General features: G+C 45.7%; 188 protein-coding genes, 4 tRNA genes, 3 rRNA genes, 1 pseudogene and 1 other annotated feature (1 of these 197 cut by a window edge). Of the genes and pseudogenes, 85 read left to right on the forward strand and 111 right to left on the reverse strand.

From position 1 onward, the window contains the following. Positions 1 to 188 precede the first annotated feature (188 nt). From EPL05_RS12185 to EPL05_RS23980, 8 genes are all read right to left on the reverse strand, one after another. Positions 189 to 3,071: ribosomal RNA gene (locus tag EPL05_RS12185) — 23S ribosomal RNA — on the reverse strand. Between the two features lie 256 nt (positions 3,072 to 3,327). Further along, positions 3,328 to 3,401, reverse strand: a tRNA-Ala gene (locus EPL05_RS12190). 95 nt (positions 3,402 to 3,496) lie between these two features. Then, positions 3,497 to 3,571, reverse strand: a tRNA-Ile gene (locus EPL05_RS12195). A gap of 242 nt (positions 3,572 to 3,813) precedes the next feature. Then, positions 3,814 to 5,299, reverse strand: a sequence feature (most likely nonfunctional fraction of RNA operon). A 413-nt stretch (positions 5,300 to 5,712) separates the two neighbouring features. After that, positions 5,713 to 7,234 (reverse strand): 16S ribosomal RNA (locus EPL05_RS12200). A gap of 431 nt (positions 7,235 to 7,665) precedes the next feature. Next, a 16S ribosomal RNA gene (locus EPL05_RS12205) occupies positions 7,666 to 9,187 on the reverse strand. Between the two features lie 1,201 nt (positions 9,188 to 10,388). Further along, positions 10,389 to 10,550 (reverse strand): hypothetical protein, encoded by a 162-nt coding sequence (locus tag EPL05_RS23975; RefSeq protein WP_166727689.1) that lies wholly within the window; start codon positions 10,548 to 10,550, stop codon positions 10,389 to 10,391. Positions 10,551 to 10,567: 17 nt separating this feature from the next. Then, positions 10,568 to 11,326 carry a ThuA domain-containing protein gene (locus tag EPL05_RS12210; protein WP_128534253.1) on the reverse strand — a complete coding sequence of 253 codons (759 nt, stop codon included), beginning with the start codon at positions 11,324 to 11,326 and terminating at the stop codon, positions 10,568 to 10,570. Between the two features lie 18 nt (positions 11,327 to 11,344). Then, entirely contained in the window at positions 11,345 to 11,488 is a 144-nt protein-coding gene (locus EPL05_RS23980; protein ID WP_166727690.1) for a ThuA domain-containing protein, read from the reverse strand. Between the two features lie 185 nt (positions 11,489 to 11,673). Between EPL05_RS23980 and EPL05_RS12215 the strand changes: the two genes are divergently transcribed. Continuing rightward, on the forward strand, positions 11,674 to 11,892 hold the full coding sequence (locus tag EPL05_RS12215; RefSeq protein ID WP_128534254.1) for a hypothetical protein: 219 nt from the start codon (positions 11,674 to 11,676) through the stop codon (positions 11,890 to 11,892). 14 nt (positions 11,893 to 11,906) lie between these two features. After that, positions 11,907 to 12,152, forward strand: coding sequence for a hypothetical protein (locus tag EPL05_RS12220; protein ID WP_128534255.1), 246 nt, complete (start codon positions 11,907 to 11,909; stop codon positions 12,150 to 12,152). 45 nt (positions 12,153 to 12,197) lie between these two features. On the opposite strand, the gene EPL05_RS12225 is transcribed toward EPL05_RS12220, so the two are convergent. The 8 genes from EPL05_RS12225 to kduI all read right to left on the reverse strand — a co-directional run bounded on the left by EPL05_RS12225 (position 12,198) and on the right by kduI (position 25,664). Then, positions 12,198 to 13,382: a polysaccharide lyase 6 family protein gene (locus EPL05_RS12225; RefSeq protein WP_128534256.1), complete on the reverse strand. Its 1,185-nt coding sequence runs from the start codon at positions 13,380 to 13,382 to the stop codon at positions 12,198 to 12,200. Positions 13,383 to 13,479: 97 nt separating this feature from the next. Continuing rightward, positions 13,480 to 15,942 carry a glycoside hydrolase family 2 protein gene (locus tag EPL05_RS12230; RefSeq protein ID WP_128534257.1) on the reverse strand — a complete coding sequence of 821 codons (2,463 nt, stop codon included), beginning with the start codon at positions 15,940 to 15,942 and terminating at the stop codon, positions 13,480 to 13,482. A gap of 116 nt (positions 15,943 to 16,058) precedes the next feature. Next, entirely contained in the window at positions 16,059 to 17,930 is a 1,872-nt protein-coding gene (locus EPL05_RS12235; RefSeq protein WP_128534258.1) for a RagB/SusD family nutrient uptake outer membrane protein, read from the reverse strand. 18 nt (positions 17,931 to 17,948) lie between these two features. Beyond that, positions 17,949 to 21,185, reverse strand: a complete 3,237-nt coding sequence (locus EPL05_RS12240; RefSeq protein WP_243837284.1) for a SusC/RagA family TonB-linked outer membrane protein — start codon at positions 21,183 to 21,185, stop codon at positions 17,949 to 17,951. Between the two features lie 196 nt (positions 21,186 to 21,381). Continuing rightward, a complete protein-coding gene (locus EPL05_RS12245) occupies positions 21,382 to 22,164 on the reverse strand; it encodes a DUF4350 domain-containing protein (RefSeq protein WP_128534259.1) in 783 nt (260 codons plus the stop codon). Positions 22,165 to 22,389: 225 nt separating this feature from the next. Next, a complete protein-coding gene (locus tag EPL05_RS12250) occupies positions 22,390 to 23,421 on the reverse strand; it encodes a LacI family DNA-binding transcriptional regulator (protein WP_128534260.1) in 1,032 nt (343 codons plus the stop codon). 87 nt (positions 23,422 to 23,508) lie between these two features. Then, the gene (locus tag EPL05_RS12255) at positions 23,509 to 24,795 is read right to left on the reverse strand and encodes an MFS transporter (protein WP_128534261.1); all 1,287 of its coding nucleotides are present in this window, start codon (positions 24,793 to 24,795) and stop codon (positions 23,509 to 23,511) included. Positions 24,796 to 24,833: 38 nt separating this feature from the next. After that, complete coding sequence (gene kduI / locus EPL05_RS12260) at positions 24,834 to 25,664, reverse strand: 5-dehydro-4-deoxy-D-glucuronate isomerase (protein ID WP_128534262.1); 831 nt, start codon at positions 25,662 to 25,664, stop codon at positions 24,834 to 24,836. A 277-nt stretch (positions 25,665 to 25,941) separates the two neighbouring features. On the opposite strand from kduI, the gene EPL05_RS12265 reads away from it, so the two are divergent. From EPL05_RS12265 to EPL05_RS12285, 5 genes are all read left to right on the forward strand, one after another. Next, positions 25,942 to 26,565, forward strand: a complete 624-nt coding sequence (locus EPL05_RS12265) for a YhcH/YjgK/YiaL family protein (RefSeq protein ID WP_128534263.1) — start codon at positions 25,942 to 25,944, stop codon at positions 26,563 to 26,565. Positions 26,566 to 26,579: 14 nt separating this feature from the next. After that, the gene (locus EPL05_RS12270; protein WP_128534264.1) at positions 26,580 to 27,806 is read left to right on the forward strand and encodes a glycoside hydrolase family 88 protein; all 1,227 of its coding nucleotides are present in this window, start codon (positions 26,580 to 26,582) and stop codon (positions 27,804 to 27,806) included. A gap of 2 nt (positions 27,807 to 27,808) precedes the next feature. Then, positions 27,809 to 28,159: a cupin domain-containing protein gene (locus EPL05_RS12275; protein WP_208394737.1), complete on the forward strand. Its 351-nt coding sequence runs from the start codon at positions 27,809 to 27,811 to the stop codon at positions 28,157 to 28,159. A gap of 43 nt (positions 28,160 to 28,202) precedes the next feature. After that, positions 28,203 to 29,303 (forward strand): alginate lyase family protein, encoded by a 1,101-nt coding sequence (locus EPL05_RS12280; protein ID WP_128534266.1) that lies wholly within the window; start codon positions 28,203 to 28,205, stop codon positions 29,301 to 29,303. Positions 29,304 to 29,408: 105 nt separating this feature from the next. Further along, a tRNA-Ser gene (locus tag EPL05_RS12285) sits at positions 29,409 to 29,495 on the forward strand. A gap of 75 nt (positions 29,496 to 29,570) precedes the next feature. On the opposite strand, the gene EPL05_RS12290 is transcribed toward EPL05_RS12285, so the two are convergent. The 20 genes and pseudogenes from EPL05_RS12290 to EPL05_RS12385 all read right to left on the reverse strand — a co-directional run. Continuing rightward, complete coding sequence (locus EPL05_RS12290; RefSeq protein ID WP_128534267.1) at positions 29,571 to 30,416, reverse strand: phosphatidylinositol-specific phospholipase C/glycerophosphodiester phosphodiesterase family protein; 846 nt, start codon at positions 30,414 to 30,416, stop codon at positions 29,571 to 29,573. Between the two features lie 143 nt (positions 30,417 to 30,559). After that, entirely contained in the window at positions 30,560 to 31,576 is a 1,017-nt protein-coding gene (locus EPL05_RS12295) for a substrate-binding domain-containing protein (RefSeq protein WP_128534268.1), read from the reverse strand. Positions 31,577 to 31,705: 129 nt separating this feature from the next. Continuing rightward, positions 31,706 to 32,935 carry a sugar MFS transporter gene (locus EPL05_RS12300; RefSeq protein WP_128534269.1) on the reverse strand — a complete coding sequence of 410 codons (1,230 nt, stop codon included), beginning with the start codon at positions 32,933 to 32,935 and terminating at the stop codon, positions 31,706 to 31,708. Between the two features lie 110 nt (positions 32,936 to 33,045). Beyond that, positions 33,046 to 35,328, reverse strand: coding sequence for a GH92 family glycosyl hydrolase (locus EPL05_RS12305; RefSeq protein WP_128534270.1), 2,283 nt, complete (start codon positions 35,326 to 35,328; stop codon positions 33,046 to 33,048). 116 nt (positions 35,329 to 35,444) lie between these two features. Next, positions 35,445 to 36,107 carry an SGNH/GDSL hydrolase family protein gene (locus tag EPL05_RS12310; RefSeq protein ID WP_128534271.1) on the reverse strand — a complete coding sequence of 221 codons (663 nt, stop codon included), beginning with the start codon at positions 36,105 to 36,107 and terminating at the stop codon, positions 35,445 to 35,447. A gap of 485 nt (positions 36,108 to 36,592) precedes the next feature. After that, positions 36,593 to 37,768, reverse strand: a complete 1,176-nt coding sequence (locus EPL05_RS12315) for a DUF4185 domain-containing protein (protein ID WP_128534272.1) — start codon at positions 37,766 to 37,768, stop codon at positions 36,593 to 36,595. A gap of 28 nt (positions 37,769 to 37,796) precedes the next feature. Further along, entirely contained in the window at positions 37,797 to 38,963 is a 1,167-nt protein-coding gene (locus EPL05_RS12320; RefSeq protein ID WP_128534273.1) for a prolipoprotein diacylglyceryl transferase, read from the reverse strand. Between the two features lie 219 nt (positions 38,964 to 39,182). Beyond that, entirely contained in the window at positions 39,183 to 42,302 is a 3,120-nt protein-coding gene (locus EPL05_RS12325; RefSeq protein ID WP_128534274.1) for a SusC/RagA family TonB-linked outer membrane protein, read from the reverse strand. 39 nt (positions 42,303 to 42,341) lie between these two features. Next, complete coding sequence (locus EPL05_RS12330; protein ID WP_128534275.1) at positions 42,342 to 44,057, reverse strand: RagB/SusD family nutrient uptake outer membrane protein; 1,716 nt, start codon at positions 44,055 to 44,057, stop codon at positions 42,342 to 42,344. 27 nt (positions 44,058 to 44,084) lie between these two features. Next, positions 44,085 to 47,177 (reverse strand): SusC/RagA family TonB-linked outer membrane protein, encoded by a 3,093-nt coding sequence (locus EPL05_RS12335; RefSeq protein ID WP_128534276.1) that lies wholly within the window; start codon positions 47,175 to 47,177, stop codon positions 44,085 to 44,087. 97 nt (positions 47,178 to 47,274) lie between these two features. Further along, positions 47,275 to 48,273: a DUF4961 domain-containing protein gene (locus EPL05_RS12340; RefSeq protein WP_128534277.1), complete on the reverse strand. Its 999-nt coding sequence runs from the start codon at positions 48,271 to 48,273 to the stop codon at positions 47,275 to 47,277. 29 nt (positions 48,274 to 48,302) lie between these two features. After that, entirely contained in the window at positions 48,303 to 48,740 is a 438-nt protein-coding gene (locus EPL05_RS12345) for a DUF5004 domain-containing protein (RefSeq protein ID WP_128534278.1), read from the reverse strand. A 20-nt stretch (positions 48,741 to 48,760) separates the two neighbouring features. Continuing rightward, the gene (locus tag EPL05_RS12350) at positions 48,761 to 50,503 is read right to left on the reverse strand and encodes a RagB/SusD family nutrient uptake outer membrane protein (RefSeq protein WP_128534279.1); all 1,743 of its coding nucleotides are present in this window, start codon (positions 50,501 to 50,503) and stop codon (positions 48,761 to 48,763) included. Between the two features lie 300 nt (positions 50,504 to 50,803). After that, positions 50,804 to 51,631, reverse strand: coding sequence for an alpha/beta hydrolase (locus EPL05_RS12355; protein ID WP_128534280.1), 828 nt, complete (start codon positions 51,629 to 51,631; stop codon positions 50,804 to 50,806). Positions 51,632 to 51,645: 14 nt separating this feature from the next. Beyond that, entirely contained in the window at positions 51,646 to 53,031 is a 1,386-nt protein-coding gene (locus EPL05_RS12360) for an SGNH/GDSL hydrolase family protein (protein WP_128534281.1), read from the reverse strand. 6 nt (positions 53,032 to 53,037) lie between these two features. Beyond that, positions 53,038 to 55,362: a GH92 family glycosyl hydrolase gene (locus EPL05_RS12365; RefSeq protein ID WP_128534282.1), complete on the reverse strand. Its 2,325-nt coding sequence runs from the start codon at positions 55,360 to 55,362 to the stop codon at positions 53,038 to 53,040. Between the two features lie 357 nt (positions 55,363 to 55,719). After that, entirely contained in the window at positions 55,720 to 58,266 is a 2,547-nt protein-coding gene (locus EPL05_RS12370) for a glycoside hydrolase family 38 C-terminal domain-containing protein (protein ID WP_208394738.1), read from the reverse strand. 5 nt (positions 58,267 to 58,271) lie between these two features. Continuing rightward, on the reverse strand, positions 58,272 to 59,657 hold the full coding sequence (locus EPL05_RS12375) for an SGNH/GDSL hydrolase family protein (RefSeq protein WP_128534283.1): 1,386 nt from the start codon (positions 59,655 to 59,657) through the stop codon (positions 58,272 to 58,274). Positions 59,658 to 59,824: 167 nt separating this feature from the next. Further along, positions 59,825 to 60,691 (reverse strand): glycoside hydrolase family 25 protein, encoded by an 867-nt coding sequence (locus EPL05_RS12380; protein WP_128534284.1) that lies wholly within the window; start codon positions 60,689 to 60,691, stop codon positions 59,825 to 59,827. 116 nt (positions 60,692 to 60,807) lie between these two features. After that, a pseudogene (locus EPL05_RS12385) lies at positions 60,808 to 61,170 on the reverse strand (VOC family protein); the annotation flags it as partial. A gap of 280 nt (positions 61,171 to 61,450) precedes the next feature. Between EPL05_RS12385 and EPL05_RS12390 the strand changes: the two are divergent. The 3 genes from EPL05_RS12390 (at position 61,451) to EPL05_RS12400 (ending at position 65,375) form a co-directional block, all read left to right on the forward strand. Further along, a complete protein-coding gene (locus tag EPL05_RS12390; protein WP_128534286.1) occupies positions 61,451 to 61,771 on the forward strand; it encodes a hypothetical protein in 321 nt (106 codons plus the stop codon). 2 nt (positions 61,772 to 61,773) lie between these two features. Beyond that, a complete protein-coding gene (locus EPL05_RS12395; protein ID WP_128534287.1) occupies positions 61,774 to 62,820 on the forward strand; it encodes an Atu2307/SP_0267 family LLM class monooxygenase in 1,047 nt (348 codons plus the stop codon). 173 nt (positions 62,821 to 62,993) lie between these two features. Beyond that, on the forward strand, positions 62,994 to 65,375 hold the full coding sequence (locus tag EPL05_RS12400; protein WP_128534288.1) for an ABC transporter permease: 2,382 nt from the start codon (positions 62,994 to 62,996) through the stop codon (positions 65,373 to 65,375). A 146-nt stretch (positions 65,376 to 65,521) separates the two neighbouring features. Here the strand turns inward: EPL05_RS12400 and EPL05_RS12405 are convergent, their stop codons facing one another. After that, entirely contained in the window at positions 65,522 to 66,076 is a 555-nt protein-coding gene (locus EPL05_RS12405; RefSeq protein ID WP_128534289.1) for an acyl-CoA thioesterase, read from the reverse strand. A gap of 177 nt (positions 66,077 to 66,253) precedes the next feature. Here EPL05_RS12405 and EPL05_RS12410 point away from each other — a divergent pair, with 177 nt between their 5' ends. Then, on the forward strand, positions 66,254 to 68,752 hold the full coding sequence (locus EPL05_RS12410) for a glutaminase family protein (RefSeq protein ID WP_128534290.1): 2,499 nt from the start codon (positions 66,254 to 66,256) through the stop codon (positions 68,750 to 68,752). 77 nt (positions 68,753 to 68,829) lie between these two features. Here EPL05_RS12410 and EPL05_RS12415 read toward each other — a convergent pair whose 3' ends face one another. After that, positions 68,830 to 69,372 (reverse strand): RBBP9/YdeN family alpha/beta hydrolase, encoded by a 543-nt coding sequence (locus tag EPL05_RS12415; RefSeq protein WP_128534291.1) that lies wholly within the window; start codon positions 69,370 to 69,372, stop codon positions 68,830 to 68,832. Between the two features lie 566 nt (positions 69,373 to 69,938). Between EPL05_RS12415 and EPL05_RS12420 the strand changes: the two genes are divergently transcribed. From EPL05_RS12420 to EPL05_RS12440, 5 genes are all read left to right on the forward strand, one after another. Continuing rightward, positions 69,939 to 72,617, forward strand: coding sequence for a ThuA domain-containing protein (locus EPL05_RS12420; RefSeq protein ID WP_128534292.1), 2,679 nt, complete (start codon positions 69,939 to 69,941; stop codon positions 72,615 to 72,617). Between the two features lie 63 nt (positions 72,618 to 72,680). Next, complete coding sequence (locus EPL05_RS12425; RefSeq protein WP_128534293.1) at positions 72,681 to 75,032, forward strand: TonB-dependent receptor; 2,352 nt, start codon at positions 72,681 to 72,683, stop codon at positions 75,030 to 75,032. Positions 75,033 to 75,212: 180 nt separating this feature from the next. Next, a complete protein-coding gene (locus tag EPL05_RS12430) occupies positions 75,213 to 75,638 on the forward strand; it encodes a DUF417 family protein (RefSeq protein WP_128534294.1) in 426 nt (141 codons plus the stop codon). 59 nt (positions 75,639 to 75,697) lie between these two features. Further along, positions 75,698 to 75,991 carry a putative quinol monooxygenase gene (locus EPL05_RS12435; RefSeq protein WP_128534295.1) on the forward strand — a complete coding sequence of 98 codons (294 nt, stop codon included), beginning with the start codon at positions 75,698 to 75,700 and terminating at the stop codon, positions 75,989 to 75,991. Between the two features lie 195 nt (positions 75,992 to 76,186). Beyond that, complete coding sequence (locus tag EPL05_RS12440; RefSeq protein WP_128534296.1) at positions 76,187 to 76,975, forward strand: hypothetical protein; 789 nt, start codon at positions 76,187 to 76,189, stop codon at positions 76,973 to 76,975. A 114-nt stretch (positions 76,976 to 77,089) separates the two neighbouring features. Here the strand turns inward: EPL05_RS12440 and EPL05_RS12445 are convergent, their stop codons facing one another. The 4 genes from EPL05_RS12445 to EPL05_RS12460 form a co-directional block, all read right to left on the reverse strand. Continuing rightward, entirely contained in the window at positions 77,090 to 78,502 is a 1,413-nt protein-coding gene (locus EPL05_RS12445; RefSeq protein ID WP_128534297.1) for an efflux transporter outer membrane subunit, read from the reverse strand. Positions 78,503 to 78,636: 134 nt separating this feature from the next. Further along, positions 78,637 to 81,843 (reverse strand): efflux RND transporter permease subunit, encoded by a 3,207-nt coding sequence (locus EPL05_RS12450; protein WP_166727691.1) that lies wholly within the window; start codon positions 81,841 to 81,843, stop codon positions 78,637 to 78,639. A 118-nt stretch (positions 81,844 to 81,961) separates the two neighbouring features. After that, positions 81,962 to 83,095, reverse strand: coding sequence for an efflux RND transporter periplasmic adaptor subunit (locus EPL05_RS12455; RefSeq protein ID WP_128534298.1), 1,134 nt, complete (start codon positions 83,093 to 83,095; stop codon positions 81,962 to 81,964). A gap of 330 nt (positions 83,096 to 83,425) precedes the next feature. Then, entirely contained in the window at positions 83,426 to 84,028 is a 603-nt protein-coding gene (locus tag EPL05_RS12460; RefSeq protein ID WP_128534299.1) for a TetR/AcrR family transcriptional regulator, read from the reverse strand. Between the two features lie 359 nt (positions 84,029 to 84,387). Here EPL05_RS12460 and EPL05_RS12465 point away from each other — a divergent pair, with 359 nt between their 5' ends. The 3 genes from EPL05_RS12465 (at position 84,388) to EPL05_RS12475 (ending at position 86,475) form a co-directional block, all read left to right on the forward strand. Beyond that, positions 84,388 to 85,443 (forward strand): glycoside hydrolase family 130 protein, encoded by a 1,056-nt coding sequence (locus EPL05_RS12465; RefSeq protein ID WP_128534300.1) that lies wholly within the window; start codon positions 84,388 to 84,390, stop codon positions 85,441 to 85,443. A 273-nt stretch (positions 85,444 to 85,716) separates the two neighbouring features. Next, entirely contained in the window at positions 85,717 to 86,040 is a 324-nt protein-coding gene (locus EPL05_RS12470) for an ArsR/SmtB family transcription factor (RefSeq protein WP_128534301.1), read from the forward strand. Between the two features lie 3 nt (positions 86,041 to 86,043). After that, complete coding sequence (locus EPL05_RS12475; RefSeq protein WP_128534302.1) at positions 86,044 to 86,475, forward strand: SRPBCC family protein; 432 nt, start codon at positions 86,044 to 86,046, stop codon at positions 86,473 to 86,475. A 101-nt stretch (positions 86,476 to 86,576) separates the two neighbouring features. Here the strand turns inward: EPL05_RS12475 and EPL05_RS12480 are convergent, their stop codons facing one another. From EPL05_RS12480 to EPL05_RS12490, 3 genes are all read right to left on the reverse strand, one after another. Continuing rightward, complete coding sequence (locus tag EPL05_RS12480) at positions 86,577 to 88,994, reverse strand: ABC transporter permease (RefSeq protein ID WP_128534303.1); 2,418 nt, start codon at positions 88,992 to 88,994, stop codon at positions 86,577 to 86,579. Positions 88,995 to 89,156: 162 nt separating this feature from the next. Next, positions 89,157 to 91,550: a glycoside hydrolase family 31 protein gene (locus tag EPL05_RS12485; RefSeq protein WP_128534304.1), complete on the reverse strand. Its 2,394-nt coding sequence runs from the start codon at positions 91,548 to 91,550 to the stop codon at positions 89,157 to 89,159. A gap of 357 nt (positions 91,551 to 91,907) precedes the next feature. Continuing rightward, positions 91,908 to 92,852 carry a Smr/MutS family protein gene (locus EPL05_RS12490; RefSeq protein WP_128534305.1) on the reverse strand — a complete coding sequence of 315 codons (945 nt, stop codon included), beginning with the start codon at positions 92,850 to 92,852 and terminating at the stop codon, positions 91,908 to 91,910. 138 nt (positions 92,853 to 92,990) lie between these two features. On the opposite strand from EPL05_RS12490, the gene EPL05_RS12495 reads away from it, so the two are divergent. Further along, entirely contained in the window at positions 92,991 to 93,497 is a 507-nt protein-coding gene (locus EPL05_RS12495; protein ID WP_128534306.1) for a DUF892 family protein, read from the forward strand. A gap of 369 nt (positions 93,498 to 93,866) precedes the next feature. Beyond that, entirely contained in the window at positions 93,867 to 95,750 is a 1,884-nt protein-coding gene (locus EPL05_RS12500) for a M1 family metallopeptidase (protein WP_128534307.1), read from the forward strand. Between the two features lie 151 nt (positions 95,751 to 95,901). Here the strand turns inward: EPL05_RS12500 and EPL05_RS12505 are convergent, their stop codons facing one another. Next, complete coding sequence (locus tag EPL05_RS12505) at positions 95,902 to 96,288, reverse strand: YtxH domain-containing protein (protein ID WP_128534308.1); 387 nt, start codon at positions 96,286 to 96,288, stop codon at positions 95,902 to 95,904. A 225-nt stretch (positions 96,289 to 96,513) separates the two neighbouring features. Here EPL05_RS12505 and EPL05_RS12510 point away from each other — a divergent pair, with 225 nt between their 5' ends. Further along, entirely contained in the window at positions 96,514 to 96,741 is a 228-nt protein-coding gene (locus EPL05_RS12510; RefSeq protein WP_128534309.1) for a hypothetical protein, read from the forward strand. 175 nt (positions 96,742 to 96,916) lie between these two features. Here EPL05_RS12510 and EPL05_RS12515 read toward each other — a convergent pair whose 3' ends face one another. Continuing rightward, a complete protein-coding gene (locus EPL05_RS12515; RefSeq protein ID WP_128534310.1) occupies positions 96,917 to 98,056 on the reverse strand; it encodes a GAF domain-containing protein in 1,140 nt (379 codons plus the stop codon). Between the two features lie 381 nt (positions 98,057 to 98,437). Between EPL05_RS12515 and EPL05_RS12520 the strand changes: the two genes are divergently transcribed. Both EPL05_RS12520 and EPL05_RS12525 read left to right on the forward strand, forming a co-directional pair. Then, the gene (locus tag EPL05_RS12520; RefSeq protein ID WP_128534311.1) at positions 98,438 to 99,088 is read left to right on the forward strand and encodes an HAD family hydrolase; all 651 of its coding nucleotides are present in this window, start codon (positions 98,438 to 98,440) and stop codon (positions 99,086 to 99,088) included. Between the two features lie 23 nt (positions 99,089 to 99,111). Beyond that, complete coding sequence (locus EPL05_RS12525) at positions 99,112 to 99,915, forward strand: hypothetical protein (protein ID WP_128534312.1); 804 nt, start codon at positions 99,112 to 99,114, stop codon at positions 99,913 to 99,915. On the opposite strand, the gene lysA is transcribed toward EPL05_RS12525, so the two are convergent. Next, positions 99,912 to 101,123: a diaminopimelate decarboxylase gene (lysA, locus tag EPL05_RS12530; protein WP_128534313.1), complete on the reverse strand. Its 1,212-nt coding sequence runs from the start codon at positions 101,121 to 101,123 to the stop codon at positions 99,912 to 99,914. The two genes, EPL05_RS12525 and lysA, sit on opposite strands and share 4 nt — an antisense overlap. 141 nt (positions 101,124 to 101,264) lie before the next feature. Continuing rightward, on the reverse strand, positions 101,265 to 102,575 hold the full coding sequence (locus tag EPL05_RS12535) for an aspartate kinase (RefSeq protein ID WP_128534314.1): 1,311 nt from the start codon (positions 102,573 to 102,575) through the stop codon (positions 101,265 to 101,267). A 435-nt stretch (positions 102,576 to 103,010) separates the two neighbouring features. Here EPL05_RS12535 and EPL05_RS12540 point away from each other — a divergent pair, with 435 nt between their 5' ends. The 3 genes from EPL05_RS12540 to EPL05_RS12550 are packed head-to-tail and all read left to right on the forward strand — an operon-like array spanning position 103,011 to position 104,510. After that, the gene (locus EPL05_RS12540) at positions 103,011 to 103,550 is read left to right on the forward strand and encodes an RNA polymerase sigma factor (protein ID WP_128534315.1); all 540 of its coding nucleotides are present in this window, start codon (positions 103,011 to 103,013) and stop codon (positions 103,548 to 103,550) included. Then, positions 103,531 to 103,797 carry a hypothetical protein gene (locus EPL05_RS12545; RefSeq protein ID WP_128534316.1) on the forward strand — a complete coding sequence of 89 codons (267 nt, stop codon included), beginning with the start codon at positions 103,531 to 103,533 and terminating at the stop codon, positions 103,795 to 103,797. The genes EPL05_RS12540 and EPL05_RS12545 overlap by 20 nt, the downstream gene beginning before the upstream one ends. Before the next feature lie 17 nt (positions 103,798 to 103,814). Next, positions 103,815 to 104,510 (forward strand): ATP-dependent Clp protease proteolytic subunit, encoded by a 696-nt coding sequence (locus EPL05_RS12550; protein WP_128534317.1) that lies wholly within the window; start codon positions 103,815 to 103,817, stop codon positions 104,508 to 104,510. Positions 104,511 to 104,749: 239 nt separating this feature from the next. Here the strand turns inward: EPL05_RS12550 and EPL05_RS12555 are convergent, their stop codons facing one another. Continuing rightward, entirely contained in the window at positions 104,750 to 105,691 is a 942-nt protein-coding gene (locus tag EPL05_RS12555; protein WP_128534318.1) for a helix-turn-helix transcriptional regulator, read from the reverse strand. A gap of 53 nt (positions 105,692 to 105,744) precedes the next feature. Between EPL05_RS12555 and EPL05_RS12560 the strand changes: the two genes are divergently transcribed. The 5 genes from EPL05_RS12560 to EPL05_RS12580 all read left to right on the forward strand — a co-directional run bounded on the left by EPL05_RS12560 (position 105,745) and on the right by EPL05_RS12580 (position 109,833). Then, positions 105,745 to 105,987: a putative signal transducing protein gene (locus tag EPL05_RS12560; protein ID WP_128534319.1), complete on the forward strand. Its 243-nt coding sequence runs from the start codon at positions 105,745 to 105,747 to the stop codon at positions 105,985 to 105,987. 158 nt (positions 105,988 to 106,145) lie between these two features. Next, on the forward strand, positions 106,146 to 107,180 hold the full coding sequence (locus tag EPL05_RS12565; protein ID WP_128534320.1) for a N(4)-(beta-N-acetylglucosaminyl)-L-asparaginase: 1,035 nt from the start codon (positions 106,146 to 106,148) through the stop codon (positions 107,178 to 107,180). 148 nt (positions 107,181 to 107,328) lie between these two features. Next, on the forward strand, positions 107,329 to 108,072 hold the full coding sequence (locus EPL05_RS12570; protein WP_128534321.1) for a copper homeostasis protein CutC: 744 nt from the start codon (positions 107,329 to 107,331) through the stop codon (positions 108,070 to 108,072). A 10-nt stretch (positions 108,073 to 108,082) separates the two neighbouring features. Then, a complete protein-coding gene (locus tag EPL05_RS12575) occupies positions 108,083 to 108,559 on the forward strand; it encodes a hypothetical protein (protein WP_128534322.1) in 477 nt (158 codons plus the stop codon). Between the two features lie 74 nt (positions 108,560 to 108,633). Continuing rightward, positions 108,634 to 109,833, forward strand: a complete 1,200-nt coding sequence (locus EPL05_RS12580; protein WP_128534323.1) for a serine hydrolase domain-containing protein — start codon at positions 108,634 to 108,636, stop codon at positions 109,831 to 109,833. Between the two features lie 40 nt (positions 109,834 to 109,873). Here the strand turns inward: EPL05_RS12580 and EPL05_RS12585 are convergent, their stop codons facing one another. After that, entirely contained in the window at positions 109,874 to 112,699 is a 2,826-nt protein-coding gene (locus EPL05_RS12585; RefSeq protein ID WP_128534324.1) for a TolB family protein, read from the reverse strand. A 232-nt stretch (positions 112,700 to 112,931) separates the two neighbouring features. On the opposite strand from EPL05_RS12585, the gene hscA reads away from it, so the two are divergent. Beyond that, positions 112,932 to 114,788: a Fe-S protein assembly chaperone HscA gene (hscA, locus tag EPL05_RS12590; protein WP_128534325.1), complete on the forward strand. Its 1,857-nt coding sequence runs from the start codon at positions 112,932 to 112,934 to the stop codon at positions 114,786 to 114,788. A 239-nt stretch (positions 114,789 to 115,027) separates the two neighbouring features. Continuing rightward, complete coding sequence (locus tag EPL05_RS12595) at positions 115,028 to 116,002, forward strand: hypothetical protein (protein ID WP_243837286.1); 975 nt, start codon at positions 115,028 to 115,030, stop codon at positions 116,000 to 116,002. A gap of 127 nt (positions 116,003 to 116,129) precedes the next feature. Here EPL05_RS12595 and EPL05_RS12600 read toward each other — a convergent pair whose 3' ends face one another. Further along, the gene (locus EPL05_RS12600; protein WP_128534326.1) at positions 116,130 to 116,420 is read right to left on the reverse strand and encodes a hypothetical protein; all 291 of its coding nucleotides are present in this window, start codon (positions 116,418 to 116,420) and stop codon (positions 116,130 to 116,132) included. Between the two features lie 94 nt (positions 116,421 to 116,514). Between EPL05_RS12600 and EPL05_RS12605 the strand changes: the two genes are divergently transcribed. Then, on the forward strand, positions 116,515 to 117,651 hold the full coding sequence (locus EPL05_RS12605; RefSeq protein WP_128534327.1) for a tetratricopeptide repeat protein: 1,137 nt from the start codon (positions 116,515 to 116,517) through the stop codon (positions 117,649 to 117,651). Between the two features lie 77 nt (positions 117,652 to 117,728). Here the strand turns inward: EPL05_RS12605 and EPL05_RS12610 are convergent, their stop codons facing one another. Together EPL05_RS12610 and EPL05_RS12615 are read right to left on the reverse strand one after the other, a co-directional pair. Then, positions 117,729 to 118,313: a riboflavin synthase gene (locus tag EPL05_RS12610; RefSeq protein WP_128534328.1), complete on the reverse strand. Its 585-nt coding sequence runs from the start codon at positions 118,311 to 118,313 to the stop codon at positions 117,729 to 117,731. 115 nt (positions 118,314 to 118,428) lie between these two features. After that, complete coding sequence (locus EPL05_RS12615) at positions 118,429 to 118,926, reverse strand: SRPBCC family protein (protein WP_128534329.1); 498 nt, start codon at positions 118,924 to 118,926, stop codon at positions 118,429 to 118,431. Between the two features lie 75 nt (positions 118,927 to 119,001). Between EPL05_RS12615 and EPL05_RS12620 the strand changes: the two genes are divergently transcribed. From EPL05_RS12620 to EPL05_RS12635, 4 genes are all read left to right on the forward strand, one after another. Beyond that, positions 119,002 to 119,460 (forward strand): NUDIX domain-containing protein, encoded by a 459-nt coding sequence (locus EPL05_RS12620; RefSeq protein WP_128534330.1) that lies wholly within the window; start codon positions 119,002 to 119,004, stop codon positions 119,458 to 119,460. 166 nt (positions 119,461 to 119,626) lie between these two features. Further along, positions 119,627 to 120,469 carry an SDR family NAD(P)-dependent oxidoreductase gene (locus EPL05_RS12625; protein WP_128534331.1) on the forward strand — a complete coding sequence of 281 codons (843 nt, stop codon included), beginning with the start codon at positions 119,627 to 119,629 and terminating at the stop codon, positions 120,467 to 120,469. 120 nt (positions 120,470 to 120,589) lie between these two features. Beyond that, positions 120,590 to 121,102, forward strand: a complete 513-nt coding sequence (locus EPL05_RS12630) for a c-type cytochrome (protein ID WP_128534332.1) — start codon at positions 120,590 to 120,592, stop codon at positions 121,100 to 121,102. 122 nt (positions 121,103 to 121,224) lie between these two features. Next, the gene (locus EPL05_RS12635; protein ID WP_128534333.1) at positions 121,225 to 122,139 is read left to right on the forward strand and encodes a Nif3-like dinuclear metal center hexameric protein; all 915 of its coding nucleotides are present in this window, start codon (positions 121,225 to 121,227) and stop codon (positions 122,137 to 122,139) included. A 213-nt stretch (positions 122,140 to 122,352) separates the two neighbouring features. On the opposite strand, the gene EPL05_RS12640 is transcribed toward EPL05_RS12635, so the two are convergent. Beyond that, positions 122,353 to 123,567 (reverse strand): BaiN/RdsA family NAD(P)/FAD-dependent oxidoreductase, encoded by a 1,215-nt coding sequence (locus EPL05_RS12640; protein WP_128534334.1) that lies wholly within the window; start codon positions 123,565 to 123,567, stop codon positions 122,353 to 122,355. Here EPL05_RS12640 and EPL05_RS12645 point away from each other — a divergent pair. The 6 genes from EPL05_RS12645 (at position 123,566) to EPL05_RS12670 (ending at position 130,228) form a co-directional block, all read left to right on the forward strand. Further along, a complete protein-coding gene (locus tag EPL05_RS12645) occupies positions 123,566 to 124,168 on the forward strand; it encodes an NADH-quinone oxidoreductase subunit A (protein WP_128534335.1) in 603 nt (200 codons plus the stop codon). The two genes, EPL05_RS12640 and EPL05_RS12645, sit on opposite strands and share 2 nt — an antisense overlap. After that, on the forward strand, positions 124,158 to 124,637 hold the full coding sequence (locus EPL05_RS12650; protein WP_128534336.1) for an NADH-quinone oxidoreductase subunit B: 480 nt from the start codon (positions 124,158 to 124,160) through the stop codon (positions 124,635 to 124,637). The genes EPL05_RS12645 and EPL05_RS12650 overlap by 11 nt, the downstream gene beginning before the upstream one ends. A 672-nt stretch (positions 124,638 to 125,309) precedes the next feature. Continuing rightward, positions 125,310 to 126,785: an acetyl-CoA carboxylase biotin carboxylase subunit gene (accC, locus tag EPL05_RS12655; protein ID WP_128534337.1), complete on the forward strand. Its 1,476-nt coding sequence runs from the start codon at positions 125,310 to 125,312 to the stop codon at positions 126,783 to 126,785. Positions 126,786 to 127,190: 405 nt separating this feature from the next. After that, positions 127,191 to 127,547 (forward strand): BlaI/MecI/CopY family transcriptional regulator, encoded by a 357-nt coding sequence (locus EPL05_RS12660; protein ID WP_128534338.1) that lies wholly within the window; start codon positions 127,191 to 127,193, stop codon positions 127,545 to 127,547. 11 nt (positions 127,548 to 127,558) lie between these two features. After that, the gene (locus EPL05_RS12665) at positions 127,559 to 129,694 is read left to right on the forward strand and encodes a M56 family metallopeptidase (protein WP_128534339.1); all 2,136 of its coding nucleotides are present in this window, start codon (positions 127,559 to 127,561) and stop codon (positions 129,692 to 129,694) included. A gap of 195 nt (positions 129,695 to 129,889) precedes the next feature. Further along, positions 129,890 to 130,228 carry a hypothetical protein gene (locus EPL05_RS12670; RefSeq protein ID WP_128534340.1) on the forward strand — a complete coding sequence of 113 codons (339 nt, stop codon included), beginning with the start codon at positions 129,890 to 129,892 and terminating at the stop codon, positions 130,226 to 130,228. Between the two features lie 97 nt (positions 130,229 to 130,325). Here the strand turns inward: EPL05_RS12670 and EPL05_RS12675 are convergent, their stop codons facing one another. The 5 genes from EPL05_RS12675 to EPL05_RS12695 all read right to left on the reverse strand — a co-directional run bounded on the left by EPL05_RS12675 (position 130,326) and on the right by EPL05_RS12695 (position 136,159). Beyond that, positions 130,326 to 130,874, reverse strand: a complete 549-nt coding sequence (locus EPL05_RS12675) for a DUF4199 domain-containing protein (RefSeq protein ID WP_128534341.1) — start codon at positions 130,872 to 130,874, stop codon at positions 130,326 to 130,328. Positions 130,875 to 130,910: 36 nt separating this feature from the next. Further along, positions 130,911 to 131,579 carry a hypothetical protein gene (locus EPL05_RS12680; protein WP_128534342.1) on the reverse strand — a complete coding sequence of 223 codons (669 nt, stop codon included), beginning with the start codon at positions 131,577 to 131,579 and terminating at the stop codon, positions 130,911 to 130,913. 2 nt (positions 131,580 to 131,581) lie between these two features. Further along, entirely contained in the window at positions 131,582 to 132,841 is a 1,260-nt protein-coding gene (locus tag EPL05_RS12685; RefSeq protein ID WP_208394739.1) for a dihydroorotase, read from the reverse strand. A 28-nt stretch (positions 132,842 to 132,869) separates the two neighbouring features. Then, a complete protein-coding gene (locus EPL05_RS12690) occupies positions 132,870 to 134,918 on the reverse strand; it encodes a BatA domain-containing protein (protein ID WP_128534344.1) in 2,049 nt (682 codons plus the stop codon). A gap of 233 nt (positions 134,919 to 135,151) precedes the next feature. Continuing rightward, a complete protein-coding gene (locus tag EPL05_RS12695) occupies positions 135,152 to 136,159 on the reverse strand; it encodes an SDR family oxidoreductase (RefSeq protein WP_128534345.1) in 1,008 nt (335 codons plus the stop codon). Between the two features lie 18 nt (positions 136,160 to 136,177). Here EPL05_RS12695 and EPL05_RS24215 point away from each other — a divergent pair, with 18 nt between their 5' ends. Continuing rightward, on the forward strand, positions 136,178 to 136,423 hold the full coding sequence (locus EPL05_RS24215; RefSeq protein ID WP_208394740.1) for a hypothetical protein: 246 nt from the start codon (positions 136,178 to 136,180) through the stop codon (positions 136,421 to 136,423). 126 nt (positions 136,424 to 136,549) lie between these two features. Here EPL05_RS24215 and EPL05_RS12700 read toward each other — a convergent pair whose 3' ends face one another. The 3 genes from EPL05_RS12700 to EPL05_RS12710 form a co-directional block, all read right to left on the reverse strand. Further along, positions 136,550 to 137,305, reverse strand: a complete 756-nt coding sequence (locus EPL05_RS12700; protein ID WP_128534346.1) for a hypothetical protein — start codon at positions 137,303 to 137,305, stop codon at positions 136,550 to 136,552. A gap of 6 nt (positions 137,306 to 137,311) precedes the next feature. Further along, positions 137,312 to 139,627: a family 20 glycosylhydrolase gene (locus EPL05_RS12705; protein WP_128534347.1), complete on the reverse strand. Its 2,316-nt coding sequence runs from the start codon at positions 139,625 to 139,627 to the stop codon at positions 137,312 to 137,314. A 176-nt stretch (positions 139,628 to 139,803) separates the two neighbouring features. Beyond that, the gene (locus tag EPL05_RS12710; protein WP_128534348.1) at positions 139,804 to 140,367 is read right to left on the reverse strand and encodes a YqgE/AlgH family protein; all 564 of its coding nucleotides are present in this window, start codon (positions 140,365 to 140,367) and stop codon (positions 139,804 to 139,806) included. A 111-nt stretch (positions 140,368 to 140,478) separates the two neighbouring features. On the opposite strand from EPL05_RS12710, the gene pdxH reads away from it, so the two are divergent. The 4 genes from pdxH to EPL05_RS12730 all read left to right on the forward strand — a co-directional run bounded on the left by pdxH (position 140,479) and on the right by EPL05_RS12730 (position 143,282). Next, positions 140,479 to 141,126, forward strand: coding sequence for a pyridoxamine 5'-phosphate oxidase (gene pdxH / locus EPL05_RS12715; protein ID WP_128534349.1), 648 nt, complete (start codon positions 140,479 to 140,481; stop codon positions 141,124 to 141,126). Further along, on the forward strand, positions 141,123 to 141,620 hold the full coding sequence (locus tag EPL05_RS12720; protein WP_128534350.1) for an NADH-quinone oxidoreductase subunit C: 498 nt from the start codon (positions 141,123 to 141,125) through the stop codon (positions 141,618 to 141,620). The genes pdxH and EPL05_RS12720 overlap by 4 nt, the downstream gene beginning before the upstream one ends. Positions 141,621 to 141,692: 72 nt before the next feature. Next, on the forward strand, positions 141,693 to 142,052 hold the full coding sequence (locus EPL05_RS12725; protein WP_128534351.1) for a four helix bundle protein: 360 nt from the start codon (positions 141,693 to 141,695) through the stop codon (positions 142,050 to 142,052). A 102-nt stretch (positions 142,053 to 142,154) separates the two neighbouring features. Next, positions 142,155 to 143,282, forward strand: a complete 1,128-nt coding sequence (locus EPL05_RS12730) for an NADH-quinone oxidoreductase subunit D (RefSeq protein WP_243837296.1) — start codon at positions 142,155 to 142,157, stop codon at positions 143,280 to 143,282. A gap of 240 nt (positions 143,283 to 143,522) precedes the next feature. On the opposite strand, the gene EPL05_RS12735 is transcribed toward EPL05_RS12730, so the two are convergent. Together EPL05_RS12735 and EPL05_RS12740 are read right to left on the reverse strand one after the other, a co-directional pair. Then, positions 143,523 to 144,629, reverse strand: coding sequence for a S1C family serine protease (locus tag EPL05_RS12735; RefSeq protein ID WP_128534352.1), 1,107 nt, complete (start codon positions 144,627 to 144,629; stop codon positions 143,523 to 143,525). A 15-nt stretch (positions 144,630 to 144,644) separates the two neighbouring features. After that, on the reverse strand, positions 144,645 to 145,214 hold the full coding sequence (locus EPL05_RS12740; protein ID WP_128534353.1) for an RNA polymerase sigma factor: 570 nt from the start codon (positions 145,212 to 145,214) through the stop codon (positions 144,645 to 144,647). A gap of 221 nt (positions 145,215 to 145,435) precedes the next feature. Between EPL05_RS12740 and EPL05_RS12745 the strand changes: the two genes are divergently transcribed. The 6 genes from EPL05_RS12745 (at position 145,436) to EPL05_RS12770 (ending at position 147,529) form a co-directional block, all read left to right on the forward strand. Beyond that, positions 145,436 to 145,675 (forward strand): hypothetical protein, encoded by a 240-nt coding sequence (locus tag EPL05_RS12745; protein WP_128534354.1) that lies wholly within the window; start codon positions 145,436 to 145,438, stop codon positions 145,673 to 145,675. 143 nt (positions 145,676 to 145,818) lie between these two features. Beyond that, entirely contained in the window at positions 145,819 to 146,007 is a 189-nt protein-coding gene (locus EPL05_RS12750; protein WP_128534355.1) for a hypothetical protein, read from the forward strand. A gap of 130 nt (positions 146,008 to 146,137) precedes the next feature. Next, entirely contained in the window at positions 146,138 to 146,341 is a 204-nt protein-coding gene (locus EPL05_RS12755; RefSeq protein ID WP_128534356.1) for a hypothetical protein, read from the forward strand. 86 nt (positions 146,342 to 146,427) lie between these two features. Beyond that, complete coding sequence (locus EPL05_RS12760) at positions 146,428 to 146,628, forward strand: hypothetical protein (protein WP_128534357.1); 201 nt, start codon at positions 146,428 to 146,430, stop codon at positions 146,626 to 146,628. Positions 146,629 to 146,772: 144 nt separating this feature from the next. Next, positions 146,773 to 146,976, forward strand: coding sequence for a hypothetical protein (locus tag EPL05_RS12765; RefSeq protein WP_128534358.1), 204 nt, complete (start codon positions 146,773 to 146,775; stop codon positions 146,974 to 146,976). Positions 146,977 to 147,091: 115 nt separating this feature from the next. Beyond that, positions 147,092 to 147,529 (forward strand): hypothetical protein, encoded by a 438-nt coding sequence (locus EPL05_RS12770; protein WP_128534359.1) that lies wholly within the window; start codon positions 147,092 to 147,094, stop codon positions 147,527 to 147,529. A 51-nt stretch (positions 147,530 to 147,580) separates the two neighbouring features. On the opposite strand, the gene EPL05_RS12775 is transcribed toward EPL05_RS12770, so the two are convergent. Continuing rightward, positions 147,581 to 148,039, reverse strand: a complete 459-nt coding sequence (locus EPL05_RS12775) for a PA2169 family four-helix-bundle protein (protein ID WP_128534360.1) — start codon at positions 148,037 to 148,039, stop codon at positions 147,581 to 147,583. Between the two features lie 91 nt (positions 148,040 to 148,130). Continuing rightward, positions 148,131 to 148,298: a phosphatidate cytidylyltransferase gene (locus tag EPL05_RS12780; RefSeq protein ID WP_128534361.1), complete on the reverse strand. Its 168-nt coding sequence runs from the start codon at positions 148,296 to 148,298 to the stop codon at positions 148,131 to 148,133. Positions 148,299 to 148,760: 462 nt separating this feature from the next. On the opposite strand from EPL05_RS12780, the gene EPL05_RS12785 reads away from it, so the two are divergent. From EPL05_RS12785 to EPL05_RS12810, 6 genes are all read left to right on the forward strand, one after another. Further along, entirely contained in the window at positions 148,761 to 150,242 is a 1,482-nt protein-coding gene (locus EPL05_RS12785) for an ATP-binding cassette domain-containing protein (RefSeq protein ID WP_128534362.1), read from the forward strand. A 161-nt stretch (positions 150,243 to 150,403) separates the two neighbouring features. Next, entirely contained in the window at positions 150,404 to 151,528 is a 1,125-nt protein-coding gene (gene mqnC, locus EPL05_RS12790) for a cyclic dehypoxanthinyl futalosine synthase (protein WP_128534363.1), read from the forward strand. A gap of 308 nt (positions 151,529 to 151,836) precedes the next feature. Beyond that, complete coding sequence (locus EPL05_RS12795; protein ID WP_128534364.1) at positions 151,837 to 152,076, forward strand: hypothetical protein; 240 nt, start codon at positions 151,837 to 151,839, stop codon at positions 152,074 to 152,076. 64 nt (positions 152,077 to 152,140) lie between these two features. Next, entirely contained in the window at positions 152,141 to 152,701 is a 561-nt protein-coding gene (scpB, locus tag EPL05_RS12800) for an SMC-Scp complex subunit ScpB (protein ID WP_128534365.1), read from the forward strand. Between the two features lie 134 nt (positions 152,702 to 152,835). Beyond that, the gene (locus EPL05_RS12805) at positions 152,836 to 153,024 is read left to right on the forward strand and encodes a hypothetical protein (RefSeq protein ID WP_128534366.1); all 189 of its coding nucleotides are present in this window, start codon (positions 152,836 to 152,838) and stop codon (positions 153,022 to 153,024) included. An 80-nt stretch (positions 153,025 to 153,104) separates the two neighbouring features. Next, a complete protein-coding gene (locus EPL05_RS12810) occupies positions 153,105 to 154,235 on the forward strand; it encodes a GNAT family N-acetyltransferase (RefSeq protein WP_128534367.1) in 1,131 nt (376 codons plus the stop codon). An 18-nt stretch (positions 154,236 to 154,253) separates the two neighbouring features. Here the strand turns inward: EPL05_RS12810 and EPL05_RS12815 are convergent, their stop codons facing one another. Together EPL05_RS12815 and EPL05_RS12820 are read right to left on the reverse strand one after the other, a co-directional pair. Next, the gene (locus EPL05_RS12815; protein WP_128534368.1) at positions 154,254 to 154,595 is read right to left on the reverse strand and encodes a helix-turn-helix domain-containing protein; all 342 of its coding nucleotides are present in this window, start codon (positions 154,593 to 154,595) and stop codon (positions 154,254 to 154,256) included. Between the two features lie 366 nt (positions 154,596 to 154,961). Then, on the reverse strand, positions 154,962 to 155,816 hold the full coding sequence (locus tag EPL05_RS12820; RefSeq protein ID WP_128534369.1) for a universal stress protein: 855 nt from the start codon (positions 155,814 to 155,816) through the stop codon (positions 154,962 to 154,964). A 182-nt stretch (positions 155,817 to 155,998) separates the two neighbouring features. On the opposite strand from EPL05_RS12820, the gene EPL05_RS12825 reads away from it, so the two are divergent. Further along, positions 155,999 to 156,403 (forward strand): Rrf2 family transcriptional regulator, encoded by a 405-nt coding sequence (locus tag EPL05_RS12825; RefSeq protein ID WP_128534370.1) that lies wholly within the window; start codon positions 155,999 to 156,001, stop codon positions 156,401 to 156,403. A 52-nt stretch (positions 156,404 to 156,455) separates the two neighbouring features. Next, positions 156,456 to 157,094, forward strand: coding sequence for an NAD(P)-dependent oxidoreductase (locus EPL05_RS12830; protein ID WP_128534371.1), 639 nt, complete (start codon positions 156,456 to 156,458; stop codon positions 157,092 to 157,094). Here EPL05_RS12830 and EPL05_RS12835 read toward each other — a convergent pair. The 5 genes from EPL05_RS12835 to EPL05_RS12855 form a co-directional block, all read right to left on the reverse strand. After that, positions 157,078 to 157,428, reverse strand: coding sequence for a hypothetical protein (locus tag EPL05_RS12835; RefSeq protein ID WP_128534372.1), 351 nt, complete (start codon positions 157,426 to 157,428; stop codon positions 157,078 to 157,080). The genes EPL05_RS12830 and EPL05_RS12835 overlap by 17 nt on opposite strands. Then, positions 157,428 to 158,264, reverse strand: coding sequence for a 50S ribosomal protein L11 methyltransferase (gene prmA, locus EPL05_RS12840; protein WP_128534373.1), 837 nt, complete (start codon positions 158,262 to 158,264; stop codon positions 157,428 to 157,430). The genes EPL05_RS12835 and prmA overlap by 1 nt, the downstream gene beginning before the upstream one ends. Positions 158,265 to 158,352: 88 nt before the next feature. Continuing rightward, positions 158,353 to 159,117, reverse strand: a complete 765-nt coding sequence (tpiA, locus tag EPL05_RS12845; RefSeq protein WP_128534374.1) for a triose-phosphate isomerase — start codon at positions 159,115 to 159,117, stop codon at positions 158,353 to 158,355. A 104-nt stretch (positions 159,118 to 159,221) separates the two neighbouring features. After that, entirely contained in the window at positions 159,222 to 160,397 is a 1,176-nt protein-coding gene (locus EPL05_RS12850) for a putative sugar nucleotidyl transferase (protein ID WP_128534375.1), read from the reverse strand. A 66-nt stretch (positions 160,398 to 160,463) separates the two neighbouring features. Then, the gene (locus EPL05_RS12855; protein ID WP_128534376.1) at positions 160,464 to 160,712 is read right to left on the reverse strand and encodes a type B 50S ribosomal protein L31; all 249 of its coding nucleotides are present in this window, start codon (positions 160,710 to 160,712) and stop codon (positions 160,464 to 160,466) included. Positions 160,713 to 160,903: 191 nt separating this feature from the next. On the opposite strand from EPL05_RS12855, the gene EPL05_RS12860 reads away from it, so the two are divergent. Further along, positions 160,904 to 161,161 carry an immunity protein Imm33 domain-containing protein gene (locus EPL05_RS12860; protein WP_128534377.1) on the forward strand — a complete coding sequence of 86 codons (258 nt, stop codon included), beginning with the start codon at positions 160,904 to 160,906 and terminating at the stop codon, positions 161,159 to 161,161. A 170-nt stretch (positions 161,162 to 161,331) separates the two neighbouring features. Here EPL05_RS12860 and EPL05_RS12865 read toward each other — a convergent pair. Then, positions 161,332 to 161,405, reverse strand: a tRNA-Arg gene (locus EPL05_RS12865). Positions 161,406 to 161,551: 146 nt separating this feature from the next. On the opposite strand from EPL05_RS12865, the gene EPL05_RS12870 reads away from it, so the two are divergent. After that, entirely contained in the window at positions 161,552 to 161,785 is a 234-nt protein-coding gene (locus EPL05_RS12870; RefSeq protein ID WP_128534378.1) for a hypothetical protein, read from the forward strand. On the opposite strand, the gene EPL05_RS12875 is transcribed toward EPL05_RS12870, so the two are convergent. Beyond that, positions 161,786 to 162,514, reverse strand: coding sequence for a hypothetical protein (locus tag EPL05_RS12875; protein WP_128534379.1), 729 nt, complete (start codon positions 162,512 to 162,514; stop codon positions 161,786 to 161,788). It lies immediately after the preceding gene. A gap of 425 nt (positions 162,515 to 162,939) precedes the next feature. Here EPL05_RS12875 and EPL05_RS12880 point away from each other — a divergent pair, with 425 nt between their 5' ends. After that, positions 162,940 to 163,800: an N-acetylglucosamine kinase gene (locus tag EPL05_RS12880; protein ID WP_128534380.1), complete on the forward strand. Its 861-nt coding sequence runs from the start codon at positions 162,940 to 162,942 to the stop codon at positions 163,798 to 163,800. A gap of 341 nt (positions 163,801 to 164,141) precedes the next feature. On the opposite strand, the gene EPL05_RS12885 is transcribed toward EPL05_RS12880, so the two are convergent. Continuing rightward, positions 164,142 to 164,837, reverse strand: coding sequence for an NUDIX hydrolase (locus EPL05_RS12885; protein WP_128534381.1), 696 nt, complete (start codon positions 164,835 to 164,837; stop codon positions 164,142 to 164,144). Positions 164,838 to 164,963: 126 nt separating this feature from the next. On the opposite strand from EPL05_RS12885, the gene pfkA reads away from it, so the two are divergent. The 7 genes from pfkA to EPL05_RS12920 all read left to right on the forward strand — a co-directional run bounded on the left by pfkA (position 164,964) and on the right by EPL05_RS12920 (position 172,526). Continuing rightward, positions 164,964 to 165,950, forward strand: coding sequence for a 6-phosphofructokinase (pfkA, locus tag EPL05_RS12890; protein ID WP_128534382.1), 987 nt, complete (start codon positions 164,964 to 164,966; stop codon positions 165,948 to 165,950). Then, a complete protein-coding gene (locus EPL05_RS12895; protein WP_128534383.1) occupies positions 165,951 to 166,799 on the forward strand; it encodes a hypothetical protein in 849 nt (282 codons plus the stop codon). A gap of 7 nt (positions 166,800 to 166,806) precedes the next feature. Then, on the forward strand, positions 166,807 to 167,802 hold the full coding sequence (gene gap, locus EPL05_RS12900) for a type I glyceraldehyde-3-phosphate dehydrogenase (protein WP_128534384.1): 996 nt from the start codon (positions 166,807 to 166,809) through the stop codon (positions 167,800 to 167,802). A 196-nt stretch (positions 167,803 to 167,998) separates the two neighbouring features. Then, positions 167,999 to 168,445, forward strand: a complete 447-nt coding sequence (locus EPL05_RS12905; RefSeq protein WP_128534385.1) for a hypothetical protein — start codon at positions 167,999 to 168,001, stop codon at positions 168,443 to 168,445. A 42-nt stretch (positions 168,446 to 168,487) separates the two neighbouring features. Continuing rightward, a complete protein-coding gene (locus tag EPL05_RS12910; RefSeq protein ID WP_128534386.1) occupies positions 168,488 to 169,366 on the forward strand; it encodes a polyphosphate kinase 2 family protein in 879 nt (292 codons plus the stop codon). Between the two features lie 187 nt (positions 169,367 to 169,553). Beyond that, positions 169,554 to 170,510 carry a CvpA family protein gene (locus EPL05_RS12915; RefSeq protein WP_128534387.1) on the forward strand — a complete coding sequence of 319 codons (957 nt, stop codon included), beginning with the start codon at positions 169,554 to 169,556 and terminating at the stop codon, positions 170,508 to 170,510. 135 nt (positions 170,511 to 170,645) lie between these two features. After that, the gene (locus tag EPL05_RS12920; RefSeq protein ID WP_208394741.1) at positions 170,646 to 172,526 is read left to right on the forward strand and encodes a hypothetical protein; all 1,881 of its coding nucleotides are present in this window, start codon (positions 170,646 to 170,648) and stop codon (positions 172,524 to 172,526) included. Positions 172,527 to 172,623: 97 nt separating this feature from the next. On the opposite strand, the gene EPL05_RS12925 is transcribed toward EPL05_RS12920, so the two are convergent. From EPL05_RS12925 to EPL05_RS12960, 8 genes are all read right to left on the reverse strand, one after another. Next, positions 172,624 to 173,349, reverse strand: a complete 726-nt coding sequence (locus EPL05_RS12925; protein WP_128534388.1) for an SDR family oxidoreductase — start codon at positions 173,347 to 173,349, stop codon at positions 172,624 to 172,626. Positions 173,350 to 173,400: 51 nt separating this feature from the next. After that, complete coding sequence (locus EPL05_RS12930; protein WP_128534389.1) at positions 173,401 to 174,300, reverse strand: helix-turn-helix domain-containing protein; 900 nt, start codon at positions 174,298 to 174,300, stop codon at positions 173,401 to 173,403. A 99-nt stretch (positions 174,301 to 174,399) separates the two neighbouring features. Beyond that, positions 174,400 to 174,585 carry a hypothetical protein gene (locus EPL05_RS12935; RefSeq protein ID WP_128534390.1) on the reverse strand — a complete coding sequence of 62 codons (186 nt, stop codon included), beginning with the start codon at positions 174,583 to 174,585 and terminating at the stop codon, positions 174,400 to 174,402. Positions 174,586 to 174,594: 9 nt separating this feature from the next. Beyond that, positions 174,595 to 176,550 carry a 1,4-alpha-glucan branching protein GlgB gene (glgB, locus tag EPL05_RS12940; RefSeq protein WP_208394752.1) on the reverse strand — a complete coding sequence of 652 codons (1,956 nt, stop codon included), beginning with the start codon at positions 176,548 to 176,550 and terminating at the stop codon, positions 174,595 to 174,597. Between the two features lie 391 nt (positions 176,551 to 176,941). Continuing rightward, the gene (locus EPL05_RS12945; RefSeq protein WP_128534392.1) at positions 176,942 to 177,316 is read right to left on the reverse strand and encodes a hypothetical protein; all 375 of its coding nucleotides are present in this window, start codon (positions 177,314 to 177,316) and stop codon (positions 176,942 to 176,944) included. 92 nt (positions 177,317 to 177,408) lie between these two features. After that, positions 177,409 to 177,909, reverse strand: a complete 501-nt coding sequence (locus tag EPL05_RS12950; RefSeq protein ID WP_208394742.1) for a hypothetical protein — start codon at positions 177,907 to 177,909, stop codon at positions 177,409 to 177,411. A 10-nt stretch (positions 177,910 to 177,919) separates the two neighbouring features. Then, positions 177,920 to 178,339 (reverse strand): DUF4145 domain-containing protein, encoded by a 420-nt coding sequence (locus tag EPL05_RS12955; protein ID WP_166727692.1) that lies wholly within the window; start codon positions 178,337 to 178,339, stop codon positions 177,920 to 177,922. A 460-nt stretch (positions 178,340 to 178,799) separates the two neighbouring features. Then, positions 178,800 to 181,214, reverse strand: coding sequence for a glycoside hydrolase family 31 protein (locus tag EPL05_RS12960; RefSeq protein ID WP_128534685.1), 2,415 nt, complete (start codon positions 181,212 to 181,214; stop codon positions 178,800 to 178,802). Between the two features lie 262 nt (positions 181,215 to 181,476). On the opposite strand from EPL05_RS12960, the gene EPL05_RS12965 reads away from it, so the two are divergent. Beyond that, positions 181,477 to 182,196 (forward strand): TylF/MycF/NovP-related O-methyltransferase, encoded by a 720-nt coding sequence (locus tag EPL05_RS12965; protein ID WP_128534395.1) that lies wholly within the window; start codon positions 181,477 to 181,479, stop codon positions 182,194 to 182,196. On the opposite strand, the gene EPL05_RS12970 is transcribed toward EPL05_RS12965, so the two are convergent. Both EPL05_RS12970 and EPL05_RS12975 read right to left on the reverse strand, forming a co-directional pair. After that, on the reverse strand, positions 182,197 to 183,918 hold the full coding sequence (locus EPL05_RS12970; protein WP_128534396.1) for an alpha-amylase family glycosyl hydrolase: 1,722 nt from the start codon (positions 183,916 to 183,918) through the stop codon (positions 182,197 to 182,199). A 261-nt stretch (positions 183,919 to 184,179) separates the two neighbouring features. Beyond that, positions 184,180 to 186,489, reverse strand: coding sequence for a glycoside hydrolase family 65 protein (locus EPL05_RS12975; protein WP_128534397.1), 2,310 nt, complete (start codon positions 186,487 to 186,489; stop codon positions 184,180 to 184,182). 200 nt (positions 186,490 to 186,689) lie between these two features. Here EPL05_RS12975 and EPL05_RS12980 point away from each other — a divergent pair, with 200 nt between their 5' ends. Continuing rightward, positions 186,690 to 187,994 carry a flavin monoamine oxidase family protein gene (locus EPL05_RS12980; protein WP_128534398.1) on the forward strand — a complete coding sequence of 435 codons (1,305 nt, stop codon included), beginning with the start codon at positions 186,690 to 186,692 and terminating at the stop codon, positions 187,992 to 187,994. Positions 187,995 to 188,000: 6 nt separating this feature from the next. Continuing rightward, the gene (locus EPL05_RS12985) at positions 188,001 to 188,342 is read left to right on the forward strand and encodes a cupin domain-containing protein (RefSeq protein ID WP_128534399.1); all 342 of its coding nucleotides are present in this window, start codon (positions 188,001 to 188,003) and stop codon (positions 188,340 to 188,342) included. Positions 188,343 to 188,407: 65 nt separating this feature from the next. Here EPL05_RS12985 and EPL05_RS12990 read toward each other — a convergent pair whose 3' ends face one another. The 3 genes from EPL05_RS12990 to pyrR all read right to left on the reverse strand — a co-directional run bounded on the left by EPL05_RS12990 (position 188,408) and on the right by pyrR (position 191,150). Further along, positions 188,408 to 189,145 carry an endonuclease/exonuclease/phosphatase family protein gene (locus EPL05_RS12990; RefSeq protein ID WP_243837288.1) on the reverse strand — a complete coding sequence of 246 codons (738 nt, stop codon included), beginning with the start codon at positions 189,143 to 189,145 and terminating at the stop codon, positions 188,408 to 188,410. Positions 189,146 to 189,527: 382 nt separating this feature from the next. Beyond that, entirely contained in the window at positions 189,528 to 190,451 is a 924-nt protein-coding gene (locus EPL05_RS12995; RefSeq protein WP_128534401.1) for an aspartate carbamoyltransferase catalytic subunit, read from the reverse strand. A gap of 150 nt (positions 190,452 to 190,601) precedes the next feature. Further along, positions 190,602 to 191,150 (reverse strand): bifunctional pyr operon transcriptional regulator/uracil phosphoribosyltransferase PyrR, encoded by a 549-nt coding sequence (gene pyrR / locus EPL05_RS13000; RefSeq protein ID WP_128534402.1) that lies wholly within the window; start codon positions 191,148 to 191,150, stop codon positions 190,602 to 190,604. Positions 191,151 to 191,318: 168 nt separating this feature from the next. Here pyrR and EPL05_RS13005 point away from each other — a divergent pair, with 168 nt between their 5' ends. Both EPL05_RS13005 and EPL05_RS13010 read left to right on the forward strand, forming a co-directional pair. Next, positions 191,319 to 192,944 (forward strand): aminopeptidase P N-terminal domain-containing protein, encoded by a 1,626-nt coding sequence (locus EPL05_RS13005; protein ID WP_128534403.1) that lies wholly within the window; start codon positions 191,319 to 191,321, stop codon positions 192,942 to 192,944. Between the two features lie 269 nt (positions 192,945 to 193,213). Further along, a complete protein-coding gene (locus tag EPL05_RS13010; protein WP_128534404.1) occupies positions 193,214 to 195,970 on the forward strand; it encodes a hypothetical protein in 2,757 nt (918 codons plus the stop codon). Positions 195,971 to 195,978: 8 nt separating this feature from the next. Here EPL05_RS13010 and EPL05_RS13015 read toward each other — a convergent pair whose 3' ends face one another. The 3 genes from EPL05_RS13015 to EPL05_RS13025 form a co-directional block, all read right to left on the reverse strand. After that, positions 195,979 to 196,293 carry a hypothetical protein gene (locus tag EPL05_RS13015; RefSeq protein WP_128534405.1) on the reverse strand — a complete coding sequence of 105 codons (315 nt, stop codon included), beginning with the start codon at positions 196,291 to 196,293 and terminating at the stop codon, positions 195,979 to 195,981. A gap of 81 nt (positions 196,294 to 196,374) precedes the next feature. Continuing rightward, positions 196,375 to 198,384, reverse strand: a complete 2,010-nt coding sequence (gene rpsA / locus EPL05_RS13020) for a 30S ribosomal protein S1 (RefSeq protein WP_128534406.1) — start codon at positions 198,382 to 198,384, stop codon at positions 196,375 to 196,377. 360 nt (positions 198,385 to 198,744) lie between these two features. Further along, positions 198,745 to 199,413: a hypothetical protein gene (locus tag EPL05_RS13025; protein ID WP_128534407.1), complete on the reverse strand. Its 669-nt coding sequence runs from the start codon at positions 199,411 to 199,413 to the stop codon at positions 198,745 to 198,747. Between the two features lie 191 nt (positions 199,414 to 199,604). On the opposite strand from EPL05_RS13025, the gene tyrS reads away from it, so the two are divergent. Genes tyrS through EPL05_RS13040 form a run of 3 tightly spaced genes read left to right on the forward strand, consistent with a single transcriptional unit; the run spans position 199,605 to position 201,870 of the window. Beyond that, positions 199,605 to 200,888 (forward strand): tyrosine--tRNA ligase, encoded by a 1,284-nt coding sequence (gene tyrS / locus EPL05_RS13030; protein ID WP_128534408.1) that lies wholly within the window; start codon positions 199,605 to 199,607, stop codon positions 200,886 to 200,888. Between the two features lie 49 nt (positions 200,889 to 200,937). Then, positions 200,938 to 201,414, forward strand: a complete 477-nt coding sequence (gene parS / locus EPL05_RS13035; protein WP_128534409.1) for a type II RES/Xre toxin-antitoxin system antitoxin — start codon at positions 200,938 to 200,940, stop codon at positions 201,412 to 201,414. Continuing rightward, complete coding sequence (locus EPL05_RS13040) at positions 201,415 to 201,870, forward strand: RES family NAD+ phosphorylase (RefSeq protein ID WP_128534410.1); 456 nt, start codon at positions 201,415 to 201,417, stop codon at positions 201,868 to 201,870. It abuts the gene before it with no gap. A 35-nt stretch (positions 201,871 to 201,905) separates the two neighbouring features. Here the strand turns inward: EPL05_RS13040 and EPL05_RS13045 are convergent, their stop codons facing one another. From EPL05_RS13045 to EPL05_RS13055, 3 genes are all read right to left on the reverse strand, one after another. Continuing rightward, positions 201,906 to 202,589 carry a PH domain-containing protein gene (locus EPL05_RS13045; RefSeq protein ID WP_166727693.1) on the reverse strand — a complete coding sequence of 228 codons (684 nt, stop codon included), beginning with the start codon at positions 202,587 to 202,589 and terminating at the stop codon, positions 201,906 to 201,908. A 241-nt stretch (positions 202,590 to 202,830) separates the two neighbouring features. Continuing rightward, the gene (locus tag EPL05_RS13050) at positions 202,831 to 204,546 is read right to left on the reverse strand and encodes a gliding motility-associated C-terminal domain-containing protein (RefSeq protein WP_128534412.1); all 1,716 of its coding nucleotides are present in this window, start codon (positions 204,544 to 204,546) and stop codon (positions 202,831 to 202,833) included. Between the two features lie 190 nt (positions 204,547 to 204,736). Beyond that, complete coding sequence (locus EPL05_RS13055; protein WP_128534413.1) at positions 204,737 to 205,723, reverse strand: LuxE/PaaK family acyltransferase; 987 nt, start codon at positions 205,721 to 205,723, stop codon at positions 204,737 to 204,739. A 191-nt stretch (positions 205,724 to 205,914) separates the two neighbouring features. Here EPL05_RS13055 and EPL05_RS13060 point away from each other — a divergent pair, with 191 nt between their 5' ends. Beyond that, positions 205,915 to 206,589, forward strand: a complete 675-nt coding sequence (locus tag EPL05_RS13060; RefSeq protein ID WP_128534414.1) for a lipid-binding SYLF domain-containing protein — start codon at positions 205,915 to 205,917, stop codon at positions 206,587 to 206,589. 56 nt (positions 206,590 to 206,645) lie between these two features. Here the strand turns inward: EPL05_RS13060 and EPL05_RS13065 are convergent, their stop codons facing one another. The 7 genes from EPL05_RS13065 to EPL05_RS13095 form a co-directional block, all read right to left on the reverse strand. Next, complete coding sequence (locus EPL05_RS13065) at positions 206,646 to 207,317, reverse strand: hypothetical protein (protein ID WP_128534415.1); 672 nt, start codon at positions 207,315 to 207,317, stop codon at positions 206,646 to 206,648. A 1-nt stretch (position 207,318) separates the two neighbouring features. Further along, positions 207,319 to 207,822 carry an RNA polymerase sigma factor gene (locus EPL05_RS13070; RefSeq protein ID WP_128534416.1) on the reverse strand — a complete coding sequence of 168 codons (504 nt, stop codon included), beginning with the start codon at positions 207,820 to 207,822 and terminating at the stop codon, positions 207,319 to 207,321. A gap of 101 nt (positions 207,823 to 207,923) precedes the next feature. Next, positions 207,924 to 208,532 carry a hypothetical protein gene (locus EPL05_RS13075; protein ID WP_128534417.1) on the reverse strand — a complete coding sequence of 203 codons (609 nt, stop codon included), beginning with the start codon at positions 208,530 to 208,532 and terminating at the stop codon, positions 207,924 to 207,926. Continuing rightward, positions 208,533 to 208,877 carry a hypothetical protein gene (locus tag EPL05_RS13080; protein WP_128534418.1) on the reverse strand — a complete coding sequence of 115 codons (345 nt, stop codon included), beginning with the start codon at positions 208,875 to 208,877 and terminating at the stop codon, positions 208,533 to 208,535. Positions 208,878 to 208,880: 3 nt separating this feature from the next. After that, on the reverse strand, positions 208,881 to 211,307 hold the full coding sequence (locus EPL05_RS13085; protein WP_128534419.1) for a penicillin acylase family protein: 2,427 nt from the start codon (positions 211,305 to 211,307) through the stop codon (positions 208,881 to 208,883). A 254-nt stretch (positions 211,308 to 211,561) separates the two neighbouring features. Then, positions 211,562 to 212,158, reverse strand: coding sequence for a thermonuclease family protein (locus tag EPL05_RS13090; protein ID WP_128534420.1), 597 nt, complete (start codon positions 212,156 to 212,158; stop codon positions 211,562 to 211,564). Positions 212,159 to 212,482: 324 nt separating this feature from the next. Continuing rightward, positions 212,483 to 212,833: a VOC family protein gene (locus EPL05_RS13095; RefSeq protein WP_128534421.1), complete on the reverse strand. Its 351-nt coding sequence runs from the start codon at positions 212,831 to 212,833 to the stop codon at positions 212,483 to 212,485. 169 nt (positions 212,834 to 213,002) lie between these two features. Here EPL05_RS13095 and pgmB point away from each other — a divergent pair, with 169 nt between their 5' ends. Together pgmB and bla are read left to right on the forward strand one after the other, a co-directional pair. Then, a complete protein-coding gene (gene pgmB, locus EPL05_RS13100; protein ID WP_128534422.1) occupies positions 213,003 to 213,656 on the forward strand; it encodes a beta-phosphoglucomutase in 654 nt (217 codons plus the stop codon). Positions 213,657 to 213,674: 18 nt separating this feature from the next. Beyond that, on the forward strand, positions 213,675 to 214,400 hold the full coding sequence (gene bla / locus EPL05_RS13105; RefSeq protein WP_128534423.1) for a subclass B1 metallo-beta-lactamase: 726 nt from the start codon (positions 213,675 to 213,677) through the stop codon (positions 214,398 to 214,400). A 129-nt stretch (positions 214,401 to 214,529) separates the two neighbouring features. Here the strand turns inward: bla and EPL05_RS13110 are convergent, their stop codons facing one another. From EPL05_RS13110 to EPL05_RS13145, 8 genes are all read right to left on the reverse strand, one after another. Beyond that, positions 214,530 to 214,910 carry a hypothetical protein gene (locus EPL05_RS13110; protein WP_128534424.1) on the reverse strand — a complete coding sequence of 127 codons (381 nt, stop codon included), beginning with the start codon at positions 214,908 to 214,910 and terminating at the stop codon, positions 214,530 to 214,532. 129 nt (positions 214,911 to 215,039) lie between these two features. After that, the gene (locus tag EPL05_RS13115; protein ID WP_208394744.1) at positions 215,040 to 217,418 is read right to left on the reverse strand and encodes an ABC transporter permease; all 2,379 of its coding nucleotides are present in this window, start codon (positions 217,416 to 217,418) and stop codon (positions 215,040 to 215,042) included. 436 nt (positions 217,419 to 217,854) lie between these two features. Then, positions 217,855 to 220,644 carry a glycoside hydrolase family 2 protein gene (locus EPL05_RS13120; protein WP_128534426.1) on the reverse strand — a complete coding sequence of 930 codons (2,790 nt, stop codon included), beginning with the start codon at positions 220,642 to 220,644 and terminating at the stop codon, positions 217,855 to 217,857. 596 nt (positions 220,645 to 221,240) lie between these two features. After that, the gene (locus tag EPL05_RS13125) at positions 221,241 to 222,788 is read right to left on the reverse strand and encodes an FG-GAP repeat domain-containing protein (protein WP_128534427.1); all 1,548 of its coding nucleotides are present in this window, start codon (positions 222,786 to 222,788) and stop codon (positions 221,241 to 221,243) included. A gap of 35 nt (positions 222,789 to 222,823) precedes the next feature. Continuing rightward, positions 222,824 to 224,302, reverse strand: coding sequence for an FG-GAP repeat domain-containing protein (locus tag EPL05_RS13130; RefSeq protein WP_166727694.1), 1,479 nt, complete (start codon positions 224,300 to 224,302; stop codon positions 222,824 to 222,826). A gap of 96 nt (positions 224,303 to 224,398) precedes the next feature. Next, the gene (locus tag EPL05_RS13135; protein ID WP_128534429.1) at positions 224,399 to 225,718 is read right to left on the reverse strand and encodes a vanadium-dependent haloperoxidase; all 1,320 of its coding nucleotides are present in this window, start codon (positions 225,716 to 225,718) and stop codon (positions 224,399 to 224,401) included. A gap of 18 nt (positions 225,719 to 225,736) precedes the next feature. Then, the gene (locus tag EPL05_RS13140) at positions 225,737 to 229,309 is read right to left on the reverse strand and encodes a VCBS repeat-containing protein (RefSeq protein ID WP_128534430.1); all 3,573 of its coding nucleotides are present in this window, start codon (positions 229,307 to 229,309) and stop codon (positions 225,737 to 225,739) included. Positions 229,310 to 229,392: 83 nt separating this feature from the next. Continuing rightward, a protein-coding gene (locus EPL05_RS13145; protein ID WP_128534431.1) for a RagB/SusD family nutrient uptake outer membrane protein crosses the window boundary here: on the reverse strand, positions 229,393 to 230,686 show its 3' portion. Its footprint extends 524 nt past the window's final position; 1,294 of the gene's 1,818 nt are visible here — the last part of the coding sequence; its start codon lies beyond the right edge, outside the window; it ends in the stop codon at positions 229,393 to 229,395.

Here is a 230,686-nt window from a genome sequence, read left to right on the forward strand (position 1 = left end):
TACTAATGAACCAATGATACCTATGAACTAATGAACCATATAAACAATGACATATTATTGAAAGAAGTAAAAGTATCAGAGAAAACAACAGCTTTGTGTTGAGAGGCCATAGTCTTTGTTCCACTGTCCATGGTCATTGCTGACTATGGTCTATGGTCTATCAACTATGGACTCTTTAATTACCTGCTATGAGAAAGCTTCGGATTATTAGTATTACTCGGCTTTGATGTCACCACCTTTATACCTGTAACCTATCAACGTAGTAGTCTGCTACGATCCTCAATGGAAGTCTCATCTTGTGGCTAGTTTCGCACTTAGATGCTTTCAGCGCTTATCTATTCCCAACGTAGCTACTCTGCAGTACACCTGGCGGCATAACAGATTCACCAGAGGTTAGTCCAACCCGGTCCTCTCGTACTAAGGTCAGCCCCACTCAAACTTCCAACGCCCACAACAGATAGGGACCGAACTGTCTCGCGACGTTCTGAACCCAGCTCGCGTGCCACTTTAATGAGCGAACAGCTCAACCCTTGGGACCTTCTCCAGCCCCAGGATGTGACGAGCCGACATCGAGGTGCCAAACCTCCCCGTCGATATGAGCTCTTGGGGGAGATCAGCCTGTTATCCCCAGCGTACCTTTTATCCTTTGAGCGATGGCCCTTCCATGCAGAACCACCGGATCACTATATCCGTCTTTCGACCCTGCTCGGCTTGTCTGCCTCACAGTCAAGCAAGCTTATGCTATTGCACTCCGCGTACGGTTACCAAGCGTACTGAGCTTACCTTTGAAAGCCTCCGTTACCTTTTTGGAGGCGACCACCCCAGTCAAACTACCCGCCAAACAATGTTCTCCAGTTATAGAGTTAGACACCAAATACAGAAAGGGTGGTATTTCAACGTTGACTAACATACTCCTAGCGAAGCATGATCACAGTCTCCCACCTATCCTACACATCCTGTATCCGATATCAATGTTAAGTTGTAGTGAAGGTGCATGGGGTCTTTCCGTCCCGTTGCGGGTAACCGGCGTCTTCACCGATACCACAATTTCACCGAGCTCATGGCTGAGACAGCGCCCAGATCGTTACACCATTCGTGCAGGTCGGAACTTACCCGACAAGGAATTTCGCTACCTTAGGACCGTTATAGTTACGGCCGCCGTTTACCGGGGCTTCGATTCAATGCTTCGCCTTGCGACTAACATCCCCTCTTAACCTTCCGGCACCGGGCAGGTGTCAGGCCATATACGTCATCTTTCGATTTTGCATAGCCATGTGTTTTTGTTAAACAGTCGCCTGGGCCTTTTCACTGCGGCTGATATTGCTACCAGCGCCCCTTCTCCCGAAGTTACAGGGCCATTTTGCCGAGTTCCTTAGCCATGATTCACTCGAGCACCTTAGGATTCTCTCCTCGACTACCTGTGTCGGTTTACGGTACGGGTTTTTATAACCTGAAGCTTAGCGGGTTTTCTTGGAAGTCTGATTACCTGAACTATTACCTTACCCGAAGGCTCAGTATACTATCAGCTTTCAGCAAATCTGGCGTACTTAACTACCAAACCTATACCTACGGCCTTTAACGAACTATTCCGTCAGTTCGCGTCAGTGTCACTACTCCGTCACCGCATCGCAGTTATAAAAAGTACTGGAATATTAACCAGTTGTCCATCGGCTACGCCCTTCGGCTTCACCTTAGGCCCCGACTAACCCTGATCCGATTAGCGTTGATCAGGAAACCTTAGTCTTTCGGTGGGCGGGTTTCTCTCCCGCCTTATCGTTACTTATGCCTACATTTGCTTTTCTAATTCCTCCACAGTCAATTGTCTTTCCTGCTTCACCGGCAATTAGAATGCTCCCCTACCAGTAAATATTTTCATATCTAATCCATAGCTTCGGTATAACGCTTAATGCCCGTTTATTATCCATGCCCGATCGCTCGACTAGTGAGCTGTTACGCACTCTTTAAATGAATGGCTGCTTCCAAGCCAACATCCTAGCTGTCTGTGCAATCGGACCTCGTTAGTTCAACTTAGCGTTAATTTGGGGACCTTAGCTGATGGTCTGGGTTCTTTCCCTCTCGGCCATGGACCTTAGCACCCATAGCCTCACTGCAATGTATATTATATAGCATTCGGAGTTTATCTGGATTTGGTAGGATTTGACTCCCCCGCACCCAATTAGTAGCTCTACCTCTATATAACTTTACCATCACGCTGTTCCTAAAAACATTTCGGGGAGTACGAGCTATTTCCCAGTTTGATTAGCCTTTCACCCCTACCCACAGATCATCCGGAAACTTTTCAACGTTTATCGGTTCGGTCCTCCAGTACCTGTTACGGCACCTTCAACCTGTCCATGGGTAGATCACAAGGTTTCGCGTCTACCCCCTCTGACTATACGCCCTATTCAGACTCGCTTTCGCTTCGGATCCGTGTCTTAAACACTTAACCTTGCCAGAGAGGAGTAACTCGTAGGCTCATTATGCAAAAGGCACGCCGTCACCCAACTTGTGGGCTCCGACCGCTTGTAAGTACACGGTTTCAGGTTCTATTTCACTCCCCTGTTCGGGGTTCTTTTCACCTTTCCCTCACGGTACTGGTTCACTATCGGTCTCTCAGGAGTATTTAGCCTTACCGGATGGTGCCGGCAGATTCCCACAAGGCGTCTCCGACCTCGCGGTACTCAGGATACCACTATCCTATCATTCATTACCCGTACGCAGCTCTCATGCTCTATGGCGGGGTTTCCCACCCCCTTCCGGTTTTGTTTGATATTCATGTTGTGGTCCTACAACCCCTACTATGCCGTAACATAATAGGTTTGGGCTTCTTCCCTTTCGCTCGCCACTACTCAGGAAATCATTATTATTTTCTCTTCCTCTGCTTACTTAGATGTTTCAGTTCAGCAGGTTTGCGCATATATGCAACTATTCTTCAAATAGTTAGGTTTCCCCATTCGGAAATCCGCGGATCAATTCATATTTGCTGATCCCCGCGGCTTATCGCAGCTTATCACGTCCTTCATCGCCTCTGAGAGCCAAGGCATCCCCCGTGTACCCTTTCTTACTTTCTTCTATACTTGTACCGCTTTTGCTCGGTACTGTATGCTTTTTGATAACTGTTCGTTCATTGGTTCACTCGTTCATTAGTTCATTGGTATTGCTACCGTTGCACCTTTGATTTTGTAAACTTCTGAAGCCTAACAGTGTCTCTACTGTTGTTTTCTCTTCAATTTTACTTCTTCCAATATGTCAAAGAACTTGTCCCAATACCATATCACTATGATAACTTGCATAATATCCTATCCCTCTCGGGAAACGGTGGGCGTGTGGAGAATAACGGATTCGAACCGTTGACCCCCTGCGTGCAAGGCAGGTGCTCTAGCCAGCTGAGCTAATCCCCCTTTCAGATGCGCTTACAGTATCAAGTAGTTTGTATCAAGTAGCAAGATCTTTCGATCTTTTTACTTTTCACTTTTAACTTTCAACTTGCCTCTCGTAGTCCCGAGCAGATTTGAACTGCTGACCCCTACATTATCAGTGTAGTGCTCTAACCAAACTGAGCTACAGGACTGTTTTTTACGTACAATACTGCCACTACATGGCTGAACCACTGATGGCTTCATCTTCCGGGTTTTTTTTAATTAGATCTGAGTATTGAGATTTGAGTATCGAGATAAAACTTGCGTTCCGGTCTCATAACTCACATCTAATAGCTCATGTCTAATAAGATTAAGAAAATAATCATGCAGGTAACAGCGCAGGCTGTTATAATAAAAAAGAATGTTTGCTTAAGATTTCGGGATAATGCTCCAGAAAGGAGGTATTCCAGCCACACCTTCCGGTACGGCTACCTTGTTACGACTTAGCCCCAGTTACCGACTTTACCCTAGGACGCTCCTTACGGTTACGCACTTCAGGCACTTCCAGCTTCCATGGCTTGACGGGCGGTGTGTACAAGGCCCGGGAACGTATTCACCGCGTCATTGCTGATACGCGATTACTAGCGAATCCAACTTCACGGGGTCGAGTTGCAGACCCCGATCCGAACTGTGAATGGCTTTACGAGATTGGCATCCTGTTGCCAGGTAGCAGCCCGCTGTACCATCCATTGTAGCACGTGTGTAGCCCCGGACGTAAGGGCCATGATGACTTGACGTCGTCCCCTCCTTCCTCTCTATTTGCATAGGCAGTCTGTTTAGAGTCCCCACCTTAACGTGCTGGCAACTAAACATAGGGGTTGCGCTCGTTGCGGGACTTAACCCAACACCTCACGGCACGAGCTGACGACAGCCATGCAGCACCTAGTTTCGTGCTCCGAAGAGCTGATCCGTCTCTGGATCATTCACTAACTTTCAAGCCCGGGTAAGGTTCCTCGCGTATCATCGAATTAAACCACATGCTCCTCCGCTTGTGCGGGCCCCCGTCAATTCCTTTGAGTTTCACCCTTGCGGGCGTACTCCCCAGGTGGAATACTTAACGCTTTCGCTTAGACGCTGGCCGTATATCGCCAACATCGAGTATTCATCGTTTAGGGCGTGGACTACCAGGGTATCTAATCCTGTTTGATCCCCACGCTTTCGTGCCTCAGCGTCAATCATACTTTAGTAAGCTGCCTTCGCAATTGGTGTTCTGTGACATATCTATGCATTTCACCGCTACTTGTCACATTCCGCCTACCTCAAGTACATTCAANGCCAGAGAGGAGTAACTCGTAGGCTCATTATGCAAAAGGCACGCCGTCACCCAACTTGTGGGCTCCGACCGCTTGTAAGTACACGGTTTCAGGTTCTATTTCACTCCCCTGTTCGGGGTTCTTTTCACCTTTCCCTCACGGTACTGGTTCACTATCGGTCTCTCAGGAGTATTTAGCCTTACCGGATGGTGCCGGCAGATTCCCACAAGGCGTCTCCGACCTCGCGGTACTCAGGATACCACTATCCTATCATTCATTACCCGTACGCAGCTCTCATGCTCTATGGCGGGGTTTCCCACCCCCTTCCGGTTTTGTTTGATATTCATGTTGTGGTCCTACAACCCCTACTATGCCGTAACATAATAGGTTTGGGCTTCTTCCCTTTCGCTCGCCACTACTCAGGAAATCATTATTATTTTCTCTTCCTCTGCTTACTTAGATGTTTCAGTTCAGCAGGTTTGCGCATATATGCAACTATTCTTCAAATAGTTAGGTTTCCCCATTCGGAAATCCGCGGATCAATTCATATTTGCTGATCCCCGCGGCTTATCGCAGCTTATCACGTCCTTCATCGCCTCTGAGAGCCAAGGCATCCCCCGTGTACCCTTTCTTACTTTCTTCTATACTTGTACCGCTTTTGCTCGGTACTGTATGCTTTTTGATAACTGTTCGTTCATTGGTTCACTCGTTCATTAGTTCATTGGTATTGCTACCGTTGCACCTTTGATTTTGTAAACTTCTGAAGCCTAACAGTGTCTCTACTGTTGTTTTCTCTTCAATTTTACTTCTTCCAATATGTCAAAGAACTTGTCCCAATACCATATCACTATGATAACTTGCATAATATCCTATCCCTCTCGGGAAACGGTGGGCGTGTGGAGAATAACGGATTCGAACCGTTGATAAATTATCCGGCCCCTGTTTGGCCGAACTCCTATACTATAATATAGTATAAAAAATTTAAGAAATAATCATGTAGGTAACTTGTTATGATACATTGGTATCAGATAATGCTCCAGAAAGGAGGTATTCCAGCCACACCTTCCGGTACGGCTACCTTGTTACGACTTAGCCCCAGTTACCGACTTTACCCTAGGACGCTCCTTACGGTTACGCACTTCAGGCACTTCCAGCTTCCATGGCTTGACGGGCGGTGTGTACAAGGCCCGGGAACGTATTCACCGCGTCATTGCTGATACGCGATTACTAGCGAATCCAACTTCACGGGGTCGAGTTGCAGACCCCGATCCGAACTGTGAATGGCTTTACGAGATTGGCATCCTGTTGCCAGGTAGCAGCCCGCTGTACCATCCATTGTAGCACGTGTGTAGCCCCGGACGTAAGGGCCATGATGACTTGACGTCGTCCCCTCCTTCCTCTCTATTTGCATAGGCAGTCTGTTTAGAGTCCCCACCTTAACGTGCTGGCAACTAAACATAGGGGTTGCGCTCGTTGCGGGACTTAACCCAACACCTCACGGCACGAGCTGACGACAGCCATGCAGCACCTAGTTTCGTGCTCCGAAGAGCTGATCCGTCTCTGGATCATTCACTAACTTTCAAGCCCGGGTAAGGTTCCTCGCGTATCATCGAATTAAACCACATGCTCCTCCGCTTGTGCGGGCCCCCGTCAATTCCTTTGAGTTTCACCCTTGCGGGCGTACTCCCCAGGTGGAATACTTAACGCTTTCGCTTAGACGCTGGCCGTATATCGCCAACATCGAGTATTCATCGTTTAGGGCGTGGACTACCAGGGTATCTAATCCTGTTTGATCCCCACGCTTTCGTGCCTCAGCGTCAATCATACTTTAGTAAGCTGCCTTCGCAATTGGTGTTCTGTGACATATCTATGCATTTCACCGCTACTTGTCACATTCCGCCTACCTCAAGTACATTCAAGCCCATCAGTATCAAAGGCACTGCGATAGTTAAGCTACCGTCTTTCACCCCTGACTTAATAGGCCGCCTACGCACCCTTTAAACCCAATAAATCCGGATAACGCTCGGATCCTCCGTATTACCGCGGCTGCTGGCACGGAGTTAGCCGATCCTTATTCTTACCGTACATTCAACCTCCTACACGTAAAAGGGTTTATTCCGGTACAAAAGCAGTTTACAACCCATAGGGCCGTCTTCCTGCACGCGGCATGGCTGGTTCAGGCTTGCGCCCATTGACCAATATTCCTTACTGCTGCCTCCCGTAGGAGTCTGGTCCGTGTCTCAGTACCAGTGTGGGGGGCCATCCTCTCAGATCCCCTAAACATCGTAGCCTTGGTAAGCCATTACCTTACCAACTAGCTAATGTTCCGCATGCCCATCTTAATCCTATAAATATTTGATCACCAAAAAATGCTATCCGGTGATGTTATGCGGTGTTAATCTCTCTTTCGAGAGGCTATCCCCCAGATTAAGGTAGGTTACATACGTGTTACGCACCCGTGCGCCACTCTCATCAGAAGCAAGCTCCCAAATCCCGTCCGACTTGCATGTATTAGGCCTGCCGCTAGCGTTCATCCTGAGCCAGGATCAAACTCTCCATTGTATAATGTGTTGTTGTTGATCCAGACCCTATTAAACTCAATCAATAGAAATCTGTAAAAAAAAAATATTCTCTTACATTATCCCTGATCAATCTCAAGCTTCTTTTTTATTTAGTATAAAAACCTTTCGGTTGTTACACTGCATAATTTCATTTTCTATCTCTTTTAAGAACTTTTTCCCTTCGCTATCTCAGCTCCGGTATATGTCGTTACATCATTGCGATGCTAAACTTTCAATGTTTTATCCGCCTCGATTCGCTCTCGGCTCCCTCAACGTTTTTCCGCGTTTCCGCTCCCTCGTTTTGGGACTGCAAAGGTAAAAACCTTTTTGTTATTCGCAAACTTTATTTTCTAAATTTCTTAAGCTCGCTTTTTAACCTTTTTCCACAATCCTCGTTTCCGATTTGGCGGGCTGCAAANGATAATGCTCCAGAAAGGAGGTATTCCAGCCACACCTTCCGGTACGGCTACCTTGTTACGACTTAGCCCCAGTTACCGACTTTACCCTAGGACGCTCCTTACGGTTACGCACTTCAGGCACTTCCAGCTTCCATGGCTTGACGGGCGGTGTGTACAAGGCCCGGGAACGTATTCACCGCGTCATTGCTGATACGCGATTACTAGCGAATCCAACTTCACGGGGTCGAGTTGCAGACCCCGATCCGAACTGTGAATGGCTTTACGAGATTGGCATCCTGTTGCCAGGTAGCAGCCCGCTGTACCATCCATTGTAGCACGTGTGTAGCCCCGGACGTAAGGGCCATGATGACTTGACGTCGTCCCCTCCTTCCTCTCTATTTGCATAGGCAGTCTGTTTAGAGTCCCCACCTTAACGTGCTGGCAACTAAACATAGGGGTTGCGCTCGTTGCGGGACTTAACCCAACACCTCACGGCACGAGCTGACGACAGCCATGCAGCACCTAGTTTCGTGCTCCGAAGAGCTGATCCGTCTCTGGATCATTCACTAACTTTCAAGCCCGGGTAAGGTTCCTCGCGTATCATCGAATTAAACCACATGCTCCTCCGCTTGTGCGGGCCCCCGTCAATTCCTTTGAGTTTCACCCTTGCGGGCGTACTCCCCAGGTGGAATACTTAACGCTTTCGCTTAGACGCTGGCCGTATATCGCCAACATCGAGTATTCATCGTTTAGGGCGTGGACTACCAGGGTATCTAATCCTGTTTGATCCCCACGCTTTCGTGCCTCAGCGTCAATCATACTTTAGTAAGCTGCCTTCGCAATTGGTGTTCTGTGACATATCTATGCATTTCACCGCTACTTGTCACATTCCGCCTACCTCAAGTACATTCAAGCCCATCAGTATCAAAGGCACTGCGATAGTTAAGCTACCGTCTTTCACCCCTGACTTAATAGGCCGCCTACGCACCCTTTAAACCCAATAAATCCGGATAACGCTCGGATCCTCCGTATTACCGCGGCTGCTGGCACGGAGTTAGCCGATCCTTATTCTTACCGTACATTCAACCTCCTACACGTAAAAGGGTTTATTCCGGTACAAAAGCAGTTTACAACCCATAGGGCCGTCTTCCTGCACGCGGCATGGCTGGTTCAGGCTTGCGCCCATTGACCAATATTCCTTACTGCTGCCTCCCGTAGGAGTCTGGTCCGTGTCTCAGTACCAGTGTGGGGGGCCATCCTCTCAGATCCCCTAAACATCGTAGCCTTGGTAAGCCATTACCTTACCAACTAGCTAATGTTCCGCATGCCCATCTTAATCCTATAAATATTTGATCACCAAAAAATGCTATCCGGTGATGTTATGCGGTGTTAATCTCTCTTTCGAGAGGCTATCCCCCAGATTAAGGTAGGTTACATACGTGTTACGCACCCGTGCGCCACTCTCATCAGAAGCAAGCTCCCAAATCCCGTCCGACTTGCATGTATTAGGCCTGCCGCTAGCGTTCATCCTGAGCCAGGATCAAACTCTCCATTGTATAATGTGTTGTTGTTGATCCAGACCCTATTAAACTCAATCAATAGAAATCTGTAAAAAAAAAATATTCTCTTACATTATCCTACCAACATTTGTAATCATAACTACCTTTCGGTTGTTACTCTACATGATTTTCTATTTCTTAAAAGAACTTTTTGCTTCTCCGTCTCGGTTCTGCTATATGTTTTGAAGTTAGTACTTCTTAACTTTTGTATTAAACGTTTGAAGATCGCCTTCAAACATATCCCTTCTGTTTGGGAGTGCAAAGATAGACTTGTTTTTTATCATTGCAAATTAATTTTAACATTTTTTTAAGACACTCATTAATAAGCATATAAGTAATTAAAACCCATTTGTATGGCAATGCCCTTTTTAATAAATTCACACTCAAATCATTAAGGATAAACCACTTAATACAATTTCACATGCCTCAATATTCAGCGAAGCGATTAGTTGATTTATTAAATCTAACCAATAAAAAGCGGGGTTACTCCGGTCAATCCGGGTATCAGAATAGCAACAATCCGGAAAACGGGGCAATGAATAGAATCTACGCTTCTCCTACTTGGTGACCAATAAAAACCTATAACCTATCAGTAAACAATAAAGTCGCCCTACTTACATGAGGTAGCTTTTTTGTTTGAATCTTCACCAGACCTTTATACCGTTGTGTTTTTAAACTTAAGCGCGACACTGTTCACGCATTGCTTACCGATGATGACCAGGTATCTGAGGTGCCCACACGGGTCAGTACGCCTGTGTTGATGGCGATTAGCTCAGCCCTGTATTATTCGAGCCGGTACGGTTCTCCGTTACCGTAATTCAACTGTGGTTGAGTAAAATGCCAGCGCTCTAAACTTTGGCGGCTGAGCCGACGTATTTAAACCCGGGCTGGTTTGCTAGGACCTTTGCATTTTATCCAATGCCGCAACAAAACCTGTAAAAAGGCTATCATCCTCGGCCGACCATGGTTTGCCATTGCGGTAATCCAGCCAGCGGTATTCCAACTTTGAATACTCGTTGCTGATGCCTGGTTCAATGGGTTTTTCGTACAGGTTATCGGCTACAACGCGATAACCACTCTCAGTATTGCTAACGGGTATCTTGAAAATGCCAACGTCAGTTACCTGGTGGTGGTGCTTGTCAATAGCTGTTAAGCCGCTTTCGGGCGAGGCAAATTCAGATTTAAGCCATTTGGCGGCTTAGTTCAATACTTCGGCTTCGGTAGGTTTACCCGCAGTGGTGTAAGTAGAATCGTACATTATCTTCCCCTGTATCACGGGCAGCATTACTTTTGGCTCGCGCTTTTCCGCTATGGTTTCTAAAGGTAGCAGGAAGCAAATCAGAAATATTGTATTAAACATTGTGATAGGGTTTAGTATTAGTTTTTTTGAGCGGCCCAGAATATGGCATTGCTGAAAAGCCGTTTGTAATGATCATCGTCGAAAAGCACAGGCGAGTGGCCCATAAAAATGTAAACGTTGCGCGCTTTAACATTCGGGTTGGTCCATATTACCGGGTGGTCGCCCATTTTTACATTGCCGTTTGGTATGTAGCTGCTCTCTTCAACCGATGCCAACACATGCACATTTGGCCTCGGGCTTTGATCATAGGTATACCACTCCTCTTTTTGGATCCAGAATGAGGATGGGATGCCTTTCATTACCGGGTGGGCCTTATCCTCCACATTCACCTCCCCTTTTGCAAAGCCGGGTATATAGCTTTTAAACCTCACCTGCCCCATGAATTTATGGAACCATGGCCAAATCGGGAAGCCATCAAACTCGCCCAGCAACGTGGCGTGGTGAAAGCCTATCCAACCACCCCGGCCTTGGTTAATATACTGCTCAAAAGCCTTCACAGCCTTCTCTTTCCAAGAATAAGGAGGAAAATCTAGTTGGATAAACAGTTGGTATTTACTTAAAAAGGCACCGTCGATATTATCGGTAGTGGTTATATAATCCACGGTAAAGTTGCTGTCGGCGGAAAGTTTATCCAGCCATACTTTCGCTACTTTCGAGTACTCAATATGATTCCCGCCGTTCTCATAAATGGCTATTACTTTAAAACGTGGCGCTTTTTGCGCGTGGCATGCAAATGCAAAAACGCAGAGCAGGCTTATTAAAATTGATCTTTTCATATATAGATATCTGTAGGTTCATTTTGATGCAGCCCAATTAACGGCATCGGTTATTAGTGTAATATAATCTTTGTTGGTAAAATCGTCCGGCGAATGCCCTATGCCGATGTTGGTCATCCGGCGGTATTGTTCATTTGTCCAGATGATAAGATAATCGTTCATGGGTTAATTTTGTTTGAAGTACCGCTCTGTGGTAGCCAGCACTTTAGCTTTAGCAAAACTTTGTAAAGTATAAATTTTGCCATCAGTCCCCCTTAGTTTAAAATTTGTTGCCATAGCGCCGATTGCCAGCGTTGGGTGCACACTTTATGCAAAGATATATTCGTTCACCAGGAACAGAAGCGCAAATGAGATCAATATCAAAAACCGGTTCTTTTTCATTCGATAGTTTTTATGGTGTGGCTACGGCTAACAAATATCAGGCAGCGTGTGGCAGCCATTGCTCTGCCCTACGCCCGTCGGTATCTTTGCTTACCGCGGTAGTTGGCGGCCGGAACAAATATTTTTGTAAATATTATGACGGCGGTCATTTTTTATTAGCCATAGATATTTTAACTTTACCTTAGTAAATTCAACTACCATGAAAACCATACGATTTAACTTTAACCACCCGGTAAATGGCAATGCCATTTTTACACCGGTGAACTGTGTTGGGGGTGCTTGTTTTAGGATGAAGGTACAAAGTTCGAAAGGCGATCTGCTGGAGATACCGGTTACAGAATGTAATGCGGGCAAATGGAGACTGATCCTCGATTGGGAGTACGACGGCAGAATGTTTTCTCATCAGGAAGATTTTGAAGTTGCAGCAGGTAAAGCAATATCCTGATTTTGGCCGTACTGCACAATTACCATTTATTCTTGCCCTACCCCTTTAGGGAGCAGTTTCTTTAAGCACGGGCACCTTGGTGTTTTTGATGGCGTTGTTTTCTACCTCGTTGTTAAAAGGCGCTACATCTTGCATAGTGCGGGATGGATAACGCTTGGTATCGAACTTGCCCGTCCAGTCCGCGTTTTTACTGCCGCCTATTAAAATGCCGGTACCACATTGGTTTATCTTATTGTTTTTGATAACGCAATCACTTGCCGCAATATAGAATCCGGTATCTATCTTTCCTTTCGCCATGCCATACATCAGCCTGATAGCAATTGGCAAGCCTTTAAACTTGTTATTGGTGATGGTGTGCGTAGTGCCGTTAACCCGTACACCACCTGTACCGCCCGCAAATGTATTGCTATCAACCAGGCATTCATGCCCGCCTCGCATTACCAGTTCGCCGTGGCAATCTTCAAAATAATTATTGACGTATTTATTGCCCGATGATTTATTGCTGATCACTTCCGGTTCGCCGTTGCAGCGGATAAAGCGGTTATCCCGCACCGTGGCGTAGGAATAGCGATTGCCCAACATAATAGGGTCCTGCCCTATTTGTACGCACTCGCCGCCGTTATTCCCCTTCCAGGTAACGCTGTCCTTATCCATAAATGTGTTATGATCGATAAGGGTGTAGAGCGATACATCTTCTTTGCCAACCCGAACCTGCACTTCCTGGTTGTTAAAATTGGCACTGAAACTGCAATTATCTATACGGTTATGATCGCCGTTACCCGATACTACCACGATGGGCATAAAATCGGTATTCACGGTATCTTTGATGAACTTGCAATCGCTCAGTCTGCAATACCTGGCGGCATCCAGATGCACAAGCACCACATCCGAACCTTTACCCTTAAACAGTATACAGCCTTCAAAGCTCAGCCCTTTCACTTCGATGTAGCTACCGGATATTTTAAGTACCGCCCGGCGCACCTCGCCCTGAAAGATCACTTTACCCGTTTTTTCTGCACGGATGATAATTGGCTTGGCGGCAGTTCCGTTAGCGTTTAGTGTTAGGCTCCAGCCGTTGTAATTACCCTTGGCAATTACAATTTCATCGCCCGGCAAAACAACAGCCGCGGCTTTGCTAAACTCTTCTGGAGTTGCTACCTTATAAACTTTGCCAAAACTTAACTGAACAGCGCAAAAGCAGCATACTGTTAATACCCAATATTTTATCATAATATTTAATTTAACAATCAATGCCCACTTACGGGCCCGTTTATATTATTATTCCATTTCCTGCGCATCGCGATGGGCTTTGCCAGGATGCTATTGTTTACAACTTTAAAAAGCTAACCGGCAAACCCGGAGAAAACACTCCAATAACAGAATTGCCGCCATTTAGCCTTACGCTGATAACAGCCCTGCCATTATACGCCTGCAACTTACGCGAACCTTTTGAAGTACCCAGATCATCTATCAGCGTTCCGTTTCCGGAGAGCGAGAAATTTATCCAGTTGGCGGCATCCAGGCAAGGCACTCCGTTGGCGTCATACACCCTCGCTTCAACTGTTGCTACACCATCCTTATCACCTGTTTTAACAAGCAGCACTTTTACGGGCTTTGCCCATTTTTCGGTTTGATAGGATTGCGTAATGGTATCTGTAACAGTCAATTTTCCTTTATAAGCAACCACTTTGATACTATTTACCCCTTTGTTATAAACAACCATCCAGCGCAAGCCTGCCGCCGGGAAATTTTGCGGATCGCGGGTTTTAAAGCCCTGGCTTTTACCGTTCAAAAACAGCTCTGCTCTATCGGCATTGGAGTAAACTTTAACCATCTTTTCTTCGCCGGAGTTTCCCCATCTTTCTGGCCAGCTATGGCCATAAATATGTGCCATCAATTTATCCGACCAATAGGATTGCACTACGTAATAAGATTCCTTTTTTGTGAAGTCGCGCTCTACCACGCCTTTCTGGTTCACGTAAGGCACGGGGTTCTCTGGTCGAATCGGGGTCGAAAAATCTTTAAAGGTCCAAAACGCGGAGCCGGTTAACCAGGGCATTTGTTCCTGTTCTTTCAGGTGCCAGTCGAAAAGGTTGCAAATGTAGGTTTCGCTCCAGTCGCTGTTATCGGCAATGCGGGTAATACCGCTAAATAAAGTAGAATCCACCGGGCCGCTGATGCCTTTGCCGTTGATCACCTTGGCCAGCGCCTTATCCGGTTCTTCGGAGTGCCGGTTGGCATGGCTGTCCCCTCCCCATTCGGCGTGGATAAAATGCGGGACTTTCTTAAACTCTTCCTCTGTAAATTTTTTATAATCAGGATAAAAACCCTTGTACCAGCCGGCCCAAATGGTTGGAGAATATACATCGGGGATATCCCTGCAAAAATCGCAACGGCGGATAGTGGTTTTGCGGGATGGATCGAGCCGGTGAACCAGATCGTTTTGTTCGCTCATAAACGCGCGGATCTTTTGCTTATCAAACTCAGCAAAATCGCCCGGCCAGTCGTTCTCATTACCCAATCCCCATAATATGATAGACGGATGGTTATAATGTTGCCTGATCATGTTAGTGAGCATATTTTTTGCCTGCGCCTTATACGCATCGCCACCAAGGCCTCCGCGGCACCAGGGTTCCTCTTCCCAAACCAACAGGCCCAGGCTATCGCACAGGTTTAAAATAGTTTTGGATTGCTGGTAATGCCCCAATCGAATAAAGTTTGCACCCATCTCTTTTATCAGCAGCATTTCCTGCAACATGATGCTATCGGTTAATGCCGCGGCTACGCCCGCATGGTCTTCGTGCCTGTGTGTGCCTTTCAGCAATAAGCGTTTCCCATTTAAATTAAATGGCCCGTTATCTACAAACAAAAAATTACGGAAGCCAACCTTTTCGGTATGCTTAAACACGTCACCATCTGCGGTGCCTGTAATATCAATGGTATACAAATACGGATCTATTGTGGACCATAGATGCGGTTTGCCGATATTTAGCCTTGGTAGAGATATACCGGACCTTAAGGTATCGGTACTGAATTTTTCTTTAAGTATTATCTTGCCGTTGGCATCTTTCACAAGCAGTTCCCCGCTTACTTTTCTGGCCCCGGTTGGGTTGTAGAAATCAATTTTGGGGGTGATCCAGCCTTTTGACATGCCTTTATCAAGCTCAGCATTAGCGTACAATTTATCAATACTTACTTGTGGCAGGTAAATTAAATTTACATGCCGGTACAAGCCGCCATAAATATTAAAATCTGATAGTTGCGAGGGAATGCTTTCCAGGTCGCGGGTATTGTCGCAACGGATCTCTACCGGCACTTTGCCTTTATATTGCCTGGTAAATGCAGTTGTTTTTTTGAAATCGGCAATGGCATCTGTGATATCCACAGTCCATTCATCATATCCGCCATTGTGGGTACCCACCAGTTTATCATACAAGTACACTTTGGTTTTTTGCCCCGCGCCTTCAAAGTGTAAAATGGTACGCTCAGCGGCATAAGGGTTATTTATGTTTAGCTGTGTGCGGTACCAACCCGGCCCCTGGTAGTAATTCACATCGGGGTCCACCCCATCCCTATCGTTAAAACAATGAGGCAGGGTTACTTTACTCCAGGCAGGATACGCTTCCGGTTTGCCCGGCGATACCGGCCTTATGGCTTCCCACACGCCACCCAAATCCTGCTTTATAAACTCCCAATTATTTGTTAAGCGTTGCTTTTGCTGAGCGTATGCGTTGCTGCACCCCATCATCAACATAAAAAGAATAACAAATTGGCGGCCGCTATGCTTCATTAACATTATTTAAATATTAAAAACCAGGCCCTTAATCTTTCGGGCCTGGTTACTCAAATATAAACCAACTATACATTTACCCGCCCCGTTAAAAACGGGTAAAGCGTATTTTTAAACTACGGCACTATTTTATCTAAAGGCGGTATATTATTCTCTGACCCCGCATAGCCTTTGTTTTGATTAATATGCCCATTGATGTTAAGATCGATATCCGATTGTGGTATCGGCCATAGCACGTGATATGGGGAGATGGTATAATGATTACCCGAGTTGGTTACAACTGCTGGATTTTTGTAAAAATCATTTTTCTCCATTATCCTGTCGTAAAAGAAGTTATCGGTAGAAAAACTTGCCACGCTGTAAGTTTTACCATTGTATGCCGCTTTACCTGTTTGGGCAAAAATATAGGCTATACGTGTTAACTCGGATTTACGTGGCTCTTCCCAGTAAAGCTCCCTTTGGCGCTCATCCAATATAGTACCTATGTTTACTTTACTGTCGTCGGTTAACAATTCCGCTTTTGCGCGGGCTCTTACTTTGTTAATATCAGCCATGGCAAGCGCTGTTTGGCCTTTCCACCAGTAAGCTTCGGCACGCAACAGGTAGGTTTCTGCTAAGCGGAACACATACCAATCGGTATTGGTACCACGCGGCGGCGACCACCATTTATCAACGGCTGTTTTACCAGAACCGATGAACACCTTATAATGCGGCCAGCCAAACCATGCCCTGATGGTATCTTTTGCACCGTTCAAGAACCTTTTATTTACGTTTGCAGCAGTATACTGTTCCAGGTTTTTACCGTACCAGGCAGCATCGGTTGTTTTAAGCCCGGGTTGGTTGTAAACCAGGTCTGTCATATTCATCCACATACCTGGTGCATGGCGCAAGTCTGTATTGTCTGTCCAGATGTATTTGGTAGCATACGGCGTACCGCGCAAACGGCCAATACCACGGCCATACCAAAGCGTAATCGGGAACTCTTCCGTAATTTTGTCTGAAATACCCGGCTTTAATGCACCCGGGGTAAGTATGGTGCCATTGTGCCACATAGGTACGCAGTTACGCATCACTTGTGAGCCATTAACAGTAGCGCCATCCAGCGTTTCGCGGTCTATCACTATGTAAAGCGCTTCGGTGTTCGAGGCTATCGCTTTATTTTCCGGGCGGTGCAGGTCCCAAACCACGTTCTTCGACGCGTCGCTGGCAACAATACCAAAGCGATTGGTCATTAACGCGTATGGGCCGTTTATTGCAACGTTTGCCGCTGCTATAGCTTCGTCAAACAAGCCTAAGGCAAGGTCTATCTTAGCTAATAAATGTGCAGCAGCGCCTTTAGATGGCTCGCCCTTGTTGCCATTATCAACCAGTTTGGTGATGGCAAAGTCCAGGTCTGTTTTCATCTGTTTAAGTATTACCATGCGCTGGGTGGTGAGGTAGCCGGTATTCACAGCGCTTTCTTCCTTCAGTATCAATGGCACATCGCCAAACTCGTGCACCAGGCGATAATACCTGTATGCCCGGTGAAAATAAGCGCCAGCCAGCACTTTGTCACGTTCATCATCCGAAGGCCAGGTGATGCCGCCTGCCCTTGATATAATTACGTTTGCATCGTGCACGCCCTGCCACCATACCTGCCAGTAACGGCCTATCTTATTGTAATCGTCGTTGTTTAGGTTAGCAGTTGGTGTTATCCTCACGTTAAGGTCCTGCGCCGGGGTGGTTTTATCTGTTGTGCCTTCCACAGCCGCATCCGTAAATATCGACTCGGTGAGCATTGGCGCTGAGTCGCCAAAGTACTCGAACCGCACGCTTAAGTTAAGGTTAAGCAATGCTGCCCTAAAAGCTGCCGGCGAGTTAAGCGTGTTATCCGGTGTGAATTTTGAAGGCGCTTCCGGAACCAGTTCGTTCAGCTTTGTACACCCGCTGCCAATAAGTATGGCAGTTGCCATAAAACCGGCTATAATATTTTTATTTATCTTTTTCATATCTAATCACTTGATCCGTTAAAAAGTTACGTTAAAACCTGCAGCCAAATACCTTGGGGTTGGGCCGTTGTTCTGAGGGTCCCACAGTGGCCAGTCGGAAAATACTGCAGCGTTGGTAGCGTTAACAAACAGTTTGGCACTTGCCATACCCAGTTTTTTTATAAGCTGCGGACTAAAGTTGTAACCCAGCGATACCGTTTGCAACCTCACGAATGATGCCTTGCGCCAAACGTTAATGGTAGTGCCGGATGAGCCTGAGTTTAGGCGGGCGTAATCGTTTATGGGGTTATCGGTTGTCCAATACGGCAATGCATAAGAGTTGGTTCGGCCATACCCTACGCCACCCAAATTGTTGGTGGCCTGGTTATACTGCCTTAGCTGGCCCATGCTGGAAATGAGCATGAACGAAAAATCGAAATTGTGCAGGAAATTAAAATCGTTACGTAACGACCAGCTGAACTTAGGCGTAGTGGTACCCAAAAACACTTTATCATCGTTGGTAAACTTAAAATCGCCGTTCATGTCCTGCAGTTTAAAGTCGCCGGGTTTGGCGCCGTATTTTGCAGCTTCGGTGGCATCGGGGGTTTGCCATACGCCCAGTATTCGGTAATCCCAAACGGCAGCAATATCGTGCCCTATAAACCAGCCGTTACCTATGTCGTCATTCTCTTTTGTGATGGTATTACCGCTTGCATCGGTGGTTTGGTACTCGCCATACAAGTGAACTATTTTATTGCGGTTAAAGTAAAAGGTACCGGTAGCATTCCAGTTAAAGTTTTTACTCTGTATTATTTTACCTTCCAGCAATACTTCCATACCCTTATTGGTTACTTCGCCAATGTTGGTAAAGGGGTTAGAGTTAACCAAGCCTTCTACCAACGGGATAGAACGGCTTACAATGAGGTCGGTAGTTTTACGCTTATAAACATCTATTGAACCACTAAGGCGGTTATTCAGGATTGTAAAATCTAAACCAATGTTGGGGCCTGTGGTGCGCTCCCAGGTAAGGTCGCTGTTTTGCAGCGAGGTTACATAAATGCTGTTGTTGTTCACCACAACGCCGCCCGGTGTAACCGTGGCGTATTTTTGCGCCACAATGGTGGCCAGTGCAAGGCTTGGGTCGGCAGTGCCGCTCGGTAAACGGTTACCATTAGATCCGTACCCTACGCGAAGTTTACCAAAGTTGAGCCATTTAAAGAAATCGCCCTTAAAGAATTTTTCATCGCTAAAGGTCCAGGCCACGGCACCTGTAGCATAATTCTGCCGTGGTTTCTTTAAACCAAATGGCGAGAAACCATCGCGACGGGCGGTGAAAGTAAAATTGTACCTGCCCAGCAGTGTGTAGTTCAAACGGCCCATTAACGCATCGGCGTTATAAACACGGTCGTCGCTGCCTTCTATCGGCAGCGTACCCGCGCCTATGTTGTGGTACCCCAATACATCGCTTGGGCTAAACTGGGTGTTAGAAGCAGTGGTGTACCAGCTTTGATATTTTTCTTTATTGAGCAGAAACGTTACATCAAACGCGTGGATACCAAAGTTTTTATTCCAGTTAAGGATGTTATCGAGATTGTACCTGTACCTGTTCTCCATGGTGCGGATACCGCTACCACCCGAAAGCTCATTAGGATTGGCCACCGGACGGAAGAAGAAGTTGCGGTACGATTCTATCTGCGGAGAAAAGTTAAGGGTGTATTTAAACCCGAAAGGAAGATCTACACGCGCAAAAAGCACGCTGAATAACTCGTTTTGCACGTTAACGTTGGAGTTGTAGCGCTGGCCCAGAAAGGGGCTACGCTGGTTCAAACCGCTGTCGTCGGTATCTATCCTGCGCAGCGATCCGTCGGCATTGTAAACATCACCATAAGGCGATGAGTTAATGATCTGGGTCCAGTCGGACTCGGTGCGGTCTATCGACTGATTGGATAAAGAAGCGGCCGAAGCGCCTTCGTCTCTCACGGCAAACTGGGTGTTCATACCAAGGGTGAGGAACTTGGCGGCTTTACCTTCCAGGTTGGCGCGGAAGCGGATGTTATTGTACTGGCCACCATTGATGAGGTTCTGATTTTTTGTAAAGTTGCCCGAGAAGTAATAGCTCACATTATCGCCGCGGCCGGATAAACTTGCGGTATAATCCTGCCTTACGCCGTTCCTAAAAATCAGTTTACTCCAGTCGGTTACCTTACCGTTCTGGTAATTGGCTATCTCGTTGGGGAACAAGCCCAGGCGCTGCAGGTAAATGGTAACCGGATCGCCTGTCGCCCCGGCCAAAAACTGGGCGGTGGTTACACCATCGGGCAGGGCCCTTGGGTCGCTATAATAATAGTAGGGGTTTGATGAGTTGGCGCTTCGCTGCACGTCGGACCTCCAGTTCAGGAAGCCTTCGCCCTGGTAAAACTTTTGGTTTTGCAGCAGTTGGGCGATGCCTGTATTGGCGTTCAGCGTAATTACGGAGCCGCCCTTTTTACCTTTTTTGGTAGTGATTGCAACTACGCCACCGGCCGCCTGTGCGCCGTAAACGGCCAGCGCGCTTGGGTCGCGCTGTACATCTAAGCGGTCAATATCATTGGGGTTAATGTCGGCCAAGTCGCCAAAATAGATCACACCATCCAGCACGATCAATGGCCGCACGTTACCCGAAAGACTGGCCTGGCCGCGTATTTGCAAGTCGCCAACACTGCCGCCTTTAGGCGAAGTGCTTAACGATACTGAAATACCCGGTACCGCACCGCGCAAAACGTCGGTAACGCTGGCCGGGTTATCGTTTTCAAATTTATCTGCTTTTACGCTGGTGATAGCACCTGTTACGTCTTTTACCGCACGGGTACCATAACCAATAACTACAACCTCGTTAAGGTTGCGCGAATTTGGCAATATCTGCACATTGTATTCGGTAGCAGAGCCAACGGTTACCTCCTTTTGAGTATACCCAATAAACGAAAACACCAGTACCGCGCCTGCATCTGCATCAAGCGAATATTTACCGTTAGCATCTGTTGTGATACCTATGGTGGTGCCTTTTATTCTTACGCTTACGCCAGGCAAAGGCAGGTTTTTTTCATCGGTAACAACACCTGTTATTTTTGCCTGCGTAATTGCGGCAGTGTTATTTGGCAGGGTTTCGCCGGTTGGGGTTGCCCCGCCCGGATGCACTTTGCTGTTATGCGCGTTTGCACTTGCACCCATCGCGAAAAGCGAAATGGCGACCAAAGCGGCACATCTTTTTAACGTTTTTTGTAGAGGTCTATTCTTCATATTGATATGTTAAGAATTAAGGTTTAAAAAAAATGACAAAAGGATTCCCCGGCGGTTGTGCACCGCAATTTTTTTAACAAGAGAATCTGGATCTTAAATTTTGCCGGGTTGTGGCGTTAGCGGCCCGCTACGTTACTTTTTCGTTGGTTGTTTGTTTCATGGTTGCTGTTAGAGTTAGTTGATACTGGTATTTTGGTTATTGGTTGAGAGACAAAAGGTATTTAGCAAGATCGGTAGCGGCTTTATCGTTATCAAAACCGGCCGGTAACCTGCCGTTCACATATTCATTATAAAGCCAGGGATCGCCCACGGCTATAACAGTGCCTTTGCCGTATCTGGCAATCGCCGCGATGGCGGCACCACCGGCGGTTGTTAATAGTGGTTTGGCTGTGCCTGTCAGGCTAATGCTGCAGGCGTCTTTTATAAAAGCTTTTCTTGCTGTTTTAAAAAAAGGGTTATTGTCGATAATAACCGCGCCATCTTCAAAATGCGCGTCGTCGATCACATGGTTTTGCATGTCGTTATTAAAATGGAGGCCAAAGTACCCGGCAAGCAGGTTAAAATGATTCAGCTCTACATTTGCGCTATCGTTTGCCATTAAAATCAGCACGCCGCCTGCCTTTACCCATTGGGCGATGTTATCCGCGTCGGCTTTTTGGATATAGTTCGGCTGCTTATTTTCTTTTTGGCTATCGGGGTCAACAATGATGTATACGGCTACATTCTTTAAATTTTGGGGAGTTGGCGCAACATCAATGCTGGTAAGTGAAGCGCCCTGAGATTTGAAGATACTACCCCATACCGAGAACCCGGAATTGGCGGTATCTTCCCATAGGTAATGGAACCGTTCGGCCTGCCCGGCTTTGGTAGTATGTGTTTCGTGGTTAAAATAATAATCAAGCGCAACGGTTTGGGCCATTGCCTTACAGGTAACCATTGAATACACGAAGAGCACGATAACGGCCAGCTTGCGTTTCATTTTAGAGAGATATTTAATAATTATTGCAGTGTTTATAATTGGCGTATTTACAACTGCACTAACCAAAAGTACTTTTGTTAGCTTACCGTTAACATATATCAGGCATATTTATTTACGACATCGTTTTCGCTGCGCAATAGTTGGGGCTATTGTTGTATTATTTACACAAACATTTCAGCAAAAAACTAAAAACACTAAGTAAGTTGGAGAGGGTGGGAATTACGATTACTGGCGGGCGGTAGAATCGCGTGTAACCAATTGGGTAGGTAATACCAGCGTTTCAAAATCATAAATCGGCCTTTTGGCTAAAATGAGTTCTAACAGTTTCTGAGTGGCCTTCTGCCCCATCTCAAAACCGGGTTGGTAAACCGAACTGAGCGAAGGGTTCAAAACATCGGCCAGGGTGGTGTTGGTATAACCGATAAGCGCTATTTCTTGAGGGATCTTTATTTTAAACTTGTTCAGTAAACTCAGCGTAGTTGTGGTGATCCTGTCCGATGTGGTGAAGATGGCATCGGGTTTATCTTTAAGCGAGAGCAGCTCGTTCAGTGCATTCTCTATCTCGCCAATATCGCGGCCGCCATGCGGGCAATACTTTATATAGGCTTCGTCAATAGCTATCCCGGCTTCTTCCAAGGCCTTCCGGTACCCGGCGAAACGTTCTTTGGTGATAGATATATTAGGCGGGCTGGTGATATGCGCTATGCGTTTATAGCCAGAATCCAACAGGTGGCGCGTGGCATCATATCCTCCTTTAAAATTATCGGCAATTACTTTATGGGTGTCAATCTCGTCGGTAATACGATCAAAGAAAACAATTGGCAGGCCTTGCTTGTGCAGCGTCTTCAGGTGCGTTATATCGTTGGTTTCGGTTGAAAGAGAGATCAGCAAACCGTCGATAGAACGGTGCGTAAGGTGCCCCACGTTCTTTACCTCCAGCTCGTAAGATTCGTGTGTTTGCGTGATGATAACATTAAACCCGGCCTCGTAGGCTACAGATTCGATACCGTTAATTACCTGCGAAAAAAATTGATTTTCGATGGTGGATACCACAATACCAATTGACTTGCTGCGCCCCTGCTTTAAACTTTGGGCAATAGGGTTTGGCCGGTAATTATGTTCCTGCGCGTACTCTTTTACCAGTTTCTTTGTATTCTCGCTTATCTCGTAACTATCCCGTAACGCTTTTGAAACAGTAGATACTGAAAGATTTAGCGCCGTAGCGATATCTTTTATGGTAATTGAGCTGAAGTTCATATTGGCTAATTGTTAAATAACAGTGGTAGCTATTTTTTAACATTTCACCAATGTAATAAATTCTTGCTTAATAAAGCCTAAATATTACTATAAAGTTACAACTTTCATACGGGGTGTTAACAGGTGCATCACCAGCCAGGCCAGTAAATAAGCGCAGGCGCAAATAGAAAATATGATATTGTAACCAGCCGTAATATGGCCCGCCACTTTATAGGTTTCCAATATCCAGCCAACCAGCAGCGGGAATATAATGCCCCCTACCGAGCCCGCCATACCGCCAATACCTACCACAGAGCTAACCGCCCTTTTAGGGAACATGTCTGACGCGGTAGTAAATATATTGGCGCTCCACGCCTGGTGTGCCGCTGCGGCTAAACTTATCAAGGCAACCGCCTGCCAAATATTGGTGGCATACCGTGCACCAAATATGGGCAGCACGCAAAGCGCGAATAAAAACATGGCCGTTTTACGCGCTTTAAAAATGGGCATCCCGCGTTTAATAAACCACGACGACAGGTAGCCGCCACCAATACTGCCAATGGTAGTAGCCGTATACACGATAACCAAAGGCAGACTTGGTTTGCTCAGATTTAAGTTAAACGTGCTGGCAAAATACGAGGGTAGCCAGAACAGAAAGAACCACCAGATAGGGTCGGTAAGGAATTTACCGATCACAAACGCCCAGGTTTGCCTGATGGCGAAAAGCTGTACCCATTTAACCGGGGTTTGAGCAGCTTCCGGCTCGTCGTTGATATCGCTATGGATATATTTAAATTCAGCTTTGTTTATTTGCTTGTGCCTGGATGGCACTTCGTAAAACAGCCACCAAAATATAAGCCATATAAAGCCAATTGCACCGGTAATCAAAAACGCCATCTGCCAGCCGTAGATCCCCAATATCCAGGGGACCATCACAGGCGCTGCTACCGCGCCAATATTTGCACCCGAATTAAATATACCCGTTGCCAGCGCCCGCTCTTTTTTGGGGAACCACTCGGCCACCACCTTAATAGCTGCCGGGAAATTACCCGATTCTCCTATCCCTAAGGCAGCACGCGCCGCGCCAAAACCTAAGGTAGATTTTACCAAAGCATGTAACATAGCAGCCAGGCTCCATACAATAAGCGAGATAGTGTACCCCAACTTAGTGCCCAGCTTATCAATAACACCGCCAAAGCCAAGCAAGCCAATAGCGTAGGCTGCCTGGAAAGCCATAACAATATGCCCGTAGTCTTCCTCCGTCCAGTTAAATTCCTTCTCAAGTGTTGGTTTCAGGAAGCCTATTACCTGCCTGTCGAGATAGTTAATGGTTGTGGCAAAAAACAGCAGGCTTACTACAACCCAGCGGTAATTAGTTTTTTTTGTATCGCTCATAATTGATGATTCTATCGTGGGGAAATACGCCTGTTTTATTACCTGATATTTTCGATCTTGATGGCATCCATATCGGTATAATCGAGGTTTTCGCCCCCCATTCCCCATATAAAGCTATAGTTACTGGTGCCTGCACCCGAGTGCATACTCCAGGGCGGGGATATCACCGCGTTATAGTTATCTATTAAAATGTGCCTGGATTGTGTTTCCTCCCCCATCAAATGAAACACTTTTTGCCCTGCGGGGATATCAAAATAAAAGTAAGCTTCCATGCGGCGGTCATGTACATGCGGCGGCATAGTGTTCCATACACTGCCGGTATGCAAAATAGTTAAGCCCATTACCAGTTGGCAACTGGCTATCCCCGCTTTGTGGATGTATTTATTGATGGTGCGTTTGTTGGCAGTATCATCGCCGCCGGCGTTAACTTTTTCCGCGTCGTTAATGGTCATCAACGATGTTGGGTAGTTTTTATGCGCTGGTGTGGAGAGCAGGTAAAAAACCGGTGGCTCGGCAACATTGGCGGCGCTAAAAGTTACTTGCTTAACACCCTTGCCTATATACAGGCAATCCAGCTTGTTTAATTTGTAAACGATTCCGTCAGCGGTTACCTCGCCATCTCCGGCCACGTTAATAATGCCTATTTCGCGTCGCTCTAAAAAATATTCGGCTTTAAGGTTGTCGTAAGTATTGAGGGTTAAAGGTTGCGTTACCGGGTGCGCTACACCTGCTATAACACGATCATAGTGGGTATACACGCAATTTATCCGGTTGGGCTGCACAAGGTTTTCCAGCAAAAATCTTTCGCGTATCAGTTCAGTCTGATAGATCTTAAAATCATCAGGGTGAACACTGTGTATTACTTTCAAAACAAGAAATGTTAGGGTTAAATTATAATTGTTTGGCAAGTGTACAATTATGCAATAGCAATCAAAAACAATCGCCTTGTTATTTCTACGCAAACGTTATCGACGATTTTAAATGCATCTGTCCCTTCTAAACACAATCCTCGCAACTATAACGTTTGCGTAGAATTACCCGCCAACACGAGGTGCTTATTAAGTATTTCCTTGTAATATTGGCTTGTGATAGCGCCAATTCCGCCCCGGTATTAGCGTTGTAAGCAAATGCCAATTAATAACCAATATGAAAATTAAACCCATTTTACAGCTTGCATTAGCTGTTATCAGTTTTATCACAATGGAAAATACCGCCCTTGCACAAACCAAAACTAACAACAGTGTTAATCCGCAAACCGCAACCGAATGGCTTAAAGGAAAGTCTTGGAACGGGGGCCTAAAACTGGCGGTACATCCCTCAACCAACGCGGTTGAATTTTACCGGCAATATCATAGCAACAAAGCGGTATGGGATAAAGTGATTTTGTTTTTAAAGGAAACTAATTTAGATACCCTGAGCACCGGAAAACACCCAATAGATGGCGATAATGCTTATGTAAGTGTAACCGAAGGGCCTTCAAAAGAATTGGATAAAGCAGGCTGGGAATCGCACAAAAAGTATATCGACCTGCAATATGTAATACATGGCAAAGAGCAAATTGCCGTATCGCCAATAGATAATGCAACCGTTACCAAAGTTTACGACGAAACCAAAGACGTTGCAAATTATACAGCCGCAGGCACTTTTTACACCGCGGAGCCCGGCACCTTCTTCCTGTTTTTCCCGCAGGATGTACACCGCCCCAACATTAAAGTGGCCGGGTACGATATTGTTAAAAAATTAGTGATCAAAATTAAAGTGGTTAACTAAGTATCAAACTATTTATGAAGACTAAACACATCCTTTCGCTTTTGCTATTTGGCGCGGCAACCTTAAGCGCATCGGCACAAAACAACAATGCCAAAGCAATGCAGTTCGCGCAGCGCCAAACCCGGGTATTACTAACCGAAACCGCCAAAACAAAAGCCACGGCTGGCAAGCCAAACTTATTATCGCCACGCACGCTGGATGGCAGCGGCAACCTGGTATTGGTATCACCCAAGGATTGGTGCAGCGGCTTTTTTGCTGGCAACCTGTGGTTTTTGTATGAGTATACCGGCGATACCTTCTGGAAAGAACAATCAGAACCCTTTACCGCCGTTATGGAGGCCGAGAAAACAAATGGCGGCACACACGATATGGGCTTTAAGCTCTACAACAGCGTGGGTAACGCCTATCGCCTTACCCATGAGCAGCGATATAAAGATGACATTATTGAAGCGGCAAAAACGCTGATAACCCGATTTAACCCTAAGGTAGGCAGCCTAAAATCGTGGGATAACCGTAAAGAATGGAAGTTCCCGGTTATTATTGATAATATGATGAACCTCGAACTGCTTTTTGAGGCGACAAAATTAAGCGGCGATTCCAGCTTTTATAAAATAGCGGTAGCCCATGCCAATACAACGCTGAAGAATCATTTCAGGGCGAATAATAGCTCTTATCATGTGATAGATTACGACCCGGAAACCGGCCAGGTGGCGCATAAACAAACGCACCAGGGCTTTGCGGATAGTTCGTCATGGGCGCGCGGGCAGGCATGGGGCTTATATGGCTATACCATGTGCTACCGCGAAACCGGCAACATAATTTACCTGCAGCAAGCCGAAAAGATAGCCAAATACATTTTTAGCGACCCGCAAATGCCCGCTGACCTGGTACCCTACTGGGATTACGATGCCGCTAAACAAGGCAACCAGCCACGCGACGCTTCTGCAGCCGCTGTTACGGCATCGGCACTTTATGAATTAAGCACTTACAGCACAAACGGAAAATTGTACAAGAAAAAGGCCAATAAAATTCTAAACTCCTTAAACACCAGTTACCAGCCCCAGACTGATAGCGCACGCGGTTTTCTGCTGCTGCATAGTACCGGGCACAAACCCGCCAACAGCGAAATTGATGTGCCGATAATTTACGCGGATTACTACTACCTTGAAGCCCTGCTCCGTCAAAAGCACCTTGCAGATAAGAAACCGGTGATAAACGCCGTTGGTATTTTTAAAAATTAGTGATGATGCAAAGCGATCTGTTCCAGTTTGAAGATAGTACCGAGTGGCTAACCGTAGCTCCGGGCGTTCAACGGAAAGTGTTGGGCTACGATAATAAGCTGATGATGGTGAAAGTAAGATTCATGAAAGGGGGGCGCGGTGACTTGCATAGCCATGAGCATTCGCAGGTAGCATATGTGGCAAGCGGCTCCTTTGAAATGACACTGGGCGAAACTGTAAAAATCATAAACGAAGGTGATGGTTACTATGTACCACCCTTTACGGTGCACGGCTGTGTTTGCCTGGAAGATGGCATACTGGTAGATGCCTTTAGCCCGGCACGCCTGGATTTTGTAAGTACCGACGGCAAATAAGGTTGGATTGGGTTTGTGTAAACATCGTATAATTATTTTTCGGATGAAGAAGCTGATATGTTTTTTGAGTTTAATGACGGTTGTGTTTGCTGTAAAGGCGCAGATGACCAGCCTCAATAAAAAAGAAGTCGCGTTAATGCGCAAGGCCATAAACAGTAATGCCGACTATAAAAAAGCATTTGAACCCTATCAGCAAGCAGCAGACAGCGCGTTGAACCAAACGCCAAACCCAATTGTAGAAATATTATCGCAGGGACTCTTAGCGGGCGACCCGAGGAAAACCGCCAGCCTTAAAGCCGTTGAAGATGCTTATAAAACCTATGCGCTGGCATTAGCCTATACTTACTTCGGCAAGGCAACGTATTTAACTAAGGCCACCGATTTTTTGACCGCTTGGGCTACCACAAACAAAGCCACCGGCGACCCTATCAACCAAACCAAGTTGGAGGATATGGTAACTGCTTATGACTTGGTAAGAAACAAAATGAAACCAGATCCCCGCACCCTGATAGATGCCTGGATGAAAAGCATTGCCGATACGCTGGTGAATAGTCCGTATGCTAAGGGCGGCAGGGGAACAGCGATCAATAATTGGAATTCGCACCGGATAAAAATGATAACGCTGATTGCGTATACACTACACGATGAGAGCTACAACAGTATCATTACACAGGAACTGGAAAAACAACTGAACGTAAACCTAAATCCCGACGGCACCACGCACGATCTGTTGGAACGCGATGCTTTCCACTACCAAACTTACGACCTGGAGCCTTTGATATCTACCTGTATCGCCATTTACCAGGCAACTGGTAAAAACTACTTTACCTATCAAACTGCCAATGGTTCGTCCATTAAAAAGTGTGTTGATTACATGACGCCGTTTATGACGGGTGAAAAAACACACCCCGAATTTGTGAAAAGCAAGGTACCGTTTGATTTAAAACGTGCCCAAAACAACGAAAAAGGCTACGCCCCCGGCACTTTGTTCGAACCTAAGAACGGCATTGAAACCTTCGCTCTGGCGGCTTATTTTGATGACGACTATACCGTGATCATACGCAAAGCCGCGCATAACAGTACTTACATGAACTGGCGCTTAGCTATCAATAAGGTTGCTGCCGATGCCGCCGGAGCTAAATAAACTTTAATTGAACTAAATTTTGCGCTTTATACCAGCAGCGCTATATTTGTATTTCGCAAAACTCGTCCTGCAACGGCAGGATTTTTTGTTTTGTTGAACCTATCCGGAGAGGTGTCAGAGTGATCGAATGTGCCTGATTCGAAACCAGGTGTACTGTTATAGGTACCGGGGGTTTGAATCCCTCCCTCTCCGCTTTTCCCCGCCACCGCGGGCATATAAAAGCCCGGTGAACTTGCAAGTTTACCGGGCTCTTTTATGATTTTAATTTTAAGGTAGGTTTACGTTTGCGTAGGTGCCCTGCCTCGCCAATAAAAAGCCTTTAAGTTCCTGCAGTTTATCGGTATTTATGAGATCCACCCCGCAGTTTAATAATTGGGTCCAAACCAGCTCACTTTCGGGCGAGGCCCAGAGTCTTACTTTTTTGCCGAATTTATGGGCCATGTTCACAAAGGCAATAAGTTTCTGCTTTTGGGCTGTCGGCATTTCGCCTTTGCCATTCCATTTAACTATTTTCCCGTATTTGCAGCTTGCGGTTTGGTACACGTTGGTAGCAAGCGTATCGTGGTAGGTTTTCATCAAGTCCTCATCAATAAAAGCAAGGCGGTTTTGCTCTGCCTTTAGCATTTTAAATGGTTTGTTACCCGTTATCACAACGTTTATATGGCGCTGTACGTAAACACCGTTTTCGTACCCGGAGATCACCGACCTGTATTTATCAAGCAGCACCTCTAAAGCCGAATAAGTTTTATTAGCGTTAGATTTGATATCTATCATCAGGGTAATAGGTGCCACAGGGCGGCTCGCCAGTTTGCTGGTGCCGCTAATGCAATCCATCAACGGCGCAAGATAAAGGCTTTCCAGCGTGCGGGTTTTCTCCAGCATGGGCAAAATATGCGCTACTATCAGCTTGCCATTGCGCAGGTAAATATCGGCTTCTACGTGTGTAAAACCATTATCGAGCGCATCAAACAAAGGTCGTTTGTGCCAATAGTCATTATGGGCGAAGGCATTTGCGAGCGGGATGGATTGGGCGAAGCTTTTGAAACTTGCCATCATCATCCACAATAATAAAAATAACTTAACAAAGCGCGGGTACTGGTTTCCTCTTGGCATAAGTCATAATTGTTTGCCCTAAGATAGGGATATAATCAATACCAAATGATAATTCTATGACAATTGCATGTTAAATTTCGTTAAATTTTTTCTCTACGAGAAACGCTCTTAAAACTAAAAATTCACAGGGGAATAGCCTGGGTTTATTTAGCTTTAGATGAGCCCCGGATATTGAAATCTGTTTTCAGCACGATGGATTGGGAACTGATATGCTGGGATGAAGTGTTTAGTTTGTTCAGCAACACAGTTATTACGCTATCGGCAATAGCTTCGATAGGCTGGGCTATCGCGCTCACAGGTGGCGAGAATAGTTTAAACACATCATAATCATCAAAGGAGATAAGAGCAAGGTCATCCGGTACTTTTAGCCCAAGGTTATTGATCACCTTTAACCCGCAGGTGCCTACATGGTTGGTACCAAAGAACACCGCATCGAGGTTTTTATTTTTTTTGAGGAAGGTAGCTATAGGCCCCATGATGAGTTCTTCGTTCTGATCGAACACGATCTCCTGCACCACGGGCCTTAATCCGCTGGCCTTTATCGCGTCTTTATAACCCTGCAAACGAGCTTGCATTTGAGTTTGATGCGACGCGAAGGTAACAAAGGCAATGTTTTTATACCCCTGCTGCACCAAATGCATCGTGGCATTGTAGGTGCTGAACAGGTTGTCTATCTCCACATAGTCGGTACTTACATTTGGCAAATGCCTGTCGAACAAAACCACGGGCATCCCGTCTTTTATCAGCGAGCTAATGTCCTCCTCTATGCCTTCGGGCGGGGCAATAATATAGCCATCCACATGCCTGTCGCGGAACATATTGATGAGGTCCTTGGTTTTAGAGGTATCGTTATCGGTACTGCAATAAATAATTTTATAACCGTTTTTGTAGGCCCTGTCTTCAATGAGCCTAGCTATAGCGGCGAAAAACGGGTTGGAGATATCCTCCACCATAAGACCAATGATATTTGATTTACCGGTGCGCAAACTCTTGGCGAGCGAATTGGGCTTATACCCTACTTCGTCTACAAATTTTTGTACGCGTTCCACCAGTTCTTTACCAATCCGCTTCTCCTGCGCACGCCCGTTCAAAATAAAAGAGATAGTGGTTTTAGAAACGTTTAGGTGGTTGGCAATATCAACTATGGAGAGTTTTTTCACGTGCTGTTTTTATAAATTCAAATATAATTAATATCACAAACAAGCTGAGCAATAAATGCCTGTTAAATCGATTTATTGTAAAGATTTTCAATAAAATTCAATCATCCAAATATTATTTTGCCATAAAAATTATACTGCAACTGAGCTTTTATTTAAGCGCTTGTAATTAAAGCCGAAAAGGAAGATAACCGCATAACAAATAATGGGTAAATAATAGGCATGCGCCACGCTGTGGTTGGCAACTAAACCCATCAGCAGCGGGAATAAGCCACCACCTACAACCCCCATCACAATAAACGATGAGGCCTGCTGCGTTTGCTTACCCATGTTCTTCAACCCAAGACTGAATATGGTTGGGAACATAATGCTGAAAAAGAAATTGATGAACAAAAGCGCCACAAACGATACCCATCCAAAACCCTGCGCTACAATAAGGCACATCAAAATATTTGCGAGTGCAAAAGCAGCTAACAATTTATAAGGCGCAATAAAGCGCATCAGGAACGTACCTGCGAAACGGCCTGTCATCATCATTACCATACTCAGCGCAAAAAATCTACTCGCATTAGCATCGCTAAAATGCATCACTTCGTGCCCGTAGTTGATAAAAAAGGCCCAGGTTCCGCCTTGAGCGGCTACATTGAATAACTGCGCTATCACCGCGAAAACAAAGTGCTTATGCTCAAAAAGTTTTTTATCGGCATGGGGCGCTTCTGCAACCGAATAAGAATCAGTTGCCACTACATGCGGGTCGTTAAGCGCGGGGACTTTTACAAATGCAAACGCGATAGCTATTACGGCAATTACGGCGCCAATGGTAATATAAAGGTGCTTTACAGATACCAGGTCCTGCTCGCCCGCGAAGATAACAGAGCTGCCAATAATTGGCCCGATGATACCGCCTACCCCATTAAATGCCTGGGCAAAGTTGATGCGCTGGTCGCTGGTGCACTGGTCGCCCAGGGACGCTACAAAGGGATGCGCTACAGTTTCTAAAGTTGCCATGCCGCAAGCTAAAATAAACAACGCTACCCGGAAGAATGTAAAAGATCCGGCGTTCGCCGCAGGAATAAACAGGAATGCCCCTACGGAATAAAGCAGCAGCCCCAGCAAAACGCCGTTCTTATATCCAAACCTTTTCATGAACACCCCTGCCGGGATCCCCATTACAAAGTAAGCCCCAAAGATGGAGAACTGTACATAGGCCGACCGGGCCTTGCTTACGTGCAACACGTTTTGAAAATGCCGGTTCAGCACATCGCCCAGCGTCATAGAGATGCCCCACATCAAAAACAACGAGGTAACAAAAAGCAGCACTAACAGGTATTTCCGTTCGGTAAACTTGGGTTTGGCGTCCATCCGGCAAAGTTTAAATTGGGGTTATATTGGTGCTGTAAATTAACTCAAATGTTTTGCAAGTACCAAATAGCCTTCATCCATCACTGATGATTTTTCGCTTATATCAATTATTAAGGCCGCTCAGCGCGCGATAAAGAGAACGGCCTGTCCTCCGGTGCAAGCCCACGGGTTAAATTGGGTTGAGCGCCCATTTCCAAATGCAGCACACCGCCATTCATAATATCGGTTTGCGTAATAAAATTATGCGTGTACGGCTTGCCGTTTAACTTTGCCGACTGGATATACACATTAGCCTTGCTGTTGTTATTTGCCTCGATGGTGAATTTGTTGCCGTTCTCCAGCGCTATCGTCATTTTTTTGAACAGCGGACTGCCGATAACATACTGATCGGTTCCCGGGCAAACGCTGTAAAAACCCGCCGCGCTCAACACAAACCAACTCGACATTTGCCCCTCGTCTTCATCGCCGGGGTAACCGTTCTCGGTTGCATTGTACATTTTATTCATTACCTCGCGCAGATGCATTTGCGCTTTCCAGGGCTGGCCGGCGTAGTTGTACATGTACAGCATGTGGTGGATAGGTTCATTCCCCTGCGCAAACTGGCCCATTTTAAACTCGGCCATCTCCGTCATCTCGTGGATAACCTGCCCGTAGCCACCAACCTTTATGGTGCCCGGCTCGCTGAATACGGAATCTATCTTCGCGGTGAAATTCTTGTCGCCCCCCATCAGGTTGATGAGCCCTTGCGTATCATGAAAAACCGACCAGGTCCAATGCCAGGCGTTACCCTCGGTATACGGCCCTCCCCAATCCATCGGGTCGAAGGGTTCTATCCAATCACCCTTAGCATCTTTAGCACGCATAAAACGCGTTTTCGGGTCGAACAGGTTTTTATAGTTATACATCTGGCGGGCAAAAACATCTTCGTAATATTTATTGCCAGTTGCTTTTGCCAGTTGATAGGCGCAAAAATCGTCATAGGCAAATTCCAGTGTCCAGGCGGTGGCCCCTTCGGTTTGTTTGGTGTACGGTACAAAGCCATTGGCATAGTATTCCTTCCAGCCCGGTCTGCCGTTGGCACTTCCCCATGGGCCTTTGTTTGTGGCCTCGTGGTAGTAAGCTTCCAGGGCTTGTTTTGGGTCGAAACTGTGGATGCCCTTCATCCAGGCATCGGCTAATAACGATATGGAATGGTTACCCAACATGCCACCCGTTTCGCCGGGGAAAGACCATGAGGGCAACCAACCGCATTGTTTTTGAGCATCCAGAAGGGCCTGGACCAATTGCCCCTCCATTTTTGGATGCAAAATAGTATTCAGCGGAAACTGGGCGCGGAACGTGTCCCAAAAACCGTTATCAGTATACATATAACCATCGTGTACCTTACTATCGTAAGGGCTATAGTAATACGGTTTACCATCTTCGCCATATTCAAAAAATTGGTGCGAAAACAGGTTGGCGTGGTACATACAAGAGTAAAAGGTCGCCTTTTCTTCTTCGGTGCCGCCCTCAACCGCCATACGGCCAAGCAGCGCGTTCCAAATTTTATCAGCCGCTTTATGGGTATCATTGAATGATCTGTAGCCGCCTAATTCTGTTTTTAAAGTAAGCGCGGCCTGCGCCGGGCTAATGTATGACGAAGCCACTTTTGCCTGTACCGTCTCGCCATCTTTAAACTTAATGTAAGCGCCAACACCTTCCCCTTCGGCGGTTTTGTTATCGGCCGTGGTGGTATTCTTTTTATTTTCCCAGGTACCAAAAGTGGTAAACGGTTTATCAAAAGTGATGATGAAATAGTTTTTAAAGCCCTGCGGTGCCCAGCGGCAATTGTTTATATAGCCCGTAATGGTTTTTGTTTTGGGGTGGATGCTTACCATGCTCATTTTGGTATAGCCATCCAATACAAGATAGGAACTTGCCCCCTTGGGGAAGGTAAAACGCAGATGCGCACCGCGCTCGGTGGGCGACATTTCGGTGGTGATATTGTTATCCAGCTTTACTTTGTAGTAGCTGGGCTGGGCAATTTCGTTAGCGTGACTGAAGGATGCCGCGCGTTTATCCTCGTTCACCACCAGGTCGCCGGTAACAGGCATCAGCGAAAACACCGCATAATCATTCACCCAGGAACTGCATTGGTGCGACTGTTGAAACCCGCGAATAGTTTTCTCAAAGTATTGGTACTTCCAGCCGTCTCCGTTTTTACCGGTTTGGGGCGTCCAGGTGTTCATGCCAAAGGGTAGCGAAGTGGCTGGATAGGTATTACCGTACGAAAATTCGTATTTGGTATTGGTACCCTGCCGGGTGTTTACATACTTAACCAGGTTTACTTCCTGTGCCGAAAGCATAAGGGTAAAAAGTACTAAGGCTGTGCAGACATGTAAAACTCTCTTCATTTGTAAACGCAATTTACCAACAATCCATCTAATTAGCAGCTAAAATCGTTTTAGCAATTGTTAAAAAAAGAGGAGGCGCCACCGCCTCCTCCAAACCAAAAATAAACCAAAAAATACTATTTTATCAGTGTTTGATACATGACATCAGCCACTTGCCTGTTGCCCTCGGCATTCAGGTGCACTCCATCCACAGTGAGGATGTCCCTGTCTTTGTTCCGCGGATTATTTTTTAAACCGTACTCGTGGAAGATCTTACGGAAATCTATCAATCCGCAATTGTTTTGTGCCGCTACATCACGGATGATTTGCGAGTATTTGTTCAGATCGCCATCCAGTTCATTGCTAAAATCGGTTTTCTCTCCTACAGAAGCCGGGGTACAGATGGTAACTTTAATACCCTTTGCCTGGAATTTCTTGATGAGCGCGGTGTAGAATTTGCCGAACTTATCCCAATCGGTGCCGGTACCAAACATGCGTTTGTGCCAAACATCGTTCACCCCCACCCATATCACAACCACATCGGGGTTCTTGGCAAGCACATCATCTTCGTAGCGGAGGTACAGGTCGTAGATCTTATTACCACCGATGCCTGCCCCGGCGGCCTCGTAATCGGTGGCCTTGTTATTATCTTTTAATTTTCGCTGAAATAGGGTGATATAGCCATCCGGGCGTACACCGTATTCGGTGATAGAATCGCCGAAAAACACAATTTTAACTGGATTTTTTATTTGAAAGCTGCACATTACCACAATTGCGGCAAGCATAAATAATTTCTTCATTTTAGTTTAATTGGCATAAATGCTAAATTGATTTAGCTAAATTATATATTTTTTTTAAAGTAACAAATTATATGTGAGAATTATTGAAAATACCTTTTTGGGAAAGGTTTTTCGGGTGTTTGCAGTGAGGACACCGCAAACCTGGAATATAAACAGGCTGGCGGTGTACTCACCGCCAGTATAGCCAACGCTCGCGATACTTTCGACATTTAAAAGTTTGTGGTGAGGACACCACAAACAAGGAAGAGCCCTGCTGATGGTGCCCCCACCGCCAGCTTTAAACTTTAATACCTTTTCGACGGTAAAAAAAAGCTTGTTTTGTGTTAACCTTTAAAAATACAACTTATTGATTAATAATATTTTAAAAGGTTAACACTTTGAATTATGTTAACTTTTGTAAACTTTTTTGCTGCGCGCCATGAGTAGAAAAATGAAGAAATATACATACGCTCGCCTGCCGGTGTCCCCGCCAAAGGCATAACCGACTACTGAAATTTCACCCGGATAAACCGAGGACGGTACAGGTTGGGATGTACTGTAAGATCCTTAATAAATTCTACAGAGTTGATATTGTAGCTAATCAGCAGTTCCCCCGGTTTAGATAAGCTCGGGTGAGCTTTGGCATTGTACACCACAAAGGTTTTCTCCACCAGGTCGGGTTTGCAATCCCATAGCTTAATGATCGGGCCAAACGGACCTACAGGACTCGCCCCTATCCGCATCCCTACAATGGTGCTCATGCCTCCCTGCTGAAAAATCAACGCGTATCGCCCGTCGGGCAGGGCAGATACGCTAAGCTCGTTGGATACGCCATCAGTAATGTTGGCCACTTTTCTAATATCGCTTACCCAGGCATTGCCATCCCAGTAGGTCCACTTGCTAAAATTTTCAAAATCTTTTGGCAGCACGCGGGCCACCATCAGGTTTTTTACCATACCGCGAACCCCGTAGGTATAAATATAGCCATCGGGTTGAGGGGCGCCGGCGGCTTGGGTATTTACATAAACACCCGCACCAAATGATCCGATATCATTCTTTTCGTCCAGCAGGTAAAGGGGAGTATCCATCTGTTTCAGATCCTTGTACGGTGGCTTGCTGCCTGCCGGAATTTTGATAAGCGTATTGCCAACTTCCCTAAACCCGAATGCACCGCTGCTTACATTGCGTACCCGGTAGCCGAAGATGTAGGTGGCATTATTTGCCTGGTTTACAAAGCCATCACCCAGCCAGTAGTAGTCTGTGCTGTCGGTTTTAGATGTTTTGGGGATGAAGAGCGATTCGGCATTACCCTTGCCGTCCTTATCCCAATAAAACTTCATTTGGTTAGCCAATGGCTTATTCCCATTGAGTAACGCAACCGAATTATGGATCATTTTATAGCCCGGCATCATGGTATTATCGCGAATCTCGCCGATCATGCTATCGCTAAAAATGAATAAGATCTTATCCTTTGGTTTGGACTGCCTGCCCTCTACCCCGCTTAGCGGAATGGTGTAAATGCCGTCTCCGCCAAACCAGCCTGTATTACGCTTCAGCAATGCCGACCATTCCGGCGCTTCGGTTACCGTAAATTTTATATCCGTAAGGTTTACGGGGTTGGTTTGGGCCATGCCTTTATGCATCGCGCAGCAAATAAAACACAATAGCACAAGCCTTTTCATTTGGGGAATGGGGTTAATTATCAATTGTTTAAGCGGTTTTCTTGGATGTTCCGTAGCGTTTATAGCCAATAATCGTTAGCCCGGCCAATCCGCCAAGCAACATCAGGCCGCCTATTAATTCGGCCTGTGTAAAAGTAAGTCCTAAAAAACTGTAATAAAAATTTATGCGGATATGCTCTATAAAAAATCGTTCTCCGCCGTTGAGGATGAGGTAGATAGAGAACATAAGCCCTGGTATTTTTATCTTTTTGCGGAAGCCCCACATCAGCCCGAACATGCCGATGCACAGCACCAGTTCGTAAAGCGGGGTTGGATATACGCCCTGCACCAGCTGGTTACAGTAATTACCATTACAGCCGGGGATAGGTACGCCCGCATTAATAGAGTTATGCGGATATTTAAAGCTCCAGGCCCAATCCGGTAAACCACTGAGCCATTTTGGTTTAGCATGGCGGTTGATGATACCCCAATCGCCATCGCCGGAGAGCTGGCAGCCGATGCGGCCAATGCCATAAGCCAGCATCATACCGGGCGAACCTATATCTGCCAGGTGCACCTGTTTCATGCCGTGGCGGTAGCCGATGTAGAGGTAGGTAAGCGCCCCAAATATCAACCCGCCGTAGTAGGCAAAACCGTTTACAGAGAACAGCACGCCAAGCGGATCATACAGAAACTGATCTATATGTTCCACTGTATCAAATAGTTTGGCTCCTATGAAACCAAAAAAACCTACACTAAAAACGATAAGCCCCATTAGCTGGTATGGGTGCCTGGTTTGCTCTACTACCTTTGGTTGGGGCAGGGCTTGCTTTCTACGGTCGAGGTATATCCAGAGGGCAAAACCCGCGCCCAACAGGATCCCCGCGATGATGTTGCCCTGTGTAGATAAAATGTATGCCCTGGGGTCTGTTTGGAATTTGCGGTAGTTGAGCACAGCGCCAAATACCTTGAAGCCGAAGGCAAACCCCAGCATAAAATTTACTACAATATCCAATACAGTAGCCTGTTGGCCTACAAGTACTTTACGTTTAAAAGCATGGATCTTTCCATTCGCCTCATAGCGTTTAAACTCCGATGTAAAAACAATGTACGCCAGCAAAAACGACAAAACGATAAACAACCCAAGCATTTGTATGGGGAACGAAAACCGTACATGAAAGAGGTAGTAAACCAGGTCGCCTATGGTTGGGAACATGTTGCTAATGTATAAAATAGCGAGGCAATAACTGTGATGGACTGTGGACAGAAAACGGCGAAAAACGAATTTTTTTTGCGGTTTTTTTGCTAAAAAATGTACCTTTTTTTGAAAAAAAGGGCGAAAAACGCGCTTTTTTACGCTTTTTTTTTGTCCTGAAAAACAACAAGGGTTAACACCTTACCGGCGTTAACCCTGCTGCTCAAATTTCAATCAAATTTAAAAGCCTAACTGGATCCCAAGGTTCACTACACGCTGGTTGATGTAGGCATCGCCCGCGGTGTTGGTTGAGATCTCCGGATCCTGCTGATACTTGTTGTAGTTGTCCCAAGTGAACAGGTTGTACGCGCTCATATAAATGCGGGCGTTATTTATTTTAAACGGCAGCAGCTTGCTTGGCAGCTGGTAGCCAATGTCGATAGTTTTTAAACGGATATAGTAGGCATCAACCAGCCAGTAATCGCTAAAGTAGGCGGTTGGGCTATTTATTGATGTTGGGTTAAAACCTAACCTTGGGAAATTAGCCGTGCTTGCTGTTGCGGGTGTCCAGCGTTCCTGGTGGATGGGCTGAAACTGGCTCTGGAACGGCTCTATACCTGTACCCAGTACCGCGAAGCTGTAGTTGAACGAACCCTGGAACAGCACGCTTACGCTAAAGCCTTTGTAAACCGCCTGCAGGGATAATCCTAATATGGTATTAGGCAGGTTGGGGTTGCCAATGGCGCGTTTATCAAATACGTTGATGATCCCGTCGCCGTTCAGGTCCTGGTACCGCAGGTCGCCGGGTTGCAGAGGGATGCCATTATCTGGCAGGGCAAGCGCGTTACCCACGTTTGAACCCTGATGCGCGGCTTTGTAAGCGGTAATGGCGGCAATATCGTCTGCAGTGTAGTAGCCCAAAAAGTGGTAACCTTGTTGCTGGCCAATAGGGTAACCTGTTTGTGCCAGCCATGGGTAGGCAGGCGAGGCCTCGTCCTTAAATAAAATTTTATTTTTGGCGTAAGAGAATACCAGGCCGGCACTGTACTGCAGTTTGCCCGAATTGCCGTGGTAGCTGATCTGCCCGTCGAAACCCTGGTTTTGGGTGCGGCCAATATTTACGGCTGGCAGGTCTACCCCTAATATCAATGGCACGCTGCCCGGTGTGATGAGCTGGTTGTAGCGCACATCGTGGAAATAATCTACCGTTACCGATACCTTATCCTTAAATAAGTTCATATCCAAACCAATGTCGAGCTTTTTGGCGCGCTCCCACACAACTTCGCCGTTCCCTAACGAACCCTCGGCAATGGCACCATAATTTTGCTGCGATTGCCCAAAGTTGTAACTGCCGCTGTTGTTATAAACCTGGTTGTACACGTAACGGTTGCCCGGGGCGGCATCAGAGCCTACTAAACCATAGCTGGCCCTTAATTTAAACAGGCTGAACATTGGCAGCGCATCCGTAAAGAAATCTTCCTTTACTAAGTTATAACCAACACTTACCGCCGGGAAGATGCCAAAACGGTGATTGGCGGCAAAACGGTCGGTACCGTTATAGGCCACGTTAAAATCTACCAGGTATTTCTGTTTGTAATCATAAGCTACCTTACCAGATACGCCCCTGAATTTCTGCGGCACGGCTACCAGGTTGCCGGCTAAAAGGGGCGCGGCATACAGGGTATTTGATGTTTGGTTGAACAGGGCCAGCGCCGAAAAGTGGTGTGCATTACTAAAGGTACGGTCGTAATTTAAAAACAACTGGAAGTTGTAGTTATTGGTGTTGATATCGGTATTACCGGTAAGGCCGTAGTTTTGATACACATAAGTTGCACCCGGGCGCAGCGAATACTGCTGCGTAACCGCATCGTAATGGTAAGCGGGGATGCCCTCGTTAAAGATCTGCTTGGTAAACTGCTCGGTGCTGGAGTACGCTATACGGCCGGTTAATGACAGGCCATCGGTAAGCGCATCCAGCTTTTGGGTAGCGCCAAACAGGAAGTTAAAATCTGTTCTGCGCGAGTGCTGGTAACCGCCCGTGGCCAGCCTTGCATTCAGCGTTGGCAGGTGGGTGGGGTTAAAAGACGAATACGCGTAGCTATACGTGCCATTGGGGTTTAGGTAAGGCGCTGTAAATGGTGTCTCCCTGGTGAAATCATAGATCTCGCCTACCGCGTTTTGGTTGTAAGGCTGGTTTAAATCGCTAAAACGGGTTGTAACATCCAAACGGAGGTCTAAAGTGCTGTTTACCCTAAGATCTAAGTTCGACCGGAAGTTATACCTGCGGAAATAATAGTTGGTGTTTACCAGTGCCTGCGGATCGGCAAAATCGCGCACCAAACCGTTTTGGTTTAAGGCGCCGCCAGATACAAAGTATTTTAGCGCGTTCGTTCCGCCCGATATGTCCAGGTTGGTGTTGGCCTGGTAGCTTTGTTTTTTAAAGATCTTCTCGTACCAGTTCACATCCGGGTGGCCATAAGGGTCGTCCCCGCTTTTAAAGTGGTTCAGATCGGCCTGGCTAAAGCTCTGCTGCAGGCCGTCGTTTACCTGTGCTTCGTTTATCAGCACGGCGGCATCGTAAGAGTTTAAAAACTTCGGCGTTTTTGTTGGCTGGGCCGCGCCGCCCTCTACCCTGATGTTAATTTTGGGTGTGCCGCTTTTACCGCGGCGCGTGGTTACCACCAGTACGCCGTTGGCACCCTTAATACCGTAAATGGCCGTTGTTGATGCATCCTTTAATATAGAGATGCTTTCTATCTCGTTTACGTTTATCTGTTGCAGCTGATCGTACTTGTACTCAATATCATCAACAATAATAAGGGGCTGGTTACCTGCAGCGTTTAATGAGCTTACCCCACGGATGTAAAAATCAGACGCATCCTTACCCGGCTGGCCCGATCCCTGTTGCGAAAAGAAGCCCGGCAATTTACCGGTAAGCGCGTTTTGCACGTTGGCTGTTGGTACTGTACGGATCTCGCCTGCCGATATGGAGCTTACCGCGCCTGTGTTGGTGATACGTTTGCGGGTACCGTAAGCCACTACTGATACCTCATCGATACTGTTGATGCTTGTTTGCATGATCAGATCGAGCACCTGCCCTTCCTGCACCCTTACTTCCTGGGTATTATAGCCTATAAAGCGTACGATTACCACCTTGCTCTGACCTTTCAGCGTAAGCGAGAAACGGCCGTTCACATCGGTAGTAACGCCATTGGTTGGCAATCCTTTCTCCACTATGGATACACCGGGCAGTACGCCCGAAATATCGCGTACCTTGCCGGTAATGGCTGTATTTTGAGCATACAAAGCCGCCGGAAGCAATGTTAGTATGACTTGAAAGAAAAGTATTATTTTTCTCATAACTTCTTAATTAATGGGTTTAATTGATTCTTTCAGGTATTACCATCCGGGGTTTTGTTTCATATTCGGGTTCTTCTGCACCTCATCATAAGGGATTGGGTACAGGTACATTTTTGGCGAGTCGAACTTAGTCGTTAGCACGTTAATGGGGTTGTAGTTTAAGCTGCTGCCCACTTTTACAATGCTGACGCCGGTGCGCGGCTGGTTCATCACCAGTTCGGCAATTTTCCAGCGGCGGATGTCCCAGTAGCGGCTCTCCTCGAAGGCAAATTCAGCGCGCCTTTCGTTTTGTATAATCGCGCGCATCTCGTCTTTTGTCATCCCCACTTTTAAGCCATACTGGCTGCCTGCGCCCGCCGCTATACCTGCACGCTGGCGGATGCTTTTCACCGCAGTGTAAACTTCAGGTGTTGCCCCGGCCGATTCGTTTAGTGCTTCGGCGTAGCCTAAAACAATATCCGCGTAGCGTAAGATCACCCAATCGGTACTGTGCGAGCTGTAGGCGTTTGTACTTTCAAAGTTGCCCATGAACTTGCGCAGGTAATAACCCGTTTTGGTTTGCTGCAGTGTTGTATTTGGTTTGCTTTGCCCGCCCTCAAAGGTTTGGATAGAAGTATTAAGCCAGGCCGCGCCGTTATAAATAACGTTATAGGTGAGCCTTGGGTCGCGGTTATTGTACGGGTTGTTTACGTCATAGCCCGATGTCGGGTCGGTTATGGCCAGGCCATTCGCCATCGGGAAGGCATCCACCAGCTGCTGGGTTGGGCTGGTTTGCCCCTTGCCTGTGGCACCAGAAAAACCTACCGGGCCGTTTGTCGTTTCTACACCATTGCCATTGCCGCCCTGGCGGAAGAACAAGATCTCGGAGTTATATTGGGTGGTGAAAACATCTTTATAATTTGCCAGTAACGAATAGGCGTTCAAATCCATCACAGCCTTGCAGGCGACAGCAGCGGCGGCCCAGCGGTTGGCATCAAAACTGGTGTAACCGGTTAGGGGGTTTGCGGCATCAATATTACCACCATTAAACAGCGGACTGGCAGCATACAGCAGCACCTTGGCCTTCAACGCCAGGGCCGAGCCTTTTGTAGGGCGATGGCTGTCGGCTTCCTTTGCGGCAGGTAAAGCTAACGGGTAAACCAGCAACGAATCTTTTATGGCATCGCACTCGCTTACAATGTATTTTATGCAATCATCAAAAGAGTTGCGGGGCAAGGCTATATCATCGGTAATAGTGTATACCTTGTTACCCATGAGTGGTACACCGCCATAGCGTTTTACCAGTTCGAAGTAAAACATGGCCCGCAGAAAACGTGCTTCGCTTTTCCAAACGAATTTTTGCGAGAAACCGTTGTATTTGGCCAGCACCGGTACTACGCCAATGTTGTTTACAAACTCGTTTGCCTGGCGGATGCCCCCGTAGTATGTTCCCCATAAATTTTCATCATTAGGGATGGTATAGGAGTTATACGACGCGGTAGCCAGCACGGTTGACGCGTTGGTTGGGCCCGAGGCTGATGAGATGGCATCGTCTGACGCGGCATCCAGGTAATCGCCCCCTACCCTGTTGTGCCCGTTCTTTAATATCGAATAAATACCGTACAGGTAGTGCTGCGCGTTTACACCTGCGGAATCGCGGCTATCGAAGATCTTATCTATACCTACCTTATCCACAGGGAACTGCTCGTATTTTTTGCAGCCGGCAATTGCCAGTATCAGTATCAGGGCCGCTATAATATTTTTGTGATTTTTCATGATCGTATTTTTTATGATGGCCAAAAATTAAAGCTTAACGGTAAACCCTGCGTTCACTACCCTTTGTATGGGGTACGCGCCGTTGCTAACTTCCGGGTCGATGCCTTTATAGCCGTAAAAGGTTACCAAATTTTCGCCGTTGGCAAATAATCGCACACCCGATAATCTTAATTTCTTTACCCAGTTGTATGGCAGGTTGTAACTTACTTCGGCATTCTTTAGCCTGATATAATCGCCCGATCGAACGTACAGGCTGCTATAGGCCGTATTGTTGGCGTTGCCTGTTGTTAGGCGTGGCAGCGTTGCGGTTGCAGCGGTTTCGGGCGTCCAGCGGCCGGTGAGGTTATCATAACCCTGGCCTGCCTGGGTAAGGCCAAGAAAGCCAATGCCCGCAAAGCCGTTCACCATAGCGTTATCAAACAGGAACTGCCTGTTCTCTACCCCCTGGATGATCATACTGACGCCAAAGCCCTTGTAGTTAAACCCAAGCGATGCTCCGTAATAAATAAGCGCCTTGTTGTTGCTGATGTTGGTGATATCAAACTGGTTAATAATACCGTCGTTGTTTAGGTCGGCGTACTTTACGTCGCCAGCCTGCGCGGTATAGCCGGTGGTCGTAGCGCTTGCGGCGGCCTCCTGTGCATTGTTAAAGAAACCCAACGCCTGGTAGCCGTAAATAGCGTTGGTAGACTGGCCTGTGCGACGCATCCATGGGTAAGGCGTTGGTGTTTCGTCGCTAAAAACACTGATAGATTTTTGTACCGATGCATTACCCGAAAAGAAGTAATTGAAGTTGTTGATGTTGTTTTGGTAAGTTAAAGTAAGCTCGGTACCGGTGTTTAGCACCACGCCGATGTTCTCTACAGAATACGGTGTACCCAACAGCAGTATGTTGCGGCCGCGTACCTGCAACAGGTCCTTATAGCGGTCGTGATAGTAATCGGCGGTAATGCCCAGGTGATTATTGAACAGGGAGATATCGGCACCTACGTCAATTTTATCGGCCTTTTCCCAACTGATGAGCGGATTGGCCAACGAGTTGGCAAATATACCCTGCACATCGCTGCGGCTGCTGCCGGTGCTGTACTGGTAGCCATTTGGCGATCCGTAGGTTTGAATAAAGTTGTAGTAACCATAGTTGTCTACATTGCCGTTACCGTTGAGGCCGTAAGTAGCGCGCCATTTCCACGAGGAGATAAAGCTGAGGTTATCTTTAATAAAATCTTCTTTACCCATTTGCCAGCCCAAGCCACCGGCGTAAAACACGCCAAACTGCCTGCCCGGCGCGTAGCGGCTGTAACCGCTGCGGTTTATGGCACCTTCTATAAAGTATTTGCCATCGTAATTGTAGCCGGCCTTCAGGGCTTCGTTGGTAGTGGTTGCGGTTAAGTCGAAGTTTAAGTTCATCGACCGGGTATCGTACATCAGCTTGCCGGTGAAGTTATGCTTGCCGAAGGTCCTGTCGTAATTTAAAGCAACCTGGCCGTAAAAATAACGCGCGCTGGATACGCTGCTAAAGTTATTCTGCTGCTGCGATGGTGAGCCAACGCCCGCGTAAGAATCGTCGGCCTTTATTAAAAATACGTTGTTTTGTAAGGACCTGTTCACCAGGCTTTGTGATGACAGCGCCAGGTTACCCATTGCCTTACCCGATAAGCCTTTTGTGATGCTGCTCATATCGTAGGTAAGATCGAGGTTGGCCAACACATCGTTGGCGTTTGCGCGCTGGTAGCCCGAATACTCGGTTTGTGCTAACAGGTTATTGGTATACGTGCTGGTACCCGCGAACGAACCATCGGGGTTACGTACCGGGTAAGCATTGCCCGGGGTACTGTACAAAGCACCCAAAATGTTTGAATATCCCGATCCCGGTTGTGTTTGCGTTTGAATCCGCCCGAACATCTGCAGATCTACCACAAATTTCTTGGTTACGTTTACCGTAACATCGGTATTGATAATGTAGCGGTTAAGGTTGTTATTGGTATTGTAAGTTACATCCGGCGCGGTGTTAAACATACCGTCCTGATTCATGTAGTTAAGCGATACGCTATAGCGGGCAATCTCGCTGCCGCCGTTCACGTTCAGCTTATAGCTGGTCATGGGGGAGTTTTTGCGGAGGATGGTGTTATACCAGTTCACATCCGGGTGGCGTGTAGGATCGCTGCCATCGCGGTACGCGGCAAAATCTGTTGCGCTGTAAATGGGCAGCTTGCCATCGTTCTGCAGGGCCTCGTTATACAAATAAGCGTATTGGTATGCAGGCAGCGGCGTTGGAAGGCCCAGTGGTGTTTGCGATGCGGTTTGCGCGGTGAAAGAGATTTTTGGCGTACCTGCCTGCGCACGTTTGGTTGTAATTAATATGATACCGCGCGAACTGTTCACACCCAGTAAAATGGTGGATAAACCATCCTTTAACACGGATACCGATTCGATGCTTTCCGGGTCGAGGGAGGAGATCTCGCGCTGCACGCCATCTATGATGGTAATTGGCGACTGCCCCCGCAGGTTCAGGAAAAATTCTGTGTTGTCATTCGCCTGGTAGTTGTTGTGCAGCACTACGTTACCAATAAAATCGCCCACGGTTTGCCCCGAAGTTTGCGGGATAGCAAAACCGCCGCGCTGCTGCGTATATAAGCCCGGCAATTGCCCCGGCAATGCATAAGTATAAAGGGTAGCCGGTGTGCTGGTTAGCTGGTTGGTGTAAATAGTAGATATGGCACCTAAACTCTTATCGGCATCGGCAGTGCCATACAGCACATTTATTTTTGCCGGCGATTTAAGGTAGGTATCTATCAGCCTTACCGTTAGGTCGCTGCCTTTAAAGGTGATTTCGCGGGTGTTATAGTTGGCGGCTTTAAATACCAGCGTATTATTGGCTGCAGCGCTTATCTCAAACCAGCCGTTCTTATCGGTGCGGGTGGTATCTGCTTTGCCTTTTACGGCAACCTTTACGCCTTTAAGGGGGTTGCCGTACTCATCGAGCACAAGCCCGCCGGCCATACCGGGGCGGGTACTCCCCTTGGCGGTGGTATCCTGCTGCATGGCGTGGCCGCTTGTAGCCAGTGCCAGCATCAGTATTACCAAAGCCGTAAAATATTTATTTAAGTAGCAATTAGCCATTGTATAAAGTTTAAATTGTTGGCAAAAATTAAAATATCGGTTTAGCGCGGGCATACTTCGGTCTTTGATACGCCCCGTGGTTTATGTTTAAAGCTGTTTATCCGCACTTAAAGGTGTACACAAACGGCTCTGCTGTATTACCGTAACCCACCTTTGCACCGGCCTTGTTGGTAACAAAGTATTCCATCTTCACTATCGTTTGTGTATCTGTAGTATTAAAAAATGATTTTGGCCAAAACGTTAACTGGTACCGCTTGCTGGTTGCCGAGGTTTGTTTCATCAGCGTTTTGGCGGTTTGTTCACACACGGTAATGGTTTTGCCATCATTAGTATAGGCGGTGGCGCACAGGTAAAGTTCGTTTGCGCCGCTAACGGGGGTGTCTACCACGTTACCATCAAAAGTGAGCGTAACAAAATCATTATCCAGCGATTTAGGCGGATCTATAATGGTTAACTGCGGGTTACAAAAATCCACAACATCGCCGGTACCGCCGGTTACTTCAAAGCAAGGGGTGCTTACCTGGCTAAAGTAGGTACCGTTACCATCGCTGATAAAGCCGTTGCCGGTATCGGTAATTACATAGCCTAATTTTACAAGTGTGTTGTTGCCATCTGCAGCCACCTTCATTTTAATGATCAGGTCGCCGGAGATGGTGTGGCCGCCTTCGTGGATGTAAGCCTTATCGGTTTGGTAGGCTACCCACTCCATATCGTCTATAAGGTTACCCGCGTTACCAAAGGTTTTCTTCATATATGCCGACCAGGTTAACCCACCGCCGTTTTTTGGCAGCGAGCCATCGGGTATCAGGCTCATGATGCCATCGCCCTGGGGGCTGGTGTAGGTAATAGTAGTATTTTGCGCGGCTTTCCAGCCTTTTGGTACCAGTATACCCAGTACCAGATAATCGGGGCCGCCGTTACCTGCCGTAGGGATAGAAATATGTACGGTGATAGGCACTATATCGCCAACTTTGGCTGTGGTGGGCTGGTCTACCCCGGTAATTACTTCGCCGCAGCAGGCCAGTACAATACCCAGGATAAGGCAGGCGCATGTACGCCATAAATGTTTGCCTTTTATATGTAAAGATGTTCTCATAATGTCTGTATCGGGTTTAAGGCTGTGGGTTAGTTAACTTTTTGAAGCACGTACACATAAGAGTTATTGGTACAGCCCGGGCTAAAGGTTAAGCTCAGCTGCCTTTGGCCATTTACTATAGGGTAGGTAAACGCGGTTGCTACCGGCGTTTTCCCGGCGGCGGTAAAGGTTATTTTGTATGGGTACTCCGGGTCGTCGAGCGCGAATGCGCCATCCTGTGTAACCAAAAAAGGCAGCCTGTTCACCAGCGTATACCCGCCCGAAGCGAAGTTTATTTTAAACGCGCTAAAATCGATGATGGAGGTAAGATCGGTACCGTTGCGGGTGGCTTTGATCACCTGCCAGCTGCCGGTAATATCTTTCAACGCTTCTTTTTGCGGCAGCACCTTTTCGGTTTTGCATGAAGTGGCTAATACGGCAATCGTCATTACCAGTAGCAGCGCTTTTATTTGATATATCTTTTTCATATATGTATGTTGATATCCTATTAATAACCAGGGTTTTGGATCAGGTCGGTAGATTTAGCAACTTCGCTTTGCGGCAAAGGCCAAAGGTACATCGCCGTACGGAAGTTGCGTTTACGCACCGGGAACTGTGTATAGGTAGCAACTGTACCATTACGGTTAACTTCCATCCCCATGGTTTGGATGTTATCGGTTGTTTCGGCAATTTTCCAGCGGCGCACATCCCAAAAACGATGCTCTTCAAAAGCAAGTTCGATGCGCCTTTCGTTGCGGATCACATCGCGCATTGCTGCCTGGCTTAAACCGGCAGGTAACTGGTATGGGTTTAAACCCGCCCTTTGGCGAATAGCCTGTACCGCGGCATACACCTGGCTGGTGGGGCCATCATATTCGTTAGCGGCTTCGGCGTAGTTCAGCAAGATCTCCGCATAGCGTATCAACGGTAAAACACGATCTGTAGGGTGTGTAAAATCGTTAGCGACAGCATTAGGCGACAACATTTTGTTTGTGTAATAACCAGTAGTGGTGCCTAAATGCACGGCATCAGGCCCGGTGCCTACACCGTTAAACGTACCCTGATAAATGTTAACCGGCGAAAGCCCTGCCGAAAGCCTGTTTTGAATGGGTGTTTGATCGCGGATAACCGTATAATCCAGTCGTGGATCGCGGTTGAGATATGGTTTTTGAGGATCGTAGCCTGATGTAGGGTCGGTAATGGCTTTGCCATTACTCATCGGGAAAGCGTCAACCAAGCCCTGCAACGGAAAAGCACCGTTTTTTCCGGTACGTGATGGCGGCTGAAATAACGCTTCCAGATCGTAATTGCCGGATGCGCTCATAAATTGAAAAATGTATTCGCTGTTTACACGTTGCGTAAACACGTATTGGAAGCCAAAGCCCGGTTTGGTGCCGTTATCAACATATAAATTATAAGTGGTAAGGCCTATGACCGCAGCAGCAGCATCCTCGGCCAGTTTCCAGCGCTCGCGACTGAACGATGTGTACCCCAAAACGGCGTCGTTTTTACTTCCGGTAAGCGATTCGCCATTGAATAGCGGACTGGCAGCATAAAGCAGCACCCGCGACTTTAAGGCCAAACAAGCGCCTTTTGACGCACGGCCATAGTTCACACCGCTTTGCGTGGTGGGCAGATCGACCGCAGCGGCGTCACATTCTGCTACAATGTAATTAACACATTCCTCGTAGGTATTACGGGCTGAGGGAATTTTATCGGTATAGTTATAAATGCTATCGCCTACCAAATGAACCCCGCCATAATGTTTCAGCAGGATAGCGTAGTACCAGGCTCTTAAGAAACGGGCCTCGGCCTTCATTTGTGTTTTAACAAAGGCGTTGATGGGCGATTTGGGCAGGTTTTTTAGCAGCTGGTTTACCGCGCGGATATTTACATAAGGTTTTTTGTAGGCATCATCGGTAACTACCGCGGCATTGATGGTACCGGTTTCCCAGGCCAGCGCTGTAGAACCGCCGGAGTTAAATACCTCCGCCTCGTCTGATGAGGCATCGATACCACCATTTGGCGTACCGAAACCATACGTAAACCTGCTGGCCGACGCGCTGAACCCCACATTGGTATAAATACCCGCTAAAAAGCCCACCGTATTGGCGCTATCCTTAAATACGGTTTCTTCGGTAAGGTTAGAGGTGGTGGTTTGCCCCAGAAAGCTATCCTTTTTGCAGGATGCCAAAAGGAAAAGCAAAAGAAAAAATGAATAAGCAACCGACTGAAAGTAAAATTTTTTCATACTATAGGGTTATTGTACCAAAGCGGCTAAGCTTCAGCATTTTATTTTTTTGGCTTGAAAAATCGTTTTAGCAAATCGAACGAAAACATACATTTTAAGGTGCCTGTTTGCTGATCGAATAATTGGTTTATAATTCTGGTAATAATTTATACTGCTAATATAGGCTGTAAAAACGATTTAGCAAACTTTTTTCGGGTTTTTTTTATTTTTAATAATTTGCAATCCCAAGCCGCTATTATTTAACATTTTAATAAGATTTAAATGGGTTATAATCAATGTTTTTAACAATGCCCCCCGCTCCTACTTTTCGCCATTAAAATACCTGCTAAAAAACAGTGCCTGGTAAGTTACCGAGTTACCCCAATATTCCCAGGAATGGCTGCCGGGCCTTACGGTATAATCGTGCGGTATTTTGCGCTCCAGTAATTTCTCGTGCAACTCCTGGTTTCCGCTGTACATGCCATCGTCGTACCCGCAATCAAATGTAAGCGCGAGGGCGTTTGGTTTCACCAGGTAGATCAGGCTCACAACGCAATGCTGCTCCCATACGTCGGGATGCTCGCCGTACTTGCCCAGCAAAGCTTCAATGCCGTAACTATCCGCAAACTGGCGGATATCTACCACACCGCTCATGCTGCCCGCGGCACCAAAAACGTCCTGGTGCTTAAAGGCTAAAAACAAGGCACCGTGTCCGCCCATACTTAGCCCGGTAATGGCCCTCCCCTTGCGGTTGGCAATGGTTGCGTAATGTTTATCTACATAGCTCACCAGCTCGTTGGCCACATAGGTTTCGTATCTAAATTCCTTATTCACAGGACTATCAAAATACCATCCGGCAAAAGCGCCATCGGGGCAAACAATAATAAAGTGATAGGTATCGGCCAGTTTGGTAATGGCGGGGATCTTTTTTATCCAATCGGAATAATTGCCGCTGAAACCGTGAAGCAGGTATATCACCGGGTATTTTTGCGCGGTTGAATAGCCTGCAGGCTTAATAATTACTGCCTTCAAATCCTTATTCATACTCGCGCTGTGAGTAGTGGCAGTATCTATCGTAGCGGCTGTTGCTTTTAAGCCAAGCGATGCCACGCAAATAAGCAGAAACGTTATAATTCTTTTGGTATTCATGTTATTAGCTGGTATTATTTTGAAGCGATTATCTCGATGCGATGGGTTTGCGGTTTGTTAATGGCGTAGATCTGGTTGGTTAATACGTCCATCTCTTGTTGCCAGGCATCGCGCAGGCTTTTGTAACGGGCGCGGCTATAGTTGTCCTTGTTACCGTTCACAAAAATATTTGTGCGGGCGTATTTTGTCACGGTATCCATAGCGGCGTTACTGTCCTTATACAACAGGCCCTTCTCTTTTAAAAAGTCGTATTCCATCCACATATAATTCCTTAAACGGCGCTCAATTTCCCAGCGCTCTTCGTTCAGTTCGCGCACCTGTATGGCTTGCTGGTATTGCGGGGTGGTGGTAATTTCGGCCAGGTTTATGCCTTTGGCGTAGTCGCCCGCGTTCCAACTGCCCATTTTTTCACCGTCTATCAGCAGGTCGTAATTACCGGCTGCAAGGCTTTTAACGGTCAGCATTTCGCGGTTAAAATCGTTGGTGAAGGGGATCACTTTTAAAGCTTCCGACTGTTTTTTACGGTTGCCCCAACTGCGTGGAACGGTATCTAAAGGGTAGGGCAGCGAGTTAGCTAAATAGTTGAAAGATATCGATTTAGCATTTGCAGATAAATTTAACACCTTACTGTTTATCGCTTTTGATACGCTTTTTGATGCCGCGTTGATGGCAACATCGGCCACCACAGTATTGGCCAGTCCCTGTGTTTTTAAAAACAGGTAGGCCATTACCAAATGCCCGTCGTTATCCGGGTGGATCCGGTCGTTTGGCGTAAGGCTAAAGGATGTATCCTTTAACTGCTCGCGTTTGTTTATCACATCCATTGGGTGGTAAAAATCCACGTAGCCCCAATTGTTCTTTTCGGCACTCGCCTTCTGATAATCTATCACTTTAGAGAAAGCAGCAGCCTTACCCGGGTAGATGTTTTTGGTAGTGAATTTGGAGGTCTCGTCATACGGTGAACCCAGGATCAATATCTTGCGGATCTCGGTATGTTTTTTCAGCTTATCTTCCAGCGCGGCGTATATTTTGTAATTACCGGCCAGCCTATTTTCAATAAATTCCTGCCCATCCTTGCGGTACCATTCAAAATAGCCGGTATCGTTCATGCCCCAGGTGAGGGTGAGCACAGTTGGCTTTTTGCTCAGCCCGTCGGCATCAAACCTATCCGCCATTTGCCCAATGGCGTCGCCGCCTATACCCACATTAAAAAATTGCATACGGCGGTTGGGGAAATGCGTCATGTAATACAGCCAGATGTACGAGTGGTAATGCCCGCCATCGGTAATGCTGTTGCCCACAAAGGCCACCCTGTCGCCCGCCTTAAATGGCGCCACAGTTTGGGCCGAAACGCCCGTATATAAACCTATGCCTGCCAATAATAAACAAATTTTCTTCATATCGTTTTAGTTTGTGCCCCAGCTTTTATTTGGCTCGGCACCCATGGTTAGTTCAAGCGTTCCGCCTGCGGCTATGTTTTTAAAATCCAGCCAGCATTTGCTGTAAGGTTTGCCGTTTAGCTTCGCGCTTTGTATGTATATATTTTTTGTTGAATTATTTTTAGCGATGATGCTGAAGAACTGTCCTTTAGCATATTTTGGATCGAGCTTTAAGGTTACCTTATCAAACACCGGGCTGGTAATTTCCTGCCGGGTATCTCCCGGCGTAACCGGATGCAAACCACTGGCTGCCAACACGTACCAGGCCGACATCTGCCCCACATCCTCGTTCCCAACTAAACCTTCTACCGAGTTTTTATAAGCCCGGCGGCAGATCTCGCGCGTCCATTTCTGCGTAAGCCATGGCTGACCAAGGCGGTTGTACAGAAACGGCACATGATGTACCGGCTCGTTGGCGTGGTTATAATAGTCGTTCCACATCATGTTCTCCGGCGTTTTGGCGAACAGCTTATTCAGATCGGCCAGTACTTTTTCTTTGCCACCCATTAATTCCACCATGCCATCCACATCCTGTGGTACAAACCAGCCCTGTTGGTAGGGGTTGGTTTCAAAAGTGCCATACCATTGCGTTAAACGGCCCGAATCCGGCCAGGCTTTCCAGCTGCCATCGTTCTCACGGGGGCGAAACCAGCCCTTATCCTTATCCCATATATTTTTATAGCTTTTGCTGCGCGACGCGTATTTAGCGGCATCCTGTGGGTGCTTTAACCAGCCCGCCAGCTGCGATGCACACCATTCGGTATAGGCATACTCCAACGTTAACGCGATGCTGTTGCCACCCGGGGTATAGCCCTTATCGCCATTGCCAAATTTTTCTACCGAACCTATTGACAGTTCGTAAGCCTTATTTACATCGTAATTGCGGATACCCTTAGCATAAGCATCGGTTATGACAGATACGGCAGGATTGCCAAACATGCAGCCGCTGTAGGCGTTCAATAGCTCCCAACGCTCCAGGTAATTTTTGTTTTTTTCGCCCGCCAGGGTTATCAGCGAGTTGATCTCATCATTCACCAGCGAGGGGTTGATGATGGTTTGCAGCGGCATTTGGCTGCGGAAAACATCCCAGCCGCTAAATATGGTGCGTTTTTTAAAGGCCGCGTTTAGGTGCGCTTTGCCATCGCCACCGGGGTAATGGCCATCCACATCGTTTATGATGCGTGGGTCTATCATGGTGTGATACAGCGCGGTGTAGAATACCTTTTTCTGCTCAAGTGTACCGCCCTGTATAGCAACTTTGGCCAATGCTTTGTTCCAAAGGGCTACCGTACGCTGGTGGAGGGCGTCAAAATCCCAGTCGGTAATTTCGGCGGCAAGGTTGCCTTTTGCACCGGCGATGCTTACAAAGGAGATGCCCGATTTCATCAGCACCTGTTCGTTTGCATTGGTAGCAAAGTTTGTGTAAAAGCCTAAATGTTTGTCTTGTTTTTCCTTAATGCCTTTAAGGACAGCGGCATTTGCCATCCGTTCCTGGTATTTATCGCTGCCGACCTCTTCGCGTTTACGCGTCCAGTCATCCGGGATATCGGCACTCCAAACGCCGTAATCTTTTAGCGGCTTGCTAAATTGCGCGTAGAAGTAAACCGTATAATCGGCGTGGCCATCGCCGTTGCCCCAGCCGCCGCCATCGGGTGTGCATTTCATCCAGCCTTCTATGGTGTTGGCATTTACCACTCTTACATATTGCAAAGTGGAGGTACCGCCTACCCTGCGGGCCAGATCTATCTGGATGCGCGATAGCTTGTTCTGCGGAAAGGTGAAGCGCAACATGCCGCTATGCGGCGCGGCGGTCATTTCCGCTTTGATGTTGTTATCGGTAAGTTGTACGCTGTAGTACCCGGCAGATGCTTTTTCGCTTGGTTTGGCATACATGGACCGGTAGCCGCCTTCAGGGTGTGCAATGCTGCCTGCCTTGGTTTTAAGCGCGCCGGTGGTTGGCATTACCAGGAAATTTCCCAGATCGCCGTACCAGCCTATGCCGCTCATTTGCGTAAAGGCAAAACCCTCTATGCTGGAATGCTCATAGCTGTAACCCGAGCCGTTATCGCCGCCAGTGATAGTATTCGGACTCAGCTGCACCATCCCATAAGGCGTAGCTGCCCCCGGGAAGGTTTTGCCAAGGCCGTGATAAACACCCGCGTCGGCCGTGCTGGTGCTTGCGCCTATAAAAGGGTTAACATACGATGCCGGGCTTTGGGCATGTAGCTGTTGGACAGCAAATGAGCCCAGCAAAGCGGTTAAGGCAAGGTGTTTTTTTATGGTATTGAACATGGTTAGTTTATAATTGCCGGTAGAAATGTATCGCCTGATTTAATTTAAGCGGTTAACCCTTTCTAATTAAATCTAAAATATTTTGAGGCCCTTGTTGCGGGCGCTGTGTTTATTAATTGGTATAATAAGCTCAATATTATACAAGAAAAAACGATTTAGCAAATTTTAGACTAAATATTTTTTGCTGACGTAATTTGCACACTAATGGGGTGTAATTATTCAAAATCGCTCATCTAAGCGTCCGCCTGGATGCCTGAATTTGTGTAAGCGTCCATGCTTACTTTAAACCTATAAAGGTAAGCGTAGACGCTTACAAATGCTATTGGACAAACTGGGTGATGTACGCTCCTTCCCTATTTATTTCCTCGCATTCACCAACCTTATCGTCCTAATTCCAAATTTCGGCATAGCTACAGTTGTAATTAACCCGCCGGCTTTTAGCGTGGTTAAGGGCAATACTGCCCCTGCCCTGCCGTCCAACTCGGTGAAGTAGGCTTTATCGGCATTGCAACCGAAGATGATTTTGCTTTTAACATCGCCCGCGCCGGTGTTGTACACGCGCACCAGCATATCGTTCCCATCAAAATTCACGGCGGATATTTGATAACCTGCTGGTGCTTTTATAAGGGAATTACTCATGGCACCAGGATAGGCGGTCATAACTACCGTAATCAGTTGTTCGTTCCAGTTCGCGTTTTGGGTTTCGATGCCCGCCTTGTCCCATTTACCAGCATGGGGAATTAGCGCGTAGTTAATGGTAGTTGGCCCGGTAATGCTATGGTCACGGTTCCAGAGCCCCATGCCCGAGTACTGTATATCAAGCCCGAGCGGGAAATCATGCCCATGAGCGTAGTTGGTGGTATGATCTGTAAAAAGCGCCATGCCGTAGGTGCCTTTAGCATCGGTAACATCCACCCAGTTGAGCATCACATTATTTTTGATGCTATCCCAACGGGTGAAAAAGGTGTTCTCCAGTTTGCTTTCGGTAACATCAAATGGGGCATCCTTGTAAATCTTTTGCCCTTTTAAATTCAGCGGGAACAAAGCGAGGAGCTTGTTACGGTCATCATAAAAAGGCTTTGTTGGGTTATCCAGCTTGTACGTGCCATTTGGCATCGCATCGCCTATACCCACGTTGCTTTTCCAATCGATGTGGAGCTTGATATCTATCTTTGGCTGCCCTTGGGTAACAGTAAGCTCCTGTGTGTAATCCGTACCGGCAATGATGCCCTTAATGGCTAACTTAATTTGCAGCTGTCCGTTTTCCAAAACTTCTATCTTAGCAGGGGTTTCGGTGCTCGATCTAAAGCCGCCATCATTATAAAAGTTCCCCCGTAACTCGTTAAAGGCACGTGCATTTGTCTTATCCACAAACTCCTCGTTGCCCAGCTTTTTGGCGATGATGCTTCTAATTGCACCACCATGTGCCGGGTCGATAATGATCTTGAACAGATCGGTTTCTATCAGGTATTTGCCATTGGCTACAATGCTTAGGCTGGTGCCGTATGCCGCGGGCGAAGCATTTGCACTTAGCTGATAAACGGCGTAACCCATGGATGGCACCTGCGCCATAAAGGCAAGCTTCCCTGCTTTAATTTGGGATGGAATGGCCTGGCCCTTAGCATCAACAAGCCCATTAAACCCTTCGGGAGCATCTATGGTAACTACTTCGTTCCGCTCGCCGCCTGTGGTATTATAAACAGTAACATAAGTTTCCTTGCTAAGCTTTGCCAGCGCGAAAACTGTTTTGGTGGTAATGCTATCGCAAATGGCGTTGGTATTGCCCGTCCAGCCCACTACCTTATCTGCCCAGGTATCGCCGGGTTTACCGTTGTAGGGTACTATCCAGCAATCGTGGTGCTGCGATAACAGCAAGGTGCGCCAGGCAGAATCGAACTGTGCCTGCGGCCAGTTTGCACCACCGTAAATTTTTGCCATGGCCGCCAGTTTCTCGGCCATCACCAGTTTATTTTCGGATACCCGCACCTGTTGTGCTATCCGCTGCATCACCTGCGAACCCCAAACCAGGCTCACCAGCATATCTTCCTGCGATACTTTCCAATCTTCGCGCGCATCGTTTTTGGCCACGTTGCCAAAATAGTTGCGCCAGGTGGTGTAAATACTTTTTATGCCGCCTTTTTGCCCGTTGCCGATGAAAGGTCCGTTCTTCCAGCCGGCGTCCTGCAAGGTCATGCCCACTGGGTGCGGCATACCGGCAGCAATTGCGGCCTTGATGTATTCCGATGAATTATTCCAGGCGATGGTTTGCCAGGTAGATCTTAGGGATAAATTTTCAACCGCGTACCTTGGTGACGTGATAATACCTGTTCCGTCGGGACCTATCCAGTTCACTAACTCGCCGCTGTGGGCGCGGGTATAGCCACCCCAGCAGGTATTTGGGTTTTTAAGCGATGCATATTTAAAGCCGAACGAGGTTAATATCTGCGGCAGCGCGCTGGTAAAGCATGGTTCCTCGGAGGAATAACTGGTAAATATAGCTTCGGGGAAATGCGCTTTAACCAGTTTCATCCCATAACTAAACTGCCTGATGATGCTCTCGCCGGAAATGTTGTAATTATAGCTTTGCGCGTAGGCCGGGTTTACATACTCTATGCGCCCGTTGAGGGATTGATCCGCAAATAGCGCCTTAAAATCCGCGTAAGCACTTGGGTCTACGGCTTTGGCGCGGGCCCAGGTTTCGGGCTCCAATTCGATATTGATCTTCCAGTTGGGGTTTTTAGTTAGCATGTCCGCCATAAAGCGGGTGTTCCAATCCGGGTAATGCCCCCAGATGCCGCCGTGGTAACCGTCGATATAATAGGCGGTTTGTGCGGATGCAGCCTGCGTTAGCGACAGCGCCACAGTTACCATAAGGGCATGGAATATATTAGAATAGCATTTCATCAGCATTAATCTACTAAAGTGATCTCGAAGCGGTGCGGAACGGGTTGATTTACCGTATACATCTCATTGGTAAGCAGGTCCATTTCTTTTTGCCAGGCATCCCGCACGGCTTTAAACCGCGCTTTTTGATAGGTTGGAATAGTTACGGCGACAAAAAAATCCTTTTTGCCATACTTCTGCAGCGAATCTACGGTGGCGTCGCCATCGTTAAACAGCAGGCCCTTCGGTTTAAGGATAGAATAGTGGATCCAGTAATATTCGCGCAGGCGGCGTTCTATCATCCAGCGTTCTTCGTTCAGGTGCATTACGGCAAGCGCCTGCTGGTATTGCGGGGTAGTTTTAATAAGCGCGAGGTTAATGCCCTGCGCAAACTCGCCGCCGCTGAACGAGCCGATTGCCTTGCCGTCTATCTTTAAATTATATTTTTTATCCTGCAGGCCACTTATCTGCAACATCTCCTTGTTAAACTCTTCGGTAAACGGGATGATCTTTAAAGCTTCCGATTGTGCTTTATCCGGCCTGCCGAAACCACTGGGGATGGTATCCATTGGGTAAGGTAACGAATTGGCGAGGTATGTAAATTTAACGTTGCTTGTTGAGATATTCGGTTGTGTAATTAAACAGTTTTTAGCTAAAACGATTTTTTTATTTTTAGCGTTTATAGATACGTTTGCAACACTGCTCCCACCAAGCCCTTGCGATTTAAGGAACAAATAGGCCATCACCATTTGCCCGTCGTTTGTGGGGTGGATACGGTCGCTACCCTGTAGGGTAAAGACAGAATCTGTTTGCTGCCCGCGCTGGTTAATGGCGGTCATAGGGGTGCCAAAATCTACAAAGTCCCATTTATTTTGCAGGGCTGCGGCTTGCTGCTCTGCCGCTATCTTCTGCATAGCCGCGTTCTTTTTTAAAAGCGGTGTGGCTTTTATTTTGGAGGTTTCGTCATAAGGCGAGGATGCGATCATGATCTTCCTCGCCTCGGGGTGCTGCTTCAGTTTATCTGTTATCAAAGCGAAACTCTTTAGCGATTCGGTCACTTTCGCTGTGTAAACCGAATCTGCTTTAGCGCCTTTGAGGTTTTGATACCCGGTATCGTTCATGCCGAAGGTAAGCGTAACTACGGTCGGCTTTTTAGCGAACACATCGCTGTCCAGGCGCTCGTACATTTGTTTGGAAACGTCGCCGCCTATCCCGGCGTTAAAAAGCTGGATACGCCGGTTTGGGAAATGGGTTAAATAATACAGCCAGATATACGAGTGGTAATGCCCGCCATCGGTGATACTGTTGCCGGTAAACACCACTCTATCCCCCGCCTTAAAAGGCTGGATGGTTTGCGCATTTAAAAACAGCACATTGCCGATGAGGAAAACAACAAGGTAAAAACGTTTCATTAAATTCAGGCTTAAATAGCTAAATTGATTTAGCAAATAAATGGCATTTAATTTGATTTTCCAAGTGCATTGAAAAGTTTTTTGTAACAGTTTTATGGATGGAGATATAAGGCTTACGATCTTGTACTCGGGGACGAGTTAGGGAATTAATAATTAGTCGCTCCCCTCTACTTCACCAGCAATTTTTGAAAGCTCAGGCTATCTCCCTTAAACACATTAAAATCTACCACGTGGTTGATGCCGTTTACGCGGGCCTTATCCGAGTGTTGCCAGAAACGCCAGCTGGTATTGCCGTCCATTTTTAGCTTGGCCTGATAATAATGCGCTATCCATAAGGGGTAACGGTCAAAATAACCATCAAGGTAATCCTTGTAAAAGCTAATGCTGGTATAAATGATGGGCTTTACGCCGGTTTTGCCTTCTACATGCTTTAAAAATGCTTTTAGTTCTTTGCGCATGGCTTCGGGCGAAGTACCGTCCAACACCTCAATATCGCAAACAGCGGGGAGATCGCCCCGTTCCATCGTAACGTTTTGCAGGAAAAAACGCGCCTGCCACAACCCTGCCTTCCTGGGCCTGAAAAAGTGGTAAGCCCCGCAGGTAATCCCTGCTTTTGGTGCTTCGTGCCAGTTGCGTTTAAAGTAGGAATCCACCAGCATCAAGCCTTCCGTGGCTTTTATAAAGGCAAAATCAACGCGTACGCTATCGTCTTCCATGGCACTCACTTTACGCCAATCTATCTTGCCCTGTGCGTACGATACATCAATACCGTGTATTTTATAGCCCGATGGGATGCGGATCTTATAACTTTTATAGGTGCGGTAGTTCGGGTCGTTGCCAATGTCACGGATCCAGCGCCAGGCACCGGTAAAGCCATTGAGGATATACCCATAATAAAAAGGCGAAAGCAGGATGAGTACGAATATCACGGCGGGCCACCTCCACCAGGTGCTGCCGGGTTTGCCCTTTTTTCGTCGTGTTACCGGTTTCGCGGTTCGTTTTACGGGAGGTTTGGTAGATCTGGGGATTGCCACGGGGCAAATATAGCGATGGTTTGAAACCCATCGCTATGAAACTTATAAACGTTTTCCGCTACCGCGAGATGAGCGAAGCATTATTGAGGATTAGTTTAAAGCTTTGGAGGCCTTCACTACATATGCAAAACGTTCCATTTATGCCCGTCCGGGTCCGCAAAACCAAAACCATAATAGCCTTCGCCAAATGCGGCCGGTTCGCTAAAGACCGTTCCGCCTGCGTTCCGTACTTCAATGGACCAGGCATCCGCTTCTTCTTTACTTTCTGCCCAAAGCGTAAATATTATTTCATTTCCGAGGGCCAGGTCTGCAACCTCTCCTTTTGTGGCCTCTTTAAACGGATCATTTGCAAAAAAATGCACCACAAAATCTTTCTCGCCAATTAAAAAACTGGTCAACACGTTTGTTTTATTGCGCCCCTCATTTGATTTAAATCCCAACTCGATATAAAAACCCCGGGTGTTGGCTACATCCTTTACAGCAAGATTAGCCCATTATTTTTGTCGGCCTCATAATTTTTTATTTATAGCTTTCAGACGGCTCGGTCACGAATTATCAATTGTGCCAAGTTATAATGTAAACTTGGGTAAAATTAGGTTGTTTCTATTAACAGTAATTTGCCATACCTCCATAAACAGGTTAAACTGTTCGCGTTGCCACGACATCAATCTTTACAAAACACTGATGCTGTAACAAACCCAAAAACCAATCTGCTTTTTATAAGTTTGTTGTAGCATATAACCTTAACATACCAACCCGATGAAACAAAAATTCCATTACGCAACCGTTAGCGAAGCCATAGACAAGCTGAAAGAGCAGGGTTTCGACTTAGATTTTAACCTGGAAGCTAACCATTTAAAGGCCGGCGAATATACCTACCCGGCAGATGAGTTTGAAATTGTGGATGTGTACCGCTACGAAGGCCCGTCTGACCCTGCAGATGAAGCAACCGTTTACGCACTGGCATCACCGGCTGGCCAAAAGGGCATTTTGGTTACCGGCTATGGCTATTCGGCAGATGAAGTAGCGGAAGAAACGTTAAAACAGCTGCATTATAAATACCAGGCAAAGCAGGATTAAACATGGAATTAGGGATAAGCACCTTCGGCGAGGTTAGCCCGGATGGTAAAGCGGGCGGCGCTGTTAACGCGCACAAACGCGTGCAGCAATTACTGGAGGAGGTTAAACTGGCGGACGAGGTTGGCCTGGATGTTTTTGCCTTTGGCGAGCATCACCGGCCCGATTTTGTGATCTCGGCACCCGAAATATTTATGGCTACCGCTGCATCTGTTACCAAAAACATCCGGCTGTCCAGTTCGGTTACGGTGCTTAGCTCTGCCGACCCGGTGCGCACCTTCCAAAATTTTGCAACGGTAGACCTTATCAGTGGTGGCCGTGCCGAGATCCTGGCCGGCCGCGGTTCGTTCATCGAATCGTTCCCTTTGTTTGGCTATGATCTGAATGATTACGACGAGTTGTTCAGCGAAAAACTGGACATGCTGATGCAGATAAATAAAACAGAAAAACTAACCTGGAAGGGTGAGTTCCGGGCGCCGATAAAAGACCAGGGTATTTACCCACGCCCCCTGCAAGCCGAAATACCTATTTGGCTGGGCGTTGGCGGTACACCGGCATCCGCAAAACGCGCCGGGCAATTAAACCTCCCCATGACGATAGCGATATTGGGTAGCGCGCCAAAACATTTTGTATCCTTTGTAGAACTCTACCGCGAAGCCGCGGCAGCAGCCGGGCACGATGTAAGCAAACTACAGCTGGGCATCAGTTCCCAATTTTACATAGCCGAAAGCAACCAACAGGCGGTGAACGAGTTTTACCCATCGTACGAGGCGCTTATGAACCGCGTGGGCCGCGACAGAGGCTGGTCGCCCATGAGCAAGGAACAATTTGAATACCTCCGCAGCGATGGCCCGCTAATAGTTGGCGACGCGCAAATGGCTATTGATAAGATATTGGAGCAGCACCGCCTGTTTAAAAACACTCGATTTTTAGCGCAACTGGTTACCGGCCACACACCGCATAGCGGGGTATTGAAGGCGATAGAGTTGTTTGGAACGAAAGTAGCGCCTGTGGTGAGGAAGGAATTGGAGATTTCGGCGAAAGCATCTTAGCCAGCCGCAATCTGCTGCACAGTTGTTATTTTACATAAAGAAAAGAATATAAATTGTATTTATTAAACAAATGCAAAATATAATTCTGAAAATACATAAAATAGTGTTATTTTGGCAACTCAAACGGCAAATTGTTAGAACGTCCTAAATATTTGCCCCTGTGAAATACGGCCATGAATAAACTCGATCTTAAAATTGCCTTCCGCACTTTTTTAAAAGGCAAATGGTACAATTTTTTAAACATCGCGGGCCTGGCCATGGGTTTGGCGGCCTTTATTTTTGTTACCCTATATGTTGATAATGAAACCAGCTACGACACATGGAATAAGAATATCAACCGCGTGTACCTGGTGGAAAGGGAAATGCCTACCGGCCCCTCTCCCTACACGCCCGGCAAACTGGCTGCGGCCATAAAAAGCCAGTGCCCGGAAGTTGAAGAAACCGGGCGGATGAACACAGCGTTGTTCCAGCTGCCTTTTTATACGCCATCGGGAAGGTTCCTGATAAAAAAATGGGTTGGGGCCGATTACTCCATCAGTAAAATATTAGGGGTTAAACCAAAGGGGTTTAATTTAGACCCCAAAAGTACTTTGCCCACCGTTTTGCTCTCTAAACAAACCGCTAATGTGCTTTTTCCGGGCGATAGCGCAATCCAAAATAAAAGGGTGAACATGGCATCAAGAACCGGGATGCCTTTCACCGTTGCCGGTGTGGCCGATGATATGCCGGGGAATACCAATTTAAATTTTGATTGCATTGGTTTTAGCCAAGACATTACCCAGGGGAAAGACCAAAGCTATGCCAACCAGATCTATCAAACTTATTTGCTGGTAAAGCCAAATGCCGATATTGCCCTGCTATCCAAAAAAATAGATAAGATATATAAGCAAGCAGCTTTAGCCGATACCAGCCAGGTAGCAAAACAGGCGCTAAGTCAATCACCGGCTGCTACAATTTATTTAGACCCTTTATCAAACCTGCATTTAAAACCTCATTACGGTTCGCAGGTGAATAACCAGATAGTTAAGGGGCTTATCATACTGGCAATAATTATTCTGATAGTAACCGGGGTAAACTTTACAAACCTGTACATTTCCCAGGCCAGTAAACGGTCTAAAGAAGTTGGATTAAAAAAAGTTAACGGCGTTATCAAAAGGCAGATCATACTCCAATTTTTAACCGAGATCTTTTTCCAGTGTCTTCTCGCCTTAATTATCGCATTTGGTTTAGTAGTAATCGGTCTGCCCTATTTTAATAACCTACTCAACGTAAATCTTTTAATTTCGGGCATAAACCTCACAATAATCACACAGCTTACAGTTACATTAATTTCGCTCACCTTACTGGCCGGCATTTACCCATCTTTTGTAATGGCGGGCTTTAAGCCAATCCAAGTGTTAAGCGGCAACCAGTTTGTTAGCGGCCAAACTTTTTCATGGATCCGCGGCGCTATCACCGTACTTCAATTTACGTTTGCTATCGGTTTTGTGATCACCCTGGCGGTGATCAATCAGCAGGTTACCTTTATGAGATCTGAGAATCCCGGGTTTACAGCTAAACAGGTGGTTTATATTGATAACCTTGGCATTTACAACGATCCTAAAAAATTCCAATCGGCGCGCGAGAGGATAAAAGACATCCCCGGGGTAAAAAACGTTACGGTTGCTTCCAATGTACCCGGCGGCATTATACCCGCTACGTTTGAATATAACGTTCAAAATAAGGCTTACGCTATGCAAACTATTGGTGTTGATTACCACTACTTTGAGACTTTAAATATCGGGTTGAAAGAGGGTCAGGCTTTTTCGTCGTCATTCCCGGTAGATTCGGCAAATGCGGTGATCAACGAAACAGCTGCAAAAGCCATGGGATTGGATAACGCTGTTGGCACAACCATAACCGGCTGCGGAGGCAATTACAAAGTTATTGGTGTAGTTAAGGATGTAAAGGCAAACGGTTTTGAGGCAAACATACAGCCCGCTATTTATTTAATGAACGCCGGTTGCGGGTTAACCAAAACACAAATAATGATCAGTGCCGAAAGCAATGCCATACCGGCAATGCTAACCACGCTGGGACATCAATGGACCAGCATCAACAAACTCGACGGCGATAATTTCAATTATCATTTCCTTGATGAATTATATGGCCGACTTTTTATAAAACAGGAGCAACTAAAATCGGTGCTGTTCTACTTTTCGGCAATAGCTATATTTATTGCATCGCTGGGCTTTTTTGCCTCGGCAGCGCAGGCAATCCGCTTACGGATGAAAGAAATTGCGATAAGGAAAGTATTTGGCGCAACCGGGGAGCAGTTAATGGTAACTCTAAGCAAGCCGTTTTTTTATATTGTTTTAACTGCAAACGCTATAGCCTGGCCGCTCTCCTTTTTTGTAGCAAATAAATGGCTGGAAACCTTCGCTTACAGGATCCATATATCGGTTACTCCATTTGTAACTGCAATGGTTATTTCCATTGCCATAGTTGCCGTTACGGTTTGTTTACAAATTGTACGAGCGGTAAGGTTTAACCCGGCAGTTAAGTTAAAGGTGTAACGGCCTATGAAAGCTATATAAGGAAAACCTGCTACGATAGTTTTTAAACGCTCTTGCGTAGCAGAGAGACTGGTCGAGCGGAGCAATCGCCGGGTAAGTCGAAGTAAGTCAATTAGCTACGATTCAATTTTCATGCAGAAAGCGCCTTACTTCACCCTCTCAATTCTGCATCTTTCCGTTTTCAGCAGTTCGATCGTTTCATTCATTTCAAAATCTGATTTGATGCGCGATTCTTCCTGGCGGTAATACTTCTTGAGCTGCTTGCGGTGCAGGCCCTGGAAAAAGCGGCGGATCTCTACGTCGGTATGCAATATCAGGCCGGGCACTTGCAGGGGTAGATGGTTATCGTCCATTGCCACCATGGTGAAGTAGCTGGTGTTGGTATGTTTTATCTCATGGGTTTTTACATTTTCAGATACTACCCGGATGCCTACCACCAGCGAGGTACGCCCCACATAGTTTACAGATGCCATTAATGACACCAATTCGCCAACCTCTACGGACGCTAAAAAATCAATATCCTCTACCGAAGCAGTTACGCAATAAGCACCCGCGTGCTTGGCAGAGCATACGTAAGCAACCTTATCCATCAACCCCATAATAATGCCCCCGTGTATTTTGCCGCCAAAGTTGGCGTAGGATGGGATCATTAATTCGGTGAGGGTGGTTTGCGATTCGGTAACGGTTTTAAAGGTGTCCATAAGGTGTGGCGTTAATAAGCGCTCAATTTGCGCAAATAATTTAAGGTATCAAAAAAGCATTGCACAGCACTAATTGCTAAATGCATTTAATTCATGGTTAAACAAATCCTTATTTATACTATTGTATTCTGTGTTTTGAATAGTCACGGGTCCAACAATTTTTAAAACATCATTTACATGAAAAAATTCTTCAATTTCATTTCCGGCTGGGGAAACCCCGGTCGGGCGCTCCTATGCGGCATTTTAGTCAGTTCAACAGTGCCGGCACTGGCACAGCAGGATCATGCTCCTGCCTATCCGCTGATCACGCATAACCCCTATTTTAGCATCTGGTCTACAACCGATAAGCTGAACGAATCTACCACTACGCATTGGACAGGCAAAAGCCAGTCTTTATTGGGCGTGCTGAAGGTAGACGGCGAATACTACCGGTTTATGGGGCAGGCCGCGCCGCATTACAAAACCGTATTACCGGCGGCAGACGAGAGCGCTTACGCTTGCAAATACAGCTTTACCGCGCCAACAGCAGGCTGGGAAAAACAAACTTATGCCGACCAGGATTGGAAAACAGGTAAAGCCCCTTTCAGCGATAATGAAAACACTACCGGCACCCGCTGGACAAGCCGCGAAGTATGGGTACGCCGCGCTTTTACATTGAGCGAACTGCCAAAAAGCCCCTTATTACTTCGTTTATTTCACGACGACGATGTAGAGGTTTACCTCAACGGCAAACAAATCTACGCCAGCGGCGGTGCCAACGGCGATCTGCAGATGTTCGAGCTATCTGCCGCTGCTGCATCCGCTTTAAAAATCGGCGAAAACGTTTTGGCTTTACATTGCACCAACACCGGCGGCCTGGCTTCGCTTGACGCGGGTCTTTCGGTAAAAGTGGAAGACAAAACAAACGAGGCTATTAAATTAGCCACGCAAACTGCCGTAAAGGTGAATGCCACGCAAACCATCTACAGCTTTAAATGCGGCGCGGTGAATTTAAATGTAACGTTTACTTCGCCCCTGCTGATCACCGATATTAAAACACTGGCTAACCCGGTATCGTACATCAGTTACGAGGTTAAGGCCAACGATAACAAAACGCACGCGGTGGATATTTACCAGGGCGTTTCTACCGACGCGGCGGCAAATACCCCCGCACAGGAAGTTAAGGCCGAAACCTATACCGCCGGCGGCATCAAAATTATGAAGGCCGGTACCACCGAGCAGCCTATCCTCAAAAAACGTGGCGACGACCTGCGGATTGACTGGGGATACCTATATGTAGCATCCCCTACTTACAACGCCAGGCAATACATCACTACCGAGGAAGAAGCTATCAACTCCTATCTTTCTACTCCGGGCACTAATGCCACGGTGGTTGGCAAGCAACTGATGCTGAATACATTGCTACCATTTGGCAGGGTTGGCAAAAACGGCGCGGAAAAACACATCGCTGTTGGTTACGACGATATCTATTCGGTACAATATTTTAAAACCGACCTGCGCCCGTGGTGGCGCAATACAAAGGGCGCTACCATGGATGGCGTTTTGGCGGCTTCGTTAAAAAACTATTTAACCGTTATGGCTGCCTGCCGCAACACCGATGCTAAGATCTATTCCGACGCGTACAAGGCCGGCGGTGAAAAATATGCCAAACTGTGCGTGCTGGCTTACCGCCAAAGTATAGCTGCACACCAGTTGGTAAAAAGTCAGGAGGGCGAATTGCTTTTCTTATCAAAAGAGAACTTCAGCAATGGGTCTATCAACACGGTGGATGTTACCTACCCTTCTGCACCATTGTACTTGCTATACAACCCCGACCTGCTTAAGGGAATGCTGAACGGCATATTCTACTACAGCGAAAGCGGCAAATGGGCAAAACCATTCGCGGCGCATGACCTGGGCACCTACCCCCTTGCCAACGGGCAAACTTATGGCGAGGATATGCCGGTGGAAGAAAGCGGTAACCTGGTGATATTGACCGGTGCCATTGTAATGGCACAAAAAGACCCTGCCTATGCCAAAAAGCATTGGAAAACGCTCACTACCTGGACCAACTACCTTGCCGAAGCTGGTTTTGACCCGGGTAACCAGTTATGTACCGATGATTTTGCTGGACACCTGGCGCATAACGCCAACCTATCTATCAAAGCCATTGTTGCTATTGGTGCTTACGGCAAGATGGCTGAGATGCTGGGCGATACTAAAACCGCCGTTAAATACAGCGCGCTGGCTAAAGATCTGGCCGCCAAATGGATTGGCAAAGATGATGCAGGCGATCACTACGCCCTTGTTTTCGACAATAAGAACACCTGGAGCCAGAAATACAACATGGTTTGGGATAAAGTTTTAGGCCTGAACCTGTTTCCGCAGTACGTTTACGACAAGGAGATAAAATACTACCTGGGCAAACAGGAAAAATATGGTTTACCACTGGATAGCCGTAAAACCTATACCAAAAGCGACTGGATCTTATGGACCGCGACGATGACCGATAACCGCAAGGATTTTGACGCGCTGGTGAAACCAATTTACAAATACGCGCAGGAAACATCCACACGCGTGCCCCTAAGCGACTGGCACGAAACCACCACCGGTAAGATGGTTGGTTTCCAGGCGAGGAGTGTTGTGGGGGGATACTTTATGAAAGCCTTAAAGGATAAAATGACGGGGAAGAAATAAGAAAATATTTCTGTGTTAATTAATAGCGATGGGTTTAAAGCCCATCGTTATTTTATTATTCGCAGTTTATACTTTTGCTACGCACCCTGGTCAAGGGCTTGCAGATAGGTCAATCCCTGTTTCCATAGCCCTAAGTTGGAGGCAGAGTTAATATGTGCCGCGTCACCAATATTTTTCAATTCGCTATTCCAACTCTCCGCGAAAAGCGTTGCGCGCTTTGCTGTTACGTAAAAATCGTTAGTGCTGAATACGGTAATAGATCTGAATGGCAATGCCGCTAATGGAACCGGAGCAAAGCCTGTGGTACCGAGGGGATAGCTATCCGCCTCAGTGTCACTTGGCGCCACCATAAGCGCGCCCTTAATGGCGTAATTGTATTTTTGTGCCCAAAAAGCGATGGTTGCACAAGCCAGGCTATGCCCCACCAATATTACCGCTCCCGGGTTATGCCGGCTGATGGTTTGCTGTATTTTAGCTATCCAATCTTCGCAAACGGGGGTTTCCCAGTCATCCTGTTGTATCCTAACAAAGCCGAAACGGTTTTCCCAGATAGACTGCCAGTGTTCGGGGCCCGAATCTCCGAGCCCCGGAAGAATAAAAATAGTTGATTTAAAATCCATTCCTGAGATTGATAAAATTTTGCATTAGCTGACTACGAAGGTCAAAAAAAACCTCTTAAAAATATTACAGATTTATTTAAGTTCCGAATTTCAACGAATAAAATATTGGGGCTGTTCTGTCATAAGTTCCAAATTAATGGATGGTCCGCTTTAGCGATAACAATGGAAACCCCGGAATGGAGCACCGCTTCTATCAGCAGCGCGCAATGAGGAGTTGGAATGGATAGCGCGGGCCGAAGGCAACGTCCTTATTAAAGGCAAAATTTTTAAAGGAAAGAGGTAAGGTATTTACCTCTTTCCTCCTATTACAATTTCTTCATTAAACTTTTAAAGACAGGGAGGTCTACCCCATCTTTTCGAAAATAATTATGCTTGTCTCCCCAAAACATTTGCGTTTTTTTAAGCGTTTATTAAAAAGCTATTCTATAATTATGCGGTAGTAATCTGTAATATTTGAGATACTATTACCCATTTATTAGTTTTAATATTATATTTATTGCGTAATAATCACACAATGAGAGCAAACGTGTGGTTTTAACTAATTATCAACCAAATAAACTTCCAATATGCGATTTAAAATTACCCTCTTGCTCGTGCTGTGTGTAATGCTATTTAATTTTAGCAAAATACCCGTTAAGCCGAGAATACTGGTTTTCACAAAAACCTCGGGCTATCACCACGAAAGTATTGCCGTTGGCGTACCAGCAATTATGAAACTGGGCGCCGAAAACAATTTCCTGGTAGACAGCACTTCTGATGCTTCCAAGATCACCGAAAGCAACTTAAAAAAATACTCGGCAGTTGTGTTTTTACACACTACCGGTTACATGCTGAACAACTATCAGCAGGCCGACCTGGAGCGTTATATGCAGGCAGGCGGTAACTTTGTTGGCGTACATGCTGCCGCAGACGCCGAATACGACTGGAAATATTACGGCCGCCTGGTTGGTGCCTACTTTTTAAGCCACCCTCAGCAACAGGAAGCTACGCTGAACGTGGTTGACAAAAACCACCCAGCTACCCGCGGCTTACCTGCCGTTTGGAAACGTAAAGACGAATGGTACAACTTTAAAAGCATCAGCCCGAAAATACATGTGCTGATGACCATTGACGAAAGCAGTTACACCGGCGGCAAAAACGGCGCTACCCACCCAATGGCCTGGTACCAGAATTTTGAGAACGGCCGTTCTTTTTACACCGAACTGGGCCACACCGATGAATCTTACGTAGACCCATTGTTCCTTGGTCACCTGCTTGGTGGTATCAAATACGCCATTGGCGATAACAAAGCATTGGATTACAGCAAAGCCACAACTGTGCGCGTGCCGGAAGCCAACCGTTTTGAGAAAACACAATTGGTACAAGGCACATTTTTTGAGCCCACCGAAATGGCCGTATTGCCAAACTTTGATATATTGGTATCGCAGCGCCGCGGCGAACTGATGCTGTACAAAAACGGCACTAAAACCGTAAAACAAGCCGGCTTTTTAGATGTGTACTGGAAAACACATACCAAGGGCGTTAACGCCGAAGAAGGTGTATTGGGTTTAAACATCGACCCTGATTTTAAAACCAACCACTACGTTTATATTTATTACAGCCCGTCGGATACTTCAGTAAACCGCCTTTCGCGTTTCACCATGACCGGCGATACCATTGATAACAAAACCGAAAAAGTAATTTTACAATTATACTCGCAGCGCGAGATCTGCTGCCATACAGGTGGTTCTATCGCTTTCGGGCCAGATCATATGCTGTTCTTATCAGCCGGCGATAACAGTACCCCATTTGATGAGCCGGGCAAAAAACCATTTAATACCCGCGCTTTTGCCCCACAAGATGACCGCCCTGAGTTTTTAAACCACGATGCGCGCCGTTCTGCCGGTAACACCAACGATCTGCGTGGTAAGATCTTACGTATAAAAATTAATCCGGATGGTACTTACAGCATCCCCGAAGGGAACTTATTTAAACAAGGTACACCAAAAACCCGCCCGGAAATTTATGTAATGGGCGACAGGAACCCATACCGGATCTCGGTAGATCAAAAGAACGGCTTCCTGTACTGGGGTGAAGTAGGCCCTGATGCGCAAAAAGATAGCTTAGAAACACGCGGCCCCCGCGGTTACGATGAGTTTAACCAGGCGCGTAAAGCAGGTTTCTTTGGCTGGCCATTTTTTATTGCCAACAACTACGCCTACCGCCCGTTTGATTATGCCACTGGCGTATCTGGTGCCCCATGGGACCCAATGCACCCGGTGAACGATTCGAGAAACAATACCGGTTTACGCGAACTGCCACCTGCGCAGCCAGCATTTATCTGGTACCCGTATGCCGAATCTCCTGATTTTCCGCAGGTAGGTACTGGTGGCCGTAACGCTATGGCGGGCCCGGCTTACTATACAGATATGTTTCCGAAGGCTACCCGTATGCCCGATTACTTTAACAAGAAAGTTGTTTTTTACGATTGGATCCGCGGATTTATTAAACTACTTACCCTGCAGCCAAACGGCGACCTGGATAAAATGGAGCCATTTATGGCCGATACCAAATTCCATAACGTTATTGATATGGAAACCGGCCCTGATGGTAAGATCTACCTGTTAGAGTATGGTACCGGCTGGTTTGCCAAAAACAAGGATGCCGGTTTAGCGCGTATAGATTACAACAGTGGTAACCGCGCGCCCGAAGTAGCAAGCGTAGCTACCAGCAAAGCTTACGGCGCATTGCCTTTAACTACCGTATTAACGGTTAAAGCAACCGACCCTGAGAAAAACAAAATAATCTATATGTGGAACCTGGGCAATGGTGTTAAAAAGACGACCACCGTACCTAAGTTAACTTATACCTATACTAAAAAAGGAAACTATACTGTTTCTGTTGAAGCAAGGGACGAGTACGACGCGGTAAGCACCAGCGGCAAAACAGTTGCTGTATTAGCTGGCCAGGATTCGCCTGATATGAAATTAAAAGTGGCGAACATGAAAGCCAACGCAGCAGGCAAAGCCCTGATGATGTCGCTTGATTGCTCGGCTTGCCATAAAGTATCAGAAAAATCGGTAGGTCCCGCGTTTGCCGAGGTAGCTAAAAAATACCCTGCAAATGCTGCCTCCTCTGCTCATCTGATCAAAAAGATAGCAAACGGCGGTCACGGTGTTTGGGGTGATGTAGATATGCCTGGCCACCCTGCTTTAAAACCTGCAGAAAGCCAAAAGATCATTAACTGGATATACTCACTTAAATAATAAAATTGTTTTCTTTGCAGCGGATATGATAACCCTACATCATATCCGCTTTTTTATTTTACAATGAAGAAATTATCTGCTCTCTTACTCGCGCTGACGCTATTTTGTTCAGCATTCGCTCAAACCCGTGTTAACTTTTCGGGTACCGTTACTACCACAGGCGCTTCCCCAATTGCGGGCGCTACGGTAAGTTTATTAAACACCAATTACGCCGCCATTACCAATGGGAAAGGCGCTTTTAGCTTTAAGAATGTACCTGCCGGCAAGTATACCCTGCATGTAAGCAATGTAGCCTATGCGGCTATTAATCAAAGCATCACTATTGGCGCGCAGTCGGCATCAACCAACATCCAGCTAACCGAAGCAAGTAACCGGCTGGATGAAGTGGTAGTTACCGCGCAAAAAAGTGAAGAAGCAGCCCAGCAGATCCCGGCCAGTATCTCTACCCTATCTGCCAAACAGGTACAGGAATACAAGGTGTGGAACCTGAAGGATATCACCGCCATTGTGCCCAACCTGTACACTGCCAGCCCCGGCGACGACAGGAACGTAACCAGCATCCGCGGCGTGGCAACCACTTCTTACGACCCTGCTGTTGCTACCTATATAGACGGTGTGAACCAGTTTAGCTTGGATACTTACATTCCCCAACTTTTTGATGTGGAGCGCATAGAAGTGTTGCGCGGCCCGCAGGGCAGCCTTTACGGCCGTAATGCCATGGGTGGTGTTATCAATGTAATAACTAAACAACCAACCAACCTAACCACGGGCTTTGCCGAAGTGAATTTTGGCAGCTATGGCCAAAAACGTATCAGCCTGGGCATCCGCACACCGCTGGTACAGGATAAACTATACCTGGGTGTTGCCGGCCTGTACAATGGCTTTGATGGTTTTTACAACAACCAGTTTAACAACACCAAGCTGGATAAACAGCATTCCTTTATGGGGAACTACTATTTGAAGTACCTGGCCACCCAAAACTTTAATTTAACGCTGAACGTTAAGAACTACGCTAACCGCAACAATGGCCCATTTGCTTTATCAGGCTCGCCGGGTGACGCTTTGGCGACACCTTTCCAGGTTAATCAGAACGCGGTTACCAAAATGATCGATAACATCTTTAACGCTTCCCTGTCTGCCAGCTACACTGGTAAAGATTTTAACTTTACCTCGAACACGGCTTACCAGCAAAACTACCGCTACTACACCGTGCCTATCGACGGAGATTTTTCGCCGATTGATGGTGTAAGTGTAATTAACAATTACGGCCCCAATTTCAACAAAGTGAAGGTAACCACGCAGGAGTTTAGGTTCTCCTCCCCTGCTTCGGCAACGAACATCAGGTGGACAGCCGGTTTGTACGGCTTCTACCGTTATGCCCCAACCAAAACCGGTACGCACTTTGGTGCAGACGGTGAAATGGTTGGCGCTCCGTTCCCAAATTTCAGCACTATTAATACCAATATCGAGCATAATTACGGCACCGCGGTATTTGGCCAGGTAGTTTTTGTGCTTGATCCGAAATGGGACCTGACCGCCGGCTTACGCTACGATTACGAGCATAAAAAAGAAGAAATAAAAGGCGAGTTCCAAATGGACGGTGACGCCCCTGTAGTTACCCAGAACGACACGTCGTCAACCGCCAGCTTTAAAGCCTTTACACCAAAGCTGAGCCTTGCTTACCATGTATCTGAAGCGAGCAACCTGTACGCAACTTATAGCCGTGGCTTTAGGGCAGGTGGTCTCAGCCAGCTTGGTGCCGACCCTTCGTCGCCGCCTTTGTTCGCCTACAAGCCTGAATACAGCAACAACTTTGAGGTAGGATCGAAAAACCTGTTCTTCGATAACAAACTAAGGGTGAACGCATCCTTGTTCTATATTTCAATAAACAACGCGCAGGTACCAACACTGGTATTGCCACAAGCGATTGTACTTACCCGTAACGCCGGTAAACTGCGCAGCAAAGGTGCCGAACTGGAACTTGCCGCAACCGTTTTAAAAGGCCTGGATATCTCTTACAACTTTGGTTATACCCACGCCCGCTATACCGACCTGAAGGTGCCAAGCAACGGCGCTGTAGTAAACCTGAATGGCAACCACCAGGTTTATACGCCTGATGTAACCTCTATGCTGGCCCTTCAATATGGTTATTTGCTTGGCAGAGGCACCAAATTAGTTGCCCGCGGCGAGTGGAAATACCTCGGCAAACAATACTTCGACCTGGCTAACAACATTGAGCAAAAAGCTTACAGCACTTTTAACGCACGTTTAGGTGTTACCACTAAAAGGCTTGATGTGTTTGTTTGGGGAACCAATTTAAGCAACAAAAACTACATCGATTATGCTTACGATTTCGGTGCATCGCATTTGGGTAACCCAAGGATGTACGGCGTAACCGTGAGAACTAACTTCTAATCTGTGATGATGAATTTGTTATGCTGAGCTTATAACATTGCATAACTTATAGGTCTTCGACAAGCTCAGACTTACAAAATAAAAAATCGCCCCGGCTTTAAACAGCCGGGGCGATTTTTTTTGTCAGTCTGCTGTAAGGCTTGCCCCTCACCTGCGACAAAGCCATTAAAACACAACAACATGAACCACACAAAAACTGGCTATACCATTGGTGTAGCCTCAACAGCGATTATTTTACTATGGTTAGGTATTTTTAAATTTACCCCAACAGAAGCGGCTTCGATAATGCCGTTTGTACAGCACAGTTTTTTGATGAGCTGGATGTACAAGATCGGCAGCACACAGGGGGTATCAAACTTTATTGGTTTGTTTGAAATAATTACCGGCCTACTGCTTATCGCTTCTTTTTGGAACAGGAAACTTGGGCTGATAGGCGGTTACCTTACCGTTATCATCTTTTTAACAACGCTAAGTTTTTTGCTTACCACGCCGGGAGTGTGGAAGGTAGTGGACGGCGTACCCGTTACCGAATTTTTTATTGTGAAGGATTTGGCGTTCCTCGCCCTGGGATTTATGGTTATAGGTAAAAATTCGCTCAATAAATAAAACCATAGTTCCTTTTTAAACGTAATTCTATTACATCTACCTATAAAAACAAGACCCCCATGATAAAAGCAGGATTATTAGTAAAACTGGTAGCAAAACCAGGTAAAGAACAAGACGTTGCCGATTTTTTAGCAAGTGCTTCGCCATTAGTGAATGATGAGCCGGATACCATTAATTGGTATGCTTACCGCATCAGCGAGAGCACCTTTGGAATATTTGACACATTTGAAGGTGATGAAGGCCGTAATGCCCACTTAGCCGGTAAAGTTGCCGAAGCCTTGATGGCTAATGCGCCACACCTATTGGCGCTGGAACCAACCATAGAGTATGTAGAAATACTGGCAAGTAAATAAAGAAGTTTAAGTTGAGGGTGATAAGAGAAGTCCTTTTGCTGCAAAGCGGAGGGCTTTTCTGTTTTTTGGGAATCTATTTTATAGAAACGCCTTTATATCTTTTAGTTAACTTAAAAACAGCATTTAGTTATTTTGAAAGTATTGTAGTTTTTAACTAAATTTATACAAAAAATATATTCAACTAAACTTTATTACATGAAACTAAAATTACTCTCCGGCATTTTTGCTGTTACAGCCATAGCATTCCTTTATACATCCTGTAAAAAAGATGCGCCCGATTTTTCTTCCACAGGTAATAGTAGTACTGTATCTACTAAAGCCGTAAGCCAGCAAATTGCGCTGAACCTGGTGCAAAGCCTGTATGGCGGCATCGGCGGTTTTAGCGTTAATGATGGTTTGAGCCCGAAGATAAACGCCATTGCGCCAAACCGTAAAAAAATAATCATCAACTCGGTTAACCCGGATTGCGGTATGACAATGGATACCACGCTTACTTACAGCCTGGATCTGGATACCACCAAGGTAACCGTTAGCGGCAGATTTAAATATGCTACTATTTGTACCAACGACACACCAACCGGCTTAACTGCCTATGACAGTTTGCTGGTATCTATGATCACTCCGTCGTTAGAAGCAAAATACAATATCCTACAAAACTTAACCGTTAACGTGCTCAACGCGCAAAATCCCGATAAACTATCGTTTAACGGCTTGATGAATATGCAGGCAAGTCTTCAATACAAAACAGGGTCGAAACAAAAACTCAGCACCTCGTTTAAATATAAGCTTACCTCGCTTATCATCAACACGGCGAATGATGGCGATATAGAAAGCGGCAGCGCGACCTTTGAAACTACAGGCGATACCCCTCAAGGCAAATGGAACTATAAAGGTAGCATCCTGTTTTTAGGAAATCATAAAGTGAAGATCACGATAGATGGCACTACCTACACTGTAGATATACAAACCGGACAAATAGTTTAGGCAATAAATTCCGTTAGGCAGCACTAAAACTTATTACTAAAATAACGCTAATATATAAACGCCTCCTGATAACACGGGAGGCGTTTATGCATATGTAGGGGTGGTAATTTTTGCTTATTTCCAACCACCGCCCAATGAGCGGTACAGTTCTGATACGGCATCCAGTTGGGTACGTTTTACGGTAGCCAGTTCCAGTTCGCTTTGCAACACATTGCCTTGCGCGGTTATTACTTCCAGGTAAGTAGCAAGGCCATTCCTGAATAAAAGATTAGCATTCGATGTGGCTTGTTGCAGCGTTTTTACACGGTTGGCAGCGATAGCTTGCTGTTGTTTCAGTTTTTCTATCCTTACTAAAGCGTCGCTCACCTCGCCTACCGCGTTCAATACCGACTGGCGGAACTGCAGCACGATTTTCTCGCGCTCAACTTTAGCTACTTCATATTTTGTGCTTAGCTCTTTATGATTTAAAAGCGGCTGCAACAAGCTTCCCGATACAATACCGAATAGTGAAGCGGGAATATTGAACCAATTGCTTGCTTTAAACGAATTAACACCACCAGATGCAGTTATACGCAATGCAGGATACATCTCCGCTTTGTTGATGCCTACATTCGCATTAGCAATATTTAAAGCTAATTCCGAGCTTTTAACATCGGGCCTGCGGCTTATGATGGCAGACGGAACTCCCGCTGATAAGTTTTCGGGGACGGTAAGGTCACCCAGTTTGGCGCTGCGGGCAATTTTGTCGGGCAATTCACCGGTAAGGATGCGCAGGGCATTTTCCTGTATGGCGATGTTCTGCTCAAACTGTGGCACCAACTGCTCGGCGGCCTGGCGTTGTGCTTCCGTTTGCTGAACGGCAAGGGATGTTACCTGCCCTGCATCATACTGCAAACGGATGATGCGCAGGGTGCTATCGTTCAGTTTAACATTCTTTTGGGCAATATTCAACTGCTCATCCAACATTAGAAGATTATAATACCCTTGCGATACACTGGCCACAATATTGGTTTGGATAGCCTTTTTAGCCTCTGCAGTTTGCAGATATTGGGCCAACGCGGCGCGCTGGCGGTTTTTTATCTTACCCCAAATATCCGCTTCCCAGGACAAGGCCAGGTTAGCTGAATAATCTTCGATATGTTTTGTACCGAGATCGTACTGGCTCAGGCTTAAGCCGGTCACACTGTTATCGCTTGGCCGGCTGGTGCTGGCGGTCACGTTTAGCCCAAGGGTTGGCACATAGTCCCATTTAACGCGTTTGAAAAGCAATTGCGATGATTCGATGTTTTTCACCGCTATCTGCATATCGTAGTTCTTTACAATGGCGCTGTCTATCAGTTTTTGCAGCGTTGCATCAGCAAAAAAGCTTTTCCATTGGATATCTGCAATGCTGGTGGTATCGCCCACCGTTGCCACATTTCTAAACTCAGTTGGCAGTGCAGGTTTGGGTGTTTCTATATCTTTTGAAACTGAACAACCGGATAACACCACCAGTATAAATGCCAGTTTACTAAATAAATTTTTCATTGTCTTGTTGTTAAAATTCGTTCTTATCGCTTCGTTATTTTACTCACCCCGGGTATGCTCCGCTGCCCGACCCTCTTTTGCGGAAAGAGGGTTGAGCTTCACGCGTCGCTATAGTTGAGTTTTTAACTCGTCGATTATATCATTTCCGTTTGCAATTCATCTATATGTTTGTCGTTACCACCGGTCTGTTTATTACGATGCCTGTCGAAGGGTACGCCGCTTATACGTTCCTGTAAGTGCTGGAATATTACAAACAGAACAGGGATGATAAATAAGCCTAACAATACGCCCGACACCATACCGCCCGCGGCACCAATACTGATAGAGTGGTTACCCTGTGCAGATGGGCCCGTGGCAATACTCATTGGGAACAAACCGAATACGAATGCCAGCGAGGTCATTACTATCGGGCGGACCCTTAAACGGGATGCCTCAATGGCTGCGTCAACCAGGCTCATGCCGGCACGTCGTTTCTGCACCGCGAACTCTACAATTAGAATAGCGTTCTTGGCTAATAAACCAATGAGCATGATGAGCGCTACCTGTACGTAGATGTTGTTTTCGATGCCGGTTAGGCCCAGCACTACAAACACACCAAAGATACCTGTAGGGATAGAAAGTATTACCGCTAATGGCAGGATGTAGCTTTCGTACTGTGCTGACAACAGGAAGTATACAAACACCAAACACAACAGGAATACCACGGTTGATTGCCCGCCCGACGAGATCTCTTCGCGGGTTTGGCCTGAGAACTCGTAGGTAAACCCCTCCGGAAGCTGCTCTTTGGCCGTTTCTTCGATAGCTTTAATGGCATCACCCGAACTGTAACCCGGTTTTGGGATGGCGTTCACCTCAATAGAATTGAACAGGTTGTAGCGCGAAGCTGTTTCTGAACCATAAACACGGGTAAGTTTTACCAATGTGTTTATCGGCACGCTTTCGCCTTTGTTATTTTTAACAAACACCCGGTCTATGGCGGTGGGATCGGTACGGTCGGCAATATCAGCCTGTACAATCACGCGGTAGTATTTACCAAAGCGGTTAAAGTCTGATGCCTGCGCGGTACCAAAATAAGCCTGCATGGTAGATAGGATGTCCTTCACATTTACGCCCAGCTGGCTGGCTTTCTCATTGTCAATTTCTAATTGCAATTGCGGGTAATCGGCTTTGTACGATGTAAACGCGTAGGCAACAGCCGGTTTTTGCATTAGCTTGGCAATAAAAGTATTGGCAACGCCGCTAAATTTATCCAGCTTGCCGTTGGTCTTATCCTGCAGCATCACGTCCAGTGCCTCAACGTTACTAAAGCCCGGCACGGTAGGGAAGCTGAACACGAAGAATGTTCCCCCGGGTACTGCGCCTAATTTGCCCCTTACAATGTTCTGTATTTCATCAATGTTCTTTACAGCACCACGGTCATCGGTTGGTTTCAGCAAAAGGAATATTACACCGGCTGATGGGCTGCTGGACTGTGTTAAGAAGTTAAAGCCGGATAAAGCTGTAACAAACCTTGCCGACGGCAGCGTTTTCAACTGGTCTTCGGCCTGTTTAAAGATCTTGTTGGTACCGGCTAAAGAAGTTCCGGATGGTGTAGATACCGCTACGGCCACAAAGCCCTGATCTTCTGTTGGGATAAAGCCTGTTTTGGTACGGTTCACCATAAATACGGTAACCGCAATCAGCACCGCAAGGCCGGTCATGCTTATCCATTTATTACGTAAAAGGATCTTTATACCGCCAATATACCTATCTGTGAGGTAGTTAAAACTCCCGTTAAAGCCTGCGTAAAACTTATCAGCAAAACCTTTTTTAGGCGCGGCATGGCCATCGGCAGTGTGTTTGTTCTTCAGGAACAAGGCAGCCAGGGCCGGGCTCAACGTTAAGGCGTTAACAGCCGATATGATAATGGCTATGGCCATGGTAAGCGCAAACTGCCTGTAGAAGATACCTGTAGAACCGGTCATAAAACTCACCGGCAGGAACACCGACGCCATCACCAGGGTGATAGATATAATAGCACCGGTAATTTCGTGCATGGCCTCGGTGGTTGCCTTTTTAGGGCTAAGGCTTGGGTTGTGCTCCATTTTGGCGTGTACGGCCTCTACCACCACAATGGCATCATCCACCACAATACCAATGGCAAGCACCAATGCAAACAGGGTTAACAAGTTTATAGAGAACCCTAACAGGCTCATGAAAAAGAAGGTACCAATAATGGCCACCGGAACCGCGATAGCCGGGATAAGGGTAGACCGAAAATCCTGAAGGAATATAAACACCACGATGAATACCAGCACGAATGCTTCTATCAGCGTATGCTCAACCTGGCTTATAGATTCGTCCAGGTCTGTTTTGGTGCGATAGAACTGATTGTATTTGATACCTGCGGGGAAGCTTTTTGATGCTTTCTCCATCAATTTATCAATCTGAATCTGGATCTCGTTGGCGTTCGACCCCGATAATTGAATAATACCAACGATAACACCATCGTGCCCATTAAGGTTACTTACACTGTTGTACGAGTAAGCGCCCAGTTCCACACGTGCCACATCTTTAAGGTGCAGCACGCTACCATCGGCATTAGCGCGGATGGCAATATTCTGGTATTCCTCCGGCTTGGTGAGTTTACCTTTGTATTTAATTACATACTCGAACGATTGATCGCTGCGCTCGCCGAAACGGCCCGGAGCGGCTTCAAGGTTCTTGTCCTGTATGGCGGCCATTACTTCGGCAGGGGTAACTTTGTAAGTTGCCATTTGTGCCGGGTTAAGCCAAACACGCATGCTGTAATCCTTAACACCGCCAAATATACTCGCCGAACCTACGCCCGGGATACGTTTAATCTCGGGTACGATATTGATCTGCGCATAGTTGGCCACAAAGGTTTGATCGTATTTTTTCGGATCGTCTGAGTAGATACCCAGGGCACCAATAAAGCTATTTTGCTGTTTAGTGGTTGTGATGCCGAATTGTACCACCTCTGCAGGCAGTTGGCTTGTAGCCTGTGAAACGCGGTTTTGCACGTTTACTGCCGCCTGATCTGGGTTGGTACCTTGTTTAAAGTACACGGTAATAGCCAGTGAACCATCGTTACTGGCGGTAGACGTCATGTAGGTCATGTTCTCTACACCGTTAATTGCTTCTTCCAAAGAAGGTGTTACCGAACGTAATATGGTTTCGGCATTGGCGCCCGGGTAAGCCGCTGTTACCAACACTGCCGGTGGGGCAATATTAGGGAAACGTTCTAAGGGCAGTTTGGTTAGGCCAAGTATCCCTACTATCACCAACAGTATGGAGATAACGGTTGATAATACCGGCCTTTCTATAAATTTCTGAAACATGGTTTTGATTTTTTGTAGAGGCAAGATATAAGAACCAAGAGACAAGACACCTCACGGTCTCCGCTCTCAATCCCACCTTATCCCGACTCCTGATTCCTATATCTTGATCTAATATTTATTAATTTTTCGCTACAGTTTTATCGGTTGCAACGGGTTCGGGTTTTATCACCGCGCCTTCCTGCAATTTATCAATGCCGGCAAGCACAATGCGGTCGCCCGCCTTAACGCCGTCTTTAACCAGGTAGTTATTACCGCTTTTACCTTCAATGGTAATAGCCAGCTTGGTAACCTTGTTGCTGTCGGCAACGGCCCAAACAAATACCTTATCCTGCATTTCTATGGTAGCAGATTCTGGGATGATCAGCGCGTTTTTGTGCGACAGGCTCAAGCGAATTTTGCCGGTGTTACCGCTGCGTAATAAACCTTGTGAATTGCTGAAGCTTGCCCTTAGGGTGATAGCACCGGTAGTTTTATCAAACTGGCCGTCTATCATATCAATGTGGCCTTCTTTTGCGTATTCGCTGTTATCAGATAAAAGCAGGGCTACGGCTGGCAATTGTTTAAGCTTATCTTTTAATGTCGCGCCCGGGTATTGCTCTTTAAAGGCAACGAAATCCTTTTCGCCTAAAGAGAAGTACACATGCACATCGTGTACATCAGATAACTGGGTTAAAGCGTCAACATCCTGCGGCGATACCAGGCTACCCTGTTTTTTGATCAACCTGCCGATGTAACCGCTAACGGGAGCTTTTATTAAAGTGTAACCGATGTTGATTTGCGCGGCAGATACATTTGCCTTTGCCGATTCGATATTGGCTTTGGCAATCTGGTAGGCTGCTTTGGCAGTTTTCAACTGGTAATCTGATACCACTTTGTTGGCAACCAGCGTGGTAAGTTTGTCCACTTCTAATTGCGCGTTACCTGCTGCGGCTTCGGCTGCATGTAATGCTGCCAGCGCGTTGTTTAAGGTTGCGCGGTAAGGTTGTTCGTTTATTTTAAAGATAGGTTGGCCGGCAGACACGAATGCGCCTTCGTCAACAAATACTTTATCTAAAGCGCCGCTTACCTGAGGGCGTATTTCCACGTTAACGGTACCTTCTACCGAAGCAGGGTATTCCTGGTAAGTAGTTTGGGTGCCCGCTAATACGGTTGATACCGGTAATGCCGGCGGCGCGGGGGCTTGCGCCGCTTCTTGTTTTGGCGAGCAGCTGAAGAGTGCTACCGCTATGATGGCTATTAAGATACTTTTCATGATAATTAATTTTGAGCGTGAGTTAGTAGGATTAAAAGTTGCCCGGAGGCTATTGATGTAGATGGATTCGTTTGAGTTGAGGGTATTCATAATAATGTATTGATAGATATTTTTTGCGGATCTGTTAAGTAATAAACAGCTTAGCTAACGACATCGCAACGATTTAGAGGTTATAACATCATTAAATTGTTTAACAGTGTTAAGTAATTTATGTGAGTTTTGCGTAATTGTTTCCATAGGTGTAGTTTTTAAAGGTTAATGGTAGATGTAGAGCCGTTTTTATTTAACGATGTTAAATAACTTAACATCGTATCTTTTTAGTTAAAAAAATTAAGGAGTGATACTCCTGATAATGCCAGTGATGGCATCTCGTAATACTTGCCTGTTGATGTCGTCGCTATTTCCCCTGTCGAGCAGGTTGATAGAAACCAATCCGTGGACGATGGACCAAAAAGTATAATATTTGGTACAAATGATCTCGGAGTCCATATCGTCTATCTTCATCAGTTCCCCAATAGATTCGGTAAAGATGTCCCATGGTAATTCAGCCTCTGGCAATTTATTTACCATATCGCATGCACATGATGTGGTTATACCGAACATCCCCTGGTATATTTCTTTATTTGCGAAAGCAAAGTTCCAATAAGCCAGCCACATTGCCTCCAGTTGGTCGGCAGGGCTGGTATGCTGGCTTTTTGCTTCTTTCAACTCCTTAGCCAGTTTTAAATAACCCATGCGGGTTAGCTCCAATAATATCGCTTCTTTATTAGCGAAGTATTCATATATGATGGGGGCGGTGTATTCAATTACATCGGCAATTTTACGCATACTTAAAGCTTGCCAGCCTTCTTCCTTCACAATACGCAGGGCTGCATCCAGGATACTTGTCCTGGTTTCTTCCTTTAAGCGTAATATCCTGTCTTTACTTGCCATTGTGTTTTAACTGCTATTAAATCATTTAACAGTGTTAAGCAAATGTACAGCGATAAAATGAAGTCCGTATAATTTAATTGTCATGAAAAAAAATAAGTCAACTTGGTTTACTAAATACTGTCTGAATCAGAATTTACAGAATTAGATAATTTCCAGAATGCTCTTAATAAAATAGAATTTACTACCAATGGTCTAATCCATACAAATTCTTTTCAGTCTAAAATTCTGTAAACGGCGAAGCCTTCTTGAGCCCCCCAAAACGGAATTGCGAAAAATTCCGATTCAAAAATCTCTTTCTCAACAAAATCTAAACCTATCCAAACCCCGCCTGTTAACCTACCACACCATTATATATTCTTATGGCCGATATTGCAAAACGCTTCCCCCAAAACCCTTTACTATCTCCTGCGCATTTAAAACCAAGTTTGGATGGGCTACATATTGCCTGCCTGCTAAACCCAGGCGTGTTTAAATACGAAGGTAAAACCTGGCTGCTGGTGCGTGTGGCCGAGCGGCCCGAGCAAACGGAGGTAGTGGTATCCTTCCCGATATTAACAGCTACCGGCGAAACCCGGATCATGGAAATAGCCCTGGACGATGCCGACCTGATAGCCACCGACGCCCGGGTGGTACGTTATAAAGGTGTGGATTATCTCACCACCCTGTCGCACCTCCGCCTGCTCTGCAGCGACGATGGCGTAAAATTTCACGAACCCGAAGGCTACCAATATCTCGTCGGTAAAGGCCCGCTGCAAACTTTTGGGATTGAGGATTGCCGGGTAACTTATTTGGATGATAAGTTCTACCTCACTTTTACCGCCGTGAGTGATAGCGGCGTTGGCGTAGGAATGCGCACCACTACCGACTGGAAAACCTTTGAAGAACACGGTATGATACTACCACCCCATAATAAGGACTGCGCCATTTTTGAAGAAAAGATAAACGGAATGTTCTATGCCCTGCACCGCCCCAGCAGTGTGGACATCGGCGGAAATTACATCTGGCTGGCGCAATCACCGGATGGCGAACATTGGGGAAATCACCAATGCATTGTAAAAACCCGAGGCGATATGTGGGACCGTGCCCGCGTAGGTGCCGGCTGCTCCCCCATCAAAACCGAAAGAGGCTGGCTGGAAATTTATCATGGCGCGAATTACGAGCATCAGTATTGCCTTGGCGCTTTCCTCTTAGATCTTAACGACCCGTACAAAGTCATAGCCCGCACCGGCGAACCCATTATGGTGCCTTCGGAACCTTATGAGCTTACCGGCTTCTTCGGACATGTAGTGTTCACCAACGGCCATATCCTCGAAGATGACGGCGACACTATTACCATGTACTACGGCGCAGCAGACGAGCATGTTTGCGGAGCGAGATTTTCGATGAAGGAGATATTTGCTGCGATGGGTGTTTAATTGGTGGCGGTGGCGCCACCGCCACTGGGATATGTGTTATTCCTAATTTCCCTCGGAGAGGGGTGCGGCCGGCTTGAGGGCAATGGCAGGGAGGGGTTAGCCACAATGCTTAACAATCCGGCGCAAATCCCTATCCTCCCACAAGGCGGTGTCCCACCGCCGCTCTCTCATTGGTGCCATCAAAAATAAATCTGAAATCCCAAATAGACCTCTTGCGTAACCTAAAGGTTTCACATATATTTGTAACCGAAAGGTTTCATATAGCCTTCCGTTATGAGAAGAGACGTATTCCAGGCCATTGCCGACCCTACCCGCCGCGAGATCATAAGCCTGCTGGCATCGCAACAGCTCAACCTTAACGCGGTTGCGGATAAGTTCGACATCAGCCGGCCGGCGGTGTCTAAACACATCCGGATACTGGCGGAGTGCGGACTTATCACTATTAAACAGCAGGGCCGCGAACGTTTTTGCCAGGCTAACTTTAAAAAGTTAAAGCAGGTAGAAGACTGGGCCGCGCAGTACCGCAAATTTTGGAACAATAAACTGGATGCGCTGGAAAACTTTTTGGACGAAGAAAAAACTACAAAACTTAAATAAATTATGGAAACACAACCGCTGATAGTGGAGCGCACGCTGAACGCGCCGGCAAGTAAAGTTTGGGAAGCCCTTACTGATAACGAAAAAATGAAACAATGGTATTTTAAACTGGAAAGCTTTGAACCACGTGTTGGCTTTGAGTTTAGTTTTGCGGGCCAGGGTAGCACCGGCGAAAAACACACCCACCTTTGCCGCGTAACCGCCGTTGAACCCGAAAAGAAGTTAAGCTACACCTGGCGTTATGAAGGTTTTCCGGGCGATTCGGAAGTGAGCTTTGAGCTTTTCCCCGAAGATGATAAAACGCTGGTGAGGATAACCCATACCGGGTTGGAAACTATGCCGCAAAACGGACCGGATTTCGCTGTATCGAGCTTTAGCAAGGGTTGGAACTACATCCTGGGCGAAAGCTTAAAGAAATTTGTAGAAGAGCAATAGTTGAAAGACCTATAAAGCAAACAGGCCGCTGCATTTTGCGCATCGGCCTGTTTTTGTTTAAGTACTAATATCTGCTTGGCTTTGAAGCCTGGTTTTACTAACTATTCTGTTTTAAGGCTTTTAACCGGGTTTGTAAGGGCGGCTTTAACGCTTAGCCACGATACGGTTGCAAACGCGATGATCAGCACGGCTAAAAACGGAATTATGAATAAAACCGGGTTTATACTGATACGGAACGCGTAACTCTCCAGCCATTTACTGATGGCATACCAGCCCAGCGGCGCCGAAACGACGAAGGAAATGAGGATAAGCAGGGCAAAATCTTTATAAAGCAGTTGCAATATGCCATTTACCGATGCGCCAAGCACTTTACGGATACCTATCTCTTTGGTGCGCTGCACAATGGTGAACGATACCAGGCCGAACAAGCCTAAACACGCTACAAAAATGGCTATTACGGTAAAGATGCCAAACACCTGCCCAAAGCGCTGGTCGGCTTTGTATTGGTCATTGAAATGTTCGTCCAGAAAAAAGTAGTCGAACTGGTCGCCGGGGAAGAAGGAGTCCCAGGTTGTTTTTAAGCCGGCAATGGTCTGGGCAACGTTGGTTGAGCTCACTTTAACCGATACGTCTCCCCTCACGTCAGGGATGCAGCGGAAAATAATGGCGTCATACGTATCGCGCAGCGATTGCTGGTGAAAATCGTCAACCACACCTATTATTGTATACACGTCGCCCCAAAAATCTATGCGTTTGCCTATCGCTTGCTCGGGTTTATCAAAGCCCAGGCGGCTTACGCCCGTTTTACTAAACACCACCGTCTTTGGATCGGTGCTGAACTCTTTAGAAAATTTTCGGCCTGCTAAGAGTTTCAGGTCGTAAGCGGTGAGATAATCGTAGTCTCCACCGATGATGCGGTATTGGTCGGCAGTCGCGTCGGCTGCGCCGGTGAGTTTTATACCACCTGCATTCCATCCAACTGCTTCACCCGGTACCGATGTAGATACGGTGATGCTTTTGATAGACGGCTGTTTTAAACTCTCCTGTTTAAAGGCGCTCATGCTGCGGTAAAACGAATCGACCTTTACCAGCGGCGCTTTAATAACCAGGGTTTGATCTATAGTGACACCTAATTTCTGGCTTTGCATAAACTGGATCTGCCGGTAAACGGTTAGCGCGCCTATGAGCAAGAATATGGATGCCGCGAACTGGAAGATCACCATTCCCTTACGCAGCACAATACCTTTTGGCGATGCGGTTAATTTCCCCTTCATCACCTCTATTGGTTTAAATGACGACAATACGATAGCCGGGTAAAAACCCGAGAAGAATGTACCCACTACAAATATTCCGATTACCGCCGCCCAAAAACCAAGCTTTGCAAATAAGGCGAAACCTATTTGTACACCCGCAATATTAGCCAGTATGGGCAGGCAAATGGCAATAAACGCTATGGCAAACAACACCGCCAGTCCGTTCAAAAACATGGCCTCCAGCATAAACTGGGTTACCAACTGCGTTTTGGCTGAGCCTAATGTTTTACGTACGCCAACCTCTTTGGCTCGCCCTATACCGCGCGCGGTAGCCAGGTTAATATAATTTATCCACGCAATGATAATTACGAAAATAGCGATACCCAGCAACAGGTAAACAGATTTGCCATCGCCGTTAGCCTGAATCTCGGACATCCTATTGGAATATAAATGGATACTTGGCATGGCTTGCAGCGTATAAATAGCGTTAATACCCGAGCTGCTGTATTGCTGGTAAGCTTTTTTTACGATAGGTAAAAATTCAGCTTCAACCGCTTTAGGATCGGCACCTGGTTTTAGTAAGAGGTAGGTGGTGCAGCCATCATTTACCCAGGCATTATCCAGGTTATTTCCATCCCTTGGCGGGTTCTCTTTTAGCAGAGTGCTGTACGATTGTAAAATATCAAAACTCAGGTGCGTGTTGGCAGGCATGGCCTTCATTACACCTGTAATTTTTAACAGCTTTGTAGTATTAAGCGTTAAGGTTTGTCCGACCACCTCGGTACTGTGAAAAAGCTTTTGAGCTACTTCTTCGGATATCACTACCGAATTCGGCTCTACCAACGCGGTTTTAGGGTCGCCGCTTAGTAACGGATATGAAAATATATTGAAGAACGAGCTGCCACAATAGTAATCCTTTTTGATCACGATCTTTTGGTCTTTATAATTGGCCAATGCATTACCGGCTGGTACCAGTTTTACAAAATCCTCCACCTCGGGCACATCGGCTTTAAAAGCGCTGCCTGGCGCGAACGCTCCACCGGCCCACTGGGTGCTTAGTTTGCCTTTATCGTACCTATCCTGGTTAACGCGGAAAACGCGGTCTTTATTAACATGAAAGCTATCATAGCTCAGCTCAAAACTTACATATTGCAAAATGAGCAGACAGGCCGCCATACCAATGGCTAACCCGAAAATATTGATAAATGAGAACGCCTTGTTTTTAGACAAGTTGCGGAACGCGATAAGGAAGTAATTTCTAAGCATGGCTATCAGTTTAGTAAAACCAATAAGGCCAAAAGAATACCAATTTTTTAACTAATTGTATATCAATAATATAAATCAATTTCGCAACTCCTAATACGTTCGGATTTAATACATCAACTGTACGATATCGTACAGTTGATGTTAAAAGGATTACCTGGTGTGCTATAGCTTCGCCACCAAAGCTTTCCCGTTATAAACTACCGTTTTATCTATCTTATCGGCTTCACCGGTATTTGAGCCGTGCGTGCCTTTTACCAGTACTACATTAAACGTATGTTTCTTCAACATGCCTTTAAAGTTGCCTTTTGTGGCCGATATGCTTAGCTGGCGTAATTTATCATTCCAGTTTAACGTGAACGTTGCTTTCGCGCCTTTTTCATAGTTGTAGTTTTCGTTCTCGTCTTCGTAATATTTAAAGGTGCCGTTTGCGCCCGGGTAAATGCGCAACTCTATTTTATCGGCCAGTTTTTCGGTGGCGTATTCCATTACCGGGCCCATCGGTACGATGGAACCTGCACGGATATACAACGGCATCATGTTCATCGGCACATCAACCGTTAATTTTTGTCCTCCTTTGGTAATTTCGCCCGTCCAAAAGTTATACCATTTGGTAGCAGCCGGCAGGTATACTTCGCGGGTTTTGGCTTTGCCTGCCGCGCCTGCGCCGGTGTATAATTGCGCGGTAACAGGATTCACCAAAAACGCCGGACCGAACATATACTGGTCTGGTATGCCGTAAACGTTGGCATCTTGCTGGAAATCGAAAGTGAGCGCCCGCATCATAGTGTAGTTCTCGGTATTTACACGGCCCGCTAAAGAGTAAATGTATGGCAACAGGCGGTAACGCAGCTTATCAAAGTTCAGCAGTGTAGCGCGGGTGTCTTCGTCCCAGTTTTTGGAGAAAATGGCCCGCTCCCCTTTTCCGTGGATGCGGAAGATGGGGCTAAATGCCCCGAACTGGAACCAACGGGTAAACAACTCACGGAACTCGGGTTTCGACCAATCGGGTGCCGTCCAGTGCCAGTGGTAACCACCAATGTCCGACGTCCAGTACGGGATACCCGATGCACAGGCATTAATGCCCTGAGGTATTTGGTTTTTAAAGTTGGCGAATGTACATTCAATATCAGACGACCATAAGGTAGCGGCATTCCTTTGTTCGCCCGCAAATGATTGCCTTACTAAAAAGAAAGCGCGCTTGCCGGGGATATCCCTACGCCAGCCTTCGTAAACGCCCTTGGTATGTTCTAATGAATAGGTGTTAAAGTAATCGATCCCTTTCCCTATCGAGAAGTTTGCTTTGCGGCGTTCGTCCAGCAGGGCACCATTGTCTGGTTCGCACTGGTCTATCCACCAGGCATCCCATCCGTAGCGTTTTACCAGGCTATCACGAGCCTGTTGCCAGTATAATTCGCGCGCCTTGGGGTTGTGGGCGTCGTAATAAGTATCATAAGTGTGCGTAACCACGTTATCCCAGGTAATGCTGGTAAGGCCGCCCATTTTTTCCAGCGCATCGTAATTTGGTGTGCCTTTACCAAACACGGGCCATATAGAGATCATGGCATGAAGGTTGGCAGCGTGCAAAGCATCTACCAACTTTTTTGGATGCGGGTAACGCTCGGGTTTCATAATGTGGGAGCCGATTGGCAATGGATCCCAGTAGTACCAATCCTGCACCAATACATCCACCGGGATGTGGTTATTGCGATAATTATCTTTCACGGTTAGTATCTCTGCCTCGCTCAAGTACCTGTCTTGCGATTGGAACAACCCGTAGGCCCATTTGCCAAACATAGGCGCCCGGCCGGTTGCGGTGCGGTACAGATCGATAATATGGTCAAAGTCCGGGCCGTAGAAAAAGTAGTAATCTACCTGTTTGCCACTTTCAGATACGTATTTGAATTGGGTGTTGCCATCCTCGGCACCGTAAAAGTTAGAAGCGGAATAGTTATCCCACATCAGTCCGTAACCTTGCGTAGAAAGCATCACGGGAATAGCGCCGGTAAGATATTTAATAGCCATATCCTGATTGCGGCCCTTGTAGTTAATGCTCAGTGAATCGAGCGGATGGCAGCCCATTCCGTAAAGCGCCTCGTTAGCCGGCGACTTAAACGATGTACTAACATTATAGGTACTGATGCCCGCGATAGTAGCCGCCGACATGCTTTTATTACCGCCGGCCTCCGCCGAGATCACCTTACCGCTCAAATCGCAATAGGTGATGGCATTGGTTGTTTTGTTTATTTTTATTTTGAGTTTGGCCGTGGCGATGGTTACCTCGGCTTTACCATCAGTAACCGTAAAGACAGTTGCCAGCGGCCATTTGTTGTTCACCACTAACGACTCTTTTATGGAGAAACCATCAAATATGGTATACTTCACCTCAATAATATCAGCCTTGCAGATGTTAAGCTGCATCAAGCCTTTATCCAGCCTAAAAATCACGCTCTTCGCATTTTTGGTAAAGGAAATTACGGTGGCATTAGCGTTGCCAAAACAGAAAACACAAACGCACAGGAGCGCTAACTTTTTAAAAACAGAATTTAATCGAAGCATAAATAATGACTGATAATTGAGTTTTTAAAAATAGAGATAACGGCTAAGAGGCAATGTGTCAATTGTACATATTAATAATAAAAATGTTAATCCGAAGAGGTGAAAGAAAACCTTTTAAGAAAATAACAGCATCAAGATAGCATACCGAAGCCAATTCTGTTTTTAGATACATTTTAATTGGGGCGTTCCCTTCGGTCGGGTCTTCCGCTCATACGCCACAGGCATTAGGCGCAGGCCGGTACCTGCTTCACCCCCTAACGCGGACAATTGTCGTTGTGTCAGTCTGAGCCTGTCGAAGACCTGTACGCCATTCAATACCGGCGAATGGTTCGACACCCTAACCATGACAATTCCCTCTTACTTCAACACCACCTTTGTTGCTCCATACCCAAACTTCTCCTTGCGCGCATCCATAAAGGTTTGCACTTTGGCGTTCTTGCTGAGGAGTTTGTGCAGTTCGTGTTTTAGTATGCCGTTGCCGGCACCGTGAATAAAAGTAATATCGGGCATCTGGTGTACTATGGCGGCATCCAGCGCGTGTTTAAAATTGGTTAACTGTATGTTCAGGATCTCGCTGCTGGCCAAAAACTGGTAATCGTCGCGTAGCTTTTCTATATGGAGGTCTATCTCGTATTGCGGTTTGGCAACCACTTGTTTTTCTTCGGCAGGTTTAAAAAAGCTTTCCTTTAGCTTTTGGGCATCAATCACCAGCTCCGCCTCATCTAACTGGATCATCCAGCCCAATTGGTTGATAAAAGGCACCTGCTTTTTGGCTCCCGAGAAATCCTTCGCTTTAAATTGCTCGTTCACATTTAATGGATTAAGCACCGGCTGATTTTGTTTGGTATTAAACAACACCTGGAAAATGAGCTTAGGCCACAGTTGCAGGTCGGCCAGTTTGGCGGAATATACTTTTGCGTGGCCGCGCGGCTCTATGCTGCCTGCAAACTCGCCTTTATATTGTTTATTTTGTTCGGTACTAACTGAGGCTAAAAGTTGGTAAGAGGTTTCGTTCAGCAAATGCAAATGCACTACCGAATTGGCTTTGGCATCGGCAATAACCGCAATATATACGCCTTTGCTTTTAAACTCACCGGGAATGATGGCTTCAACTTCCGCCTCTTCTTCGTCACCAACCAATTTACTATGCCCGTGTACTGAGGTTACTTTGGTAGCCAACACAGGGATCTCAAAATCATCCTCCCCGGTTACCCCTATCATCTGGTCGTTAATGATGCGGGTTACGTAACCTTCCATCTTCTCGTCCACAAACCGTACAAAATCGCCTAATTTATATTTCATAGCACACGTAATAATTGGCAAAGGTATCAATATACCATAAGCCCGATAATTAAACTTACATTTACGTAGTAAAACCGTTTTTTAATTAAAAAATTAATTACAGTTTTGCGCTCCCTTGTCACGGTTAATTTTAACATAATGGACACTAACCCTATTCCAGCGCCTTTAAATGATGACCTGTTAAAAGAGGTTTTCCACCACCACCTCAACCGGATATACAACGGCAAATGTTTTCTGTACAAGACCCTGCCCGCCCTTAACGCCCTGGCATCGTTCAAAGGGCTGCAACTGGCTATTGATGAGTTTGGTGAAGATGTGCTTAAACAAATTGTGCGCATGAAGAGTATCTACGCGCTATTAGGCGAAACACCTGTAGATAATGAATGCAACCCCATCACCAATATTATTAAGGATGAGTTTTGCCTGGACGAAAATCAAACCGTTCCACTATTGAACGACCTCGACCTGATGCTTTATATGCAATTATTAGAGCATGTGAACATTACGTCGTACCGGATGCTTATCATGATCTCAAAAACATTGAAGCATGATAACATCATCCAAATGCTAAAAGAAAGTTTTGATGAATCGCAGGAGAACGACAAGCTGTTCACCCTGATAGCCAAAGAATATGTTAAAGGTTAAAGGGAATGACTCTTCATCGCCATTGCTTTAAATTCTGAAAATTATTTAATGCCTTAAAAAGGCTAAGCCCTCTTGAGCGCCCTAAAAAAAAACTGCGAAACATTCGGGTTCGCCAATATTCCAATAATTCGCAAAAAAACCTAAATAACAAAAGCCGGACAAGATGCCCGGCTTTGCACAGTTATTTAATACCCCTACTAAAATAACTTTGAACAAATAAAAATAATTAATCGGCGCTAAGCAAATTAATATGCCCGCGGCATTGTAACAATTCGTTTACGCTAATCGTCTCAACTATTAGAGGTATAATATTTATTTTGCGCGCTAAATCACCAAATACACTATATCCATCCAATAACCCTATAAGTTATGTTGAAACCAATTGCGTTAACCGCATTATGCAGCCTGTTTTTGTTACAATTGCAGGCTCAAAACTTGTATATGCCGCGCGAAATTAAGCAGGCCTACACAAAGGGCACCCGCTCACCCGATGGTAAACCTGGCAGCAAGTACTGGCAAAACTTTGGCAAATACAACATCTCGGTAAGCCTAACGCCTCCGGGCCGCACCGTAAAAGGGGTAGAAACCATCACTTACTTTAACAACAGCCCCGATACCCTGAAAAGGCTCAACATGAAACTGATCCTCAACATTCACCGCCCCGGTGCAACGCGAGATGGTAACACCAGTTTAGATTACCTTACCGAGGGTATACAGATCGATAGCTTTTTGGTGGCTGGCCAAAAAAAGAGCTGGAATAATAAAACCGCTGCAACTACCAACCAGGCCGTAGGCTTAACCAAACCATTGTTACCACACGATTCGGTAAAAATGGATATTACCTGGCATTTCGACCTGAGTAAAGAGAGCGGCCGCGAAGGGGTGATAGATTCCACCTCGTTCTACCTCGCTTATTTTTACCCGCGTGTATCTGTTTATGATGATTACGCAGGATGGGACCGAGTAGACTTTGTAGATTCTAAAGAGTTTTACAATGATTTTAATAACTACACTTTAAATGTAACTGTACCCAAAAACTACGTTGTTTGGGCAACAGGTACACTGCAAAACCCTGCACAGATTTTACAACCAGAGTTTGCAAAACGCCTGAATACATCCATGACGAGCGACTCCACCATACACGTGGCTACCCTTGCCGAGTTAAACGCCGACAGCGTAACCGCGCAGAACGCCACCAACACCTGGGTATGGAAAGCAGACGACATCACCGATATGGCCGTGGGCATCAGCAACCATTATATTTGGGATGCTGCCAGCGTTGTGGTTGATAAAACAACAGGACGCCGCTCCAGTATGCAGGCCGCGTACCCCGAAGCCGCTTTCGATTTTAAAAAATCGGTACAATATGGGCGTAATGCTTTAGGCTGGTTCAGCGCCAACTGGCCGGATGTACCTTACCCCTTCCCAAAAATGACAGCTTTTAAAGGCTTCGCAGATATGGAATATCCCATGATGGTGAACGACAGCCAGTTTGGCGACCCGGTTTTTGCACAATTGGTGCAGGACCACGAGATTGCGCACACCTGGTTCCCTTTTTATATGGGCATCAACGAAAGCAAATATGCCTTTATGGACGAGGGCTGGGCAACCACCCTGGAGTACCTGATAGGCACCGCCGAGAACGGGCCGGTGAAAGCTGCTGAATTTTACAAGCAGTTCCGTATCAACGGCTGGATAGGCGATAAATCAACCGCCGAAGATCAGCCCATCATCACCATGAGCAGCGAGCAAAAGGGCGGTTATGGCAACAACGCCTACGGCAAGCCATCATTAAGCTATTTGGCACTAAAAGATATGCTGGGCGATGACCTGTTTAAAAAAGCCCTGCACGGTTATATGGACAGATGGCATGGCAAGCACCCTATCCCGTGGGATTATTTTAATTCGATGAGCAACGTATCGGGCAAAAACCTTACATGGTTCTTCAACAACTGGTTCTTTAGCAATGGTTATAACGACCTTGCCATTACAACCGGCGTAAGAGGTAAAGATGGTTATACGCTAACTGTAAGCAACGTTGGCGGTTTCGCTATTCCGTTTGATGTGGTACTAACCTTTGCCGATGGCACTACCAAAACCATCCACCAAACGCCTGGCATTTGGGAAGCAAACCAAAAGCAAGCCTACGTAACCTTTAAAGCCGTTATAGGCAAAAGCCTAAAATCGGTTACTTTGGATAACGGCATTTTTGTAGATGCTACCAAAGCAGATAATACTTGGGTAGTGAAGTAGTGAATGGTAAGTAGTGAGTGGTTACTTAAAAGTATGACACGAATACCATGTCTTATAAGATTCCTTCTCGCTATCGCTCGTTCGATGACATATTAATAAAAACAGAAAACCAGGCTTATGGCCTGGTTTTCTGTTTTTATTAACGCTATGGTTACGCGCCTTGTACGGAGTTATTCCAGTCGTTGGCGGCAGATTTTACTTTTTCTTTAGCGTCGCCTGCGCCATTTTGGGCGTATGCTTTAGCGGAACCAACGGCATCTTCGGCTGTGCCACGGGCGCTATCAACCACTTTGCCAGCATCACCAACAAGGTCGCTGTATTTTGATTTTACCGAACCTACGGCATTGCTGCCATATTCTTTCAGGTTATCGGCGGTAGTTTGCGCTTTTGTTTTTGCCGCTTCTACAAGGTCGTTCACATAATCAGCAATATCGCCTCTTAGTTCTTCACCTTTTTCTGGCGCTAATAATAAGCCCAGTGCGGCACCTGCTGCAGCACCCACTAAAAGGGCTGCTATAATTTTTGCTTGATCTTTCATATCCTTTTTTGGTTTTTAGTAGATGATTTGTTTATAGTTAACAAAGCCCATGCCGTAGTGTTTAAATTAATAAAAAAAAGTTACGTCTGCATTTTTATGGCCAATGCACGTGGGGCTTATGCTGTTTTGTAACACAACACAGTCATAAACCTGTTTTTATCGTCATATAAAATACCGGGGCTTACTTTTTGCATACTGGTAAATCGTAAAAAAACATTGTATTTCATGGAAACAGTACTTCAATCCATACACTTCCGCAAGGTGTTTTACCTGGTAAGCATCATCCTTATTATTTTATTATTCGCTATTAAATATACCCTCATCCCTGTCATTGATCGCCGGGAGGCACAATCCAAAAAGATATTAAGGCGCATATTAGATACGTTGATAGCTATACTTATAGCAGGCCTGGCTCTTGGCGCTGCTTTATTTTGGGTAAGTGGGAATGAGTAACACGCTCTAACTACAGGCAGGGATATCAGAAGCCTAAAACAGAAGCCGACATAACCATTAAATTCGGTCACAGGAGAATAAACAGCGAACATGGCAGGCTATGGATAACCTTACGTTTTTAGATGACAAAGAGGACTGGCCGGATTTGAAAAGTATAGCTAAAGCCTTCTAATGACTAAGCTACAATGGATAAATGGCGTCCGTGCAGGGTATCTTCCGAGTCCTTTACAATACCGCGAATTTTCTCGTCAAGCTCGTTAACGGTAAGTTCCATCATCTCAAAATAGTTAAAGTAGATGTTCTCCATCTTCATCAGATCCATTATACCCAGCAGTGATGCTACCGGGCGGCGCAGTTCATGCGACTGCATAATGGCAATGCGCTGTAACGCTTCGTTTTGCAGGTTGATGTATGCCTCCTGGCGCTTGCGGTGCGTAATGTCTGTTGAGTTAAGCGATACGCCTATCACCTCGCCATCATTACCGCGCACGGGCACAAAGGTGGTCACCTTCCAGCACTCCAGCGCTGTACCCGGCATCAGCATCCATTCCCGTTTTATAGAGCGGCCGGCGAGGGCTATGTTAAAATATTTTTTAAACTGGCCAAGGATAGCGGGCTCGGTATACTTTAATATCGAATCGCCATTAGTTAATTTATGCTCGTAGTGGCTGCGCGTAAATATGGCCGCAGACCTGTTAAATGCCATCACCTCGTAATTGCGGCCCACCAATATGTGAGTATCTTTTGAGCTATCAAAAATGGCTTTCAGCTTCAACTCCGATTCTTTACGTGCTTTTGTATTTACCTGTTCTTTTTTATGCTGTTCCTCTAACACACGCACGCTCCAGTTAAATTCCATTAAATTCACTATTTGTTTGGCCAGAGTAAGCATAGCTTTCTGCTGAGCGCCGTTCAAATCGCGTGGCTTCATATCAATTACACAAAGGCTTCCTATGGCGAAGCCATCTTCGGTAATAAGCGGTGCACCCGCGTAAAACCGCACGTATGGTTCGCCTGTTGCCAGGGGATTGGTGCAATGGTATTCGTCAGCCAAAATATCGGGGATAATAATCAGGTCGTTTTGCTTTATAGTGTTATTGCAAAACGAAACACCGCGGGGCGTACACACCACGTCGGTACCTTTGGCTGCTTTAAACCACTGGGTATCTGCATCCAGTAAGGTTACCAGTGCAACCGGTGCCTTGCATATTTCGGCCACCAGGTCCACCAGTTCGTTCATATCTTTTGTAATACCGGCGTCGAGGTTTTTAAACCTGTTTACAGCATTAAGGCGTTGGTGCTCGGTATAGTTCATTATTAAGTTAGCTCGGGTATTGCTTGTTTTCAATGTAATAGGTTTCTTGTACGAAAAACAGGTCAGGTTTGTTGTATTTTTTAATAATTATGATAATATTACAAACATTAAATTAATTAAATTACTAAAATTGAATTAATGCAGAGGGCATGAATGTTTGTAAATGAATTTGTTAGTATGAACAAAGCAATTTAATTGCATTAAAAAAGTCCTGGGTTTTTACAAGGAACCAGCAAAAAAATCAACCGTCCCGCCATATCACATGCCTTGCTCTAACCGTTTTAGCAATATTATTCTTACAACCTTTTTAATAATATATGTTAAAACATACGATTAAACTTTTCATGTGGATTGCACAGTTATTAATTATTTTTACGCCATATGAAAGCATTTATTTTTGATTTGAATGGCACTATGGTAAACGATATGCCATACCACGCCAAAGCATGGACACGCATAGCCAATCAAGAACTTGGCGGTAACTTTACCGACACCGAGATAAAAAATAATATGTACGGCAAAAATGCCGAAGTGCTGGTAAGACTGTTTGGCGGCGACAGGTTTACCAGCGAAGAGATGGACAAATTATCGGAAGATAAAGAAGAACAATACCGGAGCGAATACATTGGCGAGCTGGCACTTTTGCCCGGCCTTGCTGAATTTTTAGAGCACGCCTACCAGGCGGGGATCCCGATGGCCATTGGCTCGGCAGCTATACCATCCAATATTGATTTTGTACTGGATAACCTCAACATCCGCCATTATTTTAAGGCGATTGTAAGCGCTCATGATGTTACCCACAGCAAGCCCGACCCGGAATCGTTCACTAAACCCGCGCAGCTGCTGGGCGTAAAACCCGAAGACTGCATTGTGTTTGAAGATGTACCAAAAGGAGCTGAAGCCGCTAAGAACGCAGGCATGAAAGCGGTGATACTAACCACAACTCATCCCCGGGAGGATTTTGCGAAACTGGATAACATCCTGCATTTCGCAGTTGATTTTAATGATGATTATTTTGTAGGATTAATATAACTTGCATTCAAAATATTAACCCATTGAAAAATCTAAACTTGTGCCTCTTCCTGGCTATAATAATTGCGGCAACGCTTTCATCGTGTTCAAAACAGTATTATGCGCCGGGCTTGTTCCAAAACGATGTACAGCTGATGATTAAGCCCCAATCGCAGGATTCTGTAAAAAGCAAGGTGTATATATCCGGCGTGTTGTTAACGCAAAGCGGTGCATCCGGGCAGGGGAGCTCAACAAGTGGCTTATTAAATCTTTACCAATCGCATACGCTTAAAAATGTAAACTTAAGCTACGGCGTTTTGGGTTACACAGGTAATTACAGCAGAAACGAAAGCAGTACTACAAACAATAGCAGCGGGCAAACTAGTACTACAGAGACTCACATTTCTAAGAGTTTTACGGGGTATGGTTTCAACGGATCTGCATCGGTGTACTTCAGTAACGCTCTGGTTGATTTTAGGGTGCTGGGCGCAGATTTGGTTTACACCCACGAAAGCGGCGATTACCTTGCTTTTCGTAGATCGGTATTTGGTCAACCGGGAATCTTAAGTTCTCCACGGGCCGACATGATCACATATGGCATTTTTACGGAATATGTGTTCCATCCCAAAGCCGACCTTAATTTCGGCTTCAAGGTATTTTTTAACAAAACTACGGGAAAGGTAAACCAGGATCTGCAAAATGCCGTTAATTCTTACGAAAATGGCTTTTATACCACCGGAGGCTCATTATTTGCCGAATTTAACCGCATCAACGTGCACGCCACCGCGGCATTCGCCTCAAATTTAATTGCGGGCGGCATTCAGTTAGGCGTCGGCTACAGCTTTTAGGCGGAATATACCGACTGCACCATATCGCGCAGGTTATAGTGCGATGCCATCACCTCGCCATAAGCGCCAGCGGTACGCACCGCAATCAGGTCGCCCCGGAACGATTCCGGCAAGTCTACATCCTTGCGGAAACAGTCTGTGCTTTCGCAGATAGGCCCCACAACATCATACTTCATTTCGGATGTGGGATGTTCGATCTCGGATTTATTTTCGTCCGAACTTTCCAACTTTTGGCTTTTAACTTTTGACTTTTGACTTAAATTTTCAATCACATGATACGCCTGGTAAAGCATCGGGCGGATAAGTTCAGTCATACCGGCATCCAGGATCAAAAAGTTCTTCTTCTGCCCTATTTTTACATACAACACACGCGATATCAGCGAGGCCGATTGTGCAACCAACGCGCGGCCCAGTTCAAAATGCACCTCCTGACCGGGTTTTACGTTCAGGAATTTTTTGAACACTTTAAAATAGCTTTCAAAATCGGGGATGGTATTGCCATCAGGGTTATGATAATCTACCCCAAGTCCGCCACCGGTGTTTAATATTTTTATCGCGAAGCCGTGGTTCTCAAACCAGTCCTGCATCTCATTGATGCGGGTACACAGGTTTTTGTACACTTCCATATCCGTTATCTGCGAACCTATATGGAAGTGGATCCCCAAAAACTTCAAGTTGGTGCATTTACGCAGCATATCAACTACATCGTTCAACTGCCAGGTGTTGATGCCGAATTTATTCTCATCTAAACCTGTGGTGATGAAATGATGGGTATGCGCATCAACGTTAGGGTTAATGCGGATGGCGATGCCCGCCACTTTGTTTTTTGCTTTGGCCAGTCCGTTAATGATCTCCAGCTCCTGTATAGATTCTACATTGAAGCAGAAGATATCGGCATCCAGCGCCAGGTTTATCTCTTTATCAGATTTACCCACGCCAGCAAAAACCACTTTACTTTTATCAAAACCATGCTCAATGGCGGCTTTAACCTCGTTACCGCTTACGCAATCGGCACCAAAACCGTAGGCTTGCACGGCATCAATAACCTTAGTATTAAAGTTGGCCTTCATGGCGTAATGCACATGGAAACCATATTGCGAGGACGCATCGCGACAGGCATCAAGCGTTTGCCGCAACACATCCATGTTGTAGTAATAAAACGGGGTCTCAATCCCCTTAAAGCGTTCTATGGTATCTTGTTTAAACATTTTTTCTAAGTCAAATTTAAAAAGTCAAAAGTCAAAAATGACTGTTAACTTGCTACGCCTATCGGGAGATTGCTTCGTTCCTTATAATGACGCTTTATATTTCCTATGCGACTTCCGAAATCGAAAATTCGAAATCCGAAATTAAAACAACCTGTTATGCAAGCTCCTCAGCGCTTCCACTTTGTCTTCTGTTTTTACCAGCAGGCTCATATTATGGTCGCTGCCACCGTAAGATATCATCCTCACCGGGATATGTTTGATAGCTTCCAGCACACGGGCGGCGTAGCCATGTTTCTCGGCACCAAAATCGCCCACTACACAAACAATGGTTTGGTTCACATCAATATCAACCGTACCATAAGCGCCCAGTTCCTTGGTTATTTCGCCAAGGTAGGTGGTATCATCAATGGTAACCGATACGGCCACCTCCGAGGTGGTGATCATATCAATACTGGTGCGGTAACGCTCGAACACCTCAAAAACTCGGCGCAAAAAGCCATGCGCCAGCAGCATACGGCTGCTCTGGATCTTTATTGCGGTAATATCATCCTTAGCGGCTATAGATTTGATCCTATCCTTCTCGCTATCGTTAGTTATTAAAGTACCGGCTGCCTGCGGATCCATGGTGTTTAGCAAACGCACAGGGATCTTATATTTCTGCGCCGGGAAAACGCTCTGTGGGTGCAATATTTTGGCGCCAAAGTAAGCCAGCTCGGCTGCCTCGTCGAAAGATAGTTGCGCAATGGGCTTGGTGCCTTTCACAATCCGCGGGTCGTTATTATGCATACCGTCAATATCGGTCCATATCTGCACTTCCTCACTGCGGATGCCCGCTCCTATTAGCGATGCGGTATAATCGCTGCCGCCGCGGCGAAGGTTGTCCACCTCGCCAAAAGCGTTACGGCAAATGTACCCCTGGGTTATAAACAGGTTGGTAGCTTTTTTATGCTCCAGCAAAGGAGTAAGGTGCGATGTAATATGATCTACAATAGGCTCGCTGTCCTCATCCGTTTTCATAAACTCTAAAGCAGGCAGCAATACGCTTGGTACGCCAATCTCTTTGAGGTAAATATGGTACAGCGTGGTCGAAAGTAATTCGCCCTGCGCCAAAATAATTTTATCTTCAATGGGGGTGAACAGGTCGTTAGCCATGCCGCTCAATAAACGGAAATGGTAATCAATAACCTCCTTACCTTGTTCGTAAAATTTTGGTTTTTCTAAAAGCTCTTTAATAAATACTTCGTACTTATCTTTTAATACGGTGATGAGTTGGGCCGCCTTCTGCTTATCGCATGTAAGGTACGCCTGACCAATTTCTACCAAACTATTTGTAGTACCCGATACGGCCGACAGTACCACAATTTGCTGCTCGGCGGGGTTGATGATATCCAGCAGCTTCTTCATACGATCGGGGCTCCCCACCGATGTACCACCAAATTTTAAAACTTTCATGCTATGTGTTCCCTTGAAATAATGGCCGGTAAACCTACACCGGCATTTGCGGCGCTAAAAATAGGATTTTAAAGCAATATTCTACCGATTTGGTAGAAATTATCTGAACATTCATGGTTGTCTGAACTCGAATTTTTCGCGGTTTCAATTTCAAGGGTGCTCAAGAGGGCTGCGCCGTTTAAGAGATTTAGAAGCAGGCAGAACTACATCTCCCTTTTTCATTCTGTCAATTCAACAAATTCCATAAAATTCGGGTTCAGACAAATTATTATGGCGGTGCTTTCAGCCCGGGCTATGCGCTCATACTGCACAGGCATTAGCCACGGGCCGGTATCCGCTCCTATCCCTACCGCGGAAAATTGTCTGCATTAAAATTTTTCCGCAACTTTAGGGTGATATATCCCTTATCCCCTACACATACCATTAAACGCGGATATGATGCCAATAAACAACACACAAGCCGAAACCGAAAAGCTCATCATGCGGCTTTACAAAAGCGCATTCCCGCCGGTATCAGGGTATGTAAGCAAAATGGGCGGCAGTTTTGATGATGCCCGGGATGTTTTCCAGGACGCGCTGGTGATCTATTACGAAAAAGCCGCAGCCGGGAAACTGGAACTGCAAAAAACCGAAAGCGCCTATTTATTAGGCATTGCCAAACACCTTTGGTTCAAAAAATTCCGGGACGGACGTTACGATGTTCCGTTGGACCAGTTTGAGGGCCTGGAATTTGCCAACGAGGCAGATCCCCAACCCTCCGAAGGAAAACTATTGCACTACCTGGAAACGGCAGGCAAAAAATGCATGGAGATCCTCAGCGCTTTTTATTACGATAAATTGCCCATGAAGCAAATAGCTGGGTTATTCGGCTATTCGGGCGAGCGCTCGGTAACCGTACAAAAATACAAATGCCTGGAAAAAGTACGCGAAACCATTAAACAAAACGCATTGCAATATGAGGACTTTATTGACTGAGATCCAGCATATAGATAAGCACGTGCAAGGCACCGCCGCGCCCGATGAGGCTTTACTTTTCGAAGCGAAGCTGCTATTGGATGCGGAATTACCGCTAAAAGTGCAGTGGCATAAACAAACCATCGGGCTGGTGCAGCAATACGGGCGCAAAAACTTCGTAAGTATCATAGGCGATGTACACAATCAACTTTTCACTCTGCCGCAGCACGAAAGCTTCCGGCAAAAGATCTTGCGATTATTCAGCTAAGCACTAATTAAAATTTTATGGAAATGGATACAAATGAGTTCCGCAAATACGCGGTGAGGCACCGCCATGTCAATAGTTTGCATGTAGATAGGTTTATCAGCAAGGTAAATAGCGCCACCCTGCCCATGGGTATGACCCCCCATATTATGGAAGAGCGCCAGCTCAATATCTCGCAAATGGATGTTTTCAGCCGCCTGATGATGGACCGCATCATCTTTCTGGGTACAGCGGTAGACGACCATGTGGCCAACATCATCCAGGCGCAGCTGCTCTTCCTCCAGTCGGCAGATGCCAAACGCGATATACAGATCTACATCAATTCGCCGGGTGGTTCGGTGTATGCAGGCTTGGGCATATACGATACCATGCAGTTCATCTCACCCGATGTAGCCACCATCTGCACCGGCATGGCAGCATCCATGGCATCGGTACTATTGTGTGCAGGCACGCAAGGCAAACGCGCCGCCCTGCCCCATTCGCGGGTGATGATGCACCAACCGTCCGGTGGCGCGCAAGGCACTGCGGCAGATATCGAGATCGCTGCCATCCAGGTGACCAAAATGAAGAAAGAACTCTACGAGATCACCGCCCTGCACAGCGGGCAGTCCTACGAAACAGTTTACAAAGTATCCGACCGCGACCACTGGATGATAGCCGCCGAAGCACAGGAATTTGGAATGATAGATGAAATATTAGGCCCGAACCGGGATTAAGCGGATTGAGCAGATTTTTAGGATTTGACTGGCATGGTTGCTACCAATCATTTATCGTATAGAATTCTTTCGCTGCCGCGAGATACGCTGCGCTAATCTCGCGGCATGGCATGGCAAAAGCTTTCAGCTGAAAGCTGACCTTAAGGTATATCACGGGCTGGAAGCCCGCAACAGCAAAAGGGACATTTGTCAATTCTAAAAATTCGTTTAATTCGAGTTTCAGACAAAAAAATGGCGTTTTAATTCCTCGATGCTATCGCGCTTGCTATCGTTTTTACCCTATCTCTTACAAAGGCCGGACTAACGATCTCGGCCTGGTCACCGTACATCATAAACCAACGTACAAAACCCTCTACCGACATGGTGAGAAAGGTCATTTCCAACTGATCGGGCAGGTGAACTTCAGATACAAAACCGTTATAGTATTTCTGATCGTTAAGGTATCGCGCCATACTGTTATCTACCCGCATTATAATGGTCTCCAGCTTATGGTCAAAAGCGGTTTGGGCGATGTAGGCCTTTAGCGTGGGGTGCTTACCATCAAAAGTATGTTCTGTTTCGGTAAGGGAGCGAATGCGGTCGGTACGGAAATCGCGGTAATCCTGGCGCATGCGGCAATAGGCTATCATGTGCCAGTAGCTATCGAGGTAAAATATGCCTACCGGCTCTATCTCGCGGTTGGTTTTTTCCTGACTGTAGCCGGCCATGTAATCGATGCAAAGCACCTTTTTATTGGCTATGCCATTGAGGATGGGCTGCAGGTGGTCGTTATTATTGATGCGGCGCTGGCTATGGCTTTTAAGCACCGCTATGCTGTTATCCATACTTTCCAGCAGGTCTTTTTCGGCTGTTTTAAGAATGGCGCGTACCTTATACATGGCCGATTTATGCTGCGCAGCGGTGGACGCATCGGTCATTTTCTCCACGAATTTTTCGGCGGTTAAAAACGCGGTGGCCTCCTCGCGGGTAAACATAATGGGTGGCAACCTGTACCCCTCTACCAGTGAATAGCCCACCCCTGCCTCGCCAATGATAGGGATGCCGGCCTCCTCCAGCGAACGCACATCGCGGTAAACGGTGCGCAGGCTGATGCCGAACCTGTCCGCAATATCGCTGGCTTTTACTACCCTGCGCGATTGCAATTGAATTAGGATGGCGGAGATGCGGTCGATGCGGTTCATACCTCAAAATAAATGAAATTAAACTAATTTAGCCCAAAACGAGTTTAATAATTATGAGCGACCAAACCAACGATAAGATCATCACTTTTGAGCGTTATTACGACCCCATGCTGGCCCATATCATCCGCACCCGGCTGGAAGATGCAGGCATCCCCTGCTTTATTGCCGACGAAAACACCGTTAGCGCCCATCCATTTTATAACCAGGCCATAGGCGGAATCAAAATAAAAATATTTGAGCACGACCTGGAGCGCTGCCGTGGGGTACTGGCGGAGGATAATGAGTTGGGGGAGTAACCATTTTTTTTTTAAGACGACGCTCTGGTTTTTTTTTAGTACTCTCCTTTAGAGAGGATTTAGGTGAGGCTCCTTTCGTGGGGGTACATCAGCGGGACATCTGTATCAAAGCCGATACACAAGCAAGTATTTATACCTGATTATTTTATATTAGCAACATGATCGATCGCCGTAAATTCCTTAAAGTAACCGCTGCAAGCGCTTCATTGGCAGCTATATCTAAATATAGCCCGGCAACACCCGCGGGCAATAACACCGGCACTGCCGCCGCAGGCAGTTTACCTATCGTAATTTCTACCTGGGATTTTGGCATTGCCGCCAACAAAGAGGCATGGAAAACCCTTGCCACCGGTGGGCGGGCCTTAGACGCGGTAGAAGCAGGTGTAAAAATACCCGAAGCAGACATGAAAAATCATACCGTAGGCCGCGCCGGTTACCCCGACCGCGACGGGCACGTTACTTTGGATGCCTGCATCATGGATGAGTTTGGTAATTGCGGCGCAGTTGCGGCAATGGAAGATATAGCCCACCCTATCGCCGTAGCGCGTTTGGTGATGGAAAAAACCCCGCACGTAATGCTGGTTGGCGATGGAGCAAGCCAGTTTGCCGTAGAACAGGGCATTAAACGCGAGAAATTACTCACCCCCGAATCGGAAAAAGAGTGGAAGAAATGGCTCGTTAAAGCCGAGTATTCCCCAAAAATGAATATAGAGAACGACCAGCACCGCCCCGGTGGCAAGTACAACCACGATACCATTGGTATGCTGGCTATTGATGCCAAAGGCAATATCAGCGGAGCCTGCACCACAAGCGGCATGGCATTTAAGCTGCATGGCCGCGTTGGCGATAGCCCTATTATTGGCGCCGGTTTGTATGTAGATAACGAGGTTGGCGGCGCTACTTCTACAGGCGTGGGCGAAGAAGTGATACGCAATGTAGGCAGCTTTTTGGTTGTGGAATTGATGCGCCAGGGTTTATCGCCCGAGGATGCCTGCAAGGAAGCCGTTAACCGCATCATCAAAAAGAAACCTGAGATCGCTAAGAAAATCCAGGTAGGCTTTTTGGCTATCAACAAAAAAGGCGAGTACGGCGCTTATGCCATACAGGAGGGATTTTCCTTTGCGGTATGCGATTCGGCTAAACAGGACCTGCTGATCCCCGGCAAAAGCTTCTATAAAGACGAGAAGAAATAGATTAGTTCATGGATAATAGTTGATAATTCATAGTCGATATTCTAAGTTTGATTGCTCTACTATGATCTATAAACTAAGAATTGATGGTTAATAGCAGAAAAACTACCTTTACCATCGTACCCATGAACCATTCACATAAAGAACTAATATGGTAAGCTTGGAAGTTTGCTCAAATTCAGTAACCTCAGCGGTAGCAGCGCAGGAAGGCGGTGCTGTGCGGGTAGAACTTTGCGAGAATCTCGCGGAAGGCGGTACTACGCCATCTTACGGCCAAATACTCATGACCCGCAAACTTTTACATATCCAACTCTTTGTACTGATACGTCCCCGCAGTGGAGATTTCCTGTATTCGGACCTGGAATTTGAAGTGATAAAAGCAGATGTGCGCAACTGTATTGAAGCTGGTGTTGATGGTATAGTAATTGGTATACTTAACGCCGATGGCACTATAGATAAACCCCGCTGCCTGGAACTGGTGCGCATGGCTAAACAATACGGCTTGGGCGTTACCTTTCACCGCGCCTTTGATATGTGCGCCGACCTATACCAATCCTTAGAAGATGTGATAGAACTGGGTTGCGACCGCATCCTTACCTCAGGAGGCAAAAGCACCGCTATGGAAGGTGCCAGTGTGCTTAACCACCTGGTAGAAAAAGCTGCGAGCCGCATTACCATTATGCCCGGCAGCGGTGTAAATGAAAAAAACGTTGCCGACATGGTACATTTTACCAAGGTTACCGAAGTACACAGTTCTGCCCGCATCAGCATCCCCGGCAAAATGGAATACCACAACGACCATATCTTACTATCCAACGGTTTAAAAGACGAATACGGGATCGATGTTACCGGCGTGGAAGTGGTAAAGAATATCATCGCGGCAGCAAATAGCTGATATATTCACTATGGGCACCACAACTTTTGTATATAGCAAGGCAGTAGGTTTTACGGGCATCGCTTTTTTTGCGGGCTTTATGTCTGTATTCTTTGTGTTGGGATTTATAGCCAACGATAGCAAGCTATGGATGTTTGTCAGCTTTATAGAGGTGTCCATCCTCATCAGCCTTGCTTTTTTTGTGAGGCGCTGCCTTGTCCCCGCCTTAAAAAATCAGCCTGCCCTTACCCTCGACGACGAGAAGCTAACTTTCCCTGTAACCGGTAGCGTTATTTACTGGAAAGATGTTATCGAGATCTCCTTTGATAAAAGTCGTTACACCAAATATTTATCGTTCGACCTGTTGGGCGACAGAAAGAATATCGGGCTCGGGCTAACGTGGGTAAGAGGCGATAACAAAGCCATCTACGAAACTGTACAGGAATATTTTGAGCAATCTTTAAAAGAGGACGGGCAACTGGGGTATGCGAAGGACGATGTGGTGTAAAGCATTTTTAAAAATCCATACCTACGGACTGTTATCCCCTACTTGTATTTAATAGCACAACAACGTTTAAAACAATGAAAAAAAAATTAGCACGTACCATTATGATATCAGTATTGCTATCAACAGCAATTTATCATTGTAACGCGCAATCAAAATTCGAAAAGCTAAGTTTTCAGTTAGATAGCGTGATCAAGAAAAATGGTATTCCGGGCATGGCCGTTGTATTAGTCAATCAAAAAAATACCATTTACAGCGGAGCCTGGGGGTATGCTAATACCAACACCAAACAACCTTACACCACTAATACCATCCAGAATATTGGGTCGGTGAGTAAAAGCTTTATTGCCCTGGCTATTATGAAGGCGGTTGAACTGAAATATTTCACCCTCGATACCGATATTAATGAGGTGCTGCCCTTTAAGGTGGTAAATCCACAGCATCCGCTGGATAAGATCACAATAAGGCAATTGACCACCCACACCTCGGGAATATTAGATAATCCGGCTATTTATCCAAATACGTACCGGTTTAACGGTGATACCATTGGTACAGATCCCCGGGTGCTGCAGGCATTACGATCTTTGGGATACAACTCGATGGTGAAAGATTCATCAATGAAAGGCTTCTTTTACAATTACCTGTCAGATAAAGGCAAATATTATAGCAAGGAAAACTTCGATGCGGACGGTGCCGGCAGCAACTACAATTACAGCAATCTCGGCTCTGCCCTGGCCGCTTATCTTATCGAAATCAGGTCGGGAATGAGCTATGCTACTTTTGCTGATCGTTATATCCTCAGCCCGCTTAAAATGAATAATTCGGGCTGGTATCTGACTGCTGTTAACAAAAAGCTACACGCCCAACTTTATTACAACGGGTTAAACGTGCCGCTGTATTCCCTGCTTACCTATCCGGATGGGGGCTTAAGGACATCCGCAAATGATCTAAGCAAGTATTTGATGGCTATGACAAGGGGTTACAAGGGCCAGTCGAACCTGTTGAGGCCCGATTTACTAAAACAGATCTTTACAAAGCAGTTTGATACAGCCCATGCACCGGGTAAAATAAATATGGCTAACCGTAACAAAGGGCTTTTTTGGAACCTGTTCAGCGATGGCACAATTGGGATAGATGGCGACGATCCGGGCGTTAGCACTTATGTGTTTTTTAACCCTGCAACCGGCTTGGGTGGCCTGTTTATCTGCAATACTTTTCTATCCGATAAACAACCCATAATTAACTTATTGACAAAGGCGGTGGCAACCAATAATTAATCCGTAAGGCGGGGCAAGTCATCACGTAAGAACAATCCTTCTAAAATATACTCACCGGTAGCACCAGTTCTATCCTGTTCTTGCCGTTACCGCCAAACAGGTCATCATCCAGCAGGTAACTGTACCTGATGCCGAACGATACCGAACCCTGGTTAAAAAGCTTCCCATCAAAAAACAGGGCTGCCCCTGCCGAACGGAAATCAGCTTTAAAAGGCCTGCCGTTCAACAGAAAGCTGCCGTCGGTAGCGTGGGTTTGATCGTAAAACAGGTAGCCGCGTACAAGGAGCAAGTAGGCCAGGTTACCAAAGCCTGCATCCGGGTAGGCTATCGGGAAATGATAGCTGGCACCAAACTTTTGCATCTTATCCAAACTCTCGGCGGTGTAACCTTTAGAGAAAGGGAAATCATTAGAGAACCCAATGCTGTTGTTTGCCCCTTTTTGCTGGTAGGCACCACTGATAACGAGGCTATGGTTTACAGAGAGGCCCGGGAAATAAAAGGAACCCGTACCCAAAAACTGGGTGGCGCTTAGCCCCGCAATAGCGGTTTTGTAGTTCAGACTGATGCTTTGTGCCAGGCGCGGGTTTATTTGCTGTTTGGCCTGTTGGATCTCGTTACTGAAACTGATATAGTTGTTCAAATAGGTATAATGCCTGTCGGCAAATTGGCTGCGGAACGCTTCCTGGAAACGGCGCTGGCTGTAATACACATCGCTCCCGGCAGATAAAAACGTGGCCGTTTTACAGGCAGTAAAGTTCAATGGCACTTCCAAACCTGCGTGCAGGTCGGTTTCATTAAAGTAAACGCTGTTGCCTTTAGAAAAGCCCTTACGGTCAAAAGTGTAGTTTGCACCTGCTGAGATATAAGGAAAGAGCGCACCGTAGATGCCGGTATAACCGATACGCTTGTACCCTTCATCCCGGTTGTAGTTAAACGAAAGGCGCGACTGGAAGGTGTTCAACACATTCTCTCCCGCGAGTTCCAGGGAGTAATTTGGGTCGTTAAGATTGGGGAAGATGCTGTGGAAATTGAACAGGCCGTGCGCTTTGCTGTAGTTGGTGATGGGGAGCGGCGTATTCGGGACGGAAGATAGAAGGTTGGCGGCGGAATCTTGGCCTAACTTGGTGATGCCCATATTGGACATGGGTTCTGCCTCGTATAGCTGCGTTTCGTTAAGATCATTTTCTGATAGGGTTCCCTCACGAATATAATAGCCGTAGGGCGTAAAGCCAACCCATGCCATCTTAGAATTGGTTACAGCTGGTTGATAAGCTCCTATCTCCGGGCTCATATTTTCTTCACTTGTATCCTTCAAGAACACCTTTCCTGTTTTTAGCGAAAGGACAAATAATTTATCGTAGGCACCCGTGGTTTTGCTGAATATAATTCTGCCGCCGCCCACTGCAATAAAACCTATCGGCTCAAAACTAAACGGGGTAAAATAGTTGGCTGCCCCGGTTTTAGTATCTACCGAAGCCAGCGCCATCTCCCCTTTGCCATTCCTTACGGCGGCAATTATTTTATCATCAGCATAAAATTTGGGGTAGGTATAAAACAGTTTATCAGGATTAGGTATCGCGATAAGCAGCTTTCCCGTTAAAGCATCTAATAAATGCAGCGCGCTGTTTCCGGATGGTTCTACATCAACTGCCACAATGGTTTTGCTATCATTGCTAAAGGCCGGCGAAAAATATTTGGTTTTACGTGTAATGCGGCGCTCCTTCCCTGTTTTAATGTCCAATACTACCAATTCGTTGTAGTTACGATAGCCCCATCGCACGTCGGGGCGGTACGCGGCATAAACCACCTTGCCATCGTGGTAAGTAAAATAATTGTCGGTATTAATATCCTGAACGGCTACGGCACGCTCCTTACCCTTGCTGCGTATCACAAACTTCGGAATATGGTTATAAGTGGTTTTTAAATAAATAAGAGTACTATCATTCACATAGGCCGGATATTCTTCGTGGGCGACAAAATGGGCCGGTGGCTGATCATCTATCATATTATCATTGGCAAACTGCTTTTTGAAATGAGCAAATGCATTTTCCCTAAAGATTTTATAATTCAGGCCCGAATACTTTTTGATAGCATTTTGAAACGGATAAAAGCCGGTTTTGAACGCGGCAGCATCATGCGTAACTTTCTCCCAAAAATCATTACCGTATTTTTCTCGTCCATACGCCACCATCATATAACCAAGGGGGTAATGATCGGGGATGTAGTCAACATACGAGCCGTTTCGCAGCTTCATCCAGCTATAGCTTTTATAGGTTGCCCACAGCGCACGAAAACCATTATAGAAATAAGGAAGCCGCCCCCTGCCCTGATGGCTCACCAGGGTTTCGTTGTAAACCGCATCTCCCTCGAAGAACCAGTTGGGAATAGACAAATCGTTGCCCAGCGCCTGCCCACCTTCGCCAAAAACTACGCGAAGCGCATGAGAAAGCCCTACGTTAAAATTATTGTACTGTTGCACATGCCTGAACTCGTGGATGGCCAGTTGCCCCGGCCAGTACAGGCTGCCAATTTCGAAACTATTTTGCGATGGCGTTAAATAAAATTCACTGCGAAAAGGTGCCAAACCTACATAGGCGTTGGATATGGTGGTTTGGTTTTGCAGCACAATGCTCACCTGCTTTTGTTTAAAACCAATAGTGTGCTTTATTTGCGGGTTAATGTACTGGATAATGTTTGCCACCCGCATCGCTGCCGAATCCATCCCTTCGGGGAAGATCACCTTGCTTGCCGGAGTGTTTACCTGTTTCCATTTAATAGATGGCGGGTTGCCGCCAAACTGCTGGGCCTTTGTTAAAGTGGCAGTCGTAAGCAGCAGTAGCAGGGTTTGGCAGAAACGGTTTATCATTAGGGTGAAAGTAGGAAAAATTGTTAGCTGTCTGAGCTCGAATTTTTCGAATTAACGAATTCACAGAATGTTTAGCTTAAACAATAAGACTTATCAATTCGAAAAATTCTCTAATTCAATAAAATTCGGGTTCAGACAATCAAAATCCGAAATCGAACATCGCAAATCCGAAATCCACATGACATTTCCTCCCCTAAAACTAAGTACATTTGCCCTTTGTTATTGATACATCATGGCTAAAGTTTCTATCAACCTGGCAACGGGCTCTATCCAAAAAGAAGATATTATTGTAGGGATCGACCTTGGCACCACCAATTCGCTGGTGGCCTTTATCGACCCTGATAAAAACCCAAAAGTAATTAACGATACCGGCAAAGGTGTGTTGGTACCCTCTATAGTGCATTTTGGCGCAACCGGGGATATCAAGGTAGGCAACGAAGCCAAAGGTTTTTTAATAACCGATCCGCAGAACACCGTGTTTTCGGTAAAGCGCCTTTTGGGCCGCTCTTATGCCGATGTAAAAAATTACCAGAACTTTTTCTCGTATAAGATCATTGATGATAATACCGAAAGCCTGGTAAAAATAAAGGTGGGCGATAAATTCTACACACCTATAGAACTCTCGGGCCTAATCCTGAAAGAACTAAAAGAACGTGCCGAACATGCCCTTAAAACGCGGGTGAATCGCGCCGTGATCACCGTACCTGCTTACTTTAACGATTCGCAGCGCCAGGCAACACGTGATGCCGGTAAACTGGCCGGACTGGACGTTCTGCGCATTGTGAACGAACCAACAGCCGCCAGCCTGGCCTATGGCATTGGCCTGAACCCCGAAGAAACCAAAACCGTTGCCGTGTACGACCTGGGCGGCGGTACTTTTGATGTATCCATCCTGCAGATCCAGAACGGCATCTTCGAGGTATTATCTACCAACGGCGATACCTTTTTAGGCGGCGACGATTTCGACCGTGCCATTGCCGATTACTGGATCGAGAAGAATAACATAAACAAAACCGAACTGGCCGAGAATCGCGAGCTTACCCAACAGCTGCGCCTGAAAGCTGAGGAAGCCAAAAAAGCATTCGCGCATCAGAGCATCTTCAACGAGAAGATAGGTGACATCTGGTGCACCATCGACCGCAATACTTTTAACGACCTGATCCTGCCCAAAGTGCAGCAAACCATCACCGCTTGTCAAAACGCATTGAAGGATGCCAAGCTAACCATTGCTGATATTGATGAAGTAATTATGGTTGGCGGCAGTACCCGCACCGCATTGGTGAAGAAAATGGTGGCGGAATTTTTCGGTCGCCCCGTGCATGATGATGTAAACCCGGACGAAGTGGTTGCCCTTGGCGCCGCCATTCAGGCCGATGTTTTGGCTGGGAACCGCAGCGATATTTTACTGCTGGATGTTACGCCGCTTTCCTTAGGTATAGAAACCATGGGCGGGCTGATGGATACCATTATTCCCCGCAATTCCAAGATCCCAACCAAGGCCGGCAGACAATATACCACCAGCAAAGACGGGCAGGTGAACATGAAGATAGCCGTTTACCAGGGCGAACGCGACCTTATTAAAGAGAACCGCAAACTGGCCGAGTTTGAACTGAAAGGCATCCCCGCCATGCCGGCAGGTTTCCCGAAGATAGATATCAATTTTATATTGAATGCCGATGGGATTCTAAAGATCCAGGCTATTGAACTGCGCAGCGGCGTAAAACAGGAAGTGGAAGTAAAACCCGCTTACGGTATTAACGACGAGCTGGTAGAGAAAATGCTTATGGACAGCATCACCAACGCTAAAGAAGACGTTGCCGCCCGCATGCTGATAGAAGCTAAAACCGAAGGCGAGCAAATGGTGTACACCGTAGACCGTTTTCTGGAGAAACACAGTGCGCACCTTACCGCAAAGGAGATCAGCGATACTCACGAGCACCTTACTTCGCTAAAAGCTGCTTTAGCCTCTGGCGATAAAGACCTTATCCACAGCAAAATTGATGAAACCAATAACTTTACCCGCGACTTTGCCGAACGTGTAATGGATGAAGCTATAAGCGTTGCCATGAAGGGCAAGAGCTTAGAGTAAAAGGAACCGGGATTTAACAGATTGATGCGATTTTTTGGATTTGCTTTTCCGCTGCCGCGAGATTAGCGCAGCGTATCTCGTGGTATGCACAAGGTAAGCATTCTGCTTACGTCGGCTGAAAGCTGACCCATGTGTGCCGCGGGTTTTCAACCCGCGGCAGCCTTTAAAAAAATACCACATTTTGTTTAAAACCCATCAGCATAAAAACCGTTATTTGTAGCAACCAAATAACACTGCACTTGAAAAACATCTTCCGCGTTCTGCTCGTCACGTTTATCGCATCCATCAGTACTGCATCCGCTCAAACTACACTAAAAGATACTACACTAAAAGCCACCCTCGATACCGCCAAATACGATTCATTAATGAAGCGGATGGCAAATGGTGATAAGCGCTGGCCGGTTAAGAACGCGCCGCTTCCACTGCCCGGCGCTCTATTGCCCTTTAAACGCATTGTAGCTTACTACGGCAATATGTACTCTAAAAATATGGGCGCGCTGGGCCAGTACGAACCGGTAGAAATGCGCCGCAGATTAATGGCCGAAGTAAAAGTTTGGCAGGCGGCAGATACCCTCACCCCTGTTGTACCCGCGCTACATTATATATGTGTAACCGCCCAGGCGGATGCCGGCCGCAATGGCTTGCATAACCTGCGGATGCCCTTTAGCCAGATAGATAAGGCAATAGAAATGGCCAAACCCATCAACGCGCTGGTGTTTTTAGATATCCAGGTAGGTTTCAGCAATGTACAAACCGAGTTGCCCCTGCTGGAAAAATACCTCAAAATGCCCAACGTACACTTTGGCATCGACCCTGAATTTTCGATGAAGGAAGGTAGCGTACCCGGCAAGCGCATCGGTACTTTTGACGCCGCGGATATCAACTTTGTAACCGATTACCTGAGCAAGCTTTGCATCAAATACAACCTGCCGCCGAAGGTTTTTGTAGTACACCGTTTTACCAAACGCATGGTTACCAATTACCAGAATATCAAACTGCGCAACAACGTCCAATTTGTGATGGATATGGACGGCTGGGGCGGTCCCGATTTAAAAAAAGGCACCTACAAATATTTTGTACAAGGCGAACCGGTGCAGTTCACAGGGTTTAAGCTGTTCTACAAAAACGACATAAAACCCGAGCCGCACCGCATGCTTACTCCCCAAGAAGTTTTAAGCCTGAAACCAATGCCGGTTTATATACAGTATCAGTAGTGAGTAGTAACGCGCATTGCTGAAATAGGGTTTGTTTCATTTCTCAGCCTGAAAGAACCATAAATGTATAAAGCCCCGTTGCCGGGGCTTTATACATTTCAAAAAATCCAATTCAGGAGTTGAGGGCTTACAAATTATCAATTATCTCCTGCTCTTTCAAAGCAGCAATATTGTTTTTGTCGCTATAGGTATCGGTTTGGCCTGCAAAATCTTCTAAGATAGAAGCGATTGTGTCCAGGTTATCTGAAACACGCTGGTGCATATCCGGCAGGTCTTTTTCTAACCTTTTATTTCCCAGGTCAAAATTATCCACTTCTATTTTGCCTAATTTGGCAATTATAGCTTGTTGACTATGTTTCAAGTCTTCTAATTCATGGACTATCTTTTCCATCAATTCAAATTTTCTTATCTTATCCATGGTATCTGGTTTTAGTATTTATATAAAGTAAACATCAAAAACATAAAATTGTTTAACATTTGGAAGTTTGGTTTATAACTAATAAATTAGTTATATGAAATACATGCTGCCTGCCATGCTTCTTACCTGCCTCTTTTTCAATGCTTCGGCACAAACTAAAGTGGATGATGCCCTGCTTTTAGATTATTACCAAAACCAGCGTTTTGCCGATGCTTCCGATTACCTAAAAACGGTATATACCGAACCTGTTACCAATTTGAAAGCCCTCTCACAGCTGGCCTATACCTCCAATATGGCGGGCCGCCTCCCCGAGGCGGAAGGCTATTACCAGCGCATCTACGATATCGATTCCACGCGCTCGGGCGTACTCTTCAGTTTAGGCAGCATCAACCTGCGCCGGGGTAATTCCGCCAAGGCAGAGGTTTATTATAAAAGGATAGCCGCTAAGGATACTACCAACTTTGTGGTGTATAAACAACTTGCGCAGATCAGTTTGGATAAGGGCGATATCGGGTCGCAAATTGCTTACCTGCAACGGGCAAATAAAATAAACCCGGCAGACGCAGACATATCATCAGACCTGGCTAACCGCTACATCGAGATTAAATTATTGCCACAGGCCGAAAACGTATTAAACAAAGCCACAACCGCCGACCCTGAAAACATTGTTTTGCTGGAAAGCCTGATGAAGCTGGCCTACGCCCAAAAGAAATGGACCGAAACGGTGGATGCCTGCCTTAAGTTGATGAAGAACGGCAACGAATCGAGCATCATACGCACCAAGCTGGGTGTATCGTACTATAACCTGAAGAACTATAACTGTGGTGCCGAAACCTTTGCAGATATACCCGCCCTGGTACAAAACGAATACACCTATTATTATGCCGCCATGTGCTACAAAGCGCTAAAAGACCATAAGCGGGCCATCGCATTCTTAGAAAAAGCAATTAACGACGGCATCTCCACCAGCATAGCATCCTATTATGGCGAAATTGCCGATAGCGACGAGAAGCTCTCCAAATACAAGAAGGCGGTGCTTGCCTACCATAAAGGACTGCAGTTTGAAGAAAGCCCTATGATCTACTACTCGCTGGCCAGTTTGTACGAGGTTAATTTAAAGGATAACAAAACCGCTGCTACGTATTACAAAAAGTACCTGGCCAGCAACCCACCGGCAAGCGAGAAGAATTACATAGCCTATGCGAAGAGTAAGACACGATTAAACGATTGAAAGATTTGACACGATTTCTTTTATCGTAGAGGCGCAATATTTTGCATCTCCTACATACAAATCCCATTTAGTAATGCCTACCGCTGCATTAACCTCGCTACGTACTTGCCAATAATATCAAACTCCAAATTCACTACGCTGCTTTCGCGTACGTTGTGGAGGTTGGTATGCTCGTAAGTGTACGGAATTATAGCTACGGAGAAATAATTGGGACCGGAATTTACTACCGTAAGGCTGATACCATTTACGCATATCGACCCTTTCTCTACCGTAACATTGCCGGTTGCGGCATCGTACTCAAAAGTGTATTCCCAGCTGCCATCCAGTTCGGTGAATTTGGTGCAGATAGCGGTTTGGTCAACGTGTCCTTGCACTATATGGCCATCCAGCCGGGCGTTCATCTGCATACAACGTTCCAGGTTTACGGGTTCGCCCACTTTTAGGTGGCAAATGCTTGTTTTGTTCAGCGTTTCCTCAATTGCGGTAACGGTATGTGTGGTATCGGTAAGTCCAACAATGGTAAGGCAAACGCCGTTATGCGCTACCGACTGATCTATCTTCAATTCGTTGGTAATGGCCGATTCGACAGTGATATGCAGGTTCCCCTGCTCGCTGCGCAGGTCGCTTATCTTGCCTAAAGTTTCTATAATTCCTGTAAACATATAGTAATGCTGATGCGCTTTATTATTATTTAATCGAAAAGCGCACAAAGATATTCATGGCAAAGCATAAAGAAGATATCTGAATGTCAAATTTAGCTATGGCCGCACGTCAGGGTTATTTAAAGCAACTTACCAGCTCCACACGCTTATTCCGCAGATCTTTACCACCCTCCATTACCGATTTTAGGTTGGCGAGGTAAAACGTCCAGCCTATCTGGCACTGCACCAATAGGTTTTTCTCGGGGTCGCTTTCTTGCGGGATGTTTTCCTGTACCAAATCGATGATAGTTAAGCCGTTGCGGGTACTAAAAGAAACAGTTACCGTGCTGCCACCGGTAAAGGTGAATTTAATCAGGTCCAGCCCGTTAGCCTCCAATACCTGCCCTTTTTCCACCACGGTATTATCGTAACCGTGCCAGTGCCATTCGTAGGTATCTTCCTTCGATATTTGCTCATCACATGTACGCAGCCGCTGAGGCACCGTAAAAAAGTCAGCTTTACGCAGAAACCATTTTTCCAGTCCGCCGGGTGTTGCCCAGGCGAGGTAAAGGCTGCGCATATCCACGTTATAATCGCCGTAAAGCTTAAATTTTTTCCACCTGATGTCTTCCATAACGGGTTTAATTAGCCAGATAAAACTAACGATAATACTTTGTGTTTTATTAATTTGCCCTAAAATCGTTTACAGATGCCAAAACAAAGCGCGGGAATATTAGCCTACCGAAATACCGGTAACGTACTGCAGGTTTTCCTCGTTCATCCGGGCGGGCCGTTCTGGAAAAACAAGGATCTGGGTGCATGGAGCATCCCCAAAGGTGAGTACGACGAGGAAGATTCACTGGCAGCGGCTAAACGCGAATTTGAAGAAGAAACCGGACAAACCATCTCCGGCGATTTTTCGCCCCTTGCTCCCATCAAATACAAAAACGGCAAAGTGGTACATGCCTGGGCGGTTTCGGCCGAGATAGATCATACCAACGTCAAGAGTAATTACTTTGAGATGGAGTGGCCACCACGATCTGGCAAAACGGCCAGCTTTGAGGAAGTGGACCGTGCCGATTGGTTTGACATAGCAACCGCCAAACAGAAAATAGTGCCGGCGCAGGTGCCGCTGATAGAAGAGTTGGCGGCAATGCAAGGCCAATAGCGGAATCCGTTTAGACGCTCGACGCAGGGTGCGCCTACTACCTCGCTCGCATTTCCGCTTAAATCACCCTACGTTTTGGTTTTGAACTACGGCGCAAATCCCTTTTGCAGATACCGCGTAAAATGTTAGTTTTGGGTAGCAATTCTCCTCACCAATATTTATCAAAATGCCCATTACAACCACCGTTATCACCGGCGCCACATCCGGCATAGGAAAAGAGACCGCGCTGGCACTCGCAAAAAAAGACCACGCGCTTTACTTACTGGTGCGCGATATGGATAAAGGCGAACTGGTGAAACAGGAATTGATAAGCGCGACAAAAAACAACAATATCTACACCGTATTTTGCGACCTCGCTGATATGGAAAGCGTACACAACGCCGCCCAAATACTTAAAACCAGCCTTTTTAGCATCAATGTACTCATTAACAATGCCGGCGGGGTATTTAACAACCATCAACTTACTAACAACGGCTTTGAGATGACCTTCGCTGTAAACCATCTGGGGCATTTTTTGCTGACCAATTTACTGCTCCCGCTGCTGGAGCGCGGCCAGGCCCGCGTTATTAATGTAAGCAGCGATGCGCACCGCATGGCCAAACCGCAATTTAAAGACCTGCAATGGGCGCATACCCCTTACTCCCCGCTTAAAGCTTACGCCGTAGCCAAACTCTTTAATATCTACTTCACTCGTTCGCTGGAAGTAAAGTTTGGACCAAAAGGAATCACTTCATTTGCGCTGCACCCGGGATTAGTCAACTCTAATTTTGGGGAAGGCCTTAGCGGCACAGGCAAAACTTTATTATGGCTGGCGCGCCCTTTTATGATAACGCCCGAACAAGGTGCTTTAACCAGCATTTACCTGGCAACCGCCAGCCGTATAGATTCAAAGAGCGGTAAATACTTTAAAAACATGAAGGTTACCGCCCCATCGGCAAGAGCAATTAACGAAGAGGGGCGCAATAACTTATGGAATAAGAGCATGGAGTTGGTAGCGCCATTCCTTTAAACCCATGTTAATGATGTTTAAACATTGTTAAAATGACATTTCTGTAACATTTCTGTTTGCATGCTAACATTTATTGTTTTTTTAAGTTAGATTAGTGCTATTAAACCAGACCCCAAACAGATGACAATTAACAGAAAACTATTTGCAACCGTAGCCTTGCTATCCGTAGTAGCTTTTATGGCTATGTCGCCCGCTCCGAAACCAGAAGAGGAGCATAAATTCCAAAACCTTAAAGTACTCCCCAAGAACATTACCGAAAAAAAATTGCACGAGGTAATGGACGAGTGGAACGCATCGTTAGGTGTACGCTGTAACTTTTGCCATGTTCGTAACGAGGCGATCAGCAAAATGGATTTTCCGAATGACAGCAAGCCAGAAAAGAATATGGCACGCCACATGTATAAAATGATGAACGGCATCAACAAAAAATACTTTGAGGCAAAAAAAGATAGTTTGGGTATGATGATGAAAACAGGCATAAATTGCTATAGTTGCCATCGCGGTGTTTCTCACCCGGAAGTAGTTGCCCCACCTGCTCCGCAACGCCGTGGCCCGGGTGGCCCGCCTCCAGGTCCTGGTGGTCCTCCTCCGGGTGGCCAGGGTACTACGCCTCCTGCCCCTCCTCAGAAATAAGATAATTTAGATAATGTAATGCATAAAGCTGCCCAAAAAACGGACAGCTTTTTTTTTGGTTTCTATTTAAATGGCCCACAAGTCGTTAACATTTTTTAGTTTTATAATTCTAACTATTTTAAATGAAAAAGCCGATTTCATCCTCCCGAAATTCACGCAGAAAATTCATCCAAAGCACATTAACATTGGCAGGCGGAATCGCCTTTACCTCTTTCACGCCAATCAAAAACTACCCCTTCAGTGGGCCGGGGGGCATGACAGTTCAACAAGTTATAGACCTGATATTAAAAGAAGGTAACCTTAGCCCTATCCCCGGCACGGTGGATACCCTAAAAAGCGGCAGTGGCGATATGGTGGTTACCGGTATTGTTACCACCATGTTTGCAACCATCATCGTAATTGAAGAAGCGGCAAAGCTGGGTGCCAACTTCATTATTGCGCACGAGCCTACCTTTTATAACCATACCGATAACCCGGAGTGGGTTAAAAACAATTCGGTAGTAAAACAGAAGCAGGCCCTGCTGGCAAAATACAAGATCACCGTTTGGCGCTTTCACGATTATATCCACTCCATAAAACCCGACCTGGTAGCTTATGGTACCACCAAAAAGCTGGGCTGGTTACAGTACTTTAAAACCGGCAAATATGATGTTACCGTGCCGGCCATGAGTTTGCAGGCATTAATAACGCATTTAAAAACCTCGCTGGGAATCAAACACTTGCGTTACATTGGCGACCTTAACCAGCGAGTTGCACATATAGCCCTGTTACCTGGCGCTCCCGGCGGCCAGCGGCAGGTTACTTTTGCCGAAACCGAAAAACCGGATGTGATAGTAGCCGGCGAACTCTCCGAATGGGAAACCGCCGAATACATGCGCGACCAAAAACTCCTGGGCGGCAAAATGGCTTTGGTACTCATTGGTCATAATTTTAGCGAAGACCCCGGCATGTGGTACCTCGTAGAATGGCTGCAGCCAAAACTACCGGGTATGAAGATAACCCATATAGCATCGGGGGAGGCTTTTGAATGGATGTAATAAAAAAAAACATTTCGAAGGAAGCGCAGCGACGAGAACTACCTCTTGACCGAAGGGAAAAAATCTTGAACGCTGTGCTTTAACGCTAATGCAAGGTCGCATAAGTAAAGTCCGGATGCGTGGCGTACAACATTTCTCTTTCGCGCCTTCGCACAGCCTTTCCCCTGCTCTATCGAAATGACGGCGGGTTTTTATAGCGGAGTTTAGCAGTGTCTATAAATTTTGCGCTATTACAAAGCCGCTTGCCCAGGCCCATTGGAAATTGTAGCCGCCCAGCCAGCCCGTAACGTCCACGCACTCGCCACCGAAGAATAGGCCGGGTATTTTTTTACTTTCGAGGGTTTTAGAGGATAGCTCGTTGGTATCTACGCCACCGGTCATTACTTCGGCCTTATCGTAGCCTTTGGTACCCGCTGGTTTTACTTTAAACTCGTGGATCAGTATGCTGATGTCTTCCAGTTCGGTTTTGGTGAGGGAGGCCAGGTTTTTTTCTGCCGGTACATAATCGCTCAGCGCATCTGCAAACTTGCGGGTAAACAAGCCGCTGAGGTAGGCCAGCAGCATTTTCTTGCCGTTTTGCTCCCGTTCGGCCAGTATCATTTCTACGATATCTTTTCCGGGCAGCAGGTCGATGTAAATAGATTCACCCGGTTTCCAGTATGAGGAAATTTGAAGGATGGCCGGGCCACTTAATCCCCAATGGGTGAACAGGATGTTTTCTTCAAAGCTTACCCTATCGTTCCATACCCTGCAAAACACACTGTTACCGCTGAGTTTTTCGTACCATGGCTGATCCTTACCCGTAATGGTCAGCGGAACCAGCGCGGGCGTGGTTTCGGTAACCAGCATCCCGAATTTTCGTGCCGTGCGCATCCCAAAATCCGTAGCACCCATCTTGGGTATCGGCAATCCACCAGAAGCTATCACCACTTTAGGCGTGGATAATGTTTGTTGCTTGCCATGGCGCTCTAAACTAACGGTAAAGCCATCAGCGGTTTGCTCCACAGCCGTAACCTCAGCATCGCACCATATCTCCTGCGCCAGATCATCACATAACAAGGTAAAAACATTCACCACATCTTTAGCCTTATCGCTCACCGGGAACAGTTGCCCGAGGGTTTTCTCCTTGCCTTCTATCCCGTAGGTCTCAAAAAAAGTAACGGTATCATCCACCGTCCATTGCGCTAATGACGAGCGGCTGAAATGTTCGTTCTGCGAGATGAATTGCTTGTGCGTGGCATACAGGTTGGTGTAGTTGCATCTGCCGCCGCCGCTGATAAGTATTTTTGCGCCAACCTTATCGTTCTTCTCCAGTACCAATGTGCGTTTGCCTAAAAAGCCGGCTTGTACCGCGCACATGAGTCCGCAGGCACCGCCGCCGATAATTATAGCATCAAATTGGGTTTGTTTTGTTAAATTTGCTGTCATGGATGATGTTTCGCAAATATCAGAATTTGGAAAGATACTTATCTTTTTAATTACAGGCATTGTAATGATACTAATGCTGTTTGGCGTAAACCGCCTGATTGCGCCACGAAACCCTAATACAGAGAAACTTAGCACTTACGAATGCGGCGAAGAGCCTACCGGCAATGCCTGGCTGCCCTTCAATTCCCGTTTTTATGTGATCGCTCTGGTGTTCCTGTTGTTTGATGTGGAGATGGTTTTTGTATTCCCCTGGGCCACGGTTTTCGGAAACAAAAGCATTATCGCATTAGACCCGCGCTGGGGCTGGGTATCGCTTACCGAAATGTTCGTCTTTTTAGGCATCCTTATTTTAGGCCTTGCCTATGTTTGGGTAAAAGGCGATCTCGACTGGATAAAACCCAACCCAACCGTCCCCGATTCGGGCACCAACATCCCGCAATCGCTGTATGATAAGATCAACCTGGAGCAAAGCGCATTCAAGGTAAAAGAGTTTAGCGCAGAAGCTGCGGCAACCCTACAATCAACTGCCACCGCCACTCCTACTTCTGCTACTCCTCCAAAGTTTAAACCAAGTTTTAAAAAGCCAGCAAATGACGCCTGACCTCACTAACGAAAGCGGCGGCGTAGTGGTCACCAAAATGAACGATCTGCTTAACTGGGCGCGCCTGTCCTCCTTATGGCCGCTGAGTTTTGGTATTGCCTGCTGCGCCATAGAAATGATGGGTGCCATGGCCGCTACTTATGATCTCGACCGTTTTGGTGTGTTCCCCCGTCCATCTTCCCGCCAGGCAGATGTTATCATTATTGCCGGCACCGTTACCTTTAAAATGGCCGAACGCATCAAACGCCTTTACGAGCAAATGCCCGATCCAAAATATGTGATCAGCATGGGATCTTGCTCTAACTGCGGCGGCCCTTACTGGCAGCACGGTTACCATGTGGTAAAGGGCGTTGACCGGGTGATCCCTGTTGATGTTTACGTACAAGGCTGCCCACCCCGCCCCGAAGCACTTATCGGCGCTATTCTGGAACTGCAAAAGAAAATTGAGCAGGAGAGTTTAGTAGGGTAAAAAGTCATCTGATAATTTATGGAGGTGCCTTTGGCCCGGGTTTTCTGCTCATACGTGCACAGGGCATTAAGCGCAGGCCGGTATAGCGCCAATCCCTACCGCAGGTTTTTCTGGTTACGTTCTGTTGTGCCTTGTTAGGCGCGGGTAATAAGTTATGCCAGACCTGTGGATGTTACTTTCTTTTTTTCCGCTAAAAAGTAAGTAACCAACGAAAAAACTCTCGGCTGCGTCCTGTTCTATGAAAGGGTTGTGCTTTAGCAATATCTGGGGTTGCCGAACAGGCCAAGGCCGATTTAGGAGGGGCTTCGTTAGGTCCGTTTATTTTGTTGATTTAGATTGATTTTTGGTGGAAGAATTAGAACTTGAGTTTGAAGAACCTATCGAAGACCTAAAAAAACCGGCATCAGGAACGTTTGGGTGGCACAGGCCCTGAATACTCACTAACTTTCATAAAACGTAACGTGGCCGGCACTTTTCTTTGGTTCGTTTCCTTTGGTGCCAAAAGAAATGAACATCCACAGGCTCAACATAACTTACTACATACTCCTAACGAAGCACCGTAGTCCACAGGCCCGACTTCACTTACCACACACTGCGAACACCTGCCGAAAACTATTCAGTTTTCCCACCCCAAATTTCCTTGTTTCAAATAATCCGTTACATTTGTTACCTATGCAAAAAATACTGGTAGCAAACCGTGGCGAAATTGCCTTGCGGGTAATGCGTTCCGCGCGCGAGATGGGTATAAAAACTGTTGCCGTTTATTCGGCTGCCGACCGCGACGCCCTGCACGTACGCTATGCCGACGAGGCGGTGTTCATTGGCGAGGCACCATCCAACCAAAGTTACCTGGTAGGCGATAAAATAATTGACGCTTGTAAGCAAACCGGTGCCGAAGGCATCCACCCGGGATACGGATTTTTAAGCGAGAACGCCAACTTTGCCCGCCAGGTGCGCGAGGCGGGACTGATATTAATCGGCCCCTCGCCCGAGGCTATGGAAGTAATGGGCAACAAGCTCTCGGCCAAAGCCGCTGCATTAAAATACAACATCCCTATGGTGCCCGGTACCGAAGAGGCTATAACCGATATTGCCGAAGCCAAACTTCGTGCGGTGGAAGTGGGTTTCCCCATACTGATAAAAGCAGCCGCTGGCGGCGGTGGCAAGGGTATGCGCATAGTAGAAAGCCCCGAAGATTTTGTAGAACAAATGGACCTCGCCGTATCCGAAGCTACCTCAGCATTTGGTGATGGCTCGGTATTTATAGAACGCTACGTTTCTTCGCCAAGGCATATCGAGATCCAGGTTTTGGGTGATACGCATGGCAATATCGTGCACCTTTTCGAGCGGGATTGCTCGGTACAACGCCGCCACCAAAAGGTGGTGGAAGAAGCGCCATCATCCGTTCTAACGCCCGAAATTCGCGAAGCAATGGGTAAATGCGCGGTAGATGTGGCGCGGTCGGTAAATTATACCGGCGCTGGTACGGTGGAGTTTATTATGGATGAGCAGCTCAATTTCTACTTTTTGGAGATGAACACCCGCCTGCAGGTGGAGCATCCGGTAACGGAACTTATCACCGGTATCGACCTCGTAAAAGAACAGATCCGCATTGCCCGTGGCGAAGCCATCAGCTTTAAACAGGAAGACCTGAAAATAAACGGCCACGCCATGGAACTGCGCGTGTATGCCGAAGACCCGGCCAACAACTTCCTGCCGGACATCGGCACGCTGCAAACCTATGTTACCCCAAAAGGCCCCGGCGTACGCGTGGACGACGGCTTTGAACAAGGCATGGAGATCCCCATTTATTACGATCCGATGATAGCCAAGCTCATCACCTTTGGCAAGGACCGCACGGAGGCCATAGAACGCATGATCCGTGCTATAGACGAATATACCATCACCGGCATCACTACTACCCTGCCTTTTGGCAAGTTTGTAATGCAGCATGAGGCCTTTACCTCCGGGCAGTTTGATACCCATTTTGTAAAGAATTACTTCACACCCGAGTCCCTGGATACCGGCACCGAAGAAGAAGCCATGATAGCCGCACTGGTAATGGAACGATTACTGGGCACAACAAAAATTTCATTGGCGGAAAGCCCTGCTACAGGTGTTTCTAATTGGGTAAAAAACAGGTCGTAGAGATACGACTTCGCGCCTCCTTTTAGGCGGGGATCAACCTTGTACAAGCATTAAGTGTTCACGCTCACACTGTGAACACCGTGAACGCCGTGAACATTAATAAAAGACTCATAATCAGAAGTTTAAAAATCACAGGTTGGTGTCAATATTGTGTCACCACTAATATTATTGCTGTTAACTATTTTCGCGGGTAAAAAACACGAAAGCCTAAAAGAATATATGAGCTCACCATGTGTTCTTTATATGTTGGCAAACCGGCTTTGATACAGCCGCTACATCAAAAATCACTCGCCTTGCATATATAAATCGGTTAATCCCTTAAATCGTGTTAAATCCTGTTAAAATTTGTTAAATAATTTGGATAATTACGAAATAGTCGTAGATTTACGAAACAATCGTAGAAAGATGGAGAAATTATCACAGCAAGAGGAAGATGCCATGCAAGTAGCCTGGCAGGCGGGCACCGGTTTTATCAGGGATTTTTTGGAATTACTTGCCGAACCTAAGCCACCTTATACCACCCTTGCATCAACCATAAAAAACTTGGAGAATAAGGGTTTCTTAAAAAGTGAGAAGCTTGGTAATTCTTACCGGTACACCCCCGCTATACAGGAAGAGGAGTACAAAAAACGCTTTATGAGCGGCTTTGTAAGCGATTACTTTAAAAACTCCTATAAAGACCTGGTTACCTTTTTCGCTAACGAGAAAAAGATTAGCGCCAGTGAGTTGAAAGAGATCATTAAATTGATAGAAAAACCTTAATAACCACTACAATGCCAACCTTATTTGTTTTTTTATTTAAAGTGAACATGGCCCTGCTGCTGTTTTGCGCAGGCTATTACCTGGTGCTACGCCACCTTACTTTTTATTCGCTAAACAGGGTTTATTTAATAACGGCCATCATATTTGCCAGCATCTACCCCAAAATAGACCTGACGGCTTTTGCACAACGGCACGAGAATATCGCCCTGCCGGTGCAGTCGGTGATATTAAACTGGCAGGCCCCGGCGGCAAAACTGGTAAAGCCCCTCACCCAGCCCGATTACTGGCAATGGGCCACAATAGTTTTCTGGGCGGGCGCGGCGCTCCTCGCTATACGCTTGCTGGTGCAGTTATTCTCGCTATTAAAACTTCACCGCAGGTCTACATCGGCCAATGTATTAAACCACGAGGTAAGGCTTATCAGCGGCGAGGCGGCACCCTTCTCTTTCTGGCGCAGCATCTACGTAAACCCGGCCAACCATACCGCCGCCGACCTGAAAGCAATCCTATTACACGAACAGGTACACGTAAACGGCTGGCATACTATTGATATTTTGTTAGCCGAACTCAGCAGCATCTTCTACTGGTTTAACCCCGGTGTATGGCTGATGAAGAAGGCGGTGCGCGAGAATATCGAGTTTATTACCGACCGCAAAATACTGAACGACGGCATCGATACCAAAGCCTACCAGTATAGCCTTGTAAACGTGAGCTTTAACGCCACAACGCCCGGCATTGTAAACCACTTTAATATTTCAACCATTAAAAAACGCATAATTATGATGAACGCGAAAAGATCTTCGAGGTTAAACCTCACCCGTTACGTTTTTGTGGTGCCTGCTGTGGCGCTGCTGCTGGTGTTCAGCTTTTCTAAAGCTGCGGTTGTAAAAAAGAACGGCGTAAAAGCATATAAAGCGATCAGCAATACCATCACCGAAAATTTAAAGGACGTACTGCCTGCATCGCTCAGCCTTAAAAACGATGAAACTGAAAAAACAAATGCAACTGCCGATGATAACATTAACGTTATTTATTACATCAACGGTGTTAAAGCCGCCAATGGTTTTACGGATTTTTCTGATGATACCGAAAGTATTTTCTATTTGAATTCTAAGGACGCTAAAAAGTATTTTAATGCCGGCGACGGCAAGCATAAGGTTGGTTTTGCTACTACCCGCAATTCTACAGAAGGCAAAGTTATAAAAGGTAAGATAGAACGTTTGTTGGCTGAAAAGAAAATAACAGCCGGCCAGCTTAACCACATTGTTATAAGTAAAGTGGACGAAAAAGTTGGGACGAAAAATACCACACTTATGTTAAAACAAGACACCGCTAATAAAACGACGCTGGTGCTAAAAACCAACGATATCCGCCTGCTGGATTCCCTGAACTATGTACTGAACGGTAAAAAGATCACCATAGAAGAGTTTAACAAGATCGACCCTAACAAGATCATCGCGGTAAACATTGTCACTGCGGATATAGCCAAAACCATGCTGAACGATTATGACAGCATGAACTTTAAACCAAAAAGCAAGATCCTCTTCATTACCACCAGCGATTCTGAAAAGGGCAAACAACTGGCCGAAGCGCTCGGCGTTAGGCAAAGGATAACTGCAATACGCATAAATGGTAAAGATCTTAGGCCAATGCAGGCAGATTCTATAGTGATTAATAATGTACGATTAACAAAAAACCTGAAACTCAGGAAAAGCGGTGATTTGTTGTCTCGCGATATGGATTCGGTAGTAATAGTGGGAAACGGAACAAAAAACCTATACCGGATGAACAGTGACCTGGCAACGGTAAGTGGCTTTAATACGCTCACCTACTCTACCACCTCGCCAGCCGATGTGAACAAGCGATTGAATACCGTGAGCCTATATGACCGCTCCGGCAAAAGCAGCGACATTGCCGAAGTACACGCCCTGCAGGGTAACGTATTTTACAGTGACAAAAACATCAGCCGCATATCTGATAAACTTATCGTGATAGACGGCAAGGAAGCTACCGAAAAAGACCTTAAAAAACTCTCAGCTTTCGACATAGACCGGATGAGTACTTCATCAGATGCCGATACCGTAAAAAAATACGGAGCCAAGGCAAAGTACGGCGTGGTTTACATCTACACCAAAAAAGCGAAATAATAAAGTACCAGTTATAGTTAATTTAAATTGGTAAGGCCGGGTAGCTAATACTGCCCGGCCTGCTGTTTTTTATTGTAGGCTATGGTGTATTCAAAATCGGGCAAAGGCGGCTACCGGGTACTATATTTTTACCACATACCGAATTTGGCAAGCATTTTGTTTAATAGTTAATAACAACAAAATCTCTAACACATTATGTCTATTTCAGCCTACCAACAAACGTCAGATGTACAACTTAAAGTTGTGAATGTAAACAAAACGCCAAACGCTACGGCGAACACGGGGGTAGCGTCGTCAAAAATATTCAGTATTTCGTTTAATTATTTAAAGACAGCCTACCATACCAAGGTAATGAAGGTACTTTACGCGGGCAGAGACGCCATGTATAAAGTAGTAATGCCCAGCAGCCTTAACGAGGGTAGCAATATGCACTGGCTACAACGCCAGGATGAAGCCTGGGTGGTGATAATGGGTGAACCTATTGACGCCAAATTATTAAAGGCGGTGACAGCCTCCATAGATATCCAAGAATAGTACGTTATTGAATTTCAAAGGAATCTCCAATATCAACAATTAAAAAGGCCCCGAAATTTCGGGGCCTTTTTGTATTCTATTTGACAAATATTTATAATTAAACAGCTGGCTCGTCAACAGTTGTATCAACCGCGTCAAATGGAGAGCGTTCTTTCTTTAAGATCGCAGCGGTAATTAACGAGATAATACAGCCCGATATTAATGAGCCTACAGCTGCCACCACGGCGCCAAAGATGGCACCATAGTCTTTGGTCATTTGCATGGCCTTATCTATCTGCTCCTGCGACATGTTCTTTTCTGCCAGTACAGCTTGCTGCTGTTCTGCCGCTTTATCCAACGCACCCGGGTTTAGATAAGCCAGGTAAACATAAAAGAAGATGGCTAATAAAAAGCCCGAAAAAAGTGAGTATTTAAACCCGGTATTAAACCCCTGACCGAATGTTATATAACCGCCCAATTGATCTTTAAATTCCTTTTGCGCTAAAAAACAAAATGCAATGAATGGCAGATAGCTCAAGTACTTAACCGGTGAGTTAGGATCCAGGTTGAGGATTTCCGTTCCGTACGTTAGTACAATTGAAGTAATGGTATAAATAACCGCCCATTTGGTGGCAATTTTAACATTGTTTGGTTTAATACTTTCCATTTTTAATAAGATAAGGGTTAATTATAAGTTTAAATTTTATTTAAAGCTAATTAATATTTCCAACACTGCCATATCAAAAGATTTACTTACCGCATCATCGGCGTAAGCGCTCTTTTCAGCCTCGGTTGGCTCAGGGTTTTGGAAAAAGCAGATCATCGGGTAAAACAGTTCTTTCAGTTCCGAATCATCTTCTAAAGTACCGGCAACTTTGGCTATCTCGGCAGCCGGGCTTTCAACCAATATCTGGTTAGCAATAACCGGCTCGTAAATGCGGTACTCATCCTGAAACTCGTCCTCATCTACCAGTAAAAATTCTTTCAGGTAATCTTCCAGTTCAGGATCTATGTCCTCGTCCTCGCACTCATTTAGGTAAAGCAACAGGTTAAGTAGCTCGGTGCCCCTATCCAGGGTTTGCTCTTCAATTTTTTCCCACTCGGGGGTTTCCAGGTAATCGTCTTCCAGCTTTTTAACGTCCTCGCTAAAAAAGTTCACTAAAAGCAGGTCGAAGAATACTTCGTGCAGTTCTTCGAGCTTTGGGTTATCGTTAAAAACTTCGTCAAGCGCGTCAACCTTTTTCAGGAAAGTATCATCTGACGAAAAAACAGATTCGAATTTGGCGTTAAGAGCGATAGCGTTAAAGCTATCGTATTTAGAGAAAGCCGACAGCGCGCCGGTGATAGCCGCGCTTATTTTTGGGTCAGTCATGGTTAATTAGAGTTAGATGTTTGATTATTATTACAGGTTAACAAAACTTTTCCTTTTAGGTTGTGCCCCAGGAATGGCGAGTTATAGCTTTTAGAAAGGTTGGCGCTACGGCTGTATTCCCACTCTGCTTCGGTATCCAGCAAAACCAGGTTTGCTTTCTCGCCTTCGGCCAGGGTTGGTATAGGTACATTTAATATTTTGCGCGGGTTGATGGCCAGTTTCTCCACAATAAGTTCCACAGCCAAGCCCGCTTTTATCGCCAGTGAGAACGCCGTTTGCAGGCCGATGATGCCATACTCGGCCACCTCGAACTCTACATCCTTAAATTCAATCTCATGCGGGGTATGTTGGGTTACCAGCGCGTCTATGGTGCCGTCTTTAAGGCCGGCTATCAGCGCTTCTACATCTGCCTGGGTACGTAATGGTGGTTTTACTTTATAAAGGCTATCGAAGCCCATCAGCGCCTCGTCAGTCAATACAATATTATAAATAGCGGTATCGCAGGTTACTTTCAGTCCGCGTTTTTTTGCTTCGCGGATCAATTCTACGGAGCGGGCCGTAGAAATAGTAGTAAAGTGAATATCCGTGCCCGAATCCTCAGCCAGGTAAATATCCCGGGCTATCATCAACTCTTCGGCAAGAGAAGGAATGCCTTTCATGCCCAGCATAGTGCTAACCACGCCTTCGTTCATTTTTGCCTTACCGGCTATGAAGGCGTCTTCGGCATAAGAAATTACCTTGGCACCGAAACCCTGCACATATAGTAAAGCACGTTCCATCAGGCCGGCATCCTGAACAGGGCGGTTGCCATCGGTAAAGGCCTTAGCGCCGCTTTTAAACATATCATACATTTCTGCCAGGTCTTTGCCTTCGCGTTTATGAGAAATGGTTCCCAGCGGGTATATATCTACCAGTTTTCCTTTGGCTCGGTTAAGCAAGTATTCAACTTCGGCTTTGGAATGCACCGGCGGATGCGTGTTAGGCATCAGCGCTATACCGGTAAAACCACCTGCTGCCGCGGCGGCGGTACCGGTTTGCAGGTCTTCCTTGGTCTCTAAACCCAGTTCGCCAATGTTGCAGTTAAGGTCAAAAAAGCCGGGCGCAAGGTATTTGCCGGTGGCGTCTATCATCTCCGCTTTATCATCGCTAAGCGATGCGGCTATTTTAGTGACGATGCCTTTTTGAATTAAAATATCGGCAACCTGGTTATGAAAAAGAGACTCGGGATATACAACAGTGGCAGATTTGATAAGCAAATTCATTATCGCTGTTTAAGGGTGGGTTTAATGACTATCCGGCTTGCGTAGCTATACTTTTATCGGTTTTGTAGAACCTGATGAGCATCGTTTCGGCGGCCAAAAATATCAAAGCCAAAATTATACAAAGTTTCCATAATTGAAGACCAGAATTTTCGGCACTGTTGATATTGTTCACATTAAATTTATCGCCCGCTATAAAATTACTTTTTTGCGGGAAGAGTTTAGCCAGATCGTTACGGTTGAGGTATGACAGGTCCGACTCGCTCCTATTATCGTTAAAGGCAAGCACGGCGGCAGTACTGTCCTGTTTTTTCAGCTCGTAAATACCAGTTTGGTTAAGCTGGCCGGGCAGGTAAAGCACGGTGCCCCCCTCCTGTTGTTTTAAATCGGGGATGATGGATTCGGTGCCTTTTACCAGCTTCACCACCTGTTTCTCGGTAGATTGCAGCGGTTCGGTCTCAATGGCCTGGTTGCTGCCAAGGGTATAGAATAAAGATTGAACGTGTCCGCTCAGCAAGGCTACTCTAAACATCACCGGCACAAACAGGGCGTGTACGGGCAGGTTACTAAAGTCTTCGTTCAGCGCAACTGCGGCTACGTAGAGTTTTCCCTTACCCAAACGATAACCCTCCCAAAGCGATTGCCCGGTTTGCAGTTTCATCAGGTTTTCGGCTTGTTTGGAAGCACCGCTTAAGGCGTAGTATTTCTTCACCAGCGGCAGGTCGGGATTTTGCGGGAACGATTCGAAGATATTTTTAAACACCTCGCTTTGCAGGTTGAGGCTCGAAACTTTATTAGCCTCCGTGATGGTTTTACCCGGATAAGCAGCCCCCATCGGTTTCAAAAGGGCCTGATAGCTCAACAGTTCCGCTTCCGCGGACGGGAATACCATCAGCGTGCCGCCTTTGCTCACATAGATTTTTAATTGCTGCGCGAGGCCCGCCGAAACGTTGTCAATATCACTTAAAACAACAAGAGGATAGGTGTTCAAGGCCGCGTAATCTACATTACCATCCTGCGTACGTTTGATGCTGAAGAAAGGGTCGGCGGTAAAAACGGCGTTGAGGTATTTATTGGGCGTACCGCCGTCTACCAGCAATACCGGCAGTTTACTATTTACATTGAAGGTGAAGTAAAAGCTGTTATCAAAGGTCACCGGGTTATCCTGCAGCTGGATCTCGCCGCGCTGCCAGCCGGCCTGCAAGCCCGAAAAAGTAAGCGTATCAACCTGTATAGCGCGCCCTCCTACGGTAAAACTTCCTAATGATTTTTGAGCGCCGTTGATCAGCAACTTCAGAGGTATTTTCTCTGCGGCTTTGCCGGCATAGTTCCGCAATCTTACCATCAATTTTTCGCTTTCGCCGGGGCGATGCGTGGCATTCAACAACCATACCGAATCTACGGCCACATTGGGTAGTTCGCTGGCGCTAAGCTGAATAAGGTTCATTGCTACGTCTGTTTTAGCGGTATCAGCCTTACCTCCAATATTCTTTTGAAAATCGGAAATGATATAAAATCGCTTCAACGCGCCTGCGGTCATCCCCAACAAGCTTTGCTGGCGGGCGGTTATCTGGGCAATGCTCCGGCTCTGCGGACTTATCTTCACCGCGTCCACCGCGTCGTTAAACTCTTCGCGGTTGAGCAGGCGCTGGTGTTTGCCTTCAAAATCTTGCGTGAGGAGTTGGAACCGATCATTTATGGCGTATGCCGATGCTATTTGCTTGGCCTTTTGTTTGGCCTCGTCTAGCAGGCTACCCTCGCGGTTGAGGGTTTGCATGGAGTAAGAGTTATCTACAAAAATGCTCACCAACTGCTGTTTGCCGGCATCGGCGCTATCCTTACCGGGGATAAAGGGCCTAGCGAAAGCAAAAACTAAAAAAGCCAGTGCCAGCATCCGCGCGGCTAAAATCAAACGTTCCTTAATATTCCGGCGTGATGCCTGCTGCTCCTGCACTTCTTTCAGAAACTGCACATTACTAAAGTAAACCTTTTTATACCGCCTGAAATTGAACAGGTGAACCAATACCGGGATAGTTAGGGTAAACAGTGCAAACAGGAAAGCCGGGTACAAAAAGTGCATTGATGCGGATTGGATGTGTTACAAATTTGCGAAAAATAAACCGGGATTAAACAGCTTTAACGGGGATGTCTTTTGAACACTGCAAGCAGGCATCAATTGCGATATAAATTCTGTAATTCACCTACTCCATCTTTATCTGAAAGAAAATTTTGTGTTTGACAGATTGTAGAATTAACCTCCTGAAAAATAAGCAGAGCGGCTAAATTGGCCGCTCTGCTTATATAATTTATTTTTTACGGTTGCCCTGCCCCACCCGATGAACCATAAATAGCCCCGGTAGCAAAGCTGGCATCGCTTGCTGCCAGTTGCACGTATATCGAGGCTAACTCTGCAGGTTGCCCTGGCCGGCCAAACACGGTTTGGCTGCCAAACTTCTTCAATTTTTCCTGGCTTGCGCCACCGCTTACCTGCAAGGGCGTCCATACGGGGCCCGGTGCTACGCCATTTACACGGATACCTTTGGGCCCAAGCTGTTTGGCGAGTGATTTTACATAGTTCATGGTAGCTGCTTTTGTTTGCGCGTAATCGTAAAGGTCTGGTGTTGGGTCATACGCTTGCTCAGACGTAGTGCCAATTATTACCGAACCAGGCAGCAAGTGCGGCAACGCGGCTTTAATAGTCCAGAACGGCGCGTAAATATTCGTCTTCATCGTCCAATCAAATTGCTCCGAACTGATATCCAATATCGAATCGTGTGCTTGTTGGCGGCCGGCATTGTTTACTAAAATATCCAGTCCGCCTAATTGGCGTACAGCCTCATCCACCATTTTTTTACAAAACGCTTCATCGCGCAGGTCGCCGGGTATGGCTATAGCTTTTCGGCCTTCTGCCTTTATAAGGGCAATAACCTCTTTTGCATCCGGCTCTTCGGCAGGTAAATAATTTATGGCTACATCTGCTCCTTCGCGGGCATAAGCAATTGCCGCAGCACGCCCCATGCCCGAGTCGCCGCCCGTAATTAGCGCCTTGCGGCCTTTAAGCCTGCCAGTACCTTTATAGCTTGTTTCGCCATGATCTGGTCGTGGTATCATTTTACTTGCCAGCCCAGGCCATGGCTGCGATTGCCCTTCAAAAGGTGGTTTTGGATATTTGCCTGCCGGGTCTTCCAGTGGCTGGGTAGCGTTGTTATTTGATGCAGGCGAACCTTCAGCGCCTAAAACCGGCGACACGGCGGCAGTTATCAAGCCTGCGCCTAAGCCAGTCACAACCTGGCGGCGGCTAAATTTATCTTCGTTGCTCATGGTTAGTTTTAGTTTGTAATGATAACTACCCGCTGCGCTTTTGGTTTTTTAACTTATCGTTATAAGAAATTTATTTGGCATTTATTAATGATTGCAAAATTTTGGCACGGCTTTGGCTTTATACGAAACATGAAAGTTGTATTCAAAAAAACAAAAGCCGTAAAAAAGGATTCCTGCACAATAGTTAGCCTGTTTGCAAAGAGGATAATGGAACTTAAAGAGATCCATTTTTCTACTTTAAATTTGCCCGGGTTTATTGCATAAGATCTTCGGCAGTATAGTTATACCTACGCGCGTTTGCGAAGCGCAAACATCGTGTACGTGCGCTCGACTAATTTCTTCCGAAAATAGTTTGGGACTGCAATAATTATTTGATTGTGAACAATCGTCCTACCCTCGCCTTCTTCTCCGTTTCTTTTTAGCTTCCGCTTTTTTCCTTTTCGTGGATTTTTTTGATACCGTTCTCTTTTCTGGTTGGGCTTGTTTCACCGTTTGGGCGGCTGACTTATTGTCCTTTACTTGTACAGAATCTTTACTTAATTGCTGCACCGTGAAATTATTGTTGCGCAAGCCGTATTGTATTTGCCTTTTGGCACCGGTTGGTTTAGCAAGGCTATCGTTCCTGTCGTATATAGGGAACTCGCGGATCAGCAGGCCATCTTTAATATAAAAGTTATCGTCACCCCTGTAGCCTTTGCGCTGCGAGGTGGTCAGTTTTGGAAAATCGAGCTTGTTGGCATTACTGTTATTAAACTCATACGCGTATATTTTGGCGTATTTTACCGTATCCATAGCCCTTGCCTGGATCAGGATCTCGGGGTTGCCGTCGGTATCCATATCGGCGTTGTAGGCATCGGCAATAGTGCCATCGAGGTCGCCCGTGGTAGTGGTATACTTGGCGGCAGACGAATCGGAGTGCAATATCATAAAAGCGCCAACTGCGCTCGCTCCCCGGCCCCAGCTCAGCACATCGTACGTTTGCCCCGGCGATACCTCTATCGCTTTATGAAACCGGAAAGGCTCCATTACAGTTGGCTTTGCTGGCGCTACTTTAGCCAGAACGGCTTTTTGCGGGTCGCTGCTACATGCTGCTAATAATATGCAAACCGTCGCTGTTAATAAACAATATCTTGCATTCATCTTCATATCGGCTTAATAGTAAAGCATTTCCGGCGACACCTCTCCTTTTGGCTTACCGGGGATAGTCATGTAAACGCGCAGCATGCTGTTACTGGTATAAGCGTCCACATACTTAATGGTGATCTTGTGGAAACCCTTCAACAAAGGCACAACGGCGTTAGTTTCGTTATTGCCTTTGCGGCCATCGTTATCCACCAAAGGTAGGTCGTCTATATACAGCACAGAGCCGTTGTAAGATTGGGTAGAGAAGCCGTAATTGCCATCCACATCCGCCTTGATGTACCCCGTATAAACCACGCCATACTTACCAAATGCTTTTTTGAAAGCAGAATTTGCCGTTTGGAAGCTTTTGGCAATACCCGTGTCTATTACGGCGGCAGGGTTTATCTGCGTAGTATTTACATAAGTACCCTGCGATACCTGGTATTTAAGCCCCATGTTGGTACCTGTAAAATCAACCGCAGGCATTGGTGCCTTATTGTAAACCATGGTGCGGGTTATTGGGCTGCGTTTACCAGATGGGGTAACCACAATAGTTTGCAGTTCGCGGTACTGATCTATCGGCACCTCGTAGGTAATGGGTTTGGTGTACACCATTTCCGTTTCGCGTGGGGTGTATCCATCAATGGTATAATATATCTTTGCACCCTCCACCGGCGATTTTAAGTTCACCTTTAACTGCGTACCAATTATGGTAGTATCGGCACTGCCAATGGCAACCGGCACATGGTACTCGTAACCGGCCTTATCCAGCCAGGCTAAATGGCCCGGTAAACGAATTTCGGCAAAGTCCTTATAGTTTTTGTTGGCGACAGGTGCCCATGCAATTTCTGACAGGGCCAGCATTCTTGGTAACAGCATAAACTCTACCTTTTTATCGGTTGTAATGTATTCCGTCCACAGGTTGGCTTGTACGCCTTTAATATGGGCCTGCTGCCCGGGGGTTAAAACCGCGGGCGTTGGGTTGTAGCTATAAATTTTCGATACCGGCTCGTTACCACCAATGCTCAAAGGCTCCTGGTTCAGCTTACCCTGGCCATGGTCAATATAAAGGCCCTGGCTACCCGGCGTCATAATTACATCGTGGTTTTGCTGTGCGGCGGCTATACCGCCTTCTTCGCCTCTCCAGCTCATTACGGTAGCGTTTGGTGCGAGGCCTCCCTCTAAGATCTCGTCCCAGCCAATAATACTGCGCCCTTTGCTGTTCACAAATTTCTCCATCCTCTGGATAAAGTAGCTTTGCAAGCCATGCTCATCCTTTAGTTTTAGCTTTTTGATCAGGTCCTGGCAAAATTTAGAGTTCTTCCAAACGGTTTTTGGCGCTTCATCGCCGCCGATATGGATGTATTTGCTTGGGAACAGGTCGATAACCTCTGTAAGCACATCCTCTAAAAAGTGAAACGTTTTTTCCGACGGGCAGTAGATATTATTAAAAACGCCCCAGGTTTCGGCTACTTTATAATCTAACTTCGGGTCGCAGCTTAGCTCCGGGAAAGCGGCTAAAGCAGCCTGTGCATGGCCGGGCATCTCAATCTCGGGCACAATGTTAATATAACGGTCGGCAGCGTACTTGATCACATCGCGAATCTGATCCTGTGTGTAAAAGCCACCTACGGGGGTGTTATCAAATTGCTGCGGGGTGCGGTCGCGGTAGTTGCCTATAACGGTTTGCGCGCGCACGCTGGCTACTTGGGTAAGGCGCGGGTATTTCTTTATTTCGATGCGCCAGCCCTGGTCGTCGGTAAGGTGCCAATGGAAATTATTGAGTTTATAACCAGCCATCAGGTCGATATAGCGTTTCACCATTTCTACCGAGAAAAAGTGGCGGCAAACATCCAGCATTACACCGCGATAACCAAAGCGTGGGTAATCTTCGATAGTTGCACAAGGGATCTTCACAGTGGCGGCGCGTTCCAGGGGCATCAATTGCATTAAGGTTTGGATCCCGTAGAATAAGCCGGCGCCTTTGCCGGCAACCGTAATTTGCTGTGGCGTGATGATGAGGCGGTAACCTTCGGCAGGTAAACCTTCTGTACCGGTTGAAGTTAGGTAGATAACATTTGAGCCTGCATTTGCATTCCGTATCCCCACCTGCTTGTTGTAAGCCATATTATTGGCCAAAAAGGAGGAGAAAAACAGCACCGCTTTATTATTTGGTGTATCGGCCTGTATTTTGGTTTCCTGGCTGAGAATAAACTCGCCTGCGGCCTTTTTAACAGAAACCGGGGCGGGAATGATACCCATATTTGGATCGGCGTCCTGGGCGTTTACGGTAGTAGCAGCAGTAATTAATAGCGCAAAAAGCAACGAGGGAATCTTTTTTAACATAGTAGCAAATTAACCGGGTTTATTACGAGGTGGTGAATTTAGGATTTTCCTTTGATTTCACAGATTACTTTTCGTGATTACAGAGATTGATTTTTTGATTTCACAGATTTTGTGTGGGCGGCAACGCCGAAAAAGTCCCATCATTATCCCTATCAAACTACTCACTACTCGTCATCCTAATTCAGCGTTGGGTTCTCCGGGAAATTGGCAATGTGGGCGTAGCGCTGGCCAAGGCCTATAATGGTTTCTTTCCAAAGGTTGTGCTCGTTGTTGGCGAAAACAGCATCCGCCTCAAATTTATTGGTTACTATCCAGGCGTCTTCGCGGAGTTCGTTATCCAGCTGGTCGGGTGTCCAGCCGCTGTAGCCGGTAAAGAATTTTATCTCATCTTCGGTCAGCTGGTAATTGGTTATCAACTCTTTTATTTTATCAAAATCGCCTCCCCAAAAAATGCCTTCGGCTATTTCAATGCCGCCTTCAATTTTTTCGGGGCAGCGATGAATATAATGCAGGGTATTTTCTGCCACAGGGCCGCCCATATAAACGGGGATCTCCGAATAAGACACATCGGGCAGGATATCGCCCAGCATGTAGTCGGTTTGGTGGTTTAGAATAAAGCCCATAGCACCGGCCAGCGAATACTCGGTAAGGATAATAACCGACCGCTTAAAGTTCGGGTCGGGCATAAATGGTTCTGATATTAATAAGCGCCCTGCGGCTGCCGGAATTTGACTAAGCATGGGTGTAAAATTTATTATGTTATAACGCCAATTGTAAAATTATGTTCAATATCATTTAAAATGAACACTCATACAATATGTACGGTATAATTAATTTGTAAGTTTGCGATAATGAACGAGCAAGATATAGAAAACTTAAGGCAGGATTACAACGCGGCTTCGCTAAACGAAACCGATGTAGATGCCAACCCGATGCGCCAGTTTGATAAGTGGTTTAACGAGGCCATTAACTACAAAGTACATGAGCCAAACGCCATGACTTTGGCCACCGCCACACATGATGGCCGCCCTTCGGCACGTATTGTTTTGCTGAAAGGCTTTAGCGACGATGGTTTTAAATTTTACACCAATTACCTTAGTCGCAAAGGTAAAGAGATAGCCAAAAACCCGTTGGGTGCCTTAATATTCCACTGGGGCGATATGGAACGCCAGATCCGTGTAGAGGGTACTATAGAAAAACTCGACCGTGATTATTCAGAAAAATACTTCCACTCCCGCCCTAAAAAGAGCCAGCTTGGCGCGGTAGTTTCCCCGCAGAGCCAGGAAATTAGCGGCCGCGAATTGCTGGAACAAAAAATGGCCGAACTGGAAGCAGAATATGCCGATAAAGAAATACCAAAACCATCTTTTTGGGGTGGATACGTGCTTCGCCCGCGCCTGATCGAATTTTGGCAAGGCCGCCGCAGCCGCCTGCACGACAGGATAGTTTATAAAAAAACAGATAACAAAACCTGGAAGATAGTTCGCCTGGCGCCATGAGTTTCGACGAGATCAAATTATTGCTTACGGATAAGTTTGGCGATAGCATTATAACCGGCGAAGAACGCACCGGCATGCAGCCTGCCCTGCTTATTGAGGCCGACAGAATTGCCGATGTTTGCCTGGAGCTGCGCAATAACCCGCGCACATACTTTGATTTCCTGAGCTGCCTTAGCGGTGTGGATTATGGCGTGGAAGCCGGCCGTTTCGGCGTGGTTTACCATTTATCGTCCATTCCATATAATTTGCAATTAGTTTTAAAGATCAGCAAGCCGAATGACCGCGATCTGGAAGAGCTTCCCTCCTTCCCAAGCATCACCTCCGTTTACCGCGCCTCTGATTGGCACGAACGCGAAGCGTATGATATGCTGGGCATTTACTTTGAAGGCCACCCGGATTTGCGAAGGCTTTTAATGCCCGATGATTGGGAAGGGTTTCCGTTAAGGAAAGATTACGCGAATGCAGAATACTATAAAGGAATAAAAATAGATTGAGAAAAATTTCGAATCTCGAATGTTCAATTTCGAATTTATAAAGGCGATTTATAATTTAGAAATTCAACAACCATGGATAAAATAGAATTACAAAAAAGGACTAAACGCTTTGCTGTTGACGTAATAAAGTTTGTAGGAGAACTACCAAGCAATAGAGCTATAAATGTATTAGTCAACCAGGTTCTACGCAGTTCCACTTCAATCGGAGCTAATTACCGCGCAGCCTGCAAAGGAAAGTCCACCGCTGACTTTATCAATAAAATTGTAATTGTAGAAGAGGAAGCCGACGAGTGTATTTACTGGTTAGAAATCATGGACGAATCGGGGCTTGTACAAAGCAGTAAAACACTTGTATTAAGAGACGAAGCTAAAGAGTTGACAGCCATATTTACAGCCATTGGTAAAACCGCTAAAGAGAACCAACGCAATTAAAAAAATTCTTAAATAAATTCGAAATTGAACATTCGAAATTCGAAATATTCTGAAGCTTTAGAGCGCTATCACAAAAAGATAGCAGACGCTGCTGTTGAGGATATGGTGCTGAACATGGGTCCGCAGCATCCGTCAACGCACGGGGTTTTGCGGCTGGAACTGATCACCGATGGCGAGATCGTTAAAGAGGTTATCCCTCACATTGGTTACCTGCACCGCTGTTTTGAAAAACATGCCGAATCGCTTACCTATCAGCAAACCATCCCCTTTACGGATAGGATGGATTACCTGGCGTCTATGAACAACAGCCACGCATGGGTAATGGGTGTGGAACGCATGCTGGGCATTGATAAGGATATTCCAAAACGTATTGAATACATCCGCGTGCTGGTTTGCGAGTTGAACCGCATTGCATCTCACTTAATTGCTATTGGCACTTATGGTATCGATATCGGCGCCTTCACCCCTTTCCTCTGGTGTTTCCGCGACCGCGAACATATCATGGGGATGCTGGAATGGGCCTCGGGATCGCGCATGCTGTATAATTATATATGGGTGGGTGGCTTATTTTACGATCTGCCTGTAGGCTTTGAGGAACGCTGCCGCGAGTTTGTAGATTATTTTAAACCAAAAATGGTAGAGCTTAACCGCCTGCTTACCGATAACCAGATCTTTATTAGCCGCACCGCAAATGTTGGTGTGTTGCCCCTGGATGTTGCTATTAACTATGGTTGCAGCGGACCTGTGCTGCGTGGTTCGGGTTTAAAATATGACCTGAGGCGCATCGATAATTACTCCGCTTATCCCGAACTTGATTTTGAGATACCTATTGGCACTGGTAAAATGGGTACCACCGGCGATTGTTGGGACAGGTATAAAGTGCGTGTCGACGAGGTAGAGGAATCGCTAAAGATCATCAGCCAGTGCCTCGACCGTCTGCAAAAGGAATTAAAACGCACACCGGAGTTCGACCCGCGCGCAAAACTTCCCCGTAAACTCACCCCAAAACCACAAGACTACTACATGCGCGCCGAAGGTACCAAAGGCGAACTGGGTTTCTATTTTATCCACGACAGTAACCGCACCGAGATCCCCTTCCGTGTAAAATCTCGCGGGCCAAGCTTTTGTAATTTATCCGTACTGGAAGAATTAGGTAAAGGCGTGCTCATAGCCGATCTGATAGCCACCATTGGCTCCTTAGATTTTGTGCTGGGGGAAGTGGACAGGTAGATGTTAGATTCAAGACTTTAAGAAACAAGAAAGCGCAGGTAGGTGCACCCCAGAAGTGGCAAGTTATTCACCCATTCAAGCGATTGGGTGGCCCTTACAGGGCAATTTTATTATTCATTTTGCTTGCTGCAAAGCGGTAATCACGCTGAGACATAAGAGGCTTCTTTGTAAAAAAATAGCCCCACAAAAAAAAGAGAAGCAATTTCTTGCCTCTCGTTTTCATATTGATTTTTTTGGATGTTACTGGTTGTAAACCTTCACTATAAACACATAGTTCTTTAGCTTTTTAACTTGCTCTTTACGGCTTAAGCCGGCTAAAGTATTTTTCGTATTCAAAATTAATGGATTGTTTTTTAAAGAGTCTGCAGGAATATCCTGGATAGTCTTTAAGAATAATGCAGATTTTTTAGCAAACGCAACGCCCTGTGTTTGGGTTTGCCTTCCGCTGATAATACCAATCACATTACCTTTGGAATCGAAAAGCGGGCCACCACTATTCCCTTGATTCACGGGAACGGATACCGTATATTCTGCCGTATCGCCTTGAAAACCTGCGTCAGACGTTAACGCCCCGGGACCAAAAACTACAGCGTCTGTAGGGTATCCATATGTATAAACATCTTCGCCCAACTCGCTTTTTCCTTTTTTGAAACCGTAAGGAACGGCCCCAAGGTTTTTAAAAGCAGGGTCGTTTATTTGTAATACCGCTATATCGTGGCTGGCATCGGTAGCAATAACCTTGGTATGGAAAGATTCGCCATCAGCGTTTTGTACATACACTGAATCTGCGCCATTTACAACATGGAGATTGGTTAAAATATAACCGTTAGACGATAAGGCAAATCCTGTTCCGCGGTACTTTGCAGTAATAATTGGGCCTGTTTTTCCACCTCTTTTAATAAGGTCGTTTGTTTTAACCTCAAGTTTCTTAGTTGAGTTTTCAACCTGGTTAACTTTACTTACAAGTTGTTGATAATCGGCTTTCTTATTGCTTAAATACCCCGTGAAAAACAAAGTAAGCAGTGTAGCAAATATCGCTATCGATGCTGCTACTGATATTTTGGAATGATGCTGCCTCCATAGGCGCACTACGACGGATGGGTGCGCCATCAGATCGTTCGCGAGCGTGTGCGCATCTATCTCGTCATGGATGGCGTTTAGCCTCATCTCCATGGTATGCCTGTCGTTATACTGCTTTAATAAGCCGGTGAAGTGTTTATGCTCCTCCAGTTTTGTTTCAACCACTGCATCCTTATTACGTAATGCATCAAATTCCGCACGCTCTTCAACGGTCATTTCACCGTTAAGGTAACGTTCGATCATTTCTAATAGTTGATCATTTTTCATTCTTCGCCCCTCTTTCTATTGTTGCTGAAAAAACAATTTTTTTAGCCTTTGCAGGCATTTGTATTTCTGCGTTTTCGCGTTATCCGCGTTTGTATATCCAAACCGCTCGCAGATGTCCTGCATCGATTTATTGTGCATGTAAAAGTCTTCCATAATGGTTTTGCAGGGTTCGCCAAGCAATTTAAGCGCCTCGCCCATTTTATTGAGCTGAAGGTCTCGCTCCTGTTGCATTTCAACCTCATCCTCTACCGGCAGGTAATCTTCAAAATCCTTTATATCGCCACCGTACCGGTTCATTTGCTTTAGGCGTTTAAGCCAAAGCCGCCTGCAGATGGAGTAGATATAAGTTTTAAGCTTGCTGCTCAGTTCAAAATCGCCCCGTTTAACCTTATTATAAAGAACTATGATAGCCTCCTGGTAAACATCCTTTGCATCGTCCTCGTTACCATTATTATTGATAACCAATTGCAATATCATTGGAAAGTAAGCCAGGTAAAGCTTTTTAAGAACAACGTCGGAATTATTAAGTATACCCAGTATTACTTCACTATCCGCCGGTATCTCCACATTTAAATGATTATTCACTACTTAATACGCTTTATTCTAAATTGTAACCCAATATTATCAACTATTTTTTTAACGGAAAACCATCCGTTTTCTATGCGATAAAGTCGGCAAGAACCGCCCGAATCAACCTGCAATATCGGGTTAATATTTGAGAGCGTAAGCGAGCCGTGGCATAATAATTGAATTTGGAAGAGTATTAAACTTGTATTTAAATACTTACAAACGTTAAAACATTCACCATGAAAAATTCCATCAAGTGCATATTCGCGGCTTTAGCGATAGCGATAGCGGCTACAGCATGTGGCGGCGACCGTGGCGGTCAACATCCAGATTCTCTTAAGGCGGATACATCCGTAATGGCCGATTCTACCAAAGCGCCTGTTTCGCCCGCGCCGGGCTCTAACGGTTCGGCAATATCGGCAGATACCGGGCTGGACAGATCGGGATCGGGCGGTACGGACATCGTTAAGAAACCATAAAAATTGATATCGAACACCGAAATCCTCCCTCATTATCCGATAGTTAACATTCGGTGTTCGATATTATTCAAACCATTTATCTCGCTTTTCCGATAGGGTTACCTTTTTCATGTTTGGTATATTAATACCAAAACAAATCAATCATGAAAAATCTATTCAAAATTGCCATGGTGGCTCTTGTAGCATCTGCCACCATTATTGCCTGCGATCCGCCGAAACAAAAAACCGACGAAACCGAAAAGTTCGACTCACTTAAAGTAATCGACACACTCAAAAAAGATTCGGTTACGCTGAAGGCCGATTCGCTAAAGGTTGATTCTGTGAAAAAATAATTAAAAATAATGGGTTACCTTTTCAGGTCTTATATATTAACTACCAATCCACAGGTTTAATATTAAAACCTGAAAGGGTGCCTTTTTCAGTTTAAGATTTTAAGGTAACCATTTAACAAAAACACCGATCATGAAAAATTCATTCAAATTAGCAATTGTAACTTTAGTAATAGCTGTTTCTGCTGCTGCCTGCGGTGGCGATGCAAAAAAAGTGGTAGTTGATAGCACAAGCGTAGATTCTACTATCACAAAAACGACTACTGTAGTTGATTCGACCAAAAAAGACACTGTTTTGGTTAGCGATACAGCTAAAAAAGACACAATTAAAAAATAATTAAAAATAGTGGGTTACCTTTTTAGATTCCCGGTATTAACCAACTGTAAGAATAAATATATTTATAACTCCCAAAACAAAAAAACATGAAAAATTCATTCAAACTTGCGGTTTTAGCTTTAGCTATCGCTGTTTCTGCTGTTGCTTGTAAAGGTAAAACTGCTTCTGAAGGTGCAGATACAACTGTAAAAGATACTACAGTTAAAGTTGATTCTACTGTAAAAGTTGATTCTACTGTAAAAGATACTACTGTTGTAGTTACTAAGAAAGACACAGTAAAAATGTAATCTTAAACCTTTAAGGTTTAAAGATTTATTAGTTTTCTTTAAGAAAAAGGTAATCCGGGTATTTATTTTAAATACATGGGTTACCTTTTTATGTTTGTGGTATTAAAGAGTGAAAACTATTAAATCACTTAAAAAAAACACAAAATGAAAAATGCTTTCAAAATTGGCTTTTTAGCCTTAGCTATCGCGGTATCTGCTGTTGCTTGTAAAGGTAAAACGGATTCTGCTGCTACTGATTCAGCTAAAATGGATTCAGCTAAAATGGATTCGGCTAAAATGGACACAGCTGCTAAAATGGACACAGCAAAGATGGATACAGCTAAAATGGACACAGCTAAAAAAATGTAATTCATTTTTTTTAAATAAAAAGCCCTCCGGTTATTTCCGAAGGGCTTTTTTGTTGACGTGAATTTATATAAAACATTTATGCCGGTATTTGTTTATTGCTGAAAGCGTAGTTTACATGAGATACAATGAATGGAATACCCTCAGCAACGAAGAGAAAAAAAGCACGCATTGGAAGCATCACCCACGCGTAAGGGTTGCCACCATTTTCTCTATATTGTTTGCAATTGTCTTCGCGGTGGCGCTTTTGCGCATTTTTAAAAACAAGCGAGTACACGTCAACCGCAAACCAAACCGCTTGGAAGCCTTTACCGTTGCCAAAACGTTTATAAAAAACAGGCTGAAGCAACCGGCTATGGCAAGTTTCCCAAATAATAAATTTGACGCGTTGATAGATACCGCTAAAAATTCATACCAAATATCGTCATACATCACCGCGCATGATAATACGGGGCATTCGTTAAAAACCGCCTGGCAAATAAATATGGCCTATACAAGCGGCGATTGGGCCGATACCAGCAGTTGGCGGGTAGCTAACGTAATTATGAACCCCTAATGCAACAAAAAAAGCGCCCGTTAAGCGCTTTTTTTGTTTATAAAACCTTGTTTAGTGTATCACACCGTCTCGCAATGCCTTTACGGTATCGTGCGCGGCCCTAAGTTCTTTTTGCTGTTTACTCAATATCTCGCGGATATAGGACGGCAGGGTAACCTCGTCGAGCGCGGTTTGGTAGGTTTTCTTTATCGCGTCTTCGCCAAATTCGCATTCCTCCAAAATACTGTATTTACTGTGCCCGTTAAACGCCGCCTTCAGATCCAGCCAGGTGCGGTGCAGCTTGCCACTGGTAGAGGTGCCGGTTTCAATATCATTACCAAGTGCGGCTATTTCGGTAGCAATTTCCATTTTAAACCGGTGGCTATCGCCAATAAAGTTTACAAAGGTGTTTTTTAGATCGGCACCCTCATCTTTTAGTTCAGTGAGTGCGCGTTCAAAACCTGCTATTCGGTCGTTATTGATCAAAACCAGGTCGTTAAGGGTTTCAATAGTTGCTTTGGTATTTTCCATAATATATTCCTCCTGTTAAATAAAACCGCATAAAAAAATATTGTTTCAATTAAGAAACAATATTCATAGTTAATTTAAATAAGTTTTTTGTTTATTGTTTCCCTCTGAATGCAGAAATGATCCAAAGGATAATGCCAATGATAACAATAACGGCTATAACGCCAACGGCTGCACCGGCTTTAAATATGCCGCCTATAACCGTACAGCTGCTAAGGGCAACCATTGCCAATACAAATAAGGAAATGTTTAATTTTTTCATGGTAGATTATTGAAGATTTATGATGAAAATCCAATACAATAATCGCACCGATTTAAAAAAGCGGAAAGCAACTTAGTTTTCTTCTATATTACCGGCTTCTGCAGGCAAAAAGCGTACAGCAATTAATACAATAAAAAAACTCATAGCAAACAGTGGCATCACTGTTTCCAGTATCAATAGTAAACTCATTTCAAGAAAATTAGCGGGTGCAAGCACCGTTAGTAATTATTTAGGTTGGTAGTCCCGGCTCAAATGCGCTTTCTCTCAGATAGGTTTTACTAATTTATAGATTGGTTTTGAAAAAAAAAATGTTTTGTGAAAAAAAGATGAAATTTTTTTTTCACAAAATTTATAAGAAAAATTAAACGCCTTTTAACTAATGTTAATTATACATTTAATTCAAGTAAATTATACGATACTCAGCCACAGAATAAACAACTAAATTTGGCCCATTATTTATATATGGATCTTTTATTTTCGTTAACCGCCGTAGTTGTAAAGTTTAGCGGCACCACTGTAATTAATAATCTCAGCTTTGCTACGGGGAGCGGGCAGCACTGGGCGCTTACAGGTAATAGCGGCTCGGGCAAGAGCGTACTGCTGCAGGTTATAGCCGGCAATATCAGCATCAGCGGTGGAAAGGCCGTTTACAACTTTGTCGACGAAAATGGCAAGCCCGCTATCGATTTTCATCCCTATATCGCTTTCGCAGGTGCCAGGCACCATTTTAAAAACCTCTCAAACACCAGTAATTTTTACTACCAGCAGCGCTACAACTCCTCCGATTCGGAAGACGCGCTTACAGCCGAGCAGTATTTGCAGGCCATTAAACCTAATACACACTCCCCTGTTTACTGGGGGTTTGAAAAAACCATCGCGGCGTTAAACCTGCAGCACCTGCGCAATAAGCAGGTGATCAAACTATCCAACGGCGAAACAAAACGACTGATGATCGCCGCCGCCCTACTAAAAAACCCCACCCTATTGCTGTTAGATAACCCGCTTACCGGGCTGGATGTGGCCACCCGCAATTATTTCAATACCCTACTGAGCGAAGTAAGCGCATCAGGAATCACCCTGGTGATGGCCACTTCGGCGCATGAGATACCAGAGGTGATTAATAATGTGGTTGTGCTGCAGAACGGTGCCATCGGCAAAACGCTCACCAAACAGGAGTTTGAAGCAGCCATCGCCCTCCAGCCCGATAAACCCAATGTAGACGCCACCGCCTTAGCATCCCTTATTCAAACCAATGGGCAGCCGCACAATTACACCAAAATTGTGGCTATGAATAATGTAGTGATTCGCTATGGTGAAAAAACTATCCTCAACCATATCAACTGGACTATAAACCCCGGCGAGCGCTGGGCATTGCTGGGGCCAAACGGCGCGGGTAAAAGTACCCTGCTCAGCTTAATAAACGGCGATAACCCGCAGGCCTACGCCAATGATATTGTTCTGTTTGATAAAAAGCGCGGTACCGGCGAAAGTATTTGGGATATAAAAAGTAAAATAGGTTTTGTATCGCCCGAGCTATACCAGTATTTTCCTACCGATAACTCCTGCCTTCAGGTGATAGAATCAGGTTTTTATGATACGCTGGGGCTTTTCCGCCAAAGCAGCCCGGCTAAGGCCGACCTCGCCTTAAACTGGATGAAGGCGCTGGAGATTGATAAATATGCCCGTGTACTCTTGAAAAATATCCCTGCCAGCGCGCAGCGTTTATGCTTATTGGCAAGGGCGCTTATCAAAAACCCAGCACTTCTCATTTTTGATGAACCCTGCCAGGGACTGGACGATCACCAGCAACTTCACTTTAAAACCGTAGTTGACACCATTTGCAGCATCAGCAAGGTAACTCTTATATACGTTACGCATTACCAGCACGAGATACCCGATAGCGTGGATAGGGTGTTGAGGTTGGATAAGGGGGAAGTAGTGTAGTCGGAATCAGAATTTACAGAATTTTAGAATTAACAGAATAGCCGGCATTCTGAAAATCCTTTAATCTGTAAATTCTGATTCAGACAGCCTATTTTGTCAACCCAAAACCACCTTTCCGCTTTTACCTTTCACCTTTCCCCTCCCACTACGTATATTTGTATATGAATACAGCCGATCTGTTGCAGCGCGCTTTAGCTTTCGATTTCCTGAGCCAGGAGGAAGGGGTTTACCTCTACAATAACGCCTCCACTGCCGACCTCATGTACACCGCTAACGAGCTGCGCAAGATCCAGGTGCCTCACGGTAAAGTTACCTGGCAGATAGACCGTAACGTAAATACCACCAACGTTTGCATAGCCAACTGCAAGTTCTGTAACTTTTTCCGCCGCCCCGGGCACGATGATGCTTATATCACCGATATTGAGACCTACAAAAAGAAAATTGAAGAAACTTTCCGCTACGGCGGCGACCAGCTTTTACTTCAAGGCGGTCACCACCCCGATCTGGGCCTTCAATTTTATACTGACCTGTTCCGCGAGCTGAAACAGCTTTACCCCAAGTTAAAACTACACTCTTTAGGTCCGCCCGAGATTGCTCACGTGGCTAAACTGGAGGGCATGAGCCATTACGATGTGCTGAAAGCCATGAAGGAATCGGGCCTGGATTCACTTCCCGGTGCAGGTGCCGAGATCCTGAACGACCGTGTACGCCGCCTCATCTCTAAAGGTAAATGCGGCGGTAAGGAATGGCTGGATGTAATGCGCGCCGCTCACCAGCTCAATCTTCCAAGTTCGGCCACCATGATGTTCGGCCATATAGAAACCATTGAGGAGCGTTTTGAACATTTGGCTTGGATCCGCGAGGTACAATCCGAAAAACCGGAAGGCCATTACGGCTTTGTGGCCTTTATCCCCTGGCCGTTCCAGGATGATGGTACGCTGCTGAGAAAGGTTCGCGGCATCACCAACAACGTAACCGGCGATGAATATATCCGCATGATAGCCCTAAGCCGCATTATGCTGCCTAACATTAAAAACATACAAGCCAGCTGGTTGACCGTAGGTAAGCAGGTTGCACAATTGTGCCTGCACGCCGGTGCAAACGATTTTGGTTCTATCATGATAGAGGAAAATGTAGTGTCTGCCGCAGGCGCACCACACCGTTTTACGGCTAAAGGCATCCAGGATTCTATTAAAGAAGCCGGCTTCGAACCACAGCTCCGCACTCAAAAATATGATTGGCGCGATGTGCCCGTTGAAATTGAGGAACAGGTTATAAATTATTAAGCGAAGCCCCACAGCCCCCCTGAAGGGAGCTTTTGATTGGCAGGGCGGCTAGTATCCTTAATAAGCCATCTCATTTCGATGAGCATGCGGGCAGGAAAAGCGCGGGAGGGCAAAGAGAAATCTTATACGTCATGCTTCTGGAATTTGCAATTCGCCTACAAACATGGTGTCTATAAGCACAGCGTCTAAGATTTTTCCCCCTCGGTCAAGAGGTGGTTCTCGTCGCTGCGCTTCCCTCGAACTGACATACTTTTTTGCCATCGATTATTGTTTTTAAACAAAATCCTCTCTCACTTTGTTATTCCTCTATGCAAAGCCACTCCATCAGCATTACCAAAGACGAAGAAACCTTCCGTTTCGAGATAAGCGATTACCCGAATCATACGCACGATCATTGTAAATTTGATGTGTACCAGGATGGCGCATTGGTTGCCGGCTTTAACCCCGATGAACAGAACATCCTCCACCTTTGTAACGATAAAGGCACGGTTTCCCCGGAAGTTTTAAATCTGCTGGCCGACGAGATTGAAGCGCATCACTGGATGTAGCCCCTACTCAAAATCCTTCTTCCTGCCTTTCGGACTTTCCCGCTAAAACATATATTTGCAGCGCATGGAAGATATCGGACAATACATCGAAGCACTCATTTTCGCGTCTGAACAGGGCATCCGTATGGAAGAAATTTTATACTGCCTGCAGGCAGCTTTCGAACATGATTTTACCGCCGACGAGGTAAATGCGCATATCGATACCATCCGAGCCAAGTATGGCGAAAACCAGTACGCCATTGAGGTAGTTAAGATCAACAACGGCTACCAGTTCCTCACCAAAAAGAAATTCCATCCGGTTATCAGCCTGTTGCAGCTGCAGCGCTCTAAAAAGAAACTGAGCCAAGCGGCGCTGGAGACCCTTGCCATCATCGCCTATAAACAGCCCGTAACCAAATTGGATGTGGAGCAGATCCGCGGTGTAAACTGCGATTATTCGATCCAAAAACTGTTGGAAAAAGAGCTTATTGCCATTACCGGGAAGGCCGAAAGCGTTGGCAAGCCCATACTTTATGGCACCAGCAGCCTCTTCATGGACTACTTTGGTATAAACAGCATTACCGAACTGCCACAGCTAAAGGAATTTACAGAAAGTACCAGCACTATTGGCGAGCCTTCAGAATAAATTCAAAAGATATTTTTATTGAAAATGATTTTAATTATTTTTACTCTTAATAAGCTGATTATTCAACAACAACCTTTACATTTAAAAACAATTAGGTTAACCGATAAAATTTTAACAAATAAACATTTATTAAAATGGCAACTCCAAAAAAACCTGTTACCAAGAAAATAGCCGACGACGATGATGAAGACTTGGATGATGACGTAACGCCAGGCAAAAAAGTAGCAGACGACGATGATGATTTTGATGACGATACCCCACTGGACGATGACCTGGGAAGATTTGACTCTTTTGACCCTTATGACGAAGAAGACGACGACTAATACCGCCGCATAACCATATTTTATAAAGCATTCAGTAGCCCGCTGGATGCTTTTTTTGTAAAGGGCATTTTTGCTACCCGATGAAGATAACCGAAATAGAAAGCAAAGCCGACAAAACCGCGTTCCTGGAGGTTGCGCGTATTATTTATAAAAACGACGATAATTGGGTATGCCCGCTCGATAATGATATTGAAGCCGTTTTTGACCCCGCCCGCAACAACTTCCACAGCCATGGCAAGGCCACCCGCTGGATCCTGACGGAAGATAGTGGCCGGCTCATAGGCCGCGTAGCTGCTTTCATCAACCAAAAAAAAGCTTACAATTACGAGCAGCCAACCGGTGGTATGGGCTTTTTTGAATGTATAAACAATAAAGTAGCTGCATTTTTACTTTTTGATACCGCAAAAACCTGGCTGCAGGCAAACGGTATGCAGGCAATGGATGGCCCCATCAACTTTGGCGAAAACGACAATTTTTGGGGCCTGCTGGTAGAGGGCTTTACCCCCCCATCCTATGGTATGAACTACCACCTGCCCTACTATAAGGCTTTTTTTGAAGATTACGGCTTTAAAACCCAATACGAGCAGATAACCAACCACCTGGATGTGCATAAGCCGTTTTCAGAACGGTTCACTAAAATAGCCAACTGGGTTATCAAAAAACCGGGCTACAGTTTCGAACATTTTAAGGCGAAAGAAATTGAGAAATACGCGGCAGATTTTTTAGAGATATATAACGACGGCTGGCAGGATTTTGAGAATTTTGTGCCCATAAACCACACTACCATCCTGGAGAGTTTTGAAAAGATGAAGGCCATTATGGATGAACGACTAATATGGTTCGCCTACATCAATAACGAGCCCGCATCCTTTATTGTGATACTGCCGGATGCCAACCAGCTGATAAAACCATTGAACGGCAAATTAAACTTAATAGGCAAGCTGCTGTTTGTTTACCGGCGCTGGAGAGGGGTATCGCGTATGCGGGCTATAGTAATGGGTACCAAGCAAAAATTCCAAAACCACGGGTTAGAATCTGCTATATTTATCAAACTAAAGGAGTATGTTTTACCCCTTAAACAGTATGATGAACTTGAATTATCCTGGGTGGGCGATTTTAACGACAAAATGATAGCCATGCACGCAGCGGTGGGCGCTACATTTGGCAAAAGGCATTTAACGATGCGATGTGTTTTTAAGCCCGGAAAATAACTTCCGGGCCGTAAAAATTTATGCCGTAACTTTTTTGTGCCTTAATTCTTCAAAAAGTTCAATAACTTTCTTCTGGAGGTCGATAACTTCGGTTTCGCGGTCCATTAGTTTTTTATTGACGTTCTCTAACTCACTGGCGATCTTTTGATCGTGCTCCGTTTCGTTATAAGTAAGTAACTGCACAACCGACAACTCAAATAAAGCAGAGATCTGCTCCAGGCGGGATAGGTTGATATCAGTAATTCCGGTTTCAATTTTCGAAAAGGCGGGGATCGAAATATCTAATCGCTTAGCTACTTCTTCCTGGCTCCAGCCTTTTTGGTGGCGTAACAACCGGATTTTTTTTCCAAGTGTCTTCATATATGGTTAATTAGGATAAGGGTTTCGCAATAGTTAATAAAGTTACATTTAATTTGAACAATAAACTAATTACTACTATTATTTATAATAATTACTTTTTTAGTCGCTCAAATTAATTTTCCTGACAGGTTTAATTTGTGAAGGACTGCTTCACGGCGGCCGAAAGTACTACATCTTATTCACCCTTAGTGCTTTATGTATGAAAAACATCATAGCGAACAACGGCTCATAAAACATTCTTTAAACAGCTAAATGTATACAATTCTATGCAGTCAATCAAGTGATGGTAATAAACTATTGTTACAAGCAAATTTATTTTATAGCGCACCGAGGCGCTATAGCTTTTAAAGATTCACCAACACCGCGTTACTTTAACAACAGCACCGGCACGGGCGAACTGGCAGCCAGTTGCTGTGATATGCTATTATGCAATATAGATTGTAAAAAGCTGTAGGTATGCGGCAATGCTATCACTATCTGCGCGCCTTTTTCCACCGCGAAATTAAGCACGCCCTTAATAATTTCGGGGTCGCTTATGTAATGGTATTCGGGTTTAAGATCTTTAAGCATTTGGTGCAGGGCAGTTTCTTCGGCAAGGGTTTCGGCATTAGCAACACCTTGCTTTCCCTTGGCTACGGCGTGTACCACTAAAAGCTTAATATCTCTCTTATCCAACAACTTATGCAAGGCCTCTGCAGGTACGCTACCTTTCACCTTTTTAAAATCGCAGGCTACCAGGGCCGTGTTAATCCGCTGGTATTTATAGGCAGGCGGCACTACCATTACCGGCACCGGGCAGGTTTTTGATATGGCTATTACGTGGCTGCCGATGCCTATATTTTTTTCGCGTACGGTGCTGTTACCAATGCTGCCCAAAATAACCAGGCCTACACTGTTTTGCGCAACGGCATCAACAACCGCACGCAGCAAGTGCGAGTGATGCAAGCGGGTTTGAATAACTACCCCCTCTCTCACCCTGCTTTGCAGTGTATATTTTAAAGTCTCCAGCTGGCCTATGCGGATGCCGGCCTCCTCTTCTACTTCGCTCTCGCGCAGCATAATCATATCCGCGTTGGGCAAAAGCGACTCATAGGGAGAAACGTAATAGGCATTGATGAGTATAATGCGTTCCACATCGGTTTGGTGGCTTAACTGGGCGGCATAGTGGGCGGCGTTAAAGGCGGCTTCGGAGAAGTCGATAGGTACAAGATAAGTTTTCATATCGATAATTTTAATACTTTCTGACTATTTTAGTCTAAAAGTTAATACAATACAAATTTAGCTAACACTGGGCCGATATTGTCAACCTGGTTTCATTTCTATAATGGGTACTTTAAAGGTATTGATTTATTATAAAATATAGCTACACTTGTACTGTAATAAAAATTATTACAAATAAAAAAATGAACGGACGGTTCCCCATAGCTTTACATATCATGACATTGCTCTGCAGCGCGGAGGGTTTGCTGCCGTCAGAGTATATGGCTGGTAGCATCAATGTAAATTCGGCTTTGGTGCGTAAGGAGCTGAGCAATCTCATTAAAAATAAACTGGTAAGCAGCCAGGAAGGCAAAAACGGCGGTTATACCCTCGCCCGGTCTGCCGCGCAGATCACCCTGGCAGAAATCTACGAAACAGTAAAACCCCAATCCGTTTTGGGCCAGGCAAAAAATGAGCCCAACCCGGCCTGCCCTATCGGCAAGCAGATCAATCAGCATATAACAGCCCTGTACGTAGACGTGGATAAGGCGTTGATGCAAAGGCTGGGGAATACAACTTTATTGGCATTTGTAGCCAAATTCAATTAAAAAATTTAAAACAAACTGTAATATATTTAATTACAATTAAACAAACACAATTATGAAAGTAGCAGTAATAGGCGCGACAGGCTTTGTAGGCAGCGCGGTAGTAGCAGAAGGCTTATGCCGCGGGTATGAGATAACCGCTATCGTTCGCAATACGGCAAAAGTGCAAAAGGCGGCAGGCGTAACCGCGATATCCGCAGATGTATATGATGCAGATGCACTGGCAGCCGCCCTATCCGGCCACGATGCCGTTATAAACGCGTTCAACGCCGGGTGGACAAACCCAAACCTGTACGATGATTTTACCAAGGGTTGCAACAGCATACAGGCAGCCGCGAAAAAAGCAGGGGTAAAACGCTATTTAACCGTTGGCGGTGCCGGCAGCCTATACATAGGCGAGCACCAACTGGTAGATTCTCCGCAGTTCCCGAAAGAGTACTATGCCGGTGCCTCTGCCGCCCGCGATTACCTTACTGCCCTGCGCAAAGAAGAAGATTTGGATTGGACTTTCCTGAGCCCGGCCATTAACCTGCACCCCGGCGAGCGCACCGGCACCTTCCGTTTGGGTACCGAAAACCCGGTGTTTGATGAGCACGGCAAAAATGATATTTCGGTAGCAGACTTAGCTGTGGCAATATTCAACGAGTTGGAGAACAACCAGTTTGTGAAGAGCAGGTTTACCCTGGGTTATTAATGCTTTGGAATAATGAAATAATTGATTTCCAAATCCCACGATTTTCAGGGCGCGGATTTTCCCGTGCCCTGTTTTGCCTATCTGCTATTCCATATAATTTTTCGATAGCGCTTTCGTCGGAGCAATTAGCCTTAATTTGAGCGACGAGGTTTTCTTCATATTCCTTCGATACAAGCTTCTTCTTAACTAAAAGAATATCTTGCAGTAAGCTTTTTATAAAGCCCCACTCTTCATCGGTTACAGATGCTTGTTCAGCCTTATTCCCTACCCGGATTAAATGATCCAAGTCGCCGCCGAACTTTTCATAAAAGGTTAAACTCTCATTTGTTAACATTATGAAACAAATTTCGCCGCCACCCAGTCTTTATCTTTTTTGTGGTTGATGTACGTTAGCCCGTATTCCCGGGCCGCGTTGGTGATGATCTCCAGGTCTGGAGTTTCATAAAAACCGCTGAAATAGATCTCGCCGCCGGGTTTTAACACACTGGCATAACTTTCCATCTGGTCGAGCAGGATATTACGGTTGATGTTGGCGAGGATAGTATCATACTGTTCCGTTGGGATGGCATCTTTAGAACCGCATATAGCCTTAATATTCTGAATATTATTAAGCGCCGAGTTTTCGATAGTACTCTCATAACAAACGATATCATAGTCGATAGCGGTAAGCTCCGCAGCGCCTAATTTGGCAGCGAGGATGGCTAATATACCAGTACCACAGCCCATATCCAGCACGTTTTTACCTGCAAAATCGTTCTCCAGCATCAAAGCCATCATCATTGCTGTTGTTTGATGATGCCCGGTACCGAAGGCCATTTTAGGATCTATAACAATCTCATACGGAAATTCCGGCTTAGGGGCATGGAAAGTGGCCCTTACAAATACCTGGCCGCTAACCTCTATCGGTTCAAAATTACTCTCCCAAACCTCGTTCCAGTTCTTCTGCTGAATAAGGGTGATCTCATAACTAAAGGCGAACATTTCCCGATATTCAGCAAGGTGATTATCAAGCGTTTCCTGATTAAAATCATCCACTGGGATGTATGCTTTAAAGCCGGTTTCTACCTCTTCAAAAGTATCAAAACCTATCTCCCCCAAGGCCCCGATAAGCAGGTCCTGCTGGTAGTCTTCGGTAGTAATCGTAATGAAAAAGATTTCGTAGTAGTTCATGGGGAGAAGTATCAAGTATTTAGTATCAAGTAGCAAGACTTATCCGGATACTTGATATCAGATACTTGCTACTTGATACTAAAACTAATTAGTTAAACGCCTTAACAATATCCGTAAAATCGCGTGATTTTAGGGAAGCGCCGCCTATCAGGCCGCCATCGATATCTGCGCAGCCAAACAGTTCAGCCGCGTTTTTTGGGTTGCAGCTGCCACCGTAAAGTATGGTAGTTGCATCGGCCACGGCCTGGCTGTATTTAGCAGCAATTTCCTTGCGGATAAACGCGTGGATCTCCTGTGCCTGATCTGATGTTGCGGTAACACCGGTACCAATTGCCCAAACAGGTTCGTAGGCCAAAACCAATGTACCAAACGCGTCTGCATCTAAATGAAAAACGCCCTCAACTAACTGGCTTTTAATGATATTGAAGTGTTTTTCGGCTTCACGCTCCTGTAAAGTTTCGCCAATACAAAAGATTGGCTTTAAGCCGTTTTTAAGCGCGGTATCAGTTTTTGTAGCAAGCAATTCGTTGTTTTCGCCAAAGTACTGGCGGCGCTCCGAGTGACCTAAAATAACGTATTCGGCACCGGTAGATTTTACTTGTTTGGCAGAAATTTCGCCGGTGTAAGCGCCAGATTCGGCCTGGTGCGCGTTTTGTGCGCCAATGGCAACATTGCTGTAGCCTTTTGCTAATGCCGCAAGGCTGTGCAGGTGTATAAACGGACTGCAAACAACCACTTGCTGGTTACCTGTTGCTTCGTCGTTAACCATGTTCACTACTTCAGAAAACAAGGCTAAGCCCTCGCTGTAATCAAGGTTCATTTTCCAGTTTCCGGCTACAATTTTCTTTCTCATTGCTTTTAGTTTAGTCTATGGGCCATGGTCAATGGTCCACAGTATTTTTATTTTGTTGTTTACTTTTTATACTCTTTTCGCTATCGACCATGACTATGGACTTCCTATAAATCCCTCGTTAATTCAAACACGGTTTTTAATATATTTTGTTCCGCTTCGTTAAAGGTACGGTGCTCACGGCGGGCAAATACCCGGGCCGTAGTTTCCATTGCTTTGTTGTAGGCGTACTCTTCAAACCCGCTGCTGCCTCCCCAGGCAAAATCGGGGATATGTGTGCTTGGATAGCCACCGCCAAAAACATTGGCGTTTACCCCTACCACCGTGCCGGTATTAAACATGGTGTTAATGCCGCTTTTAGCATGATCTGCCATGATAAGGCCGCAAAACTGCAAGCCGGTATCACGGTAGCCCTTCGTAGTATAATCCCACAATTTTACTGTCGAATAGTTATTCTTTAGGTTAGAATTATTGGTATCGGCACCTAAATTGCACCACTCGCCTACTACGGCGTTGCCTAAATACCCTTCGTGCCCTTTGTTGGAGTAGCCCCAAACCACTGCGTTGTTCACCTCACCGCCAATGCGGCAATATGGGCCAATAGTGGTAGCACCGTAAACCTTAGTGCCCATTTTCAACTGCGAATACTCGCACAAAGCAAAAGGACCGCGGATGTTGGTACCTTCCCAAACCTCAGTATCATTAGCCAGATAAATAGGCCCGTTAACGGCACTGAAGGTACAGCACTCGGCCTGTGCGCCTTCTTCTGCAAAAAACGCATCACCGATGATGGTATTAGTGCTGCTGATGGTGGCACTTGTGCGGCCATTGGTCAGCAGCGCGAAATCCTTGCGGAGCTCGTCATCGTTGTTTCTAAAAATATGTTCGGGGTATTGGATACGTGTGACTTTGCTATCGTACTTAAGCGCGCCGGACAGGTAAATATCGGGCGAAAAGCTTTTGGCATCGGCCATATTAAGCCGCACAGCTATCAATACATCATCTAAAACGATAGCCTCACCGGTTTGCAATTCGCTGATGATAGCAACCAGATTTTCATCCGGGCAAACAGAACCGTTGATGAAAAAATTATCGCTCTCAATAACCATCGGGAATTTTGCCTGCAGGTATTCTTCGGTGTAAAACGAGAACTCCCGAGCCATGTGTTTGCCCCATTTTTCGGCAATGGTAAGAATACCTATGCGCAGATCGGCAACCGGGCGGGTGAACGTTAGAGGCAGAAGGGTATTACGGGCGTTATCGTCGAAGAGAATGATTGCCATGGGGCCAAAAATAAAAAAAGTCCCCCGGTAAACGGGGGACTCGTAAATATTTTATTGAAAAAACACTTATTTTTTGTTGTAACGGCTACGGAACTTGTCTATACGTCCGGCAGTATCAACTAACTTCATTTTACCTGTGTAGAACGGGTGTGAAGTGTGTGAAATTTCTAATTTAATCAGCGGATATTCATTGCCATCTTCCCATTTTACGGATTCGCGGCTATCGATGCATGATTTGGTTATGAAAGAATAGTCGTTAGACATATCCTTGAAAACAACTAACCTATAGTTTGATGGGTGCAGATCTTTTTTCATTGCTATTGTATACTTTTCTTTCTTATAAAAGAGGTGCAAATATAGTAATATTTATTAAAACTGTAAAGCATAACTTAAAAAGTTTTTAACAGGTATGAATAGATTAGGTTTGGATAAAAAAACAGTAAATCTTACGATTATCTAATAGATTCTTACTTCGTTGCTAATTGAGATTTAGTTATCTTAGGCTCATGGATTTAATTATGGGTGCGATTTTAGTGAGCAATAAGATTCTAATTAATACCGAAGCACCTGCATGGATGTACAGAGAAAATCCAATAGTTTTCTCAGGTTCTGAAGATGAAACGCATCTAAATAATCCATTAAATTTAAAAACTGTTTCCGCTGAACAATTAATTAAGATAGGCTATTCTTTAAAAGCAAATCTATTCGCCCCTATCAGCTCGTCCTTTGAAATGAATAATAAACAAACAATGGGTTCCGGTTGATAGACGTTAGCAAGAAGTAGAAACTGATCTCAATATTAATCAATAAACGATGCCGGTGTGGCGATCATGCCGGAATAAAGCTAATTATATCAAATAAAATATTAACCGACCACAAATCCAATAACGTAAAAAGAAAAAGCCCCTCTAAATTACTTAGAGAGGCTTACCAGTGATCCCAATAGGATTCGAACCTATGACCTACAGATTAGAAATCTGTTGCTCTATCCATCTGAGCTATAGGACCTGCATTATTTTGCGGTGCAAAGATGCAAATTTATACTTAAAATGGCAATAGTTCGTTTACAGTTTTACTTTATAGAATTAACTATATCATTAATAAAACTTCTTTAAAGGTAATAAAACTTATCTTTACCCCCGAGGACTGTGAACATGGGCTTACCGCTGCGAATTACTTTTGATGACAAAGATTATGTGTACCAGATTGTTAACAGCAAACTGATAGGCCAAAACACCACCGAACTGGAACTTTTGCTCAACGGCGAAAAAGTTGAGTTGGTGAAGGATGCCAAAATGGTTTGGACGCTCAAAGAAGGCGATACCTCGTTAGATCCTAACCTGGTGCAGGCGTTGGGCCGGTCAGTTTCGCTACGGTTGCGGATGTAATTATTGTTGTAGCCCGCCAAATACTTTATAATACATAATCCCCAGGATAGAAAGCATTACCAGCAACATCCACCAGGATCTTCGCTTGATGCTGCTATCAATTAAGTTGCTTGTGCGTATCGTATAAAAACTCCATGCCATTAAGGTGGTTAAAAGCGATCCACTCACGACAACTACAATTTTATTATAACTGAGGTATAGGGCGGCCATCGCGCCAATTGTTGCCAGCATTAATAATGGTGCAAACCTTAACAGTAAGCTTTTCTTCTGCTGCAAGGAGACAGGTTTCACCGTCTCCAGGAAATTTTTTATTTCTTCACGCCTTTCTACATAAGGCATTATAAAAATATTGTTGCCTTTCCCCGGGCCATTAATACCCAGGTAACCTTCTTTGGTCTCAATAATGGTATCTACGTCGCTAAACAATATTTTTTTATCGGCCAGTCCGGCTTGTCTGCGCAAAAAATGATCGTCGGCAATGGTGAGTTCATAGCTACCAAACATCGCTCTACTTCTTTTCTTTCCCTGCCAGACAGCAAAAACAACATATAGGATAATAATGACCATATATACCAGCACCGCTTGCCATCCCCCGGCATCCCCACCTTGCGAATAGTACGATATGGCCAAACCGGCAATTATGGCGACAAAGGTTAGCGGTACAGATTTGGCAAGCACCTTTTTACTAAAAAGGTTAAAATCTTCGGGCTTGTTTTTATATTGAGGCATAACTAAGGTTTACGGGCTGCTAATATAGTTATTGCACTGCTTTTTGCCTTATGCGCGGCCTGCATTTTACATCCGTGCAAATATTCAGGGTCGAAAAAAACACATGTCCGCACAAAAACCACCGTTTTAGTAGGCTATTGTTAACCCGCTGGTAATATTGAATTAATAATTGTGAAAATATTACATATAATTGTACTCGTTACACCATGAGGTACAACGTGGTAAAGGCGGGTTTTATATGTTAATGTTACGGTTAATATTAAGCCCTAAAAGTGTTAGCAAAAAGCTTAAAAAGTTTAATTTTTTGCATAAAAAAGCAACTTACGCTGTATAATTTGCAAAAAATACCATTAAAAGTACCAAGTGTTTTTTTTACAATAAGTTAATCATACTTTTAACCCAATTTTTTAAAAACTCATTATTATATGATCATAATTGCTGACGGTGGCTCAACCAAAACAAATTGGTGCCTGGTTACTGAAGAAGGTAAAAAGGTGTATTTCAACACCGAAGGTTACAACCCGTATTTTGCTCCGAAAGAGTATATCATACAATCCCTAAAGGAGAGTTTGCCTACCGATCTGGAGAAGGATAATATCACTGAGGTTAACTATTACGGTGCCGGTTGTTCTACATCGGAGATGCGTAAGATAGTAGAAGAAGCCATGCAGGTGGTTTTCTCTAAATCGAAGGTGAACATTGGTCATGATCTGCTTGCTGCAGCCCGCGCATTGCTGGGTAACAACGAAGGTTTCGCCGCTATTTTAGGCACAGGTACCAATACCTGCATTTATGATGGTAAAGATGTAGTGAACAATATCGATTCGGGCGCTTACATCCTGGGCGACGAAGGCAGCGGATGCTACATCGGCAAAAAGCTTTTGGTAGATTACCTGCGAGGCTACATGCCGGAGGCTGTCCGTAAAGCGTTTTGGGAAGAATTTAAATTAACACCTGATGATATCAACGAAATAGTTTACACCCAACCGCGTGCAAACCGTTTCTGTGCAAGCTTCAGCAAGTTTGTTTACGATAATAACGTAAACATCGAATACTCACGCAACCTGGTGCGTACCTCTTTCGAGGATTTTTTTAAAAACCTGGTTACCCATTACCCCGATTATCAGAAATACACTTTCAATTGCATCGGTTCGGTGGGCTACAACTTCCGCAATGTATTGGAAGAAGTTTGTACCGAAAACGGCATGACCGTTGGCAACATCATCCGCTCTCCTATAGATAACCTGGTGAAATACCACCTGGAACTGGCACCAAGCAGTCTTTAGAATCAAGAGGCGACAGTCTCAAGAGTCAAGAACCAAGACACAAGAATCAAGATAAAATAAGAAAAGGGTCGAAAGCAAATGCTTTCGACCCTTTTCTATTACCGCATCGTCTTTGCGAGGAAGCGCAGCGACGAAGCAATCCCCGGCAAGCGGAGCGGACATGCAGAGCCGCTAATTAAATCCGCCCTGCTACGTGGCTTTGCCTGCCGAGGATTGCCACGCTTCGCAAAGACGTAGTAGTTATTAACAGTGAACGCCTGGATTAAATCCCAGGCGTTCAATGTTTTGTTTGTTTTGTCTCTTGGTTCTTGATTCTCTCCACTGACCTTACTGATCTGAACCTACTGCACCAAATTCAACTCATTCTGGAAGATCTTGGCGTACTTCCTCCTGTCGAACTTGTAGAGTTTGGCGGCACGGTACGATACGCCTTTCTGTTTCTCGTCCAGTTCTTTTAAAAAGCCGTAGCTCAGCATTTTCTTGCGGAAGTTGCGCTTATCCAGCTTTTTGTTCAGCACCGCCTCATACAGCGATTGCAGCTGCGTGAGCGTAAACTTCTCGGGCAATAACTCAAACGCTATAGGCTGGTAATTTAGCCTGCGGCGGATCTTGTTGAAGCCGGTGTTGAAAATTTCGCTGTGATCGAAGGCGAGCTTTGGCAGATCGTTCACCGGGTGCCAAAAAGCCGATTTGGCATATTGGGTAACCGGCTTTACTTCTTTTTGCCCGTTGATACGGATCAAAGCATAGTAGGCAACGGTTATAACACGCCCCTGCGGGTGACGTTTCACCTCGCCAAATGTATGGAACTGCTGCATGTGCAGATCGCGAAGGCCGGTAAGCTCGTATAAAATACGCTCTGCGGCATCATCAATACTTTCATCTTGCTCAACAATGTAACCCGGTAATGCAAGCCAGTCTTTAAAGGGTTCCTCATTGCGTTCAATGAGTAGAATCTTTAATTCGCCAGCCTCAAATCCAAAAATCACACAGTCAATAGAAAATACTGAATCAAATGTTGGTAACTTTACTTCCAAAAGTAGTTCTATTTAGGTTTATCGGTTAAATATATACCTTAAAATTCATTCCAAAAATAATAAATTAAATTTAATGGTGTAATTTCGACACCTTATATTCGTGGCTCCAAATTTACTTGTGTAAAAATGCGTAAAATTACAAAAATAGCTGTTCTAACTTCTGGAGGCGATGCGCCGGGCATGAACCCCTGCATCCGCGCCGTAGTGCGTACTGCCATATATAATAAACTGGAAGTTGTAGGGATAAGGCAAGGTTACCAGGGCCTTATCGACAACAATATGTACGAGATGAACACCCGTTCGGTTAGTAATATCCTGAACCTGGGTGGTACTATTTTAAAAACCGCCCGCTGCCTCCCCTTCCGTACCGATGAAGGAATGGAAACCGCTTACAATAATATAAAAGCACAAGGTATAGATGGGATAGTGGTTATTGGCGGCGATGGTACCTTTACCGGTGCACTGCGTTTCTCTCAACGTTTCCCGGATATTGCCGTAATGGGCGTACCCGGCACTATTGATAACGATCTTTACGGTTCTACCTATACTTTAGGTTTTGATACCGCTACCAATACGGTTATAGAAGCTATAGATAAGATTCGCGATACGGCGGATGCACACGACCGCCTTTTCTTTATCGAAGTAATGGGCCGCGATTCGGGCGCTATCGCGTTGCGTGCAGGTATCTCCTGCGGAGCAGAAGCAATTTTGTTACCGGAGCGTGCTACCGCAATAGACGACTTGATAGAGAGCCTTAAAGCGGGGCAGTTCAACAAAAAATCATCGAGCATTGTAATTGTTGCCGAAGGCGATAAAAGCGGTGGTGTGTATGATCTGGCAGAACGTGTACGCGGGCAGGTTAAATTTTACGATATTAAGGTGACTATATTAGGCCACTTACAGCGCGGTGGAAGCCCGTCTGCATTTGACAGGATCCTGGGCAGCCGCCTTGGTTTTGCCGCAGTTAACGCGCTTATAGCCGGTAAATCGCAAATGATGGTTGGGCTTGAGGCTAATCATATTAAACTAACTACCCTGGAAGAAGCGCTTACACAACATCAGTTTAAGCTGGAAGACGATTTGATGCAGATGTCAGAAATCCTATCTATATAAATGATAGCGGTTGTATATAGCGGTTCTAATAATGCGGGTTGGCGTTTAGCTTACAAGGGGCGAACTGTTGCCTCTTTTAACACCAATGCCATTAATCCCTATTTTAACGATGAGAAATACATCACCCAGCTGCTTAACCGCAACATTAACCTTATCCACCACGCGGAAGAGATAAAGCGCATTTACTTTTTTGGTGCCGGTGCTTCTTCAGACGAACGCAAAAAAGTGGTGCAGGACGCCCTTGAAGGATTTTTTAAATTCGCCAAAGTAACCGTTGAGCACGATATCGCCGCGGCGGCCATCGCCTGCTGCAAAAACAACCCGGGTATTGTAAGCATCTGCGCAAGCGGTACCAATGCCGCCTGGTATGATGGTAAAAAAGTAAAACCCAATAATTTTGGCCTCGGCTACATCCTGGCAGACGAAGGCAGCGGTAACTGGCTGGGCAGGCAGCTCATTAAAAGCTTTATGAATGAGACACTTCCGGCAAATTTGCGCAAGAAGTTCATTCACAGCTACGATGCCGACCGCAAAACCCTTTTAGAGAAAGTTTACCGCAAAAAAGAGCCTGCTTTATACCTCAGTTCGTTCAGCGAATTCTTTTCGGAGAACAAAAACGACGTTTATCTGCGCAGTATCATTAAAACAGGATTTACTAAGCTGATTGATACCTATTTATTACCTTTGCGCGCGGAACACCCGGATGCCCCTATTCATTTTGCAGGGTCGGTGGCCTCCAATTTCCAGGATTACCTGGCCGACGCCGCAGAAGAGCGGGACATTAAAATAGCAGGCATTATAAAAGAACCAATAAACAATTTGTTGACTTATTATTCAAATAAAAATTAGAAAAATCATGAAAATAGGAATTAACGGCTTTGGCCGTATCGGCCGTTTAGCTTTCAGGGCTGCAATTGAACGTGAAGGTGTTGAAATTGTTGGTATTAATGACTTGGTTGAGCCAGATTACATGGCTTACATGTTGAAATACGATTCAACTCATGGCCAGTTCAAAGGCACCATTGCTGTTGAAGGCGGCCATTTGGTAGTAAACGGTAAAACTATCCGCGTTACTGCCGAAAAAGACCCTGCAAACCTTAAATGGGATGAAGTAGGTGCAGAAGTTATTATCGAATCTACAGGTTTATTTTTAACCTTAGATACAGCACAGAAACACATTGATGCAGGTGCTAAGAAAGTAGTTATGAGCGCTCCTGCAAAGGATGATACACCTACATTTGTAATGGGTGTAAACCACAAGCTGTTAAAAGCTGAGCAAACTATCGTTTCAAACGCTTCATGTACTACCAACTGTTTAGCGCCTATCGCTAAAGTATTGGATGATAAATTCGGTATAGTAGAAGGTTTAATGACTACTGTACACGCGGTTACAGCTACTCAAAAAACAGTTGATGGCCCGTCTGCAAAAGACTGGAGAGGTGGCCGTGGTGCTTACCAAAACATCATCCCTTCATCAACAGGCGCTGCTAAAGCCGTTGGTTTAGTTCTTCCACAGCTAAAAGGTAAATTAACAGGTATGTCATTCCGTGTTCCGGTTGCCGACGTTTCTGTGGTTGACCTGGTTGTACGTTTAAAAACGCCAACTACCTACGAAGGCATTAAAGCCGCGATGAAAGAAGCATCTGAAGGCGAATTGAAAGGTATTTTAGGTTACACCGAAGATGAAGTTGTATCTGAAGACTTTAAAGGTGATGCACGCACATCAATTTTTGATGCAAAAGCAGGTATCGCATTGAATGATAACTTCGTGAAGGTAGTATCATGGTACGATAACGAATGGGGTTACTCAAACAAACTGATCGACCTTGTACAAGAAATTGGTAAACTGTAAGGTTTAGTAATTTCTTTCATAATAGCAAAGCCTCCTAATTCGGGAGGCTTTGCTTGTTTATAAGGGATTACTCCTACCCTTGTTATCCTGAGCGGAGCGGAGGATCTAATAACCACTATGCCTCACTACTGCGCCAAAGGTTATTTTCCTTACCAATTGCAAATCCCCTAATATCACCTACATTTACTTCATCACCATGAAGAAGACACTAACCTATACCTTAAAAGTGGGCTTAACCACATTGTTTGCATCTCCAATACTTAGCCTGATTATCATGTATACTTTTGTGGGTTTGGTTTTCTTATTAAAACCCGACAATTTTAGTATTAATACAAGTATCAATTTCGTGGATATTGCGGTGCTCACCGGCATTTCTACCTTGGTTTTACCATTTGCCATTCAAAAGGCAGCGGGTTCCGGGCCGGGGGTCTACAACAAAAAATCGCAAATAACGGTGTCAACTTTCTTCTTTTCGGTACCGTTGTTTTGCATATACCTATTTACAATCAAAAGCGCAAGCGAACATCCGTTAGGAAATACCTTACTGATGGTTATCCCCAACCTTTTTGTAATGATGCTGTGTATTCGATTTTATAAGCTGGAGATTGGAACCCCCATGCCGGGAGTGGACATTGATGAATAACTAAAACTTTTTAGCGAATCTGCGTATTACTATGATGCCATTATGAAAGATATTATAAACCGCTTTAAGATCACCGATACCAACAGCTTTAAATTAAGCGATTACGACACTGCTGATACCGCAGGTCATCAAAAAGAAAACGCGGAAGAGCTGTTAAGCGATCTGATCAGGCAAACCGCAAAGCTGCAAACGGAATTATACGCTGCACATAACCATTCCCTGCTCATCATTTTCCAGGCAATGGATGCTGCCGGGAAAGATAGCGCAATAGCGCATACCATGTCGGGCCTAAACCCGCAGGGCTGCCAGGTGTTCAGTTTTAAGCAGCCCAGTGCCGAGGATTACGACCATGATTTTTTATGGCGACACTACAAAGCCCTACCCGAGCGCGGTCGCATCGGCATCCACAACCGTTCGCATTATGAGAATGTGCTGGTTACCAAAGTACACCCCGAGTTTATTTTAAAGGAAAACCTCCCCGGTATTACGAAAGTAAAACACATCGACAAAGAATTTTGGGAGAAGCGCTACCAGAGCATCCGAGATTTTGAAAAACACCTCGTTGAAAACGGGACGGTTATCGTTAAGTTTTACCTTAACCTATCTGAGCAAGAACAAAAAGAACGTTTTTTAAAACGCATTTCCGATCCTGAGAAGAACTGGAAATTTGCCGCAGGCGATATCAAAGAACGCGACAGGTGGAAAGATTACATGGATGCATACGAAACAGCCATTAAAGAAACCAGCACAACAGATAGCCCATGGCATGTAGTGCCCGCAGATAAAAAGTGGTTTACCCGTGTGACTGTTTCAAGTATTATTTTGGAAACGCTTAAAAACTTGAAATTAAAATATCCTGTACTGCCAAAGGAGGAGATGGAAGAATTGGATAATACGAAAGCTGAGTTGGAGGAAGGATAAGCGGTATTTTAGTAAACGCGAATAAACCACTACCAAAAAGGCGGTCCCCACCGCCGCTAACAAGCATTTTATTAATAGCCGGGTAATCTCACCGCTGCCAACAACTTTCCTGAAAATTTCTCTTCCCTCATTTTGAAATTTGAAAAGAAGCGTTATTTTTAGGAAACTTCCCCGCACTAAAAAACCAATGAATTACATCGACCTTTTATTAATACTCATCTTCCTTCTTTGTATCTGGGCGAGTGTTAAGCAGGGCTTTATATTGTCTTCTCTTTCTTTATTATCCTGGGTGGGTAGTTTGGCGGCAGGGTTCCTGGCCTACCGCCCGTTGGCCAGCTTTCTGCACGATCTGATGCCTTTTGCCGGTTTTTGGCTGCCGCCATTATCATTTATGATAGGTGTATTGCTGGGTAAGCTTATCTTTGATGCCATTATAGTGCGCCTGCTTGACCGGATTCCCGGCCGCGCTCACAATAACCCTGTAAATAAATTGCTTGGTGCCATTCCCGGTGTTGCCAATGGCTTTATCTGGACCATTTTATTATCCGGCATCCTGTTATTGGTACCGTTTACCAACGGCCTCTCTAAACAAACCAGGGATAGCACTTTGGCAGCCCGCCTGGTGGCGCGGATCAGCTGGCTGGATGAATCCCTATCTCCCGTGTTTAGCGAAGCGTTAAACAGCACCCTCCCCAAAAAACACACGGAAGCCGGCCATGACGAATTTATAAAGCTGCCATTCAAGGTAAAGGACCCGACAGTACGTACCGACCTGGAAGCCGACATGCTTATCCTGGTTAACAAGGAACGAAAAGAACGCGGTTTAAAACCACTCAAAGCCGACCCGGAGATGGCCGTTGTTGCCCGCAAGCATTCGGTAGATATGTTTGCACGGAGTTATTTTTCGCACTATACACCCGATGGCACCGATCCGTTCGCACGCATGAAAAAGGGGAACATTGTCTTTTTAACCGCCGGGGAAAACATCGCGTTAGCACAAACACTTACTGTGGCGCATACCGGTTTAATGAATTCGCCGGGCCATCGTGCCAATATCCTCAATCCGGCCTATGGGCGGCTTGGGATAGGCATCTTAGATGGCGGAATTTACGGGTTAATGATCACTCAGAATTTCAGGAACTGATGATATTATACGGCAAAATAATTCCGTGTAATATATTGACAGTCAATCATGCAATCGGTTGCATTTATCGTTTTTATTTATAATTTTGGCTGTCGGTTCACAACTAATCTCACTAACCACCATAAGCCTCCTATTATGCCTAAATTAAAAGCCTTATCTATAATGCTGTTGCTCGGCATTTTCTCATCTCGCGCCTTTTGTCAGCAGTATAAGAACTTCCGCGTAGCGGTTTACTGCCGTGCTTACGAGGTTGCCAAAATGAACGATACCACCAATTACCTCAAGCCCATTTGGGATGAGCTATCCCGGCAACTTAAAGTGGATAAAGTTTACCTCGAAACGCACCGCGACACACACATTGTAGATCAAAAAACGTTGGATATTGCCAAAAAGTTCTTTAAAGACCGTGGCATTACCGTTGCGGGAGGCATCACCTACACCATTAGCGAACCTAATAATTTTGAAACTTACTGCTATAGCGATCCCGCTCAGCGCAAAAAGGTGCAGGAAATAGCGGAATATACTGCCAAAAACTTCGATGAATTTATTTTGGACGATTTCTTTTTTACGGATTGCAAATCGGACCAGAGCATAAAAGATAAAGGGACAAAAAGCTGGACGGAATACCGGCTGAAACTCATGACAGATGCCGGCAGAGAGTTAGTGGTAGGCCCCGCTAAAAAAGTAAACCCAAAGGTTAAGGTAATTATTAAATACCCAAACTGGTACGAGCATTTCCAGGGACTGGGCTTTAACCTGGATGAAGAGCCCAAATACTTCGATGGTATTTACACCGGTACCGAAACACGGGATGCCGTAAGCAGCGACCAGCACCTGCAGGCCTACCTGGGTTACAACGTTTTCCGTTATTATGAGAACATAAAACCCGGCGGCAATGGCGGCGGATGGGTTGACCCGGGAGGGATGCGTAATTACGACCGCTATGCCGAGCAGCTCTGGATAACCGCCTTTGCCAAAGCGCCGGAGATCACGCTGTTCGATTTGAGGCAGCTGATACGCAAAACCATCCCTACCGACCGATCGGCATGGCAGGGGCAGCAAACCAGCTTCGATTTTGATAAAATGATGGCGCCTGTAAATTACAACGGCGGCACTCCGGCGGCACCCACAACTATTGCCCGCGCCGCCGGGTACACCTTTGAAACCATAGATAAGTTTTTGGGGCTGTTAGGAAAGCCGATAGGCATAAAAAGCTACCGCCCCTATAATGCCACGGGCGAAGATTTCCTGCAAAACTTTTTAGGGCAGGCCGGCATCCCGATGGACCAATGCCCAACATTCCCCGCTGCAGATTCGGTTATATTACTTACAGAAGAAGCTAAATTTGATGCCCAGATAGTGGACAAGATAAAAAAGCAGCTTACCGATGGCAAAACGGTAGTAATAACCTCGGGATTGCTGCACGCCCTTCAGGATAAGGGGATAAAAGATATTGCCGAGATCACCTACACCGACCGCAAAGCATACGTAAAGGACTTTAAAACACGGCGGACCGGCATTGTATCTATAAACAGGCCGATGCTTATCCCGCAGATCCAGTACCTCACCAACGATTCCTGGGAACAGGTATCCGCTATAGACGGGCAAATGGGCTGGCCAATACTGCACGAGGCGCAATACTCCAAAGGTAAACTGAACGTATTGGTGATCCCCGAAAATTTTGCCGATCTGTATCGTTTACCTGCCGAGGCCCTCAACCGAATAAGGGCAACCCTGGGCGCAAAGTTGAACGTACAGTTAGAAGGCCCGGGCAATATTAGCATCTATATTTATGATAACAATACCTGCATAGTAGAGTCGTTTTCTGATGAGCCGGCTGAGGTGAACCTGCTAACAGCAACCCCATATAAAACCCTTACCGATCTGCTCTCCAACGCGAAACTACCCGGAACAGTAAGAAAAGTAAACGGCGGTTACGGGCAAACCGCCAGCGAGAAAAATGTGTTTCCAGTTAGCCTTAAACCACACTCCTACCGGGTGTTTAAGTTTGAATAAACATTACCCGTTTTATAGCCAAAATTTGTCAGTTTCTCAAAAACTGATGATAAAAAAGAAAAAGCGAAACGGTGATGTTTCGCTTTTTCTTTTTTGTTTACCACGGCGTTACGCCATTATCGCTAAAGTACCCGCCGGTTGGGCCATCCTTATCTATCATGGCATATTTTACAATAGGGGCGGCGCCTTCTTCTACGCTTTTATACCCCTGGTTACCGTTAAAATCGGTTTTAGTGTAGCCGGGGTTTACAGCGTTTACCTTGAATTTATCCTTTAGTTCGTACGCTAAAGCAATCGTATAGTTATTCAACGCGCTTTTTGATGGGCCATAAGCAGCGGTCTTAACCTCGTAATGTCTCCAGGTTGGGTCGCTGTGTAAGGTTAGCGAGCCAAGGTCTGATGTTACGTTTACTATCCGCGGGTTGGGTGCGTTTTGCATAAGGGGCACAAATATGCGTGCCATACGCGCTACGCCTATCACGTTTACTTCAAACACCTCTCTAAATATTTCATCAGCGGTATTTAAAGCCGGCTGCGGGAAGCTGCCGGGAATGCCCGCGTTGTTTATCAGTACATCCAGGTGATCTATACTGCCGGCAAGTTTATTATATGCCGCCTGTGCCGACTCTTCACTCGTTACTTCCAGTTGCAGAAACTCAACATCGGTTAAGCCTTCAGCATGTAATTCGGCTACGGCTTTATCGCCTCTTTCTTTGTCGCGGGCGCCCAGGTAGATGTGGTAACCGGCTGTGGCCAGTTGGCGGGCAGTTTCCAGCCCAATACCTTTATTGGCGCCGGTAATTAATACAGTTTGTTTTTTCATGATACAAAATTATGGCGCGGCAATGGTTCCATCACTGCACATAGTATGGCATTAACTGTACATTTCAAGGATTTGCTGGCGATAGGCCATTGGAGTGGCATCCGTAAGGCGTTTAAAAAACCTGTTAAAATACGCGGCATCCTCAAAACCAAGCTCATCCGCAATTTGCTTAATAGATAGTTTTGTATGCAACAAGCGGCGCTTTGCTTCCATAACCAGGCGGCTATGAATATGGCTTATGGCCGTTTTACCGCTTTGCTGTTTTACTACATCGCTGAGGTAGCCAGGCGTGAGGTTTAGCAAATTCGCGTAAGCCGCAACATCGTGCTGGTGAATGTAATTCTCAGTAATTAATTGCTGAAAACTTCTAAGCAGGCAGTGGCCTTTGGTTGTTTTACAATCTTCGCCAAATTGTTCGTTATAAAGCCTGCTCAGGTATATCACCAGCACCCTCAGCCAGGAGGTAAGCATCTGGTTGTGCCAGCTGCCTGCCGAGTTGTACTCCACATACATCTTATGCATAATGTCTTTAAGGTAGATGATATCATCCTGAGACAAAACCAGCTCATGCGCACCCGCCGGATTTTGAATAATTGGCAATAACCGCAGCATCCTGTTCTCTTCCAGCATTAAAAACTCTTCGCTAAAGTAGGCTACCCAACCCTGCATGGGGCAAATTTCCTCTTTTAAATGGATCTGTTGAGGTACGGTAAAATAGAAGTGGCCGGGCTTAACCGTATAGGCTGTATCATCTATCCAATGGCGGCTGCTCCCCTGCTCAACAAAGGCGAATAAATAATATTCCTTACGATGGGGCAGCAAAAATGCGGGATCTATTATCGCTTCAATCCCGTCAGACTCGCGCACCATTATCATGGCCGGCGACCCATCATCGTTTAGTAAAGGATAATTTGTGATCACACTTTTTTCCGGAATAGTTAAAACAGGCATAGTATAAAATTAAAAAATGGCGGTGAGTACACCGCCATTTGTAAGTAAAAAAGTCTTAGCCAACCTGGTTGTAGTGTCCTCACCACAATCCTTAAGCGCCTACATCAACTCCTTATCTTTTTTTACGTGATAGGCCTTATTGGCCATATAAAACAGCAAAACTGTTGGTATAATGTAAAACAGCGCGCCGCTATATTTAATATCCGGGTAGGTAACTATCAGTTGATAGATCAACAATATTAAAGCTACTATCCCGCCTATGAGGTATAAATAAAAGAACTTCATGCCTGCTGTTTATTTTGTTTTTGCTATCCGTTTAAATATGGCTGCGCCTAATGGTGGCGCGGTTACCTGCATCGAGTTTTCTTTGCCGTGCCATGCTTCGGCATCGGTTTTAATAGGGTTGTAGTTGATCATGCCGCTGCCCCAATATTGGTGCTGGTCGGAATTGAATACTTCCTGCCACTCGCCTGCTGCGGGTACGCCAATACGGTAGTTTTGGTGCGGAACGGGTGTCATGTTCAACACCACAACCAGGTCGTTAGCGGGATCGATACCCTTACGGGTGTAAACGATCACCGAATCGGCCATGTTGCTGGCATCTATCCACTCAAAGCCCGTCCAGTCGAAACCTTTTTCGTATAGCGCGGGTTCAGATTTATATAAGGCATTAATTGCTTTCACAGTTTCTTTAATACCTTGGTGGCTGGTGTGCTCCAGCAAATGCCAGTCTAACGAACGCTCAAAGCTCCACTCGCCTACCTGCCCAAACTCGGCCCCCATAAACAGCAATTTTGTGCCGGGATGGGTAAACATAAAGCTGTACAGCAAGCGCAGGTTTGCAAATTTTTGCCAGTCGTCTCCCGGCATTTTGGTAAGCATGCTGCCTTTACCATAAACCACCTCATCATGCGAGAAAGGCAGCATAAAGTTTTCGGTAAAGGCGTACACCATGCTAAACGTGAGCTGATCCTGGTGATATTTGCGATGGATAGGGTCATGTTCAAAATAATCAAGCGTATCGTGCATCCAGCCCATCATCCATTTCATACCAAAGCCCAGGCCGCCTGTATAAACCGGGCGACTAACGCCGGCAAAGGAGGTTGATTCCTCGGCAATGGTTTGCACATCCGGGAAGTTGCTGTAAACAGCCGTATTAAATTCCTTGAGGAATGATACGGCTTCCAAATTTTCGTTGCCGCCAAAAACGTTTGGCTCCCACTCGCCTTCGTTGCGCGAATAATCGAGGTACAACATAGACGCCACGGCATCTACACGCAACCCGTCTATATGGTAGCGCTCCAGCCAAAACAAGGCATTGCTTATTAAGAACGCGCGTACCTCGTTACGGCCATAGTTAAATATGTACGATTTCCAATCCGGGTGAAAGCCCTTGCGAAGGTCCTCGTGCTCGTAAAGGTGTGTTCCGTCGAAATTATATAATCCGTGCGCATCGCCGGGGAAGTGCGATGGTACCCAATCCAGTATCACCCCAATACCATTGGCGTGGAATTGCTCCACCAGGTACATAAGGTCCTGCGGGGTACCGTAACGGCACGATGCAGCAAAGAAGCCGGTGATCTGGTAACCCCAGCTTGGGTAATACGGGTGCTCCATTATCGGCATAAACTCTACGTGCGTAAAGCCCATTTCCTTAACATAAGGCACCAATTTTTCTGCCAGCTGGCGGTAGGACAGGAACTCATCCGGGCTCTCAGGGCTGCGTGCCCAGGAGCCGATATGCATCTCATAAACCGAGTAAGGCTTATCTAACGCGGTATATTGGTAGCGGCTGGCCATCCAGTCCTGATCTTTCCATTCGTAAAAAGTATCGGCAACAATAGATGCTGTATGAGGCGGCAATTCCCAGCGCAGTGCGAAAGGGTCGCTTTTTTCCAGTTCGGCACCATTGTGCGATTTGATGAAGTATTTATAAGTTTCGCCAACGCCCACGTTTGGCACCCAGCCCTCCCAGATGCCCGATGCATCCCAACGGTAGTTCAAGGCATGCGAGCCTTTGTTCCAACCGTTAAAATTACCTATTACGGCAACGTACTGCGCGTTTGGCGCCCAAACGGCAAAGTAAGTACCCACCACGCCTTTGTACTCCAGCACGTGCGAGCCAAATTTTTCGTAAAGTTTAAAGTGTTTACCGCCTTTAAACAGGTCGATATCAAAATCGGTAAAACGGCTATAAGGTTCAACGGCTTTAATTTCGGTATTGGTTGTAGCATTTATAATGGTTTCCATTTTGGTTTTGGAAGCCAGTTTTTTTGCAGGCTTTGCAGCCGTTTCATTTTCTTTTTTTGCTGATGCTTTTGGCTTTTTGGCTACGGGCGCTTCAGCTTCCGGGGATGATTGGGCAGCTTCGGTTTTCTTCGCTGCTTTTGGTTTAGCGGCTTTTATAGGTTTCGATTCGGATGATTCGGCCCCGGTAATTGTTGTTTTCTTTGCCATAGTCAGGTAGCGCCCTTAAGCACTTAGGTTAGTTGGTTGCAGGAATAATTCCTGTTGTTCAAATATATAATTATTGAACATACATTAGCAGGAGTTGTTTATTTAAAACAAAAAAGACGGCTCATTTTAACCGCAGAGGGCACCGAGTGGCCGCAGAGAAGCGCGGAGGCCTTATTGCTGATGGCTATTTACTGACTGCACCTTTGTTTTTTAGGTAACCACCCAAAACAGATACCGGGGCAAAAATAAACATGGCGAACAATTGCGTCCAGTGGCTACCGCCGGATACCGCCATGGAGATACCCGCAAAGGCGAATATCATACATGCCAGTATAAAATTCAAACCAAGCGTATTTTGCTTCGCGATGAGTTGCACAACCGCCCCTGCCAGGATGGAAAAGCACACGCCGTAGGCTATTGTTATCAACTTAAAATTAAACGGTGCATCCTGATGCGGATGATGATGCGTTAAATTGAATAACAAAACCGAGCTTACGGCAAATACCAGGTATCCGACAATAACAGCTAAAATTTTCCTGAACATTTGTTTTTTCTTCAAATATGGAAGATATTTTGATATGGCGTTTATTGAAAGTTGCTAAATACAGGGAGAATATTTTACAGCTCATTTCTAAGCGTATGACTTGCGATTTAATTCTTCAATACTGGGCGATCATTCAAAAAATCTGAATCTTTATTAAAAAAGAGGCGCTGTTCATATTTTCTGCCGTCGTCATCCATAAATTCTAATCTAAAAAATCCATTTGAGATATCCTCATCTTTTGGATACGTTGATGTCCAAACTGTATCACCCACCTTATAAAATGGTTCATATTTATGACTTTGATAAATTAAGTTACCCTTATCATCCATGTGGGCATCAAAGTTTATTGAAGTTGTAACATTGAAAGCTATGTTTTTTTCGCAAATAATTGTGATCGAACATGTTTTTTCGTTACAATCCCGATACATCAAAAATTCGGGGCGTATTTCGCGGGCTGCTTTGTTAAGTTCAAAAGTTATTAATTCGAGCTGTTTTCGATTTAAGTCAATGGTTTCCTTAAGAGTAACTACTAAAATTCTAAGAGTAGCAATGCTAACTGCTAACGATGCAACATAAACGGCAGTTGTAATTATATCAGTTATTACCATTGACATGCATTTATATTGTTGGCTTTTTAAGTCCTCTCAATTTAGATAGTAACGACTGATATTGATAAACAGATTTCAAAATTTCTTTCGCAAACTCAATGGATATTTCAATCTCCTCGTTACCAATTTCTTCAAAATCTTTCGCAACAATGTGCGCAGCATCATTTCCGAGAAGTTTTAGTTCGTACATTGCCTCCAAAAGCTCTGTGGGAACAGTAATAAGTTTTTTTAAACTTTCGAGCTTTTGATGCAAGTTCGCACCCGTTGCGCGCTTATCCTCACAAATTGCTTCCAGAGTTTTTCGAATCATCATCCCAGCTGCAATGAAACATTCATTTGAATGACATGTCACTGCTTCTGTAAAAATTTGTAGAATATTTACTGGAATATTATCTTTACTAAAGTCTATTCGTTGTTGTGGGTAACTCATTACTATTTCAGAGGTGTCCTTGCAAATAAAAAATACCAGACCAGAACAATCTCTATTGGGGCACCGTCTCATACCATAGAATCTTGAGTTGGTATTAAGCTTTAAGTCCTGCGTTCCAAGAGTATTAAACGTGCCATTGTTTCCGCAATGCGGACATTTCAATACTATATGAGGAGTGTATTGCTGACTTACTACAGATGATAATATATTTAGGTACATATCCTTAAATTGTAGGCGTCAATATAAACAAAACTTTAACAGTAAATCGCTTGGTCATATAACAGGAAACTTCCATGATTACTAAGTTAAAAACTGGGATTCTTTGCAGAAAACAATAAGACAGAATAGAGCCTAAATAAGCGCATTTTTTTAAATACCGAGAGCGCTAAAAAAATTTCATCTCAGCGCCCTCGATGTATTCTAAGCTAACTATGTGGTTAGACCATTACTAAAACAACCCCTATTTCAATATCTCTATCTGTTTAAAGTTTTTGCTAAACTTAAACTCGTAGGTTTTATCGGGGTTTACCGATACTTCTTTGATCTCCTTGCCATCGGCTATAATTTTTGATGGCTTAAACGGCAGGCCGTTTATTTTGATGTGGTAACCTTCGTAGCGCGGGGTGTACAAACCTTCCATGCTTTGTTTGATACTCATGGTTTTGGCAGTACCGTTTACGATGAATTTTTTCTCTAAATAAATATCCTGCTCGTAGGCAAATGTTTCGCCGTAATCTTCAAACAGGAACGAGTTCACCTCGTAATCGCTGTAGTAGATATTCAGTTTTACCTCTTCTATTGGTTTCTCGCTGGTGTACTGCATCACCGGGTATTCGGGTATAACCGACCCTGCTTTTACAAAAATCGGCATGGTATCCAACGGTGTAGCTACATGTACTTCCTGCCCGCCTTCTACCATTTCCAGACTCCAGAAATGGTACCATTTGCCTTTTGGCAAATAAACCATTCGGCTGGTTTTGCCGGGCTCTAATACAGGGCAGATCAATATCTTATCGCCGTAGGTGAACTCATCCTGCCTGAAGTGATTGGCAACGGTTTCCTGCTCGTGCATTACAATAGGCCTCAATATAGGGAAACCGTAACGGTGATGCTCCCAAAATGCCGAGTATAAGTAAGGCAACAACCTGTATCTTAACTCAATAAACTTACGGTTGATGGTAGTGAACGGTTCCCCAAAGCTCCACGGTTCGCGTTCTTTGGTATCGCCGGCAGAGTGGGCGCGCATAAATGGCGAGAAGGTCCCCATCTGGATCCAGCGGGTGAACAGCTCACCATCGGGCTCGCCGCTAAAACCGCCAATATCTGTTCCGCAGAACGAGATGCCCGATACCGATAGTCGCTGCAGTTGCACATTACCAATTTTAAGGTGCTCCCATGAGGCCACGTTATCGCCCGTCCAAACGGAAGAGTAGCGTTGTACGCCTGCATAACCGGCGCGGGTAATGGTGAACGGGCGCTTGTTCTTCATCTGCTTGCGCAGGCCTTCATACGTGGCGCGTACCATTTGCATACCGTATACATTGTGTGCCTTGCGGTGGCTTCCGCGGAAACCATCGTATTGGTGGCGCACATCATCCGGGAATGTGCCCGAACCAAATACGGCAGGCTCGTTCATATCATTCCACACACCTGCTACGCCAAGGTCAACCAATTCATCAAACAAACCACCCCACCAGGTGCGTACCTCAGGGTTTGTAAAATCTGGAAACTGGCAGCGGCCCGGCCATACGTGGCCTTCCATAAAGTAATCATCGCTGCGGCGGCAGAAATAGCGTTTCTCCTTACCTTCTTTAAACACAGAGTAATTATCGTCCACACGAATCCCCGGATCGATAATAACAACCGTTTTAAAGCCGTTGGCGGCAAGGTCCTCAATCATCTTCCGCGGGTTAGGGAAGTATTTTGGGTTCCAGGTAAAACAGCGGTAGCCATCCATATAATCGATATCCAAATAGATACCGTCGCAAGGAATTTTATTCTGGCGGAAACCGTTGGCAATTACGCGGACTTTATTTTCCGGGTAGTAGCTCCAGCGGCATTGGTGGTAGCCCAGCGCCCAAAGCGGCGGCATGGGGTGTGTACCGGTTAATATGTGGTAATTCTTTACCACATCCATCATATGCGGGCCGTGGATGTAATAGTATTGCAGTTCGCCCCCATCGGCCCAAAAACTTGTTTTGGTTTGATCCTCACCACCAAAATCGAAGTGCGCCTTAAAGGTATTATCAAAGAAGATACCGTGGGCGATGCCTTCGTTTACGCTGATATAGAATGGGATAGAGCGGTACAGCGGATCCTGGTTCCAACCGTACGAGTAGGCATCGGTATTCCAGTTTTTGAGGCGCTTACCTCGGAGGTTAAATTCGGTAGCCTTATCGCCAAGCCCAAAAAAACTTTCTTCGGGGGCACAGGTTTTTGTACAAAATACGTAGTAACCGCCAAACTTCACGTTCTCTTCCCAATGCATCGGCGTAGCATCAGAACTTGTGATAACGCCGTTATTATCAGAAAAAGAGATAAAGAAATCCTGTTTACGGATATGGCAATTAACGGCCTCGGTAGATACCTTAAACTCCAGGTCGGTCTCGCTCAGGTTAAACGCCACCGCTTTGGTTGGCAGTTCGGACACGGCGTAGCTAAATTCATCCAGAAAAACGCTGTGAGGGGCAAGGCGGATCCTGATGATCTCTTTAGTAACAATAGTAACTTCTACGCTTGCATCGCCATCTGTAAAAAAGAATTTATTTCCTTTTTGTTCGGCGTGATTGGGTACTCCGAGGTATTTTTTTACGATGGGTTTTATGCCATCCGCGGGGTTATTTAAGTGGTGGAACTCCTCATCATCCACGATCATGTTTTCCTCAGCTACGAGTAATCTGGCCGTTAGTAGTTCGGGGTTCGGGTCAGGTACGTTTTCTTTCATAAAACTTTAATATTCTTGGACTTTGTTAAATTATTAATAAACAAAGGTTAAAAATCACATCAGCTAATCTTCTTATCAGCTAATAAACGATTTATTACTGAATATTCAAGCCATAATTAAGCCAAATTTGCAATAAGGCGTATTATCGGCACATTTTTATAAATTTGTAAATACCGCCCTTTAACTATTCACGATGAACAACTATTTTATCACCCAGCCACCTTTTAGCGTAAACAAAAAGAAAAATTCGCCACTAATAAACTTTGTAAACAAAGGGTTACGCTTCTTAAAAACCGGCTACAATGTTCAGCAGCTTGATACCAGCGTGGATATGAACACCGTAGAGCAGCGAATTAATTTTTACCACCTGCTGGATAGTGTAATTGTGAATAATGTGGCAGGTGATATTGCCGAAATGGGCACCTTTATGGGGCAATGCGCCCTGCTTTTTCAAAAAACCCTCACGTTGCGTCAATCTGATAAAAAGCAGCATGTTTACGATACCTTCGATGTATCGTTTAAATTTAAGGGTGATGTACTGGAGAAGTTAAAGGACCAGTTTAAGCAGGCAAAACTGCCTCTCCCCGTGATCCACAAGGGCAATTTTTTTGACACCCTACCCACGGAACTTCCTGACGCGCTTTGTTTTATACATATTGATTGTGGCTTTGGGGGTGACAAGTTTGAGCACAAAAAAGTAATGATGCATTGCCTGAAAAGCATTTACCCCAGGATGAGCAAAGGCGCTATCTGCATTTTGATGGATTATAACGACCCGGCAGAAAACGGCGTTGCACACGATATCGCACCCGGCGTTAAACTGGCCTGCGACGAGTTCCTATCCGATAAACCGGAAAAAATAATTGCCCTATACGGCAATCAATACCTGCACGCTTACTTTCGCAAAGTGTAACTAAAATGCCAGCAGCAAGCCGCCTACGGGCTTTAAGTCAACATCTACCCCCTGCATAATATCGGGTGTTGAAAACACGGCACCCGTTAACAGATCCGTAAAATTGGCGTTTGCGTTCAAATTGAATTGGTTTAGCAACTCTGCTGGGATATTCACGCGGATATTTCTTTCGGCACGATTAAAATTCGCAACCACCAAAACCCGCTGTGTATCCGTATATCGCAGGTATAAGTACAGCCGGGTATCAAAGCCGGGCTGTTGCTCATTGGCAATCATCAACTCATAAAACTCACCGGTACGCAGCGCTTCGTTATTTTTTACCGTGTTAAGCAAATCGCTGTAAAACTTGCGCAGTTGCAGTTGTTGTGGCGACAATCCTCCCCCATCAAACGCCCCATTATTTACCCACTTTTGATGCCCCGGAACGCCCCAGTAATCAAATATGGTGGTGCGCCCGTCGTCGCCGCTAAAGCCTTGTTCGCCTTCTGCCGGTTCGCCTACCTCCTGCCCGCTATATATCATCACCGGGCCGGTAGCCAGCGTAGCGCTTACGATCATTCCCGGCACCGCGTACCAGGCATCGCCCGCAAAAAAACAACTGGCAATGCGCTGCTCATCGTGGTTTTCCATAAAGCGGATCATGTGCGCGTCGATACCCTTGCAATGGTTGTTCCATACGGCGTTTATGTCCCATGTGGATGCCCATTCGTCGTTACAGGTAAGCTTGCGGATGGCGTCGTAAAGCCCAACCTTATCGTACAGGTAATCGAACCCGCCCGTTTGAATGTAGTTGTAGTATTGATTTTTATCGTATGCCTCGCCAATAAAAATGAGTTCGGGGTGTGAAACTTTCAGCTTGGGGATGATCCAGGCCCAAAATTCTACGGGCACCATCTCTATCATATCACAACGGAAACCATCCACGCCCATTTCGGCCCAGTAGGTTAGGATGTGGTGCATTTTGTACCACAGCGGTGGCACGTGCCCAAAATAGGTTTTGTGCCCATCGAGGTAGTAAACCCCGTAGTTGAGCTTGATGGTTTCGAACCAGTCGTTTATGGAGGGGGCGGGATTAAAAACATCGTTGCCGGTTGCCTTAGCCGGATACTCCTCAAAATGCCCGTCTTTTAGTGGCGATACAAATCCATCGCCGCCGGGATTATAGCCCGACGGCACCTTAAAATGCTCGCCGGGGATGTAGTAAAAATCATTTTCGGACGTAAAATCTTTGGAAGTATCGTCGTCCTCCCCAAAATCACGCACGGCTTTGGGCCGCATGTCTGATGCGTAGGTGCGTGCCACGTGGTTGGGCACAAAATCGATAATTACCTTTAGTCCGTTGAGGTGCGTGCGGGTAACCAGGTCCTGGAACTCGTTGATGCGGTTGTTCACATCCACGGCCAGGTCGGGCGCAACGTCATAATAATCCTTAATAGCATAGGGCGATCCGGCGCGGCCCTTCACCACATCGGGGTCGTCGGTTTTAATGCCGTAGGCGGCGTGATCCGTCATCGTGGCGTGCTCTATCACACCAGTGTACCAAACGTGACTAAAACCCATTTTACCGATCTCGCTAAGCGCCTTATCCGTAATATCGTTGAACTTACCGCAGCCATTTTCTTCTATGGATCCATAAACCTTATTGGTGGTTTTGGTATTGCCGAACAAACGCGGAAGCATCTGGTAGATTATTAATTTATGATCGGGGGTGGATGATTCCATTAATGATTGATGATCTATACTGGTAAATTCTATTTATATATTAGCTTAGCCTTAAATGAAAAAACACGCGCTCCTTATTATTAGCCTATTTTTGATCCTTTCAGGCATTGCTATGTTCTTTTTTGGAGGGTCAATGTTTAGCTACCAAGGCCCCCCATTGAGCGATTTCGTAAGTGGAGCAGCGAAATATTCGTTCCTATTCTGCGCACCAACATTCCTTTTAGGGCTGGCTTTATTGATATTCTATATCCGAATGAGGGACTAAGTCCTCATAAGTACCTCGCCCTTCGCTTCAATCAATTGGCTGGCTCCGTTAAGCATTACCGTCACCGAATTATCCGATAAATTCCTCACCGTTGTCCCCTCTTTCGCTATCCTGATATTCAACAAACTCCCACGGAAACCGATCTGGAACGAAAGCGCCTTCCACTCATCCGGCAACAAAGGGTTAAAGGACAGCATACCATCCTTCACCCGCATCCCACCGAAACCTTCTACTATGGACATCCAGGTACCGGCCATCGAGGTGATGTGGCAGCCGTCCTCTGTATCGTTGTTGTAATCGTCTATATCCAACCTTGATGTGCGGAGGTAAAACTGGTAGGCCCGCTCCACATCGCCCAGCTTAGCGGCTAATATGGCGTGTACGCAGGGCGACAGTGATGACTCGTGCACCGTACGCGGTTCGTAAAAATCATAGTTGCGGCGGATGGTCTCCAGGTCGTAATCTTCCTCAAAGAAATATAGCCCCTGCAACACATCAGCCTGTTTAATAAATACCGACCGAAGGATCCTGTCCCAGCTCCATTTTTGCACCAGCGGGCGCTCAGTAGCGGGCAGGTCGGTCACTAAGAGTTGTTCTTTATCCAGGTAACCATCCTGCTGCAAATAGATGCCCAGCTTCTCGTCCTGCGGGAAATACATTTTGGCAACAATGTCTGCAAAACGACCACTCTCGGTTCCTTCGTCAAAGGTTATTTTAGCGGCCAATTCATCATATTTGGCCTGATCGGCTTGTTTGACTTTGTCGATAACTTCCAGCGTATACTTCATACACCATACGGCAATGGTGCTGGTATACCAGTTGTTGTTAACGTTGTTTTCATACTCGTTTGGCCCGGTTACCCCCAGCATCACATACTGTTCCCTATCTGCCGACCAGGTGATCCGTTGCGACCAGAAGCGCGAAATAGCAATCAGCACCTCCAGTCCGTAATCGCCAAGGTAAGCTTCATCACCCGTGTAGCGCACGTAATTGTAAATGGCAAATGCAATGGCACCGTTGCGGTGGATCTCCTCGAATGTGATCTCCCACTCGTTGTGGCATTCGGTACCATCCATGGTAACCATAGGGTATAGCGCCGCGCCATCCTTAAAGCCCAGCAGTTTAGCGTTCTCTATGGCCTTACCCAATTGCTTGTAGCGGTATAGCAGCAGGTTGCGCGCCACTTTCTGCTCGGCAGTAGCGAGGTAGAAGGGTACGCAATAGGCCTCGGTATCCCAATAGGTGCTGCCGCCGTACTTTTCGCCGGTAAAGCCTTTGGGGCCAATGTTGAGGCGATCATCCTCCCCTGTATACGTTTGGTTAAGCTGAAAGATGTTGAAACGAATACCTTGCTGTGCCTTGGCATCGCCTTCTATGATGATATCGTTATTTTTCCACTTTTCAGCCCAGGCGGCGGCTTGTTCAGCCAGTATGGTACCGAACCCTTTGGCGGCGACGCGGTTAATAACCGCGGTTGCCTTATTCGCAAGTTCCTCTTTGCTGTGGTTTTGGGAAGATAGGTTCGCAGCGTATTTAAGCAACGTGATACTTTTCCCGGCACCCACGTTCACCTTTACGGTTGTGCCTATATATTTTTCTTTTTCTATCGGGGTCGATTCAAATTCCAACGGCGCGTTATCCTGTAACAACACAATTTTAGTAGCTGTCGCCACTTCGAAGCCTGTTTTCTTGGTGCGCAATTGAAGGTAGCCGCCATCATTTGTTGTGGCTTTGCTTACTTCATCCCAAAACTTCTCATCGTAGTTAGAATCCTTATTTACGATGTCGCCATCGATGTAAGGGGTAAGCGTGATCTCGCCATTAAAGTTAAGCGGGGTAATGGTGTAACTTATGGCACCACATTCATCATCTACCATACTGCAAAAACGGACAGATTCTACACCCACTTCTTTACCCGATTCGGTTTTCGCTTTAAAGCTCCGTTTAAGGTAGCCCTCCTGCATATTCAGCTCCCGGCGAAACGTAAGCACTTCACATTTGGCCAGGTCCAGCGGCTCATCGCCAAGTGTTACATCTATCCCTATCCAGTTAGCCGCGTTCAGCACCTTGGCAAAGTATTCGGGGTAGCCGTTCTTCCACCAGCCTACGCGGGTTTTATCGGGATAATAAACACCGGCAACATAGTTGCCCTGCAGGGTTTCGCCGCTGTAGGCTTCTTCAAAATTGGCGCGCTGCCCCATGCGCCCGTTACCCAAACTTAAAACACTCTCGGCCACCTTATTATAATGAGGGTCGAAGCCTTCTTCGATGATCTTCCACTCGTCAACTTTAAAATAATCTTTCATAAAGGGGTATTGTATTACCGTTGCTAAAATAATATAAACATTTTAAAAGCCTCACCTAAATCTGCGCAGCCTCACCCCCGGCCCTCTCCTTATGGAGAGGGAGTTATTTCAAGTCCTCTCCTTTGGAGAGGATTTAGGTGAGGCTTCCCGACCGAGGCTTTTCTTTTCCCAACCAAAACCTCTACCTTGCATTACCTCTTATGAAAAACACCGTTTTAATTATTGGCGCCGGTGCCGCCGGTTTGATGGCTGCCCGCGCTTTGGCAATTGCAGGCAAGCAAGTAACTGTACTTGAGGCACGTAACCGTACCGGCGGGCGCATCCACACGCTGGGCGACGAGTCCTTTTTTAAACAAACCGAACTCGGCGCGGAATTTATCCATGGCGATCTGCCTGTTACCCTAAGCCTGCTGAAAGAGGCAGGGATAACCTACCGCCCTGCTAACGGCGAAATGTGGACCTATCAAAACGGCAAGTTCGAGGAGAACGGCATGGTGATATATGATTGGGAGTTGCTGATAGAGAAGCTGAACGAGCTAACGGAAGACAGCAACATCTACGATTTCCTGCAAAAAGAATTCCCCGGCAATGAATATAAAACCCTGCGCCATGGTGTTTGGAAATACGTAAGCGGTTATGACACCGCCGACCCAAATGATGCCAGCGCCTTTGCCCTTCGCAACGAGTGGCAGCACGAACAGGAAGACGCGCAGCACCGGGTAGATGGCGGCTACTGCCACATGATCAGCTACCTGGCGTCGGAATGTAAAGCCAGGGGTGGGAGAATATTCTTGAACGCGGTTGTAAAAGAGATCAGTTGGGAAGCTGACAAAGTAACAGTAGTAACAGAGGACGGTACGAGATACAAGGCACACAAATTATTAATTGCGATGCCCTTGGGTGTGCTAAAAGCTAAAAAAGGGGAGCTTGGGGTCATTAGCTTTAGTCCCGAGATACCTTTCCAAACTAAGGCTTTGCAGCAAATGGGCTTTGGGTGGATCATCAAGATCTTGTTTGAGTTTAGTCACCCATTTTGGCTGGATAACAAAACGGAACACATTGCCGGCCGCAACATTGAAAAAATGGGGTTCCTGCTCTCGGACGAAGAGATCCCCACCTGGTGGACGCAGGTTCCGGACCAATCTAACGTAGTAACCGGCTGGTTGGGTGGCCCTTGCGCGGCGGAAAAAGCCAACCTGTCCGACGATATCATCGCCAAGCAGGGCCTGCAATCTTTAGCTAACATTTTTAAGCGTGATATAGAGGAATTAAAAAAGCTGCTAATCGCCCGCCGCGTTATGAACTGGTGTACCGACCCATTTACCCGCGGCTCCTACGCTTACGATACTGTAGAAGCGCCAGAAGCACGAAGGGTTTTAAATACGCCGGTTGAGGATACCATCTATTTCTGCGGGGAATACCTATACGAAGGCTCCGCGATGGGCACGGTGGAAGCGGCATTAAGCAGTGCTGTGGATGTGGCAAAGAAGATAACCAATAATTAATAACCTATGAACCCGGCCCCGCTTACCATTATCAATCTTAAACAGGAAGCCGATACCGAAGCAGCTTATAAAAACGTTATGCTTTCAGCCGTTAACGACCATGTTGTGAGAATCAGCGTAATGACGGAAGATTTCTACTGGCACTATCACGCCAATTCCGATGAAACCTTTTTGGTGACCGAAGGAGTTTTGCTAATAGATTTGGAAGACAGAACTATCGAATTAAGTGCTGGTGAATTGTTCGCCATACCCAAAAATGTGATCCATCGCACCAGGCCAAAAGGCGAACGATCTGTGAATGTTACTTTTGAAAGTATGGATATGGAGACGATAAAGGTGGAGCGGTAGAAAAATCACATTAGGGATGAACCCGCCTAAGTAAGGTGACAAATGCGTTCCAGGCAATTCTATCTTTAAATCGCCTCTTTTTTTTCCGCTGCCATTTCAATGTCTCCCAAATCGGGCGTCATCGAGTCTTGCTGGTCAGCGGCGGCCTTCTCATATTGCAAACTTATATAGATGGGAAAATGATCCGAATCAAAGTTGGAGAGGCGTTTCATGCTTTTTAATTTCAGGTCTGTAGAAAGAAAAGCGTGATCCAGCGGGAACCTGATAATTGGGTAATGTGCATGAAATGTGTTATAAAATCCCCTACCCCGCCGCGGATCTATAAGCCCGCTCATTTTCAAAAAAAGCTCGGTAGTGTAACTCCAGGCCACATCATTCAAATCGCCTATAACTACAACCGGCAAATCAGACGCTTTAGCCAGATCGGCTATGAGCAACAGCTCTTTATCGCGTTCGGTAGATCTCGGATTTTCATTGGGCACCGGTGGAGTTGGGTGTACGGCAAACAACTTAATTTTCACTCCACCATCCAGCACAATTACGGTATGGATAGAAGGGATATCATCCTCAACCATATATTTTACTTCAGCATCCTCCAGCTTAAGTTTAGAATATAAAAGCATCCCGTATGTATTTTCTAAAGCCACCTTAACCTCATACGGATAAACTTTTGCCAGTTCGGCGGTTTGGTTATCCCAGCGTTTATTAGTCTCCAGCAACAGCACTACATCAGGGTTATATCGGGCAATTTCTTTAAGGCATCCCGCGGTATTTGTATTATGCTGAAAAACGTTAGCGATCATTATACAAAGCGACTGATTCGGAATATCTTTATTGGCTTTGAGTACCTGCTTGCGACCCAGGATTGTAAATGGAATTATCTGTGTTAATAGGTAAGTAATGTTGCAAAAGAGCAATATCAAAAATATATAGCTTACAACAGCGCTACCTTTAAAGAACGATGCGAACAACACGAAGCAAACAACCGATAACACCAATTTTTGCAGTCGCGGGTAGTCAAATATTCTGAATATCCAATATTGGTGTTTAATAATGGAAAGCAACGTAAACGAAATCAATAAGACGGAAAAGGCAATCAGGAAGATGTTCATCAGGATAGCACGTGAAAATAAGGTTTAATTATATCTATAAATTATCCGGCAAAGCACTAAAAGTAACGTTGGGTTACGCCCCCTGCCCTGCCAGCAAATACAGCACTGCCATACGGATAGCTACGCCGTTCTCTACCTGGTCCAGGATGATGGATTGCTTGCTGTCGGCCACATCGCTGGTGATCTCCACACCGCGGTTAATAGGGCCCGGGTGCATAATGGTTATCTCTTTATCCAGCCCGTCCAGGATCTGTTTATTCAAGCCGTAAAGCATGGTATATTCCCGTTGGGATGGGAAGTATTTGATGTCCTGGCGTTCCAGCTGGATGCGCAGCATGTTGGCCACATCGCACCAATTAAGGGCTTTTATCAGATTATGCTCCACTTTAACACCAAGCGAGCCAATGTATTTGGGAATCAGCGTTGTTGGCCCGCAAACCATTACCTCGGCACCCAATTGTTTCAGGCAAAGGATGTTGGAAAGCGCAACGCGCGAGTGCAGTATATCGCCTACTATTACCACCTTTTTGCCAGCTACTTCGCCATAGCGTTCGCGGATGGAAAAGGCATCAAGCAGGGCTTGCGTAGGATGCTCGTGCGCGCCATCGCCGGCGTTTACAATTTGAGCTTTTACGTGCTTGGCTAAAAAAACACCGGCACCGGCGTATGGGTGGCGCATTACCACCATATCCACCTTCATGGCCAGGATGTTGTTAACGGTATCCACCAGCGTTTCGCCTTTACTTACCGATGATGATGATGCCGAAAAATTAACCACATCGGCAGAAAGCCTTTTTTCAGCCAGTTCGAACGACAAGCGGGTACGGGTAGAGTTCTCGAAGAAAATATTGGCGATAGTAACATCGCGCAGCGAAGGCACCTTTTTTATAGGGCGGTTCAGCACCGTTTTAAAATTATCAGCGGTTTCGAATATCTGGTTGATATCGTCAACATTTAAATCTTTTATCCCCAGTAAATGCCTCGTGCTTAATGCCATTTTTTATTTCAAATGTCGAATTTTCAATTTTCGAATTTATCCTTTTACAATCTTTACACCGCGTCATCGGGAGATTGCTTCGTACCTCGCAATGACGCTCTTATATTAGTTTCCAAAATCGAAATTGAACATTCGAAATTTGAAATCTCTTTATTCCTTCACCTCGGATACCAGCACAATCCTGTCTTCGCCGTCGGTTTCTCTCCAGCTTACCACCACTTTTTGCGATGCGATGCTATCTACCTCGATGCCTACATAATCTGGCGCTACCGGTATATGGCGCGAGTAACGGCGATCTACCAGGGTAAGCAACTCCACTTTTTGCGGCCTGCCGAATGCCTGCATGGCATCCATAGCGGCGCGGATGGTGCGGCCCGTCCACAGCACATCGTCCATCATGATCACCTTTTTACCTTCGATAATAAAATCTATCTTGGTTTGATTGGGTACCAGCTGGCTATCGCGCCTGCGGAAATCATCGCGGTAGAAAGTAATGTCCAGGTCGCCCTGTAGTATATTGCTTTCGGGGAGTATCTTGCGTAATTCTTCGGCAACACGGTAGGCTAAATAAATGCCGCGGGGCTGTATGCCTATCAATACCGAGTCGGAAAAATCGTTATGATTTTCAATTAACTGACGACATAAACGCTGTATAGTAATTTGAAATTTCTGACCGTCGAGCAGCGTTAGATTTTGCATCGTTTGGGTGGATTTGGGCAAAAGTAGTAAATAGTTTTGAGTTTTGTGTGATGAGTTATTGGTTTTACACATAGTTTGTCACACCAAAAATACACAGGGGTAATATTTACATAACGTTATTATTTTTTATCTTCAACCTGTTTTTCAATCCATCACAATAAAAACTAAATGAGATTTTTTTATAAACTTTCGCTGGTTGCGGCGCTTGCCTGCACCGCAACCGCACCGGCTTTTTCGCAAACGGAAATCACCGAAAAACTCCCTACCGATTACCTTACCAAAGAGTTCCACACCGGAAGGCGCCAGGCCCTGCGCGATAAAATGCCGTCCAACTCGGTAGCGGTGATCTTCGCTTTCCCCGAGGAGGTTTTTTCTAACGATGTAAACTATGTGTTCCATCAAAACCCCGATCTGTATTACTTCTCGGGCTATAAAGAAGCTAACTCGATGCTGCTGATATTTAAAGATATGCAAGGCAGCGGTGCCGATAGCTACAACGAAGTAATATTTGTGCAGAAGCGTGATGCAGCCCAGGAACAATGGACCGGTAAAAGGCTTGGCGTAGAGGGCGCTAAAAGCCGGCTTGGTTTTAAAATGGCCTTCAACGGTGCGGATTTTGCCGCTTTCCCTATCGATTTTAAGAAATTCGCAACTATTTTATATGATGGCGTGCCGGGCGATGTTGGCGCGGATATTTCAAAGGGCAGCCTGAGCGACCTGGTAAACAACTTTAAAAGCAAAGCCGAAATAAAGGATATAGATAAAGGCCTGATGAGTGACCTGAGCCTGATAGCCCAGCGCGGCAATCCAAAAAATATCGACCGGATAATGGCCTATCTGAAACCCAAAATGACCCAGGATGCATACAAGAACAACGCCCTGCTGCAACAATTGGTTGCCAAGCCCGATTCGGCAACGCTGATTGATTTTAAAGCGAAAATAGGTGGCACCATGGGCGGAATGGTACAATACGACGACGCGGTGATGCAACTGCGCGGCGTAAAAACTCCCGAAGAGTTGGTGCTACTAAAAAAATCGGTACAGATAAGCAGCCTGGCCCATGCCGAAGCGATGCGTGCCGTAACGCCGCAAATGAGCGAGCGCGAACTGGAAGGCATTATGCTATATGTGCATAAAAAATACGGCGCCGAAGATGAGGGCTACCCGCCAATTGTTGGCGCAGGCGGCAACGGCTGTATTTTGCACTACGAAGAAAACGAGGCCACCGCTGTACAAAACCAGCTGGTATTGATGGATGTAGGTGCCGAATACCACGGCTACTCTGCCGATGTTACCCGCACCTTTCCGGCAAACGGCAAATTTACAGAGGCTCAAAAAGCGATTTATCAATTAGTGTACGATGCGCAGGAAGCCGTGTTCCCGCTTTGTAAAGAAGGCGTGCCTTACAGCTCGCTGGAAGCAAAAACAGGCGAGGTACTTGCCGCTGGCCTGATAAAACTGGGCATCATAAAAGATGAAAAAGAATTACGCAAATATTACCCGCACGGTGTATCGCACCATTTAGGACTTGATGTGCATGATAAAGGCGGTTATGGCGGCGACTTGAAAGCAGGCATGGTGATCACCGTTGAACCGGGCATTTACATCCCTGCGGGTAGCCCATGCGATAAAAAATGGTGGAACATTGGCGTACGGATAGAAGATGACATCCAAATAGGCAAGGATAAAGGCATCAACCTATCTGAAGACGCGCCACGCAAATGGCAGGACGTTGAAAAGATGGCCGCCGAAAAAAGCATATTCGACGCAGGTAAATTTCCGGCATTGAAATAGCATCTTGGCTGCGAAGCATTTAATTACAGGTAAATGGAGCTTGTCTTTGATGAAAGAGACAAGCTCTTTTTTTTGGCAAAATCCCGTTTCCCGGCTCGTAAAATAAGCGTGGGATACTTTGCATAAAAAAACAACATAAATCATTAAGCTATTGATTTTCAAACCCGATTGCCTACATTTACCAAAACCAATCAGCCCTACCTATGCTGTCCTACGGTAAATCTTCACGGCTCATTAAACAGGTATGCAGAATTTGTATTTGCATAGGCTTGGTTATTTTACAACTCGATGCGACAGCGCAGGACACCGGTGCCGTAAAAAAGCTGATCCGCATGGACCAGGACCTGCGGGAACGCTTCCCCGCAGAAAAGCTTTACCTCCATTTCGACAGACCCAGTTACACCACCTTTGATACCATCTGGTTTAAAGCCTACCTGTTTAACGCCGCCACGTATTCGCCATCGCGGTTAAGTAGTAAGGTATACATCGAACTGATAAACGATAGCAGCAGCGTGGTTAACCGTTTTGCCATACCAATGGGCTCCGGCTTAGGGCAGGGCCATATCATACTTAACGAGAAAATAAGCGATGGCACCTATACCGTGCGGGCATACACCAACTGGATGCAAAACTTTGGCGAGGATGCTTACTTTAGTAAGCAATTCTACATAGGCAAACCATCTGCCCAGGGGAGCTGGCTGGTGAATGAACAGCACAACATTAAGGCCATGCCACAAGGTAATGAAGTAAACCTTGCGTTAAAACTAACCAGCCTTACAAATGCGGTTATCCCCTACCGGGATATCGAACTCAGGCTTACCGAGGGCAAAAAAACGCTGGTTAAAAACAACTATCTAACTACGGATGGAGGCAATATCAACGCCAATTTCATGCTCCCAAAAAAAACAGAAACACGCCGGCTCTCGCTGCTCATTACCGATAAAACCACAAAAAACAAATACATTTTCCCTTTTTACCCCGGTGGTTATCTGCAAAACATCGACCTGCAATTTATGCCCGAAGGCGGCAATTTAGTAAATGGAATCTCCTCGCGTGTAGCCTTTAAAGCCATTAGCGAAGATGGGCTGGGAACAGCAGTTACCGGGCATATAGTAAACAACAGCGGCCAGCAAGTAAGCAGTTTTTCAACCTCGCATAACGGGATGGGGAGCTTTATCTTGTTACCTAAAGCAACCGAAACTTATACCGCCAAATTTGAGTTGAATGATGCCAGTCATTCGGTACCGCTGCCTGTGGTGCAACCATCGGGCTTATCTTTAAGGGTTGATAACCTGTCTTCGCCAGATTCGGTTTATATTCATATCAAAGCCACACCGGGGATAGCCGCTGCAAATAAATCGTACAGTTTGATCGTACAATCTGCAGGCGGAATTTATTTGGGCTTATCGTTTAAAATTGGCCGGGGATTTAACAATATCCCGCTGGAGAAGAGCTACCTGATGTCGGGCATTGTGAGTTTTACCATTATTGATGCCGATAACCGCCCGCTGTGCGAACGACGGATCTTCATCGACCATCACGACAGGTTAGACCTCGAAGTCGCTAACGCGCAAACAGTTTATACTCCTCAGGATAGCATTGCGCTGAACATCCACGCATGTGATGCAAATGGCCACCCAATTGCAGGCAGCTTTTCTGTCGGCATTACCGATGATGCTTTCATCAAAAACGATGCTAGTGCCGATAATATAGTTAGTCGCCTGTTGCTAACGTCGGAACTTAAGGGCCACATTGAAAACCCCGGATGGTATTTCAACTCCAATGATTTGAATACCGCGAAAGCAATGGACGACCTGATGCTTACGCAGGGATGGACAGGTTTTGATTGGGAAAAAGCGATGTTACCAATCGCCAGACCCCAATTTATTGCAGAGCCCGGTAATCGTTTAACCGGCAGGTTGCGCAACCTGTTTAACAAACCTGCAAAGGATTCCAGGCTGAACCTGTTCTCCGTAAGTAAAAAATACGGGCTGATAGTGTTGGATACCATTAGCGATGCCAAGGGTGAATTTGCTTTTGAAAACCTGCCATTATTTGATACCATAGCCTACACCCTACGGGTAAACAATAAAAAAGATAAGGCCTCAACAGCCGATATTATCCTGGATCTATTTAAGCCCACAGCAATTGCTGAGAGCGAGATCCGCATAATGCCATGGTATGTTCATGCCTACGATAGCCTGATGCTTGCCTATTTTAACCGCCCGCAGCCAATACGCTATAATGGAATTGATATTAGCGAGGTAAAAGGCAAACTGCTTAAAGAAGTAAAGATAAAAGCCGATAAACCACATGTAAATGTAGCGGGCTATAATGGTTTTGTAAAAAAAGAGATCTTCGAAAAAGAACTGGTAGAAGCCGGGAAAATGACGCTTTTTGACCTGCTATCGCGCAAGATAGGCGGTTTTGGCGTAAACCGTTTCTATGCAGAAAGTGTGTTCTCCAAGCCTGCTTACCATATCTACGACCCCGCGCTGGTTATAGGCACGTCTATGGTGGCTGATATTATAGTTGACGGCATGAGCACGAGTGTGATAGTAGGCGTCAACACCAGTATTGACCCGGTAGGCGACCCGCAAACTACCATTGACTTTATGAAAAGTATAGGCGCAGATGACGTAAAAGACATTAAAATAGCCGAGGGAACAAGATTATTCATAACCGTAACCACCCGTAGCGGCAACGGGATTTTTACGCAGCCCGCGTTTAATATTTTCTCCTACCGCCCGGTACCGTTTTGTTTGCCGAAGCAATTCTATCGCCCAAGGTACGATGTGAAAAATACGACTGCGCTTTTGCCGCGCCCAACCCTGCATTGGGAACCCAATATAATAACCGACGGAACAGGCAAAGCGGCCTTATCCTTTTTTGCGGCCGATAAACCGGGTACCTACACCGTAATTATTGAAGGGACGGATATGAACGGGAATTTTGGCAGGCAAACCAGCAAAATAACCATATCACCACAGGCGGCGGCACAAAAGCGAACCCAAATTGGTAAATAGCAAAGTGTTTAAGGGAATATAAACCAGCAGGCATACACTATAAATGCCGCTATACCGCCGGCTATCAGCACTTTAATGGGGCTTGTTATTTTGTCCAGTGTTCTCTCACTATTAAACACCCGTATGTTCAAATAAAGGTAGCCCAACCACCCGGTTATCGTTACTATAATAGCTCCGGTAACAATCCATTCGAAGGACGGATCCGAGCGGCGGATGCGTATCCCGTTATCATTCATTAAATACAGCAGCCACGTTATCAGTATAGGCATCACTATCAGCGCCAAACAAATATGCCTGCTTATGCGGGGCGAGAGCTTTTTCATTATGATAAATATACCGATTCCTTTAAACAAAAAAAGCCCTCCCGATTGCTCGGAAGGGCTTTGTAATATGTCTTTAAAAGATTAAACTTCTTTGGTTTCTTCAGTTTCTGAAGCAGCTTCTGGCTCTGCTTTAGCTACCGGTGCAGCAGCAACAGGGGCTTTTTTAGCCGCTTTGCTTTCAGCACCTTCCATTTGCTCTTTTAACTGAGCTAATACGCTAAGGTCACCTAAAGTTGATTTTTCTACTGATTCTTTCACTTTCTTAACCGCGTTGTTAGCAGATTTTGCTTCTTTCTTACGGTTTTCAAATTCCTGAACACGAGCGTCAGCGCGAGCTTCTTCCCATATACGTGAGTGTGAAATAACGATACGTTTGTTCTCTTTGTTGAATTCGATGATCTTGAACTCAGCGGCTTCTTCAGCTTTTACAGATTTACCGTCTTCTTTAACCAAATGCTTGGTTGGCGCAAAGCCTTCAACACCGTAAGGTAAAGCTACGATAGCACCTTTATCAGTTACTTTCAACACGGTACCTTCATGTATCGAATCGATAGTGAAGATAGTTTCGAAAGTATCCCAAGGGTTTTCTTCCAGCTGTTTGTGGCCTAAGCTTAGTTTGCGGTTATCAATATCAAGCTCTAATACTACCACGTTTAATTTTTCGCCAACCTTAGTAAATTCGTTAGGGTGGTTTACTTTTTTAGACCATGATAAGTCAGAGATGTGAATCAAGCCGTCGATGCCGTCTTCCAGTTCAACAAACACACCAAAGTTGGTCATGTTTTTAACAGTAGCAACATGAGTGGTACCAATTGCATACCTGGTACCGGCATTTTGCCAAGGATCAGGAGTTAATTGTTTAATACCTAAGCTCATTTTGCGCTCGTCGCGGTCTAAGGTTAATACCTGAGCCTCAACTTCGTCGCCAACTTTCAAAAATTCCTGTGGGTTACGCAGGTTTTGAGACCATGACATTTCTGACACGTGGATCAAACCTTCAACACCCGGGATAATTTCTAAGAACGCACCGTAATCTGCAACGGTAACAATTTTACCTTTCACTTTAGAGCCGATAACCAATTCGGTATCAAGCGACTGCCAAGGGTGCGGGGTAAGTTGTTTTAAGCCTAAAGCGATACGTTTTTTCTCATCATCAAAATCAAGCACAACAACGTTGATCTTCTGATCTAATGCTAATACTTCTCTTGGATGCTCTATGCGGCCCCAAGATATATCGGTAATGTGTAGTAAACCGTCTACGCCACCAAGGTCGATGAATACACCAAAGTCGGTAATGTTTTTAACGGTACCTTCCAATACCTGGCCTTTTTCAAGCTTGGCAACAATTTCTGTTTTTTGGTTTTCCAAATCGTCTTCGATAAGCACTTTGTGCGATACCACAACGTTTTTAAACTCGTGGTTTATCTTAACAACTTTGAATTCCATTGTTTTGCCCACATACACATCATAATCCCTGATAGGTTTGATGTCGATCTGTGAACCTGGTAAAAAGGCTTCAACGCCCATAATATCTACAATTAAACCACCCTTAGTTCTGCTTTTTACAAAACCAGTGATGATCTCATCGTTATCCAGTGCCGAATTAATACGCTCCCATGATTTTTGAGTTTTAGCACGTTTACGAGAAAGCACTAACTGACCGTTAGCATCTTCCTGCGATTCAACAAATACTTCAACTGAATCACCGATCTTCAGATCAGGTGTATCACGGAACTCAGAAACCGATACCAAACCGTCAGATTTAAATCCGATGTTTAATACAACATCTTTGTTATTGATATTTACAACAACACCAGAGATAATTTCGCCTTTGGTGATAGAGCTGAAAGTTCCATCATACAATTTCTCCAATTTCTCACGGTCACTATCGCTGTAGTTACCAAATTTTTTGTCATCTGCATCCCAGTCGAAATCTTCGAGTGGTGCAACTGCGATCTTAGATTTGATCTCTTCGATTGATATTGAATCAGCTTCTGATTCAATAGTTTCTTTTTCTGCGGTTGCAGTAACTGTACCCAGTTCCGCTTCCTTAGCATTTAATTCTTTTTCTGCTTCTTGTTTTTTTGCCATTAATAAATTTTACTCCTTTTTCCCAACACTTAATTGGGACTGCAAAGGTACGGATATAATTTTTATAGATAAAAATATTTTTAGTGTTAAATATTCGTTTTTAGGAGGTTTTTGATCGGAATACAGGTAGCGATGGGCGAATAGGGGATTTTTGTATTAAACCCGTCGGTTTTGATTAATTTCGGATCTATCACCTACTATTATCAGGGGGAGGGCGTTGCCTGCGGCCCGCGCTGTCCGTTTCAACTCCTCATGCCATGGTGCTGGTAAAAGCAGCATTAACATTCCGGGGTTTCCACTACTATCGCTAACGCGGGGATTGCGTCAGTTTAAACATGGGATATTGAGTACACTTTGTGGTTAGTGTTTTATCTTCGCCCCTATCTCCTCATATATCTGCATAAAGCTATCTAACAAACCCTCGCGGTAGCTGAGTATAACCTCGCTCATGGCGGTTTCATGTTCGGGGGTAAATGGGTCGCGCCATACGCGCATGCAAATTCGTTTAAGAGCGTAGGTAACCTGCCCAAGGTTAGCATAGGTGGCCAAATATCGGCTCTGTTTAAAACTCTCGTAAAATTTTGAGAAAACACCAGGGTTCTTCATCCCCGCAAAAGCCAAAAACTCATTTATTGTATCCGTCTCGCAGCTATCCAGGTGACTGTAAAAATCATCCACACTTATTTTATTGGTGGTGATGAGCAGGTTATCCAGTATCAGCTCTACGCCAATATGTCCCAAAAAGAAAGGTTTTACCGGCGAGCCCACAATGGCAGGTACAAGCAGTTTTTTGAGCGCGTGCGAATGATGCAGGAAAAAATCCGCTGTATGGAAGTATTTATCAACCAGTAGATGCTTGTTCCAGCCGGCAATAACGGAGTTTACGTTTGGGTTGGAGTGTACTAATTTTTCGGGGTGCAGGATGATGGTTTTGTCAGCATTTTTCAACAGATCGGGCAGTACGGTACCTAAGGTAAAGTAGCAGTCGGTTGCGTCCCGGTCAAAATAATAGTGCGACAAAAAATTCATAGGCAGGGGTTAAAATGTTCCGTTTGTAGCAATAAACAAAAAATATACCACATAAAAAAGCTTTAACACAGGTTTAATAGCAATATCACCTGTGGTTTACACCGCCAAAAAGCCTCAATTACATTTACGTGCAAAAGATAAACTACTATCTTTGCCGTCCCGGTAGCTACCGGTTTGAAACACATACACTAATGAATTTTGTAGAAGAACTACGCTGGAGAGGCATGTTGCACGATATTATGCCCGGAACTGAGGAATTGCTGAATAAAGGGATGGTATCGGGCTATATCGGTTTCGACCCAACTGCCGATTCGCTGCACGTGGGCAGCCTTGCGCAAATCATGACGCTCATCCACTTCCAACTTGCAGGCCATAAGCCATTTGCATTGGTTGGCGGCGCTACCGGCATGGTTGGCGACCCATCAGGTAAATCAGCGGAGCGCAACTTATTGAACGAAGAAGACCTGCAGCATAACCTTAACGGCATTAAAGGCCAGTTAGAACGCTTCTTGGATTTTAGCGATGCTTCCAACAGCGCCGAAATGGTGAATAACTTCGATTGGTTTAAGGAGTATAACTTTTTAGATTTTATCCGCGATGTGGGTAAGCATATCACTGTTAACTATATGATGGCCAAAGATTCGGTAAAAAACCGTATCAACGGCGATACGGGCATGTCGTTCACCGAGTTTTCATACCAACTGGTACAGGGGTACGATTTTTACTACCTGTGGAAAAACCGTAACTGCGCCCTGCAAATGGGTGGCAGCGATCAATGGGGCAACATTGTTACCGGCACCGAGCTGGTACGCCGCAAAGGCCGTGGGGAAGCGTTTGCTTTAACCACGCAGCTTATCAAAAAAGCCGACGGCACCAAATTTGGCAAATCCGAAGGTGGCAACATCTGGCTGGACGCGGCAAAAACATCACCATACAAATTTTACCAATTTTGGTTGAATACCAGCGATGACGACGCTAAAACTTACATCAGGATATTTACGCTATTTGATAAAACAACTATTGAGGCAATGGAGGCCGAGCATGATGCCGCCCCTCACTTGCGTACGCTGCAAAAGGCGCTTGCCAAAGATATTACCCTGCGCGTACATGGCGAAACAGAATATATAAAAGCTATAAAATCAACCGAGTTTTTATTCGGCAATACCGGCATCGACTTTTTAAGCGAACTGAATGATGAAGAGGTACTGGCCATATTTAGCGGCGTACCCAATTTTACCGTTGATAAGGCGGAGTTAGAAGCAGGCATACCTGTAACCGATCTGCTTGCCGCCAAAACAGCCATATTCCCATCAAAAGGCGAAGCTAAAAAGATGATACAGGGTGGCGGTGTTGCTATCAACAAAGAAAAAGCTGGCACACCCGATGACATTTATAATGCAGGCAACCTCATCAATAACAAATACTTAGTAGTACAAAAAGGAAAGAGAAATTATTTTTTAATTATTGCTGAATAATTTGCAAATACGACATTTGGTAAGTATTTTTGTATAAATGTCGCACAAAATGAAAGACGAAGAAAAAAATGAGTTTAAAGAGCCGATGGTTGCGTACATCACCCGGGGCTCAGGCTTGCCTTTATATAATTTATTTGGCGGTGCTGCTGCATTTTCTTCTGATTTTGACATGGTGAAATTGGCCAGGCAAGGCTTCCCTAAAAAAGCCTTGCTTGCCTTAGCTAAAAAAATATCCTTAAGCATTCAGGAGTTAGCCAACATTCTGCATATCTCCGAGCGTACTTTACAACGGTACGAAGACGATGCCATTATCAAAACAGAGTACGCCGAAAAAGCGGTTGAGCTCGCTCGCCTGTATACTCGTGGCGAGGAAGTTTTTGGTTCCTTAGATAAATTTAAGCTTTGGGTAAAAGCACCAAGCCTAATATTTAATGGCGAAGCGCCGATTAGTTTTTTGGATACTTCTGCCGGTTTCGATATGGTTTTTAACGAATTGGGGCGTATTGAGCACGGTATTTTCGCTTAAATGATACTTTATCGTATTTCTGCCTGTAAATATATTGAAAGCCTTGACGGCACAGGCGCGCGTTTATACGGGGGTCGTTGGAATAGCAAAGGACATGCTATGGTTTACCTTGCATCTTCACGGGCGCTGGCAATGCTGGAAGTATTGGTACACTTGCAACCATTACTTATCCCACAAGATTTTTGCATTGCCGAAATTGAAGTACCGGATAAAAGTATTCACGAAATAGACACGGCTACCCTACCGAAAAACTGGATAGATGTCTCTCCCCCTGTCGCAATTAAACAAATAGGCAACAAGTTTATAAAAGACGGGAAACAATTATTACTGAAGGTGCCCTCATCCATAGTGGAACAGGAGTTTAATTACCTCATAAACCCCGATCACCCGGAAATAAAAAGTGTAAAGGTATTGCGAACGAAGCCGTTCAGTTTCGATGAGCGCTTAATACATTAAGCCCCCCTGCAAATACCAATGAACTACTGAACGATTTAGAAGTCGCTCAGCAGATCAAGTTTCTTGGCGTTGTATTCTTCCTGCGAGATCAGCCCGTTCTCGAAAAGCATTTTTAGCCTTTTCAACTTTTCGGTCAGCTCATCTTTCTTGGGTTCTTCATGTACCACTGGCGCTGCAACGGGTGTAGGCGGCGGAGTTGGAACCGGGGATGCTGCGGCTACTGGCTGCTGAATCACTGGTGCTAATGGTTGAAAGGCAACCTGCGCGGCATGATCTATTTGCATCGAGCCTGATTCGGCGCGTTTTTCTTCCAGGTCGCGCAGGCGGCGGGCTTCACGCTCGGCCTCTTTACGTTCCTGGGCGTATTGGTATAGCTTACGTGCTTGTACTTTAGGCAGGTAATCTACTCCCATTTCGGCGCCGTTAGTGGTTTTCACGCTGAAAACCGCCCCTATAATTTCTTCTTTGGTATATACGTCTACAATATCTTTCCAAACAAAATCAACAAATTTGATAGATAGCCCGAGGTTTGCCGGGGTAAAAAACAGGATGCGTTTGTTGGTTAAAGCAATACAATCAGGAAACAAGTTCACTATCGGTTTCTTTTGAACCGCAATATATAGGATATCCTCGCCGGTGGTAAGCAGATCTACCAGGCGGCCATAAATACGTTCAACCGCTTTGGGGTCTTGTTCTTCCTTTAAAAATTTCTCTATCATATTTTTGATATTAGGATCGCGGGCAAAAATAACAATAATATTGCCTTTATAAATATAAGTTTTAAGCCAAAAGTAGCGCCATCGCGCTTTATCTCAATAAAGTAACAGATGTATTTTGTGTGTAGCTTACACCATCGCCCATGGTGTATTTTACCACCAGGTAATAAACACCTGTAGTTGCCGGTTTACCGCCGTAGTTGCCATCCCAACCTATATTGAGGTTTTTGGTATGAAAATACTGCTACCCCCATCGGTTGTAGATATAATATTCTATACCCGTTGGGTTACTGTTCTGATTGGGTCTGAATATATCATTTACGCCATCGCTATTAGGTGTAAATGTGTTGGGGAAACTAACCAGTTCGCATTTATCCTGTCCGATCTCAATATCCAGTTCGTCTAATATACAGCCTTCGGCACTTATAACTGTAAAATGATTACTTCCCGGTACCAGGTCTGTAATGGTTTTGGTGAATGGATAGATATTTGCCCCATGTTTTATTTTGGCCGCTCCTTTTATATCCCCCGCGGGTGAAAATGTGATTTTGCCAAGCGCAGTACAAACCGCATTATTCACCGTATAAGTTAACTCCGGCTTATTAATTAAGGCAACATCGGGTACAACAACCTCCTGCTCCTTCCTATCGCCGCCGGATGAAGTAACTATAAGCGTATATGTGCCCGGCGAAACGTTGTTAAAAGAGTTGCTTAAGCCAGTAACGCCATTAAACGAGTAGGTATAAGTATCGGGATGGGGTTTTGTTATTACTGTTACAACTGCCTTACCAAATTGAGCGCACTCCTCCAAAAACTGTATATCGGCAATCTCAATCGGTGGGCAGGCATCCTGCACCAGCGTAAAATCCTTTTCATCTACAAGACAGCCGTCCGGCGTTGTAATAACAAAGTGATAGCTGCCGGGCACAAGATTTGCAAAGCTATGGGTAAAACTATAAGAACTGCCGTTGAAAAGTATCCTAAAATCAGCGTTCCTGTTACCAGCATCGAGCTTAATGATACCTGTTACATCGCACACAGGGTTTGTTTTGATTGCGGTAATTACAGGGTTATTTAAATTATAATCCGGAATGGTAAATGTTGCTTCCTTCGGGGCTTCGCCACCGTCTGACATAACGATTACCTTATAGTCACCTGCCGAAAGGTTATTGAACACTCCGCTCCTATTGGTTAGCCCATTATCGAGGGTATAAACATATTCGCTTGTTGGCTTTTTGCACACTACGCGGGCGGCACCTTTATTAAAGACATTACACTCCTGGTTAACCTCTATGTTCTGAATTTCAATTACCGGTATCTCTCCTGCTTCAGCGTTACCGCCTGCATCGTAAACAACAAATGGCAATGTACCAGCAGATCTTTTTACGCTTTGGTTCTCCATATCGAGTTCAAGCATTTCGGCGCCGTCAGGGTGATCGGCAAAAGCATAAACTTTTAATACACCATTTGCTGATACGGTGGTGAAACCCATAACATACCGATTAATGGGTATAAACGGAGTACTTAATGCGGGGTTAGCAATATTTATTTTAACTATACCCTGACCGCCATCTGCCGCCATATAAAGCTCATCTTTGTAAAAAAGCAAGTCGCCGGCAGACGAATAAGGCATATCGCCCAGGTAAACTGGGTTTGAGGCACCCGGTTGAAAAGAAAACAAGCCTGTGCCGCTTGCAAAATATACTACTCCATTCTTGTTTACCGTGAGAGAATTACCGCCCACACCGCCACCTATATAACTGCAATTATTGACGGACGGAAATGAGCCTGCATCTATATCAGCACGATACAGCGCCCCGCCATCTGTATTGTAATAAAGGTAACTACCGGAGACTGCTATTGAATAGAAACTGCCGTTGCCACAACCACTAACATCTTCAGTAGTAATACCATTTGGCGTAAGTGTTACTCGTTTTAGTTGAAGGGAACTTGTAGCCACATAAAATTGCTGGCAATAGCCTTTTGCTATTATGCATAAGAGCAAAACAAGCAACGCTACAATTTTTTTTATAAGGAGGCGGGTGATCAATAGCTCAGGCACAATAAGCAGTAAATATATTTATTTTTATAACTAACAAGGCAAAATCAGTTTTACGTTATTGTTATTTATTACTGCTTATATCGACGGACTAACCTACCAATAAGTTACAGCCTCTAATATCAGAATTATCAAAACGCCCCAAAATTTCAAAAGAACTGTCTTCATAAACTTTACCAAGATCCTGCGTGGCAATAAACGAGCAGGAATTGATATTAGCCAAATCGATGATATTTACGCCACCTATTTTCCCTGCCCCTACCTGCGTGAACGGGTCGTTGGTATCGCGGGTGATGATCTTCATCCAGGGCGGGCAGTTAAATATCCCCTCTCCTTTTGAGTAGGCCTGCGAAAGCAGTTCGGTCATCCCGTACTCCGAATGAATAGCGTTTACGCCAAAACCCGCGCAAAGTGTGCTGTGCAGCTCCTCGCGGATCATTTCCTTGCGTCGGCCCTTCATGCCACCGGTTTCCATAACGATCAATTGGGGGAAATCTATCTGGTATTGCTCCACAAAATCGAGCAGGGCAAACGTTACGCCGATCAGCAGGGTTGGCTTACCGGCTGCCTTTTGCTTTTGCAAAATGCCGAATAGTTCCTCATGATTGTACAGGAAGAAGCCGCTCTCGGAGTTTGCCGATTGGGTTATCAGATCCTGCGCCATATAAATAAGCGATGAGCCTTCCCGCTCCAGGTAGGCAGGCAGCAGAGCCAGTACGGTGTAGTTTTTTATATCGCCATAAAACAATTTGAAAGCCTCGCGAAAACTTTGCACATACCAGCTTAAATCGGTAACGGTGTGGCTGCTGGTAACCATGCCTGTTGTACCCGAACTGGTGAATATAACATCTGCATCGCTCTCACCTGTCACTACCTTATGCGATTTGAAGAACTCAACCGGCATAAACGGTATATGCTCAACAGAGGTGATCAGCGCCGGATCGATCTTCAGGCCTTCGATAAAAGCTTTATAAACCGCGCAATTTGCCGCCTGGTATTGAAAAATCTGCAGCGCGGTTTCCGCAAATTTTGCTTTGTTATTTATAGCGAATATTTTTTCTTGGCCCGGCTTTATCATGCTGCCGCAAAGATACGGAAGATGTGTATCAGATATGCAAATTCCAAATGTGCAGATATGCAGATGAAGCGCGCAAATTGGAAAATGTGACACGCAGGCCATCAAATAACAGGCCTTTTGTGTAACAAATATTCCGTTTTGGAGTTTATTTACAAAAACAACACAACATTATACATTCATTCAGACCCATCATGAAACTCATTAAATTTTTAAGATTCCCGCTTTTACTAAGCGCGTTTTTTATACTGGCATCCGCCACATCTACCGATAAAGGCCTGGAAAAAGTACACCAGGCAACCAATGTTTTAAAAGCTTTCGGCCAGATGAAAGAAAGCATCCCAAGCGACCTTCTGAAAGAGTACGAGGGCATTGTGATAGTGCCAAAACTCATCAACGCGGGCTTTGGCATCGGCGGTAAACGCGGGCAAGGGCTTGCTATGGTAAAGCTACCAAACGGCAAATGGAGCGATCCTGTTTTTATTACCCTTACCGGAGGCAGCTTTGGTTTCCAAATTGGCGTACAATCTGTAGACCTGGTTTTGGTGTTCAAAAACAAAGGCGTACTCACCAAGGTTAAAAACGGCGATTTCACCATTGGTGGTGATATCTCTGCAGCAGCCGGCCCAGTTGGCCGCAGCTCAACCGCCAGTACAGATCATAAACTGGAAGCTGAAATTTATTCTTACTCGCGCAGCAAAGGCCTGTTTGCCGGTATAAGCGTTAACGGCTCAAATCTGGCCATCAACAAAAGCCTCAACGCCGATTTTTATGGCGAAGGTGTAACTTCAGCATCTATATTTGATAGGGCTACGAGTAAAGAGCCTGCTATTGCCGAATTAAAAGCAACGTTGAATTCTTTTGAATAAGCAGGGATATTTCTAAACAAAAACGCCGCCGGACCAAAGCCCGGCGGCGTTTTTGTTTAAGCCTCCTGCTCAAACTTCTCTATTTCGCCTAAAAACCGGTAAGCGGCATTAGCTTGGTACCAGCCCGACCCCATTAGCAGGGTTTTGGCAACAGAATTATTTATATTTTTAGCACTTAGCTTAGCAATTAACCAAACAGCAAGTGGTATTAAAATGATAGCCACAGCAGCATTAGATAGGAAGTAAGTCCTTCGCGCGGGTTCTAAAAAATCTACATTAAAAACCATTTTACCTGCCAAAAGCAGCAATAATGGATATAAGGGCAAAAGTATCAGCGCGCACTTTACACAGGTAACAATGGATAATTTCAGTTGCTCTATTTTCTTCTGGAGCGGCGCAATGGCAGCATTAAACCCCCGTTGCACCTGCCTGATGAGCGATAATTGCTTAACGTCATAAACAAAGCACACTACAAACAAAGCGCAGATAGCAATGGCTGATAAACTGAACTGTGGCTTACCCCAGTTGTCAGATACAAAGCTACCGAGGTAGATAACTGCTGCGGCCAATATTATCATCTCCGTTATTTTATAATAAAAGAGACTGCTAAGTTTGCTCCCGGCTTTATCTAACTTTATTTGTCTTAGCAATTGCATATTCAGGTGCAGGTTTCTGTCCAGTTTGCGGTCGTACTCGGCCCAAATGGTTTGTAATTCTTGTAGTTCCATTTTATTGTAGTGTAAATTGTTGTTTTAAATATTGTTTAAGCCGGCTTATTTTGGTGGCCACATTGGTTTCACTGATACCCAAAATATCGGCCATATCCTTGTAGCTGTTATTATCGAGGTAGAGGATCATCAGCGCCTTATCCAGCTTGTTCATCTGCCCGATGAATTGGTATAGCAGGGTTATCTTTTCGTTCAGTTCTACCGACGTATCATCATTCGGGATCTCGATAATATTTTCGCTGATGGAAGTGGTGTTGCTACGGCGTTTATTATCCGACCGATAAAAAGAGATAGCAGTGTTGAGCGCTATGCGGTACATCCAGGTAGAGAGCTTGTAGGTGTTATCGTACTTTTCGAAGGAGCGCCAAAGCTGAATGATGACTTCCTGCACCAGGTCCTTACGGTCTTCCGCATCGGCGCAATAAGTATTGCAAACCTTAAAAATTAGCTTTTTATTATGCTGAATGAGGTGTAAAAATTGGTCTTTGTTGGCCTGCAAAGTCATCTGTTTGATTATTTACACCATTATTCGCAGGGAGGGCGGGAAAATCACAGGGGGGAAGGAAAAATCAACAAAAATATTTATGCACTTTAGTTTTCGACGCTTTATAAATTATACTTTGCCTTATGCCATTTAATATAATTAGGAAGTTTTAGTATTTCTATCAAATCGTCGGTATTAATATTGTCCGTTTTCTTTTTTATATCAACATGGTCAATGTCCAGCGCGAATGATCTCTCTCCTAAAATCGTTTCCAAAGTAGTAAATATGGCATTGTAAAAGTCATCTTCGCGGCTCAAATCAAAATTGTTTAAATACACGCTTACTCCCAAGTCTGTTGACGTCCCCTTCTTCAAGGGATTGAAGTACATATCTTTTGTGTCAAGTTCGATGAATTCCCATCTTGTAACGAAATGACCGGGCACCGCCTGTTTAAAGGCAGTAAAGGTCCAATCAGGGATTCGAGGCGCGTCACCGATGAGTGTCTCTACATCATTGAAGTATTCACTGTCACCTGTAGCAGTTATGATCAACTCGTTTACTTCTCCCGGCTCTCCACCTATCTCGAAAAACAGCCCATCACTATACTGATGCAGCCGGTCTTGAAATTGATTAAGCAAATCTTCCTTTGCAGCCGTTTCAATGGCATTTAACCTTGCATAGAACTTACTATTTTCAACGAACCAGGTCCAGAAATTTTCCTTGCTCTTCATTTATTTCCCCTCCTTCTCAAACACCCTCTTCACCAACAACCCCGAAAGCGCCGACATCCCACCTACCAAACCGCCAATTAATACGGTAACTAAAAGCACAAGCCCCCAATGAGGTAGTTGAAACATTTGCGCCACACGGGTGGCCAGGATATTTTCGTTAGGGAATGTTTTTAACAGGGCCACTGCCAGCCATGCCAAACCCAAGCCGGCAAAACCCGACCAAAATGCCTGTTTAGACGTTTTGCCCAACAGCAATGTAGCGCCAAACGCCAAAATGCAGGCCGCCCACCAAGGCAAAATATATGCGCTTATTAAGGCCAGCAAAAGTATGAGTGCTAATAACATAGTTTATTTGCTAAGGGTTAAGGTTGTTTTGATACGTGCCGATTTTTCCGTGGGCGATTGCAGGTATAGTAGTTCTTTAAGTTTACCGTCCTTCCAGGTGGGCAGCATATCGTCATAATAAAAGCTGCCGGGGTTGCCGCTTTGTCCGCCGGGTAAAATACCGTAGCCTTTTACCCGTGGCCCCAGTTGTACTACCATACGCCAGGACGGACCGTGCCCTTCGGTAAGCGCGTTTACGGTAGAGCCTGTACCGCCGCTGGCAAAATTGCCCGAGCCAAAGCCGGGGATATTTGCCAAATGGCGCACTTCAAACTTTTTCACTTTGCCCCATTGCCAGTTGCCGGGTTTACCTTGCTTTTTTATCAAGCCATCTACCGCTAAATTAAAGCTGCGGCTTAGTACATCCGTAGCGGTTTCCTTCATGGGCGTTTTTTTATTATCGAACCAAATTGAATTAGGATCTTTCAGCAACAGTTCTTCCGTTCTGTCCATTGACGGCCAGTTGAGGGGCATGTTTTTGTCGGAAAAATTATCGTTCCAGGTGGCACGGTAAAAGCGGCTCCACCAGTTGGCGAATACGGCTGCGCCTTCAGAATCGGCCTCAAAAAACTTGTCCCATTTTTTAAGGATCTCGAAGGCGGCGAGTTGGTTCTCATCCAGCTTGCTGGCATCTAAATATTTAAGCATAGTTGGCAAAATATCCTGCGCGCGGATGCTATAGGTATCGGTTTGTAAAACGCGCATACTATCTGCGGTGGCTTTTTGCATGGCACCAAGGCGGTCGTTAATCCGTTTGCCACGTTCGTATGGCGCAAATTGCCAATTGATGTAGTACGGATAAGTTGGGTCGGTAGAGCTTTGGTTGGCCGAGCTTACAAAGCCGCGCGGCGGGTTCCTCACCGTAGGGTTTTGTTCAAAAGGGATAAAGCCGTGCCAATCGTTTGCCGGGTCGCTGCCATCCATAATAAATTTGCCCTGGTCTTTATACTTTAAAGGCAATCGGCCATTCGGCGTGATGGCGATATCATTATCTGCCGAAGCGAAAACGAAGTTCTGCGCCGGAGCGTTGTAAAACTTCAAAGCCTCGCGGTAATCGGTATAATTGCTGCCACGGTTAAGCAGGTAAAAGGTTTTGATATCGTTAGATTCATCGTGCGCTATCCATTTAAGCGCGTTGCCGATGGGGATGTTGTCGTGCCCTTCGCTCATCTTCGCGTTATCATAAACCACGGGGCCAAACCGGGTGTAGCGTACCGTATCGATGAGGTCCGGCTCGCCTTTTATAGCGATTTTTTCTATCCGGTAGGTAACCTTGTTCCATTGATTATTATACCAGTATTCGTTGCGGCTTTCGTCTTTAAATTTCAGTTGATACCAATCCAAAATATCGGCATCCACATTGGTTACGCCCCAACTTATTTTTTTGTTGTAGCCGATAACCACACACGGCGCACCCGGCAGGGTTACACCGTAAACATTTACCCCAGGAGCGGATAACTGCATCTGGTACCAAATGGACGGGAAAGTAAGATCGAGGTGCGGGTCGTTAGCTAAAATGGGGTAGCCCGATGCTGTTTTGCTCCCGCTGACGGCCCAGTTGTTACTGCCGATGCCTTCCACCCTATCCTTCATTTTCATACCCGTCAGTATCTGCGCTTTAAAAGCGGCAGGCGGTGCGGGTATGGGCAGCGGTTTAAAATCCCATTTGGTACCTACCGGGATGATAGGGCTCTCATGCATGGGGTAATCGGGAAACAGATCGTTAGTTACCTTTGCGCCGAACTTGTTCAGCACATTGGTCATGGACAACTCGTTGGTGCCGCCTGCCAGCGTTTCCGACATCAATTTCAACAGGAAGGCGCAATTAATGGGCTTCCATTCCTCCGGCGCGTAATCCAGCAGTTTAAATTCTATGGGGTAATCTTTTTTTGAGAGCTGGTGGACATAGCTATTAATGCCTTCGGTATAGGCATTTACTACCGCCCGCATTACCGGATCCTTCATCATGCCTTTCAGGGTATTTTCGGCACCGTAAACCATACCCATGCGGCGGTGATAACGGTCAACATCCAGGGCTTTCGCCCCAACTACTTCGGATAATCTGCCCGATGCGCTGCGGGTTTGGATATCCAGCTGCCAGAGGCGGTCGCGGGCGGTGATGTAGCCCTGGGCGTAATACAGGTCGTGTTCATTTTCGGCGAAGATGTGCGGGATGCGGTTCTCGTCGTATTTTACAGTAACCGAACCCTGCAGGCCTGTTAATTTAAGTTCTTCTGTGTCGTTGATATTCTTACTTTCGGCGTTTTGCCAAAAACCCGTAGCCGGATTTAAAAACTTGCCTATGGGTGGGATATCGCCAAATTTTGTTTGCAGCGCCCAAATAAGCGCCAGCGTTATCGCTAAGGAAAAAAATGCTTTAACTATCTTCATCAGTGATGGGAATGGGTAAGCAAGATAGGGAAACGCTGAAGATCTGGCAACTTTTAAAACGTTGTTAAATCTGAATTGCTTTTACGTGTTTTCGCTGCAATAGCGCCCGTAATCAGGGTTGAAAAAGTTTCCAAAAGTTAACACAATTTCAAGTGTTAACTTTTTAAATAATTCATAGTCAATTATTTACAATTTAACACGATTAACATGGAATGCGCTTAGTAACCCACCACAATGAAGGTGCAACCAGGAATCTACATGAGTGTAGTATCTGAGTATTTTGGCTTCCGCTTTTTGTAATGCCGCTTTGCTTTCTTCGGCTTAGGCTCCTTATTTTGTACGCGCTGCCCTTTTGCTTCCTTGCGGAAATTCCATGGCGGGGTTGGGTTGGCATCCTGCCACAGCCCGAGGCGTTGCTCGCGGGCGCGCTGCTCTATAAGGGCGAGGGCCATATCTTTGGAGTAGGCGCGGTATTGCCAGGCATAGCCATTTTTTACAATATTGTAATTTACGTTGGTGCCGTCGGCCAGTTCTACCAGCCCTACGGTACGGCCATACCTATCCTTGGTGGTGCCAATGAGTTTTACCTGCTTGCCAAAGCACAAGTCCGACGTAAATTGTTTGGCGGCCTGCCCAAATGCCTGGCTTTTTTCGGGGCAGTCTATTTCGGCAAGGCGTACCGTTATATTTTGATGGTCGGGCGAGAGCAGCACCATGGTGTCGCCGTCTTTAACGCCCACTACGCGGTAAATGTAATCTTTGTTGGTAGCCTCTTCTTTCTTGTCTTCGTTGTTACAGGCGCTTACCAGCCCGAGGATAAAAAGGGAAAGGAACAGGTATCTTTTGAGCATGGGCGAATTTAAAAACTTGGCGGTGATTTAAACCACAGAGAAAAAACACAGAGAACACAAAGCTATTAAGAATTTCCACAGCCTGCGATAGCGATAGAAGTGGAAACCCCGGAACGGGGCGTTGCTTCTATCAGCAGTGCGAAATGAGGAGTTGGAACGTATAGAGCGGGCCAAAGGCAACGCCATAATTTGTCTGAATCAGAATTTCCAGTATTAAAGAATTTTCAGGATAAAAACTGCAAATCTAAACGCACTACCAATTTTGGTAACACCTTATCAATAAATTCGTTCGTTGTAAAACTCTATAAACTCTGATTAAGACCACTACGCATGCAAACTCCAGGCGTTCCCGTCGGGGTCTTTTACAGTTGCAAACCTGCCCCATGGGGTTTTATCGGCAGGGCCTACGGCTATGCCATTATCGGTAAGGGTTTTAATATCTGCGTCCAGATCGTCGCATTTGATCACGTAGCCGGCTATGCTGCCGGGTTTGAGGTTGGGGAACCAGTTTACCAATGTAATAGTGGTACCGCCATCGGGCAAGCCTAACTGGATCCACAAGCTATCGCCCTGAAAAGGATTCTCCACTATCAGCTTAAAACCCATTTTTAAATAAAACTCCTTGGCCACCTGCTGGTTAGTAACTGGGATAGAGATAATTTCTATTGATTGCATAACAATAAATGGTTTGTAATAATTGCAGCCTAAATTACGATTAAATTGAAAGCTGTTATTTGGAAGTATATAAGTTTAAGCAATTTTATAACAAGCAGGTTTACCGCGTTAAATTATTTATAATGATTATTACCTGGGAAGCCTTTAAATTAGCGGCTCATTAATTATTATGAGTAAATATAAAGCCTGCATATTCGACCTCGACGGTGTTATTGTTGATACCGCCGTTTACCACTATAAAGCCTGGAAACGCCTTGCAAATGAAATGGGCTTCGATTTTACCGAGCACCAAAACGAGCAATTAAAAGGTGTAAGCCGCATGGCATCGCTGGAACTGATATTGGGCTGGGGCCAGGTTACCGGCGCAACCGAAACTGAAAAAGAGGAGATGGCCACCCGAAAAAATCTGTGGTATACCGATATGATTAACCAAATGACGCCCGACGAGATCCTGAGCGGAGCAGAGGAGTTTGTGCAAGGCTGCCGCGATGCCGGGATAAAAACGGCTATTGGATCGGCAAGTAAGAACACCCCTATTATACTGGCCAAACTGCAGTTAACACAGTTGTTTGACGCCATAGTTGACGGCAATAGCGTAAGCAAAGCCAAACCCAACCCCGAAGTATTTTTAAAAGGTGCAGAAGCGCTGGGCGTAGCCCCCACCGATTGCGTGGTGTTTGAAGATGCAGTTGCCGGGGTAGAAGCCGCGCTAAACGCTGGTATGAAAGCCGTGGGCATTGGCTCGCCGGAAATGCTTACCGAAGCTGATGTAGTAGTAAGCGGACTGGATAAATTTACGCTGGCGATGTTAGAGGAATTGTAAGGTTGTAAAGTTTTGGAGATGAAGAAGTTTTCATTTTTTATTTTTTGCGTGCTGACATCGGTAGGTCTATTCGCTCAGCAGAAGCCGTTGCCAAAAATGACGATAACACCGCTTACCAGCGATTATTATGTGGCTACTTCGTACGGGTATCCCAGCAAGGATGAGTCGCCCTATCCGGCCAATAGTTTGTTTGTGGTGACCGATGCCGGGATTATTTTGATTGATACGCCCTGGAGCGAAGCGCAAACACAGGAACTGATAGATAGGCTCCAAAAAGATTTTCATAAAAAGATCGTCCTCTGCATTGCTACCCATTTTCACGACGACCGCGTTATTGGCTTTGATGTGCTGCGGAAAAACGGCGCCAAAACTTACACCAGCAAGCAAACCTACGCGTTGGCCAAACAGCATAAAAGTAAATTGCCCGAATTTACTTTTAGCAGCGATACTACCTTTACCGTGGGCAACGTGAGTCTAAAAACATTTTTCCCCGGAGAAGGCCATAGCCCTGATAATATTGTGGTATGGTTTCCGCAGCAACTGGTGCTGGTGGGCGGTTGCCTGGTTAAAAGCTTAGATACTGATAGCAAGGGCTATACCGGCGATGCCAATATGAAGAACTGGAAAACTGCTATCGAAAACGTGATACAACGGTACGGACATGCCAAATACGTTATCCCCGGCCACCAGGGCTGGGCCGGCGGCGTGGAGCAATTAAGCCATACAATGGATGTGGTGAAATAGTCAGGATCAGAATTTGCAGAATTTTAGAATTTTCAGGATGCAAATCTACACCCTCACTATTATCATTAAATTCTGTCATTCTTAAATTCTGAAACCTGATTCAGACAATTCTGAGAATTTTGATCCTAATTATTTTTTCTCCGCTTTTAGCTTCTCTTGTTGATGGCTTATCTCCTGCACAGCCTCCGCTAAAAATTGTTTGCCGTCGGCGTTCAATTCGGTAGCACCATGGCCGCCATCGTAATCGTAAATAATTTTGCCTTTGCTGTCGCCTTCGGCTTCTATCATTTTGCCATTGCGTTCAAATTTTACGTAGCCGCCTTCGGAAATATAGTCTATCCCGGTTTTATCCTTACTAAAAACCACCTTGCCTGAGTACTCTATCCGCTTAGTAGAGCCGTTATCATCTGTTGAGATAATGGTAGTGCCACGGCCATAGTGGCAAGCGGCGGTTATTGAGGCAAGTGCTACGCCAAGCACCGCAATTTGCATTTTTTTATAAATATTCATTTTGCTTTTATTTTAATTAAAAAACAAAAATAAACATTACATGGTATTATGCAATACATAGTACTATTTAACTTATATATTTTATTGCAATAATCTCATAATCAAATAGATAATTTTATATTGAGTTCGCTATTCGCTCCTCAAACTCTTCACCGGGTTCACCAAAGCAGCTTTTATCAGCTGAAAACTCACCGTAGCCAGCGCGATACAAACCGCCATGCCGCCCGCCATAGCGAAGATCTGCCACTGAATGGTGATCTTATAAGTATAATCCTGCAGCCATTTATCCATCAAATACCAGGTAATTGGCGATGCAATAGCAAAGCCGATTACGATGAGCACCACAAACTCCTTAGAGAACAGGTACACGATACCTGATACCGAAGCGCCCAGCACCTTGCGGATACCTACCTCTTTGATGCGCTGCACCGCCATAAAGGATGCCAGCCCGTATAAACCAAGGCAGCTGAGCAAAATGGCGATCACTGCAAAACACTTGTATATTTGGGAGAGTTGGCTTTCTTGCTTGTAAAAGCTGGCGATCTTATCATTCAGAAACTCGTATTGAAAAGCATAATCCGGGTAAACCTCGTTCCAAATCTTTTCGATGCCCTTTAGGGACCCGGCAATATTCGCGCCCGATAATTTCACGTTAGTAATAGCATAATCCTTTTTATAAGTGGTGAGCAGCAGCGGTGCGTAGTCATCCTTAAACGAGCGGTTATGATAATTTTTAAGCACGCCTACAATAATTCCTTTGGCGAATTTACCCAATTGGATGCGCTTGTTTAGCGCGTCCTTAGGGTTTACTATACCCAGCTTTTGGGTTAAAGCCTCGTTCACCAAAAACTCTTTGATGGTATCTGACGCGGCAAGGTTACGCCCGGCAGCCAGCTGCAATTTGTAAGTAGGTAAGTACTGCTCGTCGGCAGATTTAATGATAGAGTAAAAATCTACCTGCGTAGGCGCATTTTCAAACGTAAACATTGTCCAGTTTGCATCCTCCCCTGCCGGGATATTGGAGCTGAAACTCAGCTGCTCTACACCCGTCAGGTCGGTCATTCGTTTTTTCACATATTCCAACTTGCTGATGCTCAGGCTATCCGACGGAAAAGGAACGTTCACTATAGCATCTTTTGCAAAACCCATGCTTTGGTGGGTAAAGTAGTTCATCTGCTTTACAATAATAAATGTGCAGATGATAAGCCCCTGCGCAATAACAAACTGGAACACCACCAGCGCATGCCTCAACGAAATGCCCTTTGGTACTTTAGAGGCCAGCTTGCTTTTAAGCGCATTGATAGGGTTGAAGCCCGATAGCACTATAGATGGATAAAAGCCTGCCACCAACGTTACGCCAACGGTAAGGGCTACCATAAAGAGGGCCACATTGAGATTTAAAAGCATACCCGCGGCTAAAGGCAGATCCATAATTTTACCTATAACCGGTATGGCGATGAGGCTAATGACAACCGACAGGACAAGGGATATCAATACGATCACCAGCGTTTCTGTTAAAAACTGCGTTTGCAACTGGCCGCGATTGCCGCCCAGCACCTTGCGAATACCTACTTCTTTGGCGCGATTAACGGCTTGCGCAGTTGCCAGGTTAATAAAGTTTACACAGGCTATTACCAATATAAATATGGCAATTAACCAAAGCATGTTTATCATTTGCGGGGTTATGGACTTGTTGGAATAGTTGCCGGCCTTGTTATCGTAATGTATCGCGCTAAGTGGCTGTGCTATCTCGCTGTCTTTGTTATCCCTATTGTGGTATTTCTTCACCAGGGCACGTACCCGGGCTGTTAGCTGTGTTTCGGTCACATTTGGAGGCAGCAAAACAAAGCAGTTAAAATAACTACCGGTGCTGTCCCAATCTGTTGATTTCATGAGGTAGGCAATAGAGCCCGTACCCATCGAGATAACCACTTTAAACTGAAAGTCGGTATTGGTAGGCATGGTTGCCAGGATGCCCGTTACCTTCAATACGTCCTTGTTGTTCCATTTTATGGTTTTACCCATGGCCGTTTTCCAGTCGCCAAAATATTTGTCGGCTGTTTCCTTAGTAAGGAGTACCGAATTAGGCTCTTTCAATGCTGTTGCGGCATCGCCCTGCAGAAAAGGGAAATCAAATATTTTAAAAAATGCAGGCGTGGTAGCAACCACACCGCTTGCTTCTTTAAACTTCTTTACTATCTGTCCTTCGGCATTTAATACTTGTATTTGCTCATCTTCCTGGTGGTAAAACGGGACTACCTGTTCAATGTCGGGCAAGTCGGTTTTTATGCCTTGTGGTACAGCACGCGGTACACCGGAGCCATAAAATATGTCTTTAGAATCGGAATGGTGATACTCGGTCAGCAGGCGGTAAATCCTGTCTTTCTTTGTGTGGAAATCATCAAAACTGGTGTGGAACTGTATCAGCACAAAAATAATGAGGCAAACGGCAATGCCCGAACCCAAGCCGATGATGTTGATGAGCGTGTACGATTTTTGCCGGTACACATTGCGCCACGCGGTTTTAAAGAGATTTTGATCATGACTTGGAGCGTTAATTAGCTTGCCACAATTAGTTCAAAGCCAATGCCACGCCCAAAAACCGCCTCAACGCTATCAAAACGGCATATTTTATTTTACAGGTGTACGATAACGGACACTACTACGTACACTTTCGTACATTAGGAGTGGACATCTTTTACCTAATTTATTTCGGCACCCTTCTTTTGCAACGTTGCTAACATGCATTACGGTTACCAGTCCTAATGGCTGACTCACCCTGGGGACGCTTCGCTGCCCGACCCTTTCTATCTTCGGTAAAGAGGGTGAAAAAAAAATAGAAAAATGTAACCCGCCTCGTCTCCCCTCCCCCTCTTTCCGAGCAGTGAGGGGCGGAGGGGGGTGAGTCTACTACAGACAACGCAAGTTCAGTACGACGCCGATGTTATTTAACGGGCAAAGAAATTACCTGCTTTTGCAGGTTCCAGCCTTCTAAAAGCACAGTAGGCCGTATGTTGCCTAATTTGGCAACGGGTGCCCCCACCGCTACCGTAAAGCTTTCGTGCGGGGCAAGTGAGAAGTAGCTACCCGTCCAATAACTTGGCATTACTTCTTCGCCATTCTTCATCAGCTGCGGGCGCACAAAAAAGGCGATCTTATCAGATGTGTTGGTGAAAGCTATGGTCCATTTATTTTCGGTTGCGCCTTTTTCTGTTTTTACAACCTTGGCGGTAACCGTGGCGGGTTTCAGCGTGTTCAGTGTGTTAAAATCATCTTTAGCCGATAGCCAATAAACGTTATGCGAAAGCACCTTGCCGGCGGCGTTCTTCAGGTTCAGCACCACAAAGCTAACACCGCTATTGGCGGCGAGTACATCCTTTAATTGCGCAACTTCCTGCACGCCGGTTTGGGCCATGCCTACATTAGTTACTTTGATGGATTTGATAAGCTTGCTATCTATATCGTACACATCAGCCGTCGCAGTTAAGCTTCCCGTTGCATGGTGCATCCTGTTGATGATAGCCACACTGCCGTTGTCGTAATCATATTGGACATGCAGCGGCTCGCAAGCATTTTGCATGGCGTAGTAGCCCGCGTTTGGCTCCAGGTACCAATCGTAGATCTGCCAGATAACGCTTGGCAGGGCCGAGTTCAGTTTCCAAAGCATTACGCCGCCGGTTTCGTTCAGCTTATGCCCATCGGCCTCAAAAATGCCGCGGTAGCCGTTATCGTTCATCAACTGCATTTTATCGCTGAAGTTTACAATGGTATTTGGCTGGCCATAGCGTTTCACCATTTCGTTGATGTATTTATCATACCTGCCCGCGCCTGTGGCAGCATCGTGGTACCCCCAGCTGTCATTCAGCGGGAAAGGTAGTTTGGTATCCCAAACCAGGTTTGGGATAATTTTTGGCAAGGTGGTATAGGGCGGCTGTGATGGCAGGCCGGTTTCGTCTTTAAACACCCAGTCTTTACCGGCATCGGCAAGTGCGTAATAATCTTTAGGGTCCTTCCATTCGTAAGGGCCGCCGCTGTATACTCCCGATGGCATATCATCCGGCCAGGAAGCTTTCCACCCGGAGGGCAGTTTGGCAAAACCCGATGAGCTTGGAATAAACGGCCGCGTGCCGTCCAGCGTGATGATATCGTTGCGCATTACATCATAAAGTTCCTTCCGGGCATGACCCTCGTTGCCACCCGTCCACACCAGCAAGCTTGGATGGTTACGCACGCGGTATATGGTGCTCTCTACGTTTTTGATAAACACGTTGCCTTCCAACGGCCAATCTGGCGAGCCCTTAAATTCCCCCTGGGTATCGCCGGTGATCCAAAAATCCGACCATACCATCTGCCCGTATTTATCAGCGGCGTTCCAGAAGGCATCAGGCGGCGTAATACCGCCACCCCATATCCGCACCAAATTCACGTTGGCGTTGCGGCAAAGGTGCAGTTCGTAATCGTACCGGGCCGAATCGCGATTCACCATCATATCGGGTACCCAGGCCCCTCCTACGAGGTGTACATTTTTGCCGTTCACAAAAAACTTGCGTCGTGCAAAACCATTCACCATATCGGCTTTAGAACTTACCGTACGGATACCGAAAACAAAGGAAGTATCATCAGAAATAGCAGCGCCATTACCATATTGCAGGCGAATACGATATAAATTGGCCCTGCCATAACCATTCGGCCACCATAATTTTGGCTGGCGGATGAGCAGCTGACTTATTTTATCAGCATTTAATTCAACAGCCTTACCCCCATTTGCAGGCACCGAAAAGCTTTTCGAAAAAGATACTGCAGCACCCGTAAAATTTTCCGGCTTAATGCTTACCATAAGGTTACCGGTACTGGCAACAGCGCTATGATTTGATAAGGTAAGGTTGAGCGATAGCTTAGCAACACTGGTATCGGGCAGTTTAGGCAAATAGGTTACCAATTTTGGCCTACCGATGGTTACCGCGCCCGTCGTGCGGAGGAAAACCGGCTGCCAGATGCCCATATTACGATCACGTACCGGTGGGATCCAGTCCCAGCCTGCCGAGCAGAGCATGGTTACGTTTTTGCCGATATCGCCGGTTGGGCCGCCGTTTTCATAGAATGGGCCAAGGGCTTTCAGTTGTTCTTTAGAAGGGTAGCCCGCGTAATCCAGCGGGTAAATTTTTACCGCGAGGGCATTATCTCCGCCAGCGTTGATGGCCGCGCTGATATCCAGATTATGTTCGGCAAACATGCCCGCCATCTGGCTCGAGTCGGCCATTTGTTTACCGTTAACCCATACAGCCGCGCGGTAGTTGATGCCTTTAAATATCAGCTGGAAAAACTTGCCTTTATCAGCGGCTGGCACTTTAAAAGTAGTGCGGTACCAGTAAGGTTTCTTCCATGGGTTTGGGTCGTTGGGCAGATGGCTGTACTGCTCCAGGTTGTATTCTTTGTTAAACTGGTCCGACGCATCGGGGATCAGCATATTATTCAGCCCCTGGTATGGGTCGGGGTAAATTTTATTGGCAACAAGGCCTGTAAGCACCGTAGAGGGCACTTTTACCGGAAACCAGTACACGCCCGAACGGTATTTGGTTGCCGACAGTTCGGCACCTGTTTCTTTAATTAACGAGGAGGATTGCAGATCGAAATTAACCAGTTTCACCTGTTTCACTTGCTGGCCCATTGACTGCGCCGGCAGCAAAGCACTGATGATAAAACCTAAAGCGGCGATATAAATAAGTTTCTTCATTCCTAATATTTAGCGAGGTAAAACTACACCCCGCGCCAGCTAAAAAGGTGTACTTATTTATCATTTAGTTATACTATTAGGGCGGGGACGGAAGTAGTGAGTGGTGAATGATGAGTATTGAGTGGTGAATGATGAGTATTGAGTGGTGAATGATGAGTATTGAGTGGTGAATGGTGAGTATTAAGTAGAAAATAGAAAAGTAAATCTAAACGCTACAGACTACCAATTATTAACTACGGCGGTCCCTGCGGGCCGGGCTTTCTGTTCATACGCGCACAAGGCATTAGGCTCATGGCCGGTATCCACGTCAATCCCTACCGCGAAAAGCGCGCAAACGGCGGTGAGGACACCGCCTTGAGGAGAAAAAAGACGCGCCGTTGAGGGGGCCTCACCGCGATGAGAGAACACAATATATTTTACAATGTGGCAAGTAAAATCATCCTGAACTTATTTCAGTACCCCACGCGACAGGGCGCTACCGAGCATATCGTTTACCTTGCACCTGGGGTGCCGAAAAAAACCGGCATGACGTGATGGTATTTTTAGCTCACTCACCACTTTCTACTCGCTACTTACCACTTACCACTCATAACCCACTACTTACTTTTATTCTCTAGCACTACTATGGGGTTATACATATCCCAGTTAGGCTTAAAGTCTTTTTGGTTAATCAACTTATCGGCGTAAATAGAAAAATTACCGAGCACGATATCCTGGTCGCCGTCCTGGTCAATATCAGCTACTTCCATAGAGAGCCAGCGGCCATATTTATTAACCGGTACCTGGTGCGCTTTAAATTTACCGGGGGCAGTTTGCTCCATATAGGTAAAACCTTCGGCAGGGTTGTATTTAAAATCAGCAAAGAAGGCTATAACCGCCATATCCAGGTCACCGTCGCCATCAAAATCTGCCGACATTACCTTGGATGCCCCGTTGATATGGTAAAAATACGTCTGCTTAAACCGCCAGTTGCCCTGGTTGGTGAAAACATATACGCCGTGATAAGGCTTTAATATGCTGGAGTAATCGTTATTATCGCCGCAGGTGTAAATGATATCTTTTTTACCATCCTTGTTTACATCTACCAGCTGGAAACTATTAGTGCCATAAACCGGCGGAAAACGCAGTAAATTCTGCTCGGTAAAACCACCCTTATGGTCATTCAAAAACATCCATACGCCTTCATCCCCCTGGGCAAAAAGGCACATTACATCGGGCCAGCCATCGTTGTTAAAATCACCTACCTCCACCTGTATAGCGCCGGGAACAGCCCTGATCAGCTTCTTTTTATAAGTGTTACCAGCCTGCTGTTCCACCAAAAACAAGCCTCCTTTTGTGTTGCCGTACCCGCAAACAATGTAATCGGTAAGCCCGTCCTTGTTAAAGTCGCCGGGAGCGGTAAATACCGGCCTGGGCAGGTTACCGGCAAGCAAGAGTGTATCTGCCTTTTTTGTGCCGGGGCTAAACTGTACTAAAGTTCCTTTTAAAAGATCGTTGGGTGGTAATACACCTATGCCGGTAAATACACCGGTATTTTTACCATCAGCCCCCTTAAAAAAAGTAGCATCTGAAACCGGCGACTCAACCTTCGCAACCAATGTAGCCTTAAGCCTTGCATCCCAGGTTAACAGATTGTTGCCGGCATCTGCAGTGTAAAGCATCTTATCAAAAGGGTTAAGCTTTATCATGGTGGTCATGCCGGGCGAACCTTTGCGGTTTACCCCAATCGGCAATTTCAGTTTAAAAATGGCCCAATCTGTAGTGGTGTCAGGTTTTGGGAGCAGCAATTTCTCCGGGGCAGCGTTTTTGTAATAATCACGCAGTTTTTGCCAATCGGCCAAACTCATTGACGATCGCGGGTCTACATAATACTGCCCCATCTCCTGCTGTATACCCAACCTAAGGGCCATTTGCGGCATCACGCCGGTTTCCCAGGTTGCCTTATCCAGTAAAGAAGGGGCGGGATATTGGTGGCAGCTTTTGCAATACTTAACAGAAAGCACCCTCCCATCAGCAATATTTTCGGCAGGGGTATTTACGTGCGGGACCGTATCGCAGCCATTAAAAAGAAATATAGCCGCGGTAACAAACGCAGCTATACTTAAGGCCAATTTATTAGCAGATACCTTGTTTTTCTTCAACATCAATTCAAGCTCTCGGCAGGTATGCGATTTTTGTTCTATTTCTTGGTATGGTTTTCCAGCACTATGAACGGCGTATGTTCGTCCCAATTTGGTGTAAAGTTTGGCTGAAATAAAAACCCGCTGGCGTAATTAGCGAGCAATATATCCGGCTTGCCATCGTGGTTAATGTCGCTCACGTCCATGCTCATCCAGCGGCCATATTGGCTAACCGGTATGCCATGTGGTTTAAATTGCATGGCTTTATCCTGCTCAAAGTAAATAAACTCCTCTGCGGGATTGTTCTTCATATCGGCAAAAAAGGCTATTGTAGCAATATCAAGGTCCCCGTCGCCGTCAAAATCGGCGGCTATCGCTTTGCTGCAACCGTTTATAGGGTAAAACCATTCTTGCTTAAAGTTAAAATTACCGGTATTTTTATAAATATACAGTCCGTGATAAGGCTTTAAGATGCGCGAATCGCGAAAGTTATACCCGCAGGTGTAGATCAGGTCCAGATCGCCGTCGTGATCAATATCCGCCAGTTGAAAACTGGATGAACCGTTTACCGCCGGAAATTTCAACAACCCACGGGCTTCAAAACCACCCTTTTTATTGTTGAGGTACATAGCCAGTCCCTCATCGCCCACGCCGTACAATACCATTATATCGGCCCAGCCATCGTTATTAAAATCGCCTGTTATGGCTTGCACGGCACCCGGCCTATTGGTTATAGGGGTTTGCTTGTAGACTTTCTTAGCGGCATCCAACTTAAGTTTATAAACGCCACCCTGTAAATTACCCTGCGCGCAAACTACAATTTCGTTTTGCCCGTCTTTATCAAAATCGGCACTCAGGGTTTGCACAGGTCTTGGCAATTCGGATTGTACCGTGTTTAACTGCGGGTTACCGGCCAGGTTTACTTTAAGTACTTTCCCGTTGGGGAAATCCACAGGATCTAAACGGCCAATGCACGAAACGATGGCCTGCTGGATGCCTGCCGAATCGGGCAAAAAGTTAAGACTTACAGCTGCCGAGGGCAGTTTAACCGCACTGGTGCTCTTCAACTGGCTGTCCCACTGGGTTAAGTTGTTAGATACTAAATCGCCGGTGTAAATTTTACCGTTCCCGGCGTTAGCAGCCACCAATGTGGTAAAGCAAATATCGGTGCTGCGTGTTGCTTTTTTTAAGCTAAAGCCAGCCCAGTCATTTAGCAAAGGTGTGGGTGCTTTAGCTGCCGCCAACGTATCGGGCGCTAATTTTCTATAGTAGGAAACGATGGCCTGCCAGTTTTGAAGCGACATGCCGCTGGTATCGTTATCCTCTTTATAATAACCTACACCATAGGTTTTTATAGCGAAATACTGCGCCATGCTGGGCAGTGAATGCACCGTCCAAACATCTTTTGTAAGCGCGTTTACCGGTACCAGCGCATGGCATTTTGTGCAATGCTGCTGTACCAGGGCCTTGCCATCGGCCAGGGTATCTCCTGTTAAAGTATAGCCTGGTGTGGTTGTACTTTTACAGCCATTAAGCATGGAGCTTATTGATAATATTACAGCCCCTGATAGTAAACAAGAGGTAATTAAAAAGGTCCTTTTCATTTTCAATATTAAAAATAACGCTTGCTTTTTTTAATTCTGCAGTTTCAATTTATTCCAGATGAACTCCCCAATTTGCTTGCCCTGCGCGGCACCTGCGTTAACACTATTGAGGTAATGTATACCTCCATAGTAACGACTTAGTGAGGTTTCGTCTGAAGCCTTCAGGAACGATTTGAAATGGCGCTGCATACCAATGTAACGCAGATCGCTGGTATCATCGTATTCAAAGTTATCGCCAAAAAGATGGGTTAATATCACTGCCGAAGCCGCGCTGATATCACTGTGCCCGCTCGGGTACTCGGGGAATGGCGGGGTTTGTAACATGGGCAGCCATTTCTGGTCTATCTTATCGTTTATCACCGTAACCGGTCTTATATAGTTGGTCTCGTATTTTACCTGCCAACCGGCTATAAAAGCATCAAATAAAGCAATGGATGTTAAGGCATAGGCTTGTGCCGTTTTAACCGCATCTGCCTTGGTTTTTTTACAGGCTATGGTAGTAATACCTATCCAGTGGCCACCCGGGGTTATCTTTTTGTTTACAAACATCATGTGCCCATTGTGTTGTATCACAAAAGGGTTATCGTCCCAAAAGCGGGCTATTTCTATTTCTTCTGCAGTAAGGCTTTTGCTTTTCTCGTAAACGTCTACATTTTGCTTAAAGTATTCGCTGGTTCTGTCTTCGCTATAGGCCGGCGGAAGTGGCATTTTAAATTGGGTGGATGTATCTATTGCAAATGTATGCATGGTTCCCCAGCAATATTCTACGCCGTCTAAATAATCGGGCGCGGTTGGGCGCCATTTGCCGTTATCGTTGCTACCTAAAAACCGCGGTTTGCCACGGGTTTGAGGGTAGTTGTCAAAAGCGGAGCGTGCTATAATGGCCTTGCCTATTTTCTCCCCAAAAGCTACCGAGCGCGAAAATGTAGCGGTATCCAGGTTATCCTGGTACATGGCAAAAACTTTGCTTTCGTACTTCTTAAGGGTATCTACAGAAAAGGTTACCTTATGTGCCACGGTAAAAAACGCTTTGGTGGCCGCGAGCGCGTAGTTATATTTTTGCCCTTTTTCTGGCTCGGGCATGGCTTTAAACCCTTTAAGCTGGCTTACAATAGAAGCGTACTTAGGGTCGGCGTGGCGCATGGCCTCGTAAGCCGCAAGCGAGGTGTAGCCGTATATACGCGCTGCAACAGGTGGCGTAAAAACATCATATATAATTACCTGGGTTAGCTGGTCTACGTTCTCATGCAATACATCGGCATCCTTTTCAAGAGGGATCTTTGGCTTTGGGCCGCAACTAATAATAGCAAGGCTACAGGCAGCCACAATTAATACTTTAAAGTATCTCATATTTAATTGGCAATAGGTTTATTTAACAGGTATGTCTCTTTTATGGCCAGCATTATCGGTAACGGTAACAGTGGCCATTGAATTGTCAATATTAAAAAATCTACCTGACTGTGACAAGAACGATTGCCCATTATAAAATTCTTGTTTGGCGACTTTCCCATTTTTGTACCTGATGGTGGCAAACATATCCAATGGCAATAGTTTAACGGTTTGAATATCCTTCTTCAGTTCAAAAATTTTCATGGCATCTTTATACTGTGTTGCAGCAAGCAGGTACTTGCCATTTGCGCCTTGCAGTTTCACCAAGGCCTTTCCGTCGCCGGGGATGTAAATGCCACTTTGCATAATAGTAAGCGGTTTAAAGCCCCCTTTGCCGTCACCTTTCAACATCAGTCCGTTAAATGCATCGTACCGGCCGGTGCTTACTTCGGTTCCGTAATCGTTCCCGCTCAGCGCCAGGTCCAGGTTACCATCGCCGTCAAAATCATCAACCACTATCCCGCTTAATTGCGACATCTGCGCCTCAACCGGTAATGGCGTCATTGTAAATTTGCCGCCGCCATCGTTACGCAGGTATACAGATTGCAGAATATTGGCCTTTAAGCGGATAGCACCCTCGCGCATAGCTGGTGTAAGTACCGAATCCATCGTTGAAACCGCGAAGGATTTATAATTCTGATACCTTACGCGCATACTGATCACCTGCTTCACAATATCCTCGCGCGTATGCGCCGGAAACTCCTTCATCTGCCCTTGCTGATCTTTTAAAAACAAAGATGGGAAGGCATCATAGCTGCCATTATTATCAAAATCTTTAGCGGTGATGTACATCGGGTACTGGTCGGTGGCTTTGTAAAAAGTGTTTGTACCAGTGTTACCTACCACATAATCTATATCGCCGTCATGGTCAAAATCGCCGCCCGCTATGGTGTTCCACCAGCCAAGTTTATCGGCAATACCGCTTGTTTGGGTGGCGTTTTTAAATACCCCGTGGTCATTCTTCAGGAAGGTAACCGGCATCCATTCCCCGGTGATCACCAGATCAGGCCAGCCATCGTTATCATAATCGCTAAAGGTAGCATCACATACCAAACCAATTTTATTTAATCCTTTTGCCGCTGATGGTGTGGCATCTGTGAATTTTATTTGCCCGTTCTTGCTATCGTTGCGCAGTAGAAAGCTCGATACCGGTTTAGGGTAATTCCATGGGTCTACCCTGCCCGATACAAACAGGTCTAACGAACCATCTTTATTATAATCAATAGCCTTTACACATAGTTTGCTGGTAAAGTTAACCGGCAAGGCATTCGGCTGGAGCGCGAAATGCCCTTTGCCATCGTTCGCATAAACCCTGTCCTGGTATGATTTTGAACCCGGTTCAGCCTCGTATCCGCCGCTGGCAGCGTACAGATCCAGGTCGCCGTCGCCGTCGGCATCAAATAGTAACAGGCCTTCATCTTTATATCTATCGGCAGTTGTAACGGCATCCAATAAAATTCGCTGTACGAATTTGCCTGTAGCCTGCTGCAAAAACACCTGCGCCGGGAATTGCGACGTACCACCAACAACCATATCATCAAATCCGTTACCATCCACATCGCCAACGGCAATAGCGGGAGCGTATTCTGATAGTTTATGCGGAAGCAACTTCTGTATGTTGAAATCGATAAAATCTTCGGACTTATGAATATAGTTAACTCCAAGCGACCGGGTAACCTCTGCAAACAGCGAGGTATTATTTACTGCCGGCGGGGCGAAACTATAGTTCTGCGTAGCATTGGCTATATCAACTTTAAGTACCTGGTCGGTTTTTACGTTTTTAAGTACTTGTTGTTTGCCGTTTTGCCATTTTATAACAACAGAATCTACCTGCTTTATATTCCCCAAACCAAAGTGGGCAATATTTTGAATGGTTGATAAATACCCTCTGAAAGGCGTATTCTCATATACCTGGTGCTTGCCCTTATCGTAGTAAACATCTGCCCAGGCACCAATACCACCTTTGTTTTGGGTGCCCCCTTTAAATTGCACCTGCAGGTAGTGGTTATTTTCTTTATTCTTATCGCGCGATGTATTGCGGTACAGAAATGCTTCATCGTCGATATTATTGATCACCACATCCATGGCACCGTCGCCATCCAGGTCGGCATAGACCGCACCGTTAGAGAACGACGCGATATCCATTCCCCAGTTTTTGGTTACATCCTCAAAGCCAAGCTTACCATTGTTATGAAAAGCATAGTTGGAGATTTTAACAACGGGGATCTGATCAAGTACCTGCTTTTTAGTAGCGATAGCGTACGATTCGTTGCGGAAGGTAATAAAATCATGGTCGGTAACGTCTCTGGGGTAACCGTTTGTTACCACAATATCGCGAAAGCCGTCGTTATCAAAATCGGTTATTATAGGGCCCCAGCTCCAGTCGGTTTGAGCAACGCAGCTTAAAAAAGCAACTTCGCTAAATACCGGCGCGCCTATAGAATCGTTCTGCCCAAGGCGCGGGCCCTGGTTTAGCTGCAGGGTATTGTGGTTGTACTGGTATTGGTAACCGTACCTATCAAAATTCTGGAAAAGCTGGTAAGATGTGCCCGACATAAACATTTTTTTACGATAGTTATCTTCGGGATCCATATCAAGTTCAAAAACGTCGGCCAGCCCATCGTTATTAATGTCCTGTATATCCTGCCCCATGGCGCTGGTAGCGGTATGTTTAAAATATTCCTTAGTACGGTCGGTAAAAGTACCGTCGTGGTTGTTTATGTACAGGATGTTATTTGGTAAAAAATCGTTTGTTACGTAAATATCTTTCCAGCCATCGCGGTTAATATCTACAATACTGGCGGCATGACCGTAGCCCTCTATCAAGATACCGGATTCTTTAGATACATTGGTGTAAACCGGGTGCCCAAGTGCAGGGTTTGCATCGTTACGGTATAACCTGCCGGTGCTTTTAGCCGAGCCATCCGTAGCCAGGTACCTGAAAGAACTGGTATTGTCGGTAGACTGTGCTTCGTTTACGGTAAGGTACATATCCAGGTCGCCATCGTTATCGTAATCAAAAAACGAGGCCATGGTAGAGTGTACGTTAATATCAAGCCCGTATGCTTTGGCTTCTTCTTTGAATACCGGCACGCCGTTGCCGTTGTTACCGTGGTTAATGTAAAGCAGGTTCATGCGCTTCACAGGGCTGTTTAACAGCGTATTGCAAACATAAATATCCGGCAATCCGTCGTTATTTATGTCAACAACCGCTACACCCCTGCCCCAGCCGCCCTTGCCGCCTACACCGGCCTCCTGGGTAACATCGTCAAACTGCATATCGCCTTTATTTATATACAGGCGGTTGGATACCGCGTTGCCTATAAAATAAATATCCTGTTTGCCATCGTTGTTAAAATCGCCAATGCCTACGCCGCCACCGTTATAAATATTAAGCATGTCCAATGGATTGATCGAGTCGCTCTCAACGATCAGGTTATTGAATTTTATGCCCGAATGTGAGGAATCTATCTTTTGGAAAAGGGTGGCTTTTTTGCACGAGGACAACGCGACGGAAAGCAGCAGCGGAAGTAAAAATCTCAAAGGCCTCATAAGGTCAATAGTACGGGAATATATTATAATAAAAAAAGAGGAGAGGATAAAAATCCTCTCCTCTTTATCAAAAACTTTGGCTATTAGTAACCTGGGTTTTGTTTGATGCTACCTGCAGTAATATCTATTTGAGCTTGTGGAATAGGATAAAGCTCATTTTTACCTACTGTAAATTTAGCTTGTTTCAACAGCAAGATAGGGAAGTTAGGCACATGGTTCTCGTGATCAAGATAAAAATTGATCTGAGCTCCCATAAAGCCGGCAGGCATTGGGCCGCCTGTTGAAGCATCCCAACGCTGCAAATCGAAGAAACGGTGGCCTTCCATACCCAGTTCAAGTCTACGCTCGAAAAATACATATTTACGTGCAACCGTTTTATCGGTAAACGAACCTGCAGGGTACAAGCCAACTTTGTAGTTAGCTGCCGGAGTACTTGTGAAACCGCCTGTAGGTTTAGAGGCATCAACGTAAGTATGTACCCAACCTGTAGCATCAGCTGCACGGGTACGGATCATGTTTACATAAGTACGTGCATTTTCAAGCGTACCAGATTCTACTTCGCATTCTGCTGCCCATAAAATAACATCGGCAAAACGGATAGCGTTGTAGCTGTTAGATGTAGACTGGTTAGCTGCCCAACCGCCGTAAGTATCAGAGGTGGTAGCTTGCGCTGCCTGGTAGTAAACGTTTTTGATAGGGCTGTATGGGCCACCGTCATCCTGGTCACGAGCCCAGGCTTTTCCCGGGTGAATTCCCCAGTCAAGGTAGGGGATACCACGACGACCAGCAGACCAATCTAAACGTGAATCTATTGTTTCAGTTGCCGGAGTAAATGCAGCTGACTCGCTGATACCCTGGTCATTTTTCAAATCTGCATCGTTGTAAGTATCAACCAAAGGCAAACCTGTAACCGCATCAGTTTTAAACGCGTTAGCAAAGCTAAACGATGGCTGGAAGAATCCGCAGCATGATGCTGGGCCGCCGGCGGCAAAGTTAAGTGTGCTACCAGCGTTACCATTTAAACCGTTAGCCCCGTCTTTTACAGATGTTTGTACTACGAATACACCTTCAGGGCCATTCTTTTTAGATGGGTTGAAGTTATCGGCGTATTTACCAAGCGCGTATTTAGCACCGCCGGCTGTTTTGCCATTGGCAATTACATCTTTTAATATAGTAAGCGCCTCGGCATATTTATGATCGTACATCAACGCTTTTGCCTGGAACGCTTTCGCTGCCCATTTGTTGGCACGGCCAACCTGTGGTTGGGTTTCCGGCAATACTGCTGCTGCAGCAGAGAAATCCGCAGCTATCTTATCCCATATCGGGCCAGGGTTACCAATGGTATAGTTACCGGCATCGTAAGTGATAGACTCGTCT

It is taken from the genome of Mucilaginibacter gilvus, from assembly GCF_004054195.1.
Taxonomy (GTDB): Bacteria; Bacteroidota; Bacteroidia; order Sphingobacteriales; family Sphingobacteriaceae; genus Mucilaginibacter; species Mucilaginibacter gilvus.

Excerpts from the sequence above, each read along its gene's own strand:
- EPL05_RS23975 (WP_166727689.1), bottom strand. The coding sequence starts at position 10,550 with ATGTTTAATACAATATTTCTGATTTGCTTCCTGCTACCTTTAGAAACC.
- EPL05_RS12210 (WP_128534253.1), bottom strand. The coding sequence starts at position 11,326 with ATGAAAAGATCAATTTTAATAAGCCTGCTCTGCGTTTTTGCATTTGCA.
- EPL05_RS23980 (WP_166727690.1), bottom strand. The coding sequence starts at position 11,488 with ATGAACGATTATCTTATCATCTGGACAAATGAACAATACCGCCGGATG.
- EPL05_RS12215 (WP_128534254.1), top strand. The coding sequence starts at position 11,674 with ATGAGATCAATATCAAAAACCGGTTCTTTTTCATTCGATAGTTTTTAT.
- EPL05_RS12220 (WP_128534255.1), top strand. The coding sequence starts at position 11,907 with ATGAAAACCATACGATTTAACTTTAACCACCCGGTAAATGGCAATGCC.
- EPL05_RS12225 (WP_128534256.1), bottom strand. The coding sequence starts at position 13,382 with ATGATAAAATATTGGGTATTAACAGTATGCTGCTTTTGCGCTGTTCAG.
- EPL05_RS12230 (WP_128534257.1), bottom strand. The coding sequence starts at position 15,942 with ATGAAGCATAGCGGCCGCCAATTTGTTATTCTTTTTATGTTGATGATG.
- EPL05_RS12235 (WP_128534258.1), bottom strand. The coding sequence starts at position 17,930 with ATGAAAAAGATAAATAAAAATATTATAGCCGGTTTTATGGCAACTGCC.
- EPL05_RS12240 (WP_243837284.1), bottom strand. The coding sequence starts at position 21,185 with ATGAAGAATAGACCTCTACAAAAAACGTTAAAAAGATGTGCCGCTTTG.
- EPL05_RS12245 (WP_128534259.1), bottom strand. The coding sequence starts at position 22,164 with ATGAAACGCAAGCTGGCCGTTATCGTGCTCTTCGTGTATTCAATGGTT.
- EPL05_RS12250 (WP_128534260.1), bottom strand. The coding sequence starts at position 23,421 with ATGAACTTCAGCTCAATTACCATAAAAGATATCGCTACGGCGCTAAAT.
- EPL05_RS12255 (WP_128534261.1), bottom strand. The coding sequence starts at position 24,795 with ATGAGCGATACAAAAAAAACTAATTACCGCTGGGTTGTAGTAAGCCTG.
- EPL05_RS12265 (WP_128534263.1), top strand. The coding sequence starts at position 25,942 with ATGAAAATTAAACCCATTTTACAGCTTGCATTAGCTGTTATCAGTTTT.
- EPL05_RS12270 (WP_128534264.1), top strand. The coding sequence starts at position 26,580 with ATGAAGACTAAACACATCCTTTCGCTTTTGCTATTTGGCGCGGCAACC.
- EPL05_RS12275 (WP_208394737.1), top strand. The coding sequence starts at position 27,809 with ATGATGCAAAGCGATCTGTTCCAGTTTGAAGATAGTACCGAGTGGCTA.
- EPL05_RS12280 (WP_128534266.1), top strand. The coding sequence starts at position 28,203 with ATGAAGAAGCTGATATGTTTTTTGAGTTTAATGACGGTTGTGTTTGCT.
- EPL05_RS12290 (WP_128534267.1), bottom strand. The coding sequence starts at position 30,416 with ATGCCAAGAGGAAACCAGTACCCGCGCTTTGTTAAGTTATTTTTATTA.
- EPL05_RS12300 (WP_128534269.1), bottom strand. The coding sequence starts at position 32,935 with ATGGACGCCAAACCCAAGTTTACCGAACGGAAATACCTGTTAGTGCTG.
- EPL05_RS12305 (WP_128534270.1), bottom strand. The coding sequence starts at position 35,328 with ATGAAGAGAGTTTTACATGTCTGCACAGCCTTAGTACTTTTTACCCTT.
- EPL05_RS12310 (WP_128534271.1), bottom strand. The coding sequence starts at position 36,107 with ATGAAGAAATTATTTATGCTTGCCGCAATTGTGGTAATGTGCAGCTTT.
- EPL05_RS12315 (WP_128534272.1), bottom strand. The coding sequence starts at position 37,768 with ATGAAAAGGCTTGTGCTATTGTGTTTTATTTGCTGCGCGATGCATAAA.
- EPL05_RS12320 (WP_128534273.1), bottom strand. The coding sequence starts at position 38,963 with ATGTTCCCAACCATAGGCGACCTGGTTTACTACCTCTTTCATGTACGG.
- EPL05_RS12325 (WP_128534274.1), bottom strand. The coding sequence starts at position 42,302 with ATGAGAAAAATAATACTTTTCTTTCAAGTCATACTAACATTGCTTCCG.
- EPL05_RS12330 (WP_128534275.1), bottom strand. The coding sequence starts at position 44,057 with ATGAAAAATCACAAAAATATTATAGCGGCCCTGATACTGATACTGGCA.
- EPL05_RS12335 (WP_128534276.1), bottom strand. The coding sequence starts at position 47,177 with ATGGCTAATTGCTACTTAAATAAATATTTTACGGCTTTGGTAATACTG.
- EPL05_RS12340 (WP_128534277.1), bottom strand. The coding sequence starts at position 48,273 with ATGAGAACATCTTTACATATAAAAGGCAAACATTTATGGCGTACATGC.
- EPL05_RS12345 (WP_128534278.1), bottom strand. The coding sequence starts at position 48,740 with ATGAAAAAGATATATCAAATAAAAGCGCTGCTACTGGTAATGACGATT.
- EPL05_RS12350 (WP_128534279.1), bottom strand. The coding sequence starts at position 50,503 with ATGAAAAAATTTTACTTTCAGTCGGTTGCTTATTCATTTTTTCTTTTG.
- EPL05_RS12355 (WP_128534280.1), bottom strand. The coding sequence starts at position 51,631 with ATGAATACCAAAAGAATTATAACGTTTCTGCTTATTTGCGTGGCATCG.
- EPL05_RS12360 (WP_128534281.1), bottom strand. The coding sequence starts at position 53,031 with ATGAAGAAAATTTGTTTATTATTGGCAGGCATAGGTTTATATACGGGC.
- EPL05_RS12365 (WP_128534282.1), bottom strand. The coding sequence starts at position 55,362 with ATGTTCAATACCATAAAAAAACACCTTGCCTTAACCGCTTTGCTGGGC.
- EPL05_RS12370 (WP_208394738.1), bottom strand. The coding sequence starts at position 58,266 with ATGAAATGCTATTCTAATATATTCCATGCCCTTATGGTAACTGTGGCG.
- EPL05_RS12375 (WP_128534283.1), bottom strand. The coding sequence starts at position 59,657 with ATGAAACGTTTTTACCTTGTTGTTTTCCTCATCGGCAATGTGCTGTTT.
- EPL05_RS12390 (WP_128534286.1), top strand. The coding sequence starts at position 61,451 with ATGAAACAAAAATTCCATTACGCAACCGTTAGCGAAGCCATAGACAAG.
- EPL05_RS12395 (WP_128534287.1), top strand. The coding sequence starts at position 61,774 with ATGGAATTAGGGATAAGCACCTTCGGCGAGGTTAGCCCGGATGGTAAA.
- EPL05_RS12400 (WP_128534288.1), top strand. The coding sequence starts at position 62,994 with ATGAATAAACTCGATCTTAAAATTGCCTTCCGCACTTTTTTAAAAGGC.
- EPL05_RS12405 (WP_128534289.1), bottom strand. The coding sequence starts at position 66,076 with ATGGACACCTTTAAAACCGTTACCGAATCGCAAACCACCCTCACCGAA.
- EPL05_RS12410 (WP_128534290.1), top strand. The coding sequence starts at position 66,254 with ATGAAAAAATTCTTCAATTTCATTTCCGGCTGGGGAAACCCCGGTCGG.
- EPL05_RS12415 (WP_128534291.1), bottom strand. The coding sequence starts at position 69,372 with ATGGATTTTAAATCAACTATTTTTATTCTTCCGGGGCTCGGAGATTCG.
- EPL05_RS12420 (WP_128534292.1), top strand. The coding sequence starts at position 69,939 with ATGCGATTTAAAATTACCCTCTTGCTCGTGCTGTGTGTAATGCTATTT.
- EPL05_RS12425 (WP_128534293.1), top strand. The coding sequence starts at position 72,681 with ATGAAGAAATTATCTGCTCTCTTACTCGCGCTGACGCTATTTTGTTCA.
- EPL05_RS12430 (WP_128534294.1), top strand. The coding sequence starts at position 75,213 with ATGAACCACACAAAAACTGGCTATACCATTGGTGTAGCCTCAACAGCG.
- EPL05_RS12435 (WP_128534295.1), top strand. The coding sequence starts at position 75,698 with ATGATAAAAGCAGGATTATTAGTAAAACTGGTAGCAAAACCAGGTAAA.
- EPL05_RS12440 (WP_128534296.1), top strand. The coding sequence starts at position 76,187 with ATGAAACTAAAATTACTCTCCGGCATTTTTGCTGTTACAGCCATAGCA.
- EPL05_RS12445 (WP_128534297.1), bottom strand. The coding sequence starts at position 78,502 with ATGAAAAATTTATTTAGTAAACTGGCATTTATACTGGTGGTGTTATCC.
- EPL05_RS12450 (WP_166727691.1), bottom strand. The coding sequence starts at position 81,843 with ATGTTTCAGAAATTTATAGAAAGGCCGGTATTATCAACCGTTATCTCC.
- EPL05_RS12455 (WP_128534298.1), bottom strand. The coding sequence starts at position 83,095 with ATGAAAAGTATCTTAATAGCCATCATAGCGGTAGCACTCTTCAGCTGC.
- EPL05_RS12460 (WP_128534299.1), bottom strand. The coding sequence starts at position 84,028 with ATGGCAAGTAAAGACAGGATATTACGCTTAAAGGAAGAAACCAGGACA.
- EPL05_RS12465 (WP_128534300.1), top strand. The coding sequence starts at position 84,388 with ATGGCCGATATTGCAAAACGCTTCCCCCAAAACCCTTTACTATCTCCT.
- EPL05_RS12470 (WP_128534301.1), top strand. The coding sequence starts at position 85,717 with ATGAGAAGAGACGTATTCCAGGCCATTGCCGACCCTACCCGCCGCGAG.
- EPL05_RS12475 (WP_128534302.1), top strand. The coding sequence starts at position 86,044 with ATGGAAACACAACCGCTGATAGTGGAGCGCACGCTGAACGCGCCGGCA.
- EPL05_RS12480 (WP_128534303.1), bottom strand. The coding sequence starts at position 88,994 with ATGCTTAGAAATTACTTCCTTATCGCGTTCCGCAACTTGTCTAAAAAC.
- EPL05_RS12485 (WP_128534304.1), bottom strand. The coding sequence starts at position 91,550 with ATGCTTCGATTAAATTCTGTTTTTAAAAAGTTAGCGCTCCTGTGCGTT.
- EPL05_RS12490 (WP_128534305.1), bottom strand. The coding sequence starts at position 92,852 with ATGAAATATAAATTAGGCGATTTTGTACGGTTTGTGGACGAGAAGATG.
- EPL05_RS12495 (WP_128534306.1), top strand. The coding sequence starts at position 92,991 with ATGGACACTAACCCTATTCCAGCGCCTTTAAATGATGACCTGTTAAAA.
- EPL05_RS12500 (WP_128534307.1), top strand. The coding sequence starts at position 93,867 with ATGTTGAAACCAATTGCGTTAACCGCATTATGCAGCCTGTTTTTGTTA.
- EPL05_RS12505 (WP_128534308.1), bottom strand. The coding sequence starts at position 96,288 with ATGAAAGATCAAGCAAAAATTATAGCAGCCCTTTTAGTGGGTGCTGCA.
- EPL05_RS12510 (WP_128534309.1), top strand. The coding sequence starts at position 96,514 with ATGGAAACAGTACTTCAATCCATACACTTCCGCAAGGTGTTTTACCTG.
- EPL05_RS12515 (WP_128534310.1), bottom strand. The coding sequence starts at position 98,056 with ATGAACTATACCGAGCACCAACGCCTTAATGCTGTAAACAGGTTTAAA.
- EPL05_RS12520 (WP_128534311.1), top strand. The coding sequence starts at position 98,438 with ATGAAAGCATTTATTTTTGATTTGAATGGCACTATGGTAAACGATATG.
- lysA (WP_128534313.1), bottom strand. The coding sequence starts at position 101,123 with ATGTTTAAACAAGATACCATAGAACGCTTTAAGGGGATTGAGACCCCG.
- EPL05_RS12535 (WP_128534314.1), bottom strand. The coding sequence starts at position 102,575 with ATGAAAGTTTTAAAATTTGGTGGTACATCGGTGGGGAGCCCCGATCGT.
- EPL05_RS12540 (WP_128534315.1), top strand. The coding sequence starts at position 103,011 with ATGATGCCAATAAACAACACACAAGCCGAAACCGAAAAGCTCATCATG.
- EPL05_RS12545 (WP_128534316.1), top strand. The coding sequence starts at position 103,531 with ATGAGGACTTTATTGACTGAGATCCAGCATATAGATAAGCACGTGCAA.
- EPL05_RS12550 (WP_128534317.1), top strand. The coding sequence starts at position 103,815 with ATGGAAATGGATACAAATGAGTTCCGCAAATACGCGGTGAGGCACCGC.
- EPL05_RS12555 (WP_128534318.1), bottom strand. The coding sequence starts at position 105,691 with ATGAACCGCATCGACCGCATCTCCGCCATCCTAATTCAATTGCAATCG.
- EPL05_RS12560 (WP_128534319.1), top strand. The coding sequence starts at position 105,745 with ATGAGCGACCAAACCAACGATAAGATCATCACTTTTGAGCGTTATTAC.
- EPL05_RS12565 (WP_128534320.1), top strand. The coding sequence starts at position 106,146 with ATGATCGATCGCCGTAAATTCCTTAAAGTAACCGCTGCAAGCGCTTCA.
- EPL05_RS12570 (WP_128534321.1), top strand. The coding sequence starts at position 107,329 with ATGGTAAGCTTGGAAGTTTGCTCAAATTCAGTAACCTCAGCGGTAGCA.
- EPL05_RS12575 (WP_128534322.1), top strand. The coding sequence starts at position 108,083 with ATGGGCACCACAACTTTTGTATATAGCAAGGCAGTAGGTTTTACGGGC.
- EPL05_RS12580 (WP_128534323.1), top strand. The coding sequence starts at position 108,634 with ATGAAAAAAAAATTAGCACGTACCATTATGATATCAGTATTGCTATCA.
- EPL05_RS12585 (WP_128534324.1), bottom strand. The coding sequence starts at position 112,699 with ATGATAAACCGTTTCTGCCAAACCCTGCTACTGCTGCTTACGACTGCC.
- hscA (WP_128534325.1), top strand. The coding sequence starts at position 112,932 with ATGGCTAAAGTTTCTATCAACCTGGCAACGGGCTCTATCCAAAAAGAA.
- EPL05_RS12600 (WP_128534326.1), bottom strand. The coding sequence starts at position 116,420 with ATGGATAAGATAAGAAAATTTGAATTGATGGAAAAGATAGTCCATGAA.
- EPL05_RS12605 (WP_128534327.1), top strand. The coding sequence starts at position 116,515 with ATGAAATACATGCTGCCTGCCATGCTTCTTACCTGCCTCTTTTTCAAT.
- EPL05_RS12610 (WP_128534328.1), bottom strand. The coding sequence starts at position 118,313 with ATGTTTACAGGAATTATAGAAACTTTAGGCAAGATAAGCGACCTGCGC.
- EPL05_RS12615 (WP_128534329.1), bottom strand. The coding sequence starts at position 118,926 with ATGGAAGACATCAGGTGGAAAAAATTTAAGCTTTACGGCGATTATAAC.
- EPL05_RS12620 (WP_128534330.1), top strand. The coding sequence starts at position 119,002 with ATGCCAAAACAAAGCGCGGGAATATTAGCCTACCGAAATACCGGTAAC.
- EPL05_RS12625 (WP_128534331.1), top strand. The coding sequence starts at position 119,627 with ATGCCCATTACAACCACCGTTATCACCGGCGCCACATCCGGCATAGGA.
- EPL05_RS12630 (WP_128534332.1), top strand. The coding sequence starts at position 120,590 with ATGACAATTAACAGAAAACTATTTGCAACCGTAGCCTTGCTATCCGTA.
- EPL05_RS12635 (WP_128534333.1), top strand. The coding sequence starts at position 121,225 with ATGAAAAAGCCGATTTCATCCTCCCGAAATTCACGCAGAAAATTCATC.
- EPL05_RS12645 (WP_128534335.1), top strand. The coding sequence starts at position 123,566 with ATGGATGATGTTTCGCAAATATCAGAATTTGGAAAGATACTTATCTTT.
- EPL05_RS12640 (WP_128534334.1), bottom strand. The coding sequence starts at position 123,567 with ATGACAGCAAATTTAACAAAACAAACCCAATTTGATGCTATAATTATC.
- EPL05_RS12650 (WP_128534336.1), top strand. The coding sequence starts at position 124,158 with ATGACGCCTGACCTCACTAACGAAAGCGGCGGCGTAGTGGTCACCAAA.
- accC (WP_128534337.1), top strand. The coding sequence starts at position 125,310 with ATGCAAAAAATACTGGTAGCAAACCGTGGCGAAATTGCCTTGCGGGTA.
- EPL05_RS12660 (WP_128534338.1), top strand. The coding sequence starts at position 127,191 with ATGGAGAAATTATCACAGCAAGAGGAAGATGCCATGCAAGTAGCCTGG.
- EPL05_RS12665 (WP_128534339.1), top strand. The coding sequence starts at position 127,559 with ATGCCAACCTTATTTGTTTTTTTATTTAAAGTGAACATGGCCCTGCTG.
- EPL05_RS12670 (WP_128534340.1), top strand. The coding sequence starts at position 129,890 with ATGTCTATTTCAGCCTACCAACAAACGTCAGATGTACAACTTAAAGTT.
- EPL05_RS12675 (WP_128534341.1), bottom strand. The coding sequence starts at position 130,874 with ATGGAAAGTATTAAACCAAACAATGTTAAAATTGCCACCAAATGGGCG.
- EPL05_RS12680 (WP_128534342.1), bottom strand. The coding sequence starts at position 131,579 with ATGACTGACCCAAAAATAAGCGCGGCTATCACCGGCGCGCTGTCGGCT.
- EPL05_RS12685 (WP_208394739.1), bottom strand. The coding sequence starts at position 132,841 with ATGAATTTGCTTATCAAATCTGCCACTGTTGTATATCCCGAGTCTCTT.
- EPL05_RS12690 (WP_128534344.1), bottom strand. The coding sequence starts at position 134,918 with ATGCACTTTTTGTACCCGGCTTTCCTGTTTGCACTGTTTACCCTAACT.
- EPL05_RS12695 (WP_128534345.1), bottom strand. The coding sequence starts at position 136,159 with ATGAGCAACGAAGATAAATTTAGCCGCCGCCAGGTTGTGACTGGCTTA.
- EPL05_RS24215 (WP_208394740.1), top strand. The coding sequence starts at position 136,178 with ATGATAACTACCCGCTGCGCTTTTGGTTTTTTAACTTATCGTTATAAG.
- EPL05_RS12700 (WP_128534346.1), bottom strand. The coding sequence starts at position 137,305 with ATGAAGATGAATGCAAGATATTGTTTATTAACAGCGACGGTTTGCATA.
- EPL05_RS12705 (WP_128534347.1), bottom strand. The coding sequence starts at position 139,627 with ATGTTAAAAAAGATTCCCTCGTTGCTTTTTGCGCTATTAATTACTGCT.
- EPL05_RS12710 (WP_128534348.1), bottom strand. The coding sequence starts at position 140,367 with ATGCTTAGTCAAATTCCGGCAGCCGCAGGGCGCTTATTAATATCAGAA.
- pdxH (WP_128534349.1), top strand. The coding sequence starts at position 140,479 with ATGAACGAGCAAGATATAGAAAACTTAAGGCAGGATTACAACGCGGCT.
- EPL05_RS12720 (WP_128534350.1), top strand. The coding sequence starts at position 141,123 with ATGAGTTTCGACGAGATCAAATTATTGCTTACGGATAAGTTTGGCGAT.
- EPL05_RS12725 (WP_128534351.1), top strand. The coding sequence starts at position 141,693 with ATGGATAAAATAGAATTACAAAAAAGGACTAAACGCTTTGCTGTTGAC.
- EPL05_RS12730 (WP_243837296.1), top strand. The coding sequence starts at position 142,155 with ATGGTGCTGAACATGGGTCCGCAGCATCCGTCAACGCACGGGGTTTTG.
- EPL05_RS12735 (WP_128534352.1), bottom strand. The coding sequence starts at position 144,629 with ATGAAAAATGATCAACTATTAGAAATGATCGAACGTTACCTTAACGGT.
- EPL05_RS12745 (WP_128534354.1), top strand. The coding sequence starts at position 145,436 with ATGAAAAATTCCATCAAGTGCATATTCGCGGCTTTAGCGATAGCGATA.
- EPL05_RS12750 (WP_128534355.1), top strand. The coding sequence starts at position 145,819 with ATGAAAAATCTATTCAAAATTGCCATGGTGGCTCTTGTAGCATCTGCC.
- EPL05_RS12755 (WP_128534356.1), top strand. The coding sequence starts at position 146,138 with ATGAAAAATTCATTCAAATTAGCAATTGTAACTTTAGTAATAGCTGTT.
- EPL05_RS12760 (WP_128534357.1), top strand. The coding sequence starts at position 146,428 with ATGAAAAATTCATTCAAACTTGCGGTTTTAGCTTTAGCTATCGCTGTT.
- EPL05_RS12765 (WP_128534358.1), top strand. The coding sequence starts at position 146,773 with ATGAAAAATGCTTTCAAAATTGGCTTTTTAGCCTTAGCTATCGCGGTA.
- EPL05_RS12770 (WP_128534359.1), top strand. The coding sequence starts at position 147,092 with ATGAGATACAATGAATGGAATACCCTCAGCAACGAAGAGAAAAAAAGC.
- EPL05_RS12775 (WP_128534360.1), bottom strand. The coding sequence starts at position 148,039 with ATGGAAAATACCAAAGCAACTATTGAAACCCTTAACGACCTGGTTTTG.
- EPL05_RS12780 (WP_128534361.1), bottom strand. The coding sequence starts at position 148,298 with ATGAAAAAATTAAACATTTCCTTATTTGTATTGGCAATGGTTGCCCTT.
- EPL05_RS12785 (WP_128534362.1), top strand. The coding sequence starts at position 148,761 with ATGGATCTTTTATTTTCGTTAACCGCCGTAGTTGTAAAGTTTAGCGGC.
- mqnC (WP_128534363.1), top strand. The coding sequence starts at position 150,404 with ATGAATACAGCCGATCTGTTGCAGCGCGCTTTAGCTTTCGATTTCCTG.
- EPL05_RS12795 (WP_128534364.1), top strand. The coding sequence starts at position 151,837 with ATGCAAAGCCACTCCATCAGCATTACCAAAGACGAAGAAACCTTCCGT.
- scpB (WP_128534365.1), top strand. The coding sequence starts at position 152,141 with ATGGAAGATATCGGACAATACATCGAAGCACTCATTTTCGCGTCTGAA.
- EPL05_RS12805 (WP_128534366.1), top strand. The coding sequence starts at position 152,836 with ATGGCAACTCCAAAAAAACCTGTTACCAAGAAAATAGCCGACGACGAT.
- EPL05_RS12810 (WP_128534367.1), top strand. The coding sequence starts at position 153,105 with ATGAAGATAACCGAAATAGAAAGCAAAGCCGACAAAACCGCGTTCCTG.
- EPL05_RS12815 (WP_128534368.1), bottom strand. The coding sequence starts at position 154,595 with ATGAAGACACTTGGAAAAAAAATCCGGTTGTTACGCCACCAAAAAGGC.
- EPL05_RS12820 (WP_128534369.1), bottom strand. The coding sequence starts at position 155,816 with ATGAAAACTTATCTTGTACCTATCGACTTCTCCGAAGCCGCCTTTAAC.
- EPL05_RS12825 (WP_128534370.1), top strand. The coding sequence starts at position 155,999 with ATGAACGGACGGTTCCCCATAGCTTTACATATCATGACATTGCTCTGC.
- EPL05_RS12830 (WP_128534371.1), top strand. The coding sequence starts at position 156,456 with ATGAAAGTAGCAGTAATAGGCGCGACAGGCTTTGTAGGCAGCGCGGTA.
- EPL05_RS12835 (WP_128534372.1), bottom strand. The coding sequence starts at position 157,428 with ATGTTAACAAATGAGAGTTTAACCTTTTATGAAAAGTTCGGCGGCGAC.
- prmA (WP_128534373.1), bottom strand. The coding sequence starts at position 158,264 with ATGAACTACTACGAAATCTTTTTCATTACGATTACTACCGAAGACTAC.
- tpiA (WP_128534374.1), bottom strand. The coding sequence starts at position 159,117 with ATGAGAAAGAAAATTGTAGCCGGAAACTGGAAAATGAACCTTGATTAC.
- EPL05_RS12850 (WP_128534375.1), bottom strand. The coding sequence starts at position 160,397 with ATGGCAATCATTCTCTTCGACGATAACGCCCGTAATACCCTTCTGCCT.
- EPL05_RS12855 (WP_128534376.1), bottom strand. The coding sequence starts at position 160,712 with ATGAAAAAAGATCTGCACCCATCAAACTATAGGTTAGTTGTTTTCAAG.
- EPL05_RS12860 (WP_128534377.1), top strand. The coding sequence starts at position 160,904 with ATGGATTTAATTATGGGTGCGATTTTAGTGAGCAATAAGATTCTAATT.
- EPL05_RS12870 (WP_128534378.1), top strand. The coding sequence starts at position 161,552 with ATGGGCTTACCGCTGCGAATTACTTTTGATGACAAAGATTATGTGTAC.
- EPL05_RS12875 (WP_128534379.1), bottom strand. The coding sequence starts at position 162,514 with ATGCCTCAATATAAAAACAAGCCCGAAGATTTTAACCTTTTTAGTAAA.
- EPL05_RS12880 (WP_128534380.1), top strand. The coding sequence starts at position 162,940 with ATGATCATAATTGCTGACGGTGGCTCAACCAAAACAAATTGGTGCCTG.
- pfkA (WP_128534382.1), top strand. The coding sequence starts at position 164,964 with ATGCGTAAAATTACAAAAATAGCTGTTCTAACTTCTGGAGGCGATGCG.
- EPL05_RS12895 (WP_128534383.1), top strand. The coding sequence starts at position 165,951 with ATGATAGCGGTTGTATATAGCGGTTCTAATAATGCGGGTTGGCGTTTA.
- gap (WP_128534384.1), top strand. The coding sequence starts at position 166,807 with ATGAAAATAGGAATTAACGGCTTTGGCCGTATCGGCCGTTTAGCTTTC.
- EPL05_RS12905 (WP_128534385.1), top strand. The coding sequence starts at position 167,999 with ATGAAGAAGACACTAACCTATACCTTAAAAGTGGGCTTAACCACATTG.
- EPL05_RS12910 (WP_128534386.1), top strand. The coding sequence starts at position 168,488 with ATGAAAGATATTATAAACCGCTTTAAGATCACCGATACCAACAGCTTT.
- EPL05_RS12915 (WP_128534387.1), top strand. The coding sequence starts at position 169,554 with ATGAATTACATCGACCTTTTATTAATACTCATCTTCCTTCTTTGTATC.
- EPL05_RS12920 (WP_208394741.1), top strand. The coding sequence starts at position 170,646 with ATGCCTAAATTAAAAGCCTTATCTATAATGCTGTTGCTCGGCATTTTC.
- EPL05_RS12925 (WP_128534388.1), bottom strand. The coding sequence starts at position 173,349 with ATGAAAAAACAAACTGTATTAATTACCGGCGCCAATAAAGGTATTGGG.
- EPL05_RS12930 (WP_128534389.1), bottom strand. The coding sequence starts at position 174,300 with ATGCCTGTTTTAACTATTCCGGAAAAAAGTGTGATCACAAATTATCCT.
- EPL05_RS12935 (WP_128534390.1), bottom strand. The coding sequence starts at position 174,585 with ATGAAGTTCTTTTATTTATACCTCATAGGCGGGATAGTAGCTTTAATA.
- glgB (WP_208394752.1), bottom strand. The coding sequence starts at position 176,550 with ATGGAAACCATTATAAATGCTACAACCAATACCGAAATTAAAGCCGTT.
- EPL05_RS12950 (WP_208394742.1), bottom strand. The coding sequence starts at position 177,909 with ATGGTAATAACTGATATAATTACAACTGCCGTTTATGTTGCATCGTTA.
- EPL05_RS12955 (WP_166727692.1), bottom strand. The coding sequence starts at position 178,339 with ATGAGTTACCCACAACAACGAATAGACTTTAGTAAAGATAATATTCCA.
- EPL05_RS12960 (WP_128534685.1), bottom strand. The coding sequence starts at position 181,214 with ATGATCGTGGATGATGAGGAGTTCCACCACTTAAATAACCCCGCGGAT.
- EPL05_RS12965 (WP_128534395.1), top strand. The coding sequence starts at position 181,477 with ATGAACAACTATTTTATCACCCAGCCACCTTTTAGCGTAAACAAAAAG.
- EPL05_RS12970 (WP_128534396.1), bottom strand. The coding sequence starts at position 183,918 with ATGGAATCATCCACCCCCGATCATAAATTAATAATCTACCAGATGCTT.
- EPL05_RS12975 (WP_128534397.1), bottom strand. The coding sequence starts at position 186,489 with ATGAAAGATTATTTTAAAGTTGACGAGTGGAAGATCATCGAAGAAGGC.
- EPL05_RS12980 (WP_128534398.1), top strand. The coding sequence starts at position 186,690 with ATGAAAAACACCGTTTTAATTATTGGCGCCGGTGCCGCCGGTTTGATG.
- EPL05_RS12985 (WP_128534399.1), top strand. The coding sequence starts at position 188,001 with ATGAACCCGGCCCCGCTTACCATTATCAATCTTAAACAGGAAGCCGAT.
- EPL05_RS12990 (WP_243837288.1), bottom strand. The coding sequence starts at position 189,145 with ATGATCGCTAACGTTTTTCAGCATAATACAAATACCGCGGGATGCCTT.
- EPL05_RS12995 (WP_128534401.1), bottom strand. The coding sequence starts at position 190,451 with ATGGCATTAAGCACGAGGCATTTACTGGGGATAAAAGATTTAAATGTT.
- pyrR (WP_128534402.1), bottom strand. The coding sequence starts at position 191,150 with ATGCAAAATCTAACGCTGCTCGACGGTCAGAAATTTCAAATTACTATA.
- EPL05_RS13005 (WP_128534403.1), top strand. The coding sequence starts at position 191,319 with ATGAGATTTTTTTATAAACTTTCGCTGGTTGCGGCGCTTGCCTGCACC.
- EPL05_RS13015 (WP_128534405.1), bottom strand. The coding sequence starts at position 196,293 with ATGAAAAAGCTCTCGCCCCGCATAAGCAGGCATATTTGTTTGGCGCTG.
- rpsA (WP_128534406.1), bottom strand. The coding sequence starts at position 198,384 with ATGGCAAAAAAACAAGAAGCAGAAAAAGAATTAAATGCTAAGGAAGCG.
- EPL05_RS13025 (WP_128534407.1), bottom strand. The coding sequence starts at position 199,413 with ATGAATTTTTTGTCGCACTATTATTTTGACCGGGACGCAACCGACTGC.
- tyrS (WP_128534408.1), top strand. The coding sequence starts at position 199,605 with ATGAATTTTGTAGAAGAACTACGCTGGAGAGGCATGTTGCACGATATT.
- parS (WP_128534409.1), top strand. The coding sequence starts at position 200,938 with ATGAAAGACGAAGAAAAAAATGAGTTTAAAGAGCCGATGGTTGCGTAC.
- EPL05_RS13040 (WP_128534410.1), top strand. The coding sequence starts at position 201,415 with ATGATACTTTATCGTATTTCTGCCTGTAAATATATTGAAAGCCTTGAC.
- EPL05_RS13045 (WP_166727693.1), bottom strand. The coding sequence starts at position 202,589 with ATGATAGAGAAATTTTTAAAGGAAGAACAAGACCCCAAAGCGGTTGAA.
- EPL05_RS13055 (WP_128534413.1), bottom strand. The coding sequence starts at position 205,723 with ATGATAAAGCCGGGCCAAGAAAAAATATTCGCTATAAATAACAAAGCA.
- EPL05_RS13060 (WP_128534414.1), top strand. The coding sequence starts at position 205,915 with ATGAAACTCATTAAATTTTTAAGATTCCCGCTTTTACTAAGCGCGTTT.
- EPL05_RS13065 (WP_128534415.1), bottom strand. The coding sequence starts at position 207,317 with ATGGAACTACAAGAATTACAAACCATTTGGGCCGAGTACGACCGCAAA.
- EPL05_RS13070 (WP_128534416.1), bottom strand. The coding sequence starts at position 207,822 with ATGACTTTGCAGGCCAACAAAGACCAATTTTTACACCTCATTCAGCAT.
- EPL05_RS13075 (WP_128534417.1), bottom strand. The coding sequence starts at position 208,532 with ATGAAGAGCAAGGAAAATTTCTGGACCTGGTTCGTTGAAAATAGTAAG.
- EPL05_RS13080 (WP_128534418.1), bottom strand. The coding sequence starts at position 208,877 with ATGTTATTAGCACTCATACTTTTGCTGGCCTTAATAAGCGCATATATT.
- EPL05_RS13085 (WP_128534419.1), bottom strand. The coding sequence starts at position 211,307 with ATGAAGATAGTTAAAGCATTTTTTTCCTTAGCGATAACGCTGGCGCTT.
- EPL05_RS13090 (WP_128534420.1), bottom strand. The coding sequence starts at position 212,158 with ATGCTCAAAAGATACCTGTTCCTTTCCCTTTTTATCCTCGGGCTGGTA.
- EPL05_RS13095 (WP_128534421.1), bottom strand. The coding sequence starts at position 212,833 with ATGCAATCAATAGAAATTATCTCTATCCCAGTTACTAACCAGCAGGTG.
- pgmB (WP_128534422.1), top strand. The coding sequence starts at position 213,003 with ATGAGTAAATATAAAGCCTGCATATTCGACCTCGACGGTGTTATTGTT.
- bla (WP_128534423.1), top strand. The coding sequence starts at position 213,675 with ATGAAGAAGTTTTCATTTTTTATTTTTTGCGTGCTGACATCGGTAGGT.
- EPL05_RS13110 (WP_128534424.1), bottom strand. The coding sequence starts at position 214,910 with ATGAATATTTATAAAAAAATGCAAATTGCGGTGCTTGGCGTAGCACTT.
- EPL05_RS13120 (WP_128534426.1), bottom strand. The coding sequence starts at position 220,644 with ATGAAGAAACTTATTTATATCGCCGCTTTAGGTTTTATCATCAGTGCT.
- EPL05_RS13125 (WP_128534427.1), bottom strand. The coding sequence starts at position 222,788 with ATGTTGAAGAAAAACAAGGTATCTGCTAATAAATTGGCCTTAAGTATA.
- EPL05_RS13130 (WP_166727694.1), bottom strand. The coding sequence starts at position 224,302 with ATGCTTAATGGCTGTAAAAGTACAACCACACCAGGCTATACTTTAACA.
- EPL05_RS13135 (WP_128534429.1), bottom strand. The coding sequence starts at position 225,718 with ATGAGATACTTTAAAGTATTAATTGTGGCTGCCTGTAGCCTTGCTATT.
- EPL05_RS13140 (WP_128534430.1), bottom strand. The coding sequence starts at position 229,309 with ATGAGGCCTTTGAGATTTTTACTTCCGCTGCTGCTTTCCGTCGCGTTG.